This is a genomic window from uncultured Sphingomonas sp., assembly GCF_934560975.1.
Taxonomy (GTDB): domain Bacteria; phylum Pseudomonadota; class Alphaproteobacteria; order Sphingomonadales; family Sphingomonadaceae; genus Sphingomonas_I.
In genome coordinates this window covers 1-230,686 of record NZ_CAKTFO010000001.1, presented here as the reverse complement: position 1 = coordinate 230,686, position 230,686 = coordinate 1, and the positions used below count along the sequence as shown (strand labels likewise).

Here is a 230,686-nt window from a genome sequence, read left to right as displayed (position 1 = left end):
GCGAACGGCGTCGTCAACCGGTTGGGTCTGGTCGCTCCGTTCGAGGTGGCGGAGGAGGAAGGCGTGGGCCTGGCGCAGGTCGCGGCGGCCTATTTCACCGTCGATGCGCTGCTGAACCTGGAAAGCCTGTTCGCCACGATCGAGCAGGCCGACATGGACGAAGCCTCGCGCCTCGCCTTGCTGGACGCCGCCGGCCACGCCGCGCGGCTGCACGTCGCGGACCTGTTGCAGGCCGCCGGCGGCACGATCGCTCCGGCGGCATTGCACGACCAGTTGCAGCCTGGGCTCGACCGGTTGCAAGCCGGGCTGGACCAATTCCTGCGGCCCGAGGCCCTTGCCGGGTCCGACGCGCTGCGCTTGCGGCTGTCCGGCGACGGCGTGGATGCGTCGATCGTCGACGCCATCGTTCGCCTCCACACGCTGGACGGGGCGATCGGCACGGCCGGCCTTGCCGCGCGGATCGGGGTGGACGAAGCGGCGATCACCCACTCCTATGTGCGGCTGGGCGAGGCGCTCGGGCTGGATTGGGCCAAGGGGGCGACCCTGCGCTTCGTGCCCGCCGATCCATGGGAGCGGCTGCTGGCCGCCGGGCTGGCGCGCGAGTTCGAGCAATTGCGGCTGGAATTCATCGCTCGCATCCGTGGCACCGATCCGATGCAGGCGGTCGATCAGTGGCTCGCTGCGCACCGGACGGGAGTGGACCAGTTCCGTACCCTGATCGAACGTGTCCGTCAGGAGCCCGTGCCGACCGCCGCGATGCTGGCGCAGATCGCGACCCAGGCGCGCACCTTGCTGGGGCGGTAGCGCCTGTCGGGTGGAGCATCAGAGCGACTAGATCGTTCTCGGCTTCTGTCCGGCTTGCGGCCAGACACTCCCCATGCTCCCGCGAGGGCGGGAGCATGGGAGTTGGAGAATGCCGCTTGAACGCCTGGGCTCCCGCCTGCGGGGGAGCGTTGTTGTGGTGTAAAATCGGATGAAGTCCGACGCGTCTACGCCCCGCCGACCACGGCGTCAGGGATAGCGGACCGGCGGAGCGGGATCGGGCGGCAGCGGGATGAACTCGCGTTCTTCCGGCACGGCCGGAAACAAGCCCGCGCGCCAGTCCTGCTTGGCCTGTTCGATCCGGTCGGCGCGGCTGGACACGAAGTTCCAGTAGATGTGGCGCGGTTCCGGAAACGGCTCCCCGCCGACCACCACCAGGCGCGCGCCGCGTGCGCTTTCCAGCACGATCTCCGCCCCGGGTTTCAGCACGACCAGTTCGGACGGGCCGAACGGCTGGCCATCCACCGTCACCTCGCCCGAGAGGAGGTAGAAGGCACGCTCCACCTGGTCCTCCGGCACGCGGTAGCGACCGCCTGGCGGCAGCGTCGCCTCCAGATAGATCATGTCGGACAAGGTCTTCACGGGCGAGACCAGGCCATCGGCCGCACCGACGATCTGGCGCACGGCAACGCCGTCCATCCGCCCTTCCGGTATCTCGCTTGCGCCATGATGGACGAATGTGGGGGCAGTTTCCTCATGCGCGGCGGGCAGCGCCACCCACAGTTGCAGGCCGGACATATTGGGGCCGATGGCGCGGGCGGCATCCGGGCTGCGCTCCGAATGGACGATGCCGCGCCCGGCTGTCATCCAGTTGACCTCGCCCGGACGGATCGGCTGGACCGAGCCCACGCTGTCGCGGTGCAGGATCTCGCCATCGAACAGATAGGTGATGGTCGCCAGGCCGATATGCGGATGCGGGCGTACATCCAGGCCGGTGCCCGGCCGCAGCTCCACAGGCCCGATCTGGTCGAAGAAGATGAACGGACCGACCATGCGCCGCTGCGGCTGGGGCAGCGCCCTGCGCACGGTGAAGCCGTCGCCCAGATCACGCGAGGGCGGCAGGACCACCAGATCGACCCCGTCGACACGGCTGTTCCTGACCGCCATCACGCGCTCCTTGTCGCAGGCCGTTATTGCGGGGTGGTGGCGTTCGCCTGTGGGTTGGACGAAGCGGGCGCGTTGATGATGTCGCGCGTCGCCGCACCCTTGTCCACCACCGTCGTATTGTTGCTGCCCGCCTGCGAGCGGACGCCTGCCGGAGCGGCGGGGCCGGCTGACTGGAGCAAGGCCTGCTCGCCCTGGCTGACCGGACGACGGCCGCCGAACAGCACGTCCAGCGCCTGTTGCGAGCTGTCGGCATCCTGCGGGCGCGGCTGGCCCGGCTTGGGCGGCACCATCGCGAAGTCCGGCGGCACGGTCAGCGGCGCGGCGCGGCCGACCGCGAATTCGTTCGGCACGCCCTTGCGCGCGGCGAACACGCCCGAGCTTTCGCTGCTGCGGCAGCCGGCGAGCGCGAGCAGCGCCAGCGTGCACGCGGCGGCCAGGTTACGCTTGTTCATCACTTCGATTCCTCCGCGGGGGCCGGCACGTCGCGCGTCAGGACTGCGCGGAGCACCAACAGGGCCACGCCGATGCTAATCGCTGCATCGGCGACATTGAAGACCAAAAAGGGCGACCATGCGCCAAAGTGAAGGTTCAAGAAATCGGTAACATAGCCCAGCCGCACCCGATCCAGGATGTTGCCGAGCGCGCCACCGAGGACGCAGCCCAACGCCACCACGTCCCACGTCCGCCGTTCCCGCCACATCCAGAACGCCACGAACAGGGCGATGCCGGCCGTGACCAGCGCCAGCACCCACCGCTGCATGTCGCTGTTGGCGGTCAGGAACCCCATCGACACGCCATGATTGGCGACCCAGATCAGGCGAAAGATCGGCAGCACCTCGACCTGGTCGATATAAGGCAGCCTCAGCGGCCCGGTGATGACCCATTTGGTCAGCTGGTCGAGGGCGAACACGGTTGCCGCCACGATCCAACCGAGCGGACGCGGGCTCATCCCACCACCTGCTCGCAGCGGGCACACAGGTCGCCGTCCTCGGTCACCTCCGGCAAATGCCGCCAGCAACGGCCGCATTTGTGATTGTCGGTGCGGTGCACGATCGCCACCGGGCCATGCGCCACCGTGTCGATCATCGCGTCGGACACGATCAGCAGCTCGGCCAGTTCGCCGCTGGTGACGTTGGGACGGTCGCGCTCGTCGGGCAGGCCGATGACCACGCGCGCCTCCAGGCTCGACCCGATTTCCTTGGCGCGGCGCTTGGGCTCGATTTCGGCGCTGACCACCTGGCGCAGCGCGCGCAATTCTTCCCACTGCTCGGCCAGGCGCGCATCGGCCCAGTCGGCCTCGGTTTCCGGCCATTCCAGCAGGTGGACCGATCCGCCGTCCAGATAGCGCGTGCCCCACGCCTCCTCTGCCGTGAAGCACAGGATCGGCGCGGCATAGCGGACCAAAGCGTGGAACAGGATGTCCAGCGTGGTGCGGTAGGCGCGCCGCTTCGCATCGGTCGGCGCATCGCAATACAGCGAATCCTTGCGGATATCGAAGAAGAAGGCCGACAGATCGTTGTTGCAGAAGTCGGTCAGCGCGCGGGCGTAGCGGTTGAACTCAAACGCATCCGCCGCCGCCTTCAACTCCGCATCGAGCGCGCTCAGCAGATGCAGGACATAGCGTTCCAGGTCCGGCATCGCGTCCGCCGCGACCCGCTCCTCCTCCGCAAAGCCGTCCAGCGCGCCGAGCAGATAGCGGAACGTGTTGCGCAGCTTGCGATAGGCGTCCGACGTGCCGGCCAGGATCTCCTTGCCGATGCGCACATCCTCGAAATAGTCGGTCGACGCGACCCACAGGCGCAGAATGTCCGCGCCGCTCTCGCCGATGATCTTGAGCGGATCGACCACGTTGCCGATTGACTTGGACATCTTGCGCCCCTGTCCGTCCAGCGCGAAGCCGTGGGTCAGCACCGCATCATAGGGCGCACGCCCGCGCGTGCCGCAGCTTTCCAGCAGCGAGGACTGGAACCAGCCGCGATGCTGGTCCGACCCTTCCAGATAGAGGTTGGCGCGAACGCCCTCGCCATAGCGCGCCTCGACCGTGAAGGCGTGGGTGGAGCCGCTGTCGAACCAGACGTCGAGAATGTCGCGTTGCGGCTCGTAATCAGCCAGGGCGTAATCGGGGCCGAGCAGGGTTTGATGATCGGCGGTGAACCAGGCATCGGCCCCGCCTTCGCGAAACGCGGCGAGGATGCGGACATTGACCTGTTCATCGCGCAGATACTCGCCCGTCGCCTTGTTGACGTAGAGCGCGATCGGCACGCCCCACGCGCGCTGGCGGGAGATCACCCAGTCGGGCCGCCCCTCCACCATCGATCCGATGCGGTTGCGCCCCTTTTCCGGCACGAAGCGGGTGCGTGCGATCGCGTCGAGCGCCAGCTGGCGCAGGGTCACGGCGTTGGCCCCATTGCCGTCGTCCAGCCCCTCGGCCGCATCGATCTCCGCCGCGATAGGCCGATCCATGGCGATGAACCATTGCGGGGTCGCGCGGAAGATCACCTTCGCCTTGGAGCGCCAGCTGTGCGGATAGCTGTGCTGGAAGTCCGCGCTGGCGGCAAGCAAAGCGCCGGTTTCGCGCAGGGCGGTACAGATCGGGCCTTCGGGGCTGTTGAACTTGGGGTTGATGACGCTCCCCTGCCCGCCCAGCCACGGCCAGTCGGCGCGATACTTGCCATCGCCCTCGACCGCGAAGACGGGATCGATGCCATGCTCCTTGCACAGCAGGAAATCGTCTTCGCCATGATCCGGCGACATATGGACGAGGCCGGTGCCGGCATCGGTGGTGACGAAATCGCCCGGCAGCATCGGGCGTGGCTTGGCGAAGAAGCCGCCAAGATGGTGCATGGGGTGACGGACCATCGTGCCGGCTAGGGCGGAACCTAAGCCATGCCAGCTTATGTTCTCAATCTGCGCTTCATCGCTCCACGGAAGACCGAGGTAGTCCCATGTCTTGAGACTGTCTGCGGTTTCGTCCAATTCAGAAAGGCCCGCACGGCGGACAAACTCACCTGCGAGAGCTCCGGCAACCAAAAACTTTCCCTTGGCCGTCTCAAGCAAAGCGTACCCAACCTCCGGCCCAAAGGCCAACGCCTGGTTGACCGGAATTGTCCAAGGCGTGGTCGTCCAGATCACCGCGTAAGCGCCGACCAGTTCCGCAATCGGGCTCTCGACAATCTCGAACGCGACGTCGATCTGGGTGGAGGTGATGTCCTCATACTCGACCTCGGCCTCGGCCAAGGCGGTCTTTTCGACGGGCGACCACATCACCGGCTTGGCACCGCGATAGATCTGGCCGGTTTCCGCAAACTTGAGCAGTTCGCCGGCGATGATCGCTTCCGAGGCGTAGTTCATGGTCAGGTAGGGATCGTCCCACTCGCCCATCACGCCCAGGCGCTGGAACTGATCGCGCTGCACGTCGACCCACTTGGCGGCATAGGCGCGGCATTCGGCCCGGAACTGGTCGACCGGCACCTCGTCCTTGTTCTGCTTCTTGGCGCGATAGGCCTCCTCGACCTTCCATTCGATCGGCAGGCCGTGACAGTCCCAGCCGGGAACGTAGGGCGCATCCTTGCCCATCAGCGACTGGGTGCGGACGACGATGTCCTTCAGCACCTTGTTCATCGCATGGCCCATGTGGATGTCGCCATTGGCGTAGGGCGGGCCGTCGTGGAGGATGAAGCGTTCGCGCCCGGCGCGCGCCGCGCGGATCCGGTCGTAAAGCGCGTCCACCTGCCATTTGGCGAGGATCGCCGGCTCCTTGGCGGCAAGACCCGCCTTCATGGGGAAGTCGGTCTTCGGCAGGAAGACGGTGTCGCGATAATCGCGCTTGGTTTCGGGCGTGTCTGACATGGCTGGCGCGCGCTTTAGCCGAGAGCGCGCGCCAAACAAACCTTCCTGAACGATGTTGCGATCAGGCGCGGCCGATCAGCGCCATCGCCATGCGATCGGCCACCGCCGCCTCGGTTTCGCCGGTCTTCTCGCTTTCGGCCCAGATCGATTCCAGCCGCACCGGAATCTGGTGCAGGCGGGACTCGACTTCGGCGCGGTCGCCCTGGCCCAGATATTCCAGCGCGACGTTGATGATGCCGCCGGCATTGATGACGTAATCGGGTGCATAGAGGATGCCGCGCGCATGGAGGCGGGCGCCGTCGTCCGGGGTGGCCAGCTGGTTGTTGGCGCCGCCCGCAACGGCCTTCACCTTCAAGGCGGCGATGCTCTGTTCCGTCAGGATCGCCCCCAAGGCGCAGGGGCTGAGCACGTCCGCCTCCACCCCAACGATCCGGTCGGCTGGAACGGTGGCCGCCCCCAGTTCGCCCGCCAGCGCCTCGGCCCGGGCGGCATCCACGTCGGCGAGGGTCAGGCGCGCGCCCTCCGCCGCCAGCAAGCGGGCGAGCCCGCCGCCGACCGAACCCACGCCCTGCACGGCGACATGCACGCCGTCCGCGCTGTCCTTGCCCAGCGCGTGCTTGATCGCGGCCTTGACGCCCAGGAACACGCCCATCGCGGTGTAGGGCCCGGGATCGCCGCCGGCCGCACCCTCGCCCACCGGCAGGCCGCAGACGTAGCGGGTCTCGTTGCCGATCGCGACCAGGTCCGCCTCGCCCATGCCGACATCCTCGGCGGTGACGTAGCGGCCGCCGAGGGAATCGACCGCGCGGCCGAAGGCGGCAAGCAGTTCGGGTGACTTGGCGCGTTCCGGACCGGCCAATATCACGCCCTTGCCGCCGCCCATCGGCAGGCCGGCCATGGCGTTCTTGAAGCTCATGCCGCGCGACAGGCGCAGCGCGTCGGTCACCGCATCGGCATCGTCGGCATAATGCCAGAACCGCGTGCCGCCCGCCGCCGGACCGAGATGGGTGGAATGGACCGCGATCACCGCGCGCAGCCCGCTCCTGGCATCGGTGAAGAAGTGGACGCCCTCATGCGCGTCGAAATCGGGCAGGTTCCACAAGGCAGGCATGAGCGACTCCGAACTTCAGAATATTTCAGAGGCGCGCAATAATGTTTGGATCCAGATGGCGCTACCCAAAGCTGTCCCGGAAATTTGCCGCGTCCGATCTGCCCGGTCAGAGGTAACGGGGCGAGGGAATGCAGGCGCGCTGCCGCTCCGACAGGCTGGCAAGCAGGTCGCGTCGGCTCTGCTGCTGCAGCCGGACCACGCGCATCACCTGGCGCGGATGGCGGGTGGAATAGGTCAGCGACAGCGAAAACCGCTCGCGCGCGGTCGGACGCTCGACCCGGTGAAAGATCTTGGTCCCGTCAAACGCGAGCACCCCGCCTGCGGGTGCGAGCACCCTGTTCCAACTGGATTCATCCGCGACCACCCGCATCTGCGTATCGGGCACGTAGCCGGATGCGTAATTCAGCCGGCTGCGGGCCATCGCGCTCGCCGCACGATCGATGTAGGAGAAGGTGCCGCCGCCAAGCTCGACATCGTTGAGGTACATGATGACGCGCAGCATGCGGTCATCCTCGATATCGAGATGCCATTGACGCGTGCCCGCCATGGAGGAGGTCACCCCCTCCCGCTTCATGGAACATCCCATGTAGAAGCACGGTTCGGCCAGATAGTTCTCCGCAAGGTCGAGCAGTCCCGGTTCCAGCCCCAAGCGGTAGACCTCGGGCGCCAGCGTGTAGATATCCTCGGATTCGAGAAGTCCTTCTGCCGGCCAGTGCCAAGCCCCGCTGCCGCGGCGAACCAGATCGTCGACGATCGCGCCGCTGGCCGGCCCGAGCAAAGCGGCAATGCCCGGCAACAAGCCCACCCCCTGCTCGCGCACCGCCCGCAACATATCCCAGCCCACCGGCGGGATGTCGCGCGGGGTGAAAGAGGCCTGACGCCGGCTGATGCCGTCCGATCGCCATCGGTTCAGCAGCTTGAAGCGCAACAGGCGACTGCGCACCGCGAGCCGGTCGATCGTCCGATCAAGAACCCGTTTTGAAGCCATCAGATTACCCGGCAGAGTGGTGGACGGCACCTTGGTGACCACAAAGCTATGCTGCGGCTTACCACAATTGCAACTTATATTGCTGGAATACTGATCTAGATTAGAAATTTAGAAACGTCATCGCAATGACATACATGAGGGCCCGGCTGATCCCGCGGCGGCCGCTTCATATTCGGCGGGTTCATAGTCCAGCATCACAATGCGCCTAAAAACCCCGAAATGTCATGGGGTTTGGCTGATGCACCGAGACCGTCGCTGAGCAAATCGGCATGCCCTCCCCCTTGCGAAGGCACCTATGGTCCGGCAGTTGCCGCCATCAATCTGCGAAGCAGTACGTCCACCCTGCGCCTGGGAACGCAACGACTATCACGCTGCAGAGAAATGCTGGGGCGGACGACGGGACTTGAACCCGCGACCCTCGGTACCACAAACCGATGCTCTAACCAACTGAGCTACGACCGCCGCGCATAGGCACCCGCCTGAAAAGGCGTGCGCCGTCGCCCCATAGGTAAGGGTGGCCCGGCGGTCAAGCGGTGACGCATCGACGCAGTGGCTGGCACGATGACGAGGGCCATGCCAACAGGCGGAAAACGAAGCACAAGGAGCAGGGATGGATTGGCTATATGCGCTGGCCGGACTGATCGTGGGGCTGATGGTCGGCCTTACCGGCGTCGGCGGCGGATCGTTGATGGCGCCGATCCTGATCCTGTTCTTTGGCGTGTCCCCCTCCACCGCCGTCGGCACCGACCTGTGGTTCGCGGCCATCACCAAGTCGGTCGGCGGCTTCATCCACCATCGCCATGGCGCGCCCGACTGGCAGGTCGTCCGCCGACTCGCGCTCGGCAGCCTGCCGGCGGCGGCGTTGACCGTGTGGTGGCTGGCGAAAACAGATATTCACCAGATCAGGGGCGGCACGGTGATGCACATCCTGGGCGGTGTGTTGATCCTTACCGCCATCGCGACCATGTTCAAGGAACGCATCCGCACCTACGCCACCGCCGCCCGCACCACCGCGATCACGGTCCATCCCTGGCAACCCGCGCTGACGGTCGCCGCGGGCGCCCTGCTCGGCTGCCTTGTTGCGGTGACCTCCGTCGGATCGGGGGCGCTGGGCGCGGCGATGCTGCTGACGCTGTATCCGTTCCGGCTGTCGGCGCGGCGACTGGTAGGAACGGACATCGTCCATGCGGTGCCGCTGACCTTGGTTGCGGGCCTGGGCCATTTGTGGATGGGTACGGTGGATTTCGGTACGCTCGGCATGCTGCTGATAGGCTCCATCCCCGGCATCGCCCTTGGCTCGGTTCTTGCGGGCAGGCTGGCGGACAATATCGTCCGGCCGATCCTGGCCGTAATCCTCGCCTTTGCGGGATACCGCCTGCTGGTCGCCTGACCGGGCCAGTTCCTCGCATGCCTGGCGGTTGAACCCCGCCGGCCCTTCCCCGTTCAGCGCGGCCGGCAACAAGGCGGTGCCGGCGGAACGGCTCGGGGTGGCGTGACGCCCGTGTCGTGCTAGGGCGGCGCGGATGAGCGATCCCGCACAGCTTGCCGCCTGGGTAGAAGGCGCATTCGGACACACACCCCGCGACCCCGCCCTTTTTGCGCGCGCGCTGACGCATGGCAGCCAGGGCGGGCCGAGCTACGAACGGCTGGAGTTTCTGGGCGACCGGGTGCTCGGCCTCGCCATCGCCGCCTGGCTGTATGAGCGTTTCCCGGAAGAGCCGGAAGGCCGCCTGTCCGCCCGCCTGAACGCGCTGGTCAGCCGCGAGACATGCGCGGCGGTGGGGCGCGAGGCCGGGGTGCCGGAGCGGCTGATCCTGGGCAAGCAGGCGCGCGACGATGGCGCGCAGAGCAGCGACAATGTCGTCGGCGACGCGGTGGAATCGCTGATTGGCGCGCTGTTCCGGGAAACCGATTTCCGCACCGCCTCCGATGCGGTGAAGCGGCTGTGGAGCGAACGGTTCGACCGCCTGACCCAGGCGCCGAAGCATCCCAAGTCCGCGTTGCAGGAATGGGCGGCCGCGCGCCAATGCCGCCCGCCCGTATATTCGCTGGTGGGGCAGAGCGGGCCGCATCACGCCCCCCGCTTCATCGTGAAGGTGGAGGTGGGCGGCAAGCGCGGAGGCAGCGCCACCGCCGAGGGATCGTCGAAACAGGAAGCGGAGACCGCCGCCGCGGCCGCTTTGATGGGAGAGCTTCAATGACCGAACGCTGCGGCCTGATCGCCGTCGTCGGCGCGCCCAATGCGGGCAAATCCACCCTGGTCAATGCGCTGGTCGGGCAGAAGGTGGCGATCGTCAGCCCCAAGGCGCAGACCACGCGCGCCCGGTTGATGGGCATCGCCATCGAAGGCGAGGCGCAATTGCTGCTGGTCGACACACCCGGCATCTTCGATCCCAAGCGCCGGCTGGACCGCGCCATGGTCGCGGCCGCCTGGACCGGCACGGAAGGCGCGGACCTGATCGCTTTGGTGATCGACGCCAAGACGAAGTTCGGCAGCGCGACCCGCGCGCTGGTGGATCGCGTCGCCGCTTTGCCCGGGCCGAAGGTCGTGATCCTCAACAAGGTGGACGTCGCCGTCAAGGAACCGCTGCTGGCGCTCGCCCAGGAATTGCAGGGGATGCTCGCGCCGGAGGCGATCTACTTCGTTTCCGCGCTGACCGGTGACGGCATCCCCCAGCTGAAGGCGGACATTGCCGGCCGGATGCCCGAGGATCCCTGGCACTTCCCGGAGGATCAGGTATCCGACGCGTCCGAGCGGATGCTGGCGGCGGAAGTCACCCGCGAGCAGCTCTACCTGCAGCTGCGCGCCGAGCTGCCTTATGACAGCGCGGTCGAGACCGAGAAATATGAGGAGCGCAAGGATGGCTCGGTCGCGATCCACCAGCAGATCCTGGTCGCGCGCGACACGCAGCGAGCCATCATCCTGGGCGCACGCGGCGCCCGGCTGAAGGAGATCGGCCAGAAAGCGCGCGAGGAACTGTCCCGCATCACCGGCCAGACCGTCCACCTGTTCCTGCACGTCAAGGTAAACCCCCGCTGGGAGGAGGATCGCGGCCTGTACCGCGACATCGGGCTGGACTGGGTGGATTGAGCGGCTAGTCCGAACGACGATGGTTGGGAGGGGGGAGCCGGTGTGGCGGTCTGACGCGGCAACGCGAATGCGCGTGATCGTCGATGCCGACGATTATTTCCGGGCGGCGCGCGGCGCGATGCTGAAGGCGCAGCGCCGCATCATGCTGATCGGCTGGGATTTCGACGCGCGGATCCGCCTGACCGACGCCCCGCAGGAACCGGGCGAGCCGGCCACGGTGGGCGACTTCGTGCTGTGGCTGGTGGACCGCAATCCCGAGCTGGAAGTGTTCCTGCTGCGCTGGGATGTCGGCGCGCTGAAGACGCTGGCGCGCGGCAGCACGATGTTGACTGTCGTGGAATGGATGCGACATCCGCGCGTCCACACCAAGCTGGACGGCTTCCACCCGACCGGCGCGTCGCATCACCAGAAGATCGTGGTGATCGACGATTGCTTCGCCTTTTGCGGTGGCATCGACATGACGAGCGAGCGCTGGGATACGCGCGCGCATCGGGACGGCGATCCCGGCCGCACCACGCCCAACGGCAAACCCTACAAGCCGTGGCACGATGCCACCGCGGCGGTGGAGGGGCCGGTCGCGGCGGCGTTGGGCGAACTGGCGCGGGCACGGTGGACGCGCGCCGGCGGACACCCGCTGGAGCCCGTCACGGGCCGCGCGGATTGCTGGCCCGACGACCTGCCGGTCGATTTCGCGGATATCGACGTCGGCATCGCCCGCACCCTGCCCAAGATGCCGGAACGGGAAGAGGTGCGTGAGGTGGAGGCGCTGTTTCTGGCGCAGATCGCGGCCGCCCGGCACAGCATCTATGCGGAGAGCCAGTATTTCGCCTCGCGCCGGATCGCGGAGGCGATCGCGCGCCGGCTGGACGAGCCGGACTGCCCCGAAATCGTGATCGTCAATCCGCTGACCGCGCAAGGCTGGCTGGAGCCGATCGCGATGGACACGGCCCGCGCGCGCCTGATGCAGGCGCTTGCGGAGCGTGATCGCCATGGCCGCTTCCGCCTCTACCATCCCTTCACCGCCGGCCGGGAGCCGATCTACGTCCATGCCAAGATCATGATCGTAGACGGGCATCGGCTGCGGATCGGGTCGGCCAACATGAACAACCGCTCGCTCGGACTCGATACCGAATGCGATCTGGTGATCGATGCGACCAGCGATGCCGACCGCCGGACCGTGGCGGGCATCCGCGACGGGCTGCTGGCCGAGCATCTCGATGTAGAGCCGGACCGGATCGCGGCGATGCTGGCGGACGGGGGCTCGCTGATCGCCACGATCGAGGCGTTGCGCGGTCCCGGCCGTTCGCTCCGCCTCTTTGAGCAGGTCGACCTCAACAGCGTGCAGGAATGGCTTGCCGACAATGAAGTGCTCGATCCCGAGGACCCGTCCGAGATGTTCGAGGCGCTGACCAAACGCGGCCTGTTCCGGCGATTGCTGCGCCCGCGCACCTGAAGCGTCGACGGGTATTTTCCTGCATCTTTCACCCGGCGAACGGCGCGCAGGAACCCCGGGCCGCTCCATGCTTTGAATCGGCCTCGCAACGAAGGGTCGTTCCTCATGGCCGCGCGCGCTTACTGGCAGGGGCAGATCAGGCTGGCCTTGGTATCCATCCCCGTCGAAATCTATTCCGCCACCAAGAGTGGGGCGACCGTCGCCTTCAACCAGATCCACGAGCCGTCGGGCAAAAGGATCAAATATGAGAAGGTGGCCCCCGGCATCGGCCCGGTCGATCCGGAGGAGATCGTCAAGGGCTTCCAATATGAAAAGGGCAAATATGTCCTGATCTCCGACGAGGAGATCGATGCGGTGAAACTGGAGAGCAAGAAGACGCTCGAACTCACCCAGTTCGTCGATCAGTCGGAAATCGACATGATCTATTTCGAAAAGCCTTATTATGTCGTGCCGGCGGACGACCTGGCGGAAGAAGCGTTCGTGGTGCTGCGCGAAGCCCTGCGCCGGGCCAAGAAGGTCGGGCTCGGCCAGCTTGCCCTGCGCGGCCGCGAATATGTCGTCAGCCTGAAGCCGTGCGGGCGCGGCATGGTCCTGGAAACGCTGCGCTATGCGGACGAGGTCAACAAGGCCGCCAGCTATTTCCGCGAAATCGGCGACGTCACCCCGGACGAGGACCTGCTGGACCTCGCCACCACGCTGATCGACAAGAAGACCGCCCGCTTCGATGCCGGCGAATATCATGACCGCTACATGGACGCGCTGCGCGACCTGATCGAACATAAGCGCAAGGGCAAGACGATCGAAACCGCGGAGGAGCAGCCCGCCGCATCGCGTGGCTCCAACGTGGTCGACCTGATGGCCGCGCTGAAACGCAGCCTGGAGAAGCCGGGCGCCGCGAATGATGCCACAGTGAAGAAGACTCCCGCCAAGTCATCGGCCAAGACGTCGGCGGCGAAGAAGGCAGCGGATGAGGACGACAAGCCCGCCCCCCGCAAGGCACCCGCGAAGAAGCGGGCGGCAGGATGACCCTCCCCCCGCCACGTCTGCGCAGGCAGGGGCGAAGCGGGAGGACGCACCCTCAAGACCGGCCCCCAGCCGCAACGGGGGTGGGGCCCCACCTCCGCAGGGGCGGCGGGCATGGGTAAGCGCGCGTCGACACGGGGCCAGGGCGGAGGGGCGTCCACCGACCTCCTCGCGACCTACAACGCCAAGCGCGACTTCACGCAGACGGCCGAGCCCGCCGGCGCCCCCGGAGCGGCGGCGGGCAACGTCTTCATGGTGCAGAAGCATGATGCCACCCGCCTGCACTGGGACTTCCGCCTCGAACTGGACGGTGTGCTGAAGAGCTGGGCGGTGACGCGCGGCCCCTCGCTCGATCCCGACGACAAACGCCTGGCGGTGCGGACCGAGGATCATCCGCTGGCCTATGCCACGTTCGAGGGTACGATACCGGCCGGCCAATATGGTGGCGGCACGGTGATGCTCTGGGATCGCGGCAGCTGGACGCCGGTGCCGGGCAAGGACCCGCGCAAGACGCTGGAAGAAGGCCATCTCCACTTCACCCTCCAGGGTGAGCGGATGAAGGGCGAATGGCTGCTGATCCGCCTGAAACCGCGCGGGCGGGAGCGGCATGAGAATTGGCTGCTGCGCAAGATCCAGGACCACCATGCCGGCGGCTCCGGGGATCTGGTGGACCGCTGCCTCACCTCCGTCGCGACCGGGCGAACCATGGTGGAGATCGCCGAAGGAAAAGGCGGCGGACGGGAGTGGCAGTCGAACAGGGACCGGCACGGCGCGGAGGACGAGGTGCAGGCCGCCGACGCCGCGCTCCACCCCACGCCCACCCCGCCCCACACACCGAAGCGCAAGCCGGCCAGACCATCCCGACCGCGCGCCGCCAAGGCCGCCCCGCCCCCGTTCCAGGAACCGCAGCTCGCCACCCTGGTCGATCATGTGCCGGGCGGTGGGCAATGGCTGCACGAGGTCAAATATGACGGCTACCGCGCCCTGGTCGCCCTTGGAGGTGGCACGGCCCAGGCGTGGACGCGCACAGGGCTGGACTGGTCGGACCGGTTCGCGCCGGTGGTGGCGGCCGCCGCGACCCTGCCCGGGTCCGCTTTGATCGACGGCGAAGTGGTGGCGCTGGACGCGCAGGGACGCCCGAGTTTCCAGGCGTTGCAGGCCAGCCTCAAGGAGGGCACCGGCGATTACGCCTATTTCGCCTTCGACCTGCTGCATCTGGACGGGGAAGACCTGACATCCCTGCCGCAGATCGAGCGCAAGGATCGCCTGCGCGCCTACCTGGCCGATGCCGCCGCCCCGATCCGCTATTCGGAGCATGTGACCGGGTCCGGCGAACAGCTGTTCGACAGCCTGTGCGGGCAGGGTCTGGAGGGCGTCGTGTCCAAGCGCGCCGATGCGCCCTATCGCGGCAAGCGCACGCAGGCGTGGGTGAAGACCAAATGCCTCAGGCGGCAGGAGCTGGTGATCGTCGGCTGGACACCGAGCGACAAGGGGCGCGGCTTTCGCTCGCTGCTGCTCGGCCTGCATGAAGATGGCGGGCTGCGCTATGCCGGCAAGGTCGGCACCGGCTTCGGCATGGCGCTGATCGACGAGCTGATGGCGCGCATGAAGCCGCTGGAGCGCAAGACGCCGACGGTGGAGGCACCGCGCGCGGCGGTGCGCGGGGCGCACTGGATCGCGCCCAAGCTGGTGGCGGAGATCGCCTTCACCGAATGGACCGGCGACGGCGTGCTCCGCCACCCTAGCTTTGTCGGCCTGCGCGAGGACAAGCCGGAGCGGGAGGTGGTGCGCGAGGTGCCGGCCCCGGTCCCGGGCGACCAACCGGCCGCCCCCGTCGACCGGGGATCGGGGGTCGTCGTCACCAATCCCGATCGCATCATCTATCCCGAGAGCGGAATCACCAAGGGCCAGCTCGCCGCCTATTACGAGGCGATGGCGGACCCGGTCCTCGCCTGGGTAGCGGACCGCCCGATCAGCCTGGTCCGCTGCCCGCAAGGGCGGGCCAAGCAATGCTTTTTCCAGAAGCACGACGCCGGCAGCTTTGGCGACGCGGTGAAGCATGTGCCGATCCGCGAAAAGGACGGGCATGACGAACCTTACCTCTACGTTGACGACGCCAAGGGCTTGCTGACCTGCGTCCAGATGGGGGCGATCGAGTTTCACGGCTGGGGATCGAAGGTGGGCGATGTCGAGCTGGCCGACCGGCTGGTGTTCGACCTGGACCCCGACGAGGGACTGGACTTCGAGGAGGTGAAGCGCGCCGCGATGCAGTTGCGCGACGTGCTGGGCGAGATCGGGCTCGCCACCTGGCCGATGCTGTCGGGCGGCAAGGGGGTGCACGTCGTGGCACCGCTGGACGCCAGCCGCGACTGGGTGGCGGTAAAGGACTTCGCGCACCGCTTCGCCCTCGCGATCAGCACGGCGCATCCCGAACGCTTCACCGCCAACATGAAGAAGACGCAGCGCAAGGGCCGCATCTTCCTGGACTGGCTGCGTAACCAGCGCGGCGCGACGGCGGTCCTGCCCTATGTCGCGCGCGCCCGGCCCAACGCGCCCGTCGCCGCGCCGGTCGACTGGAACGAACTGGAGACGATCAGCAAGGCCGGCCATTTCACCATCGCCGACGCGACGGAATTGGCTGAACGCGCGCGCTCCGCCTCGCTGCGCGACTGGGCCCGGGCGGCACAAAGGCTTCCCGACCTCTGAAACATTATTTCATTAGCGTCGCCGATGTTTGCTCCATAGAACGCGCCGCAACCGGGGCGTCCACGCCCCCGACAAGCATGGGGGCAGAGGTGAAGCAGATCTTCCGTAATCGCTGGCACATGGGCGCGGCTTGCGCCCTGGCCTGTGCAGCGGCCACGCCGTCGCTGGCCGCCGACCCGTCCCTGCCCCATATCGAGAGCCGCAACGGCCACCATGCGCTGATCGTCGACGGCAGCCCGTTCCTGATGCTGGGCGCGCAGGCCAATAATTCGTCCAACTATCCCTCGGCTTTGCCCAAGGTCTGGCCGATGCTGGACCGGCTGAACGCCAACACGCTGGAAATCCCGGTGGCTTGGGAACAGATCGAGCCGCAGGAGGGCAAGTTCGACTTCGCGTGGGTCGACCTGCTGCTGAACGAAGCGCGCGCGCACGACAAGCGGCTGGTGCTGCTGTGGTTCGCGACCTGGAAGAATACCAGCGCCAGCTATGCGCCGGAGTGGGTGAAGACCAATCCCGGCCGCTTCCCGCGCATGATCACGGACAAGGGCGAGAAGCATTACGCCCTCTCACCGCACGGCACCAGGACGCTGGAGGCAGACAGGCGCGCCTTCGTGCGCCTGATGGAACATCTCAAGGCCAATGATCCCCAGCATACGGTGATCATGGTCCAGCCGGAGAATGAAACCGGCAGCTATCGCCTCGCCCGCGACCATTCGCCGGAGGCCAACCGCCTGTTCGCCGGCACCGTACCGGCCGAGCTGACCCGCAAGCTGCGCAAGAAGCCCGGCACCTGGACCGAGCTGTTCGGTCGCGATGCCGAGGGTGCGTTCCAGACCTGGTACCTGGCATCCTATGTGAACGCGATCGCCGCGGCCGGCAAAGCCGTCCTCCCGCTGCCGATGTACGTCAATGCGGCGCTGCCCGGCCATCCGGACGTATGGCAGGCGCCCGGCACCTATGCGTCGGGCGGACCCGTGCCGGCGATGCTGGACATCTGGAAGGCCGCCGCGCCCGCGATCGATATCGAGGCACCCGACATCTACAACACCGACCATGGCGACTATATCGGGTTCCTCGACCAATATAATCGCGCCGACAATCCGCTGTTTGTGCCCGAAACCGGCAGCAGCAAGGTCTATTCCCGCTTCTTCTTCCCGGTCGTGGGCAAGGGCGCGATCGGCTTCTCGCCGTTCGGGCTGGACTTCACCGGCTATACCAACTTTCCGCTGGGCGCAGCCAAGCTGGATGACGAAGCGATCAGCGGCTTTGCCCTGAACTATCGCCTGTTCGGCCAGCTGGTCCGCGTCTGGCCGAAGCTGGCGCTGGAAGGCAAGACGCAGGGCGTCGCCGAACCGACAAATCCCGCCGCCAAGCACGCGCAGGAGATGCGTTTCGGCCGCTGGCGCGCTACCGTCACCTTCGGACGCCCGCAATTCGGGACCGACGAGCCCAAGGGCAACGACTTCCCGTCGGGCGGCGCGGCGATGGCGCAACTGGGCCCCGACGAGTTCCTGGTCACCGGCGTGCATGCCCGCGTCGACCTGGCGCTGGCCGAGCCGAAGCCCGGCGAACAGACGCAGATCCTGCGGGCCGAGGAAGGCCATTATGATGCGGCGGGCCAATGGGTATTCGACCGCGTCTGGAATGGCGACCAGACCGATTGGGGCCTGAACTTCACCTCCGTTCCGCAGCTGCTCCGCGTCACTCTTTCCACGCTTCGATAGGATTTACCGATGGTCCGCCTGCTCGCCTCCGCCGCGCTGATCGCCCTTGCCGCGCCCGTCTGCGCCGCGTCCTACCAGCGCGTCGACCAGGGCATCGTCGTCACGCCCGACACGGGCGCGGCCAAGCGCGTGCGCGTGCTGGCCTATGGAGATGCGGCCTTTCGCGTCACGGCGGTGCCTGGCGAGACGCTGACCGAGATACCCGGCAGCCTGATGGTGACGGCCGGCCCCGCCGGCAATCCCGTCATCTCCAAGCGCGGTGGGCTGGTCACGCTGAAGCTGGCCAAGGCCACGGCCGAGGTGCGGTTGAAGGATGGGCATGTCCGCTTCCTGGACGCGCAGGGCAAGCCCGTGCTGGACGAGGCGGCGCGCGGCGCGATCCGCCCGATCACGATCGAGAACAGCGGCTTCGTCGCGACGCAGCAGCAGTTCAACCGCGGCACCGACGAAGGCTTTTACGGGCTTGGCCAGCACCAGAATGGCCAGATGAACTATAATGGCGAGGACGTCGATCTCGCCCAGCACAACATGGACATTGCGGTGCCGTTCGTGGTGTCGACCCGCAATTATGGCCTGTTGTGGGACAGCAACGCCATCACCCGCTTCGGCAATCCCAAGCCCTATGACCTGATGCAGGCGGATGGCGGCTGGAAGGCGGATTATTATCTGGGCGGGCAGCTGGCCGTCAGCCGCACCGAACAGACGATCAACTACCAATATATCCGCGACCAGGCGAACTGGCCGGCGGCGGCCAAGGCCAAGACGGTCGCGTCGGCCGACAGCGGACAGAATACGGCCGGCGTCGCCGCACAGACGCAGAAGGTGGTGTGGACCGGCACCGTCACCCCCACGCTCACCGGCACGCACAAGCTGCGTCTCTACTCGTCCAGCTATGTGAAGGTGTTCGCCGACGGCAGGGAGGTGCTGAACCGCTGGCGCCCGAACTGGAACCCCTGGTACCACAATTTCGAGCTGCCGATGACCAAGGGCAAGCCGGTCGAGGTGCGGATCGAGTGGGAGCCGAATGCCGGCTACCTCGCCTTGTTCCACAGCGATCCCCTGCCCGATGCCGACCGCCACTCGCTGTGGATGTCGTCGGACGTCGGCAACGCGCTGGATTATTACTTCGTCGGCGCCGACAGCATGGACGGCGTGGTCGCCGACTATCGCAAGCTCACTGGTCGCGCCTCCATGATGCCGCGATGGGCCTATGGCTTCTGGCAAAGCCGCCAGCGTTACGAAACGCAGGACCAGTTGCTGAACGTGGTGCGCGAATATCGCAAGCGCGGCATCCCGCTCGATAACATCGTGCTCGACTGGTTCTACTGGCCGCAGGACCAGTGGGGCAGCCACGATTTCGACAAGACCCGCTTTCCCACGCCGCAGCAGATGGTGGACCAGGTCCACGCCATGAACGCGCGGATCATGATCTCGGTCTGGCCGAAATTCTATCCCAACACCGACAATGCCAAGGCAATGGCCGCGCATGGCTGGCTGTATCAGGGCAACCTGAAGGCGGGGCGCAAGGACTGGGTCGGCCCGGGCTATGCCAATACCGATTATGACGCATATTCGCCCGGCGCGCGGCAGCTTTACTTCCAGCAGGTGCGCGACAAATTGGTGACCAAGGGCTTCGACGCCTGGTGGATGGATGCAACCGAGCCGGACATCCACTCCAACTCCTCGATCGAGGAGCGGATCGACGCCATGGGACCGACCGCATCCGGGCCGGCGGCGGCCTTCTTCAACAGCTACCCCCTGGTCCATGCCGAGGGGATGGCCGAAGGGCTCCGCACCGCGCGGCCCGACGTGCGGCCGTTCATCCTGACCCGCTCGGGCTTTGGCGGCCTGCAACGGACGAGTTCGGCCTTGTGGTCGGGCGACGTCGCCGCGCGCTGGGACGATCTGCGCGCGCAGATCTCGGCCGGGGTGAACATCTCCATGGCCGGCATCCCCAACTGGACGCACGATATCGGCGGTTTCTCGGTCGAGGATCGTTACTCGCGGCAGTTGCCGGAAGCGCAGCAGGAATGGCGGGAGTTGAACCTGCGCTGGTTCCAGTTCGGCGCCTTCTCGCCCTTGTTCCGCAGTCATGGCGAGTTCCCGCATCGCGAGATCTACGAGATTTCGGCGAGCGACCCGGCGATGCAGGCGTCGATGATCTGGTACGACACGCTGCGCTATCGCCTGATGCCGTACATCTACACGCTGGGCGCCGACACGTCGCTGAAGGACGGGTCCATCATGCGCGGCATGGTCATGGACTTCGCTGCCGACCGCAAGACGTGGGACATCAACGACCAATATCTGTTCGGCCGCGCATTCCTGGTGGCGCCGGTCACCACCTTCCAGGCACGCGAGCGCAACGTGTACCTGCCGGCGGGCGCCGACTGGTACGACTTTAACAGCGGTGCGTTCGCGCGCGGCGGCCAGACGATCCGCGCCGCCGCGCCCTATGGGCGGATGCCGCTGTTCGTGCGCGCGGGCTCCATCATTCCGACCGGTCCCGCGGTCATGAGCACCGCCGAGAACAAGGGCGGGCCGCTGGTGCTGCACGTCTTCACCGGCACCGACGGCAGCTTCTCGCTCTACGAGGATGACGGCGTCAGCACAGGCTATGCGCAGGGCAAATATGCCCGCGTGCCGATGCGCTGGGATCAGTCGAGCCGCACGCTGACGATCGGCGCGCGCGAAGGCGGCTATGACGGGATGCCGGCCGCACGGACGATCGCCGTCCGCTTCTACGGGCCGGGCAGGGCGACGGTGCCCGACTTCTCCGAAGCGGGCGCCACCAGCCTGGTCTATCAGGGTCAGGCGATGACCGTGCAGCAACCCTGAACCAGCACAAGCGGCGGGCAGTTCGGCTGTCCGCCGCCGCTGTTCCATGAACGAGACGGCGGCGGGTCCGCTTGAGGCGGTCCCGATACGAAAGGCGGCAGCCCTGGTGAAGACGGGCTGTACGGCTCTGCTCCGCCGCATGGATGCCACGTGCGGGCGACAGCAGCGCGAGGGTGTCGCACAAGAGTCACATTACACCTTTACGGCGCATATCCATGCGGGGGCATCACCACACATCGTCACGTCTGGCCCAGGTGAACAGGGCTGCAACGGCGGCTACGCTGGCCGTCATGGCAGCGCTTGCGACCGCGCCGGCATGCGCCGACGTGATCGAGATCGATGGAGGCGGAACGGCCCATTACCGCACCGGTTCCGGCCAGGTACGCTGGAGCGGCGGGGAAGAGGACGACGCGCCGCTTGCGGTCGAGGCCGGAATGGTGCCCGACGCCGCGCTGACGATTCCCCAGGCCGGCGACATTCCGGCGGGCTATGCCGCGATCGTCGCCGACCTGGCGCACCGCTACGACCTGAGCCCGCGCCTGATCGCCGCCCTCGTCTGGCAGGAAAGCCGCTGGCGCGCGGATGCGGTGTCGGCAAAGGGCGCGCGCGGCCTCGCCCAGCTGATGCCAGCGACCGCCCGCGCGTTGGGCGTGGACGCGGCCGATCCGCGCGGCAATCTGGAAGGCTGCGCCCGCTATCTTCGCCAGATGCTGGACCTGTTCGACGGCGACGTCGAACGTGCGCTGGCCGCCTACAATGCCGGTCCCGGCCGCGTGATGAAGGCCGGCGGCGTTCCCGCAATTGCCGAGACGCGCGCCTATGTCGCGTCCATCGTCGATCACCTCTCCCCTGTTCAGAAGAAGGATAACTGACGTGTCCATCCGTTCTCTTGCGGCGGCGTCGCTGTTCGCTGCCAGCGCCGCAAGCCCCGCTTTCGCGCAGGCCGCCGGGGATCCGCGCGGGTCCGGGCCGATCGTGGCCGCGCTCGGCTGGTTGCAGGGGACCCTGTTGGGCAATGTCGCCACCGCCGTCGCGGTGATCGCGGTCGCGATGGTCGGTTTCATGATGCTGACCGGGCGGATGAACTGGCGCTTCGGCGCGACTGTCATCATCGGCTGCTTCATCCTGTTCGGCGCCTCCGCGATCGTGTCGGGCATCCAGTCCACCGCCGCGATGGGCGGCTGATCCATGAGCCTGCGGCGCCAGCCGGTCTTTCGCGCGCTGACTCGCCCGCAGATGTTCGCGGGCGTGACCTACAGCTATTTCATCATCAACGCCGCGGTCACCACCGAGGCGTTCCTGATCACGCGGAGCTTTCTGGCGCTGCCCGTGGCGCTCGCCGTTCACGCCATCGGCTATTTCGCCTGCCTGCGCGAACCGCGCATCTTCGACCTGTGGCTGACCAAGGTCAGCCGCTGCCCCCGCACGCGCAACTGGAAGCGCTGGGGCTGCAACAGCTATTCGGCGTGAGGAAGCCCGCATGACCAAGTGGATCGGCGCCGCCGCATGGGGCGACAAGGAAGCCAAGGCCGGCGACCGCCTGCCCTATGCGCGCCACGTCAACGACCGAGTGATCGGCTTGCGCGACGGATCGCTGATGACGGCGCTGCAAGTGCCGGGCCTGTCGTTCGAGACGGAGGATTCGGCGCAGCTCGACCATCATCTCGGGGTGCGCGAGGTGATGTTGCGCAGCGTGCTGGACGCGCGCTTCGTGGTGTATCACCACGTCGTCCGCCGCCGCATCTCGGTGGAGCTGGAGACGGAGTTCGACAGCCCGCTGGCGACCGAACTGGACGGCCGCTGGCGCGCCGCCTTGTCCGACCGGCGGCTGTTCATCAACGAGCAGTTCGTGACGATCGTCCGCCGCCCCGCGCGCGGCAAGACCGGCTGGCCCGATCGCCTGCGCCGCCGCTTCGCCAAGCGGCAGGATGACGGCCTGGACCCGGCCGAACTGCGCGCGCTGGAGGCAGCCGCCACGGCTTTGGTCGCAGCCCTGCAGCCTTATGGTGCCCGCATGCTGGGCGCGTATGAGGGGGCGGGCGGCCTCTGTTCGGAGCCGCTGGAATTGCTGTCGGCGCTCTACAATGGCGAGATGCGCCCGGTGCGGATGCCGACCGAGCAGGTCGATGCCGGCCATTACCTGCCATATGCTCGCGTCAGTTTCGGCCTGGACGCGATCGAGACGCGGACGCCCGCCGGGCAGCGTTTCGCCGGCATGCTGTCGATCAAGGAATATCCCGACGCGACCAGCGCCGGCATCCTCGACGGGCTGCTGCGCCTGCCGTGCGAACTGGTGCTGACCGAAAGCTTCGCGCCGGCCGACCGGCAGATCGCCAAGGAACGGATCGACCTGGCGCTCCGCCGCCTGCGCTCGGCCGACGAGGATGCGGTGGCGGAGCGGCGCGAGATGGCCGGCGCGCGCGATGCACTCGGCGCGGGTCAGGTCGGCTTCGGCGACCATCACCTCAGCCTGCTGGTGCGGAGCGAGACGCTGGAGACGCTGGACGCCATGCTGGCGCAGGCAGGCGCGGCGTTGGCCGATACCGGCGCGGTCGCGGTGCGCGAGGACGTCAATCTGGAGCCTTTGTTCTGGGGCCAGTTCCCCGGCAACGAGGCGTATCTGGTGCGCCGTGCGATGGTGTCGACCGCCAATGCGGCGGGCTTCCTGTCGCTACACGGCTTCGCCATCGGCCAGGCGACCGGCAACCATTGGGGCGATGCGGTGTCGGTGCTGGAGACGACCAGCGCCACGCCCTATTTCTTCAACTTCCACGAAGGCGACCTCGGCAATTTCACCGTCATCGGCCCGTCCGGTTCGGGCAAGACGGTGGTGCTCAACTTCCTGACCGCGCAGGCGCAGAAGTTCGGGCCGCGCACGATCTTCTTCGACAAGGATCGCGGCGCGGAGATCTTCCTGCGCGGCATCGGCGGCCATTACAGCCGGATCAGCCCGGGCGAGCCGAGCGGGTTCAACCCGCTGCGCCTGCCCGACAACGCCGCCAACCGCGCCTTTCTGCGCGACTGGCTGGGCAGCCTGCTGACCCCGGAAACGCCGGAAGAACATGCCACGGTCGCCCATGCGGTGGACGCCTGTTTCGACCACGATCCCGCCTTCCGCCGTCTGCGCCACTTCCGCGAATTGCTGGCCGGTGGACGCCGGCCGGAGCCGGGCGACCTCGCCTCGCGCCTTGATCCGTGGATCAATGGCGGCGAGCATGCCTGGGCGTTCGACAATGCGGCGGACGAGCTGGACCTGTCCGCCGCGACGCTCGGCTTCGACATGACGGCTATCCTGGAAGCGCCGCGTCTGCGCACGCCAGTCATGATGTACCTGTTCCACCGGGTTGAGGAGCGGCTGGACGGGCAACCGACCATGATCCTGATCGACGAAGGCTGGAAGGCGTTGGACGATCCGGTCTTTGCCCAGCGCATCCGCGACTGGCTGAAGACGCTGCGCAAGCGCAACGCATTGGTCGGTTTCGCCACCCAGTCCGCGCGCGACGCGCTCGACAGCCGCATCTCGTCCGCCATCGTCGAGCAGACGGCGACCATGATCTTCACGCCCAATGCCAAGGCGCGCGAGGAGGATTATTGTGCCGGCTTCGGCCTGTCCGCGCATGAGCTGGAGCTGATCCGCACCCTGCCCGCGCACAGTCGCTGCTTCCTGGTGCGCCATGCCAACCATTCGGTGGTCGCCCGGCTCGATCTGTCGGGGATGCCCGACATGCTGACCGTCCTGTCGGGGCGGGAGGCGAGCGTGCGCCGGCTCGACCGCATCCGCGCCGACGTGGGCGACGATCCCGCGCGCTGGTATCCCCTGCTGGTCGGCGCGCCCTGGCCTGCGCCCACCGATGCCGAGGATGCGTTCATGGAGGCCGCCGAGTGAGCGGCTGTCCCGTCCTCGACATGACCCAATCGAGCAGCGTCGCCGCGGCGCTGCGGATGGTGGATTGTCGCGCGGGCGAGGCGGCGGGGCTGGCCTTCACCCGCCTGTTCGGGGCGGACGGCGCGCTGCTGCCTGCGCTCACCATCCTGCTTACCCTGTATGTGGCGTTTCTCGCCGTGGGCATGCTGACCGGTCGGACCACGCTCGGCCTGTCGGCACTGACCCCGCGCATGATGACCTTGGGCCTGGTGCTGACCTTTGCGACGTCGTGGGTCGCCTATCAGTCGGTCGTCTGGAACCTGGCGGTCGGCGGGCCGGATCAGGTGGCGGGCATCGTCATGGGCGCCAAGGGATCGGCCACCGACCTGTTCGCCAGCCGTGTCGACATCCTGTTCAACGCCATCGCCGATGCCGCCTCCGCCGGGGGCAGCGCACAGCCGCAGGCGGCGGCGCAGGCGGGCGCACCGGTGGCGGCGCAGGCGGCGGGGGGCAGCTTCACGCCCACCGACCTGATGTGGATTTCCGCACTGATGCTGCTGCTTGGCACGGTCGGCGTGCTGGTGACGGCCAAGATCGCGCTGGCGGCTTTGCTCGGCCTGGGCCCCATCTTCATCATATTCGCCCTGTTCACGGGCACGCGCGGGCTGTTTGAAGGCTGGTTGAAGGCGGTGGTGATGCTGGCGGTGACGCCCTTGTTCGCTATCCTGCTGGGCGCGGGCGTGCTGGAACTGGCCGTGCCGATCGTGCGCGCGCTCAACCAGGGTGGGCAGATCGAAGGACGGACGGTGGGCGCATTGTTCGTGCTGGCGTCGGTTTATCTTGCGCTGATGGTGATGGCGCTGAAGGCAGCCGGCGCCATCGTCGCTGGGTGGGGCCTGCCCGGCAGTGCCGCGCGGGAGGAACGTGGCGCCGCCACGGCAGCGATTGCTGCCGCAACCGCCGGTGCCGCCCATCCGCTCAACCCGGCGACGCCGGCGGCTGTCGGCGGCGGCGACGCGGCCCGCACCCGCGCCATCGTCGCCGCATTGCCGCCCGCCGCCAATGACGGCACAAGCGGACGCGGCGGCGCGGGCGAGCATCGCACCCGCACCATCGTCACCCAAAGCGCGTCCACTTCGTTCCCCGCCGGCTCGTCCGGCACGCTCGACCGCGCGCGTGGCCTGGGCAGCCGTTTCCGCCCCGCTGCCGCCGGCTCACCCCCCACTGGTTCATCGGCAATCGGTTCATCCAAGGAGAAGCGGCCATGAGGCCGTATCGCATCATCCCCATGCTGCTGGCCGCCACGGCCGGGTTGGCGCAGGCCGCGCATGCCGCCGACGCCCGCGTGGTCACCCGCCGCTACGAACCGTCCACCATCGTGACGGTCCCCGGCAGGATCGGCACGCAGGCGACCATCCGCTTCTCGGACGATGAACGGATCGAAAATGTGGCGGTGGGCGACAGCGCGGTGTGGCAGGTCACGCCCAACAAGCGCGCCAACCTGCTGTTCGTGAAGCCCACCGCGCTCCGCGCGCGCACCAACATGACTGTGGTGACGGACCAGCGCACCTACCTGTTCGATCTGGTGGCCGGCGGCGCGGCGACCCCGCTTTACGTGCTCAGCTTCTCCTACCCTGCCCCGCCAAGGCCGATCGCGCCGGTGGTGGTGGCCGCCGCGTCCGCGCCGGAACGCCGGCCCGAACCCGATCCCGCCAGCCTGAACTTCGGCTGGAAGGCGCAGGGCAGCCAGCAACTGATCCCGACCCGCGTGTTCGACGACGGGCGCGCGGTCTATCTCGGCTGGCGATCGGACGTTGCCATGCCCGCCATCCTGGTCCGCGACGAAAAGGGCGTAGAGGGGCCGGTCAACCACACGCTCAAGGGCGACTATGTGGTGGTTGACGGCGTTCCCGGCCAATTGGTGCTGCGCTGGGGCAAGGAGATGGCGACCCTGACGCCCGAACCACGCCAGCCCGTGCGCACCGCCGCCAACCAGACCAGCGAGCGGAGCCTTGCCCGATGAGCGACACCATCACGCGCGCCACGCCGGCAGCCGGGACGGTGGTGGTGCTGCGGCCGATCTCGGACCTGGATCCGCGCGGTCATATGGACCCGCAGAGCCTGGCCCTTGCCACCCGCAACAGCTTTCCGGTCGTGGCGCAACGTCGCGGCAAGAGCGACGGCATGGGCATGGCGGCGGGTGTCGGCGTGGCACTGCTGCTCGGCGGGGCGACCTTCTGGTCGATGAGCGGCCACCGCTCCGCACCACAGCAGAGCGTGCAGCCTGCACCTTCGGCAGTGGTGGCTCCGCTGCCCGCGCCCCCCCCCCCCGTGCCGCAGGCGGCTCCGCCCGTGCCCGTGGTGATGCCGGTCATCCCGCCGCAGGCGATCACGCCCGCGCCCAACCCCACCGGCGTGTTGGGCGACGCGGCAGAACGGCGGCGCGCGCCGGCCGTGGTGTTCGACGCGAGCGGTGCGCCGGCATCCGGCACCGCCAGCGGGCCAACTGCGCCCGGCACGCCCAAGCCGGGCACGGCGCAGACCGCTGGCGGTGGCGAGAACGAACAGTTCGCCGCGCGCCTGTCGGGTGAAGCCAGCGACACCGCCACCGCCACCAGCATGGCCAACCCCGCCAGCACGGTGACGCAGGGCACGCTGATCCCGGCGGTGCTGGAAACCGCGATCGACACCGACCTGCCGGGCTATGTCCGCGCGGTGGTCAGCCGCGACATCAAGGCGTTTGACGGCCGCAGCGTGCTGATCCCACGCTCCTCCCGCCTGATCGGCCAGTACAAGTCCGGGCTGCAGGCCGGGCAGCGCCGCGCCTACGTGATCTGGACGCGGCTGATCCGACCCGACGGCGCTTCGATCGCGCTTGCCTCGCCCGCCACCGACTTCGCCGGCCGTTCGGGCCTGGGCGGACAGGTGGACGGGCATTTCCTGAAGCGGTTCGGCTCGGCCATGCTGCTGTCGGTGGTGGACGCGCTCGGTACGATCGGTAGCGGCGGCAGTTCGGTGATCCTCGGCGGGGGGCAGAATGCCGCCGGCGTCGCCGCACAGCGCGACGGGCAGATCCCGCCCACCATCCGTGTTCGCCAGGGCGAGCCGATCCGCGTTTTCACCGCGCGCGACCTGGATTTCTCCACCGTGGGCGAATGGGTCAAGGAATGAGCAGCGCACCGCGCCTGGTTCCTGCAGATCCGCCCGAGAGCGTCTATCTCGGCGCCTATCTCGCGCCGTTCCGTGCCTGGCTGGACCGCGAGGAGGTGAGCGAGATCCTGATCAACCGTCCCGGCGAGATGTGGATCGAGGCGGCGGGCGAGCCGGAGATGCTGCGCGTCGCGGCACCCGAGATCGACGACCTCCACCTCCGCCGGCTGGCCGAGCAGATCGCCCGGATCAGCCATCAGGGGATCAATCGCGAACGGCCGCTGTTGGCGGCGACCTTGCCCGGCGGCGCGCGTGTCCAGATCATCGGGCCATCGGCGACGCACGGCCATTGGGCGATGGCTATCCGGCGGCACCGCATGGTCGACCTGACGCTCGACGCCTATGACCATGGCCGCCTGGCGCCATCGGGTGACGCGGCGATGCCGGACGTGGAGGCCGCGCCGATCGCCTATCTGCGCGAAGCCGTCCGCCGGCGGCGCACGATCCTGATCAGCGGCGGCACGTCCACCGGCAAGACCACCTTCCTCAATGCCCTGCTCCGCGAAGTGCCCGCACAGGAACGGATCATCACGGTCGAGGATACGCCGGAAATCAAGCTGCACGGGCCCAACGGCCTCGGGCTGATCGCGGTAAAAGGCGAGCTGGGCGAGGCGCTGATCACCACCGACGACCTGTTGCAGGCGGCGTTGCGGCTCCGCCCGGACCGGATCGTGCTGGGCGAACTGCGTGGGCGCGAAGCCGTCAGCTTCCTGCGCGCGATCAATACCGGGCATCCCGGCTCCTTTTCCACCGTCCACGCCAATTCGCCGCAGGGCGCGCTGGAACAGCTGGCCTTGATGGTAATGCAAAGCGGCATCGGTCTCAGCCGACAGGATACGATCGCCTACGCGCGGCAGGTCATAGACGTGGTGGTCCAACTTGGCCGCGTCGACGGACAAAGGCAGATCACGGCGATTGCCCTGACAGCAGACATGTAGGCGCAGTGTTGCCGCTCGAGACTGCGGCATTCTTGTATCGTCTGTGTTACACCAACGTGTATGATACACAATATTCCGGCATCACCGATGTATATTTGATCGGACTGATCCACCGATGCGTAATGTAACTGTCACGGAACAAAACTAGCAACACCCCGAAGGCTGGCACCCGCCATGCCAAAATCACCCGATCTGAACAGGGGACGATCCGTGACCAACAAGCTGTCTTTCCTGATGCTGGGCTGCGCCGCGATGGCGCTGAGCGCCTGCGGCGCCGACGACATCGCTTCGCCTGGTGAGGGCACGATCGTGACGCCCCCCGGCAATGGCGGCGGCACCACTCCCCCCGGCGGCGGAACGACCAATCCGGGTGGCGGCACCGGCCCGGCCGCGAACTGCCCCACCGGCACGATCGATCGCGGAATCATCGCCACCAACTGGCGCAATTGCGAGCTTTCCGGCCGCATTTCCAGCGACCTGACGCTGCAGAACCTGCCGGGCGTCCGCTACTCGCTGTCCGGCCCGGTCAATGTCGGTACCGATGTGGGCGGCGACGGTAATGCCTCGGGCGGCCAGCGCGCCACCCTCACCATCCAGGCCGGCACGGTGATCTTCGCCTCGCAGGGCAATGACTATCTGGTGGTCAATCGCGGCTCCAAGCTGAACGCCATCGGCACGCCCGTCAGCCCGATCGTGTTCACCGCCCGCGCCAACATCGAAGGCACGACCACCGATTCGAGCCAGGGTCTGTGGGGCGGCATCGTCCTGCTCGGCCGCGCGCCGATCTCCGACTGCAACACGGCCGTCGCCGGCGGTTCGGCCCAGTGCCAGAACGTCGTGGAAGGCACGACCAGCTCGCTCTACGGCGGCGCCACGGCCGAGGATTCGAGCGGATCGCTGCAATATGTCCAGATCCGCTATTCCGGCTTCGCCATCGCACCGGGCAACGAGTTGCAGGGCCTGACCCTGGGCGGCGTCGGCTCCGGCACCACGCTCGACCACCTTCAGATCCACAACAGCTCGGATGACGGCATCGAGATCTTCGGCGGCCGTCCGAACCTGAAGTATCTGGTGGTCACCGGCGCCGACGACGACGCGCTCGACACCGACCTCGGCTACAAGGGCTTCATCCAGTTCGTGATCGCCGCCCAGCGCGACGCCACCAACGGCGACTCGATGGTGGAGGCCGACTCGAACGGCAACGAGGACGCGCTGCCCCGCCAGAATACCCGCCTCGCCAACTTCACCTTCATCCAGCGTTCCACCGTGCAGGGCCTGAACGCGATGCTGCTGCGCGGCGGCACGGATTACACCGCCGTCAACGGCGTCGTGGTCACGCCGCAGGGCACCGCCTGCCTCGACATCGACGCGACCAACGGCACCACCATCCGCAATCCCGACCAGGCGCTGGACGATGCCGGCCGGCCGGTGTTCAACTCGGTGGTGTTCAGCGGCTGCGCCACGCCGTTCCGCGGTGACGACAACAATGTCAGCGGCACGGACGTGGCGGCGGTCTTCAACGCCGGCAGCAACAACAACAGCGCCTTCACCTCGTCGCTCACCAACGTCTTCGTCGATGGCGCCAGCGAGCGTGCGGTCTCCGCGTTTAACGCCGCCTCGCTCGGCGCCTTTTTCACAAACACCAGCTACATCGGCGCCGTCCGCGACTCCGCCGACACCTGGTATGCGAACTGGACCTGCAATTCGGTGACGCTGAACTTCGGTTCGGCCAGCGCGAATTGCGCCGCCGCGCCGGCCAACTGATCGCACACAACCTTGGGGGAACCGGCTCCGTCGCGATCCATGATCGCGGCGGACGTCGGCAAAGAAGGACTTACCGATGATTGACGTCCGTCACGCTTGGCGCCTTGCCTTGCTGTCCTGCACGGCGCTGGCTCCCGCAATCGCGCATGCGCAGTCCACGCCGACCGTGGGCACGCCGACCGCACCTACCGCCGGCTCGACCGCGTCGCCCGGTGCGTCCGTGCAGGGGTCGCAGGATACCCAGGAGCAGGTCGAAATCTCCGCCCCCGGCGCCAGTGCCGACACGGACGAGATCGTCGTTACCGGACGCAACATCCCCAATCCCGTGCGCGCCACGCCGCAGGTCGTCAGCGTCCTCTCCTCCGCCGAAATCGCGCGGACCGGCGAGGGCGACATTGCCGGCGCGCTGACCCGCGTCACCGGCCTCAGCGTGGTCGGCAACGGCTTCGTCTATGTTCGCGGCCTCGGTGACCGCTACAGCTCCGCCTTGCTCAACGGCCTGCCGCTGCCGTCGCCCGAGCCGCTCAAGCGCGTCGTCCCGCTCGACATCTTCCCGACCAGCGTGATCGCCAGCGCGGTCGTGCAGAAGAGCTATTCCGCCAATTATCCGGGCGAGTTCGGCGGCGGCGTGATCAATCTCACCACCCCGTCCGTGCCCAAGGAAAGCTTCTTCAACATCGGCGTCAGCGGCAGCTGGGACACCCAGACGACCGATGAGCTGGGCTATACCTATCACGGCAGCAAGCTGGATTATCTGGGCTTCGACACCGGCAAGCGCGACGTGCCCGACCTGCTCCAGGGCGCAATCCGCAGCGGCAATCCGGTGGTCGCCGGCAGCAACTTCTCCGCCGCCGACGTGCGCGGGTTCGCGGCCAGCCTGACCAACGCCGACACCACCGTGCTCCAGCGCAACAAGCATCTGCCGCCGAACTTCGCGGCGGACCTGTCGGCCGGCAAGTCGGTCGATCTCGGCGCGGGTCAGCTGGGCTTCGTCGCTTCGGCCAGCTTCTCCAACGGCTGGCGCACGCGCGACACCCGTCAGCAGACCGCCAACGATCCCGAACTGGCGAGCCTGCAGCGCGACTTCCGCACGGTCATCACCGACAATCGCGCGGTCACCAGCGGGCTGCTCAGCGTCGGCTATGACGCGAACCGCAACAAGGTGCGCCTGACCGGCCTCTACATCCGCGACACGTTGAAGCAGGGCCGCCTGTCGGCCGGCTACAATGCCAGCGTCGCGGATGCCGATCCGATCGCCAATCCGGATTTCCTGGGTACGCCGCCGATCCTGCAACAGAATACCTATTGGTTCGAACGCCAGCTGATCGACCTGCAGGCAGTGGGCGAGTTCCACATGGGCGACCTCGCGCTCGACCTGCGCGGCGGTTACGCCAACTCGCAGCGCGAAAGCCCGTATGAGCGGGACTTCACCTACACCTATGATCGCGGCACGGCGAAGGACTATGTGAACTTCCTCAGCCGCACCGGCGGGCAGTCCGCCTCCGTCGCGTTCAACGACCTGAACGAGAATGTGTGGGCGGGCGGCGTCGACCTGTCCTATCGCGTGCCGGGCGCCCGCGACCTCCGCATCAGCGGCGGTTATGCCTACAACAAGACCGACCGCACCTCGTCCCGCTACCTGTTCGACTATGTCTCGGCCGGTGGCGCGCTGCCGATCGCGGTGGCACAGGAGCGGCCGGACTATCTGGTCTCCGACTACAATATCTACACCTACGACATCCGCCTGTCCGACGCCTCCGGCGCACAGGGCACGGCCGCCTATGCGGCGGACCTCAGGGTCCATGCCGGCTACGGCCAGGTCGATGCGGAGCTGCTTCAGGGCCTGCGCGTCAACCTCGGCGTCCGCTATGAAGACGGCCGCCAGAGCGTGCTGCCCGCTGGCACCGGTTTTGCCCCCACCCTCATCAAGCAGGATTACTGGCTCCCGGCCGCCACGGTCACCTGGAATTTCGCGGAGGACATGCAATTCCGCGTGGCCGCGTCCAAGACGATCGCTCGCCCGCAATTCCGCGAACTCGCCTTCCAGGTCTATCAGGATCCGGAATCCGACCGTCAGTTCACGGGCAACCCGTTCCTGACGGACAGCAAGCTGAAGAATGCGGAAGCGCGCTACGAATATTATTATGCGCGTGACCAGCGCATCTCGGTAGCGGGCTTCTTCAAGCGGATCGACAATCCGATCGAGCAGGTCGGCTTCATCGTCGGCGGCGGCGGGCTGCGCACCGGCTTCGCCAACGCGCCCAAGGCCGATCTGTACGGTGCCGAGGCGGAGGTGATCCATTACCTGCCGCTCGACACGCTGGACGTGGACTTCCTCACCAGCCGCCGGGTGCTGCTGTCGGCCAACTACACCTACACCCATTCCAAGCTGAAGCTGGGCGACCAGACGGTGATCGGGCCCGACCTCAGCGCGGTGCCGGCCAACGTCCTGTACCGCGAAGGCGCGCCGCTGACCGGCCAGTCGGATCATATCGTCAACCTCCAGCTGGGTCTGGAATCAACCGACCACTTGTCGCAACAGACCGTGATGCTCAATTATGCGAGCAAGCGCGTCACCAACCGTGGCCCGATCCAGGGATCCAGCCGCCAGCCGGACATTTTCGAACGTCCCGGCGTGTCGCTGGACTTCGTCGCCCGCGAAGGGTTCACCGGAATCGGCAAGGGGCTGGAGCTGAAGTTCGAGGCGCGCAACCTGCTGGGTCGCCGCTATCGCGAATATCAAAGCTTCGACGACACCCGCGTCAACATCAACAACTACAAGCTCGGACGCATCCTCTCGCTGGGCGGCACGCTGAAGTTCTGATCGGCCCGTGCCCAAGGCCTATCCGGACGAGCTGCGCCAGAAGGCGGTGGAGGCGATCGCGGCCGGGGAAACCTATGCCGCGACCGCTGCCGCCCTCGGCGTCAGCATATCGGCGGTGGTGAAGTGGACCAACCGCCACCGCACCACCGGCACCGCCGCGGCGCGGCCGAGCGGACGGCGCGACCAGCGCCGTTGGCTGGAACCGCATCGCGAATGGCTGCTGGAGCGCCTGCGCCAGCAGCCCGGCACCTCGCTCAAGACGCTGGCCCACGAACTGGGCAAGCGCGGCGTCCAGACCAGCCACGTTTCCGTCTGGCGGCTGCTGCGCGACGCCGGCGTGACCTTTCGGTAGGCCGAACCAAAGCCTTGCCGCGATGCCCCGCACGCGCGGGGGCTCATCTGAGGACATGTGCTCAGCCCGTAGCATCGTTCAGGGACGACCACATGGCTGGCGCCGACACATGTAGCCGCCATGCGCACTCGCCTGCACGACAGGAATCCCGCCAAACCCGGGGTTATGGAAGATCGGGACGTCAGGTGTGGCGAAACCGCCTTCAACTCTTTGGCGGCATGAAGATCGACCCCTTGCCCTGCGCACCGATCCGAAAGACCGGCGTCGCGGTCCCGTCAGGGGTTCCCGCCATGTCACGCTTCCAGGCGACAGGATCGGGCATGCCCGTATGATGATGCCAGCCGGTACGGTCTTTGCGGCTTAGCGTTGCGGTCAGGGAGCCGTCCGGCCTCGCCTCCCCGGACCGCGACGATGCCGGGAGGATGGCGGTCATGTCCACCACCAGCATGACCCGAACGATTGGATCGCCTGTCTTGTCCGGTATCGCCGTGCGGTGCCGACTGCCTTGGTCGCCCCCCGAAAAGCCGGTAGGCCACACCTCCTGCGGCGAACGCACCCAGATCGCAGGACGGCTTGCCCTGGATCGCGCCGGCATAATCGAGCCGCATCAGCTTCGGCGGTGCGCTCATCGACACGACAAGGCCCGCTGCCGCGTCATCTGTCGGGTCAAGCACCTTCCGCACGGCTCCGGTTTCCGACGACAGGGTGCAATGGGCACAGCCCTGCGCGGCACCTCCGATCAAGGCCATGCCGGCACACGCAATCAGGCGAACGGACCTATGCCCTCCCTTGTCGGCGCAAGCAGGGTCGCGCCGTTGGTGCGGCTGGTCAACTATGCTCGCGCGCAACACGCGCCGTGCAGCCCGATGTGGTCGTTACCCTGCTCCCACTGCCCTGGTCTGAATAGCCCGCAAACAGCCCCGCTCCAGCGGGCGGCGGTTTGGACGATGCGCAGTGGACCACCCGTGAGACATGCTTCCAAACAGCCCGCGCGCTTGCCTAAGCGGAGCGCGCCGTCCACACAGCCGGGCCGTCGGACGCACCGGCGGGTTGCAAGGGCATAAGCATGGCTTCCGGATTGATCGCGCTGCTGGACGACGTTGCGGGTATCGCAAAGCTGGCGGCGGCCTCGATCGACGATGTCGGCCTCGCCGCGCAGAAGGCGGCCACCAAGGCGGTGGGCGTGGTGGTGGACGACACCGCCGTTACCCCGCGCTACGTCACCGGCCTGTCGCCCGAGCGCGAATTGCCGATCATCCTGAAGATCGCGCTCGGCTCGCTGCGCAACAAGCTGCTGATCCTGTTGCCCGCCGCTTTGCTGCTCAGCGCCTTTCTGCCGTGGGCGATCACCCCGTTGCTGATGCTGGGTGGCGCCTTCCTCTGCTTTGAAGGCGCGGAGAAGGTGTTGGAGGCGCTGGGCAGCGGCCATGACGGGCACGCGGACGCGGCCGCCATCCCGGTCGATCCCGCGCAGCTGGAAGCGACGCAGGTCAGCGGCGCGATCCGCACCGACCTGATCCTGTCGGCGGAGATCATGGCGATCACGCTGGCGCAGGTGGCGGCCTCCCCCATACTCACCCAGGCGATCGTGCTGGCGCTGGTCGGGGTGGCTATCACCGTCGGCGTCTATGGGGTGGTGGGGGTGATCGTGAAGCTGGACGATATCGGCCTGCACCTCGCCCGGCGGCGCCCCGCCGCCGTGCGCGCGCTCGGCCGTGGGCTGGTCAAGACCATGCCGATCCTGTCGCAGGTGCTGGCCACCGTTGGTACGGCGGCGATGCTGTGGGTCGGCGGCGGCATCCTGCTGCACGGTCTGGAGGGCTTCGGCGTGGCCGAACCGGCCGGCACCATCCACCATGTCGCCCATGCCGCCGGCGCACATGCGGGGCCGCTGGCGGGCACGATCACGTGGCTGGCGACGGCGGTCGCGTCGGGCGTGATCGGGCTGGCCGTGGGCGCGCTGGTTGCGATGGTGGTCGGCCGCCTGTTCCACCGCGCGCACTGACGGCGAAGACCTCGGCGCGGGGGTGAGGCATGCCCCACGCGCGGTAAGGCGATGAGACCGTCGGGCATGGCGACGTGCGCCCCCGCCCAAGAGACTCCCCAGCGGGTGGACCGTGCGGACGATCGTGCAGCTCGCGAGTCCCCCGTCATGGTCCCGACGCACGCAGGACGGCGCCTTTGAGCCGGCTCCCGTACCAGGCACGCGGGTAACGCTTCGGCATAGCTGCGCCGCCAAGTGCCAAGGCGCTCCGGTGCTGTCCTTCTTTGGGCGAGAACGCGGTGACTGCGCTTCTGTCCCCTGGCGTCAACGCGCCCCCGTGCTCCCGCGAAAACAGGAGCCCAAAGCGTCAGGTCACATCGTTCCGCATGTCAGGCTCTCCCCCCACGAGAACCACAGTCCCGTCCGCACCCGAAAAGATCCACGCCCGCGACATCGCGCCCGCCCCGCAACATCGTGGACCCCGAAATTGCCTCCGCTGCTGAAACCGAACAACGCACGCCTCTCGGGCCATCCACCGCCGTTCGCCGGCGGCCGGGCGCCGCCATCGCCAGATGAACGTCGCGCCCCCCGCTCGCTACCAGCCCGCCTCAATAGGTCTTGCGATAGCGCAGGCTGACATTGGACCCGCCGAACGATCCCGTCTGGCTCAGCACGCTCAACGCGCGGGACAAGGCGATTTCCAGCTGGGTGGCGGTGAAGCCGCGCGCGTCGGTCACGATCTCCACATAGATGTCGTTGCTGATATATTTGCCCGCCGCCAGCGCCGTGCCGCGTCCCGCATCCTCGTCCGCGCCTAGCACGCGCAGGCGATCCACGCCCGCCACGCTGCGCAGCTTGCCCAGCGGGTTGAGGCCGCCCCCGCCGCTTCCCCGCAGCGAATTCAGCGCCGCCGCCAGCTGGATCGCCTGGGTCGGCGACAGCGAGGTGACCGAGCTGCCGAACAGCAGCCGCGACAGCACCTCGTCCTGCGGCAGCGCGGGCGTGGAGGTGAAGGCAATCTGCGGCGCCTGGGCATAGCCGGTGATGTTGATGGTCGCGGTCACGTCATCGACCGTGGTGGTTGCGGCAATGTCCAGCGCCGGATTGGTCAGGCCGCCCTGGAACGTCACGATGCCATGATCGAGGTCGAAGCGTTTGCCGGCGAAGCTGTAGGTGCCGCGCACCACCTCAAGCCGGCCGACGACCGATGGCGTGGTCGCCGTGCCGGTCACCCGCATGTTGGTGCGCCACTCGGCCTCCAGCCCCATGCCTTCCACGAAGATCTGGTTGTCGGCGCGGATGCCGATGTCGAGCTTCCAGTTGCTCGGCAGTGCGGCACCCTCGTCGGCACGGGTCGCGGGGGCGCCCTTGCGGCGAATGCCGGTCAGCTGCGGCACCGACGCCCCGCCCTGCAGCACGATGCGATAGCGCGCCTCGGGGATGGACAGGTCGCCCTTGATCAGCCCGCCCGCGGCCCGGCTGTTGGTGATGGCGATGGTGCCCGATGCGGTGGCGTTGAGGTCGTCCCCGCGCGCCAGCTGGGCACGGTCGAGCGTCGCGCGCACGTCGATCGGGAAACCGCTGGCGGCATCCAGGCCAACATGACCGCTGGCGCTGATGCTGCCCCCACCGGCCTTTGCGGTCAGGCGGTTCAGCAGCAGTTCCGACTGGGTGAAGCGGCCATCGATCGCGATGTTCGACAGCACCGTGCCGAACGTCTCATTCTCATAGCGCAAAGCGTTGGCGCGGATCAGGCCGGTGATCTGCGGCCGATCGAGCCGCCCGCTGAAATCGGCGCCGATCGCGATCGGGCCGGACAATTCCTGCCGGGCGATGCCGGTCAGCGTCCACAGCACCTCGGCCGGGCCGTTGTAGCGGATGCCGCCCGACAGGGGTGCGGCGAACAGGCGCTCGCTCAGGGCAGCACCGGCACCGAGTGGCGCCAGCTGCGCCTGCACGCGGCCCACCGTCGCACCATTGCGGCGGATCAGCGCGCGCACGTCGCCGCCGCCGTCGTTGAGCGTACCGAGCAGCGCGATGTCGACCGGCTCCGACACGGTCAGCGATGCCGTGCGGGTCAGGCCCGCCACGTCGATCCGCGCCCGCACGTCGGGCACCGTCCCGCGTGCGGCATAATCCAGCGTGCCGGTCGCCTTGCCACCCAGGCCCAGGCCGGGCGCAAAGGCATTGGCGATGGACAGATCGAGGTTGCGCAGCACGGCATGCGCGCTGGTCCGCTGCCCGAACGTGCCGCTGACGTCCATCTGCCCCTGCGGCACCACGATCGTCGCAGGCGCGAGCTGCCAGCCCATGGGCGTCTTGCTCACCACCGCCGGCCGGGCGAGGCTGACCGCGATGCCGTTGATCGTGCCGCGCATATTGGCGAGCACGCGCTGCGGGCTCAACGCCGCCTGCGCCGCCAGATTGAAGGGTGCACCGGCCTGTCCACCGGCCGCCGTCAGCGCGACACGGCCCTGGCCATTGGCATAGTTCACCCGGCCGCGCGCGCGGCCGATGGCAAAGGTGCCCTGGCGCAGGTTGGCGAGTGCGAACTGACCCGTGACGGACGGGCCGCTGTCGGGCAGCAGCACGGTTGCCTTGATCACGCCGCTCCCGATGGTGATCGGGGCGGGACCCGGCACGCGAGCCGAGGCGGCACGCAGGTCAATGTCAGCGCGCTGCACCGATCCGGCAGCGGCCAGCCGCACGAGGCCGTTCAAACCCTGCCCGTTGACCGTCAGCGTACCCGCGAACGGCCCCGCCGCCGTCTGCACCACCCGCCCGGCGAAGCGGATGCCGGCAAAGGTCGCGCTGGTGATGTCGAAGCTGGCCGGCCCGCCACTATTGTTCAGCGTCACGTCCACGTTGAGCGGGCCGTAGGGGGACTGGCCGCTCGCCCGCACCCGATAGCCGCGTGCCGTGCCGGTCAGGGTCGCCTCGACCCCCGCCAGCCCGACGCCAAAGCCCGGCCGCGCCGCCCGCAACCGCGCGACTGGCCGCGCCACCGTTCCCGAAACATCCAGCAGCAGCGGCCCGTAAGCGACCGATTGCGCCGACGCATGGAAAGCAAGCCGCCCGTCTGGCCGGTAGAAACCACGCCCGTCCGTCACCCGGAAGCGGGGTGCAGTCAGCCGAAGGTTGCTGATCACCGCGCCACCCGCCAGGTCATAGCCGACGTCGGCGGTGATCAGGGCATTGCCGCCCAGCTGGTCGCGCACCGCCGCATTGTCGAACCGGCGCGTCACTACGCGCACCTTGCCGCGGATCGCAAACCCGCCGTTGATGCCGGGCACCAGCTTGGCATCCGTCACCAGGTTGATGCGGCCGAGGCCGTTCACCTGGTAATCGTTGACCCGTCCCTTCAGCGCGCCGGCATAGGTGCCCTTGGCGATGTCGGCGAGCAGGATGGCGGTGGCGTCGATCCCGTCCGAACGGACGCGCAGATTGTCGGTCGCGACCTTGCCGTCCTGATAGGCCAGGTCGCCGTCGAGCCGGAGGTTGGTGAGCAGCCCGCCCGCCGCCGCGTTCAGGCCGCTGACGGCACGCGCAGTGGCATGTACCGGCACGCGGATGCGGTCGGCATCGATCACCGCCTTGCCGTTCATCGCCAGCCCGACCACGCGGGTAGCGCCGAAGCCAATGAAGTCGGCGGCCGCCTTGTAGTCGATCGTCGGCGTCGCGAACGCGCCGTCCAGCGTCGCGGTCAGGCGGAGATTGCTAGCCGCGACGTTCGGCGCCACCGCGCCGGGCTGGAGCAGCTTGGCGCGGATCGCGAAATTGTCGAAGCGGCTTTGCGCAAGGTCGATCAGGCCGGCCACATCCAGCGCAAACGCTTCGGACCGCGCGGTCAGCCTGGTGTCGGCGGTACGGTTCGCCAGACGGGTGGTAAGGTCCAGTGCGATAGCCGGCTCGGTCAGGCGTGCCGCCGGACCGGTCAGGACCAGACCCGGACGCACCTGGCCCACGGTGTGGAAGGTGCCGTTGCGCCCGTCCACGTCCAGCCCGGCGAGTGACTGCCCACCCAGCGTGCCGGTTGCGCGGCCCCGCCAATGCGCCCAATCGCCGCGTCCGCTGATCGCGAGCGTCAGCGGCTTGCCGAACTTGCCATAGCTGTCGATCAGGCCGCCGCTTGGCGCCGCCAGCCGTGCATCCAGCGCGAAGCGGTTGCTGTCCGGAACGGCGTCCAGCATCATCCGCAGGCGGTCGCCCCCGGCCACGCTGGCCCCGCGCCGGGCGGCCGCGTCGAGCCGCAATCGCGCGCGCCCGTCCGCAATCTCCGCCGAACCGTCGATGCCGACGATGTGGCGCCGCCCCGTAACCGCCGGCTGGACGAACAGCCGTCCGACGTGCAGCCGGGTTATGGCCAGGTCGATGTCCGGCAGGGTCGGCGCGTTCGGGTCGGACGGCGTTTCCTTCAGCGCGGGGCGGCGCGCCAGCGTCATCGCCTCGGCCGAAAACAGGCGCACGTCAATCTTGGAATGCAGATAGGCGAACGGGCGCCAATCGACGGTCAATGCCGGGATGGTCAGGAACGCACCCTGCGGATCGCGCACCTCCACATCACGCAGCACCATCCGGCCGTAGATCGACCCTTCGATGCGGCTGGTGCGAAAGTTCAGGCCGGACGCGGTCGAAAAACCGCCCAGCTGGTCGGCGATGAACCGCTTTCCCGGCTGCGTGTTGAGCCCGAACAGCACCGCCACCACCAGCAGCACCAGGGCGGCGATCGCGATGCCGATCCACTTGAGGATACGCAGCGCCATCAGAAGGCCTGCCCGATGGAAATGTAGACGGCCACCTTGGACTCACCCGGCTTGCGACCGAGCGGCGTTGCGACGTCCAGCCGGAACGGGCCGAAATTGGTATAATAACGCGCGCCGATGCCGACGCCGTAGCGCATGTTGCTGATCGAAGGGATCGAGCCTTCCCCAACACGGCCCGCATCGAAGAAGGGCACCACGCCATAATTGCCGAAGCGGTAGCGCGCCTCCACCGCGAACTCGGTCAGCGAACGGCCGCCGATCGGATCATTGTTCACGTCTTTCGGCCCCAATTGCTGATAGCCGAAACCGCGCACCGATCCGCCGCCGCCGGCATAAAGCCGCCGCGACGGCGCAATGTCGTCGCGCGCCGCGCCAAGGATGGAGCCGACCCGCGCCCGTCCTGCCAGCACCAGATTCTTGCCCGTAACCGGCAGGTAAGCGCTGCTTTCCAGCAACATGCGGGCATAACCATCGAAACCGCCGCCACGCGTGGTCTGCTTCTGCGCCTCCGGGCTCAGCTTGCCGGTGACCCGTACGCCGCGCGTCGGGTCGAGCAGGCTGTCAGACCCGTCATAGCCGCCCTGCAACGGCAGCGCCGCGATCAGGTAGGTGTTGCGCGGCCGCGTCAGGTCCGTGGGATCATAGGGCGTTTCTCGGGTGGCGGTCAGTTCGGCCCCCACCGAATAGGTCCAGCGTTTCTGCCAGATCGGCGTGGACTGGCGCGACAGGCTCGTCCCCAGGGTCAAAGTCTCGGCGTCGAACGCGTCGAAGCGTTGCCGGCTGACGGTTGCGCCGGCCTGGAAGGTACGATCGCGCAATCCCGCATTGGATCGGCGGAAAGTCGCCCCCAGCGCCTGCTGCTGCGTACCCGCCGTGACATCCACGATCAGCGCGCCTTCGGGCGGGAAGAGGTTGCGATGCTCCCACGATCCCGTGACCTTCACGCCCTCGCCCGTGCCATAGCCGCCGCTGGCCGCCAGCGTCCGCGCACGGCCGCGTGCCTGGCGGACGAGCAGGTCGACCGCCTCCGTCCCGTCCGGCTGGACCGCGCCGGTGCGGACCGGTTCGACCGACACGGTGGACAATAGGCTGGTGCCGATCAGCGCCTGGCGCAGGTCATCCACCTTGCGGCTGTCGTAGATCTCGCCCCGGTCGAAGCGTGGAAAGACGTTGAGGTGATCCAGCGCGAATACCGGATCGCCCTCGGTCCGCAGCACGCCGAAGCGCGACTTGGGGCCGCTGGTCACCGGCAGGGTATAGTCCCCGGTCAAAGCGGCGGAGTCGAGCAGGATGTCGCGCTGACCGACCTTGACGAAGGGATAGCCCTGCTCCGGCAGGCGGAGCGAGATGCGCGCCTCCGCCTCTTCCACATCGGCGGCGACGATCGGGTCGCCCGTCTTCAGGTTAAGGGCGTCGCGCGCGCGCCCACAAGGCTCCGGCTCCAGCCCGGTCAGGGTGACGCTGCCAAGCTTGTACAGGCCGCCGGGCGTGGCCGTGATGGTGACCGGAACCGGCGTGTCGGGCTGCACCGCATCGGGAACCGCCAGGGTTGCGACGCCGTCGAAATAGCCGGCCGAGCGTAACAGGCGTTCGGTCAGATCGACATCCTCGCCCGCCCGCGCGCGGATCTGGGCTGCGTTGGCGGCTTTCTTGCCGTCGTTGAGCAGGGCGGACAATTCGCGAAAGCGATCCTCCAGGTCGACCTGGCGCAACCCCTCGATCGTGACCGTGTAGGGGATACGGCGCGGAGCCTCTCCCCTGGCGGCTTGCGCGCTGGTCGGCGGCAGCGGGGTCAGGTCGAACGTGGCGAGCGGCGGCAGCGGCTGGGCGAGTTCGGGAGCGGGACTCTCGACCGGCGCCGCCTCGGGCACAGCCGGAACCGCCATGTCCTGCAAGGGTGGCAGCGCCTGCTCGAACGCGGCATCGTCGTCCAATGTGACCGGCGCGTCAGCGGCGACTGGCGCGGGTTGCGCCCCTGCCGGACACGCGAACGGAGACGCCATGCACACCGCAAGCCATGCGCCATGCACGCGAACGCCCGCCTTGCGGCGACGTTGATCTGCCCCTTTTTTTCTCATGTTTGCAGATGCAACACGCTCCGCCCCATTTGGTTCCCGAGCATTGCGGCGAGTTGTGCAGGGGCTGCGCGGCTAAACGGCCCCTTAACCTTTTGCCTTCATGCTTGGCTGGTCGCCCACTGCCGGATGATGCTTGTGACGCTTACCCGCCTTTCCAACATGATGTCGGCTGCGCGTGAAGACGTGCGCTCAGCGATCGGCGTGGCGGCGCAGCGGACGGGCGTGGACTTCAGCTACCTGTTCGCGCAGGCCAAGAGCGAGAGCGGGCTGAACCCCGCCGCCAAGGCCAGTGGATCGACCGCGACCGGCCTCTACCAGTTCCTGGACCAGAGCTGGCTGGGCGTGGTGAAACAGCATGGCGCGAAGCACGGCCTCGGCTGGGCGGCGGATGCGATCCAGGCGAAGCGCGGCGGCGGCTACACCGTCGATCCCGCCATGCGCCAGGCGGTGTTCGGACTGCGCGAGCAGGCCGGCCCCGCGTCCCTGATGGCCGCCGAATATGCCAGCGACAATGCCGACAGCCTCGGCCGATCGCTCGGGCGCCCGGCCAACGGCACCGACTTGTACTTCGCCCATTTCCTCGGGCTGGGCGGCGCGACCAAGTTCCTGCGCGCCCAGTGCAACAACGGCTCGGCCTGCGCCGCCAACCTGTTCCCGCAGGAGGCGCGCGCCAACCGCTCGATCTTCTACGCCAGGGACGGCAGCGCCCGATCGCTGGACCAGGTCTATGCGCTGATGGGCCACAAGCTGGACCATGCGGGCATGGACGGTGGCGGCGCCGCCGCGACCGTCGCGAGCGATCCCGGCGCGCTGGTGCCCGGCAGCCTCGTGCAATCGCTGCCCGGAGCGGGATCGATCGGCGGCGTGCAACTGGCCTATGCCGACATGTCCGCGGCCGATCCCACCACGTCCGGCATCGCCGAGGCGGGCTCGGCCCCGATGGACACGCTGTCCGCACTGGGCCAGGGCCGGGTCGACCTGTTGAAGCCGACGCCGGCACAGGCCAAGCTCGCTTACCTCATGCTGTCGATGCCGCTCGCCTGAGCGAGCAGCGATCGAGCGCTTCCTACCCTTACATCCTTATCCGTTCGATCCCGCGCGCGGGTCGCTGTCCGCCAGCTTGGCCTCCGAGTTTGCGTCGTCGGTCGGCCCCGACCAGGCGAGCGTCACCGACATGCGGCGGTTGCGCGGATCGTAGCGGTCATTCGGCATGAACGGCTCACGATCGGCCACGCCCTCGATCCGGGCGAAGCGGGCGGCCGGCACGCCATTGTCGGCCAGCGCCTTGCGCGTCGCCTCCGCCCGCCCGCTGGATAGCGTCCAGTTGTTGACCGAACGTCCGGCCGCATAAGGCAGCGAATCGGTGTGGCCGCGCACGATCACGCCATTGGGCACGCCGGCGATCACCTGCGCCACCTTGCCCATCAGCACGAACGCCTGCGGCAGCAGCCGGTCCGTGCCGACCGCGAACATGGAGAAATCGGCCTTGTCGACCAGGTCGATGCGCAGCCCTTCGCGCGTGTCGGTGAAGCGGATGTTCTGCGCAAACTTGGCCAGATTCTTGTCCTTGGCGATGCGCTCCATCATCTGCTTCTTGAGAAAGCCGAAGCGCACCCGGTCGCGCAGCCGCTGCGCCGCCGCCGCTTCCGACGCGCCGCCGGTCGCATCCTTGGGGATGGTCAGCGATTTGCTGCCGGTCTGGGTCGCGCGATGCGGATAATTGTCCTTGGCGATCACGCTGTCGCCGCCGAACGGACCGTTGGAGCCCGCGCTCTTCAGCTTCATTTCGACCAGGGTCGGCGCAAAATAGTCGGCAATGCCCTTGCGCTGCTTCTCCGTGGTGGCGCCGAGGATCCACAGCAGCAGGAAGAACGCCATCATCGCCGTCACGAAGTCGGCATAGGCAACCTTCCACGCGCCGCCATGATGGCCGCCATGCGCCTCGGCGATGATCTTCTTGACGATGATCGGGCGGGGTGCGGGCTCGTTCTTGCCCCGTTTGGCTGGTGCCGCCATGACTCAGCGACCCCGCATGCCGTCGAACACGTCGGCAAAGGCCGGCTGGTTCGAGTGGGAAATGCCCGAGCGCGCGGCCTCGATCACCAGCGGCAACGGATGGCCGTGGAGCGAGGCGATGATGATCTGCTTCACCACGCCGTAGATCGCCGCGTCCGCCTCCACCACCTGCTTGCAGCGGTTCGCGAACGGGCCGACAATGCCGTAAGCCAGCAGCACTCCCATGAAGGTGCCGACCAGCGCGGAACCGATCATCGCGCCCAGGATCGACGGCGGCTTGTCGATGGAGCCCATCGTCTTCACCACGCCCAGCACGGCGGCGACGATGCCCAGCGCGGGCAGCGCATCGGCCAGCCCCTGCAGCATTTCCGCCGGGCGGATGTCGTCATGGTGGTGCGTCTTCAGCGCATTGTCCATCACGTCCTCCACCGCATGGGGATCGAGCGTCCCGGAGGAGATCACGACCAGCCGCAAAGTGTCCGTGATCAGGTGGACCAGCGTCGCGTCCTTCAACAGCTTGGGATATTGGCCGAACACGCTGGAGGATTTCGGATCCTCGATATGCGGTTCCAGCGCGACGGGGCCATCGGTGCGCAGCATCTTCATCAGGCTGGACACCAGGAAGATCACCTCCAGATAATCCTTCTTGTTGTATTTCGGCCCCTTGAAGATCTTGGCAACGCCGCCGCCCAGCTGCTTCAATTCCTTCATCGAATTGCCGGCGACGATCGCGCCGACCGCTGCGCCGCCGATGATGATCATCTCATGCGGGATCGCCTCCAGCACAGGTTCCAGGTGACCGCCGGTGAAGGCAAAGCCGCCGAACACCATGCCGAGCAGGACCACCAGGCCGATCGCAGCAAACATCTCGAAACATTCCCCCGCTCACCGAAACGCCGGCCGGAATGTCGGGGCTGTCGAGCACCGGTTCCGCCAACGTGATTAACGACGAAAATGCCTAGATCTTTATGATGAAGAGCTGGTTTACGCAGACACGGGGTTTGCCGGCGCCGCGATCAGCCGATCAGATCGAACAGGGTGCTCTTCATGGTTTGCGCATACACGGTCTGCGCCGCCTGCAACGACAGCTGCTTGGCCTGGATGGTGCTGAGCGCATAGGTCAGATCCGTGTCTTCCAGCACGGAGCGTTCCTCCTTGTGCTGCTCGACACGGGTTTCCAGCGAGTCGCGTGCTTCGTCGAAGCGCGCGGCGCGGATGCCCTGGTCGGTGCGCACCGCGATCACGTGCGCGATGCCGTTGTCTACCGCCGCCACCGATGCGGCGACGTCGGTCGCGCGCTGGGTCAGGTTCGTGTTGACGATGGCGTCCGCCGCACCGCGCAGCATCTGCTGCAACGACTGGGGTCCGTCCGCGGTCGGGATATTGTCGAACACGTCGGATCGCGTCACCGTCGCCGGCAGGCTGAGCGTTTCGGACACGGGAATGCCGAACGCCGGATCGGTCGGGAACAGCGCGTTGCCGGAGCTGTCGGTCGCCGTCGCGCTCGAATCCAGGTCGGTCGCCAGTTCCCGCAGGGAGAGGGCGATCGCCTGCCGGTCGGAGGGAGAGGTGGAATCGTTGCGGCCGCGCAGGATCAGTTCCTTGGCGCGGTTCAGCACGTCGCCGATGCCGCCGAGGCGGTTGTCCACCGCCGCCGCGACCGACGCACCGGTGTTGATGTTGTTCTTCCACACAAGCTCGTCCGCCTGCACCTGGCGAAGCTCGCTGATGCGGGTCGCTGCGGCGGGATCGTCCGACGCCTTGGACAGCCGCTTGGTGCTGGAAATGGACTGCTGGAGCTTCGCGATGTCGGACGTCAGGTCGTTCTGGCGACCGATCTCCACGGTGGCGCGATAGCGTGTGGCGCTGAGCATGACGTGGATCCCTAGAAGAGCGCGAGAATGTCTTGCAGCGTCTCACGCGACGCCTGGATGATCTTGGCGGAGGCGGAATAGGCCTGCTGGAAGCGCATCAGGTTCGCGGCCTCATTGTCCAGGTCCACGCCCGACACATTGTCCAGCGCGGTATAGGCGCTGTCCTTCTGCGTGCCGGCGGTCTTGGCCTGCGCCTCCGTCGATGCGACACGCAGCGCCTGATCCGACACGATCACGCGCCAGCCGGATTCCACGCCGTCATTGCCGCGCAGCGTCTGCATCGCGACCAGGTTGCCATTGGCGGTCTTGCCGTCCGACGCGGCGATTTCGGCCGGATCGCTGATCGCGATCGCCAACGTGGCGGCGGTGGTGCCGGTCAGCAGCGGCTTGCCGGCCGCCCCCTTCAGGTCCTTGCCCTGCGCCTGCCAGGCATTGAGGTCGCTCGCGAGCGATCCGGCCAGGCCGTCGAGCTGCCGTCGCCGGTCGGAGATCACCGTCGCGGCATCGGCCATGCCGGCCAGCGTACCGGCGGTGACGGTCACCGGGCTGCCGCTGTCATACATCTGCACACCGAAGGCGAGGCGACCGTCGCTTGCCGTCTGCACCTCGATCGCGCCGACGTCGTTGCGGGCGGAGCCGAGCAGCAGCGGGCCGCCATTGTCGTTCAGCCGCAGTTCGGCCGCGCCGAACTTGTCCAAGGTCACGTCGACACCGACCGCCGAGCTGATCGTCTGGATCAGGCTGTCGCGCTGATCCTCCAGCGAGGCGCGGCCGGATGTGCCCTCTGGCGCGGTCTTCAGCGCCACGTTGACCCGGCCGAGCGCCACCAGCGCATCGTTGGTCTGCGCCGCCAGCGTATTGGCCTGGCTGGACAGGCCGTCGCCGATCTTGTGGAGGTTGGCCTCCGTCCGGGTGATCGACGCCGCGCCCTCGCCCACCGCATAGAGCAGGCTCTGCCGCAGCGTCGCGTCATTGGGGTTGGACGCCAGGGTGGCGGCGCTGGTGAAGATGGCGGTGAGCTTCACGCCCACCCCCGAATCCCCGTCGTTCAGCCCGTCCTCGACCGTGCCCATCCATTGCGAACGCGCGCTTGCCATGGAGGCATCGGAATTCGCGCTCCACGCATTGGCGGCGCGATACTGATCCCACACGCGGGAGACGGACGCCGCCTGCACGCCGTTGAAGTTGCCGGCACTGCGCGACAGGAAAGTCGGACCGGTGTTGCTATATTGCTCCTTCAGCGTCACCTGACGCCGGGCGAAGCCGTCCGTATTGGCGTTGGCGACATTCTCCGACACGCCCGCAATCGCATCGCGATAGGCGAGCAGGCCCGAGCGGCCGATGGAGAGGATGTCGGTCACTTTGCCGGGCCCTCATCCTTGGGCGCGGCCGGCGTCGGGGCCGCATCCTTGGGCGTGGTGGTGGCGAGCCGCGCGCCGAACTGCTTCACCAGCAGGTCGGCGACGCCCAGTGCGCCCTTGCCCGCCATGGCTTCGGCTGTGCGGGCATCCGCCATGTCGCGGAACTGTTCGGTGGAGCTGGAATCGAACACGCCGTCGCCCAGGCTGGCCGAGCGCATGGTCCCGATCAGCTGGCGCAGGAACACCGCCTCGAACTGCTTGGCCGTCTCCTTCAGCTGCTTCAGCTCGGCCGGATCGACCTTGGAAGCAGCCGGGGCGAGACCCTGCGTGACGGAGGCGATCGGCGTCGTCACAGGACCACCAGTTCCGCCTTCATCGCGCCGGCTTCCTTCAGTGCCTCCAGGATGGCGACCAGGTCGGCCGGCGACGCGCCGATGGCGTTCACCGCCTTGACGATGTCGGCCAGGCTCGCGCCGCCGGCGAAACGGAACATCGGGCGGCGTTCCTCCTCGACATCGATATTGCTCTTCGGCACGACCGCGGTCTGGCCACGGCTGAAGCCTTCCGGCTGCGACACGCGGTAATTCTCGTTGACCTTGACCGTCAGCTTGCCGTGCGTAACGGCGGCCGGCGCGATACGGACCGCGCCGTTGATGACGACCGTGCCGGTGCGCGCATTCACGATCACCTTGGCCGCCGCATCGGCGGGATCGACCGACAGATCCTCGATCTGCCCCATCAAAGCGGTGCGCAACTCCGCACCCTGCGGGGCGGCGATCGCCACCGTCACCGCGTCTATCGCGCGCGCACGTCCGGCGCCCAGGCTGGCGTTGATGGCATTGGCGACGCGGCCTACCGTAGTCAGGTCCGCCTCCGCCAGGTTGAAGCGCAGTTCGGGCGTGGTCGCGAAGCCCGCATCCACCGCACGCTCCACCGTCGCCCCGCCGGGAATACGCCCGGCGGTCGGCACGTTGACCGTGATCTTGGATCCGTCCGCCGCATCGATGCCGAGCCCGCCGACAGCGAGATTGCCCTGCGCCATGGCATAGATCTGCCCATCCGCGCCCTGCAACGGCGACATCAGCAATGTGCCGCCGCGCAGCGACTTGGCCTTGCCCATCGCGGCGACCGTGATGTCCAGCCTCTCGCCCGGCTTGGCGAAGGCGGGCAGATCAGCGGTGATGATGACCGCTGCTGCATTCTTGAGCGCGGGATTGACGCCCGCCGGCAATTGCATCCCGAACCGGGACGCGACGCTGCGCATCCCCTGGGTCGTATATTCCAGATTGTCGTCGCCCGTACCCGCCAGGCCGACCACGATGCCGTAGCCGGTAAGCTGGTTGGACCGCAGCCCCTGAAAGTGGCCGAGATCCTTGATTCGCTCGGCCATGGCGGGCGCGGTGATCAGCAAAAGGGCGAAAAGGGCGCTCAAGATCCTCATCATGGCGCCTAAAATGGACTCAAGATTGAAAAGAAACGGTTAAGCCAGCCTTGACGACTTGCCCGCGCGATCTCGCCCGTACCCGAATAGCTGATGCGCGCATCGGCGACGCGGGTGGACGGCACGCGGTTATAGAGGTCGATGTCGGCCGCGCGGACGATGCCCGAAATGCGGATCTGCTCGTCACCGCGATTCAGGGTCAGCAGCTTCTCGCCGCGTACCAGCATCGTGCCGTTGGGATAGACCTGCGCCACGGTGACGCTGATCTCGCCCGACAGCGCGTTGGACTGCGCGGCTGCCCCCTTGCCGTCGAACCTGCCGCCGCCGCTGACCGACGCCTCGGCCGGGCTGAACAGCGCCAGCGGGCCAGCCGACGGCGGGGTCAGGCCGATCGAGCCGTTGCGGTCGGTGGACGCGCTGTTGCTCTTCACCGCCTGCGTCTTTTCCGCGAGGATGATGGTCAGCACGTCGCCCACCGTCGCCGCGCGCTGGCCGGAGGTGAGCGGGGCATAGCCGTTGGCGGCATGGAAGATCGCGCCGTCCGCGACCGGCGGCGCGACCGCCATCGGCACCATGGTGGGCGCATATTCGGCGCGCTGCTGCTGCGCCTTGGCCTTGCCGCCGCCGAACAGGCCGGCCTGCGCCGGCGACACGGCCAGCGTCACCGCCGCGCCGAGGAGGAGGATGGATCGCGTCACGGCCCCTCCCCTCACAGCTGCTGGTTGGCGTATTGGAGCATTTCGTCCGTCGCCTTGATCATCTTGGAATTGACCTCATAGGCGCGCTGGGTCTCGATCATGTCGACCAGCTCCTCCACGATGTTGACGTTGGAGGCTTCCAGATTGCCCTGGCGGATCGCGCCGCGGCCATCGACCCCGGCATCGCCCACCTGCGGCGCGCCCGAAGCGGCGGTTTCGGTCAGCAGGTTGTTGCCGGCCGATTGCAGGCCCGCCGGATTGGTGAAGCGCGCCAGCTGGACCTTGCCGATCACCGTCGCCTCGGTCTGCCCCTGCAACGTCGCGGAGACGGTGCCGTCGGCGCCGATCGTGATCTGCTGCGCGCCGTCCGGGATCTGCATCTGCGGCTGGAGCGGCAGGCCGTCCGACGTGACGATGGTGCCGTCCGCGCTCAGGTTGAAATTGCCGTCGCGGGTATAAGCGGTCGACCCGTCCGGGCGCAGCACCTGGAAGAAGCCATTGCCTTCCACCGCCATGTCCAGCGCATTGCCGGTGGTCTGCATCGATCCCTGCGAATCGATCCGCGCCGTGCCCATGATCTGCACGCCCGAGCCGAGGTTGAGGCCGGTGGCATATTTGTTCTGGTCGGACGACGGCGCGCCGGGCGCGGTGATCGACTGGTAGGCCAGCGTCTCGAACTGGGCGCGGTCGCGCTTGAACCCGGTCGTGTTCACGTTCGCCAGGTTGTTGGCGATCACGCGCATCCGCTCGTTCTGAGCGTCAAGGCCAGTGCGGGCGACGTGGAGAGCAGCGTTGGTCATCGGGATCGGTCCTTAATCGGGCAGGCGCATGAGGTCGGCGGCGGACTTGTCGAGATCCTGCGCCGTGGTGAGCATCTTGACCTGGGCCTCCCACGAACGGGATGCGTCGATCATGTCGACCAGCGTCTGGGTGGCGTTGACGTTGGAGCCTTCCAGGCTCTTGGGCGTAAGCCGGGCGTCGGGATCGGACGGCAAGGCCCCCTCACCCTTGACGCGGAACAGGCCGTCCAGCCCCTTGGCGACCTGCGACCCGGCGGCGGTGACCAGCTTCAGTTTCTCCACCGCCTGCGGGGCCTTGGGATCGCCGCCCTGGGGCACGATCCAGATCTGGCCGTCCTGGCTGATGGTGATGCTGTCGGCCCGTGGCAGGGTGACGGGGCCGCCCTCCCCCAGCACCGGCGCGCCGTCGCCCGTGGTCAGCAGACCGCTGTCGGTCAGTTGCAGGTCGCCCCGGCGGGTATAGCCCTCCGAACCGTCCTTGGCCTGCACCGCCAGCAGCGCGTCGCCGTTCATGGCGATGTCCAGCTCGCGACCGGTCTCGCTGACGGGGCCCGCCGACATGTTGGCGCCGGTGACCTCGCTCGACGTGGTCGCGCGTGCCTCCAGCTTGCCGCCGCGGAGCCACAGCGTCTCCGCGGCATTGATCTCGCCGCGGAAGCCGGTGGTGTTCACGTTGGCCAGGTTGCTGGCGGTCGTGGTCTGGCGCGCCATCGCGCCGCGCATCCCCGCCAGGGAGGAATAGATCAGCCGGTCCATCGGTCAGGCCCCTTTCGCGTCGCCTATCAGCTGCGCAGGTTGATGATCGTCTGGGTCATGTTGTTGCCCGTCTCGATCGCCTTGGCGTTGGCGGAGAAGTTGCGCTGCGCCGAGATCAGCGCGACCAGCTCCTCCGTGATGTCGACGTTCGCCTGCTCCAGCGCGCCCGACTGGATCAGCCCGGCCGAGCCCGAGCCCGCTTCCGACACGATCGCCTCGCCGGACAGGCCGGTGGAGCCCCAGCGGCTGTCGCCCAGCTGGCGCAGGCCGTTCGGGTTGGCGAAATTGGCGATCATCAGCTTGCCGATCTTCTGCGTCGTGCCGTCGGAGAAGGTGGCGGTGATGAGGCCGTCGGTGCCGACCGCGACGTTGTTGAGCTGGCCCGCCGCGCGGCCGTCCTGACGGAACGATCCGGGCGTGAAGGTGGACGCCGCCTGGCGCGTGGCGCTGCCATAGGTCAGCTTCAGGCCGATCGGCTCCGCCGCACCCGAAGGCAGCACCTGCGAGAACTGGATCGAGCCGCTGGGTGCGGTCAGCGAACCTTCGGTGGAGAAGGTCAGCTCCAGCGGCTTGGGCGGATTCGTAACGGTTGAACCGTCCGCGCTCGCTTCCTGGTCGCCGATGAACAGGTGGGCTTCCCACTTGCTGCTGGTCGACGTGCTGCTGGTGTAGGTCGGCTTGCCGTCCGCCCCGAGCACCGGCGCACCATCGGCGTCCACTACCGGCGTCTTGGTCGTGGAGCCGGGTGCCGCCGTACGGACGTAATACAGGGTTGCCTGCTGCGGGTTGCCGGCCGAGTCATAGACCGTCGTCGCGCTCGAATAATTGTAACTCTTGGTGTCGTAGCGATCGAACTTGTACGGAATGGTCGTGCTGTAGGCGTCGCGCGTGGCCGGCAGGTCCGAATCCGTCGGAAAGGTCGCGGACAGGTCCAGCGTGGTGCTGGCGCGCGGCGTACCGGCGCTCAGCGGAACCTGCAGGCTCTGCGCGGACGAGATGCCGGCGGCGGTGACCGAACCCTGGCTGTCGACCGGCAGCACCTGCACGTTGGCGCCGTTGCTGTCGACCAGATAGCGGTTCTCGTCGATGCTGAACGCGCCGTTGCGGGTGAAGCTCATCTGGCTGTCGCTCTTGGTCACGAAGAAGCCCTGGCCGGAAATGGCGAGGTCCAGCGCGCGGTCGGACGTCTGGAAGCCGCCCTGCGTGAATTGCTGGCTGATCGACTTCAGGCGCGTGCCCTGGCCGGCGACGTTGCCCGACTGGAGCGGCGAGGCGGAGATGAGGTCACCGAATTCCGCGCGGCTCTTCTTGAAGCCGATCGAGGCCACGTTGGCGACGTTGTTGGAAATGACGCCCAGGTCGGACTGCGCGCCCTTGAGGCCGGACAGCGAGGTGAAGAAGGTCATGGATTACTCCTCGGGAAGAGCGTGAGATCAGGAAAGCTGGAGCACGTCGGACGGCGCGAACTGGCCGAGGACGGTGTTGAGCCTGGTGCTGCCGGTGGCGGGCGACTGGACCGACTGGATCTCCGTCCAGGTCGAGAGCGTCGGCGGCACCGGCTTGTTGTCCGTGCCGGCGGCGGTGACGATGACGCGCAGCGGGCCCTTGTTGGCGAGTTCGCCGCTATTCGCGTCCTTGCCGTCCCACGCCCACGATACGTCGCCGGCCGACTTGGCGCCCAGCGACTTGGCGTAGACGGTCTGGCCGGCGCCATCGATCAGGGACAGCGTCACGTCCTTGGCATCCGCCGGCAGCGAGATCTGGCCCGCATAGGCGCCGTTGGTGGCGGGCGCGGCAATGCTGCCGTCCACCAGCGCCGCGCGGCCGATCCAGCCCGATGCGTCGCCGAAGCGGGAGGCTGCCAGGTCGCTCGCCATGGTCTTCAGCGACTGGTTCATCTCGGCAATGCCGGTGACGCTGGAGAATTGCGCCATCTGCGCGGCCATCTGCGAATTGTCGACCGGCTGGGTCGGATCCTGCGTGGTCAGCTGCGTGGTCAGCAGCTTCAGGAAGCCGGCCTGGTCGATCGTCTTGTTCGACTTGCCCGCCGACGCCGCGGTCTTCGCGCCAGCGTTCAGCGAGTCGAGGTAACTGTTACCGGTAGAAATGCTGCTCATTTGCCGAGCCTCAAGGTTTCCATGATGAGGGACTTGCTGGTCTGGAGGACCTGCACGTTGTTCTGATACTGGCGCGCGCTCTCCATCATCTCGACGAGCTCGGACGCCTGGTCCACGCCTGCGTCCCAGACGTTGCCGTCCTTGTCCGCCAGCGGGTTGTTGGGGTCGTGGCGCTGGGTCGGCTCGGTCTGCGAGGCGACCACTTTGCTGGCCTGGACGGTCGCCACGCCCGGCTGCGCGCCGACGGTGGCGAATACCGGCTTCAGCGCGCGAAAGGCGCCTTCCTTGGTGGTGGAGACCGATCCGGCATTGGCCATGTTCGACGCCGTGGTGTTGAGCCGCACGAGCTGCGCCGACATGGCGCGCCCGGCAATGTCGAACACCGACAGGTTGGTGGGCGTGCGCATGGCTTACTCCCCCTTGATCGCGGTCATCAGGGTCGACATGCGCCCCTGGAGGAAGGAGAGCGTGGTGCGATACTGGACCGCGTTCTCGGCAAACAGGGTCTGTTCGGTAGACAGCTCCACCGTGTTGCCGTCGAGCGACGTTTCCAGCGGCACGCGATAGCCGAGCGCGCCGTTGGCCGCCGTTTCCGCCGCGCTGCCGGCATTGGCGGCGGTGAGGGCCTTTTGGAAGTCGAAGTCGCGCGCCTTGTAGTTCGGGGTCGCGGCATTGGCGATGTTGGACGCCAGCAACGCCATGCGCTGCGACCGCAGCCGCAATGCGTCGCCCGCAATCCCGAAGATCGGATCGTTGGCAGCCATGTCGATCCTCCTTTGCTTCAGCCTAAAGTTTCTGCGCCGCCGGTCGTGATCAGCATCGAACGGCGATGTCGTCGGATGTTGTGCAAAGGCCGTGCCAATTGGTTCGGACACCGCTCCGCACACCGGCCGGCACGACGAAAAAGGCGGAAGCGGCAGCCGATTGCCGGATGCGGCAAGATCTTGCCAGAATGGATTGCAGGAGCGTCGGGGTGGATCTTTTCGCGCAACTGGGGCGGCTGCTGGACCCGGCGGCGCTTTCCATCGTGCTGGGCGGCGCCGTCCTGGCGGCCGTGCTGCGCGGCGGATGGCGCGCCGCGCGTGCCGGCATGTCCGCACTTACCCCCTGCTTCTGCGCCGATCCCGAACTGGACGCACAGGCCGCCATCGTCGCAGTCGGCCAGGCGGAGCGCATGGCGGAAGCCCGCAGCATCGTCTGCGTCGATCGCATCCAGACCACCGCCCGCTTCCTGCGCGAGGCCGTGCGCCGGCTGGCCGACGCCCCCTCGTCCGAAGCCTATGGCCGTTGGGCGAGCGAGACGCTGGAGGCGCGCGCGCGTCGCCATGCGATGGTGATCCGTTTCTGGCGCGACGTGGCGGATGCCGCGCCCGGCATGGGCATGCTGGCGACCGTGCTTGGCCTGATCCGCATGTTCGCGCACATGAACGATCCCGCGCAGCTCGGCGCACCGATGGCGACGGCTTTGGTCGCGACCTTGTGGGGCATCCTTGCCGCCAACCTGCTGGCGGGGCCTGTCGCCGATCGGCTGGAGCGATTGTCGGAGGCGGAACTGGCGTGGCAGCGGCGGACGCTGGACCACTTCACCGCCCTCGCCCGCGCCGAACTGGATCATGCCCGCGGCGCGCAGCACATCCTCCAACAGCGGCTGGCGTCGTGAAGACGGCGGCGCGTCAGCGGTGGGCGCTGAGCTTCGCCGATCTGTGCCTGCTGCTGCTCGGCTTCTTCGTGATGTTGCAGGCCAACCCTGATCCCGCCCGTTTGTCGGCAGGCTTCCGCACCGCGTTCGGCGTGCGGGACAATGTGGCATTCCAGGATCGCGCGCCCGCTTTGTTCGAGCCGGGCGAGGCGATCCTGAGACCCCAGGCGCGCGACCGGATCACCAGCTTCGTGCAGGATCATCCCGGCGGCGCCCTGATCGTGTCGAGCAAGGGCACGGACCCCGCCGCCGCCCGCTTCGACGGATGGGAGCTCGCCGCCGCGCGCACCGCCGCGATGGCGCGCGCGTTGCAGCAGTCCGGCATCCCGCAGGACCGGATCGCTATCGCGATTGATCCCGCCACTGGCGGCGGCCAGACGATCCAGATCAGCGCGCGCTGAGGATCGGCCGGCGCCAGGTGCTGGCACGATCCTTGCTGAACATGCGGGTATGATGACCCGCCTCCTGCCCCTGCTCGCCCTTCTTGCCGCGCCGGCGACGGCCGCGCCGTTCCAGAATATCGACGCGCTGGAAGCCCGCGTGATCAACGCGCTGGGTGCCGGCGTCGGTGAGCCCGGCGGCCCGGCCGCGCCGATCGACCGCCGGCTGAAGCTGGCGACCTGCCCCACCAGCGTCCAGATCGACCCGCCGGCCATGGGCGCGGTGGCGCTGCGTTGCGCGGCCACGGGCTGGCGCATCCGCGTGCCGCTGATGCGGTTGCAGGGCGCGCCGGCGGGCATGATGACCACCGCGATGACCAATGCGGCGCCCATCAGGGCGGAGCCGGTCGTGCGGCGCGGCGATCCGGTCGACCTGATCGCGGATACGCCGGGTTTCACCGTCTCCGTATCCGCGATGGCGCAGGAAGATGGCGCGCCCGGCGCCCGCATCCGCATCAAGACCGACAGCCAGAAAGGGCCGATTTTCGCGGAAGTTGTCGATGCGGGGCTCGTCAAATTACCAGGATTTAAATAATTGGCGGTCGCGCCGTTATATCGGTCAGGCAAGTGTTGGACCGGACGAGTGCGATGCAAAAGGATGCAACGATGATCACTGCAGTGGGGCCGACGGGCATCTCGCGCGTCATCGAACTGCGCGGCGACGCGGTGTCGCGGAGCGAGCCGGTGGCGAAGGTCGCCACGGCCGACACGCACGCGGCGACGACGCCGAAAAGCCCCGCCGCCGAACTGGCCGCCCAAGGCGCGCCGGTCGACACCGGCAAGGTGGCCGCGATCCGCGCCGCCATTGCCGACGGCACCTACGCCATCGATCCGCAAGCCATTGCCGAGCGGATGATCGCCCTCGATCTGCCCGAACGCGCATGAGCGAGGCCGCCCTTCAGCAGCTGATCCACGCCCAGGCCGCGCTGTCGGAGGCGCTGGTTGCGAACGACGTGGATGCCCTGCACGACGCCAACGGCCAGCTTGTCGCCGCCGTCAACGCATTGCGGGGCGTGGATGCCTGGCACGACCGTGTCGGCCTGCGCGACGCCCTGGTCCATGCTTTGAAGACCGCCGAGGCGGCACGCGGGCTGGTCAACCAGCTTGCCGACAAGAACCGCCGCCAGCTTGATCGCCTGGTCTCGCTCGCCGGTCAGCCCCGCGCGCTGGCCTATGGCCGCGCGGGTTTGCTGCGGTAAGACCTGCCGTACTGGTACGTTTGTGCTCCCGCGAAGGCGAGAGCCTAAAATCTGAAGCGACGTACTTGCTGCTCCCGGGCTCCCGCCTTCACGGGAGCATGGATTTCACCATCACCGATGGGGCTGCCGTTGCCGGCACGCTCCCTGCCGCCCGGCAGGATTTTGCCGGCAATGGTTACCGCGCCGTTCGGCAAAGGGGGCATCATCTTGCCGGTTTCGGTAACCGAGTCATTTACCCTGGCCTGACCGGACGTCGGCCTGACCGGCAACCTCCCCAACTGGCACGCCCCTTGCTTAGCTGTCATCGACCGTTCGAGGATGACAATGGCGACCAAGGCTCTCAATCGCAGTGTGTGGATCGGTTCCGTGAAGGGGGCGATCCTGCCGCTCGCCACCCTGATGCTGGTCGGCCTGATGATCGTGCCGGTGCCCAGCTTCGTGCTGGACGTCGGCTTCATCACCAACATCATGGTCAGCCTGACCGTGCTGATGGTGGCGCTGAACGCCGCGAAGCCGCTCGACTTCTCGGCCTTCCCGACCGTGTTGCTGTTCACCACCCTGCTCCGCCTTTCGCTGAACGTCGCCTCCACCCGCGTGGTGCTGGTGGACGGCCATTCCGGCCCGTCGGCGGCGGGTCACGTGATCGAGGCGTTCGGCCACTTCCTGATCGGCGGCGATTATGCGGTCGGCATCTTCGTGTTCGGCATCCTGATGATCATCAACCTGGTGGTCATCACCAAGGGTGCCGGCCGCGTGTCCGAAGTGTCGGCGCGGTTCACCCTGGACGCCTTGCCGGGCAAGCAGATGGCGATCGACGCCGACCTCAATGCCGGCCTGATCTCGCCCGAGGACGCCAAGCTCCGCCGCCAGGAAGTCGCGACCGAGGCCGACTTCTACGGCTCGATGGACGGTGCGTCCAAGTTCGTGAAGGGCGACGCGGTCGCGGGCGTCTTGATCCTCGCCATCAACATCGTCGGCGGCCTCGTTTTGGGCGTGGTCAGCCATGGCATGTCGATGGCGGACGCGGCCTCCACCTATATCCAGCTGGCGATCGGCGACGCGCTGGTGGCGCAGATCCCGGCCTTGCTGCTGTCGATCGCAGCCGCCGCCATCGTCACCCGCGTCTCCTCCCCGCTTGACCTGTCCAACCAGATCACCACCCAGTTCGGATCGTCGCGCGCCTGGACGCCGGTGGCCGCCATTTTGGGCTTCCTCGGCATCCTGCCGGGCATGCCGCATTTGATGATGCTGCCGGCCGCGGGCATTGCGGGCAGCATCGCTTGGAAGCTGCGCAAGGCCGAAAAGGTCGCGCCCCTGCTCGCCGCCGCCGAGGCCGAAGCGCCGCCGCCCAACCCCGCCTCCATCGGCTGGGAAGAGGTGTCGGACGGTGCCGCGCTCAGCCTGGAACTGGGCTACGGCCTGATCAGCCTGGTGGACGAGCGCAAGGGCGCGCCGCTGATGGCCCGCATCACCGGCATCCGCCGCCAGCTCAGCCGCGAACTCGGCTTCGTGGTGCCGCTGGTGCGGGTGCGCGACAACCTTTCGCTCGGCCCCAACAGCTACCGCATCACGGTGGCGGGCGTGGTCGTGGGCGAGGATGAATGCTGGCCGGAAGACCTGCTGGCCCTGGATTCCGGCGAGCTGATCAGCCGGGTGGAGGGCCGCGCAGTCCGCGACCCCAGCTTCGGGCTGGACGCCGTGTGGATCCGCCCGGAACGGCGCGGGGACGCGATCGTCGCCGGCTATACGGTGGTCGATGGCGCGACCGTGATCGCGACCCACCTCAACCAGCTGATCGCCCAGTCCGCGCACGATCTGTTCGGCATGGACGAAGCGCAGAAACTGCTCGACGCGCTGAAGGAAAGCGCGCCGCAGCTGGTCGCAGGCCTGACGCCCGCGCCGTTCAGCCTGGCGCAGCTGGCCGCATCGTGCCGCGCCTTGCTGGCCGAAGGCGTGCCGCTGAAGGATTTCCGCCGCGTGGCGGAGGCGATGATCGACGCGGCCCGCGAAACCGTCGACCCGGTGCTGCTGAACGAAGCGGTGCGTCAGCGCATCGGCGCGCTGATCGTGCAGACGATCGTGCCGGTCCGCATGCCGTTGCCGGTGGTCACCTTCGACGCGGAGCTGGAGGGCCTGCTCAGCCAGGCGGTGCGCGTCGGCCAGAATGCCCAGCATCCGTTCGAACCCGCACTTGCGCAGCGCGTGATCGCGGCGGTCAACCAGGCGGCCGGACCGCTGCTGGCCACCGCCACGCGCTTCGCCCTCGTCACCTCGCCGCTGGCGCGGCGCGCGGTGGCGCGACTTCTCAAACCCCATTTGCCGGAAACCCCGATCATGTCCTTCCTGGAGATCCCCGACGGCAAGGCGGTGGAGGTGATGGCGATCATCGGCAGCAATGCCGCTGTGCCCGCCCCCTCGCCCAGCCTGCCCCAGCGTAACCCGGGAGTGTCGGCATGAGCCTGGCCGTCGACACCCTGCCCGCCGATGGCGCAATGACCTATCGCCGGCGCCCTGCGCGCCCCGATCCGGAAGCACTGGCGCGCAGCCACATGAACCTGGTCCGCAAGATTGCGTGGCACGTCCATGGCCGCGTCTCCAGCGCGATCGACGTCGAGGATCTGGTGCAGATCGGGATGATCGCGCTGGTGGAAGCGGCGAACAGCTACGAAGATCGCGGTCACGCTTTCTCGACCTATGCGTCCGTGCGCATTCGCGGCAACATGATCGACCATCTGCGCCGCCACGCCACCTTGTGCCGGTCGGCCATGGCCAAGCGCAAGGCGATCAACGAGGCCACGGCGAAGCTGGAAACGAAACTCGGCCGCCATCCGGCGGAGGCGGAGGTCGCCATCGCCATGGGCATGGGCCCGGCCGAGTTTCGGGAAATGGCCGACAGCGCCATTGCCGCGCGACAGGAGTCGATCGACGAGGTCTATTCCGACCAGTCGCTGTGGTTCGCCGATGTCGAGGAACGCGTCGACCAGACGCTGGAACGCGAACAGCTGGCCGCGGCATTGGCGGCCAACATCGCGTCCCTGCCCGAGCGGGAGGCAATGGTGCTCCAGTTGTATTTCGTGGAGGAACTGAACCTGGACGAGATCGGCCAGGTGCTGGGCGTGGGCGCGGCGCGCGTGTGCCAGATCAAGAAAGCGGCGCTGGATCGCCTGCGCCAATCGTTGAAGGAATGGGGCGACTGATCCGACCGGACCGGCCCCTCGCCGGGCGATAGCGCCGACGTTGCAGCGGCTTACGCTATCGAACGGTTACATTTGAATGCTGTTAACCCGCCCCTTACCGCGGAGATGATCTGGATCTTTTCGCCCATTCCCGACATTGATCGGATGGATACGACCGGCGTGCAGCGGCGTTGGCGATAGAGGTTGTTTATGCTGTTTACACCTTCCTACCCGTTGCCGGACAACGAGATTGCACGGCTGGCGGAACTGCGGCGCTATGAAATATTGGATACGGAGCCGGAGAAGGTGTTCGACGACGCGGTGATGCTGGCGCGCGCCGCGTTCCTGACGGAGTCCAGCGCGCTCTGTTTCGTCGATGAAGAGCGGAAATGGTGCAAGGCGCGGGCGGGCGCCGGCGCGGCCGAGACGCGGCGGGACCAGACCTTTTCCACCCACGCCATCCTGTCCAAGGACGTGCTGGTGGTGCCCGATGCGGCCGCCGATCCGCGTTTCCACGCCTACCCGCAGGTGCAGGACGGCCAGGTGCGCTTCTATGCCGGTGCGCCGCTGGTCACGCGGGACGGGTTGAACATCGGAACGCTGCACATCGCCGATCCCCAGCCCCGGACCGGCCTTGCGCCAAGCGAGCGCAAGCAGCTGACCCTGCTGGCGCAATTCGTGATGGCTGAGCTTCACAAGAGGATCGACCCGGCGGAGCGCCGCGCGGAGACCCGGCATTCGGCCGGCATTGCGGGCGTGATCACCGCCTACCGCCTGGCGCCGACCGAGGTGGAGATCACCAACATCTCGCCCAACGGCGCGGCTATGCGCTGCCAGAGCGTCAACCTGCCCAAGGGCGAGGAGATCATGCTGACGATCAAGTCCGTGTCGATCGTCGCGACCATCGTGTGGGTCAAGGGCGACACGCAGGGCCTGTCCTTTCACCGCTCGCTGTCGGCGGCGGAGGCCCGCTCGCTGCGCACCAAGCTGAAGAGCTGAGCTCCCGCCCGGCGGCGGCCGTCTGGTTGCGAAACGCCGTGTCAGGGATGTATGTGTCCGCTGCCGCCACAGGGCTCGTGCTCGACCTGAATGGTCGCGTGGCCGATGCCGAAGCGTTGCTCCAGCACGCCGGCGACCCGGCGCCGCACCGCATCGCCGTTCACGCCACCCGCGAGTGCGATGTGCACCGTGCCGTTGATCTGGCTGGTCGACATCGACCAGACGTGCAGGTCGTGGACGTCGGCCACGCCCGGCTCTCCGCGGATCACCCGCCGTATCTCGCCCAGGTCGATCCCGCGCGGCACGCCTTCCAGCAGCACGTTGATCGTGTCGCTCAGCAGCGTCCAGGTCCTCGGCAGCACCCACAAAGCGATAGCGATCGCCGCAACCGGATCCAGCCACAGCGCACCTGTGTAGCGGATCAGCAAGGCGGCCGCGATCACGCCGACCGACCCGATTGCATCGGCCCACACCTCCAGATAGGCGCCGCGCGCAGCCATGCTTTCGCCCCGGCTCGCCATCAGCACCCGCATCGCGATCAGGTTGGCGACCAGCCCGCCGACCGCCACCCACAACATGCCCCACGATGCCACCGGCTCCGGCGCGCGGAAGCGGCCGATCGCTTCGATGAAGACGTAAATGGCCGCCGCCACCAGCAGCAATGCGTTGAAGGTCGCGGCCAATATCTCCAGCCGCTTGTAGCCGAAGGTGCGGCGGTCGTCGGCCGGCTTGCCGCCGATGCGGACCGCCATCAGCGCGATGGCGAGCGCGGCCACGTCCGTCATCATGTGCGCCGCGTCGGATAACAATGCCAGGCTGTTGAACAGGATCACGCCGGCCAGCTCGGCCGCCAGCACCACGCCCGTCAGCAGCAGAGCCACCACCAGCGCCCGCGCGGTCGCGCCGGCCGTATGGTCGTGGCCATGACCATGGCCGTGGGAATGGCCGTGATCGTGATCGTGGCCGTGCGGATGGTCGTGACCGTGCTGGATGCCCATGCTCCTTATACTAGAGCGCGGGCCCCGCAAAAAGAAGAAGCCCCCGGCGCCGAGGGGGGAAAAGGCGCCGGGGGCTTGTCCGCCCGTCTGGGTCGAGGCCGTCGCCCGACGTTTAACGGAGCAGCGAGAGCACGTACTGGGCGCTCTGGTTGGCCTGGGCTAGCATCGCGGTGGATGCCTGGGCCACGATCTGCGCCTTGGCGAGGTTGGTGGTCTCCGCGCCGAAATCCGCATCCTCGATCCGCGACCGTGCGTCGGTCAGGTTCGTGATGTTGCTCGACAGGTTGTTCACCACCGCCTCCAACCGGCTCTGCGACGCACCCAGCGTGGCGCGCTTGGTCGCCACCGTCTTCAGCAGGTCGTCAACCTTGCCCATCGACGTCTGCGCCTTGGTGGCGGTGGTCAGGTCGACGTCCGACAACTTGGTCAGGTCGAGTGCCGCGAAATCCACGCTGACCGTATCGCCCGACGAGGCGCCGGTCTGGATCGTGACCGTGCCGCCCGAACCGCCCGAACCGGTGAACAGCTCGACACCGTTGAACTTGGTGTTGGTCTTGATCGCGGTGATCTGATTCTTCAGCGCGGTGACTTCGGTGTTCAGGTTGGTGCGATCGTCGTTGGAATAGGTGCCGCTCGACGCCTGCACCGCCAGCTCGCGGATGCGCTGCATCATGTTGGTGACTTCTTCCAGCGCGCCATCCGCCGTCTGCGCCATCGACATGCCGTCATTCGCGTTGCGGACCGCCTGGCTCATGCCGCGGATCTGGGCGGTCATGGAGGAGGCGATGGCGAGACCGGCGGCGTCGTCCTTCGCGCCGTTGATGCGCTTGCCGCTCGACAGACGCTCCATCGCGGTCTGCAGCTGGTTGTCGGCCATGCGCGTGCCGTTCTGTGCCCGGAGAGCTGCGACGTTGGTGTTGATGACAGTCACTGGATGTTCCTTTCACGCTCAATTCAGGCGATCCGGACACCGTCCTGTTCGCGCCTCGATCAGCCATAACGGCCGGCACGGCGCGGGCTTTAACCGAAAAATCTGCGAGCCGCCGGCCTTGCACGGGCGCGTCGGGAGCGGGCGTGACGGGCGTGCATCACGGGTAGGCGCGATCGTCACCCGCGCGCGTCCTATTAAGACTTCCGCAGTTAATTGGGGCGTAACCGGCACATCGACGGCAAGATCTTGCCGGATTCGGGGAGCGGTTATGAGCGAGATCGGACTGAGCGAAGGCGCGGCATCTGCCGATCCGGCCCTGGCACCCTGGCTGGTCGGGGTCGGGCTGGACGTCCGCCGTATCGCGGCCGCCGACGCGGCACCCCGCGACCTGATCCGGATCATCTCCGCTGCGGAGAAGGCCTTTGCCCGCCACACCGACATCGTGATCACCGTGCGCGAGGGCGAGCCTGCCTTCACGCCCGCCGCCAAGGGCCTGCCGGCCGAGGTCGCTTTCGGCTTCGCGGACATGGCGTTCGCCCATGCCCTGATCGCGGAACTGGTGCGGCCTGAAGGTCGCCCGGCCTGCGGCGAACCGGAAAGCGCCGCCTTCCTGAAGCTCGCTGCCCGCATCGCCGCGCATGACGCAACCGTGCTGGTGTTGGGCGAGACCGGCACCGGCAAGGAAGGGCTGGCCCGCTTCATCCACACCCGTTCGACCCGCGCGGCTGGCCCGTTCGTGGCGGTGAATTGCGCCGCTCTGCCCGAATCGATGCTGGAAGCGATGCTGTTCGGCCACCAGAAGGGCGCCTTCACCGGTGCCGCCGGCGCCGGCGAGGGCCTGTTCCGCGCGGCCGATGGCGGCACCCTGCTGCTGGACGAAATTGCCGAGATGCCGCTGTCGCTCCAGGCCAAGCTGCTCCGCGCGCTGCAGGAGCGCGAAGTGCTGCCGATCGGCGCGACCAAGCCGGTGCCGATCAACGTCCGCGTCGTGGCGGCCGCCAATCGCGACCTGGCGACGGAGGTGGCCGAGGGCCGTTTCCGCGCCGACCTCTACTGGCGGCTGAACGTCATGCCGCTGCTGCTGAAGCCGCTGGCCGAACGCCGGCTGGACGTGCGCGCGATCAGCGCGACGCTGATGCTGCGCCACCTGACGCCGGGAGACGGCTTCCCGTGGCCGACCAATGCGGCGCTGGACCGGCTGATGAGCCATGGCTGGCCCGGCAATGTCCGCGAGCTGGAAAATGTGCTTCAGCGCGCCATGCTGCTGCGCTCGGGCGACCGGGTCGATACCGGCGACCTGACCGTCGAAGCCGGCACGCTCGCCGCCGCGCAGAGCGTCCGCTACGTGCCCGAATCCGCCCGTGCCGCCAGCCCGGCGGGCGGCGCCACCCGCCTCGCCGATGCGGCGCGGCAATCCGAATATGACGCGATCGAGGACGCCCTTGCCGCAACCGGCGGACATCGCCAGCGCACCGCCCAGCTGCTCGGCATCAGCGAGCGCACGCTCCGCTACCGGCTTGCCGGCATGCGGGCGGCGGCGTGAGGACGCACTGAACCATGACCACCATCACCCCCGCCAGCCTGCTGCAGATGCGGAGCGCCATTCTCCAGCAGAACAGCGCCCTGCAAAAAGCCGCGACCGACGCCGCCAAGCCGATCGCCGCCGCCACGCCCGCCGCCCCCGCGACCGACAATTTCCCGGGCGCGATGAAGAGCGCGCTGAACAGCGTCAACGCCAGCCAGGCTAACGCCGAATTAACCACTAACGCCTACATGAAGGGTGAGACCACCGACATCGCAGCCGTGATGCTCGCCCGGGAACAGGCCTCCATGGGTTTTCAGACGACCCTTCAGGTCCGCAACAAACTCCTGTCCGCTTACAAGGACATCATGAGCATGCCGGTTTAATCGATGAGCGACGCAGCACTCCCGGTTCCCGTCTCCACCCCCGCCGCCCCCACGGGCGCGGTGCTGGAGCGCGTGAAGAGCTTCAGCCGCCAGCCGGCGGTCGCCAAGAGCCTGCCCCTGATCGGGGTCGCCGCCGCGATCCTGATCGCGGTGCTCGCCTGGACCATGTTCGCCACCGGGCCGCAGCGCGATCTGTTCGCCGGCCTGAGCGATCAGGACAAGGCGGCGGTGGCCGACACGCTCACCACGTCGGGCATCAAGTACACGCTCAACCGCGACACCGGCGCGCTGACCGTGTCCGACACCGACTTCTACCGCGCCAAGATGCTGCTCGCCCAGGCGGGCCTTCCCAAGAGCGCGCCGGATGGCGACTCGGTCATCGCGTCGCTGCCGATGGGCGCGAGCCGCGCGGTCGAGGGCGAACGGCTGCGCACCGCGCGCGAGACAGACCTGGCCCGCACCATCGAGGCGATCGACGCGGTCGCCAGCGCCAAGGTCCACCTCGCTGCCGAGCAGCCGAGCGTGTTCGTCCGCGACCAGGCCCCGGCCTCCGCTTCCGTCATGCTCACCCTGCGCTCCGGCCGCGCTCTGTCGGAAGGCCAGGTGCAGGCGATCGTGAACCTGGTCGCCACGTCGGTGCCGGGCCTGTCGCCGGACAATGTCTCGGTCGTCGACCAGACCGGCAAGCTCCTGTCGCGCAAGGGCGGCGATGCCGCCGGCGATCGTCAGATCGAGATGCAGGGCGAGATCGAGCAGCGTTACAAGGAGGCGCTGGCCAAGCTGCTGACGCCGCTGGTGGGCGCGGACGGCTTCACCGCCGAAGTCCATGCCGACCTCGACTTCGCCGAGGTGCAGGCGACGCGGGAATCCTATCCCAAGGATCAGGCCGTGCTCGCCGCCGAAAAGGGCGAATGGGCCAATGACGCCGCCAACGGCCAGCAGCCCGGCGGCATCCCCGGCGCGATAGCCAACCAGGCGCCGACCGCGGCGCAGGTGTCGACCCAGCCGAACCAGACGCTGACCCCCGGTGCGAACGGCGCCCAGCCGGGCACCACCGCCGCATCGACCCAGGGCAAGACGTCCGAACAGTTCGACCGCACCTTCCAGCTCGGCCGCGAAGTGTCCGTGACCAAGAACCCGACCGGCACCGTCAAGCGGCTGTCGGTGGCGGTGGCGCTGAAGCAGGGCGCCAAGCCGCGCGGCACGGCTGAGCTTGCCCAGCTGGAGCAGCTGATCAAGGGCGCGGTCGGTTTCGATCAGGCCCGTGGCGACCAGTTCGCCCTCTCCTCGCGCCAGTTTATCGAGGCGACACCCGCCGACGCGCCGAAATGGTATGAGGCGTCGTGGGTCGGCATGGCCGCCCGCAACGGCACCGGCCTGGTGATCGCATTGCTGACCTTCTTCTTCGTGGTCCGTCCGCTGATGAAGAAGCGCAACGCCGGGGCCAAGGGAGGGGCCGAAGCAGCCGCCGCGCTGCCTGCTCGCGACGAGAGCCGCGATGCGAGCATCGGCAACGAGATCGCCGCCGCCTTGGTCAGCGATGCCGTTGCCAACCCCGACCGACCCGTGACGCTGGACATGATCGAGGCCGCGCCCGGCTATGCCGACCGCGCCGCCCTGATCCGTAACTTCGTCCGGCAGGATCCCGATCGCGCCGCCCTGGTCGTCCGCGACCTGATCCGTGCCGACATGCCCCGTGGAGCCGAGCAGAATGGCTGAGGCCGACACCATGACCATGACCGCGCCCGGTGCCGTGCCCGAAGGCAGCCAGGCGGCCGCGATCCTGCTGATGCTGCTGGGCGAGGAGGAAGCGGCGCAGCTGCTCGGCCGGCTCGACCCCCAGGAAGTCCAGCATCTCGGCGGGGCCATGTTCGGCGTGGCTGACGTCAGCGAGCGGCAGGTCAACAGCGTGCTCGACAGCTTCGTGGTCCGCGCCCGCGAGCGCACCACCATCGGCTTCGATTCCGATCAGCAGATCCGCGGCATGATGCACAAGGCGCTCGGCAACGAGCGGGCCGAGAGCATGTTGGCCCGCATCACGCCGCCCACCCGCTCCAACGGGCTGGAGGCGCTGAAGTGGATGGATCCGCGCACCATTGCCGCCTTGGTCGAGAATGAGCATCCGCAGATCGTCGCTTTGGTGCTGGCGCACCTCGATCCGCCGATCGCCGCCGACGTGCTGCAATTGATGCCCGACGAGATGCAGGCGGACCTGATCCAGCGCGTCGCCACGCTCGGGCCGGTGACGGCTGAGGCGATCGCCGATCTGGAAGAGCTGCTGCTGCGTCCCGTGGCCCCGGCCAAGTCGGGCGGCGCCACCAAGCGCGGCGGCACCAGCGAAGCGGCGCAGATCGTCAACAACACCCGCAAGACCGCCGAACAGCGGATCATCAAGGCGCTGCAAAAGCTCGACAAGACGCTGGCCCGGTCGATCGAGGACGAAATGTTCGTGTTCGACAATCTGATGGCGCTGGACGACAAGAGCATGGGCACCCTGCTCCGCTCGGTCGACAGCGACATCCTGGTGGTGGCGCTGAAGGGCGCGGACGAGCGGCTCAAGACCAAGATGTTCGGCTGCATGTCCAGCCGCGCGGCGCAGTCGATCCAGGACGCGATCGCGGACAAGGGCCCGATGCGCCTGGCGGAGGTTCAGGAAGCGCAGAAGGACATGCTCGGTACCGCGCGCCGCATGGCGGCCGAAGGCACGATCAACCTGGGCGGCAAGGACGACGATTATGTCTGATGGCGCGGCGGCCTTTGCCGACATGGCGCGGGTGCCGGTGTGGACCCGTCCCAGCGCCCGCACCTTCGCGCCGCGCGGCGTGGGCGACCCGACCGGCTTCTCGCGTTGGAGCACCGGCGAAACCGAGGAAGCGCCGCTTCCTTACGCCGCTGCCGCACCCGCGCCCGCCGCGCAGCCGGCTGTCGATGTCGAGGCGCTGATGGCGCAGGGCTATGCCGAAGGGCTTGAGGAAGGCCGCAGGCTGGCTCTGGCCGAGCTTGAGCATGAACAGGTCGCGCTCGCCCACCTCGCCAGCAGCCTCCAGGCGCTGAATCCGGGTGGTGCGGACGGTCTGGCGGCGGTGCTGTCCGCCAGCGTGCTGCGCCTGGTCACCCAGATCGTGGGCGAGGTCGAGGTCAATCCGGACACGTTGGCCGAACGCTGCCATTCCGTTGCCGCCACCATTGCGGAAGAAACCACGCCCTCGCGCCTGCGCCTCCACCCGACCGATATCGTTCGCCTGTCCGGGGCGACCTTTGCCGTGGAGATGGTCGGCGATCCCCTGCTGGCGCCGGGGTCCGTCGTGCTCGACACGGGCGCGGGCTGGGTCGAGGATGGCCCGCATGTCCGGCTGGAACGGCTGCGCGCCGCGCTCGACAGACTGGGTGCGCCCAAGTGAACGACCTAGCCGCGCACGCGGCGGCGATGCTGGACGCGATCGACATCGAGGGCAGCGGCCCGCGCCGGGTCGGTCGGCTGGCGGCCTATGACGGGCTGATGCTGGAAGCGACCGGCTTTCGCGAGCCGGTCGGCGCCAATGCGCGCGTGATCGATGCGGATGGCCATGCCGCCTTGGCGGAAGTGGTCGGCTTTCGCGGCGACCGTACTTTGCTGATGGCGCTGGACGCCGATGCGCCGCACAGCTGCGGCGCGCGGGTCGAACCCGATCGGCGCGGCACGCATGTGGATGTGGGCGATGCCCTGCTCGGCCGGGTGGTCGACGCGCTCGGCAATCCGATCGACGGCATGGGGCCGATCGCCACCCGGGATCGCTGGCCGCTCGCCGGCAAGCGATCCAACCCGCTCGATCGCGCCCGCGTGACCGAGCCGTTCGACTTCGGCGTGCGCGCGATCAACGCGCTGCTGACCGCCGGCGTGGGCCAGCGCATCGCCATCGCCGCCGGTTCGGGCGTCGGCAAGTCGGTGCTGATGGGGCAGATGCTGCAAGGTGCCGTGGCCGACGTGATCGTGGTCGGGCTGGTCGGCGAACGCAGCCGCGAAGTGTCCGACTTCCTCGCCACCAAGCTGGACGGCGTGCGTCACAAGACGGCCGTGGTCGCGGTGCCGGCGGACCATCCCCCGATCCTGCGCCTGCGCGCCGCCATGCGGGCGACCGCCATCGCCGAATATTTCCGCGATCAGGGCAAGCGCGTGCTGCTGCTGGTCGATTCGCTGACGCGCGTGGCCCATGCCCAGCGCGAAATCGGCCTCAGCCTGGGTGAGCCGCCCACGATGAAGGGCTATCCCCCCTCCGCGCTCGGCCTGATCCCGCGTCTGTGCGAGCGGGCCGGCGTGGACGTCCGCACCGGCGGGTCGATCACCGCCCTCTACACCGTGCTGGCCGATGGCGACGACACGTCCGACCCCATCGTCGACACGGCGCGCGCGATCGTCGACGGGCACATCATCCTGTCGCGGGCGCTGGCCGAACAGGGCGTGTTCCCCGCGATCGACGTGGGCAAGTCGCTGAGCCGCGTGATGTCCGACATCATCGCGCCACCCCACGCCATGGCCGCCCGCACGCTGCGCCGTCTGTGGTCGGTGTATGAGGAAAATCGCGATCTGATCCTGATGGGCGCGTACAAGGACGGCAGCGATCCGATCGTGGACGCGGCCATCGCCCACATGCCGCTGATCCTGGAATTTTTGCGCCAGGATCAGCACGAACTCATCACTCTTAACGTCTCGGTTACGCAACTGGTCGATAACTTCGGGGCATGAAAGCCCTTGCCGCGCGCCGCGCCCGAATCACCCGAGTCCGCGAGGTCCAGCACCTCCGCGCCGTGAGCGAGGCCGCGACGGCTGAGGGCAAGGTGGTGCAGCTGGAAGGCAACGCCGCGCGACTGTCCGCGCTCCGCTCCAGCCTGATCCCGGCGACGGGACAGATGAGCGGTGCTTCGCTCGCCAATACCGGCGAATTGGGCCAGCGGCTGGATTCGGTGCGCGAGGGCCTGACCAGCGCCATCAACGCCGCGCGGGTGACCGCATCGGCACGCGCGGACGAACGGCGCGATGCCGACATTGCGCGGGAAAGCGCCGAACGGCTCCAGACCCGGGCGGTGGCCGACCTCCAGCGCATGATCGAAGACCGCATGATGGCGGGCATCCGCCCGCGCAACGGCAAGGACACGGCACGTGGCTGACACAATGATCGCAGCGGGTGGGGCGTCCGCCCTTCTCGCCCCGGCCAGCACGCCGGGCGGAACGGTTGCGGGCGGCGATGCGGCCGCGACCGGTGTGCCCGCGGGCCTGCCCAATCCCTTTGCCGAGTTGCTGGCAACGGTGTCGCCGTCCACGGCCATGCCGATCGCGCTGCCCGTCGATGGCCTGGCGGGAACGATCCCACCGGCGGCGGCGGTCGAGACGATGATGGCCGGTACACTGCCCGGCGTCGCGGAAGGGACCAGCGACGGCACGAGCGACCTGAACGCTGCCGCCGCGACGGAGGACGAGGCCGTCGATCCGCTGGCCGACGCGATCGCCGCCGGGCCGATGGCCGTGCTGGCGCTCGCCCCCTTTGCCGCGCCGCCGGTGCAGGCTCAGCCGATTGCCGCAGCGCCGGTCGCCAATATCGCCGGCAGCCCGGCCGCCAGGGTCATGCCGGCGGCGAACGCCCTGCCCGGCATTCCGATGGCCGCGACACAGGCCGCACCTGCCGTTGCGCTCCCCCGCACCGATCAGCAGACCAAGGATGCCGCTCAGCCGGCTCGGCCCACCGCCACGTCCACGGCGGCGGACGGCACCCCCCTGCCGGATTCGCTCAAGGCATTGCTGGCGGCCGCACAGCAGGACCGATCGGCGGAGGCGAAGGCGAAGGACGGCGGTACCGCAGCACCCCTTCCGAACGGCGCCGCCGCCAAGGCGCCGGCACAAAGCGTGGCGCTTGGCGACGCCAAGCCGACGCCGGACGCACAGCCGGTGCTGCGCCGCCGTACCGATGGCGGCACCGTCGCCGAGGCCCTGCCGATCGGGCTGTCCCAGCGCGTCAACGAACCCGTGGCCGGCACGGCCCTTGCCGGCGCCGCGCCGATCGCGAGCGACATCGGCGTGGAGCAGCAACTGACCGTCGCCAAGGACGGCGCATGGCTCGATACGCTGGCGCGCGAGATCGCGCATTCGGCGGGCGGGGGCAACAACCTGCATTTCAAGCTCAATCCCCAGCATCTCGGCGCGCTTAGCGTCGCCATCGCCCACAGCGACGACGGCGCCTCGATCCGCCTGACCGCCGACACCGACGCCACCCGCAACCTGCTGGTCGACAACCAGCCGCGCCTGGTGGCGGAGGCGCGCGCGCAAGGCTTGCGGATCAGCGACACGCAGGTGGACGTGCGCCAGCAGGACAATGGCTCCTCCGGCCAGTCGCGCTGGGACAATCCATCGGGTCAGCAGCAGCATCAGCAGCAGCAGCAGGCCCTCGCCCAGAACGGTCAGGGTGGGCAGAATCGGCAATCCTCAACCGGCCATCAACCATTTGCGCGTAACCAGTCGGGAACGGCGGAAGCCGATTCGACGGCGTCCGGCGATGCGGACGCGCTCTACGCATGATGGTGAGCGACGATGAGTGACGACAAGGCAGCGGCCGAAGCCCCCAAGAAGAAAAGCGGACTGGTCAAGAAGCTGGTGCTGTTCGGCGTCCTGCCGCTGGTGCTGATCGGCGGCGGCGTCGGCGCGGGCCTGTATGCGGCGGGCGGCAGCGGCGGCCACAAGGAAGATCCGCACCGCCCGAAGCTGGTGCTGAAGGAAGGGCAGTCCGGCCCCACCGACCTGCCGGACGGCACCCGCATCAACCCGGAAGTCTACAAGTCGACTTATTATCCGATGGAACAGCCGTTCACGTCCAACCTGCGCGATACGGACGGCTTCCTCCAGATGGGTCTGGGCGTCTCCACCTTCTACGACGAAAAGGTCGTGAAGCATCTGGAAGAGAGCGACATGCCGGTCCGCTCGGCCGTGCTGGAGGTGCTGGCAAGCTCCGATGCGTCCGCACTGGACACGCCCGAAGGCAAACTGGCATTGCGCAAGCGGCTGAAGGACGTGATCAACCATGTTCTGCAACATCGCGAGGGCTTTGGCGGCGTGGACGACGTTTATTTCACCAGCTTCATCATCCAATGACGCGCAGGCTCGCTCCGGCTGAGTCGGCGGTGATCCTCGACGAACTCGCCGGGGCGACGCCGGGCGTGGCCTTTGCCTCCGGGCCGGAGGCGCAGCCGTTCGCCTTGGGCCAGGACGATTTCCGGCCGACCCGGCTGACCGGCCTGGAGCGGATGGGCGACAAGCTGGCGCGCGCGTTGAAGCCCGCGCTGGAGCCGATCGCGCGGGGCCGGATCGGCGTCAGCGCGCAGCCGCTGGAAACGATCAGCTATGGCGACTGGCAGGATCGCCTGCGCGGCCCCGTAAGCCTGACGCTCTACCGCCTGCGCCCGCTGAAGGGCGGGATGCTGGTGGCGATCGAGCCCGATTTCGTCGCGCGGCTGGTGGAGAGCTTCTACGGCGGCGCACCCGGCGGCAGTCGCCAGCCCAAGACGGGCGATTTCACCCCCAGCGAGGAATTGCTGCTCCGCCGCCTGCTCGATCGCCTGTCGACCATCCTGGTGCAGCATTGGAACGAGGTGACGCCGATCGACCTGGCGCTGGCCGGGCAGGAGATGAGCGTGCTCCACCTGCCCTTCCTGCGGCGCGACGAAGGGGTCGTGATCCAGCGTTTCGCCATCGCCACCGATGCCGGCCCGTCCGAGATCGAGGTGGTTTATCCGCTCGCCATGCTGCGCCCGATCGAGGAAAAGATGGCCGCGCGCGTCCATGACGAGGATGTGAGCACCGGCACCGAATGGCGCCGGCGGATGAGCGATGCGTTGCAGGAGGTCACGTTGCCGGTGCGCAGCGTCCTGGCGCGTCCGGAGATTTCGGTGGCGCAGCTCTTGTCGTTGAAGCCGGGGGACGTCATCCCGATCACGCTGGCGCCGCGCACGCCCCTGCTTGCGGGATCGCGCCGGATCGCGGACGGCGTTATCGGGGAACAGGATGGGCGCGCCGCGCTGATGATCGAAAAGGTAGGACAGGTTTGATGAGCGACATGACCGAAGCACCTGCGTTCGACGGGCTCGCGGCCGGCCGCAACTATCGCCTGCTGGCCGACATCCCCCTGCGCCTGTCGGTCGAGGTCGGATCGACCAGCCTGAAACTGTCCGAGCTGATGGACCTGGCCGAAGGATCGGTGGTCGAGCTGGACCGCCAGGCCAACGAGCTGCTCGACATTCTGGTCAACGGCACATTGGTGGCGCGCGGAGAGGTAGTGACGGTCGGCGGCAAGTTCGGCATAAGGGTCGTGGACGTCGTCGCCACCGAGGCGCGGCTGTCGGGGATCGAACGACGGATATGATGGGCGCCTACCTCCTCCAGCTGTTCATCATGGTGGTGCTGGTGGGGGGATTGGCGGTGTTGAGCCTGTGGCTCTACCGCAAGCTCCAGCCCGGCATGAGTTTCGGCAGCCGCGAACGCGCGATCCGCATCGTCGATGCGGTGCCGATGGGCCCGATGAGCCGGCTGGCGGTGGTGGAATTTTCCGGCAAGCGCATCCTGCTCGCCGTCTCGCGCGGGCGGGTCGACAAGATTGCGGAGGCGGACGCCCCCAATTTCGCGCTCCCCGATGCGTGACATGGCGGGGGTGAAGGCCAGCGGGCGCGGGCTGAAGGCGCTTGTGCTGCTCGCGGTGGCGCTGCTGATCTCCGTACTGATGGCGCACCCGGTGCTGGCGCAGGCGGCGCCTGCCGCACCGGCCGCCGCGCCTGGCGGCGGGCTGGATCGCGCCGTCCGCACCATCGGCGGCACGGGACAACCGCTGTCCCTGTCGCTCCAGATCCTGGTGCTGATGAGCCTGCTGACGGTGTTGCCGTCGCTGCTGCTGATGATGACAAGCTTCACCCGGATCATCATCGTGTTGTCGATCCTGCGCCAGGCGCTGGGGTTGCAGCAGACGCCGCCCAATCAGGTTCTGGTCGGCCTGGCGCTGTTCCTCTCGCTGTTCGTGATGCGGCCCGCGGTGGATCAGATCAATCGCATCGCCTATACGCCGTATGGTCAGGGCCAGATCTCGATCGAGGAAGCGGTGTCGCGTACCGGCAACGTGCTGCACGGCTTCATGATCCGCCAGACGCGCCAGACCGACCTGAAGATGTTCGCCGACATGGCCAAGGCGCCGCGCTTCAACAGTCCGGCGGAGGTGCCTTTCTCCATCCTGCTGCCGGCCTACATCACGTCCGAGCTGAAGACGGCGTTCCAGATCGGCTTCCTGATCTTCCTGCCTTTCCTGGTGATCGACCTCGTGGTGGCATCGACCCTGATGGCGCTAGGCATGATGATGCTGTCGCCGGCGATCATCTCCATGCCGTTCAAGCTGTTGCTGTTCGTGCTGGTCGACGGCTGGGCGCTGACGATGGGCAGCCTGGCCGGGAGCTTCCAATAGTGGATAGCGCCGCCGCGCCCGATTATTTCATCGGCGTCGCGCAGCAGGCATTGTGGGTGCTGGCGCTGGCCTGTTCACCGGTGCTGGTGCCGGCCTTGGTGGCGGGGCTGATCCTGGGCATGATCCAGGCCGCGACCTCCATCAACGAGGCGACCTTGTCCTTCGTGCCCAAGCTGATCGTGGTCGGCCTGTGCCTGATCCTGTTCGGCGGATCGATGCTGATGCTATGCGCGGACTTCATGCGCGACATGTACGCCCGCATCCCCGACGTCGTCCGCTAGCCCCATGCTGCCCCCCGCCTTCGCCGATCTGGAGGCGAACCTGTGGCTGTGGCTGCTGGCGGCGATCCGGCCGGGCGCCGCCTTCCTCGCAGCACCCCTGTTCGGGATGGCGGCGGTGCCGATGCAGTTGCGCTTCATCGTGGCGATCGCGATCGGCATGGCCGGGTTGAACGCCGTCCCGTTCCAGCTGCCGCCGGACGGTATCGCCTCCTTTCCCGGCATCGCCATGGTGATCGGCGAAGTGCTGGCCGGCGCGGCGCTGGGCTTCGCCGTCCAGATCGGCTTTTCCGCCGCGATGCTGGCGGGCGAGATCATCGGCAACGCCATGGGCCTGGGCTTTGCCGGCATGATGGATCCGCAGACCGGCACGCCCACGCCCGCGCTGGCGCAATTCCTGTCGATCCTCGGTACCTTCCTGTTCCTGGCGATCGGCGGCCACCTGACGCTCGCCGCGATCGTGGTCGACAGCTACCGCACGCTGCCGATCGGCCAGGCGTGGCTAGGCGCGGAAAGCGTGCGCGGCCTGGTCATGTTCGGGGGCGACATGCTGGCGGCGGGCTTCGCCATCGCCTTGCCGGTCGGGTTCGCGCTGATCCTGGTGCAGATCGTGATGGGGATGCTGGCCCGATCCGCCCCCAGCATGAACCTGTTCGCGGTGGGCCTGCCCGCCACGTTGCTGGCCGGACTGGTCCTGATCGCCATCGCCGCGCCCGCGATCGGCGAAGGCATCACCCAGGCGATCGAACGCGGCCTGGACGAAGCGCGCCATATCGCCACCGCGCGCTGACGCCACGTCGCAGCTAATCGCCGCTGTCGATCATCACCTGGTTGCGGCCGCTATCCTTGGCGCGGCGCAGCGCATGGTCGGCGCGGCGGAGCAGATCATTGCCGTCCTCTCCCTGCACCAGCCCGGCCACGCCCGCCGAAAAGGTGACGTTGCCGATCGGCGCACCGTCTGAGCGCGAGCGCAGGAAACGCTGGCCGAACGCCTCCCGCACCGTGTCGATGGCGGCGGCGGCCGGGATCACGGCCTTGTCCTCGAACAGCAGCACGAACTCCCCGCCGCCCTGCCGTCCGGCAAAGGTCTGACCGTCACCGTTCGCCGCCAGCGACTCACCGACGAGGCGCAGCACCCGGTCGCCCACATCCTGGCCATGCGCATCGTTCAGGCCCGTGAGATGGTCGATGTCGCACAAGGCGATCGCCAGCGCCGCATCGGTCCGCTGGGCCGTCTCCACCGCGCGGGCGAGTGCCTGCTCCAGCGCGCGCCGGTTGAGCAATCCGGTCAGCGGATCGCGCTCGGCACTCTCCTGCGCCAGGCTGAGATCGCGTTGCAGCGCCCGCAACTCGGCATTGGTGGAGCGCAGCTTCTGCTCGGCCAGGTCGGTGCGCTCGATCATCGCGCGCGTAAGCGTCAGCAGCCCGTCCATCGCTTCGGGCGGCAACTGGCCCGACGTCAGCGCGTCCGCCCCGCGATTGAGCGCCCGCCCATAATCGGCGGCTTCGTCGGCGGAGCGATCGACCATCTCCATCGCGCCGTCCAGCCGCTCACGCGCGGAGCCGATCAGGTGGGCAAGTTGCGCCGCCAGCACCGCCAGCTCGCTGTCCATCGCTCTGGGCGGCAGCATGTCGGCTGCCTCGGGTGCGGGCGGATCGCCCTCTGCCGTCTCACTACCAAACAGAGTACGCAGCCAGCCCTTGCGCTTGGCCGAGGATCCGGAGGGGACGCGATCGTGCAGCACGATCCTCTTCACGGCACATCCCGCGGATAGTTTAGCGCGCCATGGTGCCGAGAGGTAGGTTCAGGCCGCTACCGCTATGTCGATCCCGTCCATGCCCGCTTCACGCCGGCGGCTGGACCGCAGCGCCAGCCCCACCAGTCCGAAGCCGGAGATGACCAGCATCCAGCTCGCCGGTTCCGGCACGGGGGCGATCCGCCACACCTCGCCCGCGCCCTGCCCGCCATTGCTGTTGACCGTCACATAGAATGCGCCGTCGCTGCCGATCGTCAGGCCGGTGGGGTTGACCAGTCCCGTGTCGAACAGAGTCTGCGACGTTCCGTCCGCCATGATGCGCAGGATCGCGCCGCCCACGCCCGGCCCGAGTATGCCGTCCACGTCATATTCCAGGGCGTACAGGCTGCCATCGGGCCCGAATGCCAGGTCGGTCAGGTTGGTCAGTCCCGTCGCAAGCAGGCTGGGCAGGTCGCTGCGGGGCGCGAGGCTGTAGATCCGCGCCGCACCGGGGACGAAGGGGAAGCCGGTGAGTTCGGCGACATAGATCGTGCCGTCCGGTCCCACCGTGACGCCGGTCGGGACCGAGTCGCTCAGCGGCAAGGGCTGGCCGATGAAGCGCGGCGGGAAAATCGCCCGGATGGAGGCTCCGCCGGATGCGGAAACCTGATTGAGCGTGTTGGCGCCGGCATCGGTCACCAGCAGTCCGGTCGGTGTCGCCGCAAGGTGGAAGGGATTGCTGTCCGGCAGCCCGATCGGGTTCAGACGCCCCTCCACCCCGCTCACGTCCGCGAAGTCGGCCACCGTCCCGTTATTGGTGAAGGTCAGGACATGGCCCAACCGGCTGTCGGCCGGGCGGTTGGCGGGGTTGGTTCCCAGCCCGACCACGACATAGCCGGTGCCATCCGCGCCGAATGCGATGTCCGCCGCCCCGCTCGTGTTGCCCATCGCCGTGCTGAAGATGGACGGCAGCCGGGTCACGATGCGCGACTGGCCACTACCCGAAACCTGCGTGATGGAGCCCGTGGCCATGAACCGGAATCCGCCCTCCACCGGGACCGACGGATCCAGATAGCCCGTCTCCGCGACATACAGGGTGCCATCCGCGCCGAAGGCGAGCCCGCGCGGATTGTTGAGGTCGCTGGCGAACACGCTGGCGGCATAGTGCGCGGCGGCTGCGGGGGCGGCAGAAACGATCATGGCCCCGCACAGCAGCGCGGCCTTCATGACGCGGAACAGGGTTGAAGGGTGCATGTCTTGTCCTCCCGATCGATCAGGAAACCTCCGGCGGAGACACCCGCCATCACTGGCGCGCCCGCTATGCCGGGCACGTCATGGACCCGACGCCCTCACCGCCGCAACGTGCCCGACGCCTTACCCCGAAAGGGCCCGCGCCCGCTTGCCCCGCGCCGGCTTTGCGCACCGGCCCGCGCGGGAGATCGGCCGTCCGGCGCCGTAACGGTTGAGCATCGCCCCCCAAGGCGCTATCGGCGTCGCCCTTCCTGCCACGTGCAAGGGCCGAGAATGACCGCATCGATCGCGCTCGTCGACGACGACCGCAATATCCTGACATCGGTGTCGATCGCGCTTCAAACCGAAGGGTTCGCGGTTCGGGTCTATACCGACGGCGAAAGCGCGCTGAAGGCCTTGGCCGACAATCCCCCCGATCTGGCCGTGCTGGACATCAAGATGCCGCGCATGGACGGCATGGAGCTGCTGCGCCGCCTGCGCGAACGCGTGCCGGCGCTGCCCGCCATCTTCCTGACGTCCAAGGATGACGAATTGGACGAGGCGCTGGGGCTGGCGCTGGGGGCGGACGATTACATCACCAAGCCGTTCAGCCAGCGCCTGCTGATCGCCCGCATTCGCGCCATCCTGCGCCGGGTGGAGATGCGCGGCCGGCCCGAGGGCGAGGAGACCGGAACCCCCGCCGAGAAGATCGTGCGCGGCCGGCTGGAAATGGATCCGGCCCGCCACCGCGTCAGCTGGGGCGGGCGCGACGTCACCCTGACCGTGACCGAGTTCCTGATCCTGGAGGCGCTGGCCCAACGGCCGGGCTTCGTGAAATCGCGCGACCAGCTGATGGATACGGCCTATCAGGATGACGTCTATGTCGACGACCGCACCATCGACAGCCACATCAAGCGCCTCCGCCGCAAGTTCCGCGGGGTGGACTCCGACTTCAAAGCGATCGAGACGCTTTATGGCGTTGGTTACCGCTTTTCTGAGGAGTGACGCGGGCGAGGGCCGCATCGCCGGCCCGCTGACGCTCCGCGCCCGCATCTTGGCGGTCAACATCTTCGCTTTGATCGTGCTGGCGGGGGGCTTCTTCTATCTCGATTCCTACCGCACCCAGTTGATCCAGGAGCGGACCGACCGGATCGCGACGGAGAGCAAGCTGGCCGCCGCCGCGATGGCCGCCGCCCACGCGGACGAGTTGCAGGTGCTGCTCACCCGCCTGGGCCGGGCCAACGATACCCGCTTCCGTCTGTACCGGGACGGTGGCGCGCCGCTCGACAGCTGGACCGACAGCACGCCGACCTACACGTTGCGCGATCCGTCGGAGGAGCCGTGGCGGCGGCACGTCGCACGCGCCATGGACAAGGTGATCGACCGCGTGGTCGGCGCCGAGGTGCCGGAACCGTTCACCGAACCGGCGCGGGATCGTCTGGCCGCTTGGCCAGAGGCGGTTCGCGCGCAGCGGACCCGCGCCGTGCAGACCGCTATCCGTCGCGCGCCCGCCCGCACCCCCGTCATCTCGGCGGCGGTGCCGGTGCCCGGTCGCGGCGTGCTGCTGCTGACCAGCGACCAGCGCGACGTGATCCGCACGGTGCGCGCCGAACGCTTCTGGCTGGGGCTGGTGCTGCTCGGCACCAGCGCCATCTCCATCGCCCTGTCACTATGGCTCGCCCGCACCATCGCCCGTCCGCTCCGCCGGCTGGCACTGGCCGCCCACCGCGTCCGCCTTGGTCGCTCGCGTGAGGTGCAAGTCCCGCGCCTACCCTCCCGCCGCGACGAGATCGGCACGCTTGCCCGCGCGCTCAGCGACATGAGCCAGGCGCTGCGCCAGCGGATCGACGCGACCGAGGCCTTTGCGGCGGATGTCGCGCACGAGATGAAGAATCCGCTGGCTTCGCTCCGCTCCGCGATCGACAGCCTGGAACGGGTGACCGATCCGGAACTGCGCGAACGGCTGCTGGTGGTGATCCGCGACGATGTGCGACGGCTCGACCGGCTCATCACCGACGTGTCCGAAGCATCGCGGATGGACGCGGAACTGTCGCGCGCGCGGTTCGAATCGGTCGATGTGGGTCACATGATCGAACAGTTGGTGGAGGCCCGCGAGGCGCGCGGGCTGCCCCACGACATCCGCCTCGCCTTCGGTCGCCCGCATCGGGGCAGCGCGATGATCTTTGGCGATGGGCAGCGGCTGGCCCGCGCGATCGAAAACCTGATCGACAATGCCATCAGCTTCTCGCCGCCCGGTGGCCTCGTCCAGATCACGGCGACCCGCGACGGGCCGCAGGTGGTGCTGCGGGTGGAGGATGACGGGCCCGGCGTTCCTCCCGGCGAGCGCACCGCCATCTTCAACCGCTTCCATTCGATCCGGCCCGAGGGCGAGGTGTTCGGCCGCCATTCCGGCCTGGGCCTCGCCATCGCCAAAGCGATCGTGGAGGGGCATCAGGGCCATATCTCCGTGACCGACCGCCCCGGCGACGTGCGCGGCGCGCGCTTCGCCATCCGCCTGCCCGCCGCCGAGAAGTGAGCGAAACGCTGCACGCCACCTGTGTCGCAATTCGTGGGCGGGGCCTGCTGCTGACGGGGGCGTCCGGGTCCGGCAAGTCCGATCTGGCGCTGCGCCTGATCGATCGCGGCGCGATGCTGGTCGGGGACGATGGCGTGATCGTGGAGGCGCGTGGCGGCCAGCTCTTCGCCCGCTCCGGCCCGCATATCGAAGGGCGGATCGAGGTGCGCGGGCTCGGCATTGTTGCCCTGCCCTACGTGGAAGAGGCGCCTCTGGGCCTGTGCATCGCGCTGGACCAGCCGGTGCCGCGAATGCCCGACGAACCTCTTCCGGTGCGGATCATCGCCGGATTGCCGCTGCCGGTCCTCGCGCTCGATCCGTTCGAATCGTCCGCGCCGGTCAAGGTTGAGAAAGCATTGCTGCTCTATGGACTTACGGCATGAGCCAACCGCCCCGCATCCTGCTCGTCACCGGCCTGTCCGGCGCGGGCCGCACGACCGTCCTCAAGACGCTTGAGGATCTGGGGTGGGAGGCGGTGGACAATCTGCCGCTCGGCCTGCTCGACCGCCTCCTCTCCAGCCCTCCGGCGCAGGGCGCCCCGGACACGGAGCGGCCGCTGGCGATCGGCATCGACAGCCGCACGCGCGGCTTCGATGCGGACATGATCCTGCGCCGCATCGCGGGCCTCAGGAGCACGTCGGGCCAGGTGGCGGAGATCCTGTTCCTGGACGCCAGCGACGCGGTGCTCGCCACCCGGTTCTCCGCGACTCGGCGGCGTCATCCGCTGGCGCTGGACCGGGCGGCGGAGGTCGGCATCGCACTGGAACGTACGATGCTGATCCCGCTCCGCAATGCGGCGGACCACCTGATCGACACCAGCACAACCACCAGCAACGGCCTGCAGGCGGAGATTCGCGCGGCGTTCGGCGCCATCGCCGTCGCCCCGGAGCCGACGCTGACCGTCACGTCGTTCAGCTACAAGCGCGGGCTGCCGCGCGATGCCGACCTGGTGCTGGACGTGCGCTTCCTCCGCAACCCGTTCTGGGACGCGACGTTGCGCGCCGGCACGGGCCGCGACGTCGACGTGTCGGCCTATATCGTGGCGGACGAGGCCTATGCGTCGGCCATGGCCCAGATCGAGCAATTGCTGGTCACTCTGTTGCCGCGCTACCGCAACGAGGGAAAATCCTATGTGACCGTGGCCTTCGGCTGCACCGGCGGGCGCCATCGTTCGGTCCACGTGGCGGAACATATGGGAGAAAGGTTGCGCAAGGCCGGGTTTTCGCCCACCATCGCACATCGCGATCTGGTCGATCACAGGCCGGACGCGCGGGAAGGATCGCCGTCTGAGGGCAAGGACGCAGTCGTGGCGGTGAGGAAATGATCGGTCTGGTGCTGGTAACGCATGGCCAGCTTGCTGCGGAGTTCGTACGCGCAATGGAGCATGTGGTCGGGCCTCAACAGGGTATCGAGGCGATCTGCATCGGTCCCGACGATGACATGGAGGCGCGCCGTGCCGACATTGCGCGCGCCGTCGCCAAGGTCGAGCAGGGACGCGGCGTAATCGTGCTGACCGACCTGTTCGGCGGCACCCCCTCCAACCTGGCCATCTCCTTGATGGAACCGGGCCGGGTCGAGGTGATCGCCGGCGTCAACCTGCCGATGCTGATCCGGCTGGAAGGCGCGCGCAAGGTGATGAAGGTCCAGGCCGCCGTCGCCGCCGCGCGGGAGGCCGGGCGCAAATATATCTCCGTCGCATCCGAAGTGCTGGGGGCCGCCGCGGCATGACGGCGGAACGAACGGTGCTGATCACCAACAAGCGCGGGCTGCACGCGCGCGCGTCGGCCAAGTTCGTCACCCTGGCCGCCAGCCAGCCGGCCGAAATCGCGGTCGAAAAGGACGGCTCCAAGGTTGCCGGCACGTCCATCATGGGCCTGATGATGCTGGGCGCGGCGATGGGCGACAGCGTCACCATCAGCGCGCAGGGTGACGGCGCGGACGCCGCTTTGGTTGCGCTGTGCGGCCTGGTGGAAAACAAGTTCGGCGAGGATTGATCGCGCAGGCGCGAAGACTCCCGCACCTCCCCTCACGACTTCACTCCCTCCGGGCCGGACATCGCCGGGGAACCCATCGGCAAAGTTATAGCGATAAGCGTGCTCCGGCCGAGGCCGGAGCGTTGGCGGGCAGGGCTTCTACCAGGGTTCCGGCCTGCGCCGGAACGCAAGGGATTGATGCCGCGGGACCAGGCTCTACCCCGCCGCCACCAGCTTCACCAACATGCCCGGGCGGAGCGGCTGATCCTCCGTCAGCCCGTTCAGGGTCAGGAACCGCTCACGCTTCAGCTGCGGATAATTCATCCGCGCTGCCAGCGTGTCCACCGTGTCGCGGGTGCCGACCGTGACGATGCGGATCACCTTCTTCTCGTTGGTCGCGCCATAAGGCAGGCCATCCAGCATCCGCAGGAATGCGACGTCCTGTCCGGTCGCCCGATCAGGCTTGCCGGTGTCGGCGGCCAGACGCATCGCGCGCTCCACCCGCTCCGCGCCATTGGGGTGGGTCGAGGCCCAGGTGGGCAGCGACTGCGCCGACTTGCCGCTCGCTTGCGCCGACAAGGCGGTGGACGCATCCAGCTGATCCAGGATCTGCGCGGCGGCATAGGGATTGTAGCCCGCCGCCGTCATGTAGCGGATGCCGAGCGCGTCGGCCTCATATTCCTGCCCGCGCCCATATTTCAGCGTGTAGAGTTGCGCCCCAGTGCCCACCACGCGCGTCGCCAGGCTGCTGCCGGTCAGCGCGCCCGCTCCCGCCGCCAGGATCGACCCGATGGTCGCGCGCGTGTTGCGGCTGGTGGAGTGGCGTGCGGCGACATGGCCGACCTCGTGCCCCAGCACGGAGGCAAGCTCCGCCTCCGAATTCATCAGCGCCAGCAATTGCCGCGTGATGTAGATATAGCCGCCGGGGATGGCGAAGGCATTTTCCACCGGCGAGTTCAGCAGCGTGACGGTGAAGTCGCCCGACGCATTGGACAGGCCGGATTCGATCGCCACCCGCTTGCCGACCCGCTCCACGAAGGCCGTCTGCGGCCCCTTGTAGGCGCTGCCGAACTCGGCCGTCAGCTGCGGGTTGGCGGCCGCGCCCTGCTGCCGATCGGATTGCGAGATGGACCGGGCCGCCTGCGGGCTTTGCGCCTGCGCGAGGGACGAGGTCGATACGACCGCCGTCAGGAACAGGCCGGGCAGGATGCGCTTCATAGGTGTGTTTCCCCTTTTCTCCGGATTAATGGTGTCGCGCCTGACAGGTTCCGCAATCGCCACATGGTTCCCGCGCAAGTCTTGGCCGCGCCGCCCTTGTCGGGTGGCATCGGCGCGCCTAGCTATCAACCATGGCCGACGCTGCGCCTTTGCCCGGGGCCGGCACCCCACGGGGCTCCCTGATCGACGGTTTCGGCCGGCGGATCACCTATTTGCGCATCTCCGTCACCGACCGCTGCGACCTGCGCTGCCGCTATTGCATGGCGGAGGAAATGCGGTTCCTGCCTCCCAAGGCGCTGATGACGATCGACGAGATTGCGGAGATCGCCGACGCCTTCATCGCGCGCGGCGTGAACCGCATCCGACTGACGGGGGGCGAGCCGCTGGTGCGGCGCGGCGCGGTAGACCTTGCCCGGACGATCGGGCGCAATCTGGGCCATGGCCTGGACGAACTGACCCTGACCACCAACGGCACCCGCCTGGCGGATCAGGCCCACGCCCTGGTCGATGCCGGCGTGCGACGGGTCAATGTCAGCCTGGACAGCCGCGATCCCGAACGGTTCCGCCACATCACCCGTACCGGCGACCTGGCCCGCGTGCTGGACGGCATTGCCGCCGGTCGCGACGCGGGGCTCCGGATCAAGATCAACATGGTCGCGCTGAAAGGCCTGAACGAGGATGATATCGAGCCCATGCTGCGCTGGTGCGCGGCCGAGGGCCACGGCCTGACCCTGATCGAGACCATGCCGCTGGGCGACACGGGCGAGGACCGGACCGACCGCTACCTGCCGCTGGACGCCGTCCGCCAGCAGCTGGAACGCCGCTACACGCTGGTGCCGATTCCCGAGCGTACCGGCGGCCCGGCTCGTTACACACACGTCGCGGAACTGGACGCGAAACTGGGCTTCATCACCCCGCTCACCAACAATTTCTGCGCCGGCTGCAATCGCGTCCGGCTGACGGCGGAGGGGCATCTCTACCTCTGTTTAGGCCATGAGGATCGGATCGACCTGCGCGGTGCGCTGCGGGAAGGCGGGCGGGCGGCGCTGGACGATGCGCTCGACCGGGCGATGCTGGCCAAGCCCGAAGCCCATGCCTTCCGGATCGAGGCGGACCGTCCCGCCGTCGCCCGCCACATGAGCGTCACCGGCGGATGAGCGGCGAACGCAGGCTTGCCCTTGCCGCATCGCCCTCGCCCCAGGCGCAGGAGGCCGCGCAGGAGCTCAGGCGCCGCTACGAATGGGTGCCGGCGGCGGAGGCGGAGATCATGGTCGCGCTGGGCGGCGACGGCTTCCTGCTCCAGACGCTGCACGCCATGATGGACCGCCACCGCCCGCTGCCGATCTTCGGCATGAACCTGGGCACGGTCGGCTTCCTGATGAACAATTGGAGCGCCGACCTGCTGGAAAGCCGGCTGCTGGCCGCGCGCACGATCCGGGTCGCGCCGCTCCGGATGGAGGCGACCACGGTGGATGGCGTCAAACATGCGCTGTCCGCCATCAACGAAGTGTCGCTGCTGCGCGAAACGCGTCAGACGGCGTGGATCGAGGTCAGCGTCGACAAGCGCGTCGTGCTGCCCGAACTGGTGGCGGACGGCGTCCTGGTCGCCACCCCCGCCGGCTCCACCGCCTATAATTTCTCCGCGCACGGGCCGATCCTGCCGCTAGATTCGAACCTGATGGCGCTGACCCCGATCAGCCCGTTCCGCCCGCGCCGCTGGCGGGGTGCGATCCTGCCCGATCGCACCTGCATCCGCTTTCAGGTGCTCGATCCCGTGAAGCGCCCGGTGTCCGCCGTCGCCGACCAGCGCGAGGTGCGCGATGTCGCCAGCGTGGAGGTGACGGTGGACCGTGGCAGCCCGCTGACTTTGATGTTCGACCCGGAACATGCGCTGGACGATCGCATCGCCGCCGAACAATTTGCGATATAAATGCGCATGTAACGGCTTGCCACGCGCGTTTGTGATGGTATAGGCCCGCGCCATCGCAAGGCTTCTTCGGCCTTCGTTCCCCGGTAGCTCAGCGGTAGAGCATCCGACTGTTAATCGGACGGTCGCTGGTTCGAATCCGGCCCGGGGAGCCATCATCGCCTGCACGCCGCAGGCGCCCAGGGCGGGCATGGAGCAGAGCGGGCTAGAAGCCGTCTTCCTCGCAAACCGTGAGGCGCTGGTGCGCTTCCTCCGCGCCCAGGGCGCGGGCGATGCGGTGGAGGATCTGCTTCAGGAATTATGGCTGAAGCTGCGCGGGGCGAATACCGGCCCGGTCGCCGCCCCGCTCCCCTATCTCTACCGCGCCGCCAACAACCTCATGCTCGATCGCTATCGTGCCGCACGCCAGGCGACACAGCGCGACACGGACTGGAGCGAGATGGCGGCCGATGCCGCGCCGGGCGTCGATCGGGCCGTGATCGCGCGGCAGCAGGTCGCCATGGTCGAACAGGCGCTCGACTCGGTCGGCGAGCGTGCCGCCGCCATTTTCCGCCGCCACCGCATTGACGGCATTGCCCAGCGCCGCATCGCCGCCGACATGGGGATCAGCCTCAGCACGGTCGAGAGCGACCTGCGCAAGGCCTATGCCGCCTTGGTCGCGCTGCGGAGGTCTTTCGATGAGGCGTGATCCCGTCGGCTCCGTCTTGGGCATGAGGAGCCTGTTATGCCGCAACCTTTGACCGAGCTGGACCATGCGGCAATCGGCTGGATCGTGCGCACGGGCGATCCTGACTTTGCCGATTGGGAAGACTTCACCGCCTGGCTGGAAGCCGACCCGGCCCATGCGGAGCGCTATCACGCGCTGAGCGTGGATGCCGACGCGATGGCCCGCATGCTGCCGCCGCGCCCTCTGCCGGTTCCAGCACCGGAACGCCGGCCCGACCGGCGGCGCTGGCTGGCCGGGGCAGTGGCGGCGGCGCTGGTGGGTGTCGTCGGCTGGCATGCTTACGACTCGCGCGCGCAGCCCTTCACCATCGAGACCGCGCCCGGGCAGACCCGCAACATTTCCCTGGCGGACGGCAGCAGCATCACCCTCAATGGTGCCACGCGAATCGTCCTCGACCGCCACGACCACCGCACCGCGACGCTGCAGCAGGGCGAGGCCGTGTTCGCGATCCGGCACGACGTCGCGCACCCCTTCGTCGTGCAGGCCGGCCGCAACCGGCTGGTGGACATCGGCACGCGTTTCAGCGTGGTGCGCGCGGACGGCGACCTGCGCGTCGCCGTGGCGGAGGGCGCGGTCCTGTATGATCCGGACGGCGAAAAGGTCCGGATCGATCCCGGCCATGCGCTTTGGGCCGGCGACGATGCCGGCCGCTATCGCCTGACCGCCATCGATCCCGCCACTGTCGGCGGCTGGCGATCGGGCCGGCTGGATTATGACGGCGCGCGGCTGGGCGACGTGGCGGCGGACATCGGGCGCGCGACCGGCCTGCCGCTGACCGTCGCGCCCGGCATTGCCGACCGGCCGTTCCAGGGCACGATCCTGCTCGATGGGCTGGCGCGCGATCCCGCCCGGCTCGGCCCCCTGCTCGACCTGCGCATCACCAGGACGGGGGACCATTGGGAGTTGAGCGCCCGGTCGTGAACGCGCGCTGGACAATCGGCGCGGGGCTGCTGCTGGCCGCGCCCCTCCCGGCGACCGTGCCGACCGTGGACCTGCCAGCCGGCAAGCTGGGGGCGGCGGTGACCGCGCTCGGCCGCCAGACCGGCACCAGCATCAGCGTGGAGGGTGCGGCCATCTGGTCGCGCCCCGTCCCGGCGCTGCGTGGGCGCCTTACCGCGCGCCAGGCGCTGCAACGGCTCGCGACGATCAGCGGCGCGGAGGTGCGCGCCGCCGGACCCGGTGCGTGGCGGCTGGTGACCGCGCGGCCCCACGCCCCGCCGCCCGCCAGACCCCCGCACGCTTCCCTCCCCACCGAGGCGGACGACACGCCGCTGGAGATCGTCGTCACCGCCACCAAGCGGGAGGTGCCGTTGCGCGATTATGCCGGGCTCGCCTCCTTCCTCGGCGGCAGCGACCTGTCGCTGGGCGGGGTGAGCGGCACGGATGCGATCCTGGCGCGGCTGGCGACCGTGTCCTCCACCCATCTCGGCGCGGGCCGCAACAAGCTGTTCATTCGCGGCATCGCGGATTCCAGCTTCACCGGGCCGACCCAGGCGACGGTGGGCCAGTATCTGGGCGACCTGCGCCTCAGCTACAACGCGCCCGACCCCGATCTGCGGCTCTACGACATGGCGGCGGTGGAGGTGCTGGAAGGGCCGCAGGGGACGCTCTACGGCGCGGGCTCGCTCGGCGGGATCATCCGGGTGACGCCCAATGCCCCCGCCACGGGCGCGATCGCGGGCACCATCGCCAGCGGCGTCTCGGCCACGCAGCATGGCGATCCCGGCGCCGACCTGGCCGCGATGCTCAACCTGCCGCTGGACCATGACCGCGCCGGCCTGCGCGTCACCGGCTACGGCGTGACGGATGGTGGCTACATCGACAATCCGGTGCGCGGAAAGCGCGACATCAACCGCACGGACGTCTGGGGCGGCCGCGCCACCCTGCGGCTGGTGGCCGGCGACGGATGGACGGTGGATCTCGGTCTGGTCGGCCAGCGGACGCATGGCCGCGACAGCCAATATGCCGACAATGGCGAACGGCCGCTCACCCGCGCCAGCCCGATCGATCAGGGGTTCGACGCGGATTACACGCTCGGCCATGTCGTGATCGCCAAGGATTGGAGCGACATGCACCTGCGCTCCACGACGGGCTATATTCGCCAGACCCTGACCGAAACCTACGACGCCACCGTGCCGGCGGGCGGCATCGCGGCCGGCGCGGGCTTCAACGGCATCTTCGCCGCCACGCCCTTGGTCGCGCGCGCGATCTCCGACGGGCAGCCGCAGAGCTTCGTGCAGCGCAACCGCACGCGCCTGTTCGCGCACGAAACCCGCCTGTGGCGCACATCGGAGGGAGGAATCGGCTGGCTGCTCGGCGGCAGCATCACCTCCAATCGCACCCGCCTCGGCCGCACCGTGGGCGCGCCCGATACGCCCCTGCCCATTACCGGCGTCGCCAATCGCATCGCCGAAGGCACCGTCTATGGCGAGGCCAGCGCCCGCCCGGTCGCCGGGTTGACCGTCACCGCCGGCGCACGGGTCACGCACTCCCGCCTGTCGGGCGAGGGCGAGGATGTAGCGCCGCTGATTGCCGCCGCGCGCCGGGCGGTTGCCGCCGATCGCACCGTCACCACCCTGCTGCCGTCCGGCTCGATCAGCGCCGCCGTGCTGCCGCGCCTGACCCTGTTCGCCCGCTATCAGGAAGGTTTCCGCCCCGGCGGGCTCGCGATCGAAAGCGATTTCGTCCGCCGCTTCGACAGCGACCATGTGGCGACCCTGGAAAGCGGCCTGCGGATCGGCCAGCCGGGCGAGCGGCTGGACCTTGCCGCCAGCATCTCGCACACGCGCTGGCGCGACATCCAGGCCGACTTCATCGACGGTTCCGGCCTGCCCAGCACCGCCAATATCGGGGATGGCCGGATCTGGACCGTCACCGCCACCGGCGGCTGGCGACCGATCCCCGCCTTGCGCCTGGAACTGTCCGGCACGGTCAATGACAGCCGGGTGCTGAGCCCCTCGCCCGCTTTCTCCGTGGCGCTGACGCGGAGGAGCCGCGTGCCCAATGTCGCGCGCTTCGCGGGGCGGGCCGGGTTCGACTGGCAGCAACCGCTTGCAAACGACCTGTCGCTGCGGGTGACGGGCTGGGCCCGCTATGTCGGCCGGTCACGGCTGGGCGTGGGCCCGGTGCTGGGCGAGGAACAGGGCGATTATCTCGACACGGCCGTGATCGCGCGCCTGGGCACTCCGGGCCTGGGCGTCACCGCGACCCTGACCAATCTGACCGACAGCATCGGCAACCGCTTCGCGCTCGGCACGCCCTTCGCGATCGGCGCGCGCCAGATTACGCCGCTGCGCCCGCGCACATTGCGCATCGGGATCGACGCCGCATTCTGAAAAAGTTCCGGGTGACCCCAAGGTTTTTTGCGCGCGGCATCGTCTCCTGATCCGAAGGGCTGCGGCAGCGATCGCAGGCCCCACAAAAGGGATCAGAATGCGTCGCCTGCTCGCTTCCACCTGCCTCTTCGCGCTGTTCGCCCCGCTGCACGCCGAAACCACGGTCACGACCAAGCGCACCGATACGGTCCGTACCGCGACGATCAAGTCGGGCGCGGCGGACGACCTGCGCATCACCGGCGATGGTTCGCTCACCCCCAACGGCGGCACCGCCGTCACGCTGGACAGCAGCAACAAGGTGACCAACGAAGGCACGATCCAGATCACCAATGCCGATTTCGCCGCCGGCATCGTGGCCACGTCGGGCAGCGGCGCGATCGCCAACAGCGGCAAGATCATCCTGGACGAAACCTATGCGCCGACCGACACCGACAAGGATGGCGACCTGGACGGCCCGTTCGCGGTCGGCCGGGGCCGTGTCGGCATCCGCACCGCCGGCGCCTTCAGCGGCACGATCGCGAACAGCGGCACCGTTACGGTCGAGGGCAACGATTCCACCGGTGTCCTGCTCGGCGGCAAGCTGACCGGCGCTTTCACCCATGACGGCACCACGGGCGTCACCGGCGATCGCGCGGTCGGCGTTCAGCTGGGCGCGGTGGACGGCAATGTCCGCCTGGCCGGCGCGATCAGCGCGAACGGGCTGTCCGCGTCCGCCGCCCGCCTTGATGGCGACATCAACGGGGCCGTGGTGGTGCAGGGCAAGCTGTCCGCCACCGGCTATCGCGCGACCACCGGCGCTGACGCATCCAAGCTGGACGCGGACGACCTGCTCCAGGGCGGGCCGACCCTGTCGGTTGCCGGCAACGTGTCCGGCGGCATCGTCTTCGCGGTCCCGCCCAAGGATGCCAGCGCCACCGACAATGACGAGGACAAGGACGGGATCGAGGACGCCAAGGAGGGTTCGGCCGAAGTCACCGCCTTCGGCGCGGCGCCCGCCGTCCAGATCGGGACTGCGGGCCGTGCGGTGGCGATAGGCGCCGTCGTCAATACCGGCACCGGCTTCGGCGTGGTCGTGGACGGCACGATCGTGAGCGCGGGCGTCTATGCCAATGTCGACGGTACCGGCATGAAGGTCGGCGGGCTCGGCGGCGCGGTGACGATCGCAGGCGGGATCGGGATCAATGGCAGCGTCGGCGCCACCAGCCAGCGCAACGCCACCGCACTCCAGATCGGCACCGGCGCCAGCGTCCCGGAGGTCCGGGTCGCCGGCACGGTCTCGGCCACCGGCGGCAGCGGATCGGGCGCGGTCGCCACCGCCATTCTGGTGGATGGCGGAGCCAACGTCACCACCATCCGCAATTCCGGCACGATCAAGGCGACGGCGGGCGGCAACGACGCCAGCGCCCTGGCCATCGCCGATCGCGCGGGCACCGTCACCCTGGTCGGAAATAGCGGCACGATCAGCGCCAGCGGCGCGCTTGCGGCTTCGGACCGCAACGTGGCGCTGGACCTGTCCAACAATGGCAACGGAGTCACCGTGCGCCAGACGGTGGTCGCATCCGGCACCGCGCCCGCCATCACCGGCGACATCCGCTTCGGTGGCGGATCGGACGTGCTGGACGTGGCGGACGGCACGGTTCAGGGCAAAACCAGCTTCGGTGCGGGCGCCAACCGCCTGACGCTGAGCGGCGACGCGGCCTATTCCGGCACCGCCAGCTTCGGCGCAGGCAATGATGCGGTGTCGCTTGCCGGCAGTTCGACGTTCGATGGCGCGTTCGATTTCGGCAGCGGCGCGGATACGCTGACGCTGGCGGGAACGGCACGGGTGTCCGCCAGCTTCGCCAATGCCCGCGGCCTCGCCGTGGCGGTGAATGGCGGCACGCTGAACGTCGCCAGGGGCGCGGCGGTCGGATCGCTCTCGGTCGCACAGGGCGGCGTGCTGGGCGTGACGCTCGACAAGTCGGCCGGCGCGGGCACGCTGATCGACGTGGCCGGCACCGCATCCTTCGCGGCCGGCAGCGAGCTCGCCATCACGCTCGCCAACCTGACCAACGCGGAGGGTCGCTATGTGGTGCTGCGCGCCGGCACGCTGACCGGCGCCGGCAATCTCGCATCGGACAGCGCGCTGCTGCCTTTCGTCTACAAGGGCAATGTATCGGCCAGCGGCACCGAGCTGGCGGTGGACATCGCGCGCAAGTCGACGGCCGAACTGGGCCTCAACCGCTCGCAGGCCACCGCCTTCAACGCCGTCTATGCCGCATTGGGCGCGGACCAGAAGGTCGCGACCGCCCTGCTCGGCCAGACCGATGGCGACAATTTCCGCAAGTCGCTGCGCCAGATGCTGCCCGACCATGCCGGCGGCACGTTCGAGGAGGTGACGATGGGTTCGCGCGCCTTCGCCCGCATCCTCGCAGACCCCAGCGCACCCTTCAAGGACGAGGGCAAGTGGGGCTATTGGATCAGCCAGGCGGCATGGGGCACCAGCAAGAGCCTGGACGACACCGCCTCCTACGACGTCACCGGCTGGGGCCTGACCGGCGGTGCGGAGATCAAGACCGGCCTCGGCAATTTCGGCGCATCGTTCGGCTATCTCTGGAGTCGCGATGCCGATGGCAGCACCGCCAACGAAGTCAGCGCCAACCAATATGAGCTGGCGGGCTATTGGCGCGGGGTGTGGGACGGGTTGCAGACCTATGCCCGCGTGTCCGGCGCCAGGATCACCTTCGACGGTGACCGGCGCTTCAGCGGCAAGGCGGGCAACGAGACGCTGGCGCTCAATGCCAATACGGGCTGGGACGGCACCTTGTGGTCGGCTGCCGGCGGCGCATCCTACGAATTCTATTCCGGCAACTTCACGCTGCGGCCGATCGTGGCGGTGGATTATTACCGGCTGAAGGAGGACGGCCATGCCGAAAGCGGCGGCGGCCGGGCGTTCGACCTGATCGTGGCATCGCGCACCAGCGACGAACTGGCCGTGACCGGCAGCGTCGCGGCCGGGCTGGAAATCGGCGGCACTGATGCCGACAGCGGCTGGTTCCGGGTCGAACTGGAAGGCGGGCGGCGGCAGGTGGCGGGTGGATCGCTCGGCAACACGGTCGCGCGCTTCGATGGCGGCGAAAGCTTCACCCTGGTGCCGGAGGATCGCACCAGCGGCTGGGTCGGCAAGCTGCGCGCGGTGGGCGGCAATTCCGGCTTCCGCGTCGGCGGGGAGGCGAATGTCGAACAGCAACAGGGCCGCGCCGCCTTGTCCCTCCGCGCGACGCTCCAGCTCGGGCTGTAGCGCCGCTCGGCCATCGGCGGTGCCGCCTGATTCCTTGCTACCCCCATGGGGATCGGGTTAGGCATCGCCGATGGAACCGCGCTTCGCTCCGGAAACGAAACCCCTCGTCTGCTTCGGCGAGATCATGTTGCGCATGTCACCGCCCAATCGGGAGCTGCTGCTCCAGTCGGCCAGCTTGGCGGTATGGGTCGCCGGCGCGGAGGCGAATGTGGCGACCGGCCTCGCCCGGCTGGGCCATGCCACCCGGATGGTCAGCGCGGTGCCGGATTCGCCGCTGGGGGACGCGGCGGTGCGCGAGTTGCGGGCACAGGGTGTGGACACCTCCCCCATTCGGCATCTGCCGGGGCGGATGGGCCTGTATTTCGTCACCCCCGGCGCCGGGCTGCGGGCGACGGAAGTCACCTATGACCGCGCTCATTCCGCCTTTGCGGAAGCGGCGCCGGACGCGTGGGATTGGGACGCCTTGCTCGCCGGCGCGGGACGGCTGCATCTGTCCGGCATCACCCCTGCTTTGGGGCCAGGCGGAACCGCCGCCGCGCTGGCCGCCGCCGACGCCGCCACCCGCCTGGGCGTGCCGATCTCTTTCGACGGCAATTACCGCGCAAGCCTGTGGGAGGCGTGGGACGGCCGCCCGCGTGAGACTTTGGGCCGGCTGGTGGCGCAGGCGGACATCCTGTTCGGCAATCATCGCGACGTCGCCTTGCTGCTCGACCGCCATTTTTCCGGTGACGGCGCGGATCGGCGGCGCGAGGCGGCGGAGGCGGCGTTCGCGGCCTTCCCCAACCTGCGCCTGATCGCCTCCACCGCGCGCCATGTCCAGGATACGGACCGCCACCGCATCGCCGCGCGGGTCGACACGCCGGAGCGCGGCTTCCAGACGGACGAGATCGCCGTGTCCGGCATCGTCGACCGGATCGGCGGGGGTGACGCCTTCGCGTCGGGCGTGCTCCACGCCTTGCTCGACGGCCAATCGCTGGAGGATGTCGCCCGCGCCGGGCTGGCAGTGACCTGCCTCAAGCACAGCTTGCCCGGCGACGCGAGCCTGTTCACCCGCCGCGACGTGGACGCCTTTCTGGAAGGCGGGCTCGACGTCCGCCGTTAGGACGGTTTCGTGCCGGCTTTACGGGCGGAGGCACGCCGTACCGCGTAGAGCGCGTAACCGCCGCCCACCAACGCCGCCAGGCCGAGGCCGGTGGCCGTGCGGTGCCGCGCCGCCGCCGTATACAGGCTGACCCGCCGTCCCGACTTGATCCCCGACCGTTCCTCGCCATCCCGCGCGGCGGAGAACAGCGCATTGCCGGGCGTCGGCTGCCGCTTGGGATCGGTCAGTAGCGGCATCATGAAGCGCGACAGGTGGTCGAGCAGGCCGGGGAAGTGCGTGCCTGCTAGCACCTGCGCGCGCCCGCCGCCGCCGACGGTAATCTCCCGCCGTGGCGTCACCGCGCAATCGAGGATCGCATCCGCTACCAGATCGGGATCATAGACCGGCGGCGGGATCAACGCCTCCTGCCCCATATGGTTGGCGGCATGGCGCCCGATCGGCGTATCGATGCCGGACGGCTTGACCAAAGTGACGGAGATCGGAACCTCGTCCGTCACCAGTTCGATCCGCAGCGAGTTGATGTAGCCTTTGATGGCGTGCTTGGACGCGGTGTAGGCCCCCAGCAGCGGCGAGGGCAGGTCGGATGCGATCGACGCCACCGTGATCAGCGCGCCGCCCTGCACCTGCAACCGCCGCACGGCCTCCATCGCGCCGTTGACCACCCCGAAATAGTTGGTGCGGAACATCTGCTGATGCTCGTCCAGCGGCGTGTCCACCAGCTTGGCGTAGATCGCGACGCCGGCATTGTTGATCCAGCTGTCGATCCGGCCGAACCGGGCGATGGCGGCATTGGCGGCGTCCGTCACCGCGGCCGCATCGCCGACATCCGCGACGGAATAGCCGGCCTCCCCGCCTTCCGCCTGGATCTCGCGCACGGCGGTAGCCAGCGCCTCCTCGTTGCGGGCGACCAGCCAGGTCTTGGCCCCCTGGCGCGCCGCCTTGCGCGCGGTGGCGAGGCCGATGCCGGAACTTGCGCCGGTGATCACGATCACCTGGTCGCGCAATGGACGAAGACGGTAGCGCATCAGGCGTCCACCTCCTGCGCGGTACGCATGTTGTGGATCGGGCACCCGTTGAAGCGGCTGCGATAGCCGGAGGACAATTCATAGACCGGCTTGCGCACGCGATTCACCGCGCCGAGCGGCCGGTGCGCGTCCAGACAGTGCCAGGGGGTGAACAGCAACCTGTCCTCCCGCTGCTGCGACACACCGTTCACCCATGTCGGCTGCGCCGGTACGGTGATGCGGGCGACGGGCACGAACGGGCTGTCCCCCTCGTCCCACACCTTGGTCGGATCCTCCACCGGCATCGTGTCGAGGTCGGTGCAGAGCTGGACGCGCAGTTCCCACACGCCATCACCTTCCGCCAGCACCTCTGCAATCTCCTCGCGCAGGGCATCTGGGCGTCCCGCCACCGCCACCTTGGCATCGGCCAGGGCGGTCAGGTTCGGGGACAAAGGCGCGACCGAGAATTTGGCGACGTACTCGCCGTAACGGAATGCCGTCTGGCTGTAATAGGTGCGGCCCAGCGGATGGGTGCTGGGCGTTCCGCCCAGGCTCTTCAGCGTGGCGCTTTCCAGCCCGACCGCCTCCAGCGTGTTCTCCACACCGCGCAGCAGCAGCGACTGGGCCTTCTTCAGCCATTCGACGCGGTCGGTGGTGGCGGCCAGCAGCTTCACGTTCTGCAGGAAGAATTTGGCCGAGCCCGCGAAAAAGGCCGGTCCGTCCGCCATCACGAAATCCTGCGCGCCGTCGGGCGTGTCCACATCCAGCACCTTCAGCGCCAGTCCGCGCGGCACCACCACGCTGTCGTCCAATATGTCGCCCGGATTGGTCGAGAAGCGCAGCACCGCGTCATACGTGCCGGGCCGGGCGAACAGGCCTTGCGCCAGCGCGGACGGCAGGTCGCCCAGCACCTCGATCGTGCCGGTCACCACCGCATGACCCTTGGCATGGACGCCGCGTACGGCATGGCCATAATCCTTGGACGTGGTTTCCAGGATGTCGGTAAACGTGTCCTTCAGCCCCTGGATCGTCTCGGCCTCACCTTCCTCATGTTGTTCCACATCGGGATTGTAGCGGACGGGCGTGGCGGCGGGATGCATGGCGACTCTCCGGAAGGGACGTGCATGAACGGGCCGGGGTGGCCGACCGTTCCCGCTCCGCCCCGGCAATCACGATTGCCCCTCCCCATCGGCGTCAATCCCGCTAGAACAGGCGCATGCCTCCTGCTTTGCCGCCTGCTCCGCCTGCCGAGATCGTCGTCACCGGCCAGGGATTGGCCGGGCTGGCGGGCGATGCCGCCTATGACGTGGTCACCATCGATCGCGAGCGGCTGACCAGCAGCGCGTCCGGGCGGCTGGAGGATGTGCTGCGCGACGTGGCGGGATTCCAGCAATATCGCCGCTCGGATGCGCGCTCGGCCCATCCGACCAGCCAGGGCGCCACCCTGCGCGGGCTGGGCGGCAACGCCTCGTCGCGCGCGCTGGTGGTGCTGGACGGGGTGCCGCAGATCGATCCGTTCGGCGGCTGGGTCACCTTTACCGCCTTCGATCCGGCACGGCTGGGGCAGGTCCGCGTGACGCGCGGGGGTGGCAGCGGCGTGTTCGGGCCGGGCGCGCTGGCGGGCACGATCGAGCTGGACAGCGCCGGCCCCGACACGCTGCGGCCGGTGGAAGGCGCGCTGGCCTATGGCAGCCGCGATACGGTCAGCGCCGACGCCACCCTGTCGCACGCCTTGGGCGGCGGCTTCGCGACGCTGTCGGCAAGCTACGACCAGGGCGACGGCTTCATCCCGATCATTGCGTCGCAGCGCGGCCCCGCCGACCGCCCGGCCGACTACCGCCAGGGTACGGTGGCGGCGCGCGCGATCGTCCCGGCGGGCGGCGATACCGAGTTGCAGGCCAACATGCTGCTGCTCCGCGACGAGCGTAATCGCGGGCTGGACGGTACGGACAACACCACCACCGGCGCCGACGCCAGCGTCCGGCTGGTCGGGCGCGGACGTTGGGGGTTCGAGGCGCTCGCCTACCTCCAGATGCGGCAGTTTTCGTCCGGCTTCGCCAGCGCCAATGCGGATCGCACCGCCACGACCCAGACGCTGGACCAGTTCAGCGTGCCCGCGACCGGCATCGGCGGGCGGATCGAGCTACGCCCGCCCTTGCCCGGCGGGATCGAACTGCGCCTGGGCAGCGACGCGCGCACCACCTCGGGCGAAACCAACGAGCGTTATACCTATGTCGCGGGCCAGCCGACCCGGTTGCGCGAGGCGGGCGGGCGCACCACCACCGCCGGCCTGTTCGCCGACCTCAGCCTGCCGCTGGACGAGCGCCTGATCCTGACCGGCGGCGGCCGGGTAGACCGCTGGTGGATCGCGGACGGACGGTTGCGCGAACGGACGATCGCCACCGGCGCCCCCCTCACCAACATCGATTATGCCGACCGCAACGGGACGCAGGGCACCGCGCGCGGGGGCCTGTCCTGGAGCCCTAGCGGGCAGTGGCGGCTGCGCTCCGCCGCCTATCTCGGCTGGCGCCTGCCCACGCTCAACGAACTCTACCGCCCGTTCCGCGCCGGGGTGGACGCGACCGCCGCCAATCCGGCGCTCCGGCCCGAACGGCTGAAGGGGGTGGATGGCGGGGTCGATTGGACACCGCTGCCCAATGCCAGGCTGTCCGCCACCGCTTTCTACAACCGGCTCGACAATGCGATAGGCAACGTCACCTTGGGGCAAGGGCCCGGCAATTATCCGGGCGCCGGCTTCGTCGCGGCGGGCGGGGTCTATCGCCAGCGCGGCAATCTCGACGCGGTCCGCTCGCGCGGGGTCGAGCTGGACGGGCAGGTGACCGATGGCGAGTGGCGGCTGTCCGGTTCCTATGCCTTCACCGACGCCCGCGTGCGGGGTTCGGGGCTGACCGCGGCGCTCGACGGCCTGCGCCCGGCGCAGACGCCGCGCCATACGGGATCGCTGACCTTCGGCCGCACCGAATTGTCCGGGCTCAGCGCGGCGGCCACCGTGCGCTACGTGTCCCGCCAATATGAGGATGACCAGAACAGCCGCACGCTGAACGACGCCACTACCTTGGACCTGCTCACCCGCATCCCCCTCGGCCGCGGCCTGTCGGTCGAGGCGCGCGCCGAAAACGTGACGGGCACGCGGGTGGAGGCGACCCTGTCGGCGGACGGCACGATCGAGCGCGCGACCCCGCGAACCCTGTGGATCGGCCTCAGGCTGGGCGGCTGACGCCCAGCGCTCCGGCGATCGCCGCATGGGCCCGGGCCGCCAGCGCCTTGCGGTCGAGCGACGCGGCATCCAGCGGCGGCAGGAAGTGCAGCGTCACCGCCACCGGCGCGGGGCGGTTCAGCATCCGCCGCATCTCCTCCGAAAAGCGGGCCCCGTCCGGCCACGCAATCTCCGCCTGACGCGCGCCATAGTCGATCACGATCGGCTGGACCGGCACGGCGGCGGCGGTGGCGGAGGAGAAGAGCGGCGCACGAAACGGGTCCAGCCTCACGCCATCGCCGGTGCCTCCCTCGGGAAACAGCACCACCGGCACGCCTTCACCCAGGGCTGTCGTCACGGCGTCGGCCTGCCGTTGTGCCTCGCTCCTCTTCTGGCGCGCGACAAAGACGCTGCCGCCCTCCTTGGCCAGCCAGCCGATGACGGACCATCCGGCGATCTCCGACTTGGCGATGAACCGCGCCGGAACCCGCCCGCCCAAGGCCGGAATGTCGAGCCATGAAACATGATTGGCCGCATACAGGACGTTGCCGACCAGCGGCTGCCCCTCCAACCGCACGCGAAGGCCGAGGATCCAGGCCGCGCCCGCCAGCACCATCCGCACCCAGAATGTGCCGCGCCCGAACAGCCGGCTGACCAGGTAGGGTGGCAGGCACAGGGCCAGCAGCACGGCCAGGCTGAGGACGCGGCCGATGGCGCGCGGCGTCATGGCGGCGGCTTAGTCCTGGCGCTCGAGCGGAACGCCGTACAATTCCATGCGGTGGTCGACCAGGCGATAACCCAGCCGCTCGGCAATCTGCTTCTGCAACGCTTCCAGCTCGGCATCGACGAACTCGATCACCTCGCCGCTTTCGACGTTGATCAAATGGTCGTGATGCGCTTCCGGCGCCGCCTCGTAGCGGGCGCGACCATCGCCGAAATCGTGCCGCTCCAGAATGCCCGCATCCTCGAACAGGCGCACGGTGCGATAGACGGTGGCAATGGAAATGCCGGGATCGATCGCCGCCGAACGCGCGTGCAGCGCCTCCACATCCGGATGATCCTCGGACTCGGACAGGACGCGCGCGATCACGCGGCGTTGTTCGGTAATACGGAGTCCCTTGTCGGCGCAAAGCGCCTCGACATCAATCTTGCGCGGCATGAGCGGATGGTAAAGCCATTCCGTTGCGGAAGAAAGCCTAGCCGAGCGGCCGGGCGAGCGTGATCGCGTCGCGCAGGCCGCTTGGGCCCCGATAATAATCGCGGCGGCGGCCGATCTCCGCAAATTGCGCCTGGCGGTAGAGGTCGATCGCCTCGTTGTCGGCCCGCACCTCCAGCAGCAGACGGCGCGCGCCGCGCCGTTCGGCGTCCGCTGCCGTGCGCTCGATCAGGGCGCGGGCGACACCCTGGCGGCGCTGCTCCGGCGCCACCGCCAGCAGCAGCAGCTCCGCCTCCTCGACCAGGAAGCGGTTGAGCGCGAAGCCGACCGCCACTTCCTCCACCTGCGCAAAGGTCAGCCAGGTGTCGGGCAGCGACAGGATGCCCAGGCACTGGCCCTGGTTCCACGCCTCCCCGTAAGCGGGATCGAAGGCGCTGGTCATGACCTGCATCATTGCCGCAATGTCGGCGCTGCCGCCGTCGCGCAGCACCGGTGTCATTTGGGCAAGGCCGCGTCGGGTGCGCGCCCGTAAAGCGGGCTGGGCGGCAATGCGGCCAGTGCGGCGGGCAGACGCCACGCCTGCGCCGCCTCGGGCAGGCTCTCCTGCGCCTCGCCATGGCCCCGCGCCGCCACCAGCGCGGCCGCGCCCGAACCCAGCACCGTGCCATCCGGAACCGCTTGCGCCGCCTTCGCCGGGGGCAGGGAGGCCAGCGCCGACACGGGCGAAAGCGGTCGTGGCGCGAAACGCTGCACGAACACTTCGCCATGGCCGCCCGTCATCGCCACGCCGATCGACTCCTCGCCGCCCGCCTGCGCCGCGATCAGCGCCAGCGCGCTATAGCCGTGGACGGGCACGCCCCACGCCAGGCCGAGCGCCCGCGCCGCCGCCAGCCCGACCCGGATACCGGTGAAGCTGCCCGGGCCGCAATCGACCAGGATCGTCTCCGCGCGCGCCACGCCCGCTTCCGCCAGGATCTCGCCCAGCATCGGCACCAGCCGCTCCGCATGGCCGCGCCCGACCACTTCATGGCGCGCCGCCAGCACCCGATCGCCGTCGAGCAGCGCCGCCGAGCATGCGGCGGTCGCCGTCTCGATCACCAGTCGCTTCATGGCGTCAGACTATCTGGTTCGCGTCGTCGAAGTCGAGTCGCGGCAGCCGCGCGTGCAGCGTCGCCGGATCGCCATAGCCCAGCGTGGTGATGAAGTTGGTCTGGTAGGGGGTGCCGGCGAAGAACGCCTCTGTCACCTTGCCCGTGTCGAAGCCCGACATCGGCCCGCAATCCAGGCCGAGCAGCCGCGCGGCGACGATGAAATAGGCGCCCTGCAAGGTGGAGTTGCGGAACGCGCTTTCGCGGATCAGCGCCGCATTGCCCAGGAACCAGGACCGCGCATCGGCATGGGGAAACAGCTGCGGCAGCCGCTCGTAGAATTCCATGTCCATGCCGAGGATGGCGGTGACCGGCGCCTCCCGCACCTTGGCGGCGTTGGTGTCCGAACAATATTGGGCCAGCCGATCCTTGGCATCCCGGCCGACGCACCAGACGATGCGCAGCGGCGCCTGGTTGGCCGATGTCGGTCCCCACTTCAACAGGTCCCAGATGGCGCGCAGCTGGTCCTGGCCGACCGGCTGGTCGAGGTAATGGTTGAAGGTGCGCGCGGTGCGGAACACCCGGTCCAGCACGTCGTCGCCCAGCGGCATCGCCATCGTAATCCCCCTCGCCCGGATCGATCAGGCCGCGCGAACCTCGGTCACTTCCGGCACGTAATGCTTCAGCAACTGCTCGATGCCCTGCTTCAGCGTGGCGGTGGACGACGGACAGCCGGCGCAGGCGCCGTGCATCGCCAGGTAGACTACGCCCTTGTCGAACCCGCGATAGACGATGTCGCCGCCGTCATTGGCAACGGCCGGCCGCACGCGCGTGTCGATCAGGTCCTTGATCTGCGCGACCACATCCGCATCCTCGGGGTCGGACGGATATTCGTCGCCATCGTCGGCAATGTGGATGTCGTGCGCCGTGCCCGCGCGGAACAAGGGCGCATGGCTGGAGAAATGATCCAGCAGCACCGCCAGCACCTGCGGCTTCAGATCGCGCCAGTCGACGCCCTCGCCCGCCGTCACCGCGACGAAATCGCGCCCGAAGAACACGCCCGCCACATCGCCCAGCGAGAACAAGGCGGATGCGAGCGGCGATGCCTCCGCCTCCTCCGCGTCGGCGAAGTCGCGCGGCGGCCCCGCCTCGATCACCGGGCGGTCCGGCAGGAACTTGATGGTGGCCGGGTTGGGCGTGGCTTCGGTCTCGATCAGCATGATCGCCATGTGGGCCGGGCCGCGATGGGGATCAAGGGCGCAGACGCCCCATCCACTACATGCCGACGGCGAGCGGAAGCGGGCGCGGCCAGTCGATCAGCGTGTCCGGCCGCACCGTGTCCAGCCCATCCTCGCCATAGATTGCGTGCAGCGCGCGGGCCATGCGGTAATCCTCGATATAGTCGATATCGACGCCCGACAATTTGGACAGCTGCTGCAACACCGGCCGCTGCCCGATGAAATATTCCTGCCGCATGATGTCCGCCTTGGAACACATGTAGATGCTGTTGGTCACCTTGAACCAGTCCGGCAATTCCTGCGAGATGGTGTGGTCGCGGGTCGCCTGGTAGTTGAGCGAGCCTTCGGCGGTCCAGAAATACTCCTTCAGCAGGTTGACGCCCACCAGCGAATCGCGATCCCCGCACACCACGTCGTCATGGTAGCGGCGGAATGCGTCCAGATATTCCTGCGGGCTCATCAGCGGGCACACCACCGTACACCAGGCGACATGGTCGTGCGGAATGTCGCGGACGATGCCGGTGATGACGTCGCGGAACGGCGCGACATGGTCGGTTGCCAGCCGCAACTCACGTTCGTGCCGCGACACGCCGAACCTGGCGGCGAGGGACAGGAACTCCTCATCCTCCGAACTCAGGAAGATGCGCGCCGGATCGATCACGCGCACCAGCTGCGACAATTTCCATTCGATCAGCGACGGCGCATCGCCGAACGGCAGCATCGACTTGTTGGCGATGCGCGAACTGCCGCGCCGCACCGGCACGACGACGGCAAGATCATACATGAGACACCTCCTAGGCATTGTCGGCGTGGGCGGGACCATGGTCCGGCAGACGATCTCGGGCCGGCTGCCAGCGCGTCTCGTCGACCGCCGTCCGCGCCAGCCCGATCAGCCGCTCCGCGTCCAGCGTCGGATCCGCCGGGTCGAACACCCGGTCCAGGAAGTGAAAGGCGAACCACAAAGCCGCATCCTCCGCCCGTGCTGCTTGCGCGGTGCCGGATCGCACCGCCGCGAAAAACGGCTCGAACGCGTCATAGGATCGCATCCATGCGCCGTTCCGGAACGCGGACAGGCGCAGCAGCGAAGTGCCGAACCAGACCGGGCCGCCGAAGCTCTTGGAATCCTGCACCACGAAGCCGTCGCAATAGCGCGCCAGCTGCATCGTCATCTCGCCCCGCCTGGGCGACGACGGCAGCAACCGCACCCGGCCGCCCTGCGCGGCGACGGCGGCATGCAGCGCCCGATTGTCGCCGTGCAGCTCGTTGAGCGGATGGTTGGTGCAGGCCAGGATGCAATCCTCGCCCAGATGGGCCGCGACCGCCGCGATCAGCGCGACATTGCTCGCGAACATGCGGTGGCGTTCGAAGAACATCTCCTCATGCTCATATTCCAGCGCGACGCCGATGATCCGCTTGTCGTGCGGCAGTCCGGTGCGCGCCAGAAAGGCGGCGCGGTCGGCCGGGCCCCATTGCCGCTCCTGCTGCTCCAGCCAGGGGCGGAACAGGTCCAGCAATCGCGCTTTCTGGTCGCCGTTCAGGTCCGGCATGATGCCGTGGTCCATCAGGGTCGGCATGATCTGCGCCATGGCAGGATCGCAGTCGAACGGCGGCACCGCGCCTTCCATGACGTAGCGCACCACGCCCGGGAAGCGCGCCGGATTCAGCATGTCCGCGCTGCGGCAGAAAGTGAGGTCGGGGGCGATCGCCTCCACCAGCTCGATCAGGTCGGGATGGTCGACGTCCGGCTCGCGCAACGACCGATGGTCGTCGCCGTCGAGGACGTACCAATCCACCTGCTCCAGGTCGCTGCACTTGGCGAGGTGCTCCGGGCCGATGCCGGTATTGGACCAGAGCGGCGGCACCATCACGCTGACCTTGGCCTTCCCCGCGCAGGCGCGGATCATGGGCGCGATGATGCGTTCGAACCACCAGGGCGTCACCACCGGAAGATAGAACAGGATCGACGTCATGCCGCGTGCAGGGCCCCTCGGTTATGACACCCTTGTGCACGCGCGGTGGTTAACACGCCGCTAAGCCGGGATCGTGGGCCTGCCCCCTTGATTTTTCGCGCCATATCGATGATGTAAGGGGCAGCGCGCCGACGCAGTACCATGCGTTCCGGCCGGGCAGCGTGAACTCCCGCAGAGGATGCGGGGCGTGCCCGCCATCAGGCGCCTGTAGCTTTAGGCTTCCCTTTTCACGCGGGTCGTCTTGATGGACCCGCTTGTCGCCGCTCCCGTGCGGACGGCCGCTTGCGCTTTTGTGAAAGTGTATTCCCTTGACCAAATTCTCCGACCTCGGCCTCGCCGAGCCGCTTCAGCAGGCGCTCGCCGCCAAGGGTTATGAGACGCCGACGCCGATCCAGGCGCAGTCGATCCCGGTTCTGCTGGACGGCCGCGACCTCTGCGGCATCGCCCAGACCGGCACCGGCAAGACCGCCGCTTTCTCGCTTCCCTCGCTCCACCGCCTGTCGGCCAATCCAAAGCCGCGGCCGGCCAAGGGCTGCCGCATGCTGGTGCTGGCGCCGACGCGCGAACTGGCCAGCCAGATCGCCGAAAGCTGCTCCGCTTACGGCAAGAACCTGCGCCTTTCGGTGATGACCGTGTTCGGCGGCGTGCCGATCGCCCGCCAGATCCGCCAGCTCGCGGCCGGCGTTGACATCCTGGTGGCGACGCCGGGCCGGCTGCTCGACCTGATCGACCAGCGCGCCCTGACGCTGCGGGACGTCGAGATCCTGGTGCTGGACGAGGCCGACCAGATGCTGGACCTGGGCTTCATCCACAGCCTGAAGCGGATCCACAACCTGCTGCCGAAGAAGCGCCAGTCGCTGTTCTTCTCGGCCACCATGCCCAAGACGATCGCGGACCTGGGCGACAGCTTCCTGACCGATCCGGTCAAGGTGTCCGTCGCCCCGCCGTCGACCACGGCCGAGCGCGTCGAACAGACGGTGACCTTCGTCAACCAGGCGGAAAAGCAGGCGTTGCTGACGCTGACGCTGCAGCGCACGACCGACATGGACCGGGCACTGGTGTTCACCCGCACCAAGCATGGCGCGGACCGCGTGGTGAAGCATCTGGTCGCCGCCGGCATCGCCTGCAACGCGATCCACGGCAACAAGAGCCAGCCGCAGCGTGAACGCGCGCTTGCCGCGTTCCGCGACGGCAGCGCGCCGATCCTGGTCGCGACCGACATCGCCGCGCGCGGCATCGACGTTTCCGGCGTCAGCCACGTCTTTAACTTCGAGCTGCCGAACGTGCCGGAGCAATATGTCCACCGGATCGGCCGCACTGCTCGCGCCGGCGCGACCGGCATCGCCATGTCGTTCGTGGCGGATGACGAGCGGCCCTATCTCCGCTCGATCGAGAAGCTGACGCGGGTCAAGCCCAGCATCGTGCCGCTTCCGGAAAACTTCCTGGAGGAGCAGGCGCGCCTGCCCAAGCCGGCGAAGGGCGACGACCGTCCCGAGCGGCCCCACGGCCAGCGTTCCGGCCAGGGCCAGCGCCGCCATGACGGCGAGCGTCCTGCCGGCGGCGCGCCCAAGCGCCGCTTCGGCGGTCCCCGCGCCGGCGCACCGGGCGCGCATAAGGGCGCAGTCCGCAAGACCAGCGGTCGCTAACTACGGGTCCGCCTCCTGCCTTCATGGGCAGGGGGCATCCCGACTGGGTCGGTCCAGCTTGGTCCAGACCCATCCTGTGCTCCCGCGAAGGCGGGAGTCCAGGAGCCGCAAGGGCTGTGCTCCACGCCTGGGCTCCCGCCCCTGCGGGAGCACAAGAGGGGCGCAGCGAATTGCCGCCGCAGCCCACCATCGGCACTACGAACGCTAAAAACAGCAGCCGAAACGCTATCGGCCAAGGCTTTGCGAAAAAGGCCGCTCGCCTGCGCGGGTGGCCCATTTCGTATTGGGCGCAGCTTGCATGACGAAGCGCAGCTCGCCGCCCGTCATGATTTCCTCATGCGTGATGTAGCTGCGGGCGAGCGGCCGGCCGTTGAGCGCCACCGACCCGACATAGGGGTTCGCCTCGCTTAAACCCTCCGCAACTACCTGGAAACTCTTGCCGTTGGGCAATCTCAACGTCGCCTGCTTCACGAAGGGGCGACCGATCGCATATTGCAGGCTGCCGGGCGTCACCGGATAGAAACCCAGGCCGGTGAAGACCAGCCACGCCGACATCTGCCCCAGATCGTCATTGCCGGCGAGGCCGTCGGGGGTTGGCTTGTACTGGCTGTCGACGATCTGCTTCAGCCGCGCCTGCGTCCGCCATGGCGCACCGGCATGGTCGTAGAGATAGGCGACATGGTGGCTCGGTTCGTTGCCGTGGATATATTGGCCGATCAGCCCGGATATGTCCTCGGCATGGCTGTAATCCAGCTTTGAATTGTCGAAGTCGAACATCGCGTCCAGCTTCGCCACCGCCGCCGTGTCGCCGCCCATCGCCTTGAACAAGGCGGCCTGATCCTGCGGCACGAACCAGCTATATTGCCAGGCATTGCCCTCCGTATAATCCGACCCGTAATTGATCGCGGTCGGATCGAACGGTGTCCGGAACGTGCCACCGCTCAGCCGCGCGCGGACGAAGCCGGTCTTGGCATCGAAGCTGTTGCGCCAATAACCGGCACGACGTCCGAACTCGGCGGCGATGTCGCGCCGCCCGAGCGCGCGGGCCATGCGGGCGATGGCCCAGTCGTCATAGGCATATTCCACCGTCTTGGACGCCGCCTCCGGCTCCCGGTCGATCGGCACGAAGCCGCGCTTCATATACTCCCCGAGCCCGCCATAGGGGGCGTAGCGCGCGCTCGCGACCATCGCATCCAGCGCCTGCCCGGCGTCGAACCCGCTTATGCCCTTGAGGTACGCGTCCGCGATCACCGGCACGGCGTGGTAGCCGATCATGGTCCACGTCTCGCGTCCCTGGAACTGCCAGACGGGCAGGATGCCGAACGGGCTCACCCGCTGGCTGGCGATCAGCGAGCGGACGATGTCGCGGTTCGTCTCGGTCGGCGCGACCAGGGTCAGCAAGGGATGCTCGGCCCGGAACGTGTCCCACAAGGAGAAGGTCGACCGGAAGGTGAAGCCTTCCGCCGCATGCACCTGATCGTCGGGGCCGCGCCAGCGCCCGTCGGCGTCACCCGCAACCGATGGCGCGATCAGCGCGTGATACAATGCGGTGTAGAGGTTGGTCCGCATCGCCGCCGGCGCGTCGATCTCCACCGCGCCCAGTGCCTGCTCCCACGCCGCCTTGGCACGGGCGCGCACCGCGTCGAAGCCGCCCGCCTCGCCTTCCAGATTGGCGATCGCCCCCTGCTCATCCACCGACGAAAGCGCGACCTCGACTTCCAGCGGAGCGGTGAGCGTGCCGAAATCGAGCTGGCCGACCAGCGCACGGCCTTGCAGCTGCGCCAAGTCGTCGCTGCCCCGTCCCGGACCCTGGAAGCCCTTGTACGCCACATCCTGTTCGGTGCTGACGAAGCGGTGCCCGGTCAGCGGGGCCGAGAAGCGCATCGCGAAGTAGAGCTTCCGCGCCGGGGCCCAGCCGCGCGTCTCCCGCGCGCCGGTCAGCGTGCCATCGGGACGCAGCCGCAGCGACGACCACAATATCTTGCCCGGATAGTTGTAGAGCGAGCTGCGCAGATCGAGCACGAGATGCGCCGGCGTGCCCGCCGGGAAAGTGTAGCGATGGATGCCGATCCGCGTCCCCGCGGTCAGTTCCGCCCGCACCTTCGGATCGGCCAGCGTCACGGCATAATAACCGGGCTGTGCCGTCTCGCTGCGGTGGTCGAAGCGGGAGCGATAGCCTGACCCCGGCCGCGCGGGATCGCCCGGCTCCAGCGGCACGGTGGCGCCCACCGCCGGCATCAGCAGAAAATCGCCGAGGTCGGAATGGCCCGCGCCGGAAAAATGCGTGTGGCTGAACCCCTGGATGGTGAGGTCGTCGTAACGATAGCCCGCCGCATGGGCGTAGCAGGCCCGGATCACGCAGGAGGTGTCGGTATCCGGGCTCAGCTGTACCATCCCGAACGGCACCACAGCGCCCGGAAACGTATGCCCCTCCCCACCCGTGCCGATGAACGGGTTGACGGCGTCATACCCGGCCGCAGCCCCGACCGGGCTGGCGAGGATGATTGCCAGCGCGGTCAGGGCAATGCGCATCAACGCGTCCTTTTCTTCAGCTTGTGCCAGATGAACCAGGACACGCCGGCGATCACCACCACGCCGATCAGCGCGTCCATGCTGTGCAGGATGCGCGACAGGCGGCTGTCCGTATGCCACGCCGCGCCCAGCTTCATCCCCACCCATGCCAGGCCGAAGCACCACGGCCACGATCCGACGAAAGTGTAGAGGTGGAACTTCGCCAACGGCATCCGCGCGACGCCCGCCGGAAAGGCGATGAATGAGCGCACCGCCGGCAGCATCCGGCAGACCAGCACGGTGATGCTGCCCCAGCGCAGAAAGAACCGCTCCGCCCGGTCCAGTTCGTGGACGGACATCAGCAGATATTTGCCGTACCGCTCCACCACCGGCCGCCCGAACCTCTTGCCGACCTCATAGGCCGGGATCGAACCCAGGTTGCAGCCGATCGCGCCGGCGGTCGCCACCGCCAGCAGCTCGAACCGCCCGGTCGAAACCAGGTAGCCCGCGAACGGCATGATGATCTCCGACGGCAGCGGCACGCACGCGCTTTCGATCGCCATCAACAGGACGATGCCGAGATAGCCCCCGGCGGAAATGACCGCGATGATCCACGCGGCGATCGGAGCGATGATCTTTTCGAGCAAGACGGTCCCTTATTGCTGCAAGCCAGGCTGATCGACGACAAGAGCCGAACGGGCGTCATGCGCGCAACCGCGGAGGATGCAAGCGATCCAGGCTATCCGCAACACGCCCTCCCCGGAAATCAGGAGGCAGCCTTGGCACGGCAAAGGGAATGCCGCCAGCCCCGGCAAGGGCAAAGGCGGCGGCCGTCAGTGACGGGCGGCGCTTGACCGCCCCCACCAACGGGCCGCCGCTGGGTTACAGCACGTATTTGCTGAGGTCGGTGTTGCGCGCCACTTCGGCCAGCTGCGCCTCCACATAAGCGGCGTCCACGATCACGGTCGTGCCGACGCGGTCCTCCGCGTGGAAGCTGACGTCCTCCAGCAGTTTTTCCATCACCGTCTGCAAACGGCGCGCACCGATATTCTCGATGCTGGCATTCACCTCCGCCGCGATGCGGGCGAGCGCCGCCGTGCCGTCGTCGGTGAACTCGATCGACACCTGCTCGGTCTCCAGCAAGGCGCGATATTGCTCGGTCAGCGACGCGCGGGTGGCGGACAGGATCCGGACGAAATCCTCCTCCGTCAGCGGCTTCAGCTCGACCCGGATCGGCAGGCGGCCCTGCAATTCGGGCAACAGGTCCGAAGGCTTGGCGACGTGGAACGCCCCGCTGGCGATGAACAGGATATGGTCCGTCTTCATCGGGCCATATTTGGTGGCGACGGTGGTGCCTTCGATCAGGGGCAGCAGGTCGCGCTGTACGCCTTCGCGGCTGACCGATCCGCCGCGCACGTCGCTGACCGCGATCTTGTCCACTTCGTCCAGGAACACGATGCCGTTCGCCTCGGCATCGGCCAGCGCCACGCGCGCCACATCCTCCTGGTCCAGGCGCTTGTCCGCTTCCTCGTCGACCAGCTTGGTCCAGGCTGAGCGGACGGAAAGCTTGCGCCGCTTCATGCGGCCACCGCCCAGTTTGCCCATGATGTCGCCCAGGTTGATCATGCCGACCTGGCCGCCCATGCCGGGGATCTCCATCGGCATCCCGCCGGTATCCTCGACTTCGATCTCGACCTCCTTGTCGTCGAGATGGCCGTCGTGGAAACGCTGGCGGAAGCTGGCGCGGGTCGCCTCGGACGCATCCTTGCCGACCAGGGCGTCGATCAGGCGGGCCATCGCCGCCTCCTCCGCTTTGTCCTTCACAGCGGCGCGGCGGCGCTCCTTTTCCAGGCGGATCGATTCCTCCACCAGGTCGCGCGCGATCTGCTCCACGTCACGGCCGACATAGCCGACTTCGGTGAACTTGGTCGCCTCCACCTTGACGAACGGGGCATCGGCCAGCTTGGCGAGGCGACGGCTGATCTCCGTCTTGCCGCAGCCGGTGGGCCCGATCATCAGGATGTTCTTGGGGCTGACCTCGTCGCGCAGCTCGGGCGCAAGCTTCTGGCGCCGCCACCGATTGCGCAGTGCAACAGCGACAGCGCGCTTGGCGTCGTCCTGGCCGACGATATGCGCGTCCAGCGCGGCAACGATGGCCTTGGGGGTGAGGGAGTCGTTCATCTTCGCTTTCGGGTGTTGGTGTGACGGCGCTGCCACGTCAGCACCAGGATTGATCGATACGGGCAAGTAACGGAGCGGGCCCCGTCAGGACGCGTCCAGACTTTCCACAGTTACGTTGCCGTTGGTGAACACGCACACTTCGGCCGCGATCTGCATCGCCTTGCGGGCAATCGTCTCCGCATCCTCTTCATAATCGGACAAGGCCTTGGCGGCGGCGAGCGCGTAATTTCCGCCCGATCCAATCGCCGCAATGCCCTTCTCCGGCTCCAGCACGTCGCCATTGCCGGTCAGGATCAGGGTGACGTCCTTGTCCGCGACGATCATCATCGCTTCCAGGTTGCGCAGGAACTTGTCCGTGCGCCAGTCCTTGGCGAGCTCCACCGCCGCCCGCAGCAACTGGCCGCGATGCGCCTCCAGCTTGCGCTCAAGCCGCTCGAACAGAGTGAAGGCGTCCGCCGTCGCGCCGGCGAACCCGCCGATCACCGCGCCGTCGCCCAGCCGCCGCACCTTGCGCGCATTGGGCTTGATCACGGTATTGCCCAGGCTGACCTGGCCATCGCCGGCGACAACCACCTTGCCGTTCTTGCGTACCGACACGATCGTCGTCCCGTGCCAGCCAATCTTGTCTTCGCTCATGATTGTCCTTCCGTGCGCCGATATGGGAAGCATGTATGGCGCACGCAACGGAGCCGTTTCGGCCTCAATCAAGCAACACAACATGACCGCCGGTTCGGCCTGCCGCTAAAAACTATAGTTAAACTGATCTGGCGGGTGGCATGACCCGAAATCCCCCGTATATGGCGCGCGCTTTGCAGGAGTAACCCAATGGCGATTGAAAATCAGGAATTGATTACCCTAACTGCCGACATCGTGGCCGCGCATGTCAGCAACAACAGCGTGCCGACCGCCGAAGTCGCGACGCTGATCCAGAGCGTGTATTCCGCGCTTTCGGCGGTGGACGAGCCGGCGCCGGAACCGCAGCAGGAAAAGCCCAAGGGTGCCGTTTCGGCGCGCGCGTCGATCAAGCCCGATTATCTGGTCAGCATGATCGACGGCAAGCAGTACAAGATGCTGCGTCGTCACATCGCCCAGCATGGCTACACGCCGGAAAGCTATCGCGAAGCCTTTGGTCTGCCGCGTGATTATCCGATGGTGGCGGCCAATTACACGGAGCAGCGCCGCGCGCTGGCGCACAAGATCGGTCTCGGCCGCAAGCCGCGCGAGGCTGCCGCGCCGGTCAAGGGCGGCCGCAAGCCGCGCACCGTCGAGGCGTGACAACCCCTTTGGCCTGAAATCCCCCTTTCAGGCTGACGTGCAACGGCCGCGCATCCCCCTGCGCGGCCGTTTCCGTATGCACTTGCCGCAATGCAGCAAGCAGCCCATATCCGCTCCATGCCCGCTACCGCTGCTCCCGGCCGCCCGTCCGACCCCGGACTGCGCTTCGGCGCCTTTGTCACGCTGATCGCCAGCCTGATGGCGGTGACGCCGCTGGGGATCGACGCGATGCTGCCGGCCTTGCCCGACATCGGCCGCGCGCTGAACGTGGATACCGAAAATCATCGCCAATGGGTGATCGCCATCTATGTGCTGGGCTTCGGATCGGCGCAGCTGGTCTATGGTCCGCTGTCCGACAGCTATGGCCGCAAGCCGCTGCTGGTCGGCGGGCTGGTGCTGTTCACCATCCTCAGCATCGTCGCGGGACTGTCGACCAGCTTCCCCGCCTTGCTCGCCGCGCGCCTGTTCCAGGGCATCGCCGGCGCCGCCGGGCGGGTGCTGGTCGTGTCGGTGGTGCGCGATTGCTTTGCGGGGCGGCAGATGGCGCGGGTCATGTCGATTTCGTTCATGATCTTCCTGGCGGTGCCGATCTTCGCCCCCAGCATCGGCCAGGGCATCATGCTGTTCGGCAATTGGCGGCTGATCTTCTTCTTCCTGGCGGGGTTCGCGGCGCTGATCGCGTTGATGGCCGCCTTGTATCTGCGCGAAACATTGCATCCGCAATTCCGCCGCCCGATTGCGGCGACCGCCATCGCCGATGCGGTGAGGCGCACGCTGAGCAATCGCAACGCGCTGGGCTATACCCTGGCGCTCAGCTGCGTGTTCGGAGCGTTGATGGGCTTCATCAATTCCATCCAGCAGATCTTCACCGACATCTTCCACGCGCCGGCCCGGTTTCCGCTGGTGTTCGCCTGCATCGGCATCGCGATGGGGATCGCCGCCTACACCAACAGCCGCGTCGTGGAGCGGCTGGGCACGCGCAAGGTGTCGCACAGCGCCCTGATCGGCATGATCGTGCTGGGCGGCATCCACACCGCCGTCGGCTTGAGCGGCTATGAAACGATGCTGAGCTTCACCCTGCTGCAAAGCGCGACCATGTTCTGCTTCGGCCTGCTCGGCTCCAATTTCGGGTCGATGGCGATGGAGGAAGTGGGCGAGATTGCCGGCACCGCGTCCTCCATCCAGGGCTTCGTGTCGACCTGCGGCGGGGCGCTGCTCGGCCTGCTCGTCGGTCAGTCATTCAACGGCACCACCGTGCCGCTGACGCTGGGCTTCCTGCTTCTGGGCGGGCTGGCGCTGCTGATCGTGTTCGTGACGGAGCGGGGCCACCTGTTCCAGGCGCATCGGAGCCACGCCGTTTGATCCCGTGACGGCGGTGCGGGACGCGCATCAGCCCGGCACCACGCCCTGCCCGCCCGCGACCTGCACCTCGCCGCGCGGCGACCGACTGGCATGGCGCCGCGCCAGCCGACGCCCCAGGGCGATGCCGGGACGTTCGATCGCCTGGAAGCACGCCCATGACAGGGCCAGGGTCACGGCCAGGGTAAAGCCGATCTTCGCCAAATCCGGCGTCACACCGGCGCACAGCGCCATGGCGATCGGGTGCAGCAGGTAGATGGACAGGCTGATCGATCCCAGCCACGCCAGCACGCGATTGTTCATCACCCGCGACCGGCGTACCGGCGGCAACAGGGCGGCAAGGAACAGGACCGGCGCGATCAGCCAGGGCCAGAAGGATTGGCCGAAGCTGATCGCGGGATGGCGAAAATAGCCGAAGCTGACGGCGTTCGCGCCGGCCATCACGATCAGGAACGATGCCGCGCTGGCACCGAACGGGCGGTTGCCGATCTCGCCCATGAACCAGCGGCAGGCCTGGAAGCCAGTGATCGCCGCATAGATCATCCCCACCCGCCCCAGTGGCAGGCGCGTGCCGGTGACGAGCGAAACGAGAACCAGCGCCACCATCCCCAGCGGCATTGCCACCGCAAGGAAGGATCCGGATCGCCCGCTTAGCCGTCGCCACGACAGGGCGAACAGCCCGTACCAGCCGAATTCCAGGATCAGGGTCCATGTCACGCCCAGGAAGGCGGGCATGCCGACGAAGTCCTGCACCAGCAGCAGGTTGGCAACCCACGCGCCCACGCTTGCCCGCCGCACCAGCGATCCCCCGCCGCCGAGCATCAGGTCCACCATCGCCCACAAGGCAAAGGCGAACAGCAGCGCCGGATAGATCCGAAACACCCGCCGCAACGCGAAACTGACCGGTTCCAGCCCGCCGCGAACCGAGATCGGCATCACGAAACCGCTCACGAGGAAGAACAACACCACCCCGAACACGCCGGGGCTGAAATCCGTCAGGTGCCGCAGCAGCGGGACGTCCGACCCTTCACACACATGCTGCATCACCACCGCCGACGCCGCCACGCAGCGGAGCGTATCGATGAAGTCCACCCTCTTCTCGGCCCGCGCCGACACCGGTGGTTGCGACACGTCGCGCCGCTTCAGCACCCATTCCGGGCGTGCCGTGGTCATGCGTTCCCCCCATCGCTCAGATGGCCAACCCCTGGTTGGAGCCGGAACGGGACTATAAAGCGACCCGTCGCGGCGGCGACCACTCTCTTGTCGTAACACCCCCGCGTTCACGGAAGCGGACGGCGCGCCTGCTCAATAATCCCGCGAGACGCGGATATTGGCGCTCTGCCGGCCGATGGTGGAGATGGTCGACAGCACCGACAGCCAGCGGGTGATGCGATATTCGATGGTGGTGGCCGAATAGCCCGCGCCGTCGGTGATCAGCTCCACGTAGGTACGCCGACCGATATTCTTGCCCGCCGCCACCGACGTCTTCTGCCCGGTGGTGACGTCGCCCGGCAGGATGCGCAGCCGGTCGAGCCGGATCGCCTTGCGCACAGCGTTGATCGGATCGAGGTTGAAGCCGCCCCCGCCCCCGCCGCCGCTGCCGCGCAACGATGCCACGGCGGCGGCCAGCTGGAGCGCCTCCGGCGCGGACAGGTTGGTGATCGACGTGCCGAACAGCAGCCGCGACAGCAACTCGTCCTCGGGCAAGGCCGGGACGCTCTGGAACTGGATGTCGGGGCGCAGGCCGGTGCCGGTGACGTGGATGGTGGCGCTGAAGCCCTGCACGTCGGCCTGCGCGGTGATGTCCAGCACCGGATCGGGCGGCGCCTCGCCCGTAAAGCGGATCATGCCCCGGTCCAGGTTGAACCGGCGGCCGGCAAATTGGTAGCCGCCCCGGATCAGGTCCAGCCGCCCGCCGATCGCGGGATTGTCCACCGCCCCCTTGATCGCCAGATCGGCGCGCCATTCGCTGTCGAGGCCGAGGCCGGTCACCATCAGGCGACTGCGCGCGCGGGCGCGGAGGTTGAGCGCCCAGGACGGCGGCGGCGCGCGATCAATCTCGCCCTCGTCGGGGCGGTTCAGTTCGGTGACGGACAGGTGCGGCACCTGCGCGGTGGCGGCGCTGCCCAGGCGGAAGCGGCCCCGATCGACGGTGACCTCGCCGCCGATCGTGCCGCCGACTCCGTTCGAGCGCAGGGTCAGCGGGCCGGTGACGGTCGCGCCGATATCGTCGCGGTTCAGCAATACGGCATGGTCGGCGGTCAGCGCCAGGTCCATGCCCAGCCCCTTGCCCGCGCCGAAATCGAAGCTGCCGCGCCCGGTGACGGTGCCGTCCCCCGCCTGGCCGGACATGGTGTCCAGCACCAGCCGCGATCCGTCGAAGCGGCCGGCGGCGGTGATGTTCTGGATGACCGTGCCGGTGACCGCGCTTTCGATCCGGCCGTTGCCGGTCTTCACCGTGCCCCGGATCAGCGGATCGGCGGAGGTGCCGCCCACGTCCGCCGCGACCGAGATGGGTCCGGACAGGTTGATCGTCTCCACCCCCACCAGCCGCCACAGCGTATCGGCCGGGCCGACATAGCGCAGCTGCGCGAACAAGGGCGCGGCGATCAGGCGATCGACGATGCTCTCGCCGCCGGGCAGCGGGGCCATGCGCGCCTGGGCTCGGCCGATCGTGCGGCCGTTGCTCACCACCACCGCGCGCGCGCCGGCGCCATTGGCGGTCAGCGCGGCGGCCACCCCCACATCGACCGGCTGCGAGGTGAGGACGAGGCCCGAGCGGGTGAGCCCGCGTATCGCCATGTCGAGCTTGCCCGACGGCGCGCTGCCCTGGTCATGGCGGTAGCTGAGCCGGCCGGTGCCATGCCCGCCCAGCCCCAGCGTAGGGTTGAGCAGATCGAGCACCGACAAAGGCAGCTGCCGCACCTGCACGTCATAAGCGATGGAGGTGGCCCCGAACCGGCCCGCCAGCTCGGCGCTGCCGCCGGCATAGCTGATCCGCGTCGGCTGAAGCTGCCAGGCGTCATTGCCGAACACCAGCACCGCCGGCGCGGACAAGGTCACCTCGCGCGTTTCGATCGTGCCGCCGCCGGTGATGGAAACCCGGCCCGGCTCCAGCGCAAGGGTGGCGCGGACGTTGAAGGCACGACCGCGCGCACCGGCGGCGGTTATCGCCACCTCACCCTGACCGGCGCGAAGATGCGCCTCCGCCGTCAGCCGCGAGACGGAGATGCTGCCGCGCCGCACCCCGAACATGGCGGCGCGGCCGTCCACGCTGGTGCCGGCGGGATCGAGCAGGATCGTGCCGTCGACCCGCCCTCGCCCGACCCTGACCGGTGTGGCCCCGCCGATCGTGGCGCGGTTGAAGCGCAAGGCGGGATCGATCCGCTGGACGGTGCCTTGCGGGGCGAAGCCGATCGTGCCGCCGATCCCGCCGCCGTCCAAAGCCAGCTGCCCGGTGAAGCCCCCCGGATCGGAGCGGAGCGTGCCGCGCGCGTGCGTGCCCGACACCGCCAGATCGGCCACGTCGATATAGGTGGGCTGGCTGGGCACGGAGCGGATCGCGCCGCGTGCCTGGAACGGCCCCGCCATGGAGCCGCCCGCCGCACGATATTGGAACCCCTGCGGGTCGGGATCGAGATCTAGCGAAACCTGGCGCAGGCCCAAGGCGTCGATCGGGCGGTCGAGCCGCAGCCGCACCTTGGGCCGGTCGATCTGCCCGTCGAGCGCGATGCGGAACGGTCCGTAGGCGTCCTGCCTGCCCTGCCCCTCGAACTGGAAGCTGCCATCCTTGCGGCGCAGGCCGGACCCGGTGATGCGGATCGACGGCCCGGTGAGGACCAGGTCCGAAAAGTGGATCACGCCATCGGGCGATCGCACCAGCCGCGTGTCGATGCGTGGATTGCCACCGGCGAGAGAACGCAGGAAGCTGTTGTCGAACCGCCGCACGATCGCCTGGCCGGTGCCGGCCACCACCGTGCCCACGCCGTTGGAGCCCGGCAGCACCGTCACGTTTGTGGTCACATCGACGATGCCGAGCCCTTGGATGAAATAGCGCGCCAGCCCGCCGGCGATCGCCACATCGTAGCGCCCGCTGGCCAGGTCGATCCGTAGCTGGAGCTTGCCCTTGAGCTTGTCGGAGGCGAGCGTCAGGTCGCGGCCGACCAACGTTTTCGCATCCACCCGCAATGCGCCCGCCACGTCCAGGTTGGCGAGGATACCCCCCGCCACCGCGCCGACGCCGGTGACACGCGCCGCCTGCAGGCGGATCGGGATGGTGACGGGGGCACGCGACAGCTTGCCCGCCCCCGTGGCGCGGACCTGATCGAAACCGGTCTGGTCGAAGGCGACGTGCGGACTGGCCAAACGGTAGCGGAAGTCGGCGGTCCGGAACGGGCCGTCCAGATGCAGTTGCAGCCGCACGTTGCGCCCGGTCATGTTCGGGAACAAGGCCGGGGGTTGCAGCAGATCGGCATCCACCCGGACGCCCGCAAAGCTGGAGGTGGCGAGGTCGATCGTGCCCGCCGCTGCGAGGCGCAACGCCGGGCTGGCGAGTTGCAGCGTGCCGGCGATCTTGCGGTCGGCAAGCGTTGCGTCGCCCCGGATGCGGATGCGCGGCGCCGTCATCCGCTGCGCCTTGCCTTGCAGCAAGCGCGACGGTTCGGCCGTGCCGGACAGGCTGTAACGGCCTTCCCGCACCGCCAGCGAAAGATCCATCACCCGGGCACCGCCCAGGCTGCCGCGCACGGCGCCGTTCCACCGCGCCCAGTCGCCCTGCCCGCCGATACGCAGGGCGAGCGGCTGCCTGAGCCCGGCCATGCCCGCTACCACTCCGCCGGCCGGAGCATCCAGCCCGGCGGCCAGTTGAAAGCGATTGCCGTCCGGCTCCGCATCCAGATCGACCAGCAGGCGATCCCCCGCCATGCTGTTCGCCCGCACCGCGATACGCGCGCGGCGATCGCGAATGTCCGCGCTGCCGATCAAGCGCAGGACGTGCGCCTTGCCGGCGATGCCGGGGCCGAGGCGCAGGCGATCGACCCGCAGCCGGCCGATATGGATGTCGAAATCCGGCAGGATCGGCGATCCCGGCTTGCTGCGGAGATGCGGCAGGTGATCCAGCGTCACCACGGGCGCTGCGAGGCGGTCGATCGCCAGCAGTTTGCGCGCCCAGCGGGTGGGATGCCAATCCAGCGCGATCTCCGGCGCGTCGAAGAACTGGCCGTCCAGGTCGTAGAGCCGCACGTCGCGGAGCGTCGCCCGCGTCCAGAGCGATCCGTCGATCCGGCCGATGCGGATGCGCAGCCCGCTCGACGGGCGCATGGCGGCGATCCGGTCCGCGACGAAGCGGTGGCCGGGCCCGGTATCCACGCCCCACACGGCGCCGAGCAGCAGCAGGACCAGAGCGGCGAGCCCGATCGCGGCCCCGCGCAGTACCCGCCAGCCCCAGCGGGGTCGGCGGCGCAGCGGCGCTTCGTCCTCGTCCCGCTCCGCGTCCATCAGAAGGCTTGGCCGAGCGAGACGTAGACCGCCACGCGCGATTCGCCGTTGCGGCGATCGAGCGGGGTGCCGACATCGACCCGGATCGGGCCGAAGCTGGAATAATAACGCACGCCTATGCCCGCGCCGTAGCGGAGCCCGCCGAACCGCGGGACGGTGGAGGAATAGAGATTGCCGGCGTCGAGGAACGGCACCACCCCGAACGATCCGAAGCGGATGCGGGCCTCCGCCGCGAACTCGGTCAGCGACCGTCCGCCGACGGGATCGCCGTCCACGTCCAGCGGCCCGATCTGCTGATAGCCATAGCCGCGTACCGAACCGCCGCCGCCGGCGTAGAAACGCCGCGACGGGGCGATGTCCTCGCGCGCGACACCCTGGATCGAGCCGAGCCGGGTCCGTCCGGCCAGCACCACGCGCTGCCCGATCGGCAGGTAGCCGCTCGCGTCGAATTGCAGCTTGAGATAGGCATCCGCCGCCCCCTGCAGCGACGCTTCCGGCGAGACGCGGACGGAGATGCGGTGCCCGCGCGTGGGGTTGAGCAGGTCGTCCGTGCCGTCATAGGCCAATGTCGTCGGCAGCGCGGCGACGAGGAAGGTGCGGCGGCGGGATGTGCCGGTGGCGCGGATCGTGTCGCGTTCGTCCGACGCCACCAGCTCCGCGCCCGCCGACCAGCTCCACGTCTTCTGCCAGATGATGTTGGTCTGCCGCTCCAGGCTGGCGCCCAGCGTGAAGGTGCGCGCGTCATAAGCGTCGAAATTACTGTGCGAAGCGACGATCTGCGCATTGAGGATGCGGTCGCGCGCGCCGTAATTGCCCCGGCGCAGCACCGCCCCCAGCGCCTGTTCGCGCGTGCCGAGCACGCCCCGGAACGTCACCGCCCCTTCCGGCTTGATCAGGTTGCGATGCTGCCACGACACTTCGGCGCGGCCGCCCTCGCCCGTGCCGTAGCCCAGTTCGCCCGCGATGGTACGCGGCGGCGCGCGGTCGATCCGCACCTGCACGTCGACCACGCCCGGATCGCCGGTCGCCACCGGCGTGATCGTGGCGGTGGAGACCAACCCGGTGGCGATCAAGGCGCGGCGAAAATCCTCCAGCCGAGCGGCGTCATATTCGTCCCCCGCATGGAAGCGGGCGATTTCGTCCAGGTGGGCTTCCGTGAAGATCGGGCGCGGCCCGATCGGCACGATCCGGCCGAAGCGGCTCCGGGCGCCGAGGGTCACGGGCAAGGTCAGCGTCGCGATGTTGGTGTCATGGTCGATCGCCACCTGCGGCTCCCCCACCTTGGCGAAGGGATAGCCTTCACGGCCGAGCGCGGTGCGGAAGGATGCGGTGGCGGCCAGCACGGCGTCGGCATCGACCCGGTCGCCCTGATTGACCGGGAACTGCCGGCGGAGCGCAGCGCCGCCGGCCCCGGCACCGGCACCGGCCATTTCCAAGCCGGGCAGGGTCACGCTGCCGAAGGTGAAGGCGTCGCGGGGATCGATGCGGATGCGGACGATGGTGGTGCCGCTTTCAGTCCGGACGGTGGTGCCGATCCGCGCATCGTAGCGGCCGGCGGCGTTGAGCAATTCGCGTACAAGCTGCTCGTCATCCCGCACCCGGCGGTCGAGCTGGGCGGCGTTGGCGGGCTTGTTGTCGTTGGCGACCAACGCCGACAGATCGTTGAAGCGGGTGCGGAACGTGTCGCCCAGCGCCTCCGCCCCCTCCAGCCGCACCTGATAGCGTTGCAGCGTTTCGGCCGTGGGCCCACTGCCCCCCGGTTCCAGCCCCGGCGCGACCGCATCGATCGCGGCGGGATCGGGCCAGTCGACACCCAGGTCCGGCATGGGGGCCAGATCGGTGCCGGGATCGGGCACGGCGACGGACGGCGCAGGCGCCGCCGGCGGCGACGCCTGACCGGACGCACCCTCGCACATCATCAGCAGGGCGGCCGCGGCGGCGAGCCGCGGAGCCCGCCCTGGCGAAACCCATACCATGGCGCCGGTCTTAATGGACGCCATCCGCCGCCGCCAGCAGCGAAAAGCCGCGAGTTCAGGCAATTGCGACAAAGCGGCACTGGCGCAACACACGATGCGGTGGCAAGTCGGCGGCCATGGCGAAACGACCCCAACCCATGGCCGGCGGCGCGTTCCTGGCGCTGGCGATCATCGTCGGCGTGGTGATCGGCGCGGCGCTGGGCCAGCCCTCGATCGGCTTTCTCGCCGGCGTGGGCGCGGGCGCGGCCATCGCCCTGATCCTGTGGCTGGCGGACCGGCTGCGCACGGGCATCTAGCCCCTGCGCCGGGCTAGCGAATCCTGCGGCCGGCCCAGATCACCCGGCCGATGATGTCGATGCTGCCCGGATCGACATTGGTCCAGCTACCGCCGCTGTCATTGTCGCTGCGTATGTCGATCCCACCCGACGGGTTGAGCTCCACCCGCTTCACCAGCAGCCCTTCGTTCCGGCGCAGCACGTAGATCCCGGGGCGCAGGCGCGCGGCCGCATCGTCATGGTCGACCAGGATGTCGTCGCCGGGCGCGAGGGTCGGCTGCATCGAATCGCCTTCCACCCGGATCAGCTGCAACGCGGCGGGCCGGCCGACGCCCAGTTCGCGCAACAGGGTGGTGGACAGGTAGAGGTCGTCCACCGCCTGTTCCTCGCCCGGCAGCGCGCCCGGCCCCGCCGCCGCGCCGACCGCCAGCCGGGGAATGGCGATCATGCCGCCCGCCAGCTTGGCCGCATCGCGCGCGGGCACGACCCCGCCGCCCTGCGCGACCGGGCCGCCCAGCGCGCTGTCCGCCACACCGAAGTAGCGGGCGAGCGTGCGGCGATCCCCCTCCGCCAGGCGACGCGGGCTGCCGCGCCGGACATATTGCTGCACATAAGCCGGATTGCGGCCGAGCAGGCGCGACAGGCCGGCATAATCCTCCCGCCGTTCGCGCACGAGCGTTTCCAACGCAGCCCGGGCTTCCTCATCGGTCACGCATCATCCTTAATCATAGGATTTTTCCTAGACAAGTAGGAAACATTCCATGATTAGAACATAACAGGAACGGAGGCGAGTCGTGAACCTGCTGATGGATGTGGAAAGATTTATGAACCGCACGGGTATGCGGCCGAGCACGCTGGGGCGGCGCGCGCTGGGCGATCCCAACCTGGTGCGGTCGCTGCGCAACGGGCGGGAGCTGCGGCCCGCCACAGCCGACCGGCTGCGCAGCTACATCCTGCAAGCGGATGCGCGGTGATGGCCGATCCCCACGCCCACCTGATCCGCCACCTGATCGCCCGTACCGACGGGACAGCGTCCGTTCCCCAGGCAAGCTGGCGACCATGGTGCAGCGCCACCTTCTCCGGCGCGCGCCATCGCATCCGGCTGGCGGCGCCGCTGGCCGCCGCCGACTGGCTGACCGAACATCTGGAAGAGATGGAGTTCGCCATTCCCGGCCACGTCGTGGCGGAGATCGCGCTGGACAATGTGCAGATGCAGGGCGAGCTGCTGATGCTCGACATCGCCGCCCTGACGGTGGAGCAGGCGTGACGGACGGAACGCCGGGGCAGGCGTCACGTTCAGCGATCATGCCTGCACCCAAGCTGCGTCACGTGGACGATAAAAAGCCCGGTATCACCCGCAACAAGGCCGGCGACGGCTGGGCCTATTACGGGCCCGACGGTGCCCGCATCACCGATCGGGAGGAGATCGACCGGCTGAACGGCATCGCTTTGCCGCCGGCCTATGTCGACGCCTGGTACTGCCCCCACCCCAACGGGCATATCCAGGCGACCGGCATCGATGCGCGCGGGCGCAAGCAATATCGCTACCACCTGGATTTCCGGGCGCAGCAGGAAGCCGACAAATATGAGCGCACGGCCGAGTTCGGGGCCTCCCTGCCCAAGCTGCGCGCGCAGGTCGACAAGGATCTGGCCGGACGGAAGCTGGCGCGCGAAACGGTGATCGCTGCGGTGGTGCGCCTACTCGACCTGGGCAAGATCCGTGTCGGCAACGAGACCTATGCCAAGGAGAATAAGAGCTTCGGCGCCACCACTTTGCGCAATCGCCACGCCAAGGTGACGGGCAGCAAGCTGCGGCTGGAATATGTCGGCAAGTCCGGCAAGAAGCAGCGGCTGACGATCGAGGATCGCCGCCTCGCCAATCTGGTGCGGCGGACGCAGGACCTGCCGGGCCAGCACCTGTTCGAATATGTGGATGAAAAAGGCAAGCCGCAGCCGGTCGGTTCGGCCGAGGTGAACGATTATATCCGCGAGGCGACCGGCGGCGACTTCACCGCCAAGCATTTCCGCACCTGGGGCGCGAGCCTGCTGGCGTTCCAGCACATTCTGGAAACCGCCAGGGACGGCAAGTTGAGCCTGAAGCCGATGCTGGAGGCGGTGGCCGCCGCCCTCGGCAACACGCCCGCGATCAGCCGCAAATCCTATATCCACCCGGCGCTGGTCGAGATCTGCCGCAACGGCGACGCCGGAACCTTGTGCGAACTGAAGCTGCCCCGCCCGGCCAAGGGTCTGACCGGCGAGGAGCGGGCGCTGATCGGGTTCCTGGAGGAACTGGCAGAAAGCGTTCGCAAGGAAAGCGCCAGGGGCAAGGGCAGCAAGGCCGCCTGACACCGCGGCGCCGGAACGGCATGCCGCGCCGCCGGTTGGAACCGACGACATCATTCAGTCACTGGAGATATGACATGGCCGACGACGCCGACATCGAAGCCCGCTTCTGGAAGGACCTGAAGGCGGCCCCGTTCGTGATGCTGGGCCTGGTCGATGCCCGCGACGGACATACCCAGCCGATGACCGCCAAGTTCGAGGGCGAGAGCGGCCCGCTCTATTTCTTCGCGGCCAAGGACAACAGCCTGATCGAAGCGATGGCCGGCACCACGCAACGCGCGATCGCGACCTATACGGCCAAGGGGCACGACCTGTTCGCCAGCATCCACGGTACGCTGAGGGTCGACAACGATCCGGCGACGATCGACCGGCTGTGGGACGCGCATGTCGCGGCATGGTTCGAGAAGGGCCGCGAGGATCCGAAGCTGACCCTGCTCCGCCTCGACACGGACACGGCCGAATTGTGGAAGTCGGGCAGTTCGATCGGCGCGGCGATCACGCGCCTGTTCGGCAAGGACCCGCAGGACAGCTACAAGGACAATGTCGCCGAAGTAACGCTGTAAGGCGCCAGGCCCGCGTCGCCCTGTTGGACGGGGCGGCGCGGTTTCCCACCCGTGCTCCTGCGAAAGCAGGAGCCCAGCGGGCGAGGGATTGGTCGCACGGTTCTGGACTCCTGCATTCGCAGGAGAACGGTAAGGTGCAGGCTGAATGTAGGCTGGTTAGCCCCAGAGTTCGGGCGACGGCGGCTGCAACACGCCGGTGGTGTCAGTGCGCATCCCGCCGGGACGGTCGTTCGCCAGCAGCAACGCGCCGTCGAGATCGACCCAGCGTGCACCCTGTGCGGCGAGAAAGGCGGGAGCCAGCCCGAGCGAGGTGCCGAGCATGCAGCCGACCATGACCTCCAGCCCGCGCGCCTTGGCCCCGGCCGCAAGCGCCAGCGCCTCCGTGAGGCCGCCGCATTTGTCGAGCTTGATGTTCACCGCACGGTAGCGGCCGGCGCAGCGATCGAGGTCGGCGCGATCCTGGCAGCTTTCATCCGCCGCCAACGCGATCGGGCTGGCAACAGTGTCGAGCAGATGGTCCTCGCCCGCGCGGACCGGCTGTTCGATCAGCTCCACGCCATAAGCGACCAGCCGAGCCGCCTCCGCCGCCACGTCGCGGCCGGTCCATGCCTCGTTCGCGTCCACGATCAGGCGGGCGGCGGGTGCGCCCCGGCGGACGGCGGCGACGCGCTGTTCATCGCCCTCGCCCGCCAGCTTGAGCTTCAGCAGGGGCAGATGGGCGGCGGCGCGGGCATCCGCCTCCATCCGTTCGGGCGTGCCGAGCGAGATGGTGAAGGCGGTGACCAGTGGCCGCGGCGCGGACAGGCCGGCGAGGCGCCACGCCGGGAGGCCGCCGCATTTGGCCTCAAGATCCCACAAGGCGCAATCGAGTGCGTTGCGCGCGGCCCCGCGCGGCAGGCGAGTTTGCAGGTCGTGGCGGGTCAGGCCGGCGGCGATCGCATCCGCCTGCGCCGACACGGCGTCGCGCACGCTTTCCGCCGTTTCGCCATGATAATAGATGGGCGTGGCCTCACCGCGTCCGACATGGCCGTGCCCGTGGATTTCGGCCACCACCACATAGACATGGGTCTTGGCCCCGCGCGCGATGGTGAAGGCGCCGGCCACCGGCCAGCGTTCGATCCGGACACAAAGGCGCGCGCCGCTCACGCGAAATTGGCGGTATTGGCTTCCCGTGCGGGAGGATCGGGTTCGGCGTGGACCACCTGCGGCTTGGGCGGGGCGGCGCGGCCCTCCGCTTCGGCGATGAAGGCCTCGACCGCAGGCGCCGTCTCGTTGCGCCAGCGCCGGCCGTTGAAGATGCCGTAATGGCCGACCCGCTCCGCCAGGTGATAGATCTTGAGCGCGTCGGGCAGGTTGGTGGCGAGGGTCAGCGCCGCCCTGGTCTGGCCGATGCCGGAAATGTCGTCGCGCTCGCCCTCGATCGCCAGCAGCGCCACGTCGGTGATCGCGCCCGGATCGACCTTGCGCCCGCGATGCGTCATCTCCCCCCGGGGCAGGAGTTGCCGCTGGAACACGACGTCGATCGTCTGGAGGTAGAATTCGGCCGTCATGTCGCAGACGGAGCGATATTCGTCATAGAAGGCCTTGGTGCCTTCCGCGCCTTCCTGATCCCCATCGACCAGGTGGCGGAACATCTGCCAATGGCTGACCAGATGGTTGCCCCAGTTCATCGCCATGAAGCCGGTGAGCTGGAGGAAGCCAGGATAGACCTTTCGCCCGCTGCCCGGATAATAAAAGGGCACGGTGGCGATCACGTTCTGCTCGAACCAGCTGAATGGGCGCTGGGTGGCGACAGTGTTGACAGCGGTGGGCGCCATCCGCGTGTCGATCGGTCCGCCCATCATGGTCAACGTGCGCGGCCGCGCCGGATTGCGGTCGGCCGACATCAGGCAGGCGGCGGCATAAGCCGGCACGGCGGGCTGGCACACGGCCAGCACATGCGTGCCCTCGCCCAGATGCTCCAGCCAGCCGATCAGGTAATCGATATAGTCGTCGAGGGTGAAGGCACCGTCCGCCAGCGGCACCAGCCGCGCATCGGCCCAGTCGGTGATCCACACGTCATGCGCCGGCAGCATCCGCTCCACGGTGCCGCGCAGCAGGGTGGCGTAGTGACCCGACATGGGCGCGACGATCAGCAGCTTGGGCTGCCCCTGCGGCGCACCGGGGCGGGTGAAATGGAGCAACTGGCCGAACGGTTTCCTGGCCTCCACCTCCTCCTCGATCAGCACTTCCCTGCCATCGATCAGGGTGAAGCCGATGCCGAAAGCGGGCTTGCCATGCGGCGCGGAGGCATGGGCGAAGACATCGAGCCCCGAGGCCATCATCGACCCGAGCTGCGTATGGGAAAAGGGGTTGGCGGGATTGTTCATCCACTCCGACCCCACCTCTGCCATGGCGCTCGCACCCGCGAGCAAGTTCTTCTGGAACTCGTAAGCTTCGTACAACAAGCGACTGTCTCCCCGGCATCTAACAGATGGGCTGAAAGCCGCCGCATTGCAACAAACGACCGAGATGGCGTTTGGTTGAGCAGTCCGATCGCCGCTGCTACATGCAGGGCCATGGCCGATCGCCCGGATATGAAGGAACGCCGCCGGATCGGCGAATTGCGGCTGATCTGGGGGATGGCGGGCCGCTATCCCGGCCGGATCGCCGCCGCATTGTCGGCGCTGGTGGTCTCGTCGGCGGCGACGCTGGCGATCCCCTATGGCTTCAAGCGGGTGATCGATCGCGGCTTTCTGGGCGGCGGCGGGGACACGGCGGCGAGCGTCGGCCACACGTTCAACTACCTGCTGATGATCGTGGCGGTGCTGGCGATCGCGACCGCCCTGCGCTTCTACTACGTGTCGTGGCTGGGCGAGCGGGTGGTGGCGGACCTGCGCCGGCGGGTGCACGACAATCTGCTGACGCTGGCGCCGCGCTTTTTCGAGGAGAACCGCCCGTCGGAGATTGCGTCGCGCCTGACCAGCGACACCGCCGTCATCGAACAGGTGGTGGGGTCGACCGTGTCGATCGCGCTGCGCAACAGCTTCACCGGGATCGGCGGCATTATCTACCTGTTCGCGATTTCGCCCAAGCTGGCGTCGTGGCTGCTGCTGGGCATCCCCCTGATCCTGGGGCCGATCGTCCTGCTCGGCCGCAAGGTGCGGGGGTTCAGCCGCACGTCGCAGGACCGCATCGCCGAGCTGGGCGCGATCGTGGCGGAGACGTTGGGCGCGATGAAGATCGTGCAGGCGTTCGGCCAGGAACGGCGCGAGGCGGGGCGGTTCGGGACGGCGGTGGAGGCGGCCTTCGTCACGGCCCAGCGGCGCTTCACCATCCGCGCGATCATGACCGCGATCGTGATCGGGCTGATCTTCGGATCGATCACCTTGGTACTGCGTGAAGGGGCGACCGACGTGGCTGCGGGCCGCATGAGCGGTGGTGCGATCGCGGCTTTCGTCCTGACCGGCGGACTGGTCGCGGGCGCGTTCGGCGCGCTGACGGAAGTGTATGGCGACCTGCTGCGCGGGGCGGGCGCGGCCAGCCGGCTGAACGAGCTGCTGGCCGAACGGCCGGAGATCGCCCCCCCGCCCAAGCCGCAGGCGCTGCCGACGCCGCCGCGCGGCACGCTGGCGTTCGACCATGTCGAGTTCCGCTACCCGACCCGGCCGGACTTCGCCGCGCTGCATGACTTCAGCCTGACCGTATCACCGGGCGAGACGGTGGCGGTGGTGGGCCCGTCGGGCGCGGGCAAGTCGACCCTGTTCCAGCTGGCGCAGCGTTTCTACGATCCGGTCGGCGGCACGGTGCGGATGGACGGCGTCGCCCTGACCCAGGCCGATCCGGCCGAGGTGCGCGCGCGGATCGCGGTGGTGCCGCAGGATACGGTGATCTTTGCGGCGTCGGCACGCGACAACCTCCGCTACGGCCGGTGGAAGGCGGAGGACAGCGCGATCTGGGCGGCGGCGGAAGCGGCCAATGCGGCGGGCTTCCTGCGCGACCTGCCGGACGGGCTGGATACCTATCTGGGCGAGGGTGGCGCGCGCCTGTCGGGCGGGCAGCGCCAGCGCATCGCGATCGCCCGCGCGCTGCTGCGCGACGCGCCGCTGCTGCTGCTGGACGAGGCGACATCGGCTCTGGATGCGGAGAGCGAGCGGCTGGTGCAGGACGCGCTGGACCGGCTGATGGCGCGCCGCACCACCATCGTCATCGCCCATCGCCTGGCGACCGTGCGCGGCGCGGACCGGATCGTGGTGATGGATCGCGGGCGGATCGTGGAGGAAGGGCGGCATGAGGTGCTGGTCACCCGTGGCGGCCTCTACGCCCGCCTCGCCCAATTGCAGTTCGAGGGCGAGAGCGCCTGACCCGCCGCGCTTCGGCTGCTCGGGAACCGGACAAGGCGACGGGGATTGTAGCGCCATGCTTTCGTTACCCATCCGTTACATGATCCTTGTGGGCAGCCTGATGGCGGCGTGCGGCCCGGCGCAGGCACAGGAGCAGAGCCGCATCGCCCGCACCGGCGAGGCTGCGGGCCGGATCGCCAGCCAGCCGGCGCGCGACGTCGGCGTATCCAAGATCGCCGTCCCGCCGGTGCTGGAGGCGGCGATCCGCAACCCCTATGCGCCGACCGGCACTGCCAGCTGCACCCAGTTGCGGGGCGCGATCCGCAACCTCAACGCCGCCTTGGGCCCGGACTTCGTCGCCGGCACGCAGGCCAATGAGGATCGCGCGAGCAAGATCGCCGAGGCGGGTGGGCGATCGGTGGTCAACGCCGTCATCCCGTTTCGCGGCCTGGTGCGCGAGGTGAGCGGCGCCGCACCCGCGCAACGCCGCCTCAACGCGGCGATGGACGCGGGCTATGCGCGGCGCGGCTTCCTGCGCGGAATGGCGACGGCGCGGCGTTGCCGCCTGCGCTGACCCCTATGCTGACGGCGATCAGCGCGCGGCGGGGATCTTGGTGCCGAGCAGGATCAGCCGGTCGCCGGTGATGCCGAACCAATGCGGCGCGCCCGCCGGGATCAGCAGCACGTCGCCGGGCGCGAGCGTGCGGGTGGTGCCGCCGTCGATGCGGCTACCTTCGGTCAGGGTGGGATTGGTTACCTGCGGATCGGCCATGGTGCCGCCGGAGACCAAAGTGCCCCGCCCTTCCAGCACGATCGCATATTCCGCCTCGGTCGGATGCACAGCGGGCTTGCCGGGCTTTTTCCAGATCTCGATGGCGGCAACCTGTTCGCCGGCGCGGACCAGCGGCTTCCAGGCGAAGCCCTGTCCCGGCTTCATCTCGCGCTTCATCGCCGCAACCTGCGCCCGCACGTCGGCGGCGGAGGCGAAGCCGCCCGGGTCCGCCGCCGCCTGCGCCGTGCCGCCGGGCATGGCCGCGGCGAGCGTCCAGGCCAGTGTCAGACCGATGGTGATGCCACGCATGATGTCCCCTCTCCCTCTTTATGCGCGCGGAGCCTAGAAGATCCCAATGCCCCTGTCATTTGCACGATCGCCCGCTTCCGCGATAACCGGCAGGGCGGCACGATGAGCCATCCGGCGGCTCCGAAAGTAAGCGAGGTCGCGATCGTCGGCGCGGGCTTTTCGGGCACGTTGCAGGCGATCAACCTGATCCGCCATGACGGGCCGCGCGCGATCCTGATCGAACAACGGGCGCAATTGGCGCGCGGCGTCGCTTATTCGACCGTGCATCCCGAGCATCTGCTCAACGTGCGCGCCGGCAACATGAGCGCCCTGCCCGACGACCCCGACCATTTTGTCCGCTGGCTGGCGGCCGAGGGCGCGGGCGGGCGCCAGGGTTTTGCCCGGCGTGCCGATTACGGGCGTTACCTGGTGCAACTGCTGCACGACGCCCGTCAGGCCCACCCCGACCGCTTGCGGGTGGTGGTGGACCGGGCCGACGACATCGCCGCCGACGGCGATGGGGTGCGGATCGGGCTGGCGAGCGGTGGGCGAATCGCGGCTGATGTGGCGGTGCTGGCGCTCGGCAACCTGCCGCCCAACGATCCGCCGGGCTTCGGCGGCGGCGACCTGCCGGCCGAAATCTATGCCGCCGACCCTTGGAGCGGGGACGTGGTGCGGGGACTCGAAAGCCACGACACGGTGGTGACGATCGGCACCGGGCTGACGATGGTGGACGTGGCGCTGCTGCTCGAGTCGCGCGGCTCTACGGGCAGGATGATCGCGCTGTCACGGCGTGGCCTGGCGCCCCGCGCCCATGCCGACGGCACCGCGCCGGCGGGCGGATTGGCGGAGCGGCCGACCCAGACCGGGGCCGCGCTGCTGCGATCGGTGCGGCGACGCGCGGCGGCGATCGGCTGGCGGGCCGCGGTGGACGAGCTGCGCCCGCACACGCAGGGCATGTGGCTCACCGCGCCCGAGGAGGAGCAGCGCCGGTTCCTGCGCCACCTGCGCCCGTGGTGGGACGTGCACCGTCACCGGCTAGCGCCCGAAGTGGCGGCGCGACTCGCGCGGATGCAGGCGGACGGGCGGCTCAGGATCGTCGCGGGCAAGATCGCCGGGTGGACACGGGCGGGGAACGGCATCGACCTGTCCTGGCGGACGCGCGGCGGCGAGACGGTGGAGCGCGCACATGTCCGGCGGGTGATCAACTGCACCGGCACGCAGGGCGACGTGACCCGCACGCACGAGCCGCTGCTGCGCAACCTGCTCCGGCGCGGGCTGATCCGCCCCGACGCGCGGATGCTGGGGATAGAGGTGACGTCGCAGGCGGAGACGGTGGATGCGGAGGGCCGGCCCAATCCGCGCCTGCTGGCGCTGGGCCCGATGACGCGCGGGGCGTTCTGGGAAATCGTCGCCGTGCCCGACATCCGCGTGCAGACCTGGGCGGTAGCGCGCAAGCTGGCCAATGCCCATTGGGTCGGCGGCGAAGGGCTGTAGGCGAAGGACGGTTCCGCGCCAAGGCGGAGTCCGACCGACCCCAACGAGTTCCGTTTGGGGTCGGCTGGTCGGGGCGACAGGATTCGAACCTGCGACCCCCAGACCCCCAGTCTGATGCGCTACCAGGCTGCGCTACGCCCCGACCAAGGTCCGCGCCACTAGAGCGCCTTTTGCCGCTTGGCAAGCGTGCCATTGCCCGTGCCTGTCGCCCGTGATAGGCGCCCGGCCTTCATGGCGCGGCCTTTTCCGGCCCGCGCGCCCCTCGTTTCCCGGAACGCCAGAGACAGATGTTCGCCTCCCCCGCTTTCGCCCAGGCCGCCGGTGCAGCACCGCAAGGCGGCGCAGGATCCCTGTTGACGCTGGCGATTCCGTGGATCCTGATCCTCGGCGTATTCTACATGCTGCTGTGGCGTCCGCAGCAGCGCGCGCAAAAGGCGCATCGCGCCCGCATCGACGCCGCCAAGAAAGGCGACACCGTGGTGACGGGCGGCGGCCTGGTCGGCAAGGTGATACGGGTGGACGGGGATGAAGTGGAGCTGGAGCTTGGCCCCAACGTCCGCGTCCGCGCGCTCAAGGCTACGCTGAGCGACGTCCGCGTCGCCGGCGGCAAGCCCGCCAACGACTGATCGCCCGATGCTCGATTTCCCGCGCTGGAAAGTCTTGTGGATCTGGGGGCTGCTCGCCCTCGGCGTCCTGTTCGCCCTGCCCAGCCTGATGCCGGAAAGCACGGCGCAGAGGCTGCACCTCGGCGGGTTTCCGCGGATCAACCTGGGCCTGGATCTGTCGGGCGGCAGCCACCTGCTGCTGGAAGCGGACACCGCCGATTTGAGCCGCCAGAACCTCCAGAAGATGGAGGATACGGTCCGTACCGAGATGCGGCGCGGCTCGCCGCGGGTGGCGATCGGCGACATCTCGACCTCGGGCGGGCGACTGTCCTTTTTCGTCCGCGACGTGACGCAGCTGGACGCGGCGGTGGAGCGGCTGCGCACGCTGACCCAGCCGAGCGGCCTGTCGGGCCAGCGCGACTGGAATGTGCAGGTGGTCGATTCCACCCGCATCGTGATGACGCCGACCCAGGCCGGCCTTGCCGCCGCAACCGAAAATGCGATGAACGTCGCGACAGAGGTGGTGCGCAAGCGCATCGACGAACTCGGTACGCGCGAACCCACCATCGTCCGCGAAGGCCAGTCGCGCATCCTGGTGCAGGTCCCCGGCCTGCAGGATCCCGCCGCGCTGAAGCAGCTGATCGGCAAAACCGCCAAGCTGGAATTCAAGCTGGTCGCGGTGGATGCCGATCCGACCCAGGTCGCGCAGGGCCATGCGCCCGCCGGAACGCAGATCGTACCCTATCCCGACAATCCCGGCGGCATTCCCGTGATGGCGGTGCAGCGGCGCGCGGTGATTTCCGGCGACGACCTGATCGACGCGCAGCTGACCCATGACGAAAATCAGCGCCCGGCCGTGTCGATCAAGTTCAACACGGCGGGCGGCCGCAAGTTTGCGCGGGTGACGCAGGAAAATACCGGCAAGCCCTTTGCCATGATCCTGGACAACAGCATCCTGTCGGCGCCCAACATCAACGAGCCGATCCTGGGCGGCAATGCGATCATCAACGGCAATTTCACGGTCGACAGCGCCAACCAGCTCGCCATCGCGCTGCGTTCGGGCAAGCTGCCGGTCGCGCTGAAGGTGATCGAGGAGCGCACGGTGGGCCCGCAGCTTGGCGCCGATTCGATCCGCGCCGGCGTGGTCGCCTCCGTCATCGCCAGCGTTGCGGTGATCGTGTTCATGCTGGTCACCTATGGCCGGTTCGGCGTTTATGCGAACCTGGCGGTGGTGCTGAACATCTTCGTCATCCTGGCGGTGATGGCGGGGCTGAACGCCACCCTGACCCTGCCGGGCATTGCCGGTTTTGTGCTGACCATCGGCACGGCGGTGGACGCCAACGTGCTGATCAACGAACGCATCCGCGAAGAACGGCGGCGCGGACGCGGCGTCGTCCAGTCGGTGGAGCTCGGCTACAAGGAAGCGAGCCGCACCATCTTCGAGGCGAACACCGTGCACGCCATTTCCGGCCTGATCATGCTCGCGCTCGGCTCCGGCCCGGTCAAGGGCTTCGCCGTGGTGCTGCTGATCGGCATCGCCACCAGCGTGTTCACCGCCGTCACCTTCACCCGCATGCTCGTCGCCGGCTGGCTGAAACGCCACCGTCCGACCGAACTCCACATCTGACGGGCACCAGCCATGCGCCTCCTCAAGCTTGTTCCCGACAACACCAATATCGGCTTCGTCCGCCTGCGTTACTGGGCGTTCGGGCTGACCGCCTTGCTGACCGTCGCCGCGTGCGCGCTGATCGGTTTACGCGGCCTCAATCTCGGCGTCGATTTCGTCGGTGGCGTGATGATCGAGGCTAAGTTCGCAACGCCGCCATCTCTTGACCGTCTCCGCACCGAGGTTGATGCCTTTGGCGTTGGCGAAGCAAGTCTTCAAACGTTCGGTGCACCGAATGTAGTTCTCATTCGGCTTCCCCTGCCCGCAGAGACGGATGAAGGCGCCACAAACCGTCTTGTGAGCAAGGTTCAGGGCAACCTGCGCACCAAGTATTCAGGCGTGGTGTTTAATCGCGCCGAAACAGTCACGGGCAAGGTTTCCGATGAGCTTCTTTGGCGGGGCGGACTAGCTGTCCTCCTCGCCATCCTGGGCATCGCGGTCTTTTCGTGGCTGCGTTACGAATGGCAATTCGGCGTGTCGACGTTCGTTGCGGTGGCGCACGACCTCATCATGACGTTGGGCTTTTTCGCCATCACGCAGCTTGAGGTGGATCTCAACATTGTTGCGGCGGTGCTGACCGTGGTCGGCTATTCGATCAACGACAAGATCGTGATCGACGACCGCATCCGCGAGAATATGCGGAAATATCGCACCATGGACATGCGCGCGCTGATCGATCTCTCGGTCAACGAGACGCTGCCGCGCACGGTGATGACCTCCATCACCATCCTGCTGGCGCTGGGCGCGTTGCTGATCTTCGGCGGTCCGGTGCTGCGCGGCTTCACGGCGGCGATGATGCTGGGCGTGATCGTCGGCACCTACAGCTCGATCTACGTGTCGAGTTCGCTGCTCATCAGCCTCGGTCTGACGCCGCAGCTGGCCGAGCGCAAGCGCCCGAGCGGCCCCGCCTCCAACGCCGAACGGGTGGGGTGATGCCGCCATGTTCGCTCTGCCGCATCTCCCTTTTCGCGCTTCCGGCGCTCGGCTAAGGCGCTTGCCCATGCGTCGTTTCACGTCCCGCCTGGCGCTTGCCGCCCTGGTCCTGGCCCTTCCCCTCGCCGGTTGCGCGAGCGACAGTGCGTCCAAGCGGCGCGGCAACGAAAGCAACCGCTACGTCGCGCGCGACGTGGACACGCTCTACAATGCCGCCAAGGATCAGCTCGACCGGCGCAACTACAAGGTCGCGGCGGCCCTGTTCGACGAAGTCGAGCGTCAGCATCCTTATTCGCCCTGGGCGCGCCGCGCGCAGTTGATGAGTGCATTCTCGCACTATCTGGCGCGCAGTTACCCGGATTCGATCCAGAGCGCGCAGCGTTTCCTGGCGATCCACCCGGGCAACAAGGACGCGCCCTACGCGCTCTACCTGATCGCCGTCGATTATTACGAGCAGATCGGCGACGTGAACCGCGACCAGAAGATCAGCCAGCAGGCGCTGGACGCGATGGGCGAGCTGATCCGGCGCTACCCGGACAGCAGCTTTGCCGCCGACGCCCGGCTGAAGGTCGACCTGATCAACGATCACCTGGCCGGCAAGGAAATGCAGATCGGCCGCTTCTATCAGCGGCGCAACGACTGGCTGGCCTCCGTCATCCGCTTCCGCCGGGTGATCGACAATTACCAGACCACCAGCCACGTGCCCGAGGCGCTGATGCGGCTGGTGGAAAGCTATCTGGAACTGGGCGTGCAGGACGAGGCGCGCAAGACGGCTGCGGTGCTGGGGGCCAATTACCCGGGCACCGACTGGTACGAGCATGCTTACCAGCTGATCCAGAACCATGGCGGCCCGAAGAAGAGCTAAGTCGCGCGGAACCCCCTGCCCTCGCGCGAATAGCTTGCTATCTATAGGGCGATGCTGACCAGTCTCGCCATTCGCGACATCGTTCTGATCGAGGCCCTGGATCTGGAATTCGGTCCGGGCCTGGGCGCCCTGACCGGGGAGACCGGGGCGGGCAAGTCGATCCTGCTCGATGCCCTGGGGCTCGCGCTCGGCATGCGCGCCGACGCCGGATTGGTCCGGCAGGGCGCGCAGCAGGCGGGCATCACCGCCAGTTTCGACATACCGGGCGACCATCCGGCCCTGGCCCTGCTGGCGGACGGCGGGCTGGAGGTGGAGCCGGGCGAGCCGCTGGTGATCCGCCGGTCGCTGCGGGCTGATGGCGGCAGCCGTGCCTTCGTCAACAGCCAGCCGGCATCGGCGGGCCTGCTGCGTACGCTGGGCGCGACCCTGATCGAGGTGCATGGCCAACATGACGATCGCGGGCTGCTGAACCGACAGGGGCATCGCGCGCTGCTGGATGTGTTCGGCCGCATCGACACGCGGCCGACAGCTACCGCTTATGCCCGCTGGCGGGAGGCGGAGCAGGCGCATGACACCGCGCTGAGCGACCTCCAGAATGCCGCGCGGGATCGGGAATGGCTGGACCATGCGGTGCAGGAACTGACCGCCGCCGCCGCCGAGCCGGGCGAGGAGGCGACTTTGGCCGAGGCGCGCGCCACCATGCAGAAAGGCGCCAAGCTGGCCGACGAGCTGGAAACGGCGGCCGTCCTGCTGGAAGGATCGGACGGCGGCCTGGCCCTGCTCCGCCAGGCGGCGCGGCGGATCGATCGGCTGGCGGGCGAGCATGAGGCGCTGGCGCTGGCGCTGGAGGCGATCGACCGCGCGGTGATCGAGGCATCCGACGCCGAGGAACGGCTGGGGGACGCACGCGCCGCCTTTGCCTTCGATCCGGCGCGGTTGGAGGCGATGGAGACGCGCCTGTTCGACCTGCGCGCGCTTGCCCGCAAGCATCGGGTGGAGCCGGACCAACTGGCCGCATTGACGGACGAGCTGGCCGCCCGGTTGGCGCGGATCGAGGCGGGCGGTGACGGCATCGCCACGCTGGAGCGTGCCGCGCGCGAGGCGCAGGCGACCTATGTCGCGGCGGCGAAGGTGCTGGCGGAGAAGCGGCGGGCAGCGGCGAAGCGGCTGGATGCCGCCGTCGCGACCGAGTTGAAGCCGTTGCGGCTGGATGCCGCGCGCTTCCGCACCACGATCGAGAGCCTGCCGCAGAGCGGCTGGAGCGCGGCCGGGCAGGATCGGGTGGAGTTCGAGATCTCGACCAATCCCGGCGCGCCCTTCGCCCCGCTCGCCAAGATCGCCAGCGGCGGCGAATTGTCGCGCTTCATCCTGGCGCTCAAGGTCGCGCTGGCGGAGGAAGGCGGCGCGGGCACGATGATCTTCGACGAAGTGGATCGCGGCGTCGGCGGCGCGGTGGCGGCGGCGATCGGCGAGCGGCTGGCGCGGCTGGCCACGCGCGCGCAGATCCTGGTGGTGACGCACAGCCCGCAGGTGGCGGCGCGCGCCGATCGCCACTGGCTGATCCAGAAACGGTCGGACGGCATCGTCGCGCGAACGGGCGTGCACATGCTGGACCCCGGCGAACGGCGCGAGGAGATTGCGCGCATGTTGTCGGGCGCGGAGGTGACGGACGAGGCGCGGGCGCAGGCGCAGCGGCTGCTGGCGGCGGCTTAGCGCCGGTCTGGCGGGGGTGAATGCGCCTGCGTCCAGAAGGAGCCCTCAACCACAAGCAACGCTGTTTGCCGCCTGGGCTTCGCCCCCCGCCGGAGCATGAGAGTGCGCGGATGTCAGCCCTGATGTGCTTGTGCAGGGCAAGGGCGTGTGCAGGGCAAGGGCGTGTGCAGCGATTTGGCCGCTGCCCTCGCGGGGGATGGTTTGGCGAAGGAGGCCCTTGCCTCCGCGCAGCAGGAGCCCCGAGCTTGAGGCAAGACCATTGCGGCGCCTGGGCTCCGGTCTTCGCCGGACCGCAAGGGTGCGTGCACGCCCGCCGGGGCACCGGGGCGGAGCGGGCAATCAAGTGGAATGAGGCGTGTGCAGCCGGTTTGCTGGCTGCCCTCCCCCGCGCGTAGAGTGGAGTGGTCGCGCCCGTTTCGGCTTGCACAGCGCCGCGCATGTTCACCCTTGCGACCGCCGCGGCAATACGGGCAAGAAAAAGGGCGACCGAAGCCGCCCCTTCGTGGCCGTGACCGGCCCCTTGATCGATCCGCCGGGGCGGATTACTTGATCTTGGCTTCCTTGAAATCGACATGCTTGCGCACGACGGGATCGTACTTGCGGAAGGACATCTTCTCGGTCTGGTTCCGGGGATTCTTCTTGGTGACGTAGAAGAAGCCGGTATCGGCCGAGCTGACGAGCTTGATCTTGACGGTGGTCGGCTTGGCCATGACCCGAAATCCTGCTTATCTGGACGACGGCCTGGTCGGCACGCCAAAAAATAAAGCGGCGTCGCCGCCGCTCTCACGCAGCGGGCTTTGCCGCCACTACAGGCCGGAGTCAAGCCGTCCGTGCAACCTCCCTGTCTTAATCCGCGGCTAAGCATCGGCCCCGCAGCATCTTCCCGGACCGTTCATAGAGTCGGAGACAGGATCAATGGAGCTGAACACGGCGCAAGCGAATCTGCAGCAGGCGGTGGCGGCACTGGCACGCGACCTGCCCCAATTGGATACGCAGGATGCCTGTGCCCGCATCGCATGGTTGCGGCGCGAGGCGATGCTGGAGGGCTTCACGCCCGCGGTGGTGATGGCGGACGGGCTGGCCGATGCGTTGAAGCGCGATCGTCGCCGCACGCCGGTGGCGGCCTGGCTGGATGCGCTGACGCTGGCCGCCGGGTGTGGCCGGGGTACACCGGACACCGCGCCTGCCCTGCTCGCCAGCGTGGGCGTTCGTTACGCCGCCTGAACGAGCCGGCAGATCAGGGTGATCGGGATTATCGGGCGGACGCCATGCCACCATTTCGGCCATGAATGGTTTGATCCCCGATTCCCAACCCAAAAGGCGGAGGCCTACCCTTATGGCAGACACGGCTGCACCCAAGCTTGCGACCCCGACCGACCTGCAGTCCAATGCGGTGTCCAGCGTCGCGGACGCGCTCAATTCGTCGCTGGCGGATTGCTATGCGCTGTACCTGAAGACCAAGAATTTCCACTGGCACGTGTCCGGCCCGCACTTTCGCGACTATCACCTGCTGCTCGACGATCAGGCGGCGCAGATCCTGGGCGTGACCGACGCCATTGCCGAGCGCGTGCGCAAGACCGGCGGCGTCACCCTGCGTTCGATCGGCGACATCGCCCGTCGCCAGACCATCAGCGACAACGATGCCGAGTTCGTCGAGGCCGGCCAGATGCTGGCCGAACTGCGCGACGACAATCTGAAGCTGGTGGAAAGCTTCCGCCGCGTGAAGGACCTTGCGGAAGAGGCCAAGGACAATGCCACCAGCGGCATCGTCGACGAATGGACCGACCAGGCCGAGGAGCGCGCCTGGTTCCTGTTCGAGGCAAGCCGCAAGGCATAAACCCCGTGGCGGAACGCGTCGGCTTGCGCGTGGTTGACCGATCCGAAAGGAGACCATTTCCATGCTCAAGCTGGCGCTTATCTTCCTGGTGGTCGGGCTGGTGCTCGGCGCGCTGGGGTTCGGCGGGATCGGCGGCGCGTTCGTCGGCATCGCCAAGATTCTGTTCTTTATCGCCGTCGCCCTGTTCGTGATCTTCCTGATACTGGCGCTGATCGCCGGACGGGCGGTCACCTGATCGGACCACGGCATCGTGATGCGACAAGGGGGGCGGCACCATGTGCCGCCCTTTTTCGTTACGGGCACATGCGTGACTTTTCCCAATTGCTCGACCGGCTGGTCTACACCCGGTCACGCAATGCCAAGCTGAAGCTGATCGAGGATTATCTGCGCGGGACGCCCGACCCCGATCGCGGCTGGGCGATGGCGGCGCTGACGGGCACGCTGGACCTGCCGGGGGTCAAGCCGGCCGCAATTCGCGGCCTGATCGAGGAACGGGTCGATCCCGTATTGTTCGGGATGAGCCGCGATTTCGTGGGCGACCTGGCGGAAACGACCGCGCTGCTCTGGCCCAAGCCGCCGGGCATCCCGGCGGAGGTGGACAGCGGTGCGCTGCGGCTGTCGGCGGTGATCGAACGGTTGACCACGCTGGGGCGGGCCGATGCGCCGCGCGCGTTGGCCGAGATGCTGGACCAGCTGGATGCGTCCGGCCGCTATGCCCTGCTGAAGCTGGCGACGGGCGAGTTGCGGGTGGGCGTGTCGGCGCGACTGGCCAAGACGGCGCTGGCGCAGGCGTTCGGCCTCGACGTCGACCAGGTGGAGGAGGTGTGGCACGGCCTGCGCCCGCCGTACCTGCCCCTGTTCCAGTGGGGCGAGGGCACGGGTGCCCGGCCGACGCCGGCCGACGTGCCGGTGTTCCGCCCGTTCATGCTGGCCCACCCGCTGGAGGAGCTGCGCGTCGACCTGGCCGATTATGCGGCCGAGTGGAAATGGGACGGGATCCGGGTGCAATTGGTCCGCACCGGCGACCAGACCCGGCTCTACAGCCGCGCGGGCGACGACATCACCGCCACCTTCCCCGACGTGGCGGCCGCGTTCCAGACGGACGGCGTGCTGGACGGCGAGCTGCTGGTCAAGGGCGAGACGCAGGGCGGCGGGATCGAGCATGAGGGCGCGGCCAGCTTCAACGCCCTCCAGCAGCGGCTCGGCCGCAAGAACGTCTCGGCCAGGATGCAGGCCGACTATCCGGCGTTCGTCCGACTGTATGACATACTGTTCGACGGCGCGGAGGACCTGCGGCCGCTCGGCTGGGCGGAACGGCGCGGGCGGCTGGAGGCGTTCGTGGCGCGGCTCGACCCGGAGCGGTTCGACCTGTCGGCTGTGATCGAGGCTGCCGACTTCGACGCGCTGGAGGAGATACGCGCGGGCGCGCGCGATGCCGCGATCGAGGGCATGATGCTGAAGCGGCGCGACAGCCCCTATGTCACTGGGCGGCGCACCGGCCTCTGGTACAAATGGAAGCGCGATCCGCTCACCGCCGACTGCGTGGTGATGTATGCGCAGCGCGGGCATGGCCGGCGATCCAGCTATTATTCCGACTATACGTTCGGCTGTTGGACCGCACCTCCGGAAGAAGGGGGCGAGTTGCTGCCGGTCGGCAAGGCCTATTCCGGCATCACCGACGAGGAGTTGCGCTGGATCGACAAATTCGTGCGCACCCGCACCGTGCAGCGGTTCGGCCCGGTGCGCGAGGTGGAAAAGAGCCTGGTGCTGGAAATCGCCTTTGATTCGATCCATGCGTCCAGCCGACACAAATCGGGCGTCGCCATGCGCTTCCCGCGCATCGCCCGCATCCGCCGGGACAAGCCCGCGGCGGAGGCGGATCACATCGCTACATTGCGGCGACTGGTGACCTGATCGCGGCGGTCCGGCGCATCACAGCACAAAAATGTGATAGGGCGATGAACCTATTGGCGATTGAAGCATTGATCACCGCTTGAGCGGCAGAGATCGCATGTGATGACAATCAAGACAGGGACGAAAATGGGGGCAGCGGAACTTTCGCGCCAGCCGGTAACACCGGATGCAGCCGACATCATGGCAGTCGGGCGGGAGGTGATCACCGCCGAGGCCGCGTCGTTGCAGGTGCTCGCCGGCGCGCTGGGCCAGACGTTTGCGGACGCGGTCGCCACCATCCTGGCGCTGCGCGGCCGGGTGATCATGACCGGCATCGGCAAGTCCGGGCATATCGCGCGCAAGGTCGCGGCGACGCTTGCTTCCACCGGCACGCCGTCCATCTACGTCCACCCGGCCGAGGCGGCGCATGGCGACCTGGGCATGCTGATGGCGGGCGACGGGCTGATGGTGCTGTCCAATTCCGGACAGACCGCCGAATTGCAGCCGATCCTGGCCCATGCCTGCCGCCTGAACCTGCCCGTGATCGGCGTGGCCGGGCGGGAGGATTGCCTGGTGATGCGCCACGCCGACGTGAAGCTGGTGCTGCCGGCGGTGGACGAAGCCTGCCCCGCCAATTTGGCGCCGACCACCTCCACCGCGATGATGATGGCGCTGGGCGATGCGCTGGCGATGACGGCAATGCGCGCGCGCGGCGTGTCGCGCGCGGGCTTCGAGGAATTGCACCCCGGCGGCACGATCGGCCGGCGCCTGATGCGGGTCGCCGCGATCATGCATCGCGGCACGTCGATGCCGCTGGTGGCGGCCGACACGCTGATGCGCGACGTGATCGTCACCATGACCGCGCGCAGCTTCGGCATTGCGGGCGTGGTGGATGCCGATGGCGCGCTGATCGGCGTGATCACGGACGGCGACCTTCGCCGCCACCTGGACGGATTGATGGACACGATCGCGGCCGACGTGATGACGTGCGACCCGGTGTGGGTGGCGCCCGGCTGCCTGGTCGAGGATGCGCTGGAAATCCTGAACCAGCACAAGATCACCGCCATGTTCGCGGTGGAGGATCCCCATGCCCGCTATCCCGTGGGCCTGGTGCATGTGCATGATTTCCTGCGGCTGGGCCTTGCATGAGGACGGCGATCGTCGTTCCCGCCCGCTACGCGTCCACCCGCTATCCCGGTAAGCCGCTGGTCCCGCTCAAGGGGCCGGACGGAACGTCCAAATCCCTGATCCAGCGCAGTTGGGAAGCCGCCGTCGCCGTGGAGGGCATCGATCGGGTGGTGGTCGCCACCGACGATCCGCGCATCGCCGATGCCGTGCGCGCGTTCGGCGGAGAGGTGGAAATGACGCCGTCCGAATGCCGCAACGGCACCGAACGCTGCGCGGCGGTCGGCGGGATCGATGACTGCGACATCATCGTCAACCTCCAGGGGGACGCACCGCTGACACCCGCTTATTATGTGGCCGATCTGGTGACCGCGATGCAGGCCGATCCATCGATCCAGGTCGCGACCCCCGCCTTGCGCGCCACCCCCGACATCCACCGCCGCCTGCTGGCCGACCAGCAGGCCGGGCGGGTCGGCGGCACCACCGCCGTGGTCGCGCGCAACGGGGACGCGCTGTATTTCTCCAAGGCGGTGATCCCGCACGTACCCGCCGACAAGATCGGCCATGCCGACGCGCCGGTGTTCCTGCATGTCGGTGTCTATGCCTATCGCCGCGCGGCGCTGGACGCCTATGGCGACATGCATGTAGGCCGGTTGGAGACGCTGGAGGGGCTGGAGCAGCTGCGCTTCCTGGAACATGGGATACCGGTACGGCTGGTCGAGGTGCCCGCGCCCGACTATGACCTGTGGGAACTCAACAATCCGGAGGATGTTGCGCCGATCGAGGCGGCCTTGGCGCGTCGCGGCGTGAACTGATCACATGCCCAGACAGACCCTGCTTTGCGGCCGGCCCGTCGGCCCCGACCAGCCCCTGTTCCTGATCGCCGGCCCGTGCGTGATCGAATCCGAAGCAATGGCGCTGTCGGTGGCGGAGACGCTGCGCGGCATTGCCGATCGGCTCGGACTGTTCCTGATCTACAAGAGCTCGTTCGACAAGGCGAACCGCAGCTCCGGCAAGTCGTTTCGCGGGCCAGGGATGGAAGAAGGCCTGCGCATCCTGGCCAAGGTACGCGCCGAAACCGGCCTGCCGGTGCTGACCGACGTCCATGACGTGCCGCAGGTCGCACCCGTGGCGGCGGTGGTGGACGTGCTGCAGACGCCGGCATTCCTGGCGCGCCAGACCGACCTGATCGAGGCGGTCGCCACGTCGGGCAAGCCGGTCAACATCAAGAAGGGCCAGTTCATGGCGCCCGGTGACATGAAGAATGTCACCGACAAGGCCTTCGCCGCCGCCGCCGAGGCGGGCATTGCCGGCCCTGCCTTTCTGGTGGCGGACCGGGGCGTGTCGTTCGGTTACAACAATCTCGTCTCCGACATGCGCGGCCTCGCCGTCATGCGCGAGACGGGATGCCCGGTGGTGTTCGACGCGACTCACTCGGTGCAGTTGCCAGGCGGACAGGGCACCAGTTCGGGCGGGCAGCGCGAATTCGTGCCGGTGCTGGCGCGCGCCGCCGTGGCGGTCGGCATTTCCGGCCTGTTCATGGAAACCCATCCCGACCCCGCCAACGCGATGTCGGACGGGCCCAACGCCTGGCCGCTCGACCGGCTGGAGCGGCTGGTCGGCGGGTTGCTGGAGATCGACACGCTGGTGAAGAGCCGCAACGGCTTCGAGTAAGACCGCTCGCCGCGCCCGGCCCGGCTCGCTAAGCAGCGCGCATGGCTCTGTTCGCCCTGTGGCATGACGATGCGGCGTCGCCCGCACACCCATCGGCCGGGCTGCACGCGCGCCTGACCGAGGCCGCGCATGTGGTTGCGGAACGACGGCGGCAACTCGCCATCGTCACGGCGCGAGGCAGCTGGCAGCTGTCGACCTTCGCCACCGCAAGTCACTTCTATTCGGCCGAGGCGCAGGTGTGGTGCACGGCCGAGCAGGCGTGCGTCATCCATGGCCTGATCTGGCGCGCGAACGGCGAACGCGGGACGTTGCTGGACGCGCGGGCGATCGCAGCCTTGCTGGACAGGCCGGGCGCGACGCTGCCCAACGATATTGCGGGCGAATATGCGATCGCCCGGATCCATCGCTGCGGCACGGTCGAGCTGTTCGGTGATCCCGCCGGCCTGCACCAAGTGTTCCGGGACGAAGATGGCCGGCTGGTGGCGGCGAACCGCGCCGCTTTTGTCGCGATCCTGGCCGCAAGGGAGGAGCCGGGGCGCGAGGCGGCCTTGTGGCTGACGGCCATGGGCTATCGCGCGGGCGAGGCGACCGGCTGGGCCGGCGTCACCCAATTGCGTCAGGGGCGGCGGCTGACCCTGATCCCCGACCGGGCCGCAGGCTGCGAGGCGGCCAGTTCCCCCCTCCTGCCCCCACGGCGGGGCTTCGATCCGGCATTGCTGGATCATGGCATCGCGCAGGCCAAGGCGGCCATTCGCATAGCTACCGGGGACGGGCCGGTGGACCTGCCGATTACCGGCGGCAAGGACAGCCGGGTGGTGTTGGCGCTCGCTTTGGCGGCGGGCCTGGGCGATCGCCTGACCCTGTTCACGCGCGGCTATCCCGATCATCCGGACGTGGTGGCCGGACAGCGTATCGCGGCGGCGGCAGGCCTGCCCCACCGGCGCGAGCCGCCGCTCGGGTCGGACATGCCGGCCGACCTCGACGCCGCCGCCTTTCTGCGGGTGCTGGGGACGATCGCTTACCAGGCCGATGGCGGCATGGGGGGGTGGGACAATATCGCCGGGCTCCATCCCGGCCGCGACAGCCTCATCAGCGGGCATTTCGGTGAGTTGCTCAAGGCCTATGCCAGGCGGCCGGTGGATGGGCCACTCGACCCCGTGGCGATGGTGCGGTTGCAGGGGCCGTTCGACCCGCTGGACCTGCTGCGCGAAACGGCCCGCACGCGCCTGAGCGACATTCTCCACACGCAGATGGACGCGCACCGGGCCGCCGGCGCGCGGGAGGGCGACCTGCCCGACCTGTTCTACTGGCGCAATCGCATCCCCAACTGGCTGGGCGGAATACGCGGCATCAAGTCGTTCGAGCGCCAGCCGGTGCTGCCGCTGGGGGTACCGGCGCTGCGGCAACTCGCCTTCGCGATGACGCCGGACGAGAGGCGGATGGAATTGGCGCATTTCCGCATCGTTGAACGCTGCGCGCCGGGCCTGCTCGCGATTCCCTTCGCCCACCAGACGTGGCACGCCGCACTTGCCGATGCACCGCGCCCGGACCCCTTGTTGACCCGCGCCGGGGCACCGCTGTTCGGCAGCTGGCAATGGTCGATCAACCGCAATCCGGCGGTACGGCAGGCGCTGAGCGCGCTGTTCGGCGGCATCGACATTCCCCTGTGGGACGATGTGGACCGGCCCCGCTTGCTGGCTTTGCTGCGCGAGCGGCGGTTCGATTATCTGGAGGGGATCAGCCTGCTCGGCCTGGCCGTCGCCGCCCTCCACCAATCCGGCCGGATCGAGCGGCGCAAGCTGGCTCCGCTTGCGCCCGTCCCGCCCGGCCATGCACAGGATGCGCCCGACGCGCCCGTCCGCACGCACGGCCATGTCGATGCGGTAATGGTCGCCGAACGGACCGCGGACGGTCTCCGCATGACCAGCGAGGCCGTGGTGACGGTCAGCGGCTGGGCGCAGGCGCCGGATTGGCCCGGGGCCTCGCCGGTGGTCGAGGCGGTGGGGGACGATCGCCCGATCGCCTCGGCCGAGGCATCACTGGCGCGTCCCGACCTGGCGCAGGCGGGGATCGGCAACGGGCGCTACGGCTTCTCGCTCAGCATCGACGCGGCCAGCCTGGCCGGGGCCGCCGGACTGACCATCCGCTGTCGCAATGGCGACGCGCTGGCGGGCGGGCGCCTGACGGTGGAGCATTATCGCGCCGGTTGCCTGGAACCGTCCGACGTGGAAAGGCGCGGCGATGCGCCAGACGCCCTATAGCGATCTTCCCGACGCGGCCTACTGGCGGCGGTCCGTTGCCACGGCCGGATCCGGGGTCGATCCGATCGCGGGCGATGTCCCGCCCCTCTCCCCGCAGGATCGCATCGCCACCGCCGGCAGCTGCTTCGCGCAGCATGTGGCGCGGCACCTGGCGGCGTCGGGATACCATTATCTGGTCACCGAAACCGCGCACCCGATCGTGCCGGAGGACGTGGCGCGGGCGGCTGGTTACGGGGTTTATTCCGCGCGCTACGGCAACATCTACACCACCCTGCAACTGGTGCAGCTGTTCGACCGCGCTTACGGCCGGTTCACGCCAGTGGAGGATGTCTGGCCCCTGGCGGACGGCAGCGGCGTGGTCGATCCGTTCCGCCCGACGATACAGCCGGGCGGCTTCGCCTCCGAAACGGAGATGCGCGCAGACCGCCTTCATCACCTGGCCAAGGTGCGGGAGGCGTTGGAGACGCTGGACGTGCTGGTCTTCACCCTGGGCCTGACGGAATGCTGGGTCAGCCAAGAGGATGGGGCCGCCTTTCCGCTCTGCCCCGGTGTGGCGGGCGGGATGTTCGACCCCGCGCGTCATGCCTTCCGCAACCTGCGCACGGGCGAGGTGCGCGAACACTTGGGCGGGTTCATCGACCGGCTGCGTTCGGTCAATCCGCGCGCGCGCGTGATCCTGACCGTGTCGCCGGTGCCGCTGGTGGCGACCGCGTCGGGCAACCACGTCCTTGCCGCCACCACTTACTCCAAGTCCGTCCTCCGCGCCGCCGCGCAGGAAGCGGCGGAGGATCTGGCTGACGTCTGGTATTTTCCATCTTACGAGATCGTCACCGGCCCGCAGGCGCGCGGCCGCTTCTTCGCCGACGACCTGCGCGAGGTAACGGAGGAAGGCGTGGCGCAGGTGATGCGCACCTTCCTGCGGCATGTCGGCGGCCCGGCGGCGGAAAGCGCCCCGAACGGCACGCCCGCCCCCGCCGCCGATGCGCACACCGCCACCGTCGGTGACTGGGTCAAGACCATGTGCGACGAGGTCATGCTGGACCAGGCGGAACGGCCATGACCACGTTGTTTGTCGGCCAGAGCCATGTTGGGGCTATCCGCGCCGCGCATCAGGCCCGCCGCGCGACCGGCGGCAAGTTCAAGCGAACGCGCGGTATCCACACGCTGGAACAAGGCTACGCCCCCGAAATGGAGGGGATGGACGACCCCGCCACCGCGCGCTTCGGACCGCTCTTGCGGGCGGAACTGGAACAGGACATTGCGCTCTACCGCCCGCGCCTTTTTTCCATGATGGGGGGCAATGCGCACAATGCCCTGGCGCTGATCCGGCATCCGCGCGGCTATGATTTCCGGTTGCCGGGAGAGGAAGCGCAAGGGCCGCCGCCGGAGGACCAGGCTGAGCCGGTGCCGTTCGCCCTGGTCTCTACCACGCTGGAGCGGCACTTGGAGCTGGATTTCCTGCGGCTGCGGATGCTGCGCGACGCGGCGGGTGCATTCGTCCATGTGGAAAGCCCCCCGCCCGTGCGCAGCGAAACGCTGATCCGTGAACGGGCGGACGCCTTTTTCAAGGACAATGCCATCGACACGCTGGGCGTGGCGCCCGTCGGCCTGCGCTGGCGGATGTGGCGGCTCAACGCCCGGCTGTTCCGCGCGCAAGTGGAGAGCCTCGGCTGCCGCTTCATGCCGGTGCCGGACGAGGCGAAGGACGCGGACGGGTTCCTGCGGGAGGAGCTTGCCGGCGACGCCACCCACGGCAATGCCGATTATGGGCAGATCATCCTGCGCGCCGCGGAGGATCTGGTCGCGCGTGGCTGAACCGCTGGCGCTGGCGCCGTTCGCGGCCGGCCTGACCAACCAGAAGCTGGCCTTGCTGGGCCTGACATTGCGGGCAAGAGCCGAAGGCCGGCCGGCGGCATGGTCTCCGCTGCTCGATTACCATCCGGGCGCCGCCGACCATGGGTGTGTGCCCTTCGCAAGCGTGTTCGACGTGGCGGCGGTGACGGCGGCCTTTGCCGGCTTCGGCGTCCCCGTGGAACAGGGCGCGGCCGAGCAAGCCGATGGCGGCGCCCTGATGGGGATTGGCGGGGAGGCGATCGCCACCACCCGGCGCAACCGCGACGATGCCGGATTTCGGGACCTCTGCCGGATACTCGCCGGCATGAAACCGATGGCGGCGATTGCGGCTGCGGCGGCAGACACCGGGGCGTGGCTGCGCGAAAACGGGGTGCGGTGGGGGTGCCAGTTGCGGATCGAGCGCGACTGGCTGCACTGGACCGCGCTGCATCGCGCGGACAAGCGCATCAACCCCGCCGAGCCGCTCTATGTCGATTTCGCCACCATCCTTGCCAAGCTGGCGGGACAGGTCGAGCACGGGGCCACCCTCTACGTGACCTGCAACGAAGCCGACCTGCCTGTCGAGCGCGAGGAGATCGGCCGCCGCGCTTATGACGCACATCGCCTGACCATGCTGTTCCGCAGCGACGTGCCGCGGCCGTTCGTGCCCGCCGGTCTCCTGGCGGGCGCGGCGCTGGACTTCGCCATCGCCTCCACCCTGCCCTGCTTTGCCGGGCATAGCCGCTCCACCTTCTTCGGCGCGCTCGCGCTGACGGCGCATGGCGAAGGGCGCGACGCGCACTTCTGGCTCTACAATAATCGTGGCGCGATGCTGAAGCGGCGCACCGATCATGGCGCGTTCGTGCGACCATGGGCAGCCGCCAATCTTTGAGGCGATTGCTGGACCTGCCGCACCGCCGCCGCTAGTCCACCCCCATGAACCGCGCCGCTATCCTGGTCCTCGGCATGCATCGGTCCGGCACGTCGGCGCTCACCTGGCTGGTCGGGAAGATGGGCGCTGCCCTGCCGTCCGACGCGATCCGGCCGAGCGGCGAGAATGCGCGCGGCTATTGGGAGTCCGAAGGCCTGGTCAAGGCCGACGACCAGCTGCTGCGCGTGTGCCGGTCCAGCTGGTTTGATCCGCGCCCGCTCGACTGGTCGCGGCTGGATGCGTCGGCGCTGGGATCGCGCAAGGCCCGGATGCGCGAGGCGATCGAGCGCGGCTGGGGCACGGCACCGCTGATCGCCATCAAAGACCCGCGCCAGTGCCGCTGCGTGCCCGTGATCGTCGACGTGCTTGACGACATGGGGATCGCGCCACGCGCGCTGCTGATGCTGCGCGCGCCGGGCGAGATTGCACGCTCGCTCGAAAGCCGCGACGGCACCACCGCCGCGTTCGCGCAGCTGTTGTGGCTGCGGCACATGATCGACGCGGAGCGTGCCACGCGCGGCATGATGCGCGCAGTGGTCGATTATGATGGCATGCTGGCCGACTGGCGGGGCACGGTGCGCGCGATCGCACCGCTCGCCGGCCGCGACGGCTGGCTGCCCGAGGGAGCGGAGGCGGAGGAAATCGACCGCTTCCTCGATCCCACTCTGCGCCACCACAGCATCGTGGACAGCAGGCTGGAAGAGCCGCTGGCTGGTATCGTCGCGGCGGTGGACGGCGGGTTGCGGCAACTGGCCGAGCGGGACGATGCGGTGGCGTGGGCCCGGCTGGACGAGGCCTATGCCCGGCTGGACGCCGCGCCCTGGCTGGAGGGCGACATCGTCCATGACGAGCTGCGCCACCGCCGGGCGAGCGGTGATCCGGCTCCCGCCGCCGTGATCGCGCCGGAGCCGCAGGCAGCCCCCGCTCCATCCCCCGAGCCGGAGCGACCACGCCCCGCCCCCCTGCCCGACCCCACCGGCGATGCCGACCTGATCCGGTCGAGCAACCTGTTCGACACCGACTGGTATCTGGCGCGCTATCCCGAGGCGCGCGACAGCGGCATGGACCCGGTCGACCATTATGTGCGCATCGGCGCGCCCAAGGGCTACAATCCCGGGCCGCTGTTCGACACGCTCCATTATGCGCGCCAGATGGCGCAGCGCGAGGGCGGGAACGGCGCACCAAACTGATGCGCGCCGCCATCCACCTCCACCTCTTCTATCCCGACATTGCCCTAGACCTGATCGACCGGGTGGCCCGGCTCGGCCGCGCCGACATCGACGTGCTGGCGACCTATGTCGACGCGCTCGACCCGGCGGTCGACCGGGCACTGGACGCGATCCCCGGACGGGTCAGCCGCATCGCCGTGCCGAACCACGGCTGGGACATCGGCCCTTTGCTCCACCTGCTGCCGGTGATTGCGGAGGAGGGCTATGACGCAGTCTGCCACCTCCATACCAAGAAGGGCGACAGCGGCTTTGCCGAAAACTGGCGGCGCATGGGCTATGACGGGACGATCGCCGGCGAGCCGCTGGTGGCCGACATTCTGGCCACGTTCGACAGCCGCCCCGATTTGATGCTGCTGGGTGCGAAGTCGCTCTACAAGTCGGCCGCCGCGCACCAGTTCCGCAATGCGGAGATCATCTCCGCCCTCGCCCCCAGCATGCTGGCGCCGTACTTCCCGCTGGCGGACTGGGGCTTCTTCGCCGGCACCTTCTTCTGGGCACGCCCGGCCTTGCTGGAGCGGGTGGCGCGCGTGGCCGACTTCGGCGGCGACCATGGCGAGCGCGACGGCACCCAGGCCCATGCGCTGGAACGCCTGTTCGGCTTGGCGGCGATTGCCGACGGCGGCAGCGTCGGCACGGTGGAGGATGGAGCGATCGCCATCGCGCCCGCTCCCGGCTATCCCAGCCACGAACCGATCATCAACACGCTGGCCTTGTATCGCGGCCGGGACGGGATGCCGGCCGCGCCCGATGCGGAGCTGTCGTCTGCAATCGCAGCGCGCAATCCGCTGGCCGATTATCTCCGCCACGGGCGCGACGCCGACGCGCTCGATCCTAACCCTTACTTCAACAGCCGCTGGTATAATCGCGTCAACGGCGACGCCTTTGCCGCCGGCATGCACCCGCTCGACCATTACCTGCTCCACGGCTGGTCGGAGGAACGGTCGCCCGGACCGCTGTTCGACAGCCGGCACTACCGGCGCACCCACGCCGTCACCGGCGATCCGCTGCGCCATTTCCTGGAGGAAGGCGTCGGGCGCGGGCTATCGCCCGCCGCCGAGATCGTGAACGAGCCGCGCGATCAGCGTCCCCGCCGCTTCTACCGGCGGTTCGACGTGGAGGCGGAGGTGGCGTTCCTGCGCCGCATGGTGGAGCTTCCCGCGGCACTGATCGCGCGCGCCGGTGCGACCAAGGTGTCGGTGATCATGCCCGCCTTCAATCGGGAAGGGGTGATCGCCGCCTCCATCCGCTCGGTACTGGCGCAGACCCACGCCAACCTGGAGCTGATCGTGATCGACGACGGCTCCACCGACGGCACGGCCGACGAAGTGCGCCGCTTCCAGTCGGACCCGCGCGTTGTCCTGCTCGGCGGCGAGCATGCCGGCATCTCCGCCGCGCGCAATCTCGGCCTGGCGCACGCCACGGGTGAGATCGTCGCCTATCTCGACAGCGACAATCGCTGGAATGGCTGGTTCCTGGAGGTGATGACCCGGTTCCTGGCGGCGGACGGGCTGGACGCCGGCTACAGCGCCATCTCGCTCCGTGACGATGCCGGGCAGCTGACCGGCTATATCGGCGACCATTTCGACTGGGAGGCTTGCCTCGAACAGAATTACATCGACCTCAACGCCTTCTGCCATCGTCGCGCCCTGCTGGAGGAGGTAGGCGCGTTCGATCCCCGGCTGCGCCGCATGGTCGATTGGGACCTGATCCTGCGCATCGGGCGGGATCGTACGGTCGGCTTCGCCCCCTTCCTCGGCTGCGATTACTCGGACGCCAAGTTCACCAAGGGGCGGATCACCACCAGCGAGCCGGCTGCCTTCCTGCGCCTGGTCTGGACCAAGAACCGCCATGCCGTGCCGATCGGGTCGCCCGATTACATGGCGAAGCTGCGCCTGCGCTTCGCCATCAAGATCGCGGCACCGGAGGAGGAAAAGGACGCCTGGGGCGACTGGCACTTTGCGGAGTCGCTGGCCGATGCGATCCGGCGGCTCGGCCACGATTGCGAGGTCGATTTCCGCCACCATTGGCATGACCGCTCGATCGCGCACGAGGATGTGGTGATCGCACTGCGCGGGCTGATCCCCTACGAGCCGCGTCCCGGCCAATATGCGGTGATGTGGAACATCAGCCACCCGGATCAGGTCGGCTATGACGAATATGACCGGTTCTCGCGCGTCTATGTCGCGTCCAACTCCTATGCGGAGTTCCTGGATAAGCTGGTTGCGCCGCCGGTGACGCCGCTGTTGCAGGCGACCGATCCGGACCGCTTCCATCCGGTGGCGGAGGCAGAGCGGATCGCCGGGCCTTTGTTCGTCGGCAATTCGCGCGGAGTGGAGCGCGACATCGTCCGCTGGGCGATGGAGGCGGAGGCCCGGCCGGCCATCTATGGCGGCGGCTGGGAGGGGCTCGTCCCCGTCGACAGGGTCAAGGGCAGCAACGTCGACAATCGCGAACTCGGCCGGCTGTATGCCGGGGCCGACGCGGTGTTGAACGACCATTGGCCGTCGATGGCGGCGTTCGGCCTGTTGTCCAACCGGATGTTCGACGTGGTCGCGGCGGGCGGACGGCTGCTGACCGATCCCGTGCCGTCGCTTGCCGCCACGTTCGGGCAGGCGGCGGAGCAGGTGACCGGCGCGGCCGCGCTCCGTGCCGAGCTGGCCCGGCCGCGTCGCCCCGATCCGCGCGACGTCGCGGCGGTGGCGCAGCATCACAGCTTCGATGCGCGCGCGACCGTGATCGTGGGGGATGCGCTGACGGCGCTCGGCCTGCCGGTCGCATTCGAGCGGGGCGAGGCACGACCCCTGCCGAGCGCGCCTGCCGCGCCGCGTGCCATCCGGGTCCACATCATCGCGGCGCATGGATCGCACGGGCCGCAAAGCTCCGCCTTCATTCGCCTGGTCGCGCCGCTGACCGATGATCGGGTGGCGGGACGGGTGCGGCTCAGCCTGGCGCCCGCGTCCGATCCGGTGCCGCCGTGCGACATCTGCATCGTCCAGCGCGCCGCCATGCCCGACGTGGCGGCGGTGGACGGCCTGGTGCGAACGCTCGGCGCGATGAGCGCCGCGCTGGTGGTGGATGTGGACGACGCCTTTCTCGCGATCGGGCCCGACCATCCGGAGGCGGCCATCTACCGGCCGCTCAATGCCGCGATCGAGCGCGCCATCGCCGCCTCGGCCGAAAGCTGGTTCTCCACCGCGCCGCTGGCCCACGCCTACGCCCATGTCGCGCATCGCCATGCGGTGATGCCCAACGCGATCGATCCGCGCATCTGGCGCGACTGGCGGCATCCCCGGCCGGAGCCGTTCCACGGCGACAAGGTGCGGATGCTCTACATGGGCACGGCGACGCATGGTGCCGACTTCGCAATGATCCGGCCGGCGCTGGAGCGGCTGCATGAGGAACGGCGCGACCGGTTCGAGCTGACGCTGGTCGGCGTATCCCGCGATGTGGAGGGCGCGCACTGGCTGCGCCGCGCGAGTCCGCCGGCGGACGCGATCCCCTATCCCCGCTTCGCCCGCTGGCTGCGTGGTCAGGGGCCGTTCGACCTCGGCCTCGCGCCTCTGACCGACAGCGATTTCAACCGCGGCAAGTCCGACATCAAGCTGCTGGATTATGCGGCGCTGCGGCTGCTGCCGGTGGTGTCCGACTGCCCGGCCTATCGCGCCGATCCGGCGATGGGGCGACATGCTGTGTTCGCCGGCGACTGGTTCGAGACGTTGCGTCACGTGATCGACCATCGCGACGAGGCACGCGACATGGCCAAGGCGGCGCACGACCATCTGTGGGCGCATCGCACCGTGGGCGACAGCGCGGAGGCGATGGTCGCCCGGCTGGAGGCATTGCTGTGAGGGGCCGGGCGCTGCTGCCGCTCGCCCTGCTGGCGGCGGCGGCACCCGTGCCGGAGCCGCCGCGCCTGACCTTCCCGCTCGCCTGCGCGCTGGGCAAGGACTGCGCGATCCAGAGCTATCAGGATGACGATCCCGGACCCGGCGTGCGCGACTATCGGTGCGGCGGGCGCACCTATGCCGGCCATGGCGGCACCGACATCCGCCTGACCAGCATGGCGCAGCAACGGCGCGGGGTGAACGTGCTGGCGGCGGCACCCGGCGTGGTGCGCGGCATCCGGGATGGGGAGCCCGAAATGTCCATGCGCCGGCGCCCGGCGGGGGACATTGCCGGCAAGGAGTGCGGCAACGGCGTCGTGATCGCGCATCCCGGCGGGTGGCAGACGCAATATTGCCACATGGCGCGCGGCAGCATCGCGGTGCGGCCGGGACAGGCGGTCGCGACGGGCGCGGTGCTGGGCCGCGTCGGCCTGTCCGGCGATACCGAGTTCCCGCACCTCCACCTCAGCGTGCGGCACGATGGCGACACGGTGGATCCGTTCGCCTGGGGCGCCGCCGCCGGCCAGTGTCGCGGCGGCCGCAGCCTGTGGGCGAACACGCCCGCTTATGCGGAAGGCCACGTGCTGGTCGCGGGCTTCGCCGCCGGCCCGGTGACGATGGACGCGGTGCAGGAAGAGGGCGCCGGGCAAGTGCCGCCGCCCCGTCGCGACACGCCGCTGGTGGCGTTCGCGCAGGCGATCGGGCTGCAAGGCGGCGACGCGCAGCGGATGGTGCTGCGCGCCCCCGACGGTCAGGTGCTGGCGGACAACCGGGCGCCCCCGCTCGACCGCGACAAGGCGCAGGTAATCCTGTTCGCCGGCAAGAAGGCGCCGGCAGGCGGGTGGCCGGCGGGCACCTATCGCAGCGAATATCAGGTGATCCGCAGCGGGCGCGTGGCAATCGAGAGGCGTGACGCTATCACGCTGTGATGGCCAATATCCTGATCGTCCACCAGAACTTCCCCGGTCAATTCCCGCACATCGCCAACGCGCTCCGCAAGCGCGGGGACAGGGTCGCCGTGATCAGCGGCACGACCGCCAGGGCGCAGCCCGGCATCGACCTGCGCCGCTGGCGGACCGAGCGGGGCACGACCCAGGGCATCTATCCGCTGGCGATCCGGGCGGAAGCGGACCTGATCCGGGGCACGGCGGCGGCGCAGGCGGCGATGCAGCTGAAGCGCGACGGCTTCACCCCCGACGTCATCGTCGGCCATCCCGGCTGGGGCGAGACGTTGCTGCTGAAGGAGGTGTGGCCCGACGCGCGCATCATCCTGTTCGGGGAGCTGATGTATCGCAGCCAGGGCGGCGACATGAACTTCGATCCCGAGTTCGGCGGCACCGGTTTCGAGCGCGACGCGCGGACCCATGCCAAGAATGCGACGCAGGTACTGGCTTATGCCTGGGCGGACCGGATCGTCTGCCCGACCGGGTTCCAGGCGGCCTCCTTCCCGGCGGCATTGCAGCCGCTGATCCGGGTGGTGCATGAAGGCGTCGACCTGGACCATGCCACCAGGCGGCCGGGTGCCCGGCTGACCCTGCCCGGCGGACGCGTGCTGGACGGGTCGAAGCCGGTGGTGACCTATGTCGGGCGGACGCTGGAGCCGTTGCGCGGTTTCCACATCTTCATGCGGGCGCTGCCGGACTTCCTGTCGGCCTGCCCGGCGGCGGAGGTGGTGGTGATCGGGGAGGATGCCCGCCAGGGTTATGGCGCGACCCCGCCGGAGGGGCATAGTTGGAAGAGCTGGCTGCTGGCGGAGCTGGGCGATCGCATCGACCTGTCCTGCGTCCACTTCGTGGGCCGGGTGAGCCATGGCCAGCTGATCGACGCCTTCTCGCTGTCATGGGCGCATGTCTATTATACCTACCCGTTCGTGCTGTCCTGGTCGCTGGTGGAGGCGATGGCGTGCGAGTGCCTGGTGATCGCGTCCGACACCCCGCCGCTGCACGATGCGATTACCGACGGCGTGGAGGGACGATTGCTGCCGTTCTTCGACACGGGCGCCCTGTCGCAGGCCCTGACCGAAGCCTGCCGCCACCCGGACCGCTTCGCCGCGCTCCGCACCGCCGCCCGCACCCGCGCCCTTGCAGGCTTCGATCGCAGCCACGGCACGGCCGAATGGCTCAGGATGATCGACGAATTGTTGTGATACCCGCCGCCGGCGGCCGATCTGGCCTCCGGTTGTCTGGAACATGCATGGCGGGCAGATAGATGAGCCACGATGACGCGGCTGCGTAGCCAAGGCCCGATGTGGCTATGATGCTGCCGGCGGGGGGGGGCTTGAGCGCAGGATAAAGCGACACTGTTCCCGGTCTTACGCCGTTGCCGGTGCGAGCGCACCATTTCCGCCCGAGCTGATCGATCGACCGCGCCACAGCGCCGGACGCACATACAAAAAGAGCCGACCCTTTCGGGCCGGCTCTCCTTGAGCAATCAACGATCGACTTAGACGAAGTCGGCGTTGTCGAGGTTTGCAGCGGTCACGCCGGTCAGCTTGATAGCCGAGTCGATCGTGGAGCCGGCGGTCAAACCGTCGTTGTAGAACAGGTAGGTGTCGGTGCCGACCTGAACCGCAGCAACGTTGTTCGTCGAGTTCGCCTGGCTGAGGAGACCCTGAGCATAGGCGAGACCGTCCGTCGCGCTCGCCGACGTCGTCGTGCCGACGATCAGGCTGACCGCCGTGGCGCCGAGATCGATCGTGTCAGCGTTCGCCGCGAAGTCGGCAATCGTATCGACCAGACCGAAGTTCGCGCTGCCCGGAGCCGCGTTCAGGTTGGAGCTGGCGGCATCGTCGACTGCGAAGACGAAGATGTCGTTACCAGCGCCGCCGCTGAGCGTGTCGAAGCCAGCGCCACCGGTCAGCGAGTCGTTGCCCGCATCGCCGAACAGCATGTCATTGCCTTCGCTGCCAACCAGCGTGTCGTTGTCAGCACCACCACGAACGGTATCATCGCCGAGACCGCCAGTCAAGCTGTCCGTACCGCGGTTGCCCTGCAGGTAGTCCGCACCAGCGCCGCCGTCGATGACGTCGTTGCCCTGGCCACCGTACAGACGGTCATTGCCGGCTTCACCGTTGATAATGTCATTACCGGCATTACCCTGAACGTAGTCGTTGCCCGCGCCGGCGTTGATCGAGTCATCGCCATCAACAGCGCCTGCCGTCGTCGTGACCGCATTACCGTAGATGTGATCGTTGCCGCTGCCACCGGTGATGGTGTCATTGCCCGCGCCACCCATCAGGTAGTCGGCTTCGGTCGCCAGGTTACGCCCAGTCGCGGTCGAGGTGGTGCCGATGATGGCGTCGTTGCCGTCGCCACCCCACAGCGTGTCGCTCGCCAGGCTGTTCGTTGCGGTGATGGTGTCGTTGCCGGCAAGACCGAAGTACAGGTTGCCCGTACCAGCAGCGTAAGCGCCCGTCGTCGCGTCAGTCGCAAACGTCGAGGTTGCAGCCGTATCCGGCGTGGCGGCATCGTTCGAACCAAACGCAGCGGCACCAGCGTTCTGACCGAAGAAGGTCAGCGTCTCGTTGGAGAATGCCGACGCCAGGAAGGTACGGGAAACGTCGTCCTTCGTGATCGTGATGGAGGCGTTGTTCAGCCCGCCGCCCTGGTTGAAGCGAACGTCCAGATCCTGAACACCGCCGTCGAGAAAGAACAGGCTGTCGCTGGTGCTGAAGGCCGCTGCCTGCGCATCCGTAATCCGCTCAAAAAGATAATTCGCCATTTAAGCCTCCAAATGAACCTTTCAGTCCGGGCGTAACAGTTTGCCCCCACCTCCCCTAAGGTGGTTGGAGGCGCCCTCCGCCCATGCCTAACCACACCTAGGTGCAATCAGCGCAAGCGAGCGCAGTCGGATACTTAGCCAAGCTTCCAAACCCGCGCAACTCATATCGCTCACCGTTCGTCGCGGTAAACAGCGCCAGATGCCCCGGAAAAAACCACGAAACCCGACGTAGAAGCTTGTACGCGGAGAGCCGCATACAGGTTCCCTCAATATGAAGCACGACCCTGCTTATAGATAGTTAACATTCGACTTTGCCCTGGATCAGTCCAGGAGGTGCGGCTGACCGGCAAGCGCATGAAAGCGCGCCATCTCCTCGACGTAATGCCGTTGCAAAAATGACACGTCACTTGCGGTCAATGTCGAAGGATAGGTGATGTCCGCCGCCGGATGGGAGATTTGGGGCGCGGCGGGAACAATCGGGGCCGGGATGCCGAGAAAGGCGCTGATTCGAGCGATCACCTTGGCAGGATCGCGGCGCAGCTGTTCCGACCCGAGCAGCAGCAGCTGATCGCGCGGGAAGGCCCGCAGCAGACGCGCCAGCTGCCGCCCGTAATAGCCCCGCTCGACATAACTATAGACGCGGTGAAAGCCTGGATAGGGCGCACCCGCCGCCATGCGGGCGCGGCCTTCGCGGATGCACCAGCCGAAGGGCTCCGTTTCCTTGCGCTTGGCATATTCCATCTTCCAGTGCGACCAGGCGCGCTCCACGGGATCGCGGAAGATGCAGATCAGCTTCATCGCCGGATTGTAGCGGGCGATCCGCTCCACCGCGTTGGGCCAGTAGAGGTAGATCGGCGTCGCCTCCCCCCACAGCCGGCCGTCGTCGCGGAACAGCGCATGGTAGGGCGCGTAATCGGGCGCGGTCCAATCCACCCGCTCTTCGTCGTCGAAGAAATGCGCTTCCTTGACGGGCGGGAGCTGCACGCCGGGCAGCTCCGCCAGGTAATCGAACAGGGCGGTGGTGCCGCCCTTCTGCACGCCCGCGACCAGGAAGGAAACCTTGCCCCCGCTCACCGCCCGACACTCACCGCCTTACCCTCACCGCTCACGCAAAGCGGAGCGCATCGCCTCCGTATAGGGCCCGAGCAGGTAGTCGAGGATGGTGCGCGATCCCGTGACGATGTTGACATGGGCCTGCATACCAGGCGTCAGGCGCATCCCTTCGCCCAGGCGCGCGACCTCCGCCGCATCCACCCGCACCTCGACCTGGTAGAAAGGCTGGCCACCTTCCTTGGCGGTGGCGGCATCGGCGGACACGGTGGCGACATAGCCGTCGGCGGGCGGCGTGGTGCGGGGGTTGAAGGCGGTGAAGTTCACCTCCGCCTTCATGCCCGGCGTGATGCGGGCAATATCCTCCGGCCGCACCTGCGCCTGGATCACCAGCGGGGTGCCGGTGGGCACGACCTGGAGCAACGTCTCGCCGGGCTGGGCGACGCCGCCTTCCGTATATTGGGTGAGGCCGAAGACGCGGCCGTCGGCGGGCGCGCGGATCACCGTCTGCGACAGTGATTCGGAGGTGGCGCGCAGCTTGGGCGCGGCGTCGGTCAGCTTGTCCTGCGCGGCGCGGATGCCGGTCGCGGCCTCGTCCGCGCGCTTCTGTTCGAGCTGGGCGAGCTGGATGCGGACATTGCCGATCCCCTGTTGCGTCCGCGCCATGTCGGCGGTGAGCGATCCGCGCTGACCGGTCAGCTGGGCACGGCTCCGCTCCAGCGCCAGCACGCGGGTCTTGGGCGCGTAGCCGAGCTGGTTGAGTTCGCGCACGCCGCCAAGCTCGTCCACGATCGTGGCGGACTGGGCGTCGGTCGCGGAGGCCTGGGCGCGCAGGCCCTGAATCTGGGTCTGCATCTGCCCCGCCTGCCCGCGCAGGGCATCGGCCTGGCTACGGTAGAGCAGCATCTCGGATTCGAACAAGGCGCGCTGGCCGGCGATCAGCGCGGCCACGCGCGGATCGCCCTGGCGCGACAGCAGGTCCTGCGGGAAGCGGATATCGGGGGCGTTGGCCAGCATGGCCTGGAACCGGGCGATGTCGGCCAGCGCGCTGTCATATTGCGCCTGCCATACGTCCACGGTCGCCTGGACCTGCACCGCGTCCATGCGCATCAGCACCTGTCCACGACGCACCGCCTGGCCCTCGCGCACCAGGATCTGGCGGACGATGCCGCCCTCGCGGGTCTTCAGCACCTTGCTGTTGTTTTCGACCCGCACCGTGCCCTGCGCCACCACCGCGCCCTGAAGCGTGGAAAAGGCGGCCCAGATCAGCAGGCCGAACACCAGCACCAGCACCACGATCGACCCGGCCAGGATCGGGCGGCGCAGGCGGACGCGGATGATGTCGCTTTCGGCCGCGTTCAGCTCCGCAAAGCCCGGTTCGGGCAGAGCGGGCACGTCGGGCTCGCGGCGCAACTGGCGGATGATGTCGCGGAAGCGGCTCATCACTGGGCCTCCTTCAGGGCCGGGGGTGTTGCCGCCGGCTTGGGCGCGGGGGCGTTGGCTTTCGAGATCTTGGCCAGCACCTCGTCACGCGGGCCATATTCGGTGATCAGGCCGTTCACCAGCACCAGCGCCTTGTCGGCATGGCGGAAGGCGGATGGCTTGTGCGAGATCAGCACCACGGTGGAACCCCGCGCCTTGATCTCGCCCAGCGCCTTCATCAAAGCCGCCTCACCCTCCGCATCCAGATTGGCGTTGGGTTCGTCCAGGATCAGCAGCTTGGGCTCCCCGAACAGGGTGCGGGCCAGGCCGACGCGCTGGCGCTGGCCGGCGGACAGGACCATGCCGCCCTCGCCCAGCTCGGTCTCATAGCCGTTGGGCAGGCGCAGGATCAGGTCGTGCGCATTGGCCAGCTGGGCGGCGGCGACCACCTGCTCGTCGGTGGCGTCGGCGCGGAAGCGGGCGATGTTGTCGCGGACGGTGCCGGAAAACAGCTCCGTATCCTGCGGCTGATAGGCGACGTGGCGGCCGAAATCCTCGCGCTCCCACGTATAGACGTCGGCGCCGTCGAGCCGGACCGCACCCGTATTCGGCTTCCAGATGCCGGCCAGCAGGCGCGCCAGCGTCGACTTGCCGGCGCCGGACGGGCCGACCACGCCGACGAACTCGCCCGGCTGGATCGCGAAGCGCAGGTTGGTGAGGACCAAAGCCGGCGCACCCATCGGCGCGAAGCTGACCCCCTCCACCGTGACGCGGCCGGCGGGAACCGGCAGCTTGGTCAGAGGCTCCGGCGGCTCATAGTCGAGCAGCACGGTGTCGAGCCTTTTGTATGATTGCCACGCCTCGAACAGGCCCTTCCACGATCCCACGATCCGCTCCACCGGCGCCAGCGCGCGGCTGGACAGGATCATGTTGGCGAACAACAAACCGGAGGAGATGGAGCGGTCCATCACCAGCAGGGCGCCGACCGCGATGATCGCGATCTGGATCACCATGCGGATGTAGCGGATCGTGTTGCCATACACGCCGCCCGCCCGCTCGGCCGCATTGGCGGCGGACACGGCCTTGAACCGCTCGCGCGACCACAGCCGGCCCAGGGTGGGCAACATGCCGAGCGCCCGCACGACTTCGCCGTTGCGCAGCGCCGCGTCAGTGAAGCCGTAGCTGGCGATCTGCGCCTCGCTCGCTTCTTTTAGCGCGCCGCGGCTGGCGCGGTCTTGCAAGATGGCGAGGATGATCAGGATCACGCCGCCGACCAGCGTCACCGCGCCCACCGCCGGATCGATCAGGAACAGCACGATCAGGAAGACCGGCAGCCACGGCAGGTCGAACAGGATGTTGAGGCTGGCCCCGCCAAGCGCCGCGCGGACGGTATCAAGGTCGCGCAGCGCCTGGGCGCGGGTGCCGCGACGGCGGACGACCGCGTCGAACAAGGCGGCAAAGGTGCGGCTCGCCACCTGCTGGTCGAACACCACCGCAAAGCCGCTCAACACCTGCGCGCGGTAATAATCGATCACGGACGAGATCAGGAACACGAACGCGCAGCCGAAGGTCAGCACCCACAGGCTGGCGGCCGACTGGCTGGGCAGCACGCGCGAATAGACCTGGTTGGTGTAGATCGGCAGCGCGATGTACAGCATGTTGGATACAAAGCTGAACAAGGCCGCGAAGCCGATCGGCCCCAGACCGAGGCGGAGCGCGCGCGCCAGCGGGCTCGCCATCGGTTTGGACGCGCCGGGAGGAAGAGGTCTCTTAGCCATTGATTTCGTTACATCCTCGACCGGTCCGCCGACAGGGACGGGAATAAGCCATAGCATGGGCCATGACGGCGCCCAGCATCACCGCGCCCTGAGCGTGCCGAGCGGGCACCGCGCGACGGCGCCGTTCGGCAGGCGCAAGGTGCGATCCCCGCGCGACGTGAGCTTGTCGTGCAGCATCGCGTCGCTCGGCTGGTCGGGCATCGCCGCCGTCGCGTTGGACGCGGGCACGTTGATCCCGGTCAGGTCGCCCGACAAAGGCCGGCGCGGCGAGGCCGAGCCGATGCGGTCGAGCGCCATGCCGAGATAATCGAGCGGCATCAGCCCGCGATTGCGCACCCGCCGGAAATTGGCCTCGGGATCGTAGACGGCGATGTTGGTGACGATGTCCTGTGCGGACAGCACGCCCATCGCCGCCAGCAATGCCGCATGGCTGACATAATATTGGTAGCGATATTGCAGCAGCGTTTCCTGCGCGCCCTGCAATTCGCGCTGGGCGTTCAGCGTTTCGATGGTGGTGCGAAGGCCGTTCAGCTCCTCGCAGCTCATGCCGGCGAACGCCTGTTGGGCCGCCTCCACCTGACGCTGTCCCGCCGCGATCGCGCCGCGCGCCGCGGCCATGTCGTTCCACGCCTGCGCCACGTCCTGCAACGCGCCGCGTCGTGCCGCGTCCACCCCGGCCTGGTCGGCCAGGTTGCGGGCGTCGGCCTGGCGGATGCGCGACTGGATCGCGCCGCCGGTGAGCAGGGGCTGCGACAGCGTGAAGCCGCCGAACACTTCCTTGCTGCCGCTGCGGCCGTCGAACTGGAACAAGCGGTTGGAATAGATGCCCTGCCCGGTCAGCGACACGGTGGGCCCGCGTTCGCCCCGCACCGACGCCGCGTTCGCGCTCGACGATTGCTCGGTGAAACGCGCGATCAGGATCTGCGGGCTGGCCTCGTCCGCCTTGGCAAAGGCCTGGTCGATCGTGGAGGGCAGCGTCGGCAGTTGCGGCAGGGGTTCAAGCGTGCCGGGATTGTGGCCTACCACCTGCAGATACTGGCTGCGCGAGGTCGCCATGTTCGCGTCCAGCACGTCCACCTGCTGTTCGGCCGATTCGACGCGGGAGCGCGACTGGGCGACGTCCGTGAGGGTGACGTCGCCTTTCTCCTGCCGCTTGCTGTTCTGCTCCAGCTGGCCGCGCAGCACGTCCAGCGCCTCCAGCCCCACTTGCAGCCGCGCCTCGTCCCGCAGCACCGCCGCATAGACCTGGACAACGTTCTGGATGGTCTGCTGCTCGACCTGGCGCACTTGCTGCTGCCCGCCAAGCACACCGGCTCGCGCCGACTCCACCGCGCCGCGCAGGCGACCGGCGGTGTAGATCGGCTGGGAGATGGTGGCCTCCACCTCCCCGCTATTGCCGTTGACGGTGCGGCCCAGCGCGCGGCGGCTGCTATATCCGCCATTGCTCTGCACCGACAAAGTCGGGCCATATTCGCTGCGCGCCTGAACGTAATTCTCGTCCCGCGCCTTTTGCAGGTAACGCTGCTCGACCAGCACGGGATTGCGATCGTAGGCGGCGGAAATGGCGTCGGCCAGCGTCTCGGCCGCCGCCGCCTGCGCCAGCAGGCCGGAACCGAGCAACATGGCCGCGACGGAAACGGTCTGGCGGAACGATCTGAAAGGGAAACGGGTTGACTGCACTCGACGACTTCCGTGGCCGCGAACGGCGCATGGGCGCGGCACGTGCGGCGGCGGTTCCATAACCACGTCCGCGCCCGAGTCAATCGAGGGCTGATCCGGGCGCGCCGAGCCGTTCATGCCGCCGCCGCCATGACGCGGCCGTACATCGCCTCCAGCCTCGCACGATAGGCATCGGGCGCGAAGCCGCGGGCCTGCACCAGCCCCGCCCGGCCGAGTTGCGCGCAGAGGGCGGGATCCCCATCCAGGCGGCGCAGGCCCGCCGCGATCGCCGCCACGTCATAGGGGTCCACCAACAGGCCCGCATCGCCCGCCACCTCCGGCAGGGAGCTGGCGGTGGAGGTGAGGACCGGCGTGCCAAGCTGCATCGCCTCCAGCACGGGCAACCCGAACCCTTCGTAGACCGATGGAAAGACGACCGCCTTCGCCCCCCGGATCAGCTTCAGCAGCAAGGCGCGGGACAGATGGTCCAGCCGGACGATCCGCTCGGCAACGGCGCGGCCGCGCGGCGTTTCCTCCTCGTCCCCCCGGGGCAGCAAGGCCAGCTCCTGCTCGCTCTGCCAGCCACGCCCCCCGACCAGCACCAAAGGGGTGGTGCTGTCGAGCGACAGAAAGGCCTCGATCAGCCGATTGATGTTCTTCTTGGGTTCGATCGCACCGAAATAGAGGAAATAACCCCGGTGCGGCAGGCCGAACACGCCCTGGATCGCGGCCGCATCCTCCCGCGCGTCGGTGGCGACATGGAGGCCGGCGGGCGAAGCCTGATAGCAATTGGTGATATGCGCCGGATCGACGCCGAACTCGGCGATGATGTCACTCCGGCTCGCCTCCGACACGGTGCAGGCATGGTCGCCGTGGCGCAGGCAGCCCGCGACCATGTTGCGATAGGCCTGCTTGGCGTCCAGCGTGGTGTAAGGCAGCTTCAGCGGCACCAGATCGTGCAAAGTATAGATGTTGCGCGCGCCCTTGAGCGTGACCGGCACGGGATAGGTCCAGTGCATCAGAGCCGGCGGCCGGTCCATCGTCACCGGCAGGAAGCGGCCATAGGTGCGGAAATGCTTGTAGGCGACGGCGAACAGGTCCGGCGCGGTGACCAGGCGATCGAACGGCGGCAACCGCTCCGCCAGCGCCCCTCGTTCCACCCGGTCGGTCAACGGCACGTCCGCCGCGCGGCGCGAGGCGAAGGGGTAGAGCGCCGCGCGGGCGATGCGGCGGCGGATGCGACCGCGCTGGGCCGGTGTCGGCGTCGGCACATGCCCGAACCGCTCGAAGAAGCGCACTTCCCGCATGTCGGCCCTGGCACCCGCATCGATGCCGAACAGGCCGGTAATGGCGTGGCCGCCGTCCGCCAGCACGCTGGCCAGCGTCATGCCATAGGTCGCGACCCCCGTTCCGTTCGGCAGCGCCAAATTATAGCCGTCTATCCCGACGCTGTAGCGTGTCACCTGAACTCCTTGCCCGATGCACGGCGCTTAGCATCACCGTCGTCCCGCGCAACGATCCCGGCATAAAGCCGTCCCAACCGCTCCCTGAACCGGTCGGGCGCATGGCGCGCCGCCACCTGCCGCCCCGCCCCGGACAGCTGGCGGCAGAGCGCGTCGTCGCTCGCCAGCCGGCGCAGCGCCCCCGCCATCGCCGCAATGTCGGCGGGGTCGACCGCCAGCGCCGCGCCGCCGGTCACCTCGGCCAGGGCGCCGTGATCGCTCGCCAGCACCGGCGTTCCCAGTGCCATCGCCTCCACCGCCGGCAGCCCGAAACCTTCCGCCAGCGACGGCATCAGCAAGGCGCGCGCCTGGGCCATGACGGCGCGCAGCCCGTCGTCGGACAGATAGCCGAGCCGCATCGCGCCGGGCGTCACCGCGATCATGTCCAGCACCTCGCGACCCTGCCAGCCTTCCGGCCCCGCAAAGGCGATCGGCAGCGCCACGCCGCTGGCCCGATAGGCGTGGAGCAAGGCGAGCAGGTTCTTGCGCCGCTCGATCGCGCCGCACACCAGGAAATAGCCGCCGGCCACCAGCCCCTCCGGCAGGGGCGCGGCCACCGGCGCGGCCGGCGCGATCGCCTGCCCGCAATCCACCACCATGTCCTCCGCGCAGCCAAGCGCCGCGACGATCTCGCCCCGTGCCGAGTCGGACACGGTGACGATCGCATCGGCAGCCTCCTCCACCCGCTCCAGCAGGCGGCGGAAGCGCCGCTGCGGAATCGGGCTGAGCTCGGGATGGGTCAGCGGGATCACGTCATGGACGGTGTAGAGGTTGCGCCAGCCCACCAGCCGCAACGGCACCGGAAAGGTCCAGTGCATGATGCCATGGCCCGGCGCGCGGACCGGCATCAGCCGGCCATGCACGTCGAAATAGACCTGCGCCAGCCGGAACAGATCGGGCGCGTGGAGCCGTCGCGTGCCATCCGCCGCCACGCCGGCCCGAACCCCGCCCGGCGGCAGCGCCCGCAGCCAGCGGGCGACCTGCTGCCCCCGCGATTGCCGCGCCGCGAACGCCGTGTCGTCGCCGAGCAGCCAGTGATCCGCCGCCAACGCCGTCTGCGCCGCGACCAGGGCACGGGCATAGCGGGTCACGCCCGTGCCCCCCGCGCTGCCCACCATCCGGGCATCGGCGCAGAGCATCGCATTGTGCGGCAACATCGACACGGCTAGGAGCGTTCAGACGCCATCAAGGATGCGCCATACAGAGGCGCTGTCTCGGCGCAAAGGATCCCAGGGGCGCATGATCGAATTCCACAACGTGTCCAAGAACTACCACATCCGGAAGTTCGAAAAGCACGTCTTCACCAACCTCAATTTCCGGATCGAGCAGGGCGAGAGCATCGGCATCTGCGGCGCCAACGGCGCGGGCAAGTCCACCCTGATGCGCCTGATCGCGGGTGTGGAGCAGCCGAGCAGCGGCACCATCACCCGCAACATGACCACATCCTGGCCGATCGGCTATTCCAGCTGCTTCCAGTCGAGCCTTACGGGTGCCGACAATGCCCGCTTCATCGCCCGCATCTACAACCGCGATGAGGACGAACTGCTCGATTATGTCGACGATTTCGCGCAGCTCGGCCCCTATCTTTACCAGCCCGTCCACACCTATTCGGCTGGCATGCAGGCGCGCCTGGCGTTCGGCGTCAGCCTGGCGATCGACTTCCAATGCTATCTGGTGGACGAGGTGACGGGCGCCGGCGACGAACGCTTCCGCATCCGCTCGGAAGAGGCCTTGCTCCACCGCCGCGACACCGCGACGTTGATCATGATCAGCCACGATCCCGGCACGCTGCGCCAATATTGTCGCCGGGGTGCGGTGGTCTATGGCGGCACCATCGTCTTCTACGATTCGATCGACGAGGCGAGTGAGGTGCATCACCGGCTCCAGCTGCGCGCCGCCTGACGCAGTTACGCCGACCACCTGGTCAGCACCCGATTGAAGTCGGGCGCGGCTTTGGCTAGTCCACAGGCTGATCGCCGGGTGGGCATCCTTCTTCGAAGAGACATCTCCTTGACCGCTTATTCGTCGGCTCCGCCGCTTCTTTCCGCCCGTTTCCGCGCCACCACCGCCTTGATCGGATGCGCCCTGCTCGCAGGCTGCGCCACGCTGCCGTCGAGCGGGCCGACCGCCGGCGACATCCGCCGTGGCGAGCGGGAGAGCAACGAACTCGGCTTCCACATCGTCGATGTGACGCCGGAGATGGTGAAGACGGTGCACGACAGCACCACGGCCGCCGACAACGCGCAGCCGACGCTCGCCAGCCTGGCCGCGCAGGGCCGCAACGACGTGGTCGGCCCGGGCGACGTACTCCAGATCGGGGTGTATGAAGTCGGCGTGTCGCTGTTCGGGTCGAACAGCGTGTCGGGCGGTTTCGCACCGTCCGCCCGCGGCGAGACCTTTCCGGCCGTGGTCGTGGACCGCGACGGTGCGATCACCCTGCCCTATGTCGGCCGGCTCGAGGTGGCGGGCAGCACCGCGAGCGAGATCCAGGCGATGGTCGTGCGCGGCCTGCGCGGCAAGTCGCAGAGCCCGCAGGCGCTGGTCGTCATCCGCGAGAATGTCAGCCGCACCGTCTATGTCTCGGGCGAGGTCAACAAGCCCGGCCGCATGGACCTGACCCTGCAACAGGAACGGCTGCTGGACGCGATCGCCTTGGCCGGGGGGTCTCAGAATTCGGCGGAGGACACGATCGTCCGCTTCACCCGCGGCACCACCACGCTGGAAGAGCGGCTGGGCCGCATCCGCGGCGCCGCGCCCGACGATTTGACCCTGGTTCCGGGCGACCGCATCGAACTGATCAAGCGGCCGCGCAGCTTCATCGTGCTGGGCGCATCCAGCAAGGTGTCGCAGGTGCCGTTCGAGACTGGCGACCTGTCCCTGGCCGAAGCGGTGGCGCGCGCCGGCGGCCCGACCGACGCGGTGGCCGATCCGTCCGCCGTGTTCCTGTTCCGCTACGATCCCGCAATTGCCGGCACGGGCGAAAAGCCGACCATCTACCGCCTCGATATGATGCAGCCGGCCAGCTATTTCCTGGCGCAGCGGTTCGAGATCCGCGACAAGGACGTGATCTACATCGCCAACGCCGCGGCCAACCGCCCGGCCAAGCTGGTGGGGATCATCAACCAGCTGTTCACGCCGTTCGTCACCGCGCGGATCCTGACCGACAACAACCGCTGATCCGTATCGCCGGTCGGGCGATCCCGATCAGCGATACCAGGCCTCTCCCTCGATCCGCGGCTGCACGTCAATGCGGTCGCGGCGGAGGCCGGGGTGCCACGACGGATCATTGTCGATCCACGGCTTCCACCGCGCCAGGAAGCGCGCGGTGGTGTCACCCGGCGGCAGGCGCTCGCCACGCGACGCTTTCTCCGTATGGATCAGTTCGGCGGCGGGATTGTACACGATCCGGTAGCCGAGCAGGCGCAGGCGCAGGCACAGGTCCGTGTCGTTATATTCCAGCGTGAAGGCCTCGTCGAAGCCGCCCACTTCTTCCATCAGGCTGCGGCGGGTCGCAAACACCGCGCCGGTCACCATCGACCATTCGCGCTGGGTCAGCGCCCAGCCCTGATAGGTGCCGGCCGCGCGGCGGCGATACACCCAGACATGCGCGGCGCATTCGTTGTGCGGCCCGAATCCGGCATGTTGCAGCGTGCCGTCCTCGAACAGCAACCGGGCGCCGACCCCGCCGACGGTGCGATCGACCGCGAAGCTCATCAATGCCTTCAACCAGCCCGCATCGGTCGGCTGCACATCGTCGTTAATGAACAGCAATTGCTCGGTCTCGGCCGCGCGCCACAATTGGTTCATCTTGGCGGCATAGTTGAACGGCTCGCCCTGCCCACGCAGCGTCTCCCTCCGCCGCAGCGTGAACGGATATGGTCGCTTCGCCCAGTCCGGTTCGCCCGGCACGTCGTCGCCGACCAGCACGGTCACCTGCTCCATCGGCCAGTCGGCGGCGGCGATGCCATCCAGCAACCGCTCCAGATAGGTGCGACTGCCATCGGGCAGCATCGAGCGCCGGGTCGGCACGGCGATCGTCAGCGGCGGCGCGCCATCGTCGAAGCGGCGGCCCAGCATTAGGCTGGTCGCGGTCCTGCCGGGCTCGGCCTGCCACCCCACCAGTTGCGGCTGGAGTTTCAGCATCGCGCGATAATCCGCCAGCGTGGCCCGCACCCTCTTGCCGACATGGCCGATCAGCACGTCCGGCAGGCGCGCCACGGACAGACCCGCCGCATGGGCGCGGAACAGCAGGTCCGCGACCGCCGCCGACCCCATCTCCGGCCGCAACCCGCCCAGGCTTGCCAGAGCGGAGGCGCGCACGATCACGGGCGCGCCGACATAATCCTGTGCCGCCAGCAGAGTGAGGTCGAAATCGGGCTTGAGCCGCAGCGCGTCCACCGCCTCGTCCACCTCGCCCGCGACATCGTCGGCGTAGAAGATCGCCACGTCGCGCCGCTCCCGCGCGTGGCTCAGCACTGCCTGCGCGAAATGCGGCGCGCGGAGCGACCCGGCGGGGGCGAAGGCAACCCAGTGGTGCCGCTCGGCCGGCACGTCGGCCGGCACCCCGGTCGCTTGCGCGCGCGGACGGCCGCCGGCGTCCAAAGTCACCGCATGGACATTATGCGCCAGCGCGCCATCCTCGAACGGAACCCCTTCGGAAAAGCGGGGGTGCAGCCGGTCGATCGCCGGCGCGCGCCCGCGCCCGTGCGTCAGCTGCCACAGGCTGGCGCGGATCGCCGTACCCACCGCCTCCGCCGAGAAGCGTTCGGCGACGCGCGCCTTGGCCGCCTCCACGCGCGCAGTGTCTCCCTGGGCCACATCATCGGCGGCCCGGATCAGCGCGGCGGTCAGCGCAGGCTCGTCCACGCGGCCCCATGTGCCGCCCTTCGCATAATGGCCGTGGTCGCGGTCCAGCCGCCACAGCCGGGCCTTGACCGGATAGCCGGTCCCATCGTCAACGAAGTCGGTGCTGCCGCCGAAGTCAGTCGCGACCACCGGCGTGCCCCGCGCCATCGCTTCCGCGATGGTCAGCCCGAACCCTTCCGAACAATGGGGCGAGGCATAGAGGTCCGCCGCCGCTACCAGCGCGTCCAGTTCGGCCGGCGACAGTCCGCGATCGAGCAATGCCACCTCCGGCGTGTCCCGAACCAGATCGCGCAGGCCCTGCCCCTCGTCCGGCCGGTCCATCAAATTCTTGGTCTTGAGCACCAGGGTCCAGCCCTGGGCGGCAAGGCCGGATGCCGCAAACGCTCGCACCAGGGCCGCCGGGTTCTTGCGAACCAGATAGCTGGCGCCATCGAACACGTAGAGCATGATCCGGCGATCGGCCGGCAATCCCAGCGACGCCAGCGTCTCCGCCCGGTCCGCACCCTGCCCCACCGGCAACGGCACGACATGCGGGATCACGTCGACCGGTGCCTCGTCCTCGGCGGCGAACACTTCCGCGCAGTAGGTGCTGGGCGTCCAGATGCGGTCGACCGAGGAGAAATCCCGGCGCCAGCCATCGGGCAGGTGCCCCATCTCCCACACCCAATAGCCGATCCGGCGATGCGCCTGCCAGATGTCGCGCCGCTGATCGTCGGTCAGCATGAACCAACTGTCGGGGTTGAGGTGGACGATCGCCACATCGGCCGGGCCGCCGAACTCACGTACGTCCACCGGCGGATCGATCGGGCGATGGATGTGAAACGGCGTCTTGATCGGATGGAGGTTGAGCCGCACGCCGCTGTGCCGCAGCGCCGCGATCATGTTGCGCGATGCGGCACCCAGCCCATTGTCGTAGTTCCAGGGCCCGTAGAAGGCGACCTTGAGCGGCCATGCCGCGCGGCCGTCCCAGTGGACGGGGTGGGCGGACAGCCGGTGGTCGCCTTCCTCGCGGGGAACCTGCTGCGCGGCCGCCAGCAACGTCGCGTCCACGGTGGGCAGATCGAAACCGGCATCGGCCAGCACGTCCCGCCAGCCGGTCACGTCGGCATCGGGAAAGGCGCCGCGCAACAGCAGGGCCTTGATGAACGGGAAGCCCTCCGCGATCAGCGCGCGCCATCCGAACAGCGTCGGATTGAGCGGCACCTTGCTGGGAAACAGGATTTCGGTGCGGTGACCCGCCTGCTCCATCCGTTCGGCGAAGGACACCTCATAATCGCGGATGACGGCGTCCTTGTCCGTATGCGGCTTCACTTCATCGAAGAAACGCTGGAGACGGAAGGAGGCGAGCAGCCGCGGCTTCAGGCCCAAGAAGAAGGTCTGCACATGCCAGCGATATTCGTGGCTTTCGGTCAGACCCACCAGGTCGGCGTCGCTCGCCCGCACGCGCGCGATCACCGCCCCCAGCGCCTCGGGCGTGGACGGGCCGATCAGGCTGTCATTGGCGAGGTAAAGCAGCGGCGCGCCATACAGTTCGGGATGAAGCTGCAGCACATGCGCCCAGGCCGCGAAGTCGAAGCCGATATTCTCCCGGATCATCACGCCGGCCGCCGCGTCGATCAGCTCGGGACGGATGTTCAGCGGACGATCGGTCACCGCGATCACGAACACGGCTATGCCCTGCGCGGCGAGCGACTGCACATAGGGCAAGACGTGGGGCTTCAGCGCGCCGGTGGCCGAGTGGGTGACAAACAGCGCGACTTCGCTCTCCGGCGCCGGATCGAACGGCTTGACCAGTTCGAAACGGGCCGACCAGGCGCGGCGCTCGGCCGGCGCATGATGGCGCGGCGGGCCGATGTTGAAGGGCGAGCCGTCCAGCTCGGCCCCATCCGGCAGGCGATGGACGCTGAGCTGCACATCGTCATACAGGTCCAGCGGAGCGCGGAAATGGGCTTTGCCTTCTTCCATCTGCGCCCGCGCGACCGGGCGGCCGTGATGACGGAACTCCACCTCTCCGCCGCCGGTCAGCAGGCCAAGGACAGTCAGCCCCTCTACCCGCTCGATTCGCCCGACCTCGGGAAGATCGCCGTCGGGCAGGCCAGCCTCCGCCGGCTCCGGCGGCCGATCATCGCCGGTCCCGATCTCGCGCGCGGCATCGGCATTGGCGTCGATCGCATGGCTTCTGGCGTAAAGGTCGCGGGCGGCGGCATTGTCCCCCGCCAGCTTGCGCGAATGGCCCCAGCAGAGCAGCAGGTCGGCATCGTCGGGCAGCCGTTCGGCGGCCTGGCGATAGGCGGTGTCGGCGGCATGGTAGTCGCCGGTCGCGCTCAGCGCATGACCAAGCTGGATGCGGATCGCGGCATCGTCCGGCTGGATGGCCAGGTAGCGGCGATAGGCCGCCGCCGCATCCGCCCAGCGATGTGCATCACGGGCGCGATTGCCCTCGCGCCGCGCCTTTTTCGCCGTGCGCGCGGCGACATATCCGATCATCCGACGTGCATGTCCGCCAGCGGGAGGGGATCGGTTGGGAGCATGCCGGCGCGCGCCAGCCTGCGCCGCTGCCGCCCGCGCTGGGTGCCGAAGCCACCGACCGCCGCGATGGTGGCGATCTCTCCGGCACGCAGCGCATCCAGCCGGGCGAGGATGGCATTGTCATTCACCGACAGTCCGGCGGCGTAGGCATAGTCATTCTCCGCCGCGCGCAAGTCGCCGACCGTCACCCGCATGTCGCCCAGGATCACCCACTCATACGCGCTGTGTACCCGCTGCCGGGCGACGAGCCACTGCGCCCGCAGCGCCAGATCCATGTCGAACAGGTCCGCGCCCGCGTCGCGCAAACGCCACAGCATTACCATTTCGTCGCGGACACCCAGCGTGCGCTCCACCGCCTTGAGCATGATCCACAGCGGCTCCGGCTCGCCGCGATCGGCCATTTCGTCGACCAGCCCGAGCCTGAGGTCCTGGTCCAGCCCCACCGCCAGGATCGCCGCCCAGCGCGGCAGGACCGCATCCGCGCGACTCTCCGCATCGGCCAGCCGGATCAGCCCCGATATGTCGGCGCCGTCGCGAACGACGTGCCGCACGTTGCGGAGATAGGCGCCGAGCCCAGTGGGGGACAGGCGCGCGACCGCATGCAGCAGATCGGGGCTGCCCGGCACGAACGCCAGTTCGTGATGGGCGCGCAGGAAATCCTGCAACCCGCGAAACGCGTAGAGCACCAGCAGACGCGGGGTCGGCACATCCACATATTGCGTCAGGTCGATCCGCGCGAAGCCGAGCGCGTCCGTCGCCAGCATATCCAGCAATGCGCCGAGTTCGCCCGACGGTTGCGGCGTGCGCATCGCCATGAACAGGCGCGGGCAATCCTCCAGCACGATCCGGTCGAGCGCGGCGGGCAGCCCCTCTGTCAGCGCAAGGTCGGCGCGCGCGACCGGGTCCGTCGGCAGGGTGACCGTGCCGATCAGCCCCGTCAGCTCGCCGATCGCCTGGTCCAGCATCGACGCAGGTGCCGCATCCTGCATCCGCTCGGGCCTGCGCAGGTCCCACAAGGCGGTCCATTGCGCGAGTTCGGCCTGTTGCCGCAGTTGCGCCGGCGCAAAGCCCCGCTGCAGGAAAGCGAGCGCGAACAGTGCCCGGGCGGCATCGCGCTGGCCCAACGCCAGCGCGGCGGTGGCGCACTCCGCCATCTCGTCGGCGGTTGCCGCGTGGCGTGTGTCGGCCAGCATCATGCGCCGCAGCAGCAGCTCCGCCGCTCGGTCGGTGCCGGTATCCTCGTCGTCAAAGGTGCGCATCGTCTCGCCCGTCATGGTAGATGGCGATTGAAAGCCCGCCGCCGGCAAGTCAACCTGCCGCCCCCGCCCTGTCCTGCAGGCGGAGGTTTAGCAGGCCGAGCGCCGCATCCAGCACCTCTTCGGCGCGGACGTTGCGGATGCAGGCGAATTCACGGCCGCAATCGCCCGATTCGACGATGCCGCATCCCGCGCAGGGCACGCGCCGGCTGACGATCAACCCTTCGCCTTCCTGGCCCCATTCGTTCCAGTTGAGGCGCGCCATGTGCATGCTCAGCACCCTGGCGCCGCGCAGCGCCGCCAGATGCTTGGGCCCGGAATCATTGCCGATGAACAGGCTGCAAAAGGAAACCAGCGCGTCGAACCGGTCGAACGGCATCAGCCCTTCGATGGTGCGCACGCGCGGCGACCCCGCCACTGCGGGCGGCAGGCCCAGGCCAGCCGCATCGTCGGCCAGCACCACCACGGTGGCGTCGGTCCGTTCCAGCAGCAGCGCCGTCAGCGTGGCAAAATGCGGCCAGTGGCTATAGGCCAGCCGCGCCCCGGTGTGCAGGACCACATAGGGCTCCGTCCCCTCCAGGCCGTAAGGCGCGAGCAACGCCCGCTCCAGCCCCTCGCGCCGGACCACCCGCGCCGGATTGGCGAGCAGGGGCCCGAGCCGCTCGACCAGGGCCAGCAGCCGCCCCGATACCGGGCTGTTTTCCCGATCGTTTGCAGGATCGCGCGCATAGGTGGAGACGGAGGCGGAGAGCCACGGCGCGTCATGCTCGTTGGCGGCATACAGGTAACGCGCGCCAGACAGTTTTAGCATGGCCCGCGACACCTGCAGATCCATCAGGTCGATTGCGACGTCGAAGTGATAAGCGTGCAGCCGCGCGCGCAGTTCCTGCTGGTCGGCGGCGGACATGACGCGCCGCCGCTCGACCGGATCTTCCGGCACGTCGATCGTGATGATCTCGTCGAACAGCCCCAGGGTCGCGCCCAAATCGGCATTGCCCCGCCCGAGCAGTCCCACCAGCTTCGCGTCGCCCGCAATCTCGCGCAGGCGGCGCAGCGCGGGCATGGAGACGACCAGATCGCCCAATTGGTCGAACCGCTGCACCAGGATGCTGCGCACCGGCCCGTTCAGCACGGACCGGGTGGCCGGGCGCACCATGCTGGGCCGTGCGTTGATCGCCGCCACCAGGTCGCCCGGCGCCGGGTCCACCACCGCGTCCGAAGACGGATAGTCCGCTTCCGTGATCGCGTCGGCGATCAGCACGGTTTCGCGGCGGCTTGTGACCTTGCCGCCGCTCGCATCCAGAAAACGCAGCTCCAGCCGCTTGCGGCCGCGCGGCGCATGCGAAAAATCGTGCCATATGTTGAAAACATATTTGCCCTGCCCCGGCGCGGCGTCGCGCAACGGGGCGGGTTGCACCACCTCGCGCGCAATCTCCTCGCCTTCCAGCAGCAGCTGCACCGCCTCCACCGCGCGGTGGGAGATGCAGGCGCCCCGCACCGCCTGAACGCCGCGCAGCACCTTGGCGCCGCGAAAGCCGAGCACGTGGCGCGTACCCAGGTGGAACATCTGCACCCCGTCCGCGGGGCTGGGCATGGGCGCCGCGGCGACCCGTGGCAAAAGCTCGGGCGCGGGAATGTCGCCGGCGAGTGGGTGCCGGGCCGGCTGCGCCTCGTCCCCGCCCAGCCGGTCCAGTTCCTGGCGCGCCTCGCTCCAGCCCGGATGCAGCGTCAGGGCGCGCTGATAGGCCGCCGCCGCATCCTCGGTCCGTCCGGCGATCTTGTAGAAATGGCCCATCTGCAGCGCGAGATCGGGATCGTCGGGCAGGCGGCGTTCGGCCAGGCGATATTGCCGCTCCGCATCGGCGAACTGCCCCGCTTCCTTCAGCATATGGCCATATTGGACGCGCATCCGGGCATGGCCGGGGGCGAAGCGCAACGCCTCGCCATACAGGTCGGCCGCCTGCCTGAACTGGCCCGCCTCGCGCGCGGCGACGGCCTGCCGCGCAAGCCGGCGCGCAACGGCGGCACCCGTATGGAGGGGCAGCCAATCCATGGCTGTCCGGACGATCTTGGCAAACACGACAAACCCTTCCCGATGGGTCCGGCGGGTTAATCCATGCGCCGCCGCAGGGCAAATCGGCCGCGCGGGAACTGCCTCCACCCGGCGGTCCGGGCTCCTGCCGGGCCGCGCGGAGCGGACACGGATCGGGTAACGCGTTGCATTCGGCCGGCCGATGCGACATTGCGCCACAAACCTCAAAGACAGCCGCTTTGCGCGGCAAAACGGTCGGAAGGGCCAGATTTTTGTTCGGAAAACGTCGTGGCGCAGGTGGAGCCCCCACGGGGCAGTCGGCCTTGGTCCAGATCATGGTGGAACGCGGCAATGCCGCCCGCGATGCCGGTCGCTTTCGCGACGCCGCCAGTTTCTATGGCGAGGCGCTGAACCATGGCCGGGACAAGGATTTCGGCCTCCATGTCCAGACCGGGCACATGTTCAAGGAAGCCGGCGACCATGCCTCCGCCGAACGGCATTATGATGCCGCCGCCAAGCTTCGTCCCGACGATGCCGACCTCGCCGTCCAGTTCGGCCATTTCTACAAGCTGAGCGGGCGGCTCCGCGCCGCCGCACGATCCTACAAGCGGGCCTTGGAGCTGAAGCCCGGCTGGGCCGATCCGCAGCGCGAACTGGAAAGCCTGGCGCGCAAGGGCCTGATCGAGGCTGCCGGCGACGAGCAGGCGCCGGTCGCCCCCATCGGCCTGGACCCGACCCGCAACGCGGCGGAATTGCGCCGCGCGGCCAGCTTCGACCGGCTGGTGCCCGAACTGATGCCCAAGCCGGCCTCCGAGCTCGCCCACCGCCATGACGAGAAGGTAGAGGTCCGCCGGCTGGGGCGAACCGAGCGCACCTTTTGGGGCAACATCACGACGTTGCGCGGGGTGGAGGCGATCCGGGGTTTCTGCATTTCGGCCGAGCCGATCGTGGAAATGCAGGTGCGGCTGAATGACGAGCTGATCCATCGCGCGCCGACCCGCGGCTATCCCATCCGCAACGAGCGCGACGATCCCGACCTGCGCAAATACATCTTCAACGAATGGCTCGATTTTTCCGGCTTCGCGCCGGGCCATTACACGATCGAACTGCTGTTCAAGGACGTGCGCGACACGCCCACGCGCGACAATCACAAGCGGTCCTACCGCACCAACATCGTCATCGGCCAACCCCTGCCCGAGCCGGCGTTCGAGGGCGGCGATGCCTGGACGCCCCCGACCGACCCGAACGATCCACGTTCGGTGGAGGAACAGGTGAACGCCCGGTCGAGCATCATCAGCGATGCCCGCACCGGCGTGTTCAAGGAATTGCCCAAGAACGTGCTGGTTCTCCGCACGGACCAATTGGGCGACGTGGTATCCTCCGTGCCGGCCATGCGCCGCCTGCGCACCCTGCTGCCGGACGCGCGCCTGGTCGGGCTGTTCACCTCCGCCAATGTCGATCTGGTCCGCACCCTGGGTGTGTTCGACGAACTGATCGTGATCAACTTTCCCGACGAAAAGGTCGTCCAGCGCAAGCGCGTGATGACGGCGGAGGATCAGGAGGCGCTGCGGGAAAAGCTGCACGGCTACAATTTCGACCTGGCGCTCGATCTGGCGCCTGCGGTGGAATCGCGCCCGCTGCTGCTGCTGTCGGGCGCGCCGTTCCTGGCAGGGATGCGCGACAAGAACTGGCCCTACATCAATTGCGGGTTCGACCTGAACACCTACGATCCGGTCGGCCGGTCCGACATCATGCCGGCATCGTCCAAGACGCGGGCATTCATCGAATCGCTCGGCATCATGATGCAGGGCTCGGCGGAAGTCCTGCGGCGCGACGACCTGCCGCGCGACCGGCTGGCGAAGTTCGGGATCGGACCCGACGACCGCTACGTCATCGTGCATACCGGCGCGCGCGTGATCTTCAGCCGCTGGGCGCATTACAGCACGCTGACCCAGCGCATCCTCGACCGGACCGACTGCAAGGTCGTGATGCTGAGCGAAAACCCGGAAACGCGCAACGAACTGCCCCAAGGGCTGGCGAACGATCCGCGTTTCCAGCTGCTCGACCAGCGGCTCGACTTCGACGATTTCGACGCCCTGCTCTCCTACTGCACCTGCTTCGTCGGCAATGACAGCGGGCCCAAGCACCTCGCCTCCTTGCGCGGCTCCAACGTGGTCAGCCTGCACACGGCGCGGATCAACTGGGGCGAATGGGGCCAGGAACAGACCGGCAAGGTGATCCACCGCCAGGTGCCGTGCGCCGGCTGCCACGTTTATCACGATCCCGAGGAATGCGGAAAAGACTATGCCTGCGTGGCGCTGATCTCGGTCGACGAGGTCTGGTCCGCGATGCAGCCTTATCTGGAGCCCGTGGCATGATCCTGGTTACCGGCGGGGCCGGCTTCATCGGCTCCAACATCGTCGCCGCCCTGAACGACGCGGGCCGCACCGACGTGGCGGTGTGCGACTTCCTTGAGCATGGCGACAAGTGGCGCAACCTGCGCAACTCGGTGTTTGCGGACTTCGTGCCGCCCGCGCTGGCGGTGCAATGGCTGTCGGGCCGCGACGATGTGGATGCCGTGATCCACATGGGCGCGATCTCCGCCACCACGGCGACCGACGGCGACGAGGTGATCGACACTAATTTCCGCTTCTCGCTGGCTCTGCTCGATCATTGCGCGGCGGCGGGCATCCCCTTCCTCTATGCCTCCTCGGCGGCGGTCTATGGCGACGGGGATCAAGGATTCGAGGATCTGATCGACCCCGCCGCGATCCGTGCGCTGCGCCCGCTTAACCTCTACGGGTGGAGCAAGCGGCAGTTCGACTTCGTCGTGGCCGACCGGCTGCAACGCAACGCGTCGCTGCCGCCGGTGTGCGTCGGCTTCCGCTTCTTCAACGTGTTCGGCCCCAACGAATATCACAAGGGCGACATGAAGAGCATCGTCGCCAAGATCGCCGCGCCGATCGAACGGGGCGAGACGATCACCCTGTTCAAGAGCCATCGACCCAGCATCGCCGATGGCGACCAGCGCCGCGACTTCATCTACGTCAAGGATGCCGTCGCCGCCGTCCTCTCCTTCCTGGAGCCGGGGGCGCGCAGCGGCATCTTCAACGTCGGCACCGGCCAGGCGCGCAGCTTCCGCGAACTGGCCGAGGCGGTGTTCCTGGCCTACGGCCTGCAGCCCCGGATCGACTATATCGACATGCCCGAGGCGATCCGCGAGAAGTATCAGTATTTTACCGAAGCATCGCTCGGCAATCTGCGCCAGTCCGGCTATGCTGCGCCATTCCCTTCGCTGGAGGAGGCGGTGGCCGATTATGTCGGCGCCCATCTGCGTCACGAGGACCCATATCGCTAGGCGGCGGCGGATCCTTCGGTTAACCTGCGTTAGTTGATGCCGAACAGGAGGTGAGATCAGGTTGGCAAGCAAGGTCGCAACGTCCCGGCTGGCGCCTATCCGGCGCGGCGGCGCGTTGCGGGATCTAAAGCATAGTCCGGTTGCATCCTTCCTGGACGGCGAGGTTCTGGAACTGCACAAAGGCAGCGATGGGGATCTGCCCCCGGCGCGGCAGCAGGCGGTGCTTGCGGCCTATCTGCTTCAGGAACTGCCCGATTACCGGGCGGCGCTGCAACGATGGTTCGGCGCGGTCCGGGTTGGTGGAACCCTGGTGGTCGTCGTCCCCCACGCCTTCCTCTACGACCGCCAGCTCGAACTGCCCTCCCCGCGCGAGCCCTTGTCCAGGCGCCTCTACACGCCCGCCTCGCTGATGGCAGAGGTGGAGGAGGCGCTGGCCCCCAACAGCTACCGCGTGCGCTACCTTGGCGATTGGGACGTGGGCTATGACTATGCCGCCGGTCCGGGGCGCGAGCCGCGCGGGCATAGCGACGTGCTGCTCGTGCTGGAGCGGCTCCCGTCCATCGCCCTCTCGCTGGACGTGCCCCATGCCGGCATCATCGCCCCCGAACCGGATTATGCATTTGAGCCGGTCCGCACCCGGATCGAGGTCGCGCAGACCTTTGCCCTTCGCCGCATCCTGATCCTCAAGCTGGATCATATGGGCGATTTCATCCTGGCGATCGGCGCGCTGGAGAGATTGCGGGCCACCTTCCCCCAGGCCGAACTGACCCTGGTGGTCGGCTCCTGGAACGTGCAGATCGCGCGGGAGCTGGGCCTGGCCGATACGGTGATCGCGTTCGATGCCTTCCCCCGCAACAGCAGCGAGGAGGAGGTGGACGTTGCCGGCAAGGCGGCGTTGTTCCAGGCGCTGATTCAGGAGGATTATGACCTCGCCATCGACCTCAGGGTCGATGTGGATACGCGCTTCCTGCTGCGCCACGTCCGCGCGCCGCTCCGCGCCGGCATCGGCACCGCCGCGCAATTCCCGTTTCTGGACATCTTCCTGCCGCTCGACTTCAACCGCAACCGCCCGGAAACGGCGCGGGAATATCATTTCGACCATCACCTCTTCATCAGCCAGGGCCCGGTCGAGCGGCGCGAGCACCGGCTGATCCATCGCGCCGACACAGTGGAGCGGTTCTGCGCCATCCTGTGGGGCCCCTATGAGCGGCTGCGGCCGGGCAATTACCTGTTCGAGCCCAGGATCGAGTGGGGCGATGCCGGCGCGGGGATGCTGATGCTGGACATCGGCCTCGACACGCGGCGCGTCGCCTACCGCCTGGCGCCGCCGTTCGACGCGCCGATCCGCATCCCCTTCACTGTCGAGCGCGCGGATACGGAGTTCGAGTTCCGCATCTTCGTGGTGGAGGATTTTCCGTCGGTCGACTTCAGCTTCTACGGCGGCCGCCTGATCCGCCAGGGCGCGGGCAGCACCCTGCACCAGTCGGAATATGGCGCCTTGCTGGTGGAGCTGGTGGCGATCCGCCTCGCCCGCACCGGCGTGCTGACCGACGTGGACGTGACCGGACCCGGCAATGGCGAGACGGGCGATGGCGCGACGGGCGATGGCCAGGCGGGCGCGGCATGACCACCATCCTGATCGCACCCTTTTCCAACAGCGGCATCCGCGATTGGCCGGGCAGCCACTTTTCCGCGCTGATCGGCTTGATCCTGCCGCGCGTGGCGGCGGACGCCATCGTGTATGTCACGGGCACGGCCAGCCACCGGCTGCGCGCGAACGAGATCGTGCGCGCCCATCCCGCCGACCGGGTGGTCAACCTCGCCGGACGCCAGAGCCGGGACGCGATGATCCGCCTGTTGAAGACGGCCGACGGCGCGGTGGTCAACAATTCGGGCATGGCGCATCTCGGCGGCTATTTCGGCATACCCACCGTCAGCATCTTCGCCGGCACCCACCAGCGCCGCGAATGGCGCGCGCTCGGCGGCAGCGTGATGCTGGTCACCCGCGCGATCGGCTGCTCCCCCTGCCAGCTCGACCACGGCCAGACCAGCCCCTACAACAAGGCCTGCCTGCGCCAGATCACCCCCGGTCAAGTCGCGGACGCCTTGTTCGCCAACATGAAACGGGTAAGCGCGATGCGGAACGGGAGCATAGCGGCCTGATGTTGGGATGGCGGAAGCACGGCCGGCGCATCGCGGCCCTGGAAGGCGAGGTGGAGACGTTGCGGGACCTCTACCTTTCGGCTTGCGCCGCCTCCACCGAAGCCGCGCAACAACAGCAAGCCGATCTCGCGCGGCTGGTCGAGCAGGTCGAGGCCGGTCGCGGTGATCTGGCGGCGCTCAGACAACAGCATGACGCGGCCTTGGACGGCTTAGTCAGGCATTCGGATGAGAATGGCCGGCTTCAAAACAGGCTGGATGACCTGGAAGCGCAGGCGCGTCGCCACGAACAGGGCACGACCGATCTTGCATCCGACCTGCGCCGTCTGGAACAGCGGCAAAGCCTGCATGAAACAGACGCAATTGCCCTTTACCAGGCTGTGGTTACGCGCATCGAAGACAAGACAAACCGCCGCCACCAGTATTCGGTACAGCAGGAAATCTGACCCAAATGAGCAAACTCTTCATCGGAACCCAGTGCGACCGTAAGTTCGTCGATCTTACCTGCGTCATGTTGTCGTCAGTGTACGACAACGGCTGCGTGCCCGACGCGACGATAGTGATTGCCGCGTTTGACCTGACGCCGGAAGACGAAACGCGCTTGCGCCTGAGTGCCGGAACGATGGGCCGGAACATGCGGTTCGTTCCGGTGCCGCGGGACTCGCACCTCGTTACCAAGGTTCCATCCTTCGATTTCCCGTTCCCCATGCTCGGCTGCCTGGTCTTGCCGAAAACGATCACCGAGCCGGACGCTCGCCTGCTGATGCTCGACAGCGACATGATCGTGAATTCCACGCTGGAGCCGCTGTTCGAGATGGACCTGCAAGGGCATCCGATCGCGGCGGTCAAGGACATGCTGGTGGAGCATGAACTGCACGTTCGTGGTCGCAAGTGGGATGACAACCACTTCAACACCGGCCTGCTGCTGGTGGACGTAGATCTCTGGAACCGCGATGCACTTGGCGATCGCGCGATGATCTGGCTGGCGGACCAGCCCTCCAAGCCAGAATGGCCGGATCAGGACGCCCTCAACCATGTCGTCGGACCGGACTGGCTGCGGTTGGATCGACGCTGGAACTTTGCCTATTGCGGCGAACCTCATCAGTTCAGCTATGACGAATATTCGCAGGCCAAGATCGTTCACTTTTCCGGCGCCAAGCCAACCGAGGCGCGTGATCATCCGGCTGTTCCGATCTACGATCGTCAGGCGGAGAAAACGGCGGAGCGCACCGGCTGGAATCGCACGGAGAACACCCGTGTCGACCGTGACTTCGTTGCTAGCGCCTATGAGATCCTGCTCGGGCGGCCGCACGAGTCGAACTTCGTCATCCAACATCGGCTGGCCCATGCCGCGATGCCCATCATCAATGGCCTGCTGACATCCGATGAGTTTCGGGACGCGGTGGTCACCGCACTGCGCGACGGCACCGCGCTTCCTCACGGCCGCTGGCCTGGCAAGCCTACCTTGCGCCAGAAATACTGGGCGGCGGACAGGCTCCCGCTCGCCCCCACCACGCGCATCAAGGTGGAGGAAGCGGATAGCTGGCTCGATCTGCTCGCGACCATATTGTCCGACGAACGATTTCAGATGATGACAGGATGTGTGCAGCCCAAATCTGCCGCAGCCTGATATTTCAGCTTTGTACATCACCGGCACGCACGTTTCGTAACAAGGTATTCACCAGACTGAACTGCTACATACTTTAGAAAAAAGGAAAAAAGACCTTGCGCCACGACATCAGCACGACGGTCACACCGGTTGCTTTGGACGTTTTGCGTTTACTGCGTCCTCATACGGCACCCGGACAGCGCAAGGTCAGGCTTGGCCGGTTCTATGATGGCGGTTACGCCATGGTCGACGATTTCGAGAATATCGATGCCGCCTATTCCTTTGGCATCAATGACGATGTGTCTTGGGATCTAGACGTCGCCCGGTTCGGTATCCCGATCTATCAATATGATCACACGATCAGCGGGCTCCCGGAAGACCATGCCCTGTTCCGCTGGGAGCCGAAATGCATTTCCGGTGTCGCGGACCTGGATGCCGGGGTGGAAACACTTGAAACGCTGATCGAGCGGAATGGGCACCGATCGTCCCGCAACCTGATCCTGAAGTGCGACATCGAAGGCGCCGAATGGCTGCTGCTTGAGAAAACGCCCAACGCGATCCTGCGTCAGTTTAGGCAGATCGTGATCGAACTGCACAACATGGCCTTCTTGTGCGACGAAGAACACTGCAACAATGTCAGGAAGGCCATCCTCAACCTGACGGCGCATCATCGCGTGGTGCACGTTCACGGCAACAATTTCGCGCCCTTCACGATTGCGGGCGGCGTTCCCGTTCCCAACGTTCTTGAACTCACGCTGCTGCGGGATGATGGCGAGCTCGTGCCGTCCGATGAAACCTTTCCGACGCCGCTGGACATGCCATGCCACTCGCTTTCGGCTGACCTCTACCTGGGCAGGTTCACGTTCGACTGACGCGGGGCGTGTCCGACCCACGTTGAACAGCCTCGAACACTTCCTCTACCCTGATGTCGCGGATGCAGGCGAAGTCCTTGCCGCATTCGTCGGCGTCGTGGAAGATCGTGCAGCCGGCGCAGGGAACGCGCCGGCTGATGATCGTGCCGATAGTCTCCTGGCCCCATTCGGCCCAGTTGATGCGGGCCGTGAACAGCGTCACCACCTGCGTTCCGCGCAGTGCCGCCAGGTGCTTGGGGCCGGAATCGTTGCCTACGACCACCTCGGCAAAGGACAGGAATGCGTCGAAGTCGTCGAACGGCAGGCGCCGGTCCAGGAACAGGAAGCGGTCCGCGCGGAGCAGTTCGGACGGCAACCCCGCGCGGACGGCGGGATCGTCCGCCATCATCACGACCTTCAGCCCGATCCGGTCGAGCAGCAGGCGGGCGAGGTCCGGAAAGCCGGGCCAGCGGCTGAACGCGATCCGCGCGCCCGCATGCAGCACCACGAAACGGTCGCCCGCGCCGATCCCGTAGGCGGCGAGACGGTCGCGGGACAGATCGTCGCGGCGGATCACCGGCATCCGCGTATTCAGCGCCGCGCCCAGCGCCTCCACCAGCGCCAGCACCTTGGCCGAATGGGGCACGATGTCGAGCCCGGTCCAGCGGTCATGGGTGTTGAACTCGGCCTGGCCCGACAGCCATGGCCAGTCGCCCCCGCCCGATCCGTGCAGGTAGCGCGCGCCCGACAGCTTCAGCAATTCGCGTGAGACGTTGGACGCCGCCAGGTCGATCGCGATGTCGAACCGATAGGGCGCGAGTTGCCGGTGCAGCGCCTCCTGCGCTGCCAGCGGCATGATCCGCCGCCGCTCCTGCGCGTCGTCGGGGAAGTCGATCACGATCAGCTCGTCGAACAGGCCGAGCGTGCGGGCGAGATCGGCATTGGCGCCGGTCAGAAGCCCGACGATTCGGGCATCGGGCACGATCTGGCGCAGCCGCCGCAGCGCCGGGATCGACGCCACCACGTCGCCGACCTGATCGGTCCGCAGCACCAGCACGCTCTTCACCCCGTCCGGGAACAGGGCACGGGCGGCGGGACGGACCACGCTGGGCCGCGTGCGGATCCGCGCCTCCACCGTGTCGCCATCGCACCCCGCGGGGGTCGGCGGCAGCGACACCAGCGCATCCGAATCGGGATAGTCGCTTTCCGGCACGGCGGATGCGACCACCACCTCCTCGTGAAAGCGCGCCAATAGCCCGCCCTCGCCCGCGAACTGCAGTTCGAGCAGGTGGAGGCCCGGCGTCACGTCGGACAGGTCCGTCCAGGCATTGAACACATGCTTGTGGCGCGGCGGCTGCCCCGCCCCGCGCGCCGGCAGGGGAAAGACCCGCACCGCCTCCCGCGCCACCACATCGCCATCGACCAGCAGGGTCAGCGCGCGCATCCGCTCGGCCGTGACCAACAGGCCGCGCACCGCTTCCACCCCGCGCAGGGTCCGGCGATCGCCCCAGCGGGTCGGCTCGACGCGTCCCAGCCGTCTCAGGGTCAGCCCCTCAGGAAGCGGAGCGAGGTCCACCGCCCCCGGCACCAGAGCGGGCGCGAGCCGCAGCCGCAACGCCTCCGGCACGTCCAGGGCGACCTTGCGCAGGACGTCGAGCGCGGCCAGTTCGCGCGCGGGCTCGTCCCAGGCGGGGGCCAGATCCCGCGCCCGGGCGTACCAGCGGGCCGCCTCGTCCCAATCCGCCATGCGCTTGCCGAGGTGGCCCAATTGCATCGCGATGTCGGCGCTGTCCGGCCGCAAAGCCAGGGCCGCACGATATCGCTGCCCGGCCATGTCCGCCCGGCCGGCCTCCTTGTGCATGTGGCCGCTCATTATCAGCAGGTCGGCATCATCAGGCACACGCTTCAGCGCGCGATCGTACAAGGCGGCCGCCACGCGCACCCGCCCCGTATCGCGCGCCGCATCGGCCAGGGGCAGCAGCTCGCGCAGCGGCAGCTCCGTCCACCGGGGCACCAGCCGTCGGGCAAGCCGGCGGATCAGCCCCATCCGGCCGGCCTCAACCGGCAGACGCCGCCACCAGCCGGCTGGTGGAATGGCCGGGCGACAACTGCGCCAGGACGACGCGGCCCCCGCGCGCCTGCACCACATCCGCGCCGACCACCTGGTCGACCGTATAGTCGGCGCCCTTGACCAGCACGTCGGGCTGGAGCGCGTCGATCAGTTCCCCGGGTGTATCCTCGTCAAAGATCACCACCGCCGCGACGCCCTTCAGCGCGCCCATCACCTGCGCGCGCGCCTGTTCGTCCTGGATCGGTCGGCTCGGCCCCTTGAGCCGCTTGACCGACGCATCGGAGTTCAACGCCATGATCAGGCGGTCGCAGCTGTCCGCCGCCTGCCGGATCAGCGACACATGGCCCGGATGCAGCAGGTCGAAACAGCCATTGGCGAAGCCGACGGTTAATTTCTCCCGCTGCCACGCCCAGCGCAACGTGACCGCATCGTCGCGGCTGACCAGGGCGCCGTCGCCGATCTCGGCCGGCGCGCCTTCGGCCAGCAGCGATTCGGCCAGTTCCGCGCGAGTGACGCTGGCGGTGCCGAGCTTGGACACGACGATCCCCGCCGCATGGTTGGCCATCCGCATGCCCTCCACGAAGGGCAGGCCGGCGGCCAGCGCGGCGGCCAGCACCGCCACCACCGTGTCGCCCGCGCCCGACACGTCGAACACCGCCTGCGCGATCGTGCCGAGATGGACCGGCGCGCCATCCAGCGGAAAGAAGGACATGCCCTTTTCCGAACGGGTGACGAGCAGGTCCGAACCGCAGCTCTGCTGTGCGACCTTGACGGCGGCGGCGACCTCCTCGTCGCTGTCGACCGGCATCTTGGTCGCGTCGTGCAATTCCTTGCGGTTGGGCGTCAGCACGGTCGCGCCGCGATAGGCGGCGAGATCCGCGCGCTTGGGATCGACCACCACCTTCTTGGCGGTGGCGGCGGCATGGTCCAGCACCTGCCGCAGCACCCGGTCGGAACAGACGCCCTTGGCGTAGTCGGACACGATCACCACGTCCGCCGCGTCGATCGCGGCGACGGCGGCGGTCAGGAACCGGTCCTCCACGTCGGCGGTGCAGGGCAGTACGTCCTCGTGATCCACGCGCACGATCTGCTGATGGGCGCCGATGATGCGCAGCTTGCGGGTGGTGCGGCGTCCCGGCGCGGCGATGATGCCGCTGCAATCCACATCGCCCAGTTTCTCCAGCGCGGTGACCAGTTCGTCGCGCGCCACATCCTGCCCGGCCAGCCCGACCATGCTGACCGACAGGCCCAGGCTCGCCAGGTTGGCGGCGACGTTGGCCGCGCCGCCCGGCACCGACTTTTCCGACTGCACCCGCATCACCGGCACCGGCGCCTCGGGCGAGATGCGGCTGACCTCGCCCGACAGGTAGGAATCGAGCATGAGGTCGCCGATCACGGCGACGCGGCATCCGATCAACTGGTCGATATAGCTGTGCATCAGGCGTCCCGATTGCCGAGCGGCGAGGCTTCGGCCGCCGCGAGGAAGAGGTGGTAAAGGCTGCTCGCCGGAACATAGTCGACCAACGGCGCGCGGTCGGGCCCGATCTGGTCGATCCAGCCCCCGGCAAAGGGGCGATCGAGGAAATGGGCCATCAGCACGCCCGCCATACGCCCGGCAAAGGCGGGGTCGTTGCGCGCCATCGCCGCCTTGATCGCCTCGGTATGCGGCCAGATCCGGTGCGAGGCCTTCGCCACCGTGCCGTCGGCATCGACCTCGTCCACGATCAGCCCGTCCGGGGTGAGGCCGAAAGCGTGCGCGCTGGCGTCCAGCGCCCCGATCCAGGGCTCGACGGTTTCGCCGGAGAGGCGGCCGTATCGATCCAGCAGCCAGACCCATTCGAAATGGTGGCCCGGCTCCCAGATGCCGCTGCGCGCGGTGTCGGCCAGCGGCGACCAGTCCTGCGCAAAATATTCGGGGAGGACGGTATCGCGCAGCATCCGGTCCGCGAACAGGCGCACCAGCGCGCCCGCCCGCTCCAGATAGCCACGGCCCGGTGCCGCCTGTTCCAGGAACAGATAGGCTTCCAGCAGGTGCATATGCGGATTTTGCCGCTTGTCGCGGGTTGCCACCGGCAACGCGTCGAACAGGCCGCCATGCCGGGGATCGGTCAGCTGCGCATCCACGAAGCGGATCACCTTGTCCGCCAGCGTCAGAAGCCCCGGGTCGCCGTTCAGCCGATACACCCACGCCAGCGCGAACAGGGCAAAGGCATGGGCATAGGCATCACGCACGTCCGACGCGATCCGCCCATCGGGGTGGATGGAGAAAGCGAAGCTCGCCTGGTCACCCTCTTCACGGCAGAAGTCGCGGATCAGCGATGCCGTCGCGGTTTCCGCCAGCGCCGCTCCGTCGAACCAGCCGAGTTGGGCCGCATGCGCGAACACATAGATTTGTCGCGCCTGCACCATCGAGCGGTGCGGCACCGCCTCCGGCCGGCCGGCGCCGTCAAGACGCTCGCGGAAGCGGCCCGCGCCTGCGTCGAAGCCGGCGTCGGCCCACAGCGGCAGCGCCTCGTCCCGGATCCAGTCGAGATAGCGCCTCACGCCATCATCTCTCGCACGGCACCGGCGAGGTCGCCGACGTTTGCGGCGATCAGCCGGGCCGGGATGCCGGCCTTGGCGGCGGCATCGGCATCGCTCTGCTTGTCCCCGATCATGAAGCTGCGGGCGCGGTCCACCGGCAGGTCCGCCATCGCCCGCGTCAGCATGCCGCACCCCGGCTTGCGATCCTCATGCTCGCGCGCATATTCGGCAACGGTCCCCTCCGGATGATAAGCGCAGTAATAGAATGCGTCGATGCGCGCGCCCCGCGGGCCCAGCGTCGCCTGCATGTGGTCGTGGAAGCGTTCCACGTCCGCGACGCCGTAATAGCCGCGGGCGACGCCCGACTGGTTGGTGACCACGATCACCAGGTAGCCGGCATCGTTGAGCAGCCGGATCCCCTCCGCCGCCGTGGGCGTCAGCCGCAGGTCTTCCGGGCGGAAGGTGTAGCCGTCGTCGACGTTGATCACCCCGTCCCGGTCAAGAAAGGCGGCGGGGCGGAGCGCGGTTCGCCCTGCCCCGCCCTTTGCATCACGCGGCATGCTCACGCACGCCCGCGGCGATCAGCCAGCCGATGGAATAAGCGAGCAGCAGCGCGATCACCACCGTCGCCAGGATACGCCACCGCTCGGGATAGAGCGCCTTCACGGGCATGTTCGCATCCACGACTCGCACCAGGTACAATTGCTTGCGGATCGCCTGATCCCGCGCCCTGTCGAGGCTGGCCGCCGCCGCCTCATAGCGCTTGGCCAGGAATTGCTGGCGCAGCTCCAGCTTCTGGAAGCCGCCGATATTGCTGGCGATCGCGCCCGTCCCGCCGGCGAGGCGACCGGACTGGGCGTTCACCTGCGCCTGCAAAGCGGAGACATGGTCGGCCAAAGCGCGATATTGCGGGCTGTTGCGGTCGATCGCCTGGCCCATGGCGGACAGCTGCGCGCGCGATGTGGCAAGCTGTTCGGTCAGCTGCGCCACCAGGCCGAGCTGCGCCTGGCCGGATGCCTCCGGATCGATCTCGCGCCGGCTCTGGCGGAAGCTGGTGAGCTGGCCCTGGGCAGCGGCCAGGTCCGTCTCGGCCCGTGCCAGCTGCTTTTCCGCCATGCGAACCGCGTCGCTGTAGCTCCGCACGTTCAGCGTGTTGACGCGCTGCTCACCCAGATCCAGCAGCTTGCGGGCGAGGCCGTAGCTGTCCTCCGGCCGGAACGAACGCACGTCCAGCGTCGTGATCCCGGTTTCGGTGTTGTAGTGCACCTTCACCTGGCGGCGGTAATAACGGAGCAGCTGTTCGGGGCTGGGATTGCTCTGCCACAGCCGGCTGAAGATGTCGGCATCCTTGCGGCTGAAACGCTCCACCAGCTGGTCGTCGCGGCGCAGCGAATCCACCGCGTCGTGCGACGTCAGATAGTCGGCGACGCTCATCGCCTCGGTCTGGGCCGGGCCGACGCCGGTGATGACGCTCAACGCCTGACTGACCCCGGTGCCGGGCACCGCCGCCACGTCGGACGAGCGCACCAGGAAATGCGCCTCCGACTCATATTGATCGGACGCGACCAGGAACAGGTAGCAGGCGACCAGCAGGGTCGGCAGCACCACGATGTACATGAACAGGCGGTTGCGCCTGACCCAGCCATAGGCGTCCCGGGCGAAACCGCGCTCCGCATGCTCCTCGCTCCCCGCGGGTGCCATGATGCCGTGCATGTTCATGAAACTGCCTTATCAACGATCGTCCGGAGTGCCGGAAATATCAGGAAAGATGGATCTTGTGGTGGACGCGGGACACCATGATCAGCCCCGCCCAGGTGAGCAGGGCACATGCCGCCACGGCATATCCGCCATAGAAATAATCAAGGTCGGTGCCGCGGAACCAGCCATATCGCAACAGTTCGAACATGCTGGTCAGCGGGATGTAGCCCAGGATCTCGCGCGCGGCGGGCGGGAGCCAGCCGATCTGGAAGAAGGATCCGGACAGCCCCACCATGAAGTAGGAATATGGATGGATCAGGCGATCCGCCGTCCTGTTTTCATATGTCAGCGCGGTGATCAGCAGCGAGTGGCCGAGCGAATACCAGAAGATCAGCGCCCAACCGGCGAACACCACCAGGGGCCGGACCGGAGCCTGCGCGAATCCCAGGCAGATCAGCAGCGTCATCAGCATCACGAACGTCAGAAACACACCCGCAAATTCCAACAGGGCGCGCGCCAGCGTCAGGTCGAACACCGTCACCTGCCGGTGGTACAGCAAGGGGGCGTTCGCCTCCAGACTGCCCGCCGAGCGATTCACGATGCCCCGGAAGAGGATGAAAGCGGTGTAGCCGAGCACTGAAAAGGGCAATGGCTGGATATCGCCGAGATAGGCGACGTGGCCGGCATTGACGTGGAGCAGGCCGATCACGGTGGCGAGCAGCATCGGCTCGCCCATCATCCACAGATAGCCCACGTTTTCGCGGCCGTAGCGCGTGTGCAGCTCGCGCATCATGATCGCGCCGATCACGCGCGCCTGCACGCCCAGCGCGGTCCAGAAGGAACCCCGCCGGGCCGGAAGAGGACGAGAACTCATGCGGCGAGGCTATGCAACAAATCGAGCAGGATGGCGATATGCTGGTCCCATCGGAATGGCGTCCAGCCGGCAAGACGCGCGCGCTGCCCCGCCGCGATGGCGGAATCGGCGGCGGTCAGGTCGTCCACCGCCGCGCGCCACGCGGGCCCGTCGAGCGGATCGAGGAATGTCGGAACCGCACCCCCCGCCTCGCGCAGGGCGGGCAGGTCGCTGCACACCACCGGCACGCGCAGCATCAGGGCCTCCGTCACCGGCATGCCATAGCCCTCGGCAAAGGAGGGCAGCAGCAGCGCGCGCGCACCCGCCACCAGCGCCTGCACCTCCGTATCGGGCAGGCCGGACCGTTCCTCCACGCAGTCCTTCAGCGCCGGACAGCGTTCCAGCATGTCCACCACCTGCTCATTCTCCCACCCGCGCCGGCCGATCAGGATCAGCCTGGGGATGGCGGCCGCGCCGCGCTCCTCCGACAGGGCCCGCCAGAGGTGGAGCAGCAGCAGGTGATTCTTGCGCGGCTCGATCGTGCCGACGCAGACGAAATAGGGCCGCTCGTCCACCCGCGCCGGGCGGGGTGCCATGTCCTCCGTGCCGAGATGGGCCACGCGCAGCTGCGGGTCTCGGCCCGATCGCGCCAGATAGGGGCGCAGCGCCGCCATGGTCGCTTCGCTGTTGGCGAGGATGCCGTCCGCCAGCCGCACCACCGTGTCCATCCGCCGGAGGTGCAGCGCCGCCCCGCCCGGCCGGGCCTATTCCGGATATTGGATGGGGATCAGGTCATGCACCAGGCAGACGAACCGCGCCTGCTCCCGGCGGAGGATGGCGCGGACCAGATCGGGCTTGATCAGATTGTTGGGCGACGCCTGGACATAGAGGCGCGGCATGTCCTTCCGCCGCACCGGGCGGGGCAGGAGGCGGAGCAAGGTCCGGGCCGCGAAGGGCCGCATCGAACGCGCGATGCTGCGCCCATGCGCCTGCCAGCGATGCTCGGTTTCATCCAGGAAACGCAGCACCTCGCCCCGCGGCAGCCGGCCGTAAAGGCCGCTGGGATGGACGGCGGCAAAGCACAGCCGATCGGGAATGGTCTCCAGCAGGCCGCGCGCATAGGCCATCTCCACCCGATCGACCCCGGTCGGGGTGGGATGGAGCACCCGCGACAGCAAGCGCGACAGGTCCAGCACGACCTCTGCGGCGACGTCCGCGCCCATGCGATCAGGCCGCCGCGATCCTGCCGGCCAGTTCCGCCAGGTCCACCCGCTGCTTGGCCACATCGGCCAGCACGTCGGCCAGCGTCGTCGCGACCCGGTCCAGCTGCTCGGGCCGGTGGAGCGAGGAGATGAAGAAGCGCAGCCGCGCCGCCTGCTCGGGCACGGCGGGGTAGATGATCGGCTGCACGTTGATGCCGAGGTCGAATAGGCGGTCGGCCGCGCGCGCCGCGACGATCGAGCTGCCCGTCATCACCGGCACGATCGCCGCGCCGATGGACGGGCCGGTGTCGAGCCCGGCCGCCTTGCACGCTTTCAGGAAATGCGCGCCATTGGCCTGCACTTGCGCGACCCGCTCCGGCTCGTCCCGCATGATTTCCAGGCAGGCGAGCGCGGCAGCCGCGACCGGCGGCGGCAGGCCGACCGAATAGACGAAGCCGGGCGCGGACTTGCGGAGGTAATCGATCAGCTCGGCCGATGCCGCGATATAGCCGCCGCAGCCGGACAGGGTCTTGCTGAGCGTGCCCATCCAGATATCGACATGCGCCGGATCGACGCCCGCATGCTCGAAGATGCCGTGTCCGCGCGGCCCCAGCACGCCCAGCGAATGCGCCTCGTCCACCATCAGGTGGGCGCGATGGCGCTTGGCCACCGCCACCAGCCGGGCGAGATCGGGAATGTCGCCGTCCATGCTGTAATGGCCCTCGACCACGATCAGCGCGCGCTCCACCTGCGCCCGGCGGGCCGACAGCATGCGGTCGAGTTCGTCGAAATCGTTGTGCGGGAACGACAGACGCTGCGCCCCGCTGGCGAGCGCGCCCTGCACGATGCTGTTGTGGCTGAGCGAATCATGCAGGATCAGGTCGTCGCGCCCGACCAGATGCCCGATCACCGTGACGTTGGTGGCGTGGCCCGACACCAGGGTCAGCGCGTCCTCGGTCCGGTACAGGTCGGCCAGCGCCTGTTCCAGCGCGCGGTGGATCGGCCGTTCGCCCGACACGATCCGGCTGGCCGACACCGACGTGCCGTAGCGATCGACCGCGTCCTTCGCCGCCTCGTTGACGCGGACGTCGCCGTTGAGGCCGAGATAATTATAGGACACGAAATTGTCGTAGCTGCGCCCGTCGATCACCGTGGTCGCGCCCGCCACCCCTTCATGCGGGCGGAAGAAGGGATCGCGGATGCCCAAAGCCGCGCCGGCGCGTGCCATCATGGACAGGTCGGCGGCCACTTCCGGCCGGCCGAGCGGCAGGCGGGGGCGCGCCACCTCCGGCTCAGGCTCCGCCACGAGCGGCGCGCGAACGCCCACGCGGGCCAGCAGCTTCGCCTTGGCGTCGCCCGAAAGTCCGAAATCCTTGCTCATGGATCAGCTGTGCCAAACCGCCGGGGCGCAATTAAGGCGCATTCGCCCCCGCCGCCGCATAGCTGGGCTCGGACGGCGCCTCCGCCCCGTCGGCCGGACCGGCCGGACCGCCTTCCAGCTTGGTGAGGCGTTCGGCCAGGCGCGCCTGATCGTCGGCCGGCTCCGCTTGCGGTGCGGCCAGGCCACGCACGATCCGCCCCGCCATCGCGCCGAGGGTCGCCCCTTCGGACAAGGCCAGCAGCGGGATGCTGACGCCGAAACGCTGCTCCACCGCCAGGCGCAACTCCACCGCCATCAGGCTGTCCATCCCGAACTCGGCCAGCGGGCGCTGCGGCTCGATCCGTTCGGGCGCGAGCTTCATGATCCGCGCCACCTCCTCCACCAGCATGGAGGTGACGCGGGCCAGCGCCTCCTCCGCCGAACATTCGGCCAGCATCGCGGCAAGATCGACCTCGGCGGCGGCCTCGCTTGCACCCGCGTCCATGTCCGCGAATTGCGGCGCATCGAGCAAGGGCAGGCTGCCCTTCAGCGCGCCCCAGCGGATCGTCGCCATGCCCAAGGTCGGCTGCCCGGAGGCGAGCAAAGCCGGCAGCGTGTCCAGCGCCTCCGCCGCGCTCATGTGCGCGGAGCCGAGCTGGCGCGACAGCATCGCGCTGACCTGCGTTTCGCGCGCCAGATAGCCGGCGTCTCCGATCGGGCCCCATTGCACCGCCAAAGCGGGCAGGCCGGCAGCGCGACGCCGCTCCGCCACCGCCTCGATCGCACTATTGGCAGCGACGTAATTGCCCTGACCCGGATTGCCGAAAGCGGTGGTGACGGAGGAGAAGAGCAGGAACAGGTCGACCGCATCGTCGCGCGTCAGCCGATCGAGCAGGTCCGCGCCACCCAGCTTGGGCGCGAGCGCGCGGGCGAAGCGGCCCTGGTCCAGCTGGCCGAGCAGGGCGTCGTCCATCGCCACGGCGGCATGGACCACGCCGCCGATCGGGCCCTGTTCGGCCCGGATCGTCGCCAGCACCCGGGTCAGCGCGGCCCCGTTCGACACGTCCACCGCATAAGCGCGCGCGTCCACGCCTTCACCGGCGAAGGCGGCGAGCAAGGCGTCGCTGCCGGGCGTGGCGGCCCCGCGCCGGCTGAGCAGGGCCAGACGGCGGGCGCCGTTACGGACCAGCCAATAAGCGGCCTCCTTGCCGAAGCCGTCGAGCCCGCCGGTGACCAGATGGACATGGTCGCCGCGCAGCGCGAAGGCGGGCGCGGGGGCTGCCGCAACCGGCGGCACCGCGCCGGGGGTCAGCACGATCTTGCCGATATGGCCGGACCCCTGCATCAGCCGGAACGCATCCTCCACATCGGCATAGTCGAACAGGCGATGCGGCAGCGGGCGGAGCGCCCCATCCGCGAACAGGCCGGCAATCTCGTCGAACAGGGCGGCGGCGAGCGCGGGCCGCTTGAGCGGCAGCTGGTCGGCATCGATCCCGTAATAGGTGACGTTGTGGCGGAACGGACGCAGGCCGATGGCGCTGTTTTCATAGAAGTCGCGCTTGCCGAGTTCCAGGAAGCGGCCGAACGGCTTCAGGATCGCCAGCGAGCGGCGCATCGCCTCGCCAGACAGCGAGTTCAGCACCACGTCCACGCCGGCATTGTCGGTCAGGCGCATCACCTCGTCCGCGAAGGTCAGGCTGCGGCTGTCCAGCACCGCCTCCACGCCCAGGGTGCGCAGCAAGGCGCGCTTGGTGGGCGAGCCGGCGGTGGCGAACACGCGCGCGCCGCGATGGCGGGCATATTGGATCGCGGCCAGGCCGACGCCGCCCGCGCCGCCATGGATCAACACCGTCTCCCCCGCCTCGATCCGGGCAAGATGGCCCAGCGCATAGACGGTGGTGAGGAAGGCGACCGGGATGGTCGCGGCGGCGGCGAAGCCCATGTCGGCGGGCATCCGCATCACGGCATGGGCCTTGGTCACCGTTTCGGTCGAGAGCGAGGCCGGCGCGAACGCCATCACCCGGTCGCCGATCGCGAAGCCGTCCACGCCCGGGCCGACCGCCGTGACCGTGCCGGCGCATTCCAGGCCCATGGTCGGCCCGGCGAAACCGTCGAGCAACGCCTCGTCCGGCAGCAGCCCCATCGCCCACATCACGTCGCGGAAGTTGAGGCCGGCGGCTTCGATCCGGATTGCCAGCTCGCCCTCGCCCGGTGCGGCGCGGTCGGCATGGGTCCAGCCGAGCGAATCGAGCAGGCCCGGACGCGCCACCGCCAGCCGGATCGCGCCCTCGCTTTGTGCACGGGCGGGCAGCCCGCGCCGCACGCGCGGCACCACGCGGCCGCTGGCGGACCACACCACCTCCTGCTCGGCATCGCCGCCGACCAGCTCGGCGGTCATGCGCGCACCGGCTGCGTCGGCGGGCAGCGCCGGATCGACCAGCACCAGCCGCGTCGCGAGCTGCGCCGCTTCGTTGGCCAGCACCCGGCGCGCGCCCCGGATCGCGGCGGCGCGCGGATCGCCCTCGGCCACTCCGCGAGCGAGGATGGTGACCGGCAGCGCCGCATCGCGCGCCGGGGTGGCGGCGAGCGCGGCGATCCGCGCCAGCGCCCGGTCGAGCGGCTGCGCGTCGTCGATCAGCAGCGCGAGGTGCGGTGCGGCGTCCGCTTCGTCCGTCACCTGCCCGCCAGCGGCCTCGATCGCCGTGCGGAGGCCGGACGTTGCGGCATCGTCGTCGAGCAAGGCGATCCGAACGGCGTGCCTGGCGGAAACGGGCCGTTGCGGCGCCACCGCCCGCACCAGCGCCACGGGCCATGCGCCGCTCTGGACCGGGTGCGCGAATGGCTGAATCCAGCCCGCTGCTTCCAGATTGCCCTGCCAGCGCGCATCGTCGCCCAGCACCAGGTCGGCGCGCAGCATCTGCCACACGCGGCTGGGACGCGGCTCGGCCAGCAGCAAAGCACCGCCCGACGCCAGCAGGTCGCGCAAGGCGGCGAGTTCGCGCACGCCCCACCCGCCGACCGCGCCGGCATGGAGCCCGACCACCAGGTCGAACCGCGCATTCGGCGCGGTGTCGCCCGGCGTCCAGGCAATGGCCCGCGCGCTGTCGCCCAGCGTGTCGGCCAGCACCGGCAGCGTATCGGCGTCGGTTGCGGCGACCAGGGCGATGCCCGGCTCCCCCGCCAGCGCGCGGAGCAAGCGGGCGGCGAAGGCGCCGCGCCGCGCCCCGACATTCAGGATGCGCAGCGGCGCGCCGTCCGTCCGGCCACGGGCAAGCGCCCGCACCTCGGCGATCAACGCCGCGCTTGCCGCCAGGCTGGACGGCGAGGTTTCGAGCAACTGGTCCCACAAGGCGGCCGGCAGCGCCGGGGCGGGCACACCCCGCAGCGTGGCGGGCAACGCCTCGGCCGCGAGCGCCAGCAGCGACGTTTCCGCCACCGCGTCGGGCGCGTCGAAGAACAGGGTCTGGAGGACCACGCCCGACGGCGGCAGATCCTCACCCGTGAGGCGCCAGTCGCCATCGCCTTGCTGCTCGGCCAGCCCGTCCGCCGCCAGCCAGCGCATCATGCGATCGAACACCGGCCGACCGGCGGCGGACAAATCCCCGCGCCGCACCAGCGCCTGGGACGAGAGCAGGCCCGCCTCCGCCAGCGGCGTCACCGCTTCCAGCGCGGCGGCGGCGGCAAAGGCCTCCGCCAGCAATTGCGCCTCGGCCGGCGCGACCTCGGCCGGCGCGACTTCGGCAAGGTCGGTGGCGGACGGCAAGGCGATCGCTGCGCCCGCTTCCGGATCGGCGCTGGCGATCCAGCGCGTGTGGAACACATGCTCCTCGGCCGACACGGCGCGGCCGAGCGCCACGCGCACGAACCAGCATTCCGCCATCTCCGCGACGACGATGTCGTCCCCGTCGAGCAATTGCACGTCGGCGCGCACCGAGCGCGGGCCGACCCGCGTCACCGCCAGCCGCGCCGTGACCGGCACCGCGCGGGCACCGTACAGCCGCACCCGGCCGAAGCGCCACGGCAGCACGCCATTGTCGCTGCCCAGCCGGTCCGCCGCCAGCGCGAGCAGACCCTGGAGCGCACCGTCGACGCTGTTGGGCGGCAGCAGGAAGCCGGACGCCAGCGGCGTCGCCCGGTCGAGCGACACCAATGCACGCTGCCCGGCGAAGACGTCGATCCCCGATACCGCCTGGAATGCCGGGCCGTAATCCAGCCCCATATCGGCGGCGAGGGCGTAGAGCGTGTCCGCCGTCACCCGCCGCTCGACCACTCCGCCGATTTCGACCGGATCGACCCGCGCGGTGTCGGCGGCGGCGATGCGGCCGGACATATGCACCGTCCACGGCTCCTCGCTGAGGCGCGGGCGCGAGGTGAGGGTGAAGTCCCCGGCGGCCGAGCCGATGCGGAACCGCACCTCGCGCATCGTCTGCGCTTCCAGCACCAGGGCGCGCCCGATCTCCACGTCGAGCAGGTCGACCGAGGCGGCGTCGGGATGGCGCGCGCGCGCCGCCGCCAGCGCCATGTCGATCAGCGCCGCCGCCGGCACCACCGCGCCGCCACCCACCGCATGGTCGGCGATCCACGGTTCCAGCGCGAGGCCGAGATGCTTGCGCCACTCGACCGGAGCTTCGCCCACACGCGTGCCGAGCAGGGGATGCTCGTCCGCCAGCACGAACAGGTCGGTCGCCTCCTCCGTGCGCGGCACCCAGTAACTCTCGCGCTGCCACGGATAAGCCGGCAGGCCGCCCGCCGCGACCGGTCCGACAAAGGCGGAGGCGGCACGGATATCGGCGCCGGCGGCATGGGCGCGCGCGGCGATCGCGGCGACCGGATCGTGCCGGACCGGACGGCGGCCGAGGCTGGGCAGCACGCGGCCTTCGCGATCCTCCCGACGGAGCGCGTCGGTGAGGTAGGCCTGAAGAACGGCGTGGGGGCCGACCTCCACGAACAGGCGGATGCCGTCCGCTACCATCGCGCGGGCGGCCTGCGCGAACAGCACCGGCGCGCGCACGTTGCGCCACCAATAATCGGCGTCCAGCGCCCGTCCGTCCAGCACGCCGCCGCTTACGGTGGAATAAAAGGAGATGGCGGTCGCGCCCGTATCCAGCCCAGCCAGATCGGTGGAAAGGCTCTCCGCGATCGGGTCCATCGCCGCGCTGTGAAAGGCGTAATCCAGATCAAGCCGGGTGAAGCGCCAGCCGCGCGCCTGCGCCTGCGCCTCCAGCAGGTCGATCGCGGCGACCGGCCCGGCGACGGTGGTGCCGCCCGCGCTGTTATGCGCCGCCACCTCGACGCCCGCGCCGTTCAGCGGCGGGATCGACAGAGCGGCGGCGACCTCCGCCGCGTCCATGCCCAGCACCGCCATCGCGCCGACGCCATGCTGCTGCTGCTGCCGCCGGCTGCGCGCCGCGATCACCCGCGCCGCCGAGGCGAGATCGAGCGCGCCCGAGGCATAGGCCGCCGCGACCTCGCCCACGCTGTGCCCCATGCAGGCATCGGGGTGCAGGCCATGCTCGCCCAGCGCCTTCACCAACGCGACCTGGATCGCGAACAGCAAGGGCTGGGCCACGTCGGTGTTGCGCAGCCGCGCCGCATCCTGGTCCGCCAGCGCCTGCGCCACCGACCAGCCGAGCCACGGCCGCAGCGCCGCGTCCACTTCGTCCAGCGCCTCGCGGAAGGCGGCGCTCTGCGCCAGCGCGTCCGTCGCCATGCCGACCCACTGGCTGCCATTGCCGGAGAAGATGAAGCCGACGCCGCCGGCGACGGCGCTGTTCGCCTGGACCAGCCCGCTCGACTTGCCCTCGGCAAAGGCGGTGAGGGCGTCGATCAGCTCGGCGCGGGTCGTGGCCGGAATGACCAGCCGGCGCATATGCTGCGACCGCTTGAGCGCGAGACCGCGCACCAGCGCGGGCAGGTCCGCCTCCGCCGTATCCACCAGCCGATCGGCCCAGCTGCGCGCCAGCGCGTGGAGCGCGGCATCGGAACGGGCGGAGAGCAGAAACGGCGGCAGCGCCTCCGCCTCGCCCGCCGGGGACGCCGCGAAGGCGTGGGGATCGGGCGTTTCCAGCACGGCATGGGCGTTGGTGCCACCGAAGCCGAAGGAGTTGATGCCGATCAGGCGCGGCTGGCCATCCTGCCGCAGCGGCGTCGCCTCCCGCGCCAGCCGCAGGTTCAGATCCTCGAACGGGATGTTGGGATTGGGGGTTTCGTTGTGCAGCGACGGCGGAATGGTGCCGCGTTCCGCCACCAGCATCGCCTTGATCAGGCCGGCCATGCCGCTGCCCGCCTCCAGGTGGCCGATATTGGTCTTGACCGAACCGATGGTCAGCGGCTCGCTGCGGCGGCGGCCGAGCTTCTCGCCCAGCGCGCCCGCCTCGATCGGGTCGCCCGCCGGCGTGCCGGTGCCGTGCGCCTCGACATAGCCGAGCCGCGCCGGGTCCAGCCCGAACCGGCCATAGACCTGGTCCAGCAACGCCGCCTGCGCCTCGCGGTTGGGCAGCGAAAGCCCGGTGGTGCGGCCGTCCGAATTGACGCCGGTGCCACGGATCACGGCGCGGATCTGGTCCCCCGCCGCAAGCGCGCTGCCGAGCGGCTTCAGGATCACCACCCCGCCGCCTTCCGCGCGGACATAGCCGTCCGCGCGCGCATCGAACGCGTGGCAGCGCCCGGTGGGCGACAGCATGGAGGCGGCGCAGAAGCCGATATAGCTTTGCGGCGCGAGCAGCAGGCTGACGCCGCCGACCAGGCCCATGCTCACCTGACCGCCACGGATCGCCTCGCACGCCTGGTGCAGCGCCACCAGCGAGGAGGAGCAGGCGGTGTCCACCGTGAAGCTCGGCCCGTGGAGGTCGAACACGTAGGAAATGCGGTTCGCCATCGAACACAGCGTCACGCCGATCATGGAATAGGCATCCATGGCGGAAGGATCGCCGACGTTCAGGTTGGAATAATCCCACGACGATCCGCCGACGAACACGCCCACCGGCTCGCCCGCCAGCCGCGCCACGTCGATGCCGGCATCCTCCATCGCTTCGTAGGCGAGTTCCAGCAGCAGGCGTTGCTGGGGGTCCATCTGCGTCGCTTCGCGCGGCGAGATGCCGAAGAATGCGGGGTCGAAGCGGCTGACGTCGCCCAGCGCGCCCGCCGCGAATGTATAGGCCTTCCCCTTCTGCCCCTTTTCCGGGTGGAACAATTGCGCCTTGTTCCAGCGGTCGTCCGGGATTTCGGACACGGCATCGGTGCCGGACAACAGCAATTGCCAGAATGATTCGACGTCCGGCGCACCCGGCAGGCGGCAGGATGCACCGACAATCGCAATCGGTTCGTTCCCGGCGTCACCCACACCAGTCAGGTCGAAATCGTATCGCGATCGGTTCAAACCAACACTCCGGCCGCGCGGCACAGGCGCGGGCAAATTAGCACGTTTCGCGGCTATAGCGCAGGCGGGAGAGCGGGCAAGGTAGGATGCGCCGAACTCCGTCTGGTTCGGTGCCACTGGCGGTTACATCTAAGCTGATCTAGGGATGTTCGATGATTTGCCTCGCGTGCCTGCATGACTCCATCCTACGGGCACAGCCGTGAAGCCGGACCCCCGCATGTCCGCCGACCGGGCAGTTGTGCGCGCGCACCCGCCGGTGCAAAGGAGGGCGATTGCCCCCGCATCGGGCGCCCAAGAACATGACAATCAGGTAAGGCGCGTGCCGCAGCGATCATTTCTGTTTCTGCAGGGGCTGGCCGGCCCCTTCTTTTCCAAGCTCGGCCAGGCGCTGGCCCGTGACGGCCATGCCGTGCACCGCATCAACTTGAACGGCGGCGACAAGATCTACTGGCGGGGCCGCGCGGTGGATTATCGCGGCACGCTGAAGGGCTGGCCCGCATTCCTGACGCGCACGATCGAGCAGGCGGGCGTCACCGACATCGTGTTGTTCGGGGATTGCCGCCCGCTGCACCAGGCCGCGATCGCGGTGGCACGCGCGCGCGGCGTCCAGATCCACGTGTTCGAGGAAGGCTATGTCCGCCCCGATTTCGTGACGCTGGAAGATGGCGGCGTGAACGGCCATTCCGCTTTGTCGCGCGACCCCGATCATTACCTGGCCGCGGCGCGCGCCTTGCCGCCCTTGCCGGACGTGCAGCCGCCGGTCCCCTCCTCCTTCGGCCGCCGGGTCAGGGAGGACCTGATCTACAATTTCGCGTCGCTGGCGCTGGCGCCCCTGTTTCCCGGCTATCGCACCCATCGCCCGTGGCACATCCTGCACGAATATGCGGGCTGGGCGTTTCGCCTGATGCGGCGCGGGCCGGAACGACTGCGTTCGGCGGAGACGCTGTCGCGCCTGGACGCGACCGGCCGGCCTTATTTCGTGTTCCCGCTGCAACTCGACTGCGACTACCAGATCCGGGTCCATTCCCACTTCAAGGGGATGCAGCCCGCGATCGAGCAGGTGCTGGGATCGTTCGTCCGCAACGCGCCGGCCGAGGCCCTGCTGGTGGTCAAGGGCCATCCGCTGGACAACGGGCTGGTCGATTGGGAAAAGAGGGTGACGCAGGTCGCGGCCAAGCTGGGCGCGTCGGACCGGATCCTGTTCCTGGAGTCGGTCGACATCGATTCGCTGGTGCGGCGTTCGCGCGGGCTGGTGACGGTGAACAGCACCACCGGCACGCTGTCGCTGCGCTATGGCGTGCCCACCATCGTGTTGGGCGATGCGGTTTATGACATGCCGCGCATGACCGACCAGAACGGGCTCGACCATTTCTGGGACCAGCCGACCCCGCCCGAGGCGGAGGTGTTCGCCGCCTATCGCCGCGTGTTGATCGATACCTGCCTGATCAATGGCGGCTATTTCAGCGATCAGGCGCTGGACATGCTGGTGGCGGGCGCGGCCGCCCGGCTGGAGGCGAGCCCCGCGCCCGCCGCCGTGGTCCGCATCGCGACCACGCCGCGTCGCGCCGCCGCCGCCACCGCCATCCCCGCACGCGGGTGAGCCCACCCCGCTCCCTGCTGATCACCGGCGCGTCGAGCGGGCTCGGCGCGGGCCTGGCGCGTGATTATGCCGCGCCCGGCATGCGGCTGACCCTGGTCGCCCGCAATGCCGAGCGGCTGGAGGCGACCGCCGCCGCCTGCCGCGCCGCCGGGGCGGAGGTGGTGACCGGCCTGTTCGACGTGGGCAAGGCCGAACCGCTCGGCGCATGGCTGGTCGCGCAGGACGGGATTGCGCCGTTCGACCTGGTGATCGCCGCCGCCGGCGTTTCCGCCGGTGCGAGTGCGGAGGGTGCGATGGAAGGCCGCCAGCTCGCGACGTTGCAGGTGCGCAGCAACCTGTTGGGTACTTTGCACACGATCGAGCCGCTGCTGCCCGCGCTATCCCGACGCGCGGGCGCGCAGATCGCGGTCGTCTCCTCCGTCGCGGCACTGCGCGGGCTGCCCTACAGCCCCGGCTACAGCGCCAGCAAGGCCGGCATCCGCGCCTATGGCGAGGCGCTGCGGGCGCTGCTCGGCCCGGCGGGCGTGGCGGTGTCGGTGGTGGTGCCGGGCTTTTTCGACACGCCGATGACAGACCGCTGGAAGGGGCCGACCCCGTTCCTGATGAGCCTGGAGACGATGGTGCGCGCGATCCGGCGCGGGCTCGACCGGCGGCGGGCGCGCATCACTGTGCCGCGCCTGCTGGCGGTCGGCAGCCAGGCCGCCGACCTGCTGCCAGCCGCGATCGGGGACCGGATCATGCGCGGTTTCCGTTTCCATATCGAGCCGGGGCGCTAAGCACCGCCGATGATTCAGATCCTGTGCGGGCTGGGGATCACGGCGGCGACGTGGCTCGGCCTGCGCCGACTCGTGGGTGCCCCCTTGCTGTCGCGGCCGGCGGCGGCGATGGCGGTGGACGCCTTTCCCTATCTGGCCGGCTTCCTCCTGTTCCTGCTGCCCACCGCGCGGCCGATCCTGGCGGGGCTGGCGATACTGACGCTCGGCATCGGGCTGGGCGTGGCGGACCGGGTCAAGCGGCAGGTGCTGGCCGAGCCGGTGGTGTTCGCGGACCGCGCGGAGTTTATCGAGGTGGTGCGCCACCCGCGCCTGTACCTGGCCTTTGTCGGCACGTGGCAGATGGTGGGCGGCGCGGCCTTGAGCCTGGCCATCGTCGCCGGGCTGGTGCGGGCCGAGCCGCCGCTGTGGGCGATGAACCTGGGCACCGCCCTGCTGTTGGCGGGCGTGGCGGCGGCGATCGGACGCGCTTTGTTCGTGATCCCGACCTGGGGTCCGTTGGCGCGGGCACTGGGGCGGCTGTATCGCGGCTTTCCGCTGACCCGCGATCCGGCGGTGGATGCGTCGCGCATCGGCCTGCTCGGCGCGTGCCTGGCGCAGGCGATGATCGCGCGGCTGGAACGGCCGGAGCGGCAGCGGGCGGCGCAAGCGCGGGTGTGGCCGGCGATCGCGCCGGATGCCGGGCCGATCGTGATCGTGCAGGGCGAATCGTTCGTGGATGCCAGCCGGCTTCACCCCGCGCTGGCGGAATACCTACCCCAGTTCAAGCAGTTGCGGGTGGAAGCGCTGGCGCACGGGCAGCTGACCGTCCCCTGTTGGGGCGCGAACACGATCCGGTCGGAACTGGCGATGCTGACCGGGCTTGGCGCGGACACAATCGGGCTCGACCGCTACAATCCCTATGAGCGGTTCGCGCGGGTGCCGCTGCCGTCGCTGGCGGCGCAGGCGCGGGCGGCGGGCTACACCACCATCTGCATCCACCCCTACAATGCCGATTTCTATTATCGCGACACGGTGATGCCGCTGCTGGGGTTCGACCGCTTCATCGGGGTGGAGGGCTTTGCCGACGCGGCGCGGCAGGGGCCCTACGTCTCGGACGTGGCGGTGGCGGAGATGGCGGCGCGGCTGATCCGCGAGCATGGGCCGCGCATCCTGCTGTTCGCGATCACCATGGAAAATCACGGGCCGTGGGACGCCAAGCATGACGGCATTGCGCCGGCGGACCTGCCGGCGGAGTGGCGCACCCTGCCCGACGCGGCGGCGGCCGGCCGCTGGCTGCGCCACCTCCAGTCGACCGACGCGATGATCCCGATCCTGCGCCGGGCCATCGCCGAGCAGGGCAATGCCGGCTGGCTGGTCTTCTACGGCGACCATCAGCCGAGCCTGACCGGCCCGTTCCGCGCGGCCGGGGCCGACGATTGCCGGTCCGATTATGCGATTTGGGGCGCGCAGGCCCCCGCCGGCGGCAAGACCGACATTGCGGCGGAGGGGATCGCCGCTACCCTGCTGCGGGCGATGGGCGCGCAGTAGCCGGACGCGGCCCGTCACCCTTTGCCCCTGCCCCATGACTCCTTGGCAGACATCCGGGATCGTCGGCGTGCCGCTCAGCCCTTGTGCGCTTGCCCGTTCGTGTGTCGGCGCATCGCTCGAGGATCAGGTCGCACCGGCCATCAAGGCGGGCGTGCCATGTTGAAGCGGTTTGCGACGCTATCCGTGCTCCTGCGAAGGCAGGAGCCCAGCCGCGAATCGACTCACCTTATGGTTCCGGGCTCCTGCCTTTTCAGGAGCACCGGTCGGATGGATCGAACGCGCTAGCGGGAGACGGTGCCGAGTGCGCGGGCGATGCGGCCCTGCACGCGGCGTGCCCGGATCAGCCAGGTCTCGCGCGGGCGCCAGCCGTCGGCGAAACGGCGCAGCAGCACCTCCGGCGGGCATGGCAGCTCGGTCATGGGATCGAGGTAGCGCGGATAGAGGATCAACGCGCCGGCGACCAGGGCGTCGAGGTCGAGCCGCCGGGTGCGGCGCGGCAGCGGGCCGGCGAGGTCGCGGGTCAGGCCCCAGCCGGCGAAGAAGGGGTGGCCATGGACCGTCACGTCGAGCCCGCGCAACAACGCCTCGAACCCGGTGAGCGAGGTCAGGACGTGCACCGCATCGACCCGCCCGAGCAGAGCCGGCATCGCCTCGCCCCGCACCACCTCGTCCGCATGGGCCAACAGGTCGGCATCGGGCACGCGGCCGACGCGGTGACCGGCATCCACGTCCGGGTGCGGCTTGAACAGGATATACGCGTCCGGCTCGGCGGCACGGGCGCGGGCGAGCAGGTCGAGATTGCTGGCGATCCCCGCCCCGCCCAGCCGCACCGACTGATCGTCCTCGACCTGGCCGGGCACCAGCACCACGCGCTTGCCGGTTCGGCGCGGTGCGGGGGCGAGCGGGGCGGCACTGGCATATTTGCTGATGCCGCGCTCGACGATCAGCGTGCGCAGCGCCGCCGCGCGGGCCAGCAGGTCGGGGGTGAAGTCGGCGGTCTGGAGAATGGTTTCGAGGTCGCTGGGCCGGGTCGGATCGTAATAGATGCCGCTCTGGTCGACCACGATCGACAAAGGCGGGTGCAGGTCCGCGCCGAGGCCGATCGAGCGGATGAAGCCATCCTCCACCCGCACCAGCCGCTCGCCCGCCTGCCCCGCCAGTCCGGCGGGCGCGCGGGACGGCCAGGTGGCGATGCGCCCGCCGGCTGCGGCGGACAGCGCCCCCTCCGCATCATCCGCGAACGTCAGCGGCGCATGCCCCTCGGCCCACAGGAATTGCGCGATCCGCTGGCGCTTCCACCAGGCCATGCCGGTCGCTACCCGGATCGGGGCATTGGCACGGGACAGAGCGCGCCAATGCGCCGCGATCGCCGCTGCCGCCTCCACCGGGATGGTCGCGCCGGTGAAGGGATCGCGGCCATGGATCACGCCCGCTTGGTCGACATGGGCGACGGCGCCGGCCTTGTCCTTGAGCCAGGGGAAATGCGGGGCCGTGAGTTCGGGAGGAAGCCTCGTCATTCGTCGGCTGGGCGCTTCGGGCCGACATCCATCCATGGCTGTCCGACGAAGCGGCGGAAACGGTCGCGCAACGCCCAGTAGAGCGGCACGCGCCGTTCGGACAGGCCCGGCAGGCCGCCGAGGTCGAGCCCCGTCCACGGCAGATAGGGGTTGCGGCGGCCATAGGCCCAGATCTCGACCCGGGTGGAGGGGCGCACGGAGGGGCCGCGCGCGTGGAAGCCGCCGGTGTCGGCCACCACCAACGTGTTGGCCCTGACCGCAAAGGCGACGGGATCGGGCAGGCCGAGCCCCGCCAGCTCCTCCCGCCGGATACGGAGCGAGCCGCGCTGGGCGAGGAAATCGTCGCCGTCCATCACCTCCAGGCTGCGTTGCCGCTCCCACGCCATGCGGGCGGCGTCGCGGCGGTGCGATCCGGGCACATAGGTCAACGGCCCTTCGTCCTCCGCCACGTCAGTCAGGAACAGCCACGCCTTCACCGTCGGGTGGAAGGTATCGACATGCAGGTTGGTCTGCGGATCGGGTGGCGCCGCGTGGCGGTGCGACAGGATCGTCTGGATGTAGCAGGTCGGCGCCGCGTCATAGCTGCCGACATAGCGGATCAGTCCCTGGAAGCGGCGGTCGGCCATGAGGGCGGCGGCGGCGGGCATCGCCTTCAGCGCGGCGGGGTCCAGCGCCATGCGGCGGGTGACCGTGTCGCCCTGCACCATCTCGCGCGCGGGCGCACGGCGCGCCATCACCTGATCGCGGAGCGCGACAAAAGCTTCGGCGGCGAGAAAATCGGGCACGCGGACGAAGCCGTCGCGGGCGAAGGCGGCCGCATCCTCCGCCCCGATCAGCCGGCGCAGGCGGGCGCGGCGGTTCCAGGCCATGCGGTCCGCCACCGCCACGCGCGCGGCATGGAGGCCCCAGCGGTTGAGCCGGCGCGATCCGATCAGGGGATTGTCGCGGAAACTCTTCGCACCCGTGGCGAGCTCGAACACCCACCAGGGCGCCTTGATGTAGCGCAGCACGGTCACGCGGGCGCTATCGGCCAAGCGGCGGCGGGGAGCAAGATGGTAGAGAAAAGGCTGGTGGAGCTGAGGGGAATCGAACCCCTGACCTCTGCAGTGCGATTGCAGCGCTCTCCCATCTGAGCTACAGCCCCGGCACCAGCGAAATGGGCGATTAGCCCCGCTTCGTCGCCGATGCAACGGCCCGCGACAAAGATTCTGCGCAAGCTGCCGCGATATGTCGTTGCAGCCGCGCGGTCGTATGTGCCGCCCAAAGGAACACCCGGAGCCCTCCAACCGTTTCCACCCCAGATCGATCGCGCGCCATGACGGGCTTGCGCGGCATCTGGAGAGACAGGAGACATCGATGGCTTACGATCGCAACGACCGACGTTATGGCCAGTCGGGCAGCAGCAATTATGGCGGCGGCCAGAGTGATCGCCACCAGAGCGATTATGGCCGGGGCCGAGACGACGATCGCGCGCGCAGCTACGGCGATTACGGCAATTATGGCGGCAGCAGCGGATCGCGCGATTATCGCGGCGAACGCTACGGCAGCCAGGATCAGGGCCGCAGCCAGAATCGCGACTATGGGCGTGATCCGCGCGGCTACGACTATCAGGATCGCGGCTTCCTCGACCGCGCGGGCGACGAGGTCCGCTCGTGGTTCGGTGACGACGATGCCGAGCGCCGCCGCCGCATGGACGAGCGGTATGACGAGCGCAACAATGACGACCGCAGCGTGGTCGGCAGAAGCTATGACCGGTCGAACCAGGACCGGTCGGGCTATGGCGCGTCGAACCGGGGATCGTCCGGCCAGGGCGGTTATGGCGCGAACTACGGATCGTCGGGCGGCCAGCAGCAGGGCTATCAGAGCCGGCACGAGCATGACCCGCATTACCGCAGCTGGCGCGACCGCCAGATGGAGTCGCTCGATCGCGACTATGACGATTATCGCAGCGAGAATCAGAACCGGTTCGAGACCGAGTTCGGTTCGTGGCGCCAGACCCGCCAGGGCCAGCGCGACCTGCTGAGCAAGGTGCAGGAGCATCATGAGGTCGTCGGCAGCGACGGCGAGCATATCGGCACGGTGGACCATGTCCGCGGCGACCGCATCCAGCTGACCAAGAACGATCAGGCCGCCGGCGGGCGTCACCATTCCATCCCCTGTTCGTGGGTGCAGTCGGTGGACGACAAGGTCACGATCAACAAGACCGCGGATCAGGCCAAGCAGCAGTGGCGCGACGAACAGCGCGATGGCAGCAGCAGCAGCAGCAGCCTGTTCGGCAAGGACGACGACGGCGGCAACACCACCGGCAACACCAATCTTAACCGGAGCTTTTCCGGCACCTACTGATCGGTGATGACTGGGTAAACGGAAGGGCCCGGCATCGCTGCCGGGCCCTTTTGCGTGCGGACGTCAGCGGGGCGGCTCGGCGGAAAGAGGCCGGCGGAGACGTTGTGCTTTTCCCATCGGCCGCAGACCGGCATCGGCCAGCGATCCGGATGGCGTGATCGTTGATGTCCGCAAGAACGATATGGATCTCGATTGGGGAAGCATCCTGCCGGGGGCGGCAGGACGATCAGGTCGGGGGGCGCGTGGGCGGACTACAAGCCCGGGCGGTGCGGAGCTTGCTGCGGGTGCAGGAGTCCGGATTCTGCAGAGCATCGCCTGCCTCCTGGGCTACTGCCTTCGCGGGAGCATACGGTGCTGGGGAGTGACAGGAGCATTTTGCGCGCCATGCCGGAAGGTGCCTACCCTCTCGGCTTCCGCGTTCGCGGGAGCGAGGGGACGCGTCGGGGTCGTCGAGGGGCGCGGACACGCCGCGAACGCCCGCGGGCTTGCGCCCGGGACGTGCGGAGATGTGGCATTCCCGAAGAAGCGTGCGACCAACGCGTTCCGCCGCCTGCCTGGTGGCGAAGGGGCGTTGCGGAATTGCTGCCTGAACCCGAAGGTTCGTGAACGCCACCCGCTATCCCCGGCACGCGGCGTTCGGCAGATCAGGCCGCAGCGCGAAGCATGCGGAAGAGACGGAATCTTGTGGCGAAGCTTCGGCGTTTGAGCACCGGACAGGCTCCGCGTCGGTCGTTCTTTCCCGCCGAGACGGGGAAGCAGGCTTTGTCCCATATCCCGGCCGGACATACGGAACGGAAAAGCGTGTACCCTATCTGTTCCGTTTTGTCAAGCCGCGGCCGGTCATGGCCGGATCAATCCAGCCGTTCGACCTCGTCCCCCGTCCTGGTGGAGACGCGGAAGGTGGCGAAGCCTTCCTTGTTGCGCTCCGACACCCAGGTTTGTGCCGCATCCGCGCTGGGAAAGGGGCCGATCATCAGACGGTTGGTGAAGCGATAATGCATCGTCCATGGCGTGCGGCCCGCCAGTTGCTTGGGCCACTTGTCCTTCAACTTGTCCCACGCCTTGGGCAGATCGGCCGCATTGGCGCCGCCCGCCACCTGCACGAAGTGGCGGGCCGGGTTCTTGCGTGCCTCCGCCAAGGCGGCCGCCTTTTCCTCGCGCTCCTGCTTGGCCTGGGCGAGCGCGTCGGCCTTGGCCTTGGCGGCGGCGCGGACCTTGGCATCGGCGCGGGCCTTGGCGGCGGTGTCCGCCTTGGCGCGGGCGGCGAGTTCGGCGGCACTCGGCTGCGGCGGCGTGGCAACCGGCGGTGGTGCCGCAACGGGCGCGGGCGCAACCGCCACCATTGGCGGCGGAGCCAGCACCGTGCGATCGATCCGCAGCTTCGGCGGGGTGACCGGACGGCTGGCCTGCTGCTGTTGCGACGGCGGCTGTTGGCCCTGTCGCTCGCCCGGAAAGCGGCCGAGATGGATGGCGGCGGCCTTGTCGGCGGCGCGCAGCCCGGCGAGGCGCGGCAGATAGGGGGCGAGTTCGGCCACCTGATCGCGCGGCATGACCAGGGCCGCGGCCGTGTTCGCGCCGGCGGGGTCGCCGGTCAGCGCCAGCACGAAGGCGCGCGTGCGCCATGCCGGCACGTCCTGCTTGCGCAACAAGGGGTCCAATGTCGCCAGCGCGGTGATGCGGTCGCCGGCAATTGCCTGGCTGAGGGCGAGGCGGCGTACCACCTCATCATTGCGCTGGGTCGCCAGCACGGCCTGATAATCGGCCTGGGCCCGCTTGGTGTCACCGCGCAGGTCGTAGGCGAGGCCACGATCGGCGGCGATGGCGGTAACCGGCATCCCCAGCTCCACCGCGTCGTGGAACAGGCGCAGCGCCCCGCGCGCATTGCCGTTCTGGAGCATGGTGATGGCCAGCCCGACCTTGACCGCGCCATTGCGTGGATCGAGCGCATCGGCGCGCGCATAGAATCCGGCGGCGGCGTTGAGGTCCCCCACCCCGATCGCCGCCTGCCCCGCGCCTGCGAGCGCGACGACATTGTCCGGCGTGGTGGCGAGGACGCGGAGATAGCGGGACAGCGCCTCCGCCTCGTCCCCCCGCGCCGCCGCCGCGCGCGCCAGCGCCAGCGACTGGGTGGCGGAGGGATCGGCGCGGACCTCCTCGGTCAGCTCCTGCGCGCGCAAGGCGGCGGGCGACAAAGCGAAAACGAGGAGGAGGGCCAAAGAAAGGGAGGTTTCACGCGACACGGGCGGCCTCATGATCCAAGCGGGACGTGTTGCAAATAGCATCGGCGCCCCTCCTCGCCAGGACGTTGCGGCGGGACGACGAAGGCTGTCGGCCGAGCGGCGGATACAGGATGACGGGATGAAGCGATCCGGGGCCGATGCGGGATCGGCCCCGACAGGTCAAAGTGCGCCGCTCCGCCTGTGGCGCCCGCGCGCATGGACTGCACGGGGATCGCAAGCGGGCCGAACATGATGGTCAGCGATCGTTGATGAAAGTGCGGATCCGCCGCGCGGCGCGGACGGCGGACCCGCCGATCAGTTTCCCTGGCGGTTCAGGAAACGCGGAATGTCGAGCGGATCGCGGCCGCGATCGTCGCCCTCGTCATCATCGGTCCCGTTGGACTTGGCCGTGCCGCGCGCCATGCTGGACATGCGTTCGAACAAGGTGCCGCCGTCGCGGGCGGTGCGCGACGCGGGTTGGCGCGACGCGGCGGGCGCGGGCGCGGCGGCGGGCTCATCCTCCTGCATCCAGCGGCGCGGGCCGGAGCGTGAAGCCGCCTGCGCGGACGTGCCCTGGTCGAAGGCGGGGATCTGTTCGTGGACCACCGGGGTCGCGCTGACCTGCGGCGCGGCGGCGCGGGGCGCGCCGGCCTGGGGCACATGAACCTGGGGTGCATGGCCCTGGGGCGCGTGGCCCAGCACCAGTTCCTCATCCTCCGCCGTGTTGCGGACCGGCTCGGCCTTGGCGGGATCGGACGCGGCCGGCTCCGCCAGCCTTACCGGCGCTTCGGCGGGGGCGGCGACGGGAGGAACGGAGTCCACGCCAGGCGCGCGCGCTTCAGTGCGGCTGCGAGGGGGAAAGGCAAAAGGCTTCGCTGGACTAGCCGTCTGCTCGGGCGCGCGGACCACGTCCGCCTCGATCCCCGTCGCCACCACCGACACGCGGATGCGACCTTCCAGATCGTTGTTGAACGCCGAGCCCCAGATGATGTTGGCGTCGGGATCGACCAGATCCTTGATGTGGTTCGCGGCCTCGTCCACCTCCAGCAGGCGCATATCCTCGCCGCCGACGATGGACACGATCACGCCCTTGGCGCCCTTCATCGACACGCCGTCCAGCAGCGGGTTGGCGATCGCCTTTTCCGCCGCCTCGATCGCGCGATTGTCGCCGGTGGCCTCGCCCGTGCCCATCATCGCCTTGCCCATCTCGCTCATCACCGAGCGGACGTCGGCGAAGTCGAGGTTGATGAGGCCCGGCATGACCATCAGGTCGGTGATGCCGCGCACGCCCTGCTGCAGCACCTCGTCCGCCATCTGGAACGCTTCCTTGAAGGTCGTGTTCGGATTGGCGATCAGGAACAGATTCTGGTTCGGGATGACGATCAGCGTGTCGACATGCTTCTGCAGCTCGGCAATGCCGGCGTCGGCGGAGCGCATCCGGCGCGCGCCTTCGAAGCTGAACGGCTTGGTCACAACGCCGACGGTCAGGATGCCCTTGGCGCGCGCCGTCTTGGCGATCACGGGCGCCGCGCCGGTGCCGGTGCCGCCGCCCATGCCGGCGGCGATGAAGCACATGTGCGCGCCTTCCAGCACCTTTTCGACCTGGTCCAGCGTCTCTTCGGCCGCGGCGCGCCCGATTTCGGGACGCGAGCCGGCGCCGAGGCCCTGCGTGATCTTCATGCCGAGCTGGATGCGCTGTTCGGCCGGTGACGCGTTCAGTGCCTGCGCATCGGTGTTGGCGACGACGAAATCGACGCCCTGCACTTCCGACGTAATCATGTTCGCGACGGCATTGCCGCCAGCCCCGCCCACGCCGATCACGCTGATGCGGGGCTTCAACTCATCAACCTCGGGCCGGAGGAATTCAATCGCCATTCGTGTGTCTCCAGTCGCCGGAACGCTCGCAGCCGGAATCTGCCCCAAGTGATTCGCGCGCGCGAGTGATTTCTGAGATTACCGCACTCTTTCCGGGGATAGCCAGAGCTAGTAGTTGCTGCGCACCGCTTGAATCAGTCGGTGCACCATGCCCGTGGGCGAAAGCCGGGTGACCGGCTGCTCCTCGATTGGGCGGCGCAGGTCGATCGGATCGCTGGCGGCGTAGAGCGCCAGCCCCGCCAGCGTGGTGAAGCTCATCCCGGCATGGGCATCGGGCAGCCCGATCAGGCCGCGCGGACGCCCGATGCGGACGGCGCGGCCGAGTACCCCCTGCGCATATTCGGCAATGCCCTTCAGCTCGGCCCCGCCGCCGGTCAGCACCAGGCGACGCGCGATCGGGCCGGAGAAGCCGAGTTCCTTGAGCTTTTCCTCGATCGCGGCGAACCATTGGTCGAGCCGCTGGCGGATCACGCCGATCAGTTGCGCGCGGGTGATGCGGACCTGCTCCGCCCCGTCCGGTCCGCCCGCCGCCTCGATCATCTCATGATTGTCGCGCGGCGCGGTCTGGGCCGAGCCCTGGACGCATTTCAGCCGCTCCGCCTGCGCGCGGCGGAGGCCGAAGGTGGAGGCGATATCGTCGGTGATCTCGCCCGAGCCCATCGGCAGCGAGGCGAGCCCGACCAGCAGCCCGCCGGCGAACAAGGACACGTTGGTCACACCCGCGCCGAGTTCGACCAGCGCGACGCCCAGTTCGCGCTCCTCCTCCGACAGGCATGCCATGGCGGTGGCGATGGGCGAGGCCACGACCGACTTCACGCCGAGATGGGCCGAGCGGATGCAATGGTCGAGGTTGCGGATCGGCGAGGGATCGCCCGACACGACGTGGATATCGACGCCCAAAGTCTCCGCATGGAGGCCGAGCGGCTGGCGCACGCCCTTCAGCCCGTCCAGCGTGTAGAGCGTGGGCTGGGCATGGAGCACCATCCGCCCGTCAGGCTCGATCGAGTTGCGGCCGGCGTCGAGCAGTTCGTCGATGTCGCCCTGCGCGATCCGCTGACCGCCGAGGCCGACCTCCACCGAGGCGACGTCCGAATAAAGCCCGCCGGCGGAGAAGCTGACGAAAACCTCGTCAATGTTGGTGCGGGCGATGGTTTCCGCCTGCTCCACCGCCTCGCGCACCGCCTGTTCGGTGCGCTGCATGTCGGTGATGTAGCCGTGCTTGACGCCACGGCTTTCGCGCTGGCCGCTGCCGAGCACCTGCAACCCGCCCTCGGTCGGCTGCACGATCAGTGCGGCCACCTTGGACGAGCCGATGTCGACGGCGGTGATCAATCCTTCGCTGCGGGGCTGGGCCATGTGCGGTCTCTCAGGTCGATTGGCTGCCGGGCGCGAGCGGGGCCGCCGCGCCGGCGGAGGGCGTGTCATGTTCGCCGACGCGCACCACGATCTGCCCGGGATTGCGCATGTCGAAGCGGAGGTAGCCCTGGCCGAGCAGGCGTTCCTGCTGATCCTTGCGGACGAAGGTGGCGAGCGCGGCGCGGGCGCGGGCGTCCCCCTCGGGCAAAGACAGGGTCTCGCCCGACTGGAAACGTATGTCCCAGCGCCGCTCACCCACCCAGGTGGCGCCTTCGACCAGGGTCTTGATGGCGGGCTGGGTCGCGATCAGGGCGTTGAGGCGCGCGATCTGCCGCTCCGCCCCCGGCCCGATCACCAACGGCAGCTGCACCGGCATGGTGCGCGGGTTGACCGGGGCCAGCACATGCCCCTCCGCATCGATCAGCGACAGGCGCTGGTTGCGCTGGAGCACGGCGGCGGGCGCGCGTTCGACCAGGTCCACCGCCAGCGTATCCGGCAGGCGGCGCGACACGCGGGCGTCGCCGATCCAGCCGAGCTGGAGCAACTGGCCGCGCAGGTCCGACAGGTCGACCAGCGGCATGTCCTGCCCCTGCGCCTGCATCACCACGCGATAGACCTGGTCGCGATCGACATGGGTGCGGCCGCTGATCTGGATGTTGCGGACGACGAACCCCATGCGGCCGAGCGCGTGCGAGGTTTCCAGCCACAGCATCTGCGGCACGCCCATCGCGATCACCCCGGCGACGCAGGCCACGCCCACGAACAGGCCGAGCGACCAGTTGCGCAGCCGGCGCACGAAGTCCTTCGGCAGCGGCACGGCGGCCAGCAGCTTGGACATTTCGCGGCGCGGACCGGGGCGTCCGGCGGTGGGACCGCGTGTGGGACGTGCGTTGCGCCCGCTGGCCGGACGCCGCGACGAACGCACCGTGACCGCGGGCGCGCGGCTCACGCCAGCGCCTCGTCGATGATCGCCTGCACCAGGGCTTCGTAGCTCATGCCGATCAGCTTCGCCTGTTCGGGCACCAGGCTCAAGGGCGTCATGCCGGGCTGGGTGTTGACCTCCAGCAGGAACAGGCCGGCCTCCCCCGCCTCCTCGTCCCAGCGGAAGTCGGAGCGCGACGTGCCGCGGCAGCCGAGCAGGCGGTGCGCCTCCACCGCCATGGTCATGCAGGCGGCGGCGATGGCGTCCGGGATCTGCGCGGGGCAGACATGGGTGGTCATGCCGTCGGTATATTTGGCGTCGAAGTCGTAGAAGCCGGACTTTGGCACCAGCTCGGTCACGCCCAGCGCGCGGTCGCCCAGCACGGCGGTGGTGAGTTCGCGGCCCTTGATGAAGGGTTCGGCCAGCAAAGTATCGAAATGCCGCCACGGCCCCTCCACGTCGCGGCCGATCGGGTGGCCGTGATTGCCGGTGTCGGTGACGATGGCGACGCCGACCGATGAGCCTTCGTTGACCGGCTTCAGCACGTAAGGACGCGGCAGGGGATCACCCTCGAACAGGCTGGCGGAGGTCACCACCCGGCCGGCCGGCATACGGATGCCGTGCGGGACCAAAGCCTGCTTGGTCAGTTGCTTGTCGATCGCGATGACGGAGGTGGCCAGACCCGAATGGGTATATTGCAGGCCCATCAGGTCGAGCATTCCCTGAACCGTGCCGTCCTCACCCGGCGTGCCGTGCAGCGCGTTGAAGACGATGTCGGGCTTCGCCTCGGCCAGGCGCAGGGCGACGTCGCGGCCCATGTCGATGCGGGTGACGCGGTGACCCAGACTTTCGCAGGCGGTGGCGACGCCCTCGCCCGACACCAGGCTGACGGCGCGTTCGGAGGACCAGCCGCCCATCAGGACGGCGACGTGGAGGGGTTGGGTCATAGGATTAGTGCGTCGCCCCTGCGCGGGTAGGCGCTATGTCCGCCCCTCCCCGCCATTGCGTGTTCGTTAGAGAAACGGGCCCCTGCCTGCGCAGGGGTGACGGGATAGTGGTCATGCGGGCACACCCACCCGCTGGATTTCCCATTGGAGGTCGACGCCGCTGTCGGCCTTGACGCGGCGGCGGACCTCCTCGCCCAGTTCCTCGATCTCGGCCGAGCTGGCGGCGCCGAGATTGAGCAGGAAGTTGGTGTGTTTTTCCGACACTTGCGCGTCACCGTTGCGCAGGCCGCGACAGCCGGCGCGGTCCACCAGCTGCCAGGCCTTGTGGCCGGGGGGATTCTTGAAGGTGGAGCCACCGGTCTTGGAGCGGAGGGGCTGGGACGCCTCCCGCTCGGCGGCGATGCGATCCATCTCGCTCTGGATCGCGACGGGATCGCCGGCAACGCCCCGGAAGGTGGCGGAGACGACGATCGCGCCGACGGGAAGCTCGCTGTGGCGATAGGTGTAGCCGAGGTCGGCCAGCGCCAGCGTGCGCCGTTCGCCCGAGCGCAGGATCACGTCGCAGGCGACCAGCACGTCCCGGACCTCGCGCCCATAAGCCCCGCCGTTCATGCGGACGAAGCCGCCGACCGTGCCGGGAATGGAGCGCAGGAACTCGACCCCGGCGATGCCGGCATCGCGCGCGGTGGAGGAGACGAGGATACCGCTGGCGCCGCCGCCGCAGCGGAGCGTGGTCGCATCCAGCCGCCCGACCTGCGCGAACGCCTTGCCGAGCCGCACCACCACGCCCGGCACGCCGCCGTCGCGGACGATCAGGTTGGAGCCGAGGCCGAGCCCCATCACCGGTGTCGCGGGATCGAGATCGGTTAGGAAGGCGGCGAGATCATCCGCATCCCTGGGCTCGAACAGCCACTCGGCCGCACCGCCCGCCTTGAACCAGACGAGCGGCGCCAGCGGCGCCTGCGCGGTCAGGCGGCCGGCCACGCGCGGCAGAGCGGCGGCGTCGGTCATCCCCGGCGGGCCGCGACGATGGCGTCGGACAGGCCGGCCGCCCACTTGGTGATGTCGCCCGCGCCGAGGCAGATGACCATGTCGCCCGGCTGAACCAGCTGCGCCAGATCGGCCGCGAGCGCATCCGGGCCGTCCACCGTCTGGGCGGCGCGGTGGCCGCGCTGCTTCAGGCCGGACACCAAAGCGGCGGCATCGACGCCTTCGATCGGCTGCTCGCCCGCGGCATAGACCGGCGCGACATAGACCATGTCGGCTTCGTTGAAGGCGGACTGGAACTCCGCCATCAGGTCGCGCAGGCGGGTGAAGCGGTGCGGCTGGACAACCGCGATCACGCGGCCGCGCGCGCCTTCGGTCGCGGCGGACAATACAGCGCGGATCTCGACCGGGTGGTGGCCGTAATCGTCGATGATCGTGGCGACGCCGCCGTCCATCGGCACCTCGCCCACCTTGGTGAAGCGGCGCTTGACGCCCCCGAACTTGCCGAAGCCGGTGCGGATGACGTCGTCCGCCACGCCCAGCTCCAGCGCCACGCCGATCGCGGCGAGGGCGTTCTGGACATTGTGGCGGCCGGGCATGGGCAGTTCGATCCCCTCGATCGAGCGGCTGGTGCCGTCGCGATGGCGGATGATCGCCTCAAACCGGTTGCCGCCGGGCACGGGCGTGACGTTGACGCCGCGCACGTCGGCCTGCGCCGAAAAGCCGTAGGTCACCACGCGGCGGTCGCGCACCTGCGGCAGGATGGCCTGCACCTCCGGATGATCGAGGCACATCAGGGCCGCGCCGTAAAAGGGCACGTTCTCGACGAACTCGACGAACGCCTCCTTGACCGCATCGAACGAGCCATAATGGTCGAGATGTTCGGGATCGATGTTGGTCACCACCGCGATCGTGCCGTCGAGACGGAGGAAGGAGCCGTCGCTCTCGTCCGCCTCCACCACCATCCAGTCGGACGCGCCGAGCCGGGCGTTGGAGCCGTAGCTGTTGATGATGCCGCCGTTGATGACGGTGGGATCGACCCCGCCCGCGTCGAGCAGGGCGGCGACCATGGAGGTGGTGGTGGTCTTGCCATGCGTGCCCGCCACCGCGACGGTGGACTTGAGGCGCATCAGTTCGGCCAGCATCTCCGCCCGGCGGACCACCGGTACGCGCGTTTCCAGCGCCAGCTCGACCTCCGGATTGCCGCGCTTGATCGCGGTGGACGTGACCACCACGGCGGCGTCGCCCAGATTGGCGGCGTCGTGGCCGATCATGACCTTGATGCCGCGCTTGCGCAGACCCTCGATCACATAGCCCTCGGCCACGTCGGAGCCCTGCACCGAGTAACCGAGATTGTGCATAACCTCGGCAATGCCGGACATGCCGATGCCGCCGATCCCGATGAAGTGGATCGTGCCGATGTCGGTGGCGACGCCCTTCATGCCGCGCCCCCGGTGGCGAGCGTGGGCGCGGTGCGGCCGGTGCGGCGGTCGTCGCCGATCCCGTCCATGACCGGCGGACGTCCGAAGCCCTCGACCAGATCAGCCAGATCCTCGGTCGCGCGGGGGCGGCCGCACGCCTTGGCGAACGCCGCGGCGGCGATCAGGCCGTCCATGTCGCCGGCGAAGCCGGTCACCTCGGTGGCGAGGCGTTCGGGCGTGAACTCCGCCTGCGGAATCGCGCGCGCGCCGCCCTGCTCCGCCATTTCGCGGGCATTGGCGGTCTGGTGATCGTCCATCGCGCTCGGCAGCGGCACCAGGATGGCGGGGCGGCCGGCGATGGTCAGCTCGGAAATGGTGGACGCGCCCGCGCGGGCGATGACGAGATGCGATTCGGCAAGCACTTTGGGCAGGTCTTCCAGATAGGCGGCCAGCGTGGCGTCGATGCGGAGGCGGTCATAGGTGGCGCGCACCGCGTCCAGATCCTCCGGCCGACATTGCTGCACCACGCGCAGGCGGGCGCGCAACTCCGGCGCGAGCAGGCCGAGCCCTTCCGGCACGACGGTGGAAAGGATGGTCGCGCCCTGGCTGCCGCCGGTGACGAGCAGGTGGAGCGGCCCGCGCGGCGCCAGATCGGGGAAGCGCGCGCGGCCGATCGCCTTCACCTCCTCACGCACTGGGTTGCCGACCAGATGCACCTTGCGCGCGAACTTGCGGTTCAGCCGCTCCACCACCGGGTAAGCGGTGGCGATCGCATCCACCCGGCGGGCGAGCAGGCGGTTGACCCGGCCGAGCACGGCATTCTGTTCGTGGACGGCGGTGGCGACGCCCGCGTCCAGAGCGGCGAGCAATGCGGGGAGTGCGGGGTATCCGCCAAAGCCGACCACGGCGGTCGGCCGAAACTCACGATACAGCCGCCGCGCCATGGCACGCCCGGCACGGATGCCGCGCCACGCCTTGAGCCAGCCGAGCGGCCCGCCCTGAACCCGGCCGGCGGGCATGACATGCACCTCGACCCCGTCGAACAGGCCGGGAATGCGCTTGCCGCGTTCGTCGGTGACCAGCGCCACGCGATGGCCGCGCCGGACAAGCTCCTCCGCCAGCGCATGGGCCGGCATCATGTGGCCGCCGGTGCCCCCGGCAGCCATGATAAAGTGGCGACGCACAGTCACTTCTGTCCCCAGGTCACGGTGTAAGGCGAACGCTTCAGAAACGGGTTGGCGCGGGTGAAGGCCAGCAGCAACCCGAAGCCGATCGACAGCGCGATCATCGACGATCCGCCATAGGAGATGAACGGCAGGGTCATGCCCTTGGACGGCGCCAGATGGACGTTGACCAGCATGTTGATCAGCGCCTGGAACCCGAATTGCGCGGCAAGCCCGGCGGAGGCCAGCATCATGAATTCATCCTCCTCGCGCAGCAGCTTCATGAACACGCGCACGACGATAGCGAGGTAGATCGCGGCGATGGCGAGGCAGGCGACCAGCCCGAACTCCTCCCCAATCACGGAGAAGATATAGTCGGTGTGCGGTTCGGGCAGCTTGAACTTCATCGTGCCCGCACCCGGACCGGTGCCGATCAGGCCGCCATTGGTGATCGTGTTGTAGGCCGACACCATCTGGTAATCGTCGACCTGCCTGGACGCGTCGCCGATCTTGAGGAAGGCGTTGATCCGCATCGTCGCGACCGGATACCACAGATAGGCGCCGGCGATGGCGGCGAGCCCCGCGCCACCCAGCGCCGCCAGCCACTTGATCGCCACGCCCGACAGGGTGACCAGGGTCAGCCACACCGACACGAAGATCACGGTCTGGCCGAAGTCCGGCTGCTTCATCAGGAATGCGGCGATCAGCGCGAGCAAGCCGAAGCTGAGGGGCACCACCGGCAATTTGTCGTCCTTGGCCTTCAGCGACAGCAGCCACGCGACCGCGACCACGAACAGGGGCTTCAGGAATTCGGACGGCTGCACCTGAACCGGGCCCAGGAAGATCCAGCGTTGCGCGCCGTTCTTTTCCGCGCCGCCCATCACCGGCACCAGCATCAGCATCAGCGTGAACAGCGCGGCGCCGGCCAGCGCCAGCCGACGCGCCATCAGCTTCGGCAGCATCGACACGGCGATCATCACCGGCACCGCCAGGCTGGTCCAGACCAGCTGCCGCCAGAAATAATAATGCGACGGCATGGTGTAGTGCGTGTCGGAATAGCGCACCGCCGCCGCTGGCGCCGCCGCCGCCACCGCGATCAGGCCGATGCCGATCAGCAGGGTGACCAGCAGCAGCAGCACGCGGTCGGTTTCCCAGAACCAGCGGCCGACCGCGCTCATGTCGCCCCGGCCGAAGCGTTCGCCCCGCCGCCGCGCCAGCGCCCGGCGGCGCAGTTCGGCCTGGCCGAGACGTGCCGTCGTCGCCATCAGAGCGCCTCCACCGCCGCGCGGAACGCCTGTCCCCGCGCCTCGTAATCGCTGAACTGGTCGAAGCTGGCGCAGGCGGGCGACAGCATCACCACCTCCCCCGGCCGCGCGGCGGCGGCGGCCTGCGCCACGGCTTCGGCCAGCGTGCCGCTTTCGGTCACGGGCTTGCCCGCGTCGCGGAGGATGCGGGCGAACAGCGGGCCCGCCTGCCCGATCGTGTAGCCGGCCACGACATGGTCGAAATGCGGCGCGCAATCGTCGAGGTCGTCGGTCTTGGGCAGGCCGCCCAGAATCCAGTGGATCTTCGGATAGGCGGCGAGGGCCGGAGCGGTGGCGGTAGCGTTGGTCGCCTTGCTGTCGTTGACGAACAGCACGCCGTCCCGCTCGGCCACGCGCTCCATGCGGTGGGGCAGGCCGGGATAGGTGCGCAGGCCCTGCTCGATCGCGTCATCGGACAGGCCGAGCGCGCGGGCGGCGGAGATGGCGACCGCCGCATTCTGGGCATTGTGCGGCCCCTGCAAGGCCGGCCAGCGGGACTGGTCGGCGATGTCGGTCGAGCGTACCTCAACCGCGCGCGCCAGCCGGGCGGCGACGGCGCGGGTGCGGTCGTCCTCCACCGCGATCACCTTGGTGCCGGTGGATGTTGTGAACAGGCGCTCCTTGGACGCGGCGTAGCCCTCGAACCCGTCGTAGCGGTCGAGATGGTCGGGCGTGATGTTGGTCAGCACCGCCACGTCGCAATCCAGGCTGTGAGTCAGGTCGATCTGGTAGCTCGACAATTCCAGCACGTAGACACCGCCAGCGGCCAGCGGATCGCGGCCGAGGATGGGCAGGCCGATATTGCCGCCCATCAGGCTGGGCACGCCCGCCGTCTGGAGGATGTGGTGGATCAGCGCGATGGTGGTCGACTTGCCGTTGGTGCCGGTGATGCCGACCACCTTGTGCGGCGGCAGGTCGGCCCGGGCCAAAGCGAACAGTTCGATGTCGCCGATCACCGGCACGCCCGCGTCGCGCGCCTTGGCGGCGATCGGATGGGTGTTGAGGGGGACGCCGGGTGAGACGACTACGCCGTCAAACTCCGCCAGATCGACCTCCAGCGGGTCCGCCAGGGCAAGGCCGGGGCGCAAGGCGAGCTTGGCGCGCGCCTCCTCCCGCCCGTCCCAGGCGGTGACGGCGGCGCCGCTCGCCAGCAGCGCCTCCACCGTGGCGAGACCGCTGCGGGCGAGGCCGAGGACGGCGTAGCGGCGGCCGGAGAAGATGGGGCTCGTGATCATCGCAGCTTCAACGTGGCAAGGCCGGCCAGGGCCAGCACGAAGGAAATGATCCAGAAGCGGATTACCACGGTGGGCTCGCTCCACCCCATCTGCTCGAAATGGTGGTGGATCGGGGCCATGCGGAAGATGCGCTTGCCGGTGCGCTTGTAGAAGAACACCTGCAGGATCACGCTGACCGTTTCCAGCACGAACAGACCGCCGACGATCAGCAGCACGATTTCGTGATGCGCCGTGACCGCGATCGCGCCCAGCGCCCCGCCCAAGGCGAGGCTGCCCGTGTCGCCCATGAAGACGGCCGCCGGCGGCGCGTTGAACCACAGGAAGGCGAGGCCCCCGCCGATGATCGCGGCGGTGACAATGGTGAGGTCGCCCGCGCCCAGCACGTGCGGGATGCCGAGATAGGCGGCGAAGCGCGCATTGCCGACCAGGTAGGCGATGACGAAGAACGCCAGGCTGGCGATCACCACCGGCATGGTGGCGAGACCGTCCAGACCGTCGGTCAAATTTACCGCATTGCCGAAGCCGACGATGATGAATGCCGCGAAGAAGATGTAGAGCGGACCCAGGTCGATCACCGGCCCGCTGTAGAAGGGCAGGTACAGGATGGTGCTGTTGCCGCTGGTGATGATCCAGGCGGCGATGCCGGCGATGACGAATTCCAGCAGCAGCCGCACCCGGCCGGGAATGCCGGCATGGCTGCGCTTGGTCACCTTGTCATAATCGTCGAGGAAGCCGATCGTCCCGAAGCCGAGCAGCACCAGCAGGCACGCCCAGACATAGCGATTGTCGAATTCCATCCACAGCAGCACGGAGGCGGACACCGCCGCCAGGATCATCAGCCCGCCCATGGTCGGCGTACCGACCTTGGCGAGGTGGGTCTGCGGCCCGTCCGAGCGGATCGGCTGCCCCTTGCCTTGGCGCACGCGCAGCCAGCCGATGAAGCGCGGGCCGATCAGCAGGCCGATGAACAGGGCCGTCAACGCCGCCGCGCCCGCGCGGAAGGTGAGGTAGCGGACGAGATTCAGGATATGCGGAAAGCCGAGCTGCTCCGCGATCAGGTACAACATTATACGTGCCCCCTGACCAGCGCGTCGACCACGCCGGCCAGTCCAACCGAGTTTGATCCCTTGACGAGTAGCGCGTCGCCCGGCGCGACCAGGCGCAACGCCTGGGCCGCCGCGGCGGCGGCGTCGGGCACATGGACCAGTTCGACCCGGCCCTCAAGCGCGTCCGCCAAAGGTTTCATCTCCGTACCGACGAGCAGTGCCACCGCCACGCCGGCTTCCCCGATCGGCCCGGCCAGTTCCGCATGGTGGCGCGCCTCGTCCGGCCCCAGCTCCCGCATGCTGCCGAGAATGATGACGCGCCGGCCCCGCTCCGCCCCCAGCATCGCCAGCGTGGCGCGCATGGAGGCGGGATTGGCATTGTAGCTTTCGTCGATCAGCAGCGCCTGGCCACCGCCGGGGGAGAGAATATGCCGCCGGCCGCGCCCGGCCAGCCCCGCCATGTCGGCCAGCGCCAGCCCGGCGGCGGCGAGATCGCCGCCCGCCGCCTCGACCGCCGCCATCACCGCAAGCGCATTCACCACCCAATGATCGCCGGGCATGGCGACGGTGAAGCTGACCTCCGCATCGCGCATCCGCGCCTGGACGAAGGTGCCGCGCGAGGTCTTCACGCCGTCGCGCGCGCGAACATCCGCGCCGTCGCCATGGCCGAAAGTCACGATCGCGCCGGCATGAGGGCGCGCCGCCGCGATCAGGCGGTCGCGATGCGGACTGTCGAACGGAATGATCGCGGTGCCGCCCGGAGCGAGGCCCTGAAAGATCTCACCCTTGGCGTCGGCGATGGCCGCTTCATCGGCGAAGAACGCCCCGTGCGCCAGCGCGACGGTGGTGACCAAAGCCACGTCCGGGCGGACCAGTTGAGTAAGGCCGGCCAGTTCGCCGGCATGGTTCATCCCCATTTCGAACACGCCGAAGCGGGTGTCACGCGGCATCCGCGCCAAGCTGAGCGGCACGCCGACATGGTTGTTGTAACTCTTCAGGCTGCGATGCGCGCGGCCCGGCGCGGTGCGGTCCAACGCGGCGAACAGCGCCTCCTTGACGCTGGTCTTGCCGACCGAACCGGTGACGCCGATCACCTTGCCCGCCGCCCGCGCGCGGGCGGCGGTGGCGAGTGCGTCCAGCGCCTGCGCCGTGTCCGCGACCAGGATGTGGGGGCCATCGACCGGCTGGGAGACGAGCAGCCCGCCCGCGCCCTGCGCCAGTGCCTGCGGCACGAACCGGTGGCCGTCGGTCGCCTCCCCCTTCAGGGCCACGAACAGGTCGCTGGGCCCGACCTCGCGCGAGTCGAAGGCGACGCCCGACAGGTCGAAGTCGGCGGACGCGTGGCCGCCGGTGGCGGCGGCGACCTCGGCTGCGGTCCACAGCGGGGTCATGGGCTCAGCCGGCACAGTCGCGCGCGACCTGGACGTCGTCGAACGGCAGCACCATGTCGCCGACGATCTGGCCCTGTTCATGCCCCTTGCCGGCGAGCAGGACGATGTCGTCGGCGCCCGCCGCCGCGATCGCTGCCGCGATCGCCTCGCGCCGGCCGCCGATCTCGATCGCGCCGGGTGCGCCGGCCATGATCTCGCGCCGGATCGTGGACGCGTCTTCGGAACGGGGATTGTCATCGGTGACGATGACGTGGTCGGCAAGGCGGGTCGCGACCTCGCCCATCTGCGGGCGCTTGCCGCGGTCGCGGTCGCCGCCGGCGCCGAACAGCACGATCAGCCGCCCGGCCGTGTGCGGACGCAGCGCGTCGATCGCCGCCTCCAGCCCATCCGGCGTATGGGCGTAATCGACATAGATGGGCGCGCCCGCGCGGCTGATCGCCGCCCTTTCCAGCCGGCCGCGCACCGGCTGCACCCGAGCGAGCCGGGCCAGCACGTCGCCGACCCCGGCCCCACCGGCCATGACCAGCCCGGCGGCGGTGAGCGCATTGGCGGCCTGATAGGCGCCGATCAGCGGCAGCTTGACCGTGTAGGTCTGCCCGTCATGCGCGATCGTCAGCGTCTGGCCGAGTTGGGTCGGCTCACGCGAGACGAGCCGCAGCGTCTCACCCGCGGTGCCGACGGTGATGAGGGCCAGGTCCCGCTCGCGCGCCAGTTCGGCCACGCGCATGCTGGCGGGATCGTCCATCCACACCACGGCCGCGCCGCCGTCCGCCACCACTTCGGTGAACAGGCGCAGCTTGGCCTCCAGATAGGCCTCCATCGTGCCATGGTAATCGAGATGGTCGCGGCTGAGGTTGGTGAAGGCGGCGGCCTGCACCGGCAGCCCTTCGGTGCGGAATTGCGACAAACCGTGGCTCGACGCTTCGAACGCGACATGGCTGACGCCCTCGCGCCGCAGCCCGGCCACGTTGGACAGGAAGGTGACCACGTCGGGGGTGGTAAGACCGGTCGATACCTGATCGTCGGCAGTGGTAACGCCCAGCGTGCCGATGGATGCGGCATGATGCCCGCCCATCCGCCACAGCTGGCGGGTCAGTTCCACCGTGGAGGTCTTGCCGTTGGTGCCGGTGACGGCGACCACCATGTCCGGGAAGGGCGCGAAGAAGCGGGCGGCGAGCCGCGCGAAGGTGCGGCGGGGTTCGGATTCGGCGATGTGCACCGCGCCCTCCACCACTGCTTCGGGCCGGGCGACGATCGCGACCGCCCCGGCGGCGATGGCGGCGGGGATATAATCCTCGCCGTTCACCTGGGTGCCGCGAAAGGCGCCGAATATGGTGCCGGGCGCGACCTTGCGGCTGTCGATGGCGAAGCCGGTCACGCGCGGATCGTCCGCGAGGTCGGCGGGCGGCGGTCCGGTCAGGTCACTCAATTTCATTTTTGCCGGGCACCTTCTTCTCCATGATCAGGGGCATCAGATCGGAGACGTCGATATCCTTGGTCATGTCCGGCCGGATGCCGAGCAGCGGGCCGATGCGGGAAATCACCTTCTTCTCCACCGGCGCCACGTTCCAGCCGGCCGTCTTGAAGCCGAAGGTCTCCTTGGTCGCCTTGGGATCGTCGAGCATCGTCACGACAACATAGCGCGGCTGGTCGAGCGGAAACACCGCCGAGAAGGCGGTCAGGTTGGCGCGCTTGGAATAACGCCCCCCTTCCAGCTTTTCGGCGGTGCCGGTCTTGCCGCCGACCCGCAGCCCCGGTGCATCGGCATTGCCGCCCGTGCCCTGCAACACCACCAGCCGCATCAGCTGCCGCACCCGCCAGCTGGTCGCCTGCGACACGATCCGGCGGCTTTCCAGCGGCGCGCCGGGCTTGTGCTTCAGCAGGGTGACGGGGTGCCAGATGCCGTCGTTCGCCAGCGCGGCATAGGCCTGCGCCAGGTGGAGCGGCGTCACCGCGATGCCGTGGCCGTAGGCGGTGGTCATCAGGGTGGTGCGCGCCCAGAAGCTGGGAAATTGCGGCTTGCCGCGCTCGAACAATTCGATGTCGGTCGGCTGGTCGAAACCCAGTTTCTTGAAGAAGGACACCGCGCGATCGACGCCGATATCGTCCGCCATGCGGGCGGTGCCGATGTTGGACGAATAGACCAGCACCTCGGGAATCGTCAGCCAGCGGCCTTTGGGGTGATCGTCGTGGATCGAAAAGCCGCCCACATGCAGCGCGCCGGTGGCGTCGTAACGCTGCGCCATGTTCCTGACCACGCCGGTCTCCATCGCGTTGGCGACGGTCAGCATCTTGAAGGTGGAGCCGAGTTCGTAGGTGAAATAGGTCGCCTTGTTGGCGGCGTTCAGCACGTCGCGGCCGGGCGCGTTGGGGTTGAAGGACGGCAGCGAGGTCAGCGCCAGCAGCTCGCCCGTCTTGATGTCCAGCACCACGCCGCTGGCGCCCACCGCGGAAAACTTCACCATCGCCGCGTTGAGTTCGCTTTCCAGCGCGGCCTGCACGCGGCTGTCGATGGAAAGCGACACCGGGCCGTCGAAATGCGCGCCCTTGGCGATGCGCTGCTGCAGCACCTTTTCCATGCCCGCCTGGGCGACGCCGTCGCGGTCGATATAGCCGAGGACGTGGCCGGCCAGTTGCGCCTGCGGATAGAGCCGGCGCTGCTCGCGCAGCAGCATCAGGCCGGGATCGCCGATCGCATTGACCTGCATCGCCAGCTCCGGCGTGGCGGGGCGGCGGAGATAGACGAACTTGCGCTTGGAAAAGAGGATGCGGCGATAATAAGCATAATCGCGCTCCGGCAGCAGGGCCGCCAGCTTCTCGGCGATGGCCTCCCGATCGCCGTTGATCTTCTGCGGATTGACCGCGATCACCCAGGTGTTGATGCCCGTCGCCAGCCGCACGCCGTTGCGATCGACCATGTCGGGCAGGTCGAAGCTGGGCGCGGCGACATGGCGACGGCCGTCATCGCCGCCGAACAGGCAGATCTGCACCAGCCGCGCGGCGATCACGCCGGTCACCAGCATGAACAGCAGCATCAGCACCATCAGCCGCTGCTGGACGATGCCCAATTGCGGCTGAGCCTCCAACGCCGGCGGAGGCGCGAACGCGATGCGGTCGCCCGTGTCGAAGCGGGAGAGCGGCGCGTTCACCGCCCCGCCTTTGCGTCCGCTTTCCTGGTCGCCTTGCCGGCCTTGTTCTCGGCCGCCACCAGCGCGCCGATGTCATGGGGCAGCAAGGATGAGGCGCGCGCCCCCCGCCGGGTCACCGCCGGCAAGGGCTGGGGCGGACCCAGGCGATCCTCGCCGGGCTGCACATAGGCCGCCTGGTGGAGCAAGGGCTGCGGCGGCGGGGCAACCGTCGCCACGGCGCGCTGCACCACCGGCACCGGGACCGAGACCGACGGCGACACCCGCACCGGCGCGGGCTCCGCCGCGCGGACGGGCGAATCCGGAGTATAGGCGACATGGTCAGGCGCCATCTGGCTGGTCACGGCCGGGTTGAGCGGCAGGTTGGGATGGCCGGCACCGCGCCCTTCCAGGCTGGCAAGCTGGACCCCGTCGGCCACGAACTGCTGCGGGATGGGCGCGGACAGGGCCAGCACCTCGTTGTTCCAGCGTTCCAGCTGGCCCATCCGGGTGCGCGCATCCAGCTCGATCGACAGCTTGGCGATGTCGAACCGGGCGCGCACGATCTTTGCATCCAGCCGCGCCACGTTGGCGCGTTCCGTCGCCACCGACTGCGAGACAAGGTAGCAAAGGAGCGCCGCCGCGGCGACGAAGGCCCCTTGCCAAACCGCGCTCAGCCGAGACGCGACGATCATGATGCGAAACCTTTCTTGGATGGATGCCAGGGGGAAGCCGCCGTGCGCCGGGCGACGCGCAGGGTGGCGGAACGGGAACGGGGATTGCGGGCAAGCTCGCCCTCGCCGGCGCGGACCGGCTTGGCGACCGCGTCGAAGCTGGCGGGCGCATGGGCGATTTCCGGCAGGTGGCGCGACCCGGCCGGCGCGCTCGACCTGTCCTTGAGGAAGCGCTTGACGATGCGATCCTCCAGGCTGTGGAAGGAGACGATGGCCAGGCGGCCGCCGGGCTTCAGCACGCGTTCGGCCGCGGCCAGGCCGTCCTCCAGCTCGCCCAGTTCGCGATTCACGTGGATGCGAATCGCCTGGAAGGTGCGGGTGGCGGGATCCTTCTTGTCATGCTCGCGATAGCCCAGCGCCTTGCGCACGACCTGCGCCAGTTCGCCCGTGCGGGTGATCGGGCGGGCGGCGACGATCGCGCGGGCGACGCGGCGCGACTGCCGCTCCTCACCCAGGTGGAACAGCACGTCCGCAATCTCGGCTTCTTCGGCGGTGTTGACGAAGTCGGCGGCGCTGGTGCCGGACTGGCCCATCCGCATGTCGAGCGGGCCGTCCGCCTGGAAGGAGAAGCCGCGATCGGCGCGGTCGAGCTGCATGGACGACACGCCGACGTCCAGCGTCACGCCGTCCACCGCATCGATGCCGCGTTCAGCCAATTCCTCCGCCAGCCGGGAATAGACGTCGGGCACCAGCTGGAGCCGGCCGTCGCTTTCGGCCACCAGCGGCTGGCCTTCGGCGATCGCGTCGGGATCGCGATCGAACGCCACCACGGTCGCCCCGGCCGCCAGCAGCGCACGGGTGTAGCCGCCGGCGCCGAACGTGCCGTCGACATGGATCTCGCCAGCCTGGGGCGCGAGCCCGGCGATCACCTCTTTCAGCAGGACGGGGATGTGCCGCTCGGTCATTTGCGCCGCTCACCGATCAGGTAGGCGAGCTGCTCCTGCGCCGCAGCCAGGCGGGGATCCTGCTGCATGGCGAAGAGCGCGGGCGCCCACACTTCAAAGGTGCGCCCGGCGGGGAGGAAGAAGGCCAGATCGGTGATGCCCGCCTTGTCGCGGAGGAAGCCGGGCAGGACCATCCGCCCGTCGGGATCATAGGTGACGGTCCAGGTGGCGCTGAACGCGCCGAGATCGGCCTCGTGCATGCCGAAGATGTCGTCGCTCTCGGCCGCAGCGGCGGCGGCGCGGCGCTTTTCCAGCCCTTCGATGATGAGGCTGGCGACGCTGTTGTCGAAGCCCAGCAGGCAGGGACGGTCGGGGTGGACCAGGAAGGTAACGACCTTTTCCACGGGCATGTCGCTGCCGGCAGGGCGTTCGCGCTGCTGCCGCTTCTCGATGGTGGAGCGATAGCTGGACGGCAGGGACACCCGTCCCTTCGCGTCGACCGCGTTCAGCGCGTTGCCGAGAAAGAAATCGACGATCGCCACGCCCAAGGACCCCGCTGCACGGCGCCGGCCGGGGTGACCGGAGCCGCTATCGAACCGTCGGACCAGACCCGCTTTGCATCCCCGCGATGCCCGTCCGCCGATCGACGATGTGGGGCATAATATGGATCAGCATGGATCGCAACGGGATTGCATGGGCAAAGCTGTGAATTAGATCGGCGCGGGGCATCCACACCCCCACGGGAAATCGTGAGAAATCCGCCGCGATTCATGCTTTGTACTTTGTGGATAAGTCTGTCGAATAGTTTGTACGGGGGTCGGACGCATGGGTCGACATGGGCGCGTCCATGGATCGGCATGGATCGGGCTGGAGCACCCCGAACGGGCGCACGTCCCCGCGGCGGACGGGCGTCCGCGCAAAAACGGTCAGGAGATTCGGATCAGGAGATCACGGATTCGCGCGCGGCGCGGCGGCGTTGGCGGATGCCGCGTCATCGATCGGCGGCAGGTCCACCACCGCATTGTCCGGCACGGGATTGCCGGGCGCGACCCCCAGGTCGGCCAGCGGATCGTTGGGCGCGGCGCTGTTCTGGGCGGCGACATTCTCGCCGTGCCGCCCCTCCGCCGCGCGCAGCACGATGGTTGCGACCGCCACCAGCAGGAACACCCAGGCGAGGCCGATCAGGCCGACGCGGACGCGTTGCATGTCGCTCCTCCGCCGGATCGGGGGCACAAGGTCGGGATCGCCATGCATGAAGAATAGGGCTCGGTTCGTCGCTTGTGAACCTCTCCCCGCCGGGTCAGCGGCGTAGCCATTCCGGGGCAGGCAGCCCCTTGCCTGCCAGCCAGGACGGGTTGAACACGGTGGACAGGTAGCGCATCCCGCTGTCGCACAGCATCGTCACGATCGTCTTGCCGGGGCCGATCGCCCGGGCCAGCGCCATCGCCCCGGCGACGTTGATGCCCGACGACAGGCCGACACACAGCCCCTCGTCCCGCAGGAGGGCGAACATCTGCTCCAGCCCCTCATGGTCCGAGATGCGGAAGGCCATGTCGACCGGTGCGCTTTCCAGATTGGCGGTGATGCGGCTCTGGCCGATGCCCTCCGCCACCGAACTGCCCTCCGCCCGCAGCTCGCCGCGCGTATAATGGTCGTACAGCGCCGCGCCGTGCGGATCGGTCAGCGCAATCACCACCGCCTCGTTCCGCTCCTTCAGGCCCAGGCCGACGCCCGCCAGCGTGCCGCCGGTGCCGGCCGCGCAGGTGAAGGCATCCACCCGCCCGCCCGTCTGCGCCCAGATTTCCGGCGCGGTGGTGCGGATGTGGGCCATACGGTTGGCGGTGTTGTCGAACTGGTTGGACCAGAAGGCGCCCGGCGTTTCTTCCGCGATACGGCGCGACGTGTGCACGTAATGGGCGGGGTTGGAATAGGAAGCGGGCGCCACCTCCACCAGCTCCGCGCCGAGCGCGCGTAGCGTGTCCTTCTTCTCCTGGCTCTGCGTTTCGGGAATCACGATCACGGTGCGATAGCCCTTGGCGTTGCCGATCAGCGCCAGGCCGATGCCGGTATTGCCGGCCGTCCCCTCCACGATCGTGCCGCCGGGCGCGAGCAGGCCCTGCGCCTCCGCATCCTCGATGATCCACAAGGCCGCGCGATCCTTGACCGATCCGCCGGGATTCATGAACTCGCACTTGGCCAAGATTTCGCAGCCGGTCGCGTTGCTGGGCCCGGCAAGGCGGACGAGCGGCGTGTTGCCGACCAGCGCCGGCACGCCATAAGCGGGAGTGATCATGACGACAGGCGATAGGGAAGCCGCCCCCGCGCGGCAAGCAAGCTGAGCTTGTTCCAAGCGTTGCAGCACTTTGCCGCAAAATAGGACAATGTCCTTGACACGTGCTGCGCACGCGAAAGAATGCGCCTTGCCATGAAGCACCGCATCCTCAGCGCCACGCCGCTCGCCGCCCTCCTCCTTCTCGCCGCCTGCAACTCGCAGCCGGAGACGATCACGGCCGGGGATTCCGATCCCGACGCCAACACCGTCGCCGCCGCGCCGCCCGTGAAGCTGCCGCCGGCGATGCTGGCCAGCAAGACCTATCGCTGCAAGGACAACAGCCTGGTCTACGTCAACTGGTTCAACGACAATGTGACGGCCAACATCCGCACCGACAAGGAAGGCGCGCCGACCGCGCTGACCGCGCCGGCCGCGGGCCAGCCGCTGACCGGCGGCGGCTTCACCGTCGCGGGCACGCCCGACGCCAAGGCCGTCACCATCACCCGTCCGGGCAAGCCGGCCCAGTCCTGCGACGCCTGATCCACACGTCATCGCGTATGAACGGGCCGGTGGGAGCGATCCCGCCGGCCCTTTTTCTTTGCCCGCCTTTTTCTTTGGACGATGGCGCGCAGTGGGCTAACGGCTCGGCGCATGAGCGAGATCACGCCTGCCATCGTCGCCGAGCACGGCCTGTCCCCCGAAGAATATGACCGCGTGCTCAACGCACTCGGTCGCGAGCCGAACCTGGTGGAGCTCGGCATCTTTTCGGTGATGTGGTCGGAGCA

At 68.5% G+C, this 230,686-nt stretch carries 196 protein-coding genes and 4 tRNA genes (1 of these 200 cut by a window edge); 106 read left to right on the top strand and 94 right to left on the bottom strand.

Annotated features, from left to right (window positions below):
• Nucleotides 1-804, top strand: the final stretch of a protein-coding gene (locus Q0D93_RS01000) for an NAD-glutamate dehydrogenase domain-containing protein (protein WP_294390108.1). 3,843 nt of this gene lie to the left of the window's left edge; only the last 804 of its 4,647 coding nucleotides appear in the window; the start codon falls outside the window, past its left edge; its stop codon occupies nt 802-804.
• Between the two features lie 207 nt (nt 805-1,011).
• Here Q0D93_RS01000 and Q0D93_RS00995 read toward each other — a convergent pair whose 3' ends face one another.
• The 7 genes from Q0D93_RS00995 to Q0D93_RS00965 form a co-directional block, all read right to left on the bottom strand.
• Entirely contained in the window at nt 1,012-1,929 is a 918-nt protein-coding gene (locus Q0D93_RS00995; protein WP_294390095.1) for a pirin family protein, read from the bottom strand.
• A gap of 23 nt (nt 1,930-1,952) precedes the next feature.
• Entirely contained in the window at nt 1,953-2,381 is a 429-nt protein-coding gene (locus Q0D93_RS00990) for a DUF3035 domain-containing protein (protein ID WP_294390092.1), read from the bottom strand.
• Complete coding sequence (gene lspA, locus Q0D93_RS00985) at nt 2,381-2,878, bottom strand: signal peptidase II (RefSeq protein ID WP_294390087.1); 498 nt, start codon at nt 2,876-2,878, stop codon at nt 2,381-2,383. Before lspA ends, Q0D93_RS00990 begins: the two co-directional genes overlap by 1 nt.
• Entirely contained in the window at nt 2,875-5,778 is a 2,904-nt protein-coding gene (gene ileS, locus Q0D93_RS00980) for an isoleucine--tRNA ligase (RefSeq protein ID WP_294390084.1), read from the bottom strand. Before ileS ends, lspA begins: the two co-directional genes overlap by 4 nt.
• Nucleotides 5,779-5,839: 61 nt before the next feature.
• A complete protein-coding gene (locus tag Q0D93_RS00975) occupies nt 5,840-6,889 on the bottom strand; it encodes a Glu/Leu/Phe/Val dehydrogenase dimerization domain-containing protein (protein WP_294390081.1) in 1,050 nt (349 codons plus the stop codon).
• Between the two features lie 106 nt (nt 6,890-6,995).
• Nucleotides 6,996-7,919: a hypothetical protein gene (locus tag Q0D93_RS00970; RefSeq protein WP_294390078.1), complete on the bottom strand. Its 924-nt coding sequence runs from the start codon at nt 7,917-7,919 to the stop codon at nt 6,996-6,998.
• Nucleotides 7,920-8,262: 343 nt separating this feature from the next.
• Nucleotides 8,263-8,339: transfer RNA gene (locus Q0D93_RS00965), tRNA-His, on the bottom strand.
• Nucleotides 8,340-8,487: 148 nt separating this feature from the next.
• On the opposite strand from Q0D93_RS00965, the gene Q0D93_RS00960 reads away from it, so the two are divergent.
• The 19 genes from Q0D93_RS00960 (at nt 8,488) to Q0D93_RS00870 (ending at nt 33,665) form a co-directional block, all read left to right on the top strand.
• Nucleotides 8,488-9,267: a sulfite exporter TauE/SafE family protein gene (locus Q0D93_RS00960; RefSeq protein WP_294390076.1), complete on the top strand. Its 780-nt coding sequence runs from the start codon at nt 8,488-8,490 to the stop codon at nt 9,265-9,267.
• Between the two features lie 133 nt (nt 9,268-9,400).
• On the top strand, nt 9,401-10,078 hold the full coding sequence (gene rnc, locus Q0D93_RS00955) for a ribonuclease III (RefSeq protein WP_294390073.1): 678 nt from the start codon (nt 9,401-9,403) through the stop codon (nt 10,076-10,078).
• A complete protein-coding gene (gene era, locus Q0D93_RS00950) occupies nt 10,075-10,968 on the top strand; it encodes a GTPase Era (protein WP_294390070.1) in 894 nt (297 codons plus the stop codon). Before rnc ends, era begins: the two co-directional genes overlap by 4 nt.
• A gap of 67 nt (nt 10,969-11,035) precedes the next feature.
• Complete coding sequence (locus Q0D93_RS00945; protein WP_294390067.1) at nt 11,036-12,421, top strand: phospholipase D-like domain-containing protein; 1,386 nt, start codon at nt 11,036-11,038, stop codon at nt 12,419-12,421.
• A 105-nt stretch (nt 12,422-12,526) separates the two neighbouring features.
• The gene (locus Q0D93_RS00940; protein WP_294390064.1) at nt 12,527-13,447 is read left to right on the top strand and encodes a Ku protein; all 921 of its coding nucleotides are present in this window, start codon (nt 12,527-12,529) and stop codon (nt 13,445-13,447) included.
• Nucleotides 13,448-13,558: 111 nt separating this feature from the next.
• Entirely contained in the window at nt 13,559-16,150 is a 2,592-nt protein-coding gene (gene ligD, locus Q0D93_RS00935; protein ID WP_294390060.1) for a DNA ligase D, read from the top strand.
• Nucleotides 16,151-16,239: 89 nt separating this feature from the next.
• Nucleotides 16,240-17,874, top strand: a complete 1,635-nt coding sequence (locus Q0D93_RS00930; RefSeq protein ID WP_294390057.1) for a DUF5597 domain-containing protein — start codon at nt 16,240-16,242, stop codon at nt 17,872-17,874.
• Nucleotides 17,875-17,883: 9 nt separating this feature from the next.
• A complete protein-coding gene (locus Q0D93_RS00925; protein WP_294390054.1) occupies nt 17,884-20,712 on the top strand; it encodes a TIM-barrel domain-containing protein in 2,829 nt (942 codons plus the stop codon).
• 290 nt (nt 20,713-21,002) lie between these two features.
• Complete coding sequence (locus tag Q0D93_RS00920; RefSeq protein ID WP_294390051.1) at nt 21,003-21,584, top strand: lytic transglycosylase domain-containing protein; 582 nt, start codon at nt 21,003-21,005, stop codon at nt 21,582-21,584.
• A 1-nt stretch (nt 21,585) separates the two neighbouring features.
• A complete protein-coding gene (locus Q0D93_RS00915) occupies nt 21,586-21,897 on the top strand; it encodes a TrbC/VirB2 family protein (RefSeq protein WP_294390048.1) in 312 nt (103 codons plus the stop codon).
• Between the two features lie 3 nt (nt 21,898-21,900).
• Nucleotides 21,901-22,182, top strand: a complete 282-nt coding sequence (locus tag Q0D93_RS00910) for a type IV secretion system protein VirB3 (RefSeq protein WP_294390045.1) — start codon at nt 21,901-21,903, stop codon at nt 22,180-22,182.
• A gap of 10 nt (nt 22,183-22,192) precedes the next feature.
• On the top strand, nt 22,193-24,598 hold the full coding sequence (locus Q0D93_RS00905; protein ID WP_294390043.1) for a VirB4 family type IV secretion/conjugal transfer ATPase: 2,406 nt from the start codon (nt 22,193-22,195) through the stop codon (nt 24,596-24,598).
• Complete coding sequence (locus Q0D93_RS00900) at nt 24,595-25,845, top strand: type IV secretion system protein (protein WP_294390041.1); 1,251 nt, start codon at nt 24,595-24,597, stop codon at nt 25,843-25,845. Before Q0D93_RS00905 ends, Q0D93_RS00900 begins: the two co-directional genes overlap by 4 nt.
• Nucleotides 25,842-26,600, top strand: coding sequence for a TrbG/VirB9 family P-type conjugative transfer protein (locus Q0D93_RS00895; RefSeq protein WP_294390038.1), 759 nt, complete (start codon nt 25,842-25,844; stop codon nt 26,598-26,600). Before Q0D93_RS00900 ends, Q0D93_RS00895 begins: the two co-directional genes overlap by 4 nt.
• Nucleotides 26,597-27,748 carry a TrbI/VirB10 family protein gene (locus Q0D93_RS00890; protein ID WP_294390035.1) on the top strand — a complete coding sequence of 384 codons (1,152 nt, stop codon included), beginning with the start codon at nt 26,597-26,599 and terminating at the stop codon, nt 27,746-27,748. The genes Q0D93_RS00895 and Q0D93_RS00890 overlap by 4 nt, the downstream gene beginning before the upstream one ends.
• Nucleotides 27,745-28,725 carry a P-type DNA transfer ATPase VirB11 gene (gene virB11 / locus Q0D93_RS00885; RefSeq protein ID WP_294390030.1) on the top strand — a complete coding sequence of 327 codons (981 nt, stop codon included), beginning with the start codon at nt 27,745-27,747 and terminating at the stop codon, nt 28,723-28,725. The genes Q0D93_RS00890 and virB11 overlap by 4 nt, the downstream gene beginning before the upstream one ends.
• Before the next feature lie 234 nt (nt 28,726-28,959).
• Nucleotides 28,960-30,489 carry a hypothetical protein gene (locus tag Q0D93_RS00880; RefSeq protein WP_294390644.1) on the top strand — a complete coding sequence of 510 codons (1,530 nt, stop codon included), beginning with the start codon at nt 28,960-28,962 and terminating at the stop codon, nt 30,487-30,489.
• Between the two features lie 76 nt (nt 30,490-30,565).
• Nucleotides 30,566-33,313, top strand: a complete 2,748-nt coding sequence (locus tag Q0D93_RS00875) for a TonB-dependent receptor (protein WP_294390028.1) — start codon at nt 30,566-30,568, stop codon at nt 33,311-33,313.
• A 7-nt stretch (nt 33,314-33,320) separates the two neighbouring features.
• Nucleotides 33,321-33,665, top strand: a complete 345-nt coding sequence (locus Q0D93_RS00870; protein WP_294390025.1) for a helix-turn-helix domain-containing protein — start codon at nt 33,321-33,323, stop codon at nt 33,663-33,665.
• A gap of 202 nt (nt 33,666-33,867) precedes the next feature.
• Here Q0D93_RS00870 and Q0D93_RS00865 read toward each other — a convergent pair whose 3' ends face one another.
• Complete coding sequence (locus tag Q0D93_RS00865; protein ID WP_294390022.1) at nt 33,868-34,113, bottom strand: hypothetical protein; 246 nt, start codon at nt 34,111-34,113, stop codon at nt 33,868-33,870.
• Between the two features lie 618 nt (nt 34,114-34,731).
• On the opposite strand from Q0D93_RS00865, the gene Q0D93_RS00860 reads away from it, so the two are divergent.
• The gene (locus Q0D93_RS00860; protein WP_294390019.1) at nt 34,732-35,670 is read left to right on the top strand and encodes a DUF808 domain-containing protein; all 939 of its coding nucleotides are present in this window, start codon (nt 34,732-34,734) and stop codon (nt 35,668-35,670) included.
• Between the two features lie 587 nt (nt 35,671-36,257).
• Here the strand turns inward: Q0D93_RS00860 and Q0D93_RS00855 are convergent.
• On the bottom strand, nt 36,258-40,412 hold the full coding sequence (locus tag Q0D93_RS00855) for a translocation/assembly module TamB domain-containing protein (protein WP_294390017.1): 4,155 nt from the start codon (nt 40,410-40,412) through the stop codon (nt 36,258-36,260).
• Entirely contained in the window at nt 40,412-42,415 is a 2,004-nt protein-coding gene (locus tag Q0D93_RS00850) for a BamA/TamA family outer membrane protein (protein ID WP_294390014.1), read from the bottom strand. Before Q0D93_RS00850 ends, Q0D93_RS00855 begins: the two co-directional genes overlap by 1 nt.
• Before the next feature lie 210 nt (nt 42,416-42,625).
• Between Q0D93_RS00850 and Q0D93_RS00845 the strand changes: the two genes are divergently transcribed.
• Nucleotides 42,626-43,534 (top strand): transglycosylase SLT domain-containing protein, encoded by a 909-nt coding sequence (locus tag Q0D93_RS00845; RefSeq protein WP_294390012.1) that lies wholly within the window; start codon nt 42,626-42,628, stop codon nt 43,532-43,534.
• 36 nt (nt 43,535-43,570) lie between these two features.
• On the opposite strand, the gene Q0D93_RS00840 is transcribed toward Q0D93_RS00845, so the two are convergent.
• The 13 genes from Q0D93_RS00840 to flgB all read right to left on the bottom strand — a co-directional run bounded on the left by Q0D93_RS00840 (nt 43,571) and on the right by flgB (nt 54,317).
• The gene (locus Q0D93_RS00840; RefSeq protein WP_294390010.1) at nt 43,571-44,506 is read right to left on the bottom strand and encodes a flagellar motor protein MotB; all 936 of its coding nucleotides are present in this window, start codon (nt 44,504-44,506) and stop codon (nt 43,571-43,573) included.
• Between the two features lie 3 nt (nt 44,507-44,509).
• On the bottom strand, nt 44,510-45,373 hold the full coding sequence (gene motA / locus Q0D93_RS00835) for a flagellar motor stator protein MotA (RefSeq protein ID WP_294390007.1): 864 nt from the start codon (nt 45,371-45,373) through the stop codon (nt 44,510-44,512).
• A 149-nt stretch (nt 45,374-45,522) separates the two neighbouring features.
• Nucleotides 45,523-46,380, bottom strand: coding sequence for a flagellin (locus Q0D93_RS00830; RefSeq protein ID WP_294390005.1), 858 nt, complete (start codon nt 46,378-46,380; stop codon nt 45,523-45,525).
• A gap of 11 nt (nt 46,381-46,391) precedes the next feature.
• Entirely contained in the window at nt 46,392-47,741 is a 1,350-nt protein-coding gene (flgK, locus tag Q0D93_RS00825; RefSeq protein WP_294390002.1) for a flagellar hook-associated protein FlgK, read from the bottom strand.
• Nucleotides 47,738-48,025, bottom strand: coding sequence for a rod-binding protein (locus tag Q0D93_RS00820; protein ID WP_294390641.1), 288 nt, complete (start codon nt 48,023-48,025; stop codon nt 47,738-47,740). The genes flgK and Q0D93_RS00820 overlap by 4 nt, the downstream gene beginning before the upstream one ends.
• A 65-nt stretch (nt 48,026-48,090) precedes the next feature.
• Complete coding sequence (locus Q0D93_RS00815; protein WP_294390000.1) at nt 48,091-49,185, bottom strand: flagellar basal body P-ring protein FlgI; 1,095 nt, start codon at nt 49,183-49,185, stop codon at nt 48,091-48,093.
• A gap of 5 nt (nt 49,186-49,190) precedes the next feature.
• Complete coding sequence (locus Q0D93_RS00810) at nt 49,191-49,880, bottom strand: flagellar basal body L-ring protein FlgH (protein ID WP_294389997.1); 690 nt, start codon at nt 49,878-49,880, stop codon at nt 49,191-49,193.
• Between the two features lie 11 nt (nt 49,881-49,891).
• Nucleotides 49,892-50,680: a flagellar basal-body rod protein FlgG gene (flgG, locus tag Q0D93_RS00805; RefSeq protein ID WP_294389994.1), complete on the bottom strand. Its 789-nt coding sequence runs from the start codon at nt 50,678-50,680 to the stop codon at nt 49,892-49,894.
• Nucleotides 50,681-50,692: 12 nt separating this feature from the next.
• The gene (locus tag Q0D93_RS00800) at nt 50,693-51,436 is read right to left on the bottom strand and encodes a flagellar basal body rod protein FlgF (RefSeq protein ID WP_294389992.1); all 744 of its coding nucleotides are present in this window, start codon (nt 51,434-51,436) and stop codon (nt 50,693-50,695) included.
• Nucleotides 51,437-51,462: 26 nt separating this feature from the next.
• A complete protein-coding gene (locus Q0D93_RS00795) occupies nt 51,463-52,842 on the bottom strand; it encodes a flagellar hook protein FlgE (RefSeq protein ID WP_294389988.1) in 1,380 nt (459 codons plus the stop codon).
• Between the two features lie 27 nt (nt 52,843-52,869).
• The gene (locus tag Q0D93_RS00790; protein WP_294389984.1) at nt 52,870-53,553 is read right to left on the bottom strand and encodes a flagellar hook capping FlgD N-terminal domain-containing protein; all 684 of its coding nucleotides are present in this window, start codon (nt 53,551-53,553) and stop codon (nt 52,870-52,872) included.
• The gene (gene flgC, locus Q0D93_RS00785) at nt 53,550-53,960 is read right to left on the bottom strand and encodes a flagellar basal body rod protein FlgC (protein ID WP_294389981.1); all 411 of its coding nucleotides are present in this window, start codon (nt 53,958-53,960) and stop codon (nt 53,550-53,552) included. Before flgC ends, Q0D93_RS00790 begins: the two co-directional genes overlap by 4 nt.
• A gap of 3 nt (nt 53,961-53,963) precedes the next feature.
• Nucleotides 53,964-54,317, bottom strand: coding sequence for a flagellar basal body rod protein FlgB (flgB, locus tag Q0D93_RS00780; RefSeq protein WP_294389978.1), 354 nt, complete (start codon nt 54,315-54,317; stop codon nt 53,964-53,966).
• A 209-nt stretch (nt 54,318-54,526) separates the two neighbouring features.
• Between flgB and Q0D93_RS00775 the strand changes: the two genes are divergently transcribed.
• The 5 genes from Q0D93_RS00775 (at nt 54,527) to Q0D93_RS00755 (ending at nt 56,891) form a co-directional block, all read left to right on the top strand.
• On the top strand, nt 54,527-55,213 hold the full coding sequence (locus tag Q0D93_RS00775; protein WP_294389973.1) for a MotA/TolQ/ExbB proton channel family protein: 687 nt from the start codon (nt 54,527-54,529) through the stop codon (nt 55,211-55,213).
• Entirely contained in the window at nt 55,210-55,653 is a 444-nt protein-coding gene (locus Q0D93_RS00770) for a flagellar motor protein MotB (protein ID WP_294389970.1), read from the top strand. The genes Q0D93_RS00775 and Q0D93_RS00770 overlap by 4 nt, the downstream gene beginning before the upstream one ends.
• Nucleotides 55,654-55,702: 49 nt before the next feature.
• Nucleotides 55,703-56,227, top strand: a complete 525-nt coding sequence (locus tag Q0D93_RS00765) for a flagella basal body P-ring formation protein FlgA (RefSeq protein ID WP_294389967.1) — start codon at nt 55,703-55,705, stop codon at nt 56,225-56,227.
• 71 nt (nt 56,228-56,298) lie between these two features.
• Nucleotides 56,299-56,577 (top strand): flagellar biosynthesis anti-sigma factor FlgM, encoded by a 279-nt coding sequence (flgM, locus tag Q0D93_RS00760; protein WP_294389963.1) that lies wholly within the window; start codon nt 56,299-56,301, stop codon nt 56,575-56,577.
• Entirely contained in the window at nt 56,574-56,891 is a 318-nt protein-coding gene (locus Q0D93_RS00755) for a hypothetical protein (protein WP_294389959.1), read from the top strand. Before flgM ends, Q0D93_RS00755 begins: the two co-directional genes overlap by 4 nt.
• A 44-nt stretch (nt 56,892-56,935) precedes the next feature.
• On the opposite strand, the gene Q0D93_RS00750 is transcribed toward Q0D93_RS00755, so the two are convergent.
• On the bottom strand, nt 56,936-57,226 hold the full coding sequence (locus Q0D93_RS00750) for a hypothetical protein (protein WP_294389956.1): 291 nt from the start codon (nt 57,224-57,226) through the stop codon (nt 56,936-56,938).
• On the opposite strand from Q0D93_RS00750, the gene flhA reads away from it, so the two are divergent.
• The 3 genes from flhA to Q0D93_RS00735 all read left to right on the top strand — a co-directional run bounded on the left by flhA (nt 57,216) and on the right by Q0D93_RS00735 (nt 61,066).
• Nucleotides 57,216-59,348 (top strand): flagellar biosynthesis protein FlhA, encoded by a 2,133-nt coding sequence (flhA, locus tag Q0D93_RS00745; protein WP_294389953.1) that lies wholly within the window; start codon nt 57,216-57,218, stop codon nt 59,346-59,348. The genes Q0D93_RS00750 and flhA overlap by 11 nt on opposite strands.
• 35 nt (nt 59,349-59,383) lie before the next feature.
• A complete protein-coding gene (locus tag Q0D93_RS00740) occupies nt 59,384-60,088 on the top strand; it encodes a FliA/WhiG family RNA polymerase sigma factor (RefSeq protein ID WP_294390639.1) in 705 nt (234 codons plus the stop codon).
• A 189-nt stretch (nt 60,089-60,277) separates the two neighbouring features.
• Entirely contained in the window at nt 60,278-61,066 is a 789-nt protein-coding gene (locus Q0D93_RS00735) for a GAF domain-containing protein (protein ID WP_294389951.1), read from the top strand.
• A gap of 41 nt (nt 61,067-61,107) precedes the next feature.
• Here Q0D93_RS00735 and Q0D93_RS00730 read toward each other — a convergent pair whose 3' ends face one another.
• Nucleotides 61,108-62,064 (bottom strand): cation diffusion facilitator family transporter, encoded by a 957-nt coding sequence (locus Q0D93_RS00730; RefSeq protein WP_294389948.1) that lies wholly within the window; start codon nt 62,062-62,064, stop codon nt 61,108-61,110.
• A gap of 112 nt (nt 62,065-62,176) precedes the next feature.
• On the bottom strand, nt 62,177-62,995 hold the full coding sequence (locus Q0D93_RS00725; protein WP_294389945.1) for a flagellin: 819 nt from the start codon (nt 62,993-62,995) through the stop codon (nt 62,177-62,179).
• Nucleotides 62,996-63,263: 268 nt separating this feature from the next.
• On the opposite strand from Q0D93_RS00725, the gene Q0D93_RS00720 reads away from it, so the two are divergent.
• The 15 genes from Q0D93_RS00720 (at nt 63,264) to fliR (ending at nt 75,438) form a co-directional block, all read left to right on the top strand.
• A complete protein-coding gene (locus tag Q0D93_RS00720; RefSeq protein WP_294389942.1) occupies nt 63,264-64,538 on the top strand; it encodes a sigma-54 dependent transcriptional regulator in 1,275 nt (424 codons plus the stop codon).
• Between the two features lie 14 nt (nt 64,539-64,552).
• Nucleotides 64,553-64,903, top strand: a complete 351-nt coding sequence (gene fliE / locus Q0D93_RS00715) for a flagellar hook-basal body complex protein FliE (RefSeq protein ID WP_294389938.1) — start codon at nt 64,553-64,555, stop codon at nt 64,901-64,903.
• A 3-nt stretch (nt 64,904-64,906) separates the two neighbouring features.
• Complete coding sequence (gene fliF / locus Q0D93_RS00710; RefSeq protein ID WP_294389934.1) at nt 64,907-66,622, top strand: flagellar basal-body MS-ring/collar protein FliF; 1,716 nt, start codon at nt 64,907-64,909, stop codon at nt 66,620-66,622.
• A complete protein-coding gene (gene fliG, locus Q0D93_RS00705; RefSeq protein ID WP_294389932.1) occupies nt 66,615-67,646 on the top strand; it encodes a flagellar motor switch protein FliG in 1,032 nt (343 codons plus the stop codon). The genes fliF and fliG overlap by 8 nt, the downstream gene beginning before the upstream one ends.
• Entirely contained in the window at nt 67,639-68,304 is a 666-nt protein-coding gene (locus Q0D93_RS00700; protein ID WP_294389928.1) for a hypothetical protein, read from the top strand. The genes fliG and Q0D93_RS00700 overlap by 8 nt, the downstream gene beginning before the upstream one ends.
• 26 nt (nt 68,305-68,330) lie before the next feature.
• The gene (locus tag Q0D93_RS00695; RefSeq protein WP_294390637.1) at nt 68,331-69,626 is read left to right on the top strand and encodes a FliI/YscN family ATPase; all 1,296 of its coding nucleotides are present in this window, start codon (nt 68,331-68,333) and stop codon (nt 69,624-69,626) included.
• A 62-nt stretch (nt 69,627-69,688) separates the two neighbouring features.
• Nucleotides 69,689-70,048, top strand: coding sequence for a hypothetical protein (locus Q0D93_RS00690; RefSeq protein ID WP_294389927.1), 360 nt, complete (start codon nt 69,689-69,691; stop codon nt 70,046-70,048).
• A complete protein-coding gene (locus tag Q0D93_RS00685) occupies nt 70,041-71,450 on the top strand; it encodes a flagellar hook-length control protein FliK (RefSeq protein WP_294389924.1) in 1,410 nt (469 codons plus the stop codon). Before Q0D93_RS00690 ends, Q0D93_RS00685 begins: the two co-directional genes overlap by 8 nt.
• A 12-nt stretch (nt 71,451-71,462) precedes the next feature.
• Nucleotides 71,463-72,020: a flagellar basal body-associated FliL family protein gene (locus tag Q0D93_RS00680; protein WP_294389922.1), complete on the top strand. Its 558-nt coding sequence runs from the start codon at nt 71,463-71,465 to the stop codon at nt 72,018-72,020.
• Nucleotides 72,017-72,973 (top strand): FliM/FliN family flagellar motor switch protein, encoded by a 957-nt coding sequence (locus Q0D93_RS00675; protein ID WP_294389920.1) that lies wholly within the window; start codon nt 72,017-72,019, stop codon nt 72,971-72,973. The genes Q0D93_RS00680 and Q0D93_RS00675 overlap by 4 nt, the downstream gene beginning before the upstream one ends.
• Nucleotides 72,973-73,287 (top strand): flagellar motor switch protein FliN, encoded by a 315-nt coding sequence (gene fliN / locus Q0D93_RS00670; RefSeq protein WP_294389918.1) that lies wholly within the window; start codon nt 72,973-72,975, stop codon nt 73,285-73,287. Before Q0D93_RS00675 ends, fliN begins: the two co-directional genes overlap by 1 nt.
• Nucleotides 73,284-73,562, top strand: a complete 279-nt coding sequence (locus Q0D93_RS00665; RefSeq protein WP_294389916.1) for a flagellar biosynthetic protein FliO — start codon at nt 73,284-73,286, stop codon at nt 73,560-73,562. Before fliN ends, Q0D93_RS00665 begins: the two co-directional genes overlap by 4 nt.
• A 1-nt stretch (nt 73,563) precedes the next feature.
• Nucleotides 73,564-74,370 (top strand): flagellar type III secretion system pore protein FliP, encoded by an 807-nt coding sequence (fliP, locus tag Q0D93_RS00660; RefSeq protein ID WP_294390636.1) that lies wholly within the window; start codon nt 73,564-73,566, stop codon nt 74,368-74,370.
• On the top strand, nt 74,370-74,651 hold the full coding sequence (locus tag Q0D93_RS00655) for a flagellar biosynthetic protein FliQ (protein WP_294389914.1): 282 nt from the start codon (nt 74,370-74,372) through the stop codon (nt 74,649-74,651). Before fliP ends, Q0D93_RS00655 begins: the two co-directional genes overlap by 1 nt.
• Nucleotides 74,652-74,655: 4 nt before the next feature.
• Nucleotides 74,656-75,438: a flagellar biosynthetic protein FliR gene (gene fliR, locus Q0D93_RS00650; protein WP_294389912.1), complete on the top strand. Its 783-nt coding sequence runs from the start codon at nt 74,656-74,658 to the stop codon at nt 75,436-75,438.
• Between the two features lie 13 nt (nt 75,439-75,451).
• Here the strand turns inward: fliR and Q0D93_RS00645 are convergent, their stop codons facing one another.
• Nucleotides 75,452-76,405: a GGDEF domain-containing protein gene (locus Q0D93_RS00645; protein ID WP_294389910.1), complete on the bottom strand. Its 954-nt coding sequence runs from the start codon at nt 76,403-76,405 to the stop codon at nt 75,452-75,454.
• A 48-nt stretch (nt 76,406-76,453) separates the two neighbouring features.
• Nucleotides 76,454-77,638, bottom strand: a complete 1,185-nt coding sequence (locus Q0D93_RS00640) for a ScyD/ScyE family protein (protein WP_294389906.1) — start codon at nt 77,636-77,638, stop codon at nt 76,454-76,456.
• Between the two features lie 270 nt (nt 77,639-77,908).
• On the opposite strand from Q0D93_RS00640, the gene Q0D93_RS00635 reads away from it, so the two are divergent.
• The 6 genes from Q0D93_RS00635 to Q0D93_RS00610 are packed head-to-tail and all read left to right on the top strand — an operon-like array spanning nt 77,909 to nt 82,183.
• Nucleotides 77,909-78,619: a response regulator transcription factor gene (locus tag Q0D93_RS00635; RefSeq protein WP_294389903.1), complete on the top strand. Its 711-nt coding sequence runs from the start codon at nt 77,909-77,911 to the stop codon at nt 78,617-78,619.
• Complete coding sequence (locus Q0D93_RS00630) at nt 78,588-80,150, top strand: ATP-binding protein (protein WP_294389900.1); 1,563 nt, start codon at nt 78,588-78,590, stop codon at nt 80,148-80,150. Before Q0D93_RS00635 ends, Q0D93_RS00630 begins: the two co-directional genes overlap by 32 nt.
• Nucleotides 80,147-80,572 carry an HPr kinase/phosphatase C-terminal domain-containing protein gene (locus Q0D93_RS00625; RefSeq protein WP_294389898.1) on the top strand — a complete coding sequence of 142 codons (426 nt, stop codon included), beginning with the start codon at nt 80,147-80,149 and terminating at the stop codon, nt 80,570-80,572. The genes Q0D93_RS00630 and Q0D93_RS00625 overlap by 4 nt, the downstream gene beginning before the upstream one ends.
• Entirely contained in the window at nt 80,569-81,513 is a 945-nt protein-coding gene (gene rapZ / locus Q0D93_RS00620) for an RNase adapter RapZ (RefSeq protein ID WP_294389896.1), read from the top strand. Before Q0D93_RS00625 ends, rapZ begins: the two co-directional genes overlap by 4 nt.
• Nucleotides 81,510-81,917, top strand: a complete 408-nt coding sequence (locus Q0D93_RS00615) for a PTS sugar transporter subunit IIA (protein WP_294389893.1) — start codon at nt 81,510-81,512, stop codon at nt 81,915-81,917. Before rapZ ends, Q0D93_RS00615 begins: the two co-directional genes overlap by 4 nt.
• Entirely contained in the window at nt 81,914-82,183 is a 270-nt protein-coding gene (locus Q0D93_RS00610) for an HPr family phosphocarrier protein (protein ID WP_294389890.1), read from the top strand. The genes Q0D93_RS00615 and Q0D93_RS00610 overlap by 4 nt, the downstream gene beginning before the upstream one ends.
• Nucleotides 82,184-82,378: 195 nt before the next feature.
• On the opposite strand, the gene Q0D93_RS00605 is transcribed toward Q0D93_RS00610, so the two are convergent.
• Nucleotides 82,379-83,380 (bottom strand): M48 family metalloprotease, encoded by a 1,002-nt coding sequence (locus Q0D93_RS00605; RefSeq protein WP_294389885.1) that lies wholly within the window; start codon nt 83,378-83,380, stop codon nt 82,379-82,381.
• 131 nt (nt 83,381-83,511) lie between these two features.
• On the opposite strand from Q0D93_RS00605, the gene moaA reads away from it, so the two are divergent.
• The 8 genes from moaA to Q0D93_RS00565 all read left to right on the top strand — a co-directional run bounded on the left by moaA (nt 83,512) and on the right by Q0D93_RS00565 (nt 93,751).
• Nucleotides 83,512-84,537: a GTP 3',8-cyclase MoaA gene (gene moaA / locus Q0D93_RS00600; protein WP_294389883.1), complete on the top strand. Its 1,026-nt coding sequence runs from the start codon at nt 83,512-83,514 to the stop codon at nt 84,535-84,537.
• The gene (locus tag Q0D93_RS00595) at nt 84,534-85,310 is read left to right on the top strand and encodes an NAD kinase (RefSeq protein WP_294389879.1); all 777 of its coding nucleotides are present in this window, start codon (nt 84,534-84,536) and stop codon (nt 85,308-85,310) included. The genes moaA and Q0D93_RS00595 overlap by 4 nt, the downstream gene beginning before the upstream one ends.
• Nucleotides 85,311-85,387: 77 nt before the next feature.
• Nucleotides 85,388-85,462: transfer RNA gene (locus Q0D93_RS00590), tRNA-Asn, on the top strand.
• A 35-nt stretch (nt 85,463-85,497) separates the two neighbouring features.
• Entirely contained in the window at nt 85,498-85,995 is a 498-nt protein-coding gene (locus tag Q0D93_RS00585) for an RNA polymerase sigma factor (RefSeq protein ID WP_294389875.1), read from the top strand.
• A gap of 36 nt (nt 85,996-86,031) precedes the next feature.
• Nucleotides 86,032-86,955 carry a FecR domain-containing protein gene (locus Q0D93_RS00580; RefSeq protein ID WP_294389873.1) on the top strand — a complete coding sequence of 308 codons (924 nt, stop codon included), beginning with the start codon at nt 86,032-86,034 and terminating at the stop codon, nt 86,953-86,955.
• Nucleotides 86,952-89,369 (top strand): TonB-dependent receptor, encoded by a 2,418-nt coding sequence (locus tag Q0D93_RS00575; RefSeq protein ID WP_294389870.1) that lies wholly within the window; start codon nt 86,952-86,954, stop codon nt 89,367-89,369. The genes Q0D93_RS00580 and Q0D93_RS00575 overlap by 4 nt, the downstream gene beginning before the upstream one ends.
• Nucleotides 89,370-89,466: 97 nt before the next feature.
• Entirely contained in the window at nt 89,467-92,649 is a 3,183-nt protein-coding gene (locus tag Q0D93_RS00570; protein WP_294389867.1) for an autotransporter domain-containing protein, read from the top strand.
• 70 nt (nt 92,650-92,719) lie between these two features.
• Entirely contained in the window at nt 92,720-93,751 is a 1,032-nt protein-coding gene (locus tag Q0D93_RS00565) for a sugar kinase (protein WP_294389864.1), read from the top strand.
• Here Q0D93_RS00565 and Q0D93_RS00560 read toward each other — a convergent pair.
• Both Q0D93_RS00560 and Q0D93_RS00555 read right to left on the bottom strand, forming a co-directional pair.
• Complete coding sequence (locus Q0D93_RS00560) at nt 93,748-94,776, bottom strand: SDR family oxidoreductase (RefSeq protein WP_294389862.1); 1,029 nt, start codon at nt 94,774-94,776, stop codon at nt 93,748-93,750. The genes Q0D93_RS00565 and Q0D93_RS00560 overlap by 4 nt on opposite strands.
• Nucleotides 94,776-95,855, bottom strand: a complete 1,080-nt coding sequence (locus Q0D93_RS00555; protein ID WP_294389858.1) for a catalase family protein — start codon at nt 95,853-95,855, stop codon at nt 94,776-94,778. Before Q0D93_RS00555 ends, Q0D93_RS00560 begins: the two co-directional genes overlap by 1 nt.
• 116 nt (nt 95,856-95,971) lie before the next feature.
• On the opposite strand from Q0D93_RS00555, the gene Q0D93_RS00550 reads away from it, so the two are divergent.
• Nucleotides 95,972-97,993, top strand: coding sequence for a TonB-dependent receptor (locus Q0D93_RS00550; protein WP_294389855.1), 2,022 nt, complete (start codon nt 95,972-95,974; stop codon nt 97,991-97,993).
• Here the strand turns inward: Q0D93_RS00550 and Q0D93_RS00545 are convergent.
• The 8 genes from Q0D93_RS00545 to Q0D93_RS00510 are packed head-to-tail and all read right to left on the bottom strand — an operon-like array spanning nt 97,977 to nt 103,424.
• Nucleotides 97,977-98,699, bottom strand: a complete 723-nt coding sequence (locus Q0D93_RS00545) for a lysophospholipid acyltransferase family protein (RefSeq protein WP_294389851.1) — start codon at nt 98,697-98,699, stop codon at nt 97,977-97,979. The genes Q0D93_RS00550 and Q0D93_RS00545 overlap by 17 nt on opposite strands.
• A gap of 9 nt (nt 98,700-98,708) precedes the next feature.
• On the bottom strand, nt 98,709-99,131 hold the full coding sequence (locus Q0D93_RS00540) for a Fur family transcriptional regulator (RefSeq protein ID WP_294389848.1): 423 nt from the start codon (nt 99,129-99,131) through the stop codon (nt 98,709-98,711).
• Nucleotides 99,132-99,168: 37 nt separating this feature from the next.
• Nucleotides 99,169-99,570, bottom strand: a complete 402-nt coding sequence (locus Q0D93_RS00535) for a GNAT family N-acetyltransferase (protein ID WP_294389845.1) — start codon at nt 99,568-99,570, stop codon at nt 99,169-99,171.
• 53 nt (nt 99,571-99,623) lie between these two features.
• A complete protein-coding gene (tsaB, locus tag Q0D93_RS00530) occupies nt 99,624-100,238 on the bottom strand; it encodes a tRNA (adenosine(37)-N6)-threonylcarbamoyltransferase complex dimerization subunit type 1 TsaB (RefSeq protein WP_294389838.1) in 615 nt (204 codons plus the stop codon).
• A 4-nt stretch (nt 100,239-100,242) separates the two neighbouring features.
• Entirely contained in the window at nt 100,243-100,833 is a 591-nt protein-coding gene (locus tag Q0D93_RS00525) for a malonic semialdehyde reductase (protein WP_294389837.1), read from the bottom strand.
• A 24-nt stretch (nt 100,834-100,857) separates the two neighbouring features.
• On the bottom strand, nt 100,858-101,436 hold the full coding sequence (locus Q0D93_RS00520; RefSeq protein ID WP_294389834.1) for a NifU family protein: 579 nt from the start codon (nt 101,434-101,436) through the stop codon (nt 100,858-100,860).
• 55 nt (nt 101,437-101,491) lie between these two features.
• Nucleotides 101,492-102,238, bottom strand: a complete 747-nt coding sequence (locus tag Q0D93_RS00515) for a hypothetical protein (RefSeq protein ID WP_294389831.1) — start codon at nt 102,236-102,238, stop codon at nt 101,492-101,494.
• 10 nt (nt 102,239-102,248) lie between these two features.
• A complete protein-coding gene (locus Q0D93_RS00510; protein ID WP_294389828.1) occupies nt 102,249-103,424 on the bottom strand; it encodes a hypothetical protein in 1,176 nt (391 codons plus the stop codon).
• A gap of 308 nt (nt 103,425-103,732) precedes the next feature.
• Between Q0D93_RS00510 and Q0D93_RS00505 the strand changes: the two genes are divergently transcribed.
• Nucleotides 103,733-105,070: a DEAD/DEAH box helicase gene (locus Q0D93_RS00505; protein WP_294389825.1), complete on the top strand. Its 1,338-nt coding sequence runs from the start codon at nt 103,733-103,735 to the stop codon at nt 105,068-105,070.
• Between the two features lie 225 nt (nt 105,071-105,295).
• Here the strand turns inward: Q0D93_RS00505 and Q0D93_RS00500 are convergent, their stop codons facing one another.
• The 4 genes from Q0D93_RS00500 to hslV all read right to left on the bottom strand — a co-directional run bounded on the left by Q0D93_RS00500 (nt 105,296) and on the right by hslV (nt 110,398).
• Nucleotides 105,296-107,602 (bottom strand): GH92 family glycosyl hydrolase, encoded by a 2,307-nt coding sequence (locus Q0D93_RS00500; RefSeq protein WP_294389823.1) that lies wholly within the window; start codon nt 107,600-107,602, stop codon nt 105,296-105,298.
• Nucleotides 107,602-108,228, bottom strand: coding sequence for a DedA family protein (locus tag Q0D93_RS00495; RefSeq protein ID WP_294389820.1), 627 nt, complete (start codon nt 108,226-108,228; stop codon nt 107,602-107,604). Before Q0D93_RS00495 ends, Q0D93_RS00500 begins: the two co-directional genes overlap by 1 nt.
• A gap of 235 nt (nt 108,229-108,463) precedes the next feature.
• Nucleotides 108,464-109,762, bottom strand: coding sequence for an ATP-dependent protease ATPase subunit HslU (gene hslU / locus Q0D93_RS00490; protein WP_294389816.1), 1,299 nt, complete (start codon nt 109,760-109,762; stop codon nt 108,464-108,466).
• A gap of 84 nt (nt 109,763-109,846) precedes the next feature.
• Nucleotides 109,847-110,398 (bottom strand): ATP-dependent protease subunit HslV, encoded by a 552-nt coding sequence (hslV, locus tag Q0D93_RS00485; protein WP_294389813.1) that lies wholly within the window; start codon nt 110,396-110,398, stop codon nt 109,847-109,849.
• Nucleotides 110,399-110,587: 189 nt separating this feature from the next.
• On the opposite strand from hslV, the gene Q0D93_RS00480 reads away from it, so the two are divergent.
• A complete protein-coding gene (locus Q0D93_RS00480; protein WP_294389810.1) occupies nt 110,588-111,037 on the top strand; it encodes a MucR family transcriptional regulator in 450 nt (149 codons plus the stop codon).
• A gap of 117 nt (nt 111,038-111,154) precedes the next feature.
• Nucleotides 111,155-112,399, top strand: coding sequence for a multidrug effflux MFS transporter (locus Q0D93_RS00475; RefSeq protein ID WP_294389808.1), 1,245 nt, complete (start codon nt 111,155-111,157; stop codon nt 112,397-112,399).
• 27 nt (nt 112,400-112,426) lie between these two features.
• Here the strand turns inward: Q0D93_RS00475 and Q0D93_RS00470 are convergent, their stop codons facing one another.
• The 3 genes from Q0D93_RS00470 to Q0D93_RS00460 all read right to left on the bottom strand — a co-directional run bounded on the left by Q0D93_RS00470 (nt 112,427) and on the right by Q0D93_RS00460 (nt 119,892).
• Complete coding sequence (locus tag Q0D93_RS00470) at nt 112,427-113,569, bottom strand: acyltransferase (RefSeq protein WP_294389805.1); 1,143 nt, start codon at nt 113,567-113,569, stop codon at nt 112,427-112,429.
• 132 nt (nt 113,570-113,701) lie between these two features.
• The gene (locus tag Q0D93_RS00465; RefSeq protein ID WP_294389802.1) at nt 113,702-117,892 is read right to left on the bottom strand and encodes a translocation/assembly module TamB domain-containing protein; all 4,191 of its coding nucleotides are present in this window, start codon (nt 117,890-117,892) and stop codon (nt 113,702-113,704) included.
• Nucleotides 117,892-119,892 carry a BamA/TamA family outer membrane protein gene (locus Q0D93_RS00460; RefSeq protein ID WP_294389799.1) on the bottom strand — a complete coding sequence of 667 codons (2,001 nt, stop codon included), beginning with the start codon at nt 119,890-119,892 and terminating at the stop codon, nt 117,892-117,894. The genes Q0D93_RS00465 and Q0D93_RS00460 overlap by 1 nt, the downstream gene beginning before the upstream one ends.
• Before the next feature lie 92 nt (nt 119,893-119,984).
• Between Q0D93_RS00460 and Q0D93_RS00455 the strand changes: the two genes are divergently transcribed.
• Nucleotides 119,985-120,164 (top strand): hypothetical protein, encoded by a 180-nt coding sequence (locus tag Q0D93_RS00455; protein WP_294389796.1) that lies wholly within the window; start codon nt 119,985-119,987, stop codon nt 120,162-120,164.
• Between the two features lie 13 nt (nt 120,165-120,177).
• On the opposite strand, the gene Q0D93_RS00450 is transcribed toward Q0D93_RS00455, so the two are convergent.
• Nucleotides 120,178-120,855, bottom strand: coding sequence for a S24 family peptidase (locus Q0D93_RS00450; RefSeq protein WP_294389791.1), 678 nt, complete (start codon nt 120,853-120,855; stop codon nt 120,178-120,180).
• Nucleotides 120,856-120,937: 82 nt separating this feature from the next.
• On the opposite strand from Q0D93_RS00450, the gene Q0D93_RS00445 reads away from it, so the two are divergent.
• The 4 genes from Q0D93_RS00445 to Q0D93_RS00430 all read left to right on the top strand — a co-directional run bounded on the left by Q0D93_RS00445 (nt 120,938) and on the right by Q0D93_RS00430 (nt 123,049).
• Entirely contained in the window at nt 120,938-121,117 is a 180-nt protein-coding gene (locus Q0D93_RS00445; protein ID WP_294389784.1) for a hypothetical protein, read from the top strand.
• Nucleotides 121,117-121,410 carry a hypothetical protein gene (locus tag Q0D93_RS00440; RefSeq protein WP_294389781.1) on the top strand — a complete coding sequence of 98 codons (294 nt, stop codon included), beginning with the start codon at nt 121,117-121,119 and terminating at the stop codon, nt 121,408-121,410. Before Q0D93_RS00445 ends, Q0D93_RS00440 begins: the two co-directional genes overlap by 1 nt.
• A gap of 38 nt (nt 121,411-121,448) precedes the next feature.
• The gene (locus tag Q0D93_RS00435; protein WP_294389779.1) at nt 121,449-122,489 is read left to right on the top strand and encodes a DNA topoisomerase IB; all 1,041 of its coding nucleotides are present in this window, start codon (nt 121,449-121,451) and stop codon (nt 122,487-122,489) included.
• Nucleotides 122,490-122,563: 74 nt separating this feature from the next.
• Nucleotides 122,564-123,049, top strand: a complete 486-nt coding sequence (locus Q0D93_RS00430) for a pyridoxamine 5'-phosphate oxidase family protein (RefSeq protein ID WP_294389776.1) — start codon at nt 122,564-122,566, stop codon at nt 123,047-123,049.
• 156 nt (nt 123,050-123,205) lie between these two features.
• Here the strand turns inward: Q0D93_RS00430 and dgcA are convergent, their stop codons facing one another.
• Complete coding sequence (dgcA, locus tag Q0D93_RS00425; protein WP_294389772.1) at nt 123,206-124,195, bottom strand: N-acetyl-D-Glu racemase DgcA; 990 nt, start codon at nt 124,193-124,195, stop codon at nt 123,206-123,208.
• Nucleotides 124,192-125,496 (bottom strand): polyhydroxyalkanoate depolymerase, encoded by a 1,305-nt coding sequence (gene phaZ, locus Q0D93_RS00420; protein WP_294389771.1) that lies wholly within the window; start codon nt 125,494-125,496, stop codon nt 124,192-124,194. The genes dgcA and phaZ overlap by 4 nt, the downstream gene beginning before the upstream one ends.
• 111 nt (nt 125,497-125,607) lie before the next feature.
• Here phaZ and Q0D93_RS00415 point away from each other — a divergent pair, with 111 nt between their 5' ends.
• Both Q0D93_RS00415 and Q0D93_RS00410 read left to right on the top strand, forming a co-directional pair.
• Nucleotides 125,608-127,392, top strand: coding sequence for an ABC transporter transmembrane domain-containing protein (locus tag Q0D93_RS00415; protein WP_294389769.1), 1,785 nt, complete (start codon nt 125,608-125,610; stop codon nt 127,390-127,392).
• A 79-nt stretch (nt 127,393-127,471) separates the two neighbouring features.
• Nucleotides 127,472-127,945, top strand: coding sequence for a hypothetical protein (locus Q0D93_RS00410; protein ID WP_294389766.1), 474 nt, complete (start codon nt 127,472-127,474; stop codon nt 127,943-127,945).
• Nucleotides 127,946-127,963: 18 nt separating this feature from the next.
• Here Q0D93_RS00410 and Q0D93_RS00405 read toward each other — a convergent pair whose 3' ends face one another.
• A complete protein-coding gene (locus tag Q0D93_RS00405; RefSeq protein ID WP_294389764.1) occupies nt 127,964-128,452 on the bottom strand; it encodes a cupin domain-containing protein in 489 nt (162 codons plus the stop codon).
• Between the two features lie 102 nt (nt 128,453-128,554).
• Here Q0D93_RS00405 and Q0D93_RS00400 point away from each other — a divergent pair, with 102 nt between their 5' ends.
• Nucleotides 128,555-129,928 (top strand): FAD/NAD(P)-binding protein, encoded by a 1,374-nt coding sequence (locus Q0D93_RS00400; RefSeq protein ID WP_294389762.1) that lies wholly within the window; start codon nt 128,555-128,557, stop codon nt 129,926-129,928.
• A 65-nt stretch (nt 129,929-129,993) separates the two neighbouring features.
• Here the strand turns inward: Q0D93_RS00400 and Q0D93_RS00395 are convergent.
• Nucleotides 129,994-130,070 (bottom strand) — tRNA-Pro (locus Q0D93_RS00395).
• 145 nt (nt 130,071-130,215) lie between these two features.
• Between Q0D93_RS00395 and yajC the strand changes: the two genes are divergently transcribed.
• The 5 genes from yajC (at nt 130,216) to recN (ending at nt 135,710) form a co-directional block, all read left to right on the top strand.
• Nucleotides 130,216-130,554 carry a preprotein translocase subunit YajC gene (gene yajC / locus Q0D93_RS00390; RefSeq protein WP_294389760.1) on the top strand — a complete coding sequence of 113 codons (339 nt, stop codon included), beginning with the start codon at nt 130,216-130,218 and terminating at the stop codon, nt 130,552-130,554.
• Nucleotides 130,555-130,561: 7 nt separating this feature from the next.
• Nucleotides 130,562-132,160 (top strand): protein translocase subunit SecD, encoded by a 1,599-nt coding sequence (secD, locus tag Q0D93_RS00385; protein ID WP_294389758.1) that lies wholly within the window; start codon nt 130,562-130,564, stop codon nt 132,158-132,160.
• A 12-nt stretch (nt 132,161-132,172) separates the two neighbouring features.
• Nucleotides 132,173-133,132 carry a protein translocase subunit SecF gene (gene secF, locus Q0D93_RS00380; protein ID WP_294389757.1) on the top strand — a complete coding sequence of 320 codons (960 nt, stop codon included), beginning with the start codon at nt 132,173-132,175 and terminating at the stop codon, nt 133,130-133,132.
• A gap of 67 nt (nt 133,133-133,199) precedes the next feature.
• Nucleotides 133,200-133,997 (top strand): outer membrane protein assembly factor BamD, encoded by a 798-nt coding sequence (locus tag Q0D93_RS00375; protein ID WP_294389754.1) that lies wholly within the window; start codon nt 133,200-133,202, stop codon nt 133,995-133,997.
• A 51-nt stretch (nt 133,998-134,048) separates the two neighbouring features.
• Nucleotides 134,049-135,710: a DNA repair protein RecN gene (gene recN, locus Q0D93_RS00370; protein ID WP_294389751.1), complete on the top strand. Its 1,662-nt coding sequence runs from the start codon at nt 134,049-134,051 to the stop codon at nt 135,708-135,710.
• 542 nt (nt 135,711-136,252) lie between these two features.
• On the opposite strand, the gene rpmG is transcribed toward recN, so the two are convergent.
• Nucleotides 136,253-136,420, bottom strand: coding sequence for a 50S ribosomal protein L33 (gene rpmG, locus Q0D93_RS00365; RefSeq protein WP_294389749.1), 168 nt, complete (start codon nt 136,418-136,420; stop codon nt 136,253-136,255).
• Nucleotides 136,421-136,625: 205 nt separating this feature from the next.
• Between rpmG and Q0D93_RS00360 the strand changes: the two genes are divergently transcribed.
• From Q0D93_RS00360 to Q0D93_RS00290, 15 genes are all read left to right on the top strand, one after another.
• Nucleotides 136,626-136,934: a hypothetical protein gene (locus Q0D93_RS00360; RefSeq protein ID WP_294389746.1), complete on the top strand. Its 309-nt coding sequence runs from the start codon at nt 136,626-136,628 to the stop codon at nt 136,932-136,934.
• A 112-nt stretch (nt 136,935-137,046) separates the two neighbouring features.
• The gene (locus Q0D93_RS00355) at nt 137,047-137,547 is read left to right on the top strand and encodes a DNA starvation/stationary phase protection protein (RefSeq protein WP_294389744.1); all 501 of its coding nucleotides are present in this window, start codon (nt 137,047-137,049) and stop codon (nt 137,545-137,547) included.
• 61 nt (nt 137,548-137,608) lie between these two features.
• Nucleotides 137,609-137,782: a DUF1328 family protein gene (locus tag Q0D93_RS00350; protein WP_294389741.1), complete on the top strand. Its 174-nt coding sequence runs from the start codon at nt 137,609-137,611 to the stop codon at nt 137,780-137,782.
• A gap of 68 nt (nt 137,783-137,850) precedes the next feature.
• Nucleotides 137,851-139,461: a cisplatin damage response ATP-dependent DNA ligase gene (locus Q0D93_RS00345; RefSeq protein ID WP_294389738.1), complete on the top strand. Its 1,611-nt coding sequence runs from the start codon at nt 137,851-137,853 to the stop codon at nt 139,459-139,461.
• 102 nt (nt 139,462-139,563) lie between these two features.
• Nucleotides 139,564-140,589, top strand: coding sequence for a KpsF/GutQ family sugar-phosphate isomerase (locus Q0D93_RS00340; RefSeq protein ID WP_294389736.1), 1,026 nt, complete (start codon nt 139,564-139,566; stop codon nt 140,587-140,589).
• Nucleotides 140,586-141,380 carry a manno-octulosonate cytidylyltransferase gene (locus Q0D93_RS00335; RefSeq protein ID WP_294389733.1) on the top strand — a complete coding sequence of 265 codons (795 nt, stop codon included), beginning with the start codon at nt 140,586-140,588 and terminating at the stop codon, nt 141,378-141,380. Before Q0D93_RS00340 ends, Q0D93_RS00335 begins: the two co-directional genes overlap by 4 nt.
• A gap of 4 nt (nt 141,381-141,384) precedes the next feature.
• Entirely contained in the window at nt 141,385-142,239 is an 855-nt protein-coding gene (gene kdsA / locus Q0D93_RS00330; RefSeq protein ID WP_294389731.1) for a 3-deoxy-8-phosphooctulonate synthase, read from the top strand.
• A 41-nt stretch (nt 142,240-142,280) separates the two neighbouring features.
• Entirely contained in the window at nt 142,281-144,500 is a 2,220-nt protein-coding gene (locus Q0D93_RS00325; RefSeq protein ID WP_294389728.1) for a hypothetical protein, read from the top strand.
• Nucleotides 144,481-145,560, top strand: a complete 1,080-nt coding sequence (locus Q0D93_RS00320) for a GSCFA domain-containing protein (RefSeq protein ID WP_294389725.1) — start codon at nt 144,481-144,483, stop codon at nt 145,558-145,560. Before Q0D93_RS00325 ends, Q0D93_RS00320 begins: the two co-directional genes overlap by 20 nt.
• Nucleotides 145,557-146,315: a hypothetical protein gene (locus tag Q0D93_RS00315; RefSeq protein ID WP_294389723.1), complete on the top strand. Its 759-nt coding sequence runs from the start codon at nt 145,557-145,559 to the stop codon at nt 146,313-146,315. The genes Q0D93_RS00320 and Q0D93_RS00315 overlap by 4 nt, the downstream gene beginning before the upstream one ends.
• Nucleotides 146,308-147,225 carry a hypothetical protein gene (locus Q0D93_RS00310; protein WP_294389718.1) on the top strand — a complete coding sequence of 306 codons (918 nt, stop codon included), beginning with the start codon at nt 146,308-146,310 and terminating at the stop codon, nt 147,223-147,225. Before Q0D93_RS00315 ends, Q0D93_RS00310 begins: the two co-directional genes overlap by 8 nt.
• Nucleotides 147,226-147,269: 44 nt before the next feature.
• Nucleotides 147,270-148,454 carry a sulfotransferase family protein gene (locus Q0D93_RS00305; RefSeq protein ID WP_294389715.1) on the top strand — a complete coding sequence of 395 codons (1,185 nt, stop codon included), beginning with the start codon at nt 147,270-147,272 and terminating at the stop codon, nt 148,452-148,454.
• A complete protein-coding gene (locus tag Q0D93_RS00300; RefSeq protein WP_294389713.1) occupies nt 148,454-152,341 on the top strand; it encodes a glycosyltransferase in 3,888 nt (1,295 codons plus the stop codon). The genes Q0D93_RS00305 and Q0D93_RS00300 overlap by 1 nt, the downstream gene beginning before the upstream one ends.
• On the top strand, nt 152,338-153,306 hold the full coding sequence (locus Q0D93_RS00295) for a M23 family metallopeptidase (protein WP_294389709.1): 969 nt from the start codon (nt 152,338-152,340) through the stop codon (nt 153,304-153,306). The genes Q0D93_RS00300 and Q0D93_RS00295 overlap by 4 nt, the downstream gene beginning before the upstream one ends.
• Nucleotides 153,306-154,523, top strand: coding sequence for a glycosyltransferase (locus tag Q0D93_RS00290; RefSeq protein WP_294389704.1), 1,218 nt, complete (start codon nt 153,306-153,308; stop codon nt 154,521-154,523). Before Q0D93_RS00295 ends, Q0D93_RS00290 begins: the two co-directional genes overlap by 1 nt.
• A gap of 296 nt (nt 154,524-154,819) precedes the next feature.
• Here the strand turns inward: Q0D93_RS00290 and Q0D93_RS00285 are convergent, their stop codons facing one another.
• The 7 genes from Q0D93_RS00285 to Q0D93_RS00255 all read right to left on the bottom strand — a co-directional run bounded on the left by Q0D93_RS00285 (nt 154,820) and on the right by Q0D93_RS00255 (nt 164,665).
• Entirely contained in the window at nt 154,820-156,097 is a 1,278-nt protein-coding gene (locus tag Q0D93_RS00285) for a calcium-binding protein (RefSeq protein WP_294389700.1), read from the bottom strand.
• Nucleotides 156,098-156,418: 321 nt separating this feature from the next.
• Nucleotides 156,419-157,171, bottom strand: a complete 753-nt coding sequence (locus Q0D93_RS00280; protein ID WP_294389669.1) for a sulfotransferase domain-containing protein — start codon at nt 157,169-157,171, stop codon at nt 156,419-156,421.
• A 24-nt stretch (nt 157,172-157,195) separates the two neighbouring features.
• Complete coding sequence (locus Q0D93_RS00275) at nt 157,196-158,590, bottom strand: HlyD family type I secretion periplasmic adaptor subunit (RefSeq protein WP_294389667.1); 1,395 nt, start codon at nt 158,588-158,590, stop codon at nt 157,196-157,198.
• A complete protein-coding gene (locus tag Q0D93_RS00270) occupies nt 158,590-160,347 on the bottom strand; it encodes a type I secretion system permease/ATPase (RefSeq protein WP_294389664.1) in 1,758 nt (585 codons plus the stop codon). Before Q0D93_RS00270 ends, Q0D93_RS00275 begins: the two co-directional genes overlap by 1 nt.
• Before the next feature lie 78 nt (nt 160,348-160,425).
• Entirely contained in the window at nt 160,426-161,970 is a 1,545-nt protein-coding gene (locus Q0D93_RS00265) for a TolC family outer membrane protein (protein ID WP_294389661.1), read from the bottom strand.
• A 170-nt stretch (nt 161,971-162,140) separates the two neighbouring features.
• Nucleotides 162,141-163,469, bottom strand: a complete 1,329-nt coding sequence (locus tag Q0D93_RS00260) for a glycosyltransferase family 1 protein (protein ID WP_294389658.1) — start codon at nt 163,467-163,469, stop codon at nt 162,141-162,143.
• Entirely contained in the window at nt 163,466-164,665 is a 1,200-nt protein-coding gene (locus tag Q0D93_RS00255; protein ID WP_294390635.1) for a glycosyltransferase family 1 protein, read from the bottom strand. Before Q0D93_RS00255 ends, Q0D93_RS00260 begins: the two co-directional genes overlap by 4 nt.
• Nucleotides 164,666-164,747: 82 nt before the next feature.
• Here Q0D93_RS00255 and Q0D93_RS00250 point away from each other — a divergent pair, with 82 nt between their 5' ends.
• Entirely contained in the window at nt 164,748-165,410 is a 663-nt protein-coding gene (locus tag Q0D93_RS00250; RefSeq protein ID WP_294389656.1) for an ABC transporter ATP-binding protein, read from the top strand.
• Between the two features lie 108 nt (nt 165,411-165,518).
• A complete protein-coding gene (locus Q0D93_RS00245) occupies nt 165,519-166,685 on the top strand; it encodes a polysaccharide biosynthesis/export family protein (RefSeq protein WP_294389650.1) in 1,167 nt (388 codons plus the stop codon).
• 27 nt (nt 166,686-166,712) lie between these two features.
• Here the strand turns inward: Q0D93_RS00245 and Q0D93_RS00240 are convergent, their stop codons facing one another.
• From Q0D93_RS00240 to Q0D93_RS00230, 3 genes are read right to left on the bottom strand one after another with little or no spacing between them, the layout of a single operon-like run.
• Complete coding sequence (locus Q0D93_RS00240) at nt 166,713-170,861, bottom strand: rhamnan synthesis F family protein (RefSeq protein ID WP_294389647.1); 4,149 nt, start codon at nt 170,859-170,861, stop codon at nt 166,713-166,715.
• On the bottom strand, nt 170,858-172,162 hold the full coding sequence (locus Q0D93_RS00235; RefSeq protein ID WP_294389645.1) for a hypothetical protein: 1,305 nt from the start codon (nt 172,160-172,162) through the stop codon (nt 170,858-170,860). The genes Q0D93_RS00240 and Q0D93_RS00235 overlap by 4 nt, the downstream gene beginning before the upstream one ends.
• Nucleotides 172,163-172,211: 49 nt before the next feature.
• Nucleotides 172,212-174,212 (bottom strand): glycosyltransferase family 9 protein, encoded by a 2,001-nt coding sequence (locus tag Q0D93_RS00230; protein WP_294389643.1) that lies wholly within the window; start codon nt 174,210-174,212, stop codon nt 172,212-172,214.
• Between the two features lie 302 nt (nt 174,213-174,514).
• On the opposite strand from Q0D93_RS00230, the gene Q0D93_RS00225 reads away from it, so the two are divergent.
• The 7 genes from Q0D93_RS00225 to Q0D93_RS00195 all read left to right on the top strand — a co-directional run bounded on the left by Q0D93_RS00225 (nt 174,515) and on the right by Q0D93_RS00195 (nt 182,190).
• Nucleotides 174,515-176,569, top strand: coding sequence for a glycosyltransferase family 9 protein (locus tag Q0D93_RS00225; RefSeq protein ID WP_294389640.1), 2,055 nt, complete (start codon nt 174,515-174,517; stop codon nt 176,567-176,569).
• On the top strand, nt 176,566-177,549 hold the full coding sequence (gene rfaD, locus Q0D93_RS00220) for an ADP-glyceromanno-heptose 6-epimerase (protein ID WP_294389637.1): 984 nt from the start codon (nt 176,566-176,568) through the stop codon (nt 177,547-177,549). Before Q0D93_RS00225 ends, rfaD begins: the two co-directional genes overlap by 4 nt.
• A 61-nt stretch (nt 177,550-177,610) precedes the next feature.
• Nucleotides 177,611-179,176: a hypothetical protein gene (locus Q0D93_RS00215; protein WP_294389632.1), complete on the top strand. Its 1,566-nt coding sequence runs from the start codon at nt 177,611-177,613 to the stop codon at nt 179,174-179,176.
• Nucleotides 179,173-179,712: a glycosyltransferase family 9 protein gene (locus tag Q0D93_RS00210; protein ID WP_294389629.1), complete on the top strand. Its 540-nt coding sequence runs from the start codon at nt 179,173-179,175 to the stop codon at nt 179,710-179,712. Before Q0D93_RS00215 ends, Q0D93_RS00210 begins: the two co-directional genes overlap by 4 nt.
• Nucleotides 179,712-180,155, top strand: a complete 444-nt coding sequence (locus Q0D93_RS00205; RefSeq protein ID WP_294389625.1) for a hypothetical protein — start codon at nt 179,712-179,714, stop codon at nt 180,153-180,155. The genes Q0D93_RS00210 and Q0D93_RS00205 overlap by 1 nt, the downstream gene beginning before the upstream one ends.
• A 5-nt stretch (nt 180,156-180,160) precedes the next feature.
• A complete protein-coding gene (locus Q0D93_RS00200) occupies nt 180,161-181,339 on the top strand; it encodes a glycosyltransferase (protein ID WP_294389623.1) in 1,179 nt (392 codons plus the stop codon).
• Nucleotides 181,340-181,434: 95 nt separating this feature from the next.
• Nucleotides 181,435-182,190 carry a hypothetical protein gene (locus Q0D93_RS00195; protein ID WP_294389621.1) on the top strand — a complete coding sequence of 252 codons (756 nt, stop codon included), beginning with the start codon at nt 181,435-181,437 and terminating at the stop codon, nt 182,188-182,190.
• Here the strand turns inward: Q0D93_RS00195 and Q0D93_RS00190 are convergent.
• Genes Q0D93_RS00190 through Q0D93_RS00145 form a run of 10 tightly spaced genes read right to left on the bottom strand, consistent with a single transcriptional unit; the run spans nt 182,177 to nt 199,254 of the window.
• Entirely contained in the window at nt 182,177-184,216 is a 2,040-nt protein-coding gene (locus Q0D93_RS00190; RefSeq protein WP_294389618.1) for a glycosyltransferase family 9 protein, read from the bottom strand. The genes Q0D93_RS00195 and Q0D93_RS00190 overlap by 14 nt on opposite strands.
• Nucleotides 184,217-184,226: 10 nt before the next feature.
• The gene (rfaE1, locus tag Q0D93_RS00185; RefSeq protein ID WP_294389616.1) at nt 184,227-185,678 is read right to left on the bottom strand and encodes a D-glycero-beta-D-manno-heptose-7-phosphate kinase; all 1,452 of its coding nucleotides are present in this window, start codon (nt 185,676-185,678) and stop codon (nt 184,227-184,229) included.
• Entirely contained in the window at nt 185,678-186,784 is a 1,107-nt protein-coding gene (locus Q0D93_RS00180; protein WP_294389614.1) for an AGE family epimerase/isomerase, read from the bottom strand. Before Q0D93_RS00180 ends, rfaE1 begins: the two co-directional genes overlap by 1 nt.
• Nucleotides 186,781-187,323 (bottom strand): HAD family hydrolase, encoded by a 543-nt coding sequence (locus Q0D93_RS00175; protein WP_294389611.1) that lies wholly within the window; start codon nt 187,321-187,323, stop codon nt 186,781-186,783. Before Q0D93_RS00175 ends, Q0D93_RS00180 begins: the two co-directional genes overlap by 4 nt.
• Nucleotides 187,313-188,482, bottom strand: a complete 1,170-nt coding sequence (locus Q0D93_RS00170; protein ID WP_294389608.1) for a lipopolysaccharide biosynthesis protein — start codon at nt 188,480-188,482, stop codon at nt 187,313-187,315. The genes Q0D93_RS00175 and Q0D93_RS00170 overlap by 11 nt, the downstream gene beginning before the upstream one ends.
• A gap of 40 nt (nt 188,483-188,522) precedes the next feature.
• Nucleotides 188,523-189,335, bottom strand: a complete 813-nt coding sequence (locus tag Q0D93_RS00165; protein WP_294389606.1) for an ABC transporter permease — start codon at nt 189,333-189,335, stop codon at nt 188,523-188,525.
• On the bottom strand, nt 189,332-190,042 hold the full coding sequence (locus tag Q0D93_RS00160) for a glycosyltransferase (RefSeq protein ID WP_294389604.1): 711 nt from the start codon (nt 190,040-190,042) through the stop codon (nt 189,332-189,334). The genes Q0D93_RS00165 and Q0D93_RS00160 overlap by 4 nt, the downstream gene beginning before the upstream one ends.
• A gap of 36 nt (nt 190,043-190,078) precedes the next feature.
• Nucleotides 190,079-190,537, bottom strand: coding sequence for a hypothetical protein (locus Q0D93_RS00155; RefSeq protein WP_294389602.1), 459 nt, complete (start codon nt 190,535-190,537; stop codon nt 190,079-190,081).
• 4 nt (nt 190,538-190,541) lie between these two features.
• On the bottom strand, nt 190,542-191,897 hold the full coding sequence (locus Q0D93_RS00150; protein ID WP_294389598.1) for an aminotransferase class I/II-fold pyridoxal phosphate-dependent enzyme: 1,356 nt from the start codon (nt 191,895-191,897) through the stop codon (nt 190,542-190,544).
• A gap of 31 nt (nt 191,898-191,928) precedes the next feature.
• The gene (locus Q0D93_RS00145; protein WP_294389595.1) at nt 191,929-199,254 is read right to left on the bottom strand and encodes a type I polyketide synthase; all 7,326 of its coding nucleotides are present in this window, start codon (nt 199,252-199,254) and stop codon (nt 191,929-191,931) included.
• Nucleotides 199,255-199,573: 319 nt separating this feature from the next.
• Here Q0D93_RS00145 and Q0D93_RS00140 point away from each other — a divergent pair, with 319 nt between their 5' ends.
• From Q0D93_RS00140 to Q0D93_RS00130, 3 genes are read left to right on the top strand one after another with little or no spacing between them, the layout of a single operon-like run.
• Entirely contained in the window at nt 199,574-200,854 is a 1,281-nt protein-coding gene (locus Q0D93_RS00140) for a capsular biosynthesis protein (protein ID WP_294389592.1), read from the top strand.
• Nucleotides 200,851-201,630, top strand: a complete 780-nt coding sequence (locus Q0D93_RS00135; RefSeq protein ID WP_294389589.1) for an SDR family NAD(P)-dependent oxidoreductase — start codon at nt 200,851-200,853, stop codon at nt 201,628-201,630. Before Q0D93_RS00140 ends, Q0D93_RS00135 begins: the two co-directional genes overlap by 4 nt.
• Nucleotides 201,631-201,639: 9 nt before the next feature.
• Nucleotides 201,640-203,157: an LTA synthase family protein gene (locus Q0D93_RS00130; RefSeq protein WP_294389586.1), complete on the top strand. Its 1,518-nt coding sequence runs from the start codon at nt 201,640-201,642 to the stop codon at nt 203,155-203,157.
• 281 nt (nt 203,158-203,438) lie between these two features.
• Here the strand turns inward: Q0D93_RS00130 and Q0D93_RS00125 are convergent, their stop codons facing one another.
• The 3 genes from Q0D93_RS00125 to Q0D93_RS00115 form a co-directional block, all read right to left on the bottom strand.
• Complete coding sequence (locus Q0D93_RS00125) at nt 203,439-204,674, bottom strand: beta-3-deoxy-D-manno-oct-2-ulosonic acid transferase (protein WP_294389580.1); 1,236 nt, start codon at nt 204,672-204,674, stop codon at nt 203,439-203,441.
• Nucleotides 204,671-205,690: a phytanoyl-CoA dioxygenase family protein gene (locus Q0D93_RS00120; protein WP_294389577.1), complete on the bottom strand. Its 1,020-nt coding sequence runs from the start codon at nt 205,688-205,690 to the stop codon at nt 204,671-204,673. The genes Q0D93_RS00125 and Q0D93_RS00120 overlap by 4 nt, the downstream gene beginning before the upstream one ends.
• A 52-nt stretch (nt 205,691-205,742) precedes the next feature.
• Nucleotides 205,743-205,818, bottom strand: a tRNA-Ala gene (locus Q0D93_RS00115).
• A gap of 212 nt (nt 205,819-206,030) precedes the next feature.
• Between Q0D93_RS00115 and Q0D93_RS00110 the strand changes: the two genes are divergently transcribed.
• Entirely contained in the window at nt 206,031-207,020 is a 990-nt protein-coding gene (locus Q0D93_RS00110) for a DUF2171 domain-containing protein (RefSeq protein WP_294389575.1), read from the top strand.
• Nucleotides 207,021-207,871: 851 nt separating this feature from the next.
• On the opposite strand, the gene Q0D93_RS00105 is transcribed toward Q0D93_RS00110, so the two are convergent.
• The 19 genes from Q0D93_RS00105 to Q0D93_RS00015 form a co-directional block, all read right to left on the bottom strand.
• On the bottom strand, nt 207,872-209,236 hold the full coding sequence (locus Q0D93_RS00105) for a tetratricopeptide repeat protein (RefSeq protein WP_294389573.1): 1,365 nt from the start codon (nt 209,234-209,236) through the stop codon (nt 207,872-207,874).
• A gap of 318 nt (nt 209,237-209,554) precedes the next feature.
• Nucleotides 209,555-211,114 carry a cell division protein FtsZ gene (gene ftsZ, locus Q0D93_RS00100; RefSeq protein ID WP_294389570.1) on the bottom strand — a complete coding sequence of 520 codons (1,560 nt, stop codon included), beginning with the start codon at nt 211,112-211,114 and terminating at the stop codon, nt 209,555-209,557.
• 108 nt (nt 211,115-211,222) lie between these two features.
• A complete protein-coding gene (gene ftsA, locus Q0D93_RS00095) occupies nt 211,223-212,470 on the bottom strand; it encodes a cell division protein FtsA (RefSeq protein ID WP_294389567.1) in 1,248 nt (415 codons plus the stop codon).
• 10 nt (nt 212,471-212,480) lie between these two features.
• On the bottom strand, nt 212,481-213,419 hold the full coding sequence (locus Q0D93_RS00090; RefSeq protein WP_294389564.1) for a cell division protein FtsQ/DivIB: 939 nt from the start codon (nt 213,417-213,419) through the stop codon (nt 212,481-212,483).
• Nucleotides 213,416-214,339: a D-alanine--D-alanine ligase gene (locus Q0D93_RS00085; RefSeq protein WP_294389561.1), complete on the bottom strand. Its 924-nt coding sequence runs from the start codon at nt 214,337-214,339 to the stop codon at nt 213,416-213,418. The genes Q0D93_RS00090 and Q0D93_RS00085 overlap by 4 nt, the downstream gene beginning before the upstream one ends.
• Before the next feature lie 111 nt (nt 214,340-214,450).
• Complete coding sequence (gene murB / locus Q0D93_RS00080) at nt 214,451-215,350, bottom strand: UDP-N-acetylmuramate dehydrogenase (protein ID WP_294389554.1); 900 nt, start codon at nt 215,348-215,350, stop codon at nt 214,451-214,453.
• Nucleotides 215,347-216,768, bottom strand: coding sequence for a UDP-N-acetylmuramate--L-alanine ligase (murC, locus tag Q0D93_RS00075; RefSeq protein ID WP_294389551.1), 1,422 nt, complete (start codon nt 216,766-216,768; stop codon nt 215,347-215,349). Before murC ends, murB begins: the two co-directional genes overlap by 4 nt.
• On the bottom strand, nt 216,765-217,937 hold the full coding sequence (gene murG / locus Q0D93_RS00070; protein WP_294389549.1) for an undecaprenyldiphospho-muramoylpentapeptide beta-N-acetylglucosaminyltransferase: 1,173 nt from the start codon (nt 217,935-217,937) through the stop codon (nt 216,765-216,767). Before murG ends, murC begins: the two co-directional genes overlap by 4 nt.
• Nucleotides 217,934-219,088: a putative peptidoglycan glycosyltransferase FtsW gene (locus tag Q0D93_RS00065; protein ID WP_294390633.1), complete on the bottom strand. Its 1,155-nt coding sequence runs from the start codon at nt 219,086-219,088 to the stop codon at nt 217,934-217,936. The genes murG and Q0D93_RS00065 overlap by 4 nt, the downstream gene beginning before the upstream one ends.
• 86 nt (nt 219,089-219,174) lie before the next feature.
• Nucleotides 219,175-220,449: a UDP-N-acetylmuramoyl-L-alanine--D-glutamate ligase gene (gene murD / locus Q0D93_RS00060; protein ID WP_294389546.1), complete on the bottom strand. Its 1,275-nt coding sequence runs from the start codon at nt 220,447-220,449 to the stop codon at nt 219,175-219,177.
• Nucleotides 220,446-221,516, bottom strand: coding sequence for a phospho-N-acetylmuramoyl-pentapeptide-transferase (gene mraY / locus Q0D93_RS00055; protein WP_294389544.1), 1,071 nt, complete (start codon nt 221,514-221,516; stop codon nt 220,446-220,448). Before mraY ends, murD begins: the two co-directional genes overlap by 4 nt.
• The gene (murF, locus tag Q0D93_RS00050; RefSeq protein ID WP_294389542.1) at nt 221,516-222,886 is read right to left on the bottom strand and encodes a UDP-N-acetylmuramoyl-tripeptide--D-alanyl-D-alanine ligase; all 1,371 of its coding nucleotides are present in this window, start codon (nt 222,884-222,886) and stop codon (nt 221,516-221,518) included. Before murF ends, mraY begins: the two co-directional genes overlap by 1 nt.
• 4 nt (nt 222,887-222,890) lie before the next feature.
• On the bottom strand, nt 222,891-224,321 hold the full coding sequence (locus tag Q0D93_RS00045; RefSeq protein WP_294389539.1) for a UDP-N-acetylmuramoyl-L-alanyl-D-glutamate--2,6-diaminopimelate ligase: 1,431 nt from the start codon (nt 224,319-224,321) through the stop codon (nt 222,891-222,893).
• Entirely contained in the window at nt 224,308-226,035 is a 1,728-nt protein-coding gene (locus Q0D93_RS00040) for a penicillin-binding protein 2 (protein ID WP_294389537.1), read from the bottom strand. Before Q0D93_RS00040 ends, Q0D93_RS00045 begins: the two co-directional genes overlap by 14 nt.
• Nucleotides 226,032-226,706, bottom strand: coding sequence for a hypothetical protein (locus tag Q0D93_RS00035; protein WP_294389534.1), 675 nt, complete (start codon nt 226,704-226,706; stop codon nt 226,032-226,034). The genes Q0D93_RS00040 and Q0D93_RS00035 overlap by 4 nt, the downstream gene beginning before the upstream one ends.
• Nucleotides 226,703-227,650: a 16S rRNA (cytosine(1402)-N(4))-methyltransferase RsmH gene (gene rsmH, locus Q0D93_RS00030; protein ID WP_294389532.1), complete on the bottom strand. Its 948-nt coding sequence runs from the start codon at nt 227,648-227,650 to the stop codon at nt 226,703-226,705. The genes Q0D93_RS00035 and rsmH overlap by 4 nt, the downstream gene beginning before the upstream one ends.
• Entirely contained in the window at nt 227,647-228,171 is a 525-nt protein-coding gene (locus tag Q0D93_RS00025) for a hypothetical protein (protein WP_294389529.1), read from the bottom strand. Before Q0D93_RS00025 ends, rsmH begins: the two co-directional genes overlap by 4 nt.
• A gap of 406 nt (nt 228,172-228,577) precedes the next feature.
• Nucleotides 228,578-228,835, bottom strand: a complete 258-nt coding sequence (locus Q0D93_RS00020) for a hypothetical protein (RefSeq protein ID WP_294389527.1) — start codon at nt 228,833-228,835, stop codon at nt 228,578-228,580.
• Nucleotides 228,836-228,929: 94 nt separating this feature from the next.
• Nucleotides 228,930-229,922, bottom strand: coding sequence for a cysteine synthase A (locus Q0D93_RS00015; protein ID WP_294389525.1), 993 nt, complete (start codon nt 229,920-229,922; stop codon nt 228,930-228,932).
• Nucleotides 229,923-230,054: 132 nt separating this feature from the next.
• Here Q0D93_RS00015 and Q0D93_RS00010 point away from each other — a divergent pair, with 132 nt between their 5' ends.
• A complete protein-coding gene (locus tag Q0D93_RS00010; protein WP_294389520.1) occupies nt 230,055-230,441 on the top strand; it encodes a hypothetical protein in 387 nt (128 codons plus the stop codon).
• Between the two features lie 111 nt (nt 230,442-230,552).
• Nucleotides 230,553-230,686, top strand: a 134-nt coding sequence (locus tag Q0D93_RS00005; RefSeq protein ID WP_294390631.1) for a hypothetical protein, incomplete at its 3' end; no start/stop codon positions are given.

Coding starts and splice junctions, on each gene's coding strand:
- flhA (WP_294389953.1), top strand. CDS start 57,216: ATGGCGACCAAGGCTCTCAATCGCAGTGTGTGGATCGGTTCCGTGAAG.
- Q0D93_RS00730 (WP_294389948.1), bottom strand. CDS start 62,064: ATGGGCATCCAGCACGGTCACGACCATCCGCACGGCCACGATCACGAT.
- fliE (WP_294389938.1), top strand. CDS start 64,553: ATGACCACCATCACCCCCGCCAGCCTGCTGCAGATGCGGAGCGCCATT.
- flgC (WP_294389981.1), bottom strand. CDS start 53,960: ATGCGCACGCCCACCAACCTGTCGGTGTTCGACATTGCCGGGCGCGCC.
- hslU (WP_294389816.1), bottom strand. CDS start 109,762: ATGAACGACTCCCTCACCCCCAAGGCCATCGTTGCCGCGCTGGACGCG.
- fliP (WP_294390636.1), top strand. CDS start 73,564: ATGGCGGGGGTGAAGGCCAGCGGGCGCGGGCTGAAGGCGCTTGTGCTG.
- Q0D93_RS00355 (WP_294389744.1), top strand. CDS start 137,047: ATGGCAGACACGGCTGCACCCAAGCTTGCGACCCCGACCGACCTGCAG.
- Q0D93_RS00290 (WP_294389704.1), top strand. CDS start 153,306: ATGGCCAATATCCTGATCGTCCACCAGAACTTCCCCGGTCAATTCCCG.
- ileS (WP_294390084.1), bottom strand. CDS start 5,778: ATGTCAGACACGCCCGAAACCAAGCGCGATTATCGCGACACCGTCTTC.
- Q0D93_RS00035 (WP_294389534.1), bottom strand. CDS start 226,706: ATGATCGTCGCGTCTCGGCTGAGCGCGGTTTGGCAAGGGGCCTTCGTC.
- Q0D93_RS00435 (WP_294389779.1), top strand. CDS start 121,449: ATGCCTGCACCCAAGCTGCGTCACGTGGACGATAAAAAGCCCGGTATC.
- Q0D93_RS00010 (WP_294389520.1), top strand. CDS start 230,055: ATGAAGCACCGCATCCTCAGCGCCACGCCGCTCGCCGCCCTCCTCCTT.
- Q0D93_RS00880 (WP_294390644.1), top strand. CDS start 28,960: ATGCTGGGCTGCGCCGCGATGGCGCTGAGCGCCTGCGGCGCCGACGAC.
- murF (WP_294389542.1), bottom strand. CDS start 222,886: ATGACCCCGCTGTGGACCGCAGCCGAGGTCGCCGCCGCCACCGGCGGC.
- ftsA (WP_294389567.1), bottom strand. CDS start 212,470: ATGGCCCAGCCCCGCAGCGAAGGATTGATCACCGCCGTCGACATCGGC.
- Q0D93_RS00735 (WP_294389951.1), top strand. CDS start 60,278: ATGCTGTTTACACCTTCCTACCCGTTGCCGGACAACGAGATTGCACGG.
- Q0D93_RS00865 (WP_294390022.1), bottom strand. CDS start 34,113: ATGCTGGTGGTGGACATGACCGCCATCCTCCCGGCATCGTCGCGGTCC.
- Q0D93_RS00940 (WP_294390064.1), top strand. CDS start 12,527: ATGGCCGCGCGCGCTTACTGGCAGGGGCAGATCAGGCTGGCCTTGGTA.
- Q0D93_RS00850 (WP_294390014.1), bottom strand. CDS start 42,415: ATGGCGTCTCCGTTCGCGTGTCCGGCAGGGGCGCAACCCGCGCCAGTC.
- Q0D93_RS00695 (WP_294390637.1), top strand. CDS start 68,331: ATGCTGGACGCGATCGACATCGAGGGCAGCGGCCCGCGCCGGGTCGGT.
- era (WP_294390070.1), top strand. CDS start 10,075: ATGACCGAACGCTGCGGCCTGATCGCCGTCGTCGGCGCGCCCAATGCG.
- Q0D93_RS00795 (WP_294389988.1), bottom strand. CDS start 52,842: ATGACCTTCTTCACCTCGCTGTCCGGCCTCAAGGGCGCGCAGTCCGAC.
- moaA (WP_294389883.1), top strand. CDS start 83,512: ATGGCCGACGCTGCGCCTTTGCCCGGGGCCGGCACCCCACGGGGCTCC.
- Q0D93_RS00515 (WP_294389831.1), bottom strand. CDS start 102,238: ATGTATGATCTTGCCGTCGTCGTGCCGGTGCGGCGCGGCAGTTCGCGC.
- rpmG (WP_294389749.1), bottom strand. CDS start 136,420: ATGGCCAAGCCGACCACCGTCAAGATCAAGCTCGTCAGCTCGGCCGAT.
- Q0D93_RS00320 (WP_294389725.1), top strand. CDS start 144,481: ATGCGCCAGACGCCCTATAGCGATCTTCCCGACGCGGCCTACTGGCGG.
- Q0D93_RS00595 (WP_294389879.1), top strand. CDS start 84,534: ATGAGCGGCGAACGCAGGCTTGCCCTTGCCGCATCGCCCTCGCCCCAG.
- Q0D93_RS00160 (WP_294389604.1), bottom strand. CDS start 190,042: ATGGACACGGTGGTGCGGCTGGCGGACGGCATCCTCGCCAACAGCGAA.
- Q0D93_RS00155 (WP_294389602.1), bottom strand. CDS start 190,537: ATGGGCGCGGACGTCGCCGCAGAGGTCGTGCTGGACCTGTCGCGCTTG.
- flgM (WP_294389963.1), top strand. CDS start 56,299: ATGATCACTGCAGTGGGGCCGACGGGCATCTCGCGCGTCATCGAACTG.
- rfaD (WP_294389637.1), top strand. CDS start 176,566: ATGATCCTGGTTACCGGCGGGGCCGGCTTCATCGGCTCCAACATCGTC.
- rsmH (WP_294389532.1), bottom strand. CDS start 227,650: ATGACCGAGCGGCACATCCCCGTCCTGCTGAAAGAGGTGATCGCCGGG.
- Q0D93_RS00560 (WP_294389862.1), bottom strand. CDS start 94,776: ATGCGCTACCGTCTTCGTCCATTGCGCGACCAGGTGATCGTGATCACC.
- Q0D93_RS00635 (WP_294389903.1), top strand. CDS start 77,909: ATGACCGCATCGATCGCGCTCGTCGACGACGACCGCAATATCCTGACA.
- Q0D93_RS00520 (WP_294389834.1), bottom strand. CDS start 101,436: ATGCTGATCGAGACCGAAGCCACGCCCAACCCGGCCACCATCAAGTTC.
- secD (WP_294389758.1), top strand. CDS start 130,562: ATGCTCGATTTCCCGCGCTGGAAAGTCTTGTGGATCTGGGGGCTGCTC.
- Q0D93_RS00360 (WP_294389746.1), top strand. CDS start 136,626: ATGGAGCTGAACACGGCGCAAGCGAATCTGCAGCAGGCGGTGGCGGCA.
- Q0D93_RS00150 (WP_294389598.1), bottom strand. CDS start 191,897: ATGAGCAAGGATTTCGGACTTTCGGGCGACGCCAAGGCGAAGCTGCTG.
- kdsA (WP_294389731.1), top strand. CDS start 141,385: ATGCCCAGACAGACCCTGCTTTGCGGCCGGCCCGTCGGCCCCGACCAG.
- Q0D93_RS00995 (WP_294390095.1), bottom strand. CDS start 1,929: ATGGCGGTCAGGAACAGCCGTGTCGACGGGGTCGATCTGGTGGTCCTG.
- Q0D93_RS00065 (WP_294390633.1), bottom strand. CDS start 219,088: ATGAGCGCGGTCGGCCGCTGGTTCTGGGAAACCGACCGCGTGCTGCTG.
- mraY (WP_294389544.1), bottom strand. CDS start 221,516: ATGTTGTACCTGATCGCGGAGCAGCTCGGCTTTCCGCATATCCTGAAT.
- Q0D93_RS00210 (WP_294389629.1), top strand. CDS start 179,173: ATGACCACCATCCTGATCGCACCCTTTTCCAACAGCGGCATCCGCGAT.
- Q0D93_RS00130 (WP_294389586.1), top strand. CDS start 201,640: ATGATTCAGATCCTGTGCGGGCTGGGGATCACGGCGGCGACGTGGCTC.
- Q0D93_RS00265 (WP_294389661.1), bottom strand. CDS start 161,970: ATGTTGCTCGGTTCCGGCCTGCTGGCGCAGGCGGCGGCGGCCGAGACG.
- hslV (WP_294389813.1), bottom strand. CDS start 110,398: ATGAGCGAAGACAAGATTGGCTGGCACGGGACGACGATCGTGTCGGTA.
- Q0D93_RS00755 (WP_294389959.1), top strand. CDS start 56,574: ATGAGCGAGGCCGCCCTTCAGCAGCTGATCCACGCCCAGGCCGCGCTG.
- Q0D93_RS00680 (WP_294389922.1), top strand. CDS start 71,463: ATGAGTGACGACAAGGCAGCGGCCGAAGCCCCCAAGAAGAAAAGCGGA.
- Q0D93_RS00110 (WP_294389575.1), top strand. CDS start 206,031: ATGGCTTACGATCGCAACGACCGACGTTATGGCCAGTCGGGCAGCAGC.
- Q0D93_RS00085 (WP_294389561.1), bottom strand. CDS start 214,339: ATGACCCAACCCCTCCACGTCGCCGTCCTGATGGGCGGCTGGTCCTCC.
- Q0D93_RS00945 (WP_294390067.1), top strand. CDS start 11,036: ATGCGCGTGATCGTCGATGCCGACGATTATTTCCGGGCGGCGCGCGGC.
- Q0D93_RS00540 (WP_294389848.1), bottom strand. CDS start 99,131: ATGCCGCGCAAGATTGATGTCGAGGCGCTTTGCGCCGACAAGGGACTC.
- Q0D93_RS00990 (WP_294390092.1), bottom strand. CDS start 2,381: ATGAACAAGCGTAACCTGGCCGCCGCGTGCACGCTGGCGCTGCTCGCG.
- Q0D93_RS00020 (WP_294389527.1), bottom strand. CDS start 228,835: ATGCAACGCGTCCGCGTCGGCCTGATCGGCCTCGCCTGGGTGTTCCTG.
- Q0D93_RS00125 (WP_294389580.1), bottom strand. CDS start 204,674: ATGACGAGGCTTCCTCCCGAACTCACGGCCCCGCATTTCCCCTGGCTC.
- Q0D93_RS00605 (WP_294389885.1), bottom strand. CDS start 83,380: ATGAAGCGCATCCTGCCCGGCCTGTTCCTGACGGCGGTCGTATCGACC.
- Q0D93_RS00960 (WP_294390076.1), top strand. CDS start 8,488: ATGGATTGGCTATATGCGCTGGCCGGACTGATCGTGGGGCTGATGGTC.
- Q0D93_RS00630 (WP_294389900.1), top strand. CDS start 78,588: ATGGCGTTGGTTACCGCTTTTCTGAGGAGTGACGCGGGCGAGGGCCGC.
- Q0D93_RS00545 (WP_294389851.1), bottom strand. CDS start 98,699: ATGACGCCGCGCGCCATCGGCCGCGTCCTCAGCCTGGCCGTGCTGCTG.
- Q0D93_RS00905 (WP_294390043.1), top strand. CDS start 22,193: ATGACCAAGTGGATCGGCGCCGCCGCATGGGGCGACAAGGAAGCCAAG.
- Q0D93_RS00480 (WP_294389810.1), top strand. CDS start 110,588: ATGGCGATTGAAAATCAGGAATTGATTACCCTAACTGCCGACATCGTG.
- Q0D93_RS00840 (WP_294390010.1), bottom strand. CDS start 44,506: ATGGCGGCACCAGCCAAACGGGGCAAGAACGAGCCCGCACCCCGCCCG.
- Q0D93_RS00440 (WP_294389781.1), top strand. CDS start 121,117: ATGGCCGATCCCCACGCCCACCTGATCCGCCACCTGATCGCCCGTACC.
- Q0D93_RS00555 (WP_294389858.1), bottom strand. CDS start 95,855: ATGCATCCCGCCGCCACGCCCGTCCGCTACAATCCCGATGTGGAACAA.
- Q0D93_RS00340 (WP_294389736.1), top strand. CDS start 139,564: ATGACAATCAAGACAGGGACGAAAATGGGGGCAGCGGAACTTTCGCGC.
- Q0D93_RS00765 (WP_294389967.1), top strand. CDS start 55,703: ATGATGACCCGCCTCCTGCCCCTGCTCGCCCTTCTTGCCGCGCCGGCG.
- Q0D93_RS00205 (WP_294389625.1), top strand. CDS start 179,712: ATGTTGGGATGGCGGAAGCACGGCCGGCGCATCGCGGCCCTGGAAGGC.
- fliR (WP_294389912.1), top strand. CDS start 74,656: ATGCTGCCCCCCGCCTTCGCCGATCTGGAGGCGAACCTGTGGCTGTGG.
- Q0D93_RS00700 (WP_294389928.1), top strand. CDS start 67,639: ATGTCTGATGGCGCGGCGGCCTTTGCCGACATGGCGCGGGTGCCGGTG.
- Q0D93_RS00270 (WP_294389664.1), bottom strand. CDS start 160,347: ATGGCTAAGAGACCTCTTCCTCCCGGCGCGTCCAAACCGATGGCGAGC.
- Q0D93_RS00400 (WP_294389762.1), top strand. CDS start 128,555: ATGAGCCATCCGGCGGCTCCGAAAGTAAGCGAGGTCGCGATCGTCGGC.
- Q0D93_RS00460 (WP_294389799.1), bottom strand. CDS start 119,892: ATGGCGTCCATTAAGACCGGCGCCATGGTATGGGTTTCGCCAGGGCGG.
- Q0D93_RS00230 (WP_294389643.1), bottom strand. CDS start 174,212: ATGGATTGGCTGCCCCTCCATACGGGTGCCGCCGTTGCGCGCCGGCTT.
- Q0D93_RS00235 (WP_294389645.1), bottom strand. CDS start 172,162: ATGCGCACCTTTGACGACGAGGATACCGGCACCGACCGAGCGGCGGAG.
- Q0D93_RS00570 (WP_294389867.1), top strand. CDS start 89,467: ATGCGTCGCCTGCTCGCTTCCACCTGCCTCTTCGCGCTGTTCGCCCCG.
- ligD (WP_294390060.1), top strand. CDS start 13,559: ATGGGTAAGCGCGCGTCGACACGGGGCCAGGGCGGAGGGGCGTCCACC.
- yajC (WP_294389760.1), top strand. CDS start 130,216: ATGTTCGCCTCCCCCGCTTTCGCCCAGGCCGCCGGTGCAGCACCGCAA.
- Q0D93_RS00610 (WP_294389890.1), top strand. CDS start 81,914: ATGACGGCGGAACGAACGGTGCTGATCACCAACAAGCGCGGGCTGCAC.
- Q0D93_RS00525 (WP_294389837.1), bottom strand. CDS start 100,833: ATGGCGATGCCGCTGGGCGACGACGTGCTGGACCGGGTGTTCCGCACC.
- Q0D93_RS00535 (WP_294389845.1), bottom strand. CDS start 99,570: ATGACCAGCGCCTTCGATCCCGCTTACGGGGAGGCGTGGAACCAGGGC.
- Q0D93_RS00300 (WP_294389713.1), top strand. CDS start 148,454: ATGCGCGCCGCCATCCACCTCCACCTCTTCTATCCCGACATTGCCCTA.
- Q0D93_RS00275 (WP_294389667.1), bottom strand. CDS start 158,590: ATGAGCCGCTTCCGCGACATCATCCGCCAGTTGCGCCGCGAGCCCGAC.
- Q0D93_RS00550 (WP_294389855.1), top strand. CDS start 95,972: ATGCCTCCTGCTTTGCCGCCTGCTCCGCCTGCCGAGATCGTCGTCACC.
- Q0D93_RS00015 (WP_294389525.1), bottom strand. CDS start 229,922: ATGATCACTCCCGCTTATGGCGTGCCGGCGCTGGTCGGCAACACGCCG.
- rnc (WP_294390073.1), top strand. CDS start 9,401: ATGAGCGATCCCGCACAGCTTGCCGCCTGGGTAGAAGGCGCATTCGGA.
- Q0D93_RS00920 (WP_294390051.1), top strand. CDS start 21,003: ATGGCAGCGCTTGCGACCGCGCCGGCATGCGCCGACGTGATCGAGATC.
- Q0D93_RS00375 (WP_294389754.1), top strand. CDS start 133,200: ATGCGTCGTTTCACGTCCCGCCTGGCGCTTGCCGCCCTGGTCCTGGCC.
- Q0D93_RS00925 (WP_294390054.1), top strand. CDS start 17,884: ATGGTCCGCCTGCTCGCCTCCGCCGCGCTGATCGCCCTTGCCGCGCCC.
- lspA (WP_294390087.1), bottom strand. CDS start 2,878: ATGAGCCCGCGTCCGCTCGGTTGGATCGTGGCGGCAACCGTGTTCGCC.
- flgG (WP_294389994.1), bottom strand. CDS start 50,680: ATGACCAACGCTGCTCTCCACGTCGCCCGCACTGGCCTTGACGCTCAG.
- Q0D93_RS00175 (WP_294389611.1), bottom strand. CDS start 187,323: ATGCCGCGTGATGCAAAGGGCGGGGCAGGGCGAACCGCGCTCCGCCCC.
- secF (WP_294389757.1), top strand. CDS start 132,173: ATGCGCCTCCTCAAGCTTGTTCCCGACAACACCAATATCGGCTTCGTC.
- Q0D93_RS00510 (WP_294389828.1), bottom strand. CDS start 103,424: ATGACGTCGATCCTGTTCTATCTTCCGGTGGTGACGCCCTGGTGGTTC.
- fliF (WP_294389934.1), top strand. CDS start 64,907: ATGAGCGACGCAGCACTCCCGGTTCCCGTCTCCACCCCCGCCGCCCCC.
- murD (WP_294389546.1), bottom strand. CDS start 220,449: ATGATCACGAGCCCCATCTTCTCCGGCCGCCGCTACGCCGTCCTCGGC.
- murC (WP_294389551.1), bottom strand. CDS start 216,768: ATGAAGGGCGTCGCCACCGACATCGGCACGATCCACTTCATCGGGATC.
- Q0D93_RS00890 (WP_294390035.1), top strand. CDS start 26,597: ATGAGCGACACCATCACGCGCGCCACGCCGGCAGCCGGGACGGTGGTG.
- Q0D93_RS00640 (WP_294389906.1), bottom strand. CDS start 77,638: ATGCACCCTTCAACCCTGTTCCGCGTCATGAAGGCCGCGCTGCTGTGC.
- Q0D93_RS00455 (WP_294389796.1), top strand. CDS start 119,985: ATGGCGAAACGACCCCAACCCATGGCCGGCGGCGCGTTCCTGGCGCTG.
- Q0D93_RS00975 (WP_294390081.1), bottom strand. CDS start 6,889: ATGCCTGCCTTGTGGAACCTGCCCGATTTCGACGCGCATGAGGGCGTC.
- Q0D93_RS00665 (WP_294389916.1), top strand. CDS start 73,284: ATGATGGGCGCCTACCTCCTCCAGCTGTTCATCATGGTGGTGCTGGTG.
- Q0D93_RS00250 (WP_294389656.1), top strand. CDS start 164,748: ATGATCGAATTCCACAACGTGTCCAAGAACTACCACATCCGGAAGTTC.
- Q0D93_RS00580 (WP_294389873.1), top strand. CDS start 86,032: ATGCCGCAACCTTTGACCGAGCTGGACCATGCGGCAATCGGCTGGATC.
- fliG (WP_294389932.1), top strand. CDS start 66,615: ATGGCTGAGGCCGACACCATGACCATGACCGCGCCCGGTGCCGTGCCC.
- Q0D93_RS00430 (WP_294389776.1), top strand. CDS start 122,564: ATGGCCGACGACGCCGACATCGAAGCCCGCTTCTGGAAGGACCTGAAG.
- Q0D93_RS00720 (WP_294389942.1), top strand. CDS start 63,264: ATGAGCGAGATCGGACTGAGCGAAGGCGCGGCATCTGCCGATCCGGCC.
- Q0D93_RS00200 (WP_294389623.1), top strand. CDS start 180,161: ATGAGCAAACTCTTCATCGGAACCCAGTGCGACCGTAAGTTCGTCGAT.
- Q0D93_RS00675 (WP_294389920.1), top strand. CDS start 72,017: ATGACGCGCAGGCTCGCTCCGGCTGAGTCGGCGGTGATCCTCGACGAA.
- Q0D93_RS00500 (WP_294389823.1), bottom strand. CDS start 107,602: ATGCGCATTGCCCTGACCGCGCTGGCAATCATCCTCGCCAGCCCGGTC.
- Q0D93_RS00410 (WP_294389766.1), top strand. CDS start 127,472: ATGATCCTTGTGGGCAGCCTGATGGCGGCGTGCGGCCCGGCGCAGGCA.
- Q0D93_RS00045 (WP_294389539.1), bottom strand. CDS start 224,321: ATGAAATTGAGTGACCTGACCGGACCGCCGCCCGCCGACCTCGCGGAC.
- Q0D93_RS00615 (WP_294389893.1), top strand. CDS start 81,510: ATGATCGGTCTGGTGCTGGTAACGCATGGCCAGCTTGCTGCGGAGTTC.
- Q0D93_RS00830 (WP_294390005.1), bottom strand. CDS start 46,380: ATGCTCAGCGCCACACGCTATCGCGCCACCGTGGAGATCGGTCGCCAG.
- Q0D93_RS00240 (WP_294389647.1), bottom strand. CDS start 170,861: ATGATCGGATATGTCGCCGCGCGCACGGCGAAAAAGGCGCGGCGCGAG.
- Q0D93_RS00800 (WP_294389992.1), bottom strand. CDS start 51,436: ATGGACCGGCTGATCTATTCCTCCCTGGCGGGGATGCGCGGCGCGATG.
- Q0D93_RS00170 (WP_294389608.1), bottom strand. CDS start 188,482: ATGAACATGCACGGCATCATGGCACCCGCGGGGAGCGAGGAGCATGCG.
- Q0D93_RS00860 (WP_294390019.1), top strand. CDS start 34,732: ATGGCTTCCGGATTGATCGCGCTGCTGGACGACGTTGCGGGTATCGCA.
- Q0D93_RS00895 (WP_294390038.1), top strand. CDS start 25,842: ATGAGGCCGTATCGCATCATCCCCATGCTGCTGGCCGCCACGGCCGGG.
- Q0D93_RS00350 (WP_294389741.1), top strand. CDS start 137,609: ATGCTCAAGCTGGCGCTTATCTTCCTGGTGGTCGGGCTGGTGCTCGGC.
- virB11 (WP_294390030.1), top strand. CDS start 27,745: ATGAGCAGCGCACCGCGCCTGGTTCCTGCAGATCCGCCCGAGAGCGTC.
- fliN (WP_294389918.1), top strand. CDS start 72,973: ATGAGCGACATGACCGAAGCACCTGCGTTCGACGGGCTCGCGGCCGGC.
- ftsZ (WP_294389570.1), bottom strand. CDS start 211,114: ATGGCGATTGAATTCCTCCGGCCCGAGGTTGATGAGTTGAAGCCCCGC.
- Q0D93_RS00335 (WP_294389733.1), top strand. CDS start 140,586: ATGAGGACGGCGATCGTCGTTCCCGCCCGCTACGCGTCCACCCGCTAT.
- tsaB (WP_294389838.1), bottom strand. CDS start 100,238: ATGAAGCGACTGGTGATCGAGACGGCGACCGCCGCATGCTCGGCGGCG.
- Q0D93_RS00190 (WP_294389618.1), bottom strand. CDS start 184,216: ATGGGGCTGATCCGCCGGCTTGCCCGACGGCTGGTGCCCCGGTGGACG.
- Q0D93_RS00740 (WP_294390639.1), top strand. CDS start 59,384: ATGACCTATCGCCGGCGCCCTGCGCGCCCCGATCCGGAAGCACTGGCG.
- Q0D93_RS00255 (WP_294390635.1), bottom strand. CDS start 164,665: ATGTTGCCGCACAATGCGATGCTCTGCGCCGATGCCCGGATGGTGGGC.
- Q0D93_RS00910 (WP_294390045.1), top strand. CDS start 21,901: ATGAGCCTGCGGCGCCAGCCGGTCTTTCGCGCGCTGACTCGCCCGCAG.
- Q0D93_RS00815 (WP_294390000.1), bottom strand. CDS start 49,185: ATGATGAGGATCTTGAGCGCCCTTTTCGCCCTTTTGCTGATCACCGCG.
- Q0D93_RS00415 (WP_294389769.1), top strand. CDS start 125,608: ATGGCCGATCGCCCGGATATGAAGGAACGCCGCCGGATCGGCGAATTG.
- Q0D93_RS00475 (WP_294389808.1), top strand. CDS start 111,155: ATGCCCGCTACCGCTGCTCCCGGCCGCCCGTCCGACCCCGGACTGCGC.
- Q0D93_RS00315 (WP_294389723.1), top strand. CDS start 145,557: ATGACCACGTTGTTTGTCGGCCAGAGCCATGTTGGGGCTATCCGCGCC.
- rapZ (WP_294389896.1), top strand. CDS start 80,569: ATGAGCCAACCGCCCCGCATCCTGCTCGTCACCGGCCTGTCCGGCGCG.
- Q0D93_RS00325 (WP_294389728.1), top strand. CDS start 142,281: ATGGCTCTGTTCGCCCTGTGGCATGACGATGCGGCGTCGCCCGCACAC.
- flgB (WP_294389978.1), bottom strand. CDS start 54,317: ATGGCTGCCAACGATCCGATCTTCGGGATTGCGGGCGACGCATTGCGG.
- rfaE1 (WP_294389616.1), bottom strand. CDS start 185,678: ATGCACAGCTATATCGACCAGTTGATCGGATGCCGCGTCGCCGTGATC.
- Q0D93_RS00470 (WP_294389805.1), bottom strand. CDS start 113,569: ATGACCACGGCACGCCCGGAATGGGTGCTGAAGCGGCGCGACGTGTCG.
- murB (WP_294389554.1), bottom strand. CDS start 215,350: ATGACCGACGCCGCCGCTCTGCCGCGCGTGGCCGGCCGCCTGACCGCG.
- motA (WP_294390007.1), bottom strand. CDS start 45,373: ATGTTTGCTGCGATCGGCCTGGTGGTCCTGCTCGGCATGGTGTTCGGC.
- Q0D93_RS00305 (WP_294389715.1), top strand. CDS start 147,270: ATGAACCGCGCCGCTATCCTGGTCCTCGGCATGCATCGGTCCGGCACG.
- Q0D93_RS00405 (WP_294389764.1), bottom strand. CDS start 128,452: ATGCGTGGCATCACCATCGGTCTGACACTGGCCTGGACGCTCGCCGCG.
- Q0D93_RS00285 (WP_294389700.1), bottom strand. CDS start 156,097: ATGGCGAATTATCTTTTTGAGCGGATTACGGATGCGCAGGCAGCGGCC.
- Q0D93_RS00565 (WP_294389864.1), top strand. CDS start 92,720: ATGGAACCGCGCTTCGCTCCGGAAACGAAACCCCTCGTCTGCTTCGGC.
- recN (WP_294389751.1), top strand. CDS start 134,049: ATGCTGACCAGTCTCGCCATTCGCGACATCGTTCTGATCGAGGCCCTG.
- Q0D93_RS00875 (WP_294390028.1), top strand. CDS start 30,566: ATGATTGACGTCCGTCACGCTTGGCGCCTTGCCTTGCTGTCCTGCACG.
- Q0D93_RS00165 (WP_294389606.1), bottom strand. CDS start 189,335: ATGAGTTCTCGTCCTCTTCCGGCCCGGCGGGGTTCCTTCTGGACCGCG.
- Q0D93_RS00855 (WP_294390017.1), bottom strand. CDS start 40,412: ATGGCGCTGCGTATCCTCAAGTGGATCGGCATCGCGATCGCCGCCCTG.
- Q0D93_RS00790 (WP_294389984.1), bottom strand. CDS start 53,553: ATGAGCAGCATTTCTACCGGTAACAGTTACCTCGACTCGCTGAACGCT.
- Q0D93_RS00465 (WP_294389802.1), bottom strand. CDS start 117,892: ATGGACGCGGAGCGGGACGAGGACGAAGCGCCGCTGCGCCGCCGACCC.
- Q0D93_RS00345 (WP_294389738.1), top strand. CDS start 137,851: ATGCGTGACTTTTCCCAATTGCTCGACCGGCTGGTCTACACCCGGTCA.
- Q0D93_RS00585 (WP_294389875.1), top strand. CDS start 85,498: ATGGAGCAGAGCGGGCTAGAAGCCGTCTTCCTCGCAAACCGTGAGGCG.